Here is a 230,686-nt window from a genome sequence, read left to right on the forward strand (position 1 = left end):
CCCCCCCCCCCCCCCCCCCCCCCCCCCCCCCCCCCCCCCCCCCCCCCCCCCCCCCCCCCCCCCCCCCCCCCCCCCCCCCCCCCCCCCCCCCCCTCGACCGTGTCGGACCGGGCCGCCGGCCCCTCACGGGTGTGAGGCCGTACCGCCTCGCGGCGCCAGCAGACCGTGCAGACAGGCGACCAGGCTCCGGGCCTGGACGTTGAGGTAGTGGCTGTGCCGCAGGAGCGCGCCGAGCTGGTGCAGGGTCAGCCAGCGGTGCTCGGCGTCCTCCAGGGCCTCGGCCGGGCCGTCGGCCTCCACGACGAGGTAGCGGTTCAGGGCGTGGTGGAAGCGGCCGCCCTCCTCGGACAGCAGACAGGAGAACCTGATTCGCTCCGGCGGGGCCGACAGCACGTCGTCCAGGAAGCGCGGCCGTGCCGCTCCGGGCAGCACCTCGTAGTTCCCGGGGACGCACTGGACGGTGGGGGAGAGTTCGACGCCGTCCACGTACCCGGGCTGCGTGCCGGCCCGCATCAGGGCGTGGAGCACCCCGCCGATCTCCTTCACCAGCACGGCGATCACACCGGTCCCGTGCGGCTCGACCATCGGCTGGGACCAGCCGCCGACCTCGCGGGTGCCCGCCGAGACGGTCACGCCGATCACGGAGAAGAAGCGGCCGCTCTCGTGGGAGATCCGGTCCGCCGAGCCGCGCCAGCCGCGCAGTTCGCCGAGCGGCGCCGGGCGGGTGGTGAGATCTCCCTGGGCGCGGTGCTCGGTGATCCAGCTCAGGATCTCCTCCAGGGGGTGCGCGGCGCCCGCTCCACCGGCGCAGGAGCGGACCAGCGCCCCCCGGAACCCCCCACCCGTGCCCAGCACGCCGTCGACGCCGTCACCGGCGAGGGGGAGGCAGGACAGCGCCGTACGCGCGTCCATGTTGACGATGTCCTCGGAGGCCAGCAGCCGGTGGATCTCGCCGAGCGTCATCCAGCGGAAGTCCTCCCCGACGGTGACGTCCTCGGAGACCTCCACCACGATGTTCCGGTTCCGCTTGCGGAAGAACCACGAGCCCTGTTCCGACTGGAGCACGTCGGCGATGACGTGGTGCCGGGTCCGTTCCCGGAAGTAGGCGAGGTACGGCACCGCGCGGCCCCGGTGCAGCCGCAGGAAGTTGCTGCGGGTGGCCTGCACGGAGGGGGAGAGCTGCAGGTGGTTCCTGTTGCCGGGTTCGACCTTGGCCTGCATCAGGAAGTGCAGCACCCCGTCGAACTCCTTGGCCAGCAGACCCAGCACGCCGATCTCCGGCTGGTGGATGATCGGCTGCTGCCAATGGGGCACCGGGCCGGAGGCGGACCGGACGTCGAGGCCGTCGACGGCGAAGAAGCCGCCGCTGCGGTGCCGCAGGGCGCCCGAGCGCGGGTCCCGGTCCCAGTCCCGCAGACGGTCGAGCGCCACCCGCTCGACCCGCAGACCGGACCGTTCACGGGCGCCGGCGAACCAGGAGGCGAACGTGCCGGGCTGATCGATTCTGCTCTCCTCGGTGAGGACCGACCTCGCGAGCCGGTCCCGGAGCGCACGGGACGAGGACGAGGGCGGCTGGACGGTTCCGTTCACCAGGGTTCCTTTGCGCTGGAAGGACAGGGGCGGCGCGCACGGCTCAGTACAGTGCGGGCGGCCAGCAGGAACCTTGAGTCCCCCTGAACCCGTCCGTCCACCGCTGGGGCGGGCCCGGGGCCCGGCCACCGGAATGCGGGCGTCCATTTGGAGCCCGACGTTCGGCTCGACCGTTCTTCGAGGACGTGAGTCGAAGGTACGTCCATGACGACCCCACGCGATGGCGTCCCGGCGGACCCACTCGCCGTCATGCGGCAGCAACGGAGTCAGGCAATGACGGGACCGCGCCCTTCGAACGCCCCGGGTGACCACCGGGAGGCCGTCCGTGTCACCGTCGAGCCGGGATCGTGGAGACCTCGATCGCTGATGCCCCCGCACCCCGACGGCTGAATTCGGCCGGGTCGGTACCGGAGTCGGTCCGCGTTTCCATTCGACGTTGAATCACTTACCCGCTCGAACGCCGCGGTCACAGGGCCGCGAGGGCGCTCGGACGCCCTCGGGACGTGGCTGAAATATGCGTCGAGCGCCGAGGGAATGACCTTGTCCGGTTGATTGGCAAGGGTTAATCTGCGTAAAGATGCAGACAGTCTCGCGCAAAGACCATGCAAAGGTGTATGTCATCGAACGGGGGACGGGATGGATTTTCGGTTGCTCGGACCGTTAGAAATTCTCGACGGCACGCGGAATGTCGTGCCCACCGCACCCAAACCACGCCAGGTGATCGCTCTGCTGCTGATGCGGAGAAACACCTTGGTGCAGACGTCGGAGCTGATCGACGAGCTCTGGGAGAACGATCCGCCGGCCAGTGCGATGACCACCCTCCAGACGTACATCTACAAGCTCCGCAAAATCCTTACGGCACGCGATTCGGAGGATATTCTCCTCACCCGGCCGGGAGGATATACGCTCGCCGTTCCCGATTCCTGCACCGACCTTCACCAATTCGAAGTGGAAGCCGACGACGGGAAAGCGCTGCTGAAGAAGGGTGAGCCGGCCGCGGCGGCCGATGTCCTCAAACGGGCCCTCGGACGCTGGCGGGGCTCCGCACTGGTCGACGTCGTGCCCGGCGGACTGCTGTCGTCCTACGTCACGCGCCTGGAAGAGCTCCGCGAGCGGACCCTCGACCTGCGCATCGAGGCGGATCTGCGGCTGGGACGCCATCAGGAGCTGATCAGCGAGCTGAAGTCGCTCGTGCTCAGCCGGCCCCTGCACGAGAACGTGCACGCCTCGCTGATGATCGCACTGCACCGCTCCGGACGGCGCCACGAGGCGCTCGAGGTCTACCAGACCCTGCGCCGCAGCATGATAGACAACCTGGGCCTCGAACCGGGCCAGGAACTCCGCTCCCTGCACCAGGCGCTCCTGTCGGAGGGCACCGTCGGCGAACCCTACGAGCCACGCCGCCGGCCCGCCCCCGCCGAGCAGCAGCACCGGACCACGGCTCCCCGGCCCGAGCCCGGGAAACCCGCGGCGCCCCCGGCGCCCGGCCCCACCCCCCACCCTCCTCAGGGCATCCCCGTCCCCGCCCAGCTCCCGGCCGACCTGACCGACTTCACCGGACGCCGGTCCGTCGTCGGGCGGGCACCGGCGGTCCTGGCCGGGGACGAGGAGCACGCCCGCCCGCGCACGGCCACCCCCGTCGCGGTCATCAGCGGGATGCCGGGCGTGGGCAAGACCGCGCTCGCCGTGCACCTGTCCCACACCGTGCGCCCGCTCTTCCAGGACGGGCAGCTCTACGCGGACCTGCGCGGCTCCACCGGAGCGGGATGCGGCCCCGCGGACGTGCTCCACGGATTCCTGCGCGCCCTGGGCACCGCTCCCGGCGACATCCCCGCCGACCTCGACGAACGGTCCAAGCTGTTCAGGTCCACCACGGTCGGCCGGCGGCTGCTGATCCTGCTGGACGACGTGTCCTCGCTGGCGGAACTGCGCCCGCTGCTCCCCGGCGACCCGCAGTGCGCCGTCGTCATCACCAGCCGCAGGCGGCTGCACGGCCTGGACGGCGCCTGGAACATCGACCTGGACGCCATGGACACGGCCGAGGGCAGCGAACTGCTCTCCCGCATCATCGGCATCCCGCGCATCGGCCGGGAGCGGCACGCCGCCGAACAGCTCGTGGAGACCGTCGGCGGCCTTCCCCTGGCGGTGCGGTGCATCGGGGGCCGCCTCAACGGCAGCCCGGGGCTCACCCTGTCGGGCCTGGCCCTGCAACTGTCCTGTTCGGACAAGCTGCTGGACGAGCTGCGTCTGGGGGACCTCGACGTACGGTCCCGGTACGACCGCAGCTACGAGGGACTCGGCCGCGTGGAACGCAGCGTCTTCCGGCTGCTGAGCATCCTCCCGTCCAGCCAGTTCACCGCCGACTCCGTCGTCGAACTCCTCGGCAGCGACAGCCGCACGGTGGAGCGCCAGCTGGAGCGCTTCGTCGACAGCCACCTCATCAGCATCCGCTGGGAGAACGACACGGCCCACTACATGATCCCCGCGGTGACCCGGGCCTACGCCCGTGAACGGCTGCTGGACACCCTCTGGCACGACGGCCTGGACCCCGAGACAGGCCGCCAGCGGATCGCCGAGTCCCGCACCGCACCCGAGGAGACGCCCCCGGACCGCCGATTACGCCGCCTCCAGCGAGCCCCCGTCCGCCCCGGCCGCACGGCCCTCCCCGCGGGCGCGGGCCCGGACCGCAACCGGTGATGCGCGGACCGGTCGCACCAACTCACGGCACAGGAGCGGATGTTAGGGTGGTAAATCCGTTACGTCCGGCGATCCGGGACCACGTCGGCAGGCGGTAGTTCTCGGGGGGCACGGCATCGGGGCGGTGGTGGACGGCAGGGTGCGGGAGCCCGCGGTGCTGCCGTCGTCGTTGCGCGTCCGGCTCGGGGTGATCGCGGTGCTCGCGGCGCTGGTGGCCGGGGTGTTCGGGGTGCTGTACGCCGGTGACGGTGAGCCCGGTGGCCTGGACGCGCGGGTCCGGGCGGTGGTTCACGGGGTGGGGACGCCGGTGCGGAATCTCGCCCTGGTCGTCGACTTCCTGGGGGAGCCGGTGGGCGCGGCGCTGCTCGTCGGGGTCGCCGTGGTGGGGTGCGTACGGTCGCGCGGTCCGCGGGCGGCGGTGTTCGTCGTCGCCGGCACCGGCCTGGGCGTGGGGACCACGAAGCTGCTCAAACCCCTGGTGGGGCGCACCATCCACGGCCCCGACAACCTGTCCTACCCGAGCGGGCACACCGCCTTCCTCACCGCCTTCGCCCTCGTGGTGGCGCTGCTCGCGACCGGCCGGCTCGGCCTCGGCAGGACGGCCGGCCTGTCGCTCGTGCTCGGCGCGGCACTGGTCGCCGGCGCTGCCATGGGCTGGGCGCAGGTCGCCCTGGACGCCCACTACCCGACCGACGCCCTCGGCGGCTGGTGCACCGCGCTGGCGGTGGTACCGGCGACCGGGTGGCTGATCGACCGGGCGACGGACGGCCGACTCCCGTGACCCGCGCGGCGGTTGACGTCAGGCCCGGCGGCGGAACACCGGCTTGACCGGGCGCCCGCCCAGCCAGGGGGCCGGGTCGCCCGCGTCCAGTGCCTTCCGGTACACCGCACACGCCTGGGCCACCGCCTCGACGGTGTGGTCGACGTCGGCGTCGGTGAGGGCGGCGCTCACCACGAAGGAGGGGGCCAGCACCCCGCCCGCGAGGAGCCGGCGCAGGAACAGGGTGCGGTACTCCTGCGAGGGCCGGCCGTGCTCGTCGAGGGTGGCGTAGACCAGGTTGCTGGCCCGGCCCCGGACGACCACGTGGTCGGCGACCCCCATGCCGGCCGCGGCCTCCCGGACCCCGGCCGCCAGCCGTTCGCCCAGGGCGTGCAGCCGCGCCGTGACGCCCTCCTCGGTGTAGGTGGTCTGCACCGCCATCGCGGCGGCCAGGGAGTGGGTTTCCGCACCGTGCGTGGTGGACAGCAGGAACACCCGGTCGCCGGGGTGGCGCAGCCCGCCGCGTTCCATCAGCTCGCGGCGCCCGGCCAGCGCCGAGACGGCGAAACCGTTGCCCAGCGCCTTGCCGAAGGTGGAGAGGTCGGGGACGACGCCGTACAGGCCCTGGGCGCCCGCCTCGGACCAGCGGAAGCCGGTGATCATCTCGTCGAAGATCAGCACGCAGCCGTGCCGGTCGGCGAGTTCGCGCAGGCCGGCGAGGTAGCCGGGCGGTGGTTCGGTGTGGGTGGCGGGTTCCAGGATCAGGCAGGCGATCTCGTCCCCGTGGCGGCCGAGGAGTTCCTCCGTGGCGGCCAGGTCGCCGTACGGGAAGGGCACGGTGAGGTCGGTGGTCGACGACGGGATGCCCGCGGACATCGGGGTGGTGCCGATGAACCAGTCGTCGACGGAGAAGAACGGATGGTCGGCGCAGAGGGCCACCCGTGTGCGGCCGGTGGCGGCGCGGGCGAGGCGCACCGCGGCGGTGGTGGCGTCGGAGCCGTTCTTCGCGAACTTCACCATCTCGGCGGTCGGCACCGTGGCCAGGAAGCGCTCGGCGGCCTCGACCTCCACGACCGACGGCCGGACGAAGTTGCTGCCGCGGTCGAGTTCCCGCCGCACCGCCTCGGTCACGCGGGGGTGGGCGTGGCCGAGGCTGACCGACCGCAGGCCGGAGCCGTACTCGATGTAGCGGTTGCCGTCGACGTCCCACACATGGGCGCCGCGGCCGTGGCTGATGACCGGGGCAAGATTCTCGGGGTACTGGTCGTCGCCCTTGGCGTAGGTGTGCGCGCCGCCGGGGACCAGGGCGTGCAGCCGCTCGCCGGCCGCCCGGGAACGGGGCAGTTCGAACTCTTCGGTGTCCACGGCGACCTCAGTTCTCTCTGTGCTTCAGGACGTCGGCGAGGCCCGGCGCCTCCCGGTCCCGCCGGGACATCGAGGTGACCGGCAGCGGCCAGGGGATGGCGAGCTCCGGGTCGTCGAAGGCGATCGTCACGTCCTCGGCCGGATCGTGCGGACGGTCGATCCGGTACGAGGTGTCGGCGGTCTCCGTCAGCGCCTGGAAGCCGTGCGCGCAGCCCGCCGGGACGTACAGGGTCGTCTGCGTCTCGCCGGACAGCTCGAAGAAGGCCCGGCCCAGGTAGGTCGGCGAGCCCGGCCGCAGGTCCACGACGACGTCGAAGATCCTCCCGTACGAGCACCGCACCAGCTTCGCCTCGCCGGCGCCGGAGCGCAGGTGCAGGCCGCGCAGCACGCCCCGCACCGAGCGGGACAGGCTGTCCTGGACGAAGGCGTCCGGGTCGAGGCCCACCGAGCGGACCACGTCGGCGTCGAAGGTGCGGCAGAAGAAGCCGCGTTCGTCGGCGTACGGCGTCGGCTCGAACAGGTATGCGCCGGCGATCGCCGGGACTTCGGTCGCCTTCATGGAGCCTCTCTCGGAGTACGGGCGTGGTCGGCCGCCGGGAACAGGGCCGCGGTCAGGGCGGCGAACTGGTGCTCGACGCGCCGGGTGGCGGCCAGGTTCCGCTCGCCGAGGAGGCGCCGCAGCTCGGCCGACCGCCGCTCCAGCTCGCGGAACTGTTCGAGCAGCCGGCCGGCGTCGACCTCGCGGGCCGGGTGGCGGTACGCGCCGAGACCCATCCGGTCCATGAGCGCGTCGCTCTTCGCCGAGTAGCTGAGCGCGAGGGCCGGTGTGCCGGCCTTCAGCGCGCAGATCAGATTGTGGTACCGGGTCGCCACCACGGTGTCGGCGGCCGCCATCTCCTTCATCAGATCGGCCACCGAAGCGGTCTCGGCGATGGTGACCAGCGGCGAGTCCACCGCGTCGAGGATCGCGTCGGCCACCGGCAGGTCCAGTTCGTCGCCGGTGAGCAGCCGGACCGGCCGGCCCTCCTCGGCCAGCGCGCGGACGAAACGGGTCGTCCCGTCGACGTAGTGCCGGTGGATCTCCTCGGCCCGGTCGCGCTCGTCGTTGCTGCCGTGGAAGTCCATGACGCCGACGCAGACCGGGCCCGGCGGGCCCGACGGCGTGCTCGGCGGCGGTGCCGGCAGGGCGAACACGAGGTCCTCGTAGACCTGGTCGCGCGCGGTGTCCACGCCCATCGCCCGCATCACGTCGCGGGACATGGTGTCCCGGAACGACCGGTACGCGGCCAGCCGTGTGGACCAGCGCGTCAGGACCCGGGTCGGCCGGCTGCCGATCGTGCCGGCGCCGACGCCGACCAGCGCGACCCGGGTGCGCAGCAGCCGTCCGGTCGCGCAGAGCAGGAACAGCGAGTACGGGAAGCCCCACGGCCGCAGCGGCAGCGTGGTCTCCAGGACACCCGTGCCCGGGACGATCACCACGTCGTGCCGGCGCGCCCAGGCGGCGGTGCGGAAGACGTCGACGAGCTTGCCCAGCCCCTTCCCCGCGATCGCGCCCGCACGGGTCGCGGTCCGGTACTCCCCGCGGTACCAGTGCAGCCGCGTCGCGGGGATCCCGTACCGGGCCGCGACGACCTCGGGTCCGCCGCACATCGCGTCCACGACCGCCTCCGGGTGCTCGGCGCGCAGGTACCCCAGCACGGCCTCGAGCGACCCGTCGTTGCCGACGTTGCCGGAGCCGAGCAGACCGAACACCCCCACCCGCACCGCGGTCACGTCCGCCGCCCTTCACGTCCCGCCACCAGCGCGTCCACGGAGACGGTGAGCCGGTCCGGGTCGACCGGGGCGCGGTCCTCGACCCGCTCGCCGGCGCCCGGCCGGACCCGGGCGGTCATCCACGCGGCCAGGTGGCGGTAGCAGGCGCGCCGGTCGGCCGGGGAGAGCGGCGCCCGCCGGACCGCCGCGACGAAACCCCAGACGTACTCGGCGAGCAGCCGGGGCGTCGGGTGCAGCGGGCCGGCCCGGCGCGGGTCGAGGTTGACGCACCGGGAGCGCTTGGAGGGGTTCGCCCGCTCGGCGCGGGTGGGGTGGTCGCGGCGGAAGTACAGCAGCTCCGGCACCTGGTGGAAGGGCCCGTGCAGGGTGATCTCGGCGACGAACGTGCGGTCCGCGTGGTGGTAGCTGTCGTGCGGCTTCACCCGGCGCAGCATGTCCGCCCGCATCACGCCGTAGAAGTCGTCGCCGCCGGGCTCGAACAGCAGGCTGCGGAAGCGCTCCGGCGCGTGCGGCGAGTCGGTGCGGAGCCCGTACTCGTAGGGGACCTTCACCTTGCCCTCGGCGTCGATGACCGCCTGGCCGCTGTGCGCGAGGATCACCTCCGGCCGTTCGTCCAGCGCCTCGACGCAGGCCCGCAGCAGGTCCCGGGCGTACAGGTCGTCGTGCGAGGCCCACTTGAACAGCTCGCCGCGGCACTCGGTGAACACGTAGTTGTGGTTCGGCGCGGCGCCGATGTTCCGGGTCAGCCGGATGTACCGGATGCGGGAGTCCCGCGCGGCGTACTTCCGGCAGATGTCCCGGGTCCCGTCGGTCGAGGCGTTGTCGGAGACGACCAGTTCGAAGTCCTCGTAGGTCTGGCCGAGCAGGGCGTCGAACGCCTCGGCGAGATACTCCTCGCCGTTGTAGACGGGCAGGCCGATGCTCAGCCGGGGTCGGTCGGTCATGACGTCCTCACTTCGGGGATGGTCTTCTGGTGGTGCTCGCGCAGGGCCGACCGCAGCTGGAGCCACCACACGGCCGAGCCGCAGGCGGACGCCGCGGCGACGCCCCAGGCCGAGCCGATCGTGCCGCCCCAGGCCGCTCCGCCCAGCCCGCCGGCGACATAGCAGGCGGAGGCGAACATCTGGCAGCGCAGGCTGCGCCGGGCCGCGGCCAGCGCACGGAGCCCGGCCGCCGCGCCGGTGCCGAGTCCGGCGCCCGCGACGCCGAGCGTGACCGGCACGACGAGCTGCGCGGCGGAGCTCCACACGTCGCCGAGGACCAGCTCGCCGAGCCGGTCCGGTACCAGCAGCAGCGCCGCGCCCCACAGCAGCGCGCCGACGGCCTGCCCGCCGCCGAGCAGGAGACAGAACGGGCCGAGCCGCCGCGGGGCCTGCCGCAGTACGCGCGCCGCCTCGGCGACGGTGACCAGCGACAGCCCCATCAGCACGGCGAGGAACGGGCCGAGCAGGAGCTCGGCGCCCCGGATCACGCCCACCGCGCCGACTCCGACGATCACGCCGAGCCCGTAGGCCCGTATCTGGCTCGCGCCGCTGACGCCGACGTTCTCGACCAGGTACCGGTAGCCGAGGTCGCGGTGGTCGCGCATCCACGCGCGCGCTCCGGCCGGCCGGGGCCGGATGCCGGACTGGAGGCAGCCGTACCCCGCGGCCACCGCGGCGGACCCGCCCCAGGCGAGCAGGAAGGCGGTCACGGTGCCCACGTGGGCCGCCACGACCATGGCCGGGACGAGCGCGACGCCCCACACGACGTCGTTGACGAACGCCTTGCGGCCGGTGCCGGCGGCGAAGAACGCGTACCGCCAGGCGTCCTGGAGCAGCAGCCCCGGCAGCATGACGCCGAGCCCGGCGAACGCGTACCCCAGGTCGCCGCCCATGCCCAGCCCGGCGGCCAGACACACCGTGCCGATGCCGGCGCCGACCAGGAGCGCCGTGCCCGACGACCGGGCCACCGCCTGCCGCCAGGACGCGTCCGGGACGCCGCTGAAGCGCACCACCAGCGGATCGGTGGCCAGCCCGCGCGAGACGTTGAGCACCACGCCGTAGGTCACCCAGGCCAGGCTGAACACACCGAACGCGGTCACCCCGAGCGAGCGGGCCACGTAGATGCCCACCGCGAAGTTGGACAGGCTGGAGGCCGCCTGGTCGGCCAGTCCCCAGGACAGCCGCCCGGCGACGGCCCGCCGGGCCGACCCGGCCGGTGCCGTCGTCCCCTCCTCGGTGGTCATCGGCGTCACGCCTTGAGCAGCCCGGCGCCGTGCAGGGCGCCGGCCGCGGCGGCGACGGTGTCGAACGGCAGCCCGGACCGCTCGGCGACGTCCAGCAGACCGTGCTCGCCGTCGGAGAGACTGAGCACCCACAGCATCGCCATCTGGGCCTCCTTGGCGTCGCTGCGTCCCCCGAGCGAGTCGTACAGCCCCCGCCGCCCCAGCTGCGGTTCGCCGTACGGGCTGAGGTTGACGTACCGCCGGTTGCGGTCGAGCACGGCGAACGCCTCGCGGCAGACCGCGAGGGTGTCCGCCATCGCCTCCGGGGAGACGAGGTCCAGGTCGTCCGCCGAGGTGTGGTACTCGGGGTATCCGGCGTACGGGGTCCGGCTGAGCGAGCCCACGCCGAGATCGAACCCGGGTGAGCAGTACTGCCGCTCGTCGTAGCCGTACGGGGTGAACTCGGTGATCCGGTGCGGGCGTCCGGACGTGGTCAGTACGTGCCGCAGCACCCGGTCGATCTCCGCGTCGCCGCGCCTGCTCCGCTTGTACGTCAGCTCGCCCCGGTCGCCGGCGCAGGCCAGCACCAGCCCGTGCCTGACCCGGTCCACCCGCTCGGCGTTGCGGGCCAGCCAGGTGATCGCCCCGATGGTGCCGGGCGCGAAAATGAACCGGTAGGTGTAGTACGGCCGTTGCTCCGCCAGCGCCCGTGCCAGGAACACCGCCACCGCGATCCCGGCCAGGTTGTCGTTGGCCAGCGACGGGTGGCAGACATGGCAGGAGACGATCACCTCGTCGGGGACCTGCCCGGGGATCACGTGCTCGGCGTAGGTGAGGTGGCCGTCGGCGAGCGTGGAGTCGATCCGCACCTCGTACTCGCCGTCCGGCAGCGCGTCCAGGGTCTCCTGGGCCAGGCAGAAACCCCACTCCGGCTTGTAGTAACTGGTGCGGTAGGGCACCCAGGACGGGTGGTCCGGCAGGGTGTGCAGATGCGGGCGCAGTTCGGACAGGGGCATGGTCGCCGCCACCGGCACGCTGTAGCCGAGCACGTGCAGGCTGGACGCGGTGAAGTCGACGACCCGCCGGCCGGAGGCGTCGGCGATGTACGCGTCGCGGATGTTCCACTCCTGCGGCACCGTCCAGTCGAGCACCTGCGTCCCGGTCGGCACCTCGTGCACGCGCAGCGGGACGTACTCGCCGACGATGTCCAGGGTGGCGCGCACCCCGTCGCCGGTGATGCTCCGGCACAGCGGGTACAGCCGCTCCACCAGCGCGTACATCTCCTCGCCGGAGCCGGAGCCGGAGCCGGCCGCGTGCGCGGTCACCGGCGCCACCGCAGGGTGTCGTCGACGGTGCCGGCGTCGGACGCCGAACGCAGCACGGCGAGCCGGGTGAAGCGCCGCTCGAAGTCCTCCCGGGTCAGCCCGTACGCCCGGTAGGCGTCGGCGAGTTCGAGCGCGCCCCGCTTCACCGTCCACTCGCAGTCGAAGCCGGGCACGGCGGCGCGGAACCGGGAGAAGTCCACCCGGTACGACCGCGGATCGGCCCCCGTCTCCCCGGTGATCACCACCTCGGAACCGGACACCGCCTCGGCGACCTGCCGGGCGATCTCGGCGACCGTGACGTTGTTGGTCTCGCTGCCGATGTTGAACGCCCGGTCGTGCACCGCCTTCCGCGGAGCGGTCAGGGCGGCCGCGAAGGCCCGTGCGATGTCGGCGGCGTGCACCAGCGGCCGCCAGGGCGTGCCGTCGGAGAGCACGAGGACCTCGCCCGACAGGAGCGCGTGCCCCACCAGGTTGTTCAGCACGATGTCGGCGCGCAGCCGGGGCGAGTAGCCGAAGGCGGTGGCGTTGCGCATGTACACCGGGCTGAAGTCGCCGTCGGACAGCGCGTGCAGGTCGTCCTCCACCCGCACCTTGGACTCCGCGTACGGCGTCACCGGGCGCAGCGGGGCGTCCTCGCCGACCAGGTCGTCACCGCCGGCGGCACCGTAGACCGAGCAGGTCGACGCGTACAGGAAGCGCTGGACCCCGGCGTCGCGGGCCAGCCGGGCGAGCCGCACCGAGGCGTGGTGGTTGATGTCGTAGGTGAGCTCCGGCGCCAGCGAACCCAGCGGGTCGTTGGAGAGCGCGGCCAGGTGGATCACGGCGTCCACCCCGGCCAGGTGCTCGGCCGTGACGTCGCGCAGGTCCACCCGCGTCCCCGGCGGGTCCGCGGGCGCCGGGCCCAGCACGCAGTCGGCGAACAGGCCGGCGTCCAGGCCGACGACCTCGTGGCCCGCGGCCGTGAGGACCGGGGCCATCACGGTGCCCAGGTAGCCCTGGTGTCCGGTCAGCAGTACGCGCACGTTCATTCCCCCAGGTCGAGAGTGAGTTTGGTGACGGCGAACGCCTCGGCGTACCGCGCGTGGCATTCGATGCCGCGGATTCGGGCCAGCCCCAGGAAGGCCTCCCGGTCGTACCAGGGCCGGTGGCGCTGCGAGGGGTAGTGCTCCTGGAGCAGCCGCACCTTCCGCTCGGCGACGTCCGGTGACAGCGGCTGGTACGCCACCGGGCGGCCGAGGTCGGCGTCCCACTTGACGATCTCGTAGCCGAGCACGAGGTGGTCGCGGAACGCGGTGGTCATCAGCTTCGCCAGGCCGCGGTGGTCCTGGTGGGCGTCCTCGGTGCGCGGGGCGAGCACCAGGTCCGGCTCGGTCCGCCCGCGCAGCTCCTCGACCGCGCCCTTGGCCTCCTCCCAGTGCGCCGGTATCCGCCCGTCCGGCAGTTTGAGCACGGTCAGCCGCAGGTCGGCGCCCGGGCAGAAGGCGGCGAGCGCGGCCCGCTCCTCCTGCTCCCGTTCGCCGCCACCGCCGGTGAGCACCAGCGCGTCGACGCGCAGCCCCGGCCGGGCGAGGCACAGGGCGAGCAGTGTGCCGCCGGCGCCGATGGCGATGTCGTCGCAGTGCGCGCCCACCGCGACGATCCGCTCCAGACTCCCGGTGCCGAGCCGGATCACGCGCTCACCCCCGCGCCGTCCCGCTCCCACACGGCCCACGGCCGCTCGCCGCGGGCGTAGGCGTCGTCGAGCGCGGCCCGTTCCTTCACGGTGTCCGTCGGCTTCCAGAAACCGCGGTGCTTGTGGGCCACCAGCCGCCCCTGCTTGGCCAGTCGGGCGCACCCGTCGGCGACCAGGTCCCCGCCCTCGGGGATGTGGTCGAAGACCTCCTGGCGGAGCACGAAGTAGCCGCCGTTCTCCCACAGCGGCAGTTCGCTCACCGGGGTGATGCCCCCCACCAGGCCGTCCTCGCCCAGGTCCACGCAGTGGAACGAGGACTGCGGCGGCACCACCATCATCGACGCGCCGGCGTCGCGCCGGGCGAACCGGTCGATCATCTCCGGCAGCGGGGCGTCGGTGAGCACGTCGGCGTAGTTGGCGAGGAACATCTCGTCGCCGTCCAGATGGTGCCGCACCCGGCGCAGCCGCTCCCCGATCGGTGACTCGATACCGGTCTGCGCGAACGTGATCGTCCAGTCGGCGATGTCGGTGGAGAGCAACTCCGTACGCCCGCCCCGCAGGACGAAGTCGTTGGACGTCGTCTCCTCGTAGTGGAGGAAGAAGTCCTTGATGTGGTGCGCCCCGTACCCGAGGCACAGGATGAACTCCTTGTGCCCGAAGTGCGCGTAGTAGCGCATGACGTGCCAGATCAGCGGGCGCGGGCCGACCATCGCCATCGGCTTGGGCACGTCGTCGGCGGCACCGCTGCGCATCCGCATCCCGTAACCGCCGCAGAACAGTACGACCTTCATGCTGTGACCTCCCGGGAGGCGGCCTCGACGATGCTCAGTTCCGGTATGGGGAAGACCAGCCGGCCGCCCCAGTCGTGCACGAAGGAGAGCTGCTCGACCAGTTCGGCGCGCAGGTTCCACGGCAGGACGAGGACGTAGTCCGGCCGGTCGGCGGCGATCCGCTCGGGCGGGAGCACCGGGATGCGGGTGCCCGGGGTGAACCTGCCGTGCTTGTAGGGGTTGCGGTCCACCGTGTACGGGAGCAGGTCGGGCCGGATGCCGCAGTGGTTGAGGAGCGTGTTGCCCTTGCCCGGCGCTCCGTAGCCGACGACCGTCTCACCCCGCTCGGCCGCCTCGATCAGGAACCGCAGCAGGTCCCGGCGCACCTTGGCCACCCGGGCGGAGAACTCGGTGTACCCGGACAGTTCCTGGAGCCCGGCGGCCTTCTCCCGCGCCAGTACGTCGGCCACACGCCGGCTCGGCTCGCCGGCCGCCTCGGCGGGCCGGGCCCACAGCCGGATCGAGCCGCCGTGCGTGGGCAGCAACTCCACGTCCACCAGCGCGAGTCCGCCGCTCTCCAGCGCCCGGATCGCGGACGCGACCGTGTAGTACTGGAAGTGCTCGTGGTAGATGGTGTCGTACTGGTTCTCCTCGATCAGGGTCAGCAGGTGCTGCACCTCGACGGAGACCCAGCCGTCGTCGGCGACCAGGGCGCGCAGGCCCCGGGTGAACCCGACCACGTCGGGGATGTGCGCGTACACGTTGTTGGCCACGACCAGGTCCGCCGGACCGTGCTCCCCGCGGACGGCGGCGCCGGTGTCCGGGCTCAGGAACTCCGTGACCGTCGGCACACCCGCCTCGCGCGCCGCGGCGCCGACGTTCACCGACGGCTCGATGCCCAGGCAGCGGATGCCGCGGTCCACCACGTGCCGCAGCAGATAGCCGTCGTTGCTGGCGACCTCGACCACGAAGGAGCCGGCGCCGAGCCCCAGCCGCGCCGCCGCGTCCGCGACGAACGTGCGCGCGTGCTCCACCCAGGAGGTCGAGTAGGAGGAGAAGTACGCGTACTCCTTGAACGTCTCCTCCGGTGTGATCAGCGGAGGGAGCTGCGCGAGCCAGCAGGCGGTGCAGACCCGCAGGTGCAGCGGGTACGCGGGCTCCGGATCGTCCAGTCGGTCCGCGGCGAGGAAACTCTCGCACGGCGGCGTCGCCCCGAGATCGACGACGCTCGCCATCGCCTCCGAGCCGCAGAGTCGGCATCGTGTCATGTGCTGTCCCCATCCCCCCTGCCCGCGCGGGTGTCCCCGCCGCGAGCCAGTGTCGACCGCCCCGCGATCGCGGCGCGGTACCCCTCCACCAGGCGCTCCAGCCCGACGGCCGGGCTGAAGTCCCGCTCGTAACGGAGCCGGGCCGCCCGGCCCATCTCCCGGCCCGCGGCCCGCCCGCCGGTGATCCGGCGCAGGCAGGACACGAGCGAGGCGACGTCGCCCGGCCGGTGCAGCAGCCCCGTACGGCCGTCCTCGACGAGTTCGACGAAGGCGCCGTGACCGGCGGCGACGACCGGGACGCCCGCCGCCATCGCCTCCACGACCACCAGCCCGAACGCCTCCAGCCAGGTCGAGGGGGCCACCACGGCGACCGACCGGGCGACGGCCTCCCGGCACTGGTCCCGGTCGTACAGGCCGGCGTACCGCACGTCGTCCCGGCCGGCCGCCCAGGCGGTCACCTCCCGCTCCAGCGGCCCCGTCCCGGCGATCACGAGCGGTACGCCCACCCCTCCGCCGGCGGCGAGCTCGTCCCACGCGGCCATGAGCAGCCGTACGCCCTTGGCCTCCGCGAGCCGGCCCAGATACAGCAGATGCTCGCCGTCGCCCGTGCGGCACCCGCCCGGGTCGGGCACGAAGTTGTGCTTCACCGCCAGCCGTCCGGCCGGCATCCCGGCCCGCACCAGCACCTCGCGCTGCGCGGCGGAGATGCAGAAGAACCGCTCCACGCCGGACCACCAGCGCCGCCGGTTGACCGACAGGCTCACCGCGAGTGGCACCGTCGCCGCCCGGGAGCCGCGGTAACAGCCGTGCCGGACGGCGGGCAGCGGCGTGGCGCCGACGCACTCGGTGCACGGCCGGCCGTCCCGCTGGAGCGTGCCCGGCGGACAGATCTGCGTGTAGTTGTGCAGCGTGGCGACGGCGGGCACGCCGGCGTCGGCGCAGGCGGCCAGCACCGCGGGCGACAGGAGCGGGAAGACGTTGTGGACGTGCACCACGTCCGGCCGCTCGGCGCGCAGCCGCGCGGCGAGCTCCCTGCGGACGCCCGGGTTCCACGGTACGAGGAACGGCAGCGCGGCCTTGGCCGGCAGGGACCGGCCGGCGATGTCGTCGCTGCGCCGCTCGAACACCCCGACCCGGTGGCCGGCCCCGCGCAGCAGCGCCACCTCCTGGTCGACGACCAGGTTCTCCCCGCTCGGCTGCGCCGAGGCGTAGCGGTTGTGCACCACGAGAACGTGCATGCTCAGGTCACCTCCGATCTCTGGGCCCAGCGCGGGACGCGCCGTCGGGGCGCGTCGGCCGCCGGCAGGGGAGCGGGCGCGGCCGGTGCCGCGAGCAGCGAGGCGGCCACGGCCAGATGCAGCAGATACGGCGAGGCGTCGCCGAGACCGGCCTCGGTGTACGAGGCGATCGCGCAGTAGCTGATCAGGAAGAGCGCGCAGGCCCTCGACAGCGACGGCGGGCGCAGCAACGCCACGCCGCCCAGCACGAGGACCATCACCGCGACCAGGGTGATGCCGGTCATCCCCTGCTCGTGGTAGACGGCCAGCCAGCTGTTGTCGATCGGCAGCCCGCCGAACGACTTGTCGCCCAGCCCCGCCCCGAACAGGTACTCCGAGGTCGTCCGGGGCGCGGACAGCAGGGCGTCCCAGACCTTGGCCCGGCCGGTGAGGCTGGTGAAGTTCTCCTCGCTCTGCCCGCGCAGGAACCACGCCTGCAGCCAGGAGCTGAACGCCACCGCGGCCACGGCGGCGCACAGCACCGCCCAGGTGAAGAAGCGGCGGGCGGCGGCGCTGGTCAGCACCAGCGAACCGATCGCCACCGCCAGCCCGGCGATCAGGCCGAGCGTGGCCGTACGGGTGTGGGTCAGCGCCAGCAGGACGAGGGCCGGCACCACCACCAGCGCCGCGCTGCGCCGGTCGGTACGGCGGCCCAGCACCAGCAGCACGGCCAGCCCGGTGATCACCGCGGCGTACTGGCCGATCTGCGGCGGGGTGAGCGGCCACAGCGCGCCGACCAGCCGCCCGCCGTAGGTGTCGGGCAGGGCGGTGCCCGGTGCCACGACCAGTCCGACGGCCACCGACGCGAGGACCGCGAAGTACATCCGGATGTGGTGCCGGACGAACGTCGTGCCGCCGTCCCACCAGCGGCTGAGCAGCCACAGCGTGGTGACGAACAGCGCCAGCCGGGCGCAGCGGAACAGCGCGCCGAACCCGGACTCCAGGCTCGCGCTGGAGATCAGGCTCGGCACCAGCAGCAGGGTCAGCAGGAACAGGAAGGCGCTCGGCCGGACGCGCAGCCGGGTGTTGACCGCGAGCGCCAGCGCGAACGCGACGACCAGCGAGCCCATGGTGACCATCTGGATGAGGGAGCGGGGCAGCGGGACGATGGTCTCCGCCCCGGCGGAGCCCAGCGTGTTGAGGACCAGCAGCCCCCAGGCCGCCTTGACGGGCCCCGGCGTGCGGCGGTCGTCGGTCTCCATCTCAACCACCCTTCCCGGAACGGAAGGTGCTGTCCGCGTCCTGCCGGTACGGCGCTCCCCGCCACTGGGCGGTGTCGAGCACCCGGCTCGGGTCGTGGGCGACGAACTTCCACGGCCCGACGTAGACGTTGTCGTGCCAGCGGTTGTGCTGTTCGAGGGTGATCGCCTCGGCCACCCGCTCGCCCTGGTACGGCGACCAGTCCGGGTAGGTGCCGTAGTTGGCCAGCACCGCCATGCGGTCGCACTTGTCCACGCAGTCGACGACGGACTTGTCCAGCACGAAGCGGTTGTCGTGGATGTCCACCCGCTGGGTCCGCCACCGGCAGTCGTCGTAGAGCGGCGCGGTGGCGATGCCCGGCTGTGCGCAGCGGTCGACGTCCTCCACCAGCAGGGTGCAGTCACCGGAGGAGGTGTTGGCCGGGCTGTTGCAGAACCGGTCGGCGTTCTCCCACAGGGTGATCCCGGACCAGTTGTTCTCCAGGACGTTCCGGTAGATCTCGATCTTGTCCGTGCGGGCCGGGACCCGCGGTTCGCCGCCCGACTCGGACACGTAGACCGTCGCGAACGGGAAGGTGTCGCCGCGGTCGGCGTACCGGCGGCCCTCGACCCAGTTGTTCCGCCGGACGGTGTTCCCGCGGATGACCGCGTTGTAGCTGGTCTCGTAGATCAGCGCGGCACCGTCGTTGGCCTCGAGCACGTTGTCCTCGATGCGGAAGTCGTTGTTGTTGGTGTCCGCCCACAGGCCGGTGCCGCGGTTGTCGTGCACCCAGTTGCCGCGCACGTCGGCGCCGTCGACGGCCCAGAACTTGATCCCTCCGGTGCAGCCGCAGCCCGGCCGGCGCCGCTCCCAGTCACCGGTGTTGTTGCCGGTGATCTCGTTGCCCTCGACCACCAAGTCGGTGATCCGGCCGTCGCCCTTGTAGGCGTTCATGCCGTACTGGCCGTTGTCCCGCAGGCAGTTGGCGCGCACCTGCTGGCGGGCACCGGCCATCAGCCCGGCGCCGGAGTTGTCCCGGATCGTGGAGTGCTCGATCACCCACCCGTCGGCCGAGTCGTGGTTGACCACGCCCTCGTCGTGCGGCGCGGCGAACCCCCGCACGGTCAGATGGCGGATGGTGACGTCGGGGGCGGTGCCGCCGAACGCGTACTGGTTGGTCTCGCGGCCGTCGAGCACCGCGCCCGGCGCGCCGAGGTAGGTGTTGCCCTCCTTGGGGACGACCTGGGCGTAGCGGTCCGGCTCCAGCCGGTGCTTGCCGGGCATGAGCCAGAACGTGGTGTCCGGGGGGCTGCTCTTGGTCTTCGCCGCCAGGTCACCGGTGACCGCGGGGTCGACCGTCACCGCGCCCGCGGGTGCCTTCGCCGGCCCGGGTTCGGGCCCTGCGCACACCCGGGCCACGGACACGGACACGGACGGCGTGGGGGTCGGCTCCGGCCGCGCGTCCGGTGCGCTGTCACAGCCGGTCGCCGCCAGCAGGACCAGCGCCGGCGGTATCGCCCGGCGTCGCCACGTGCTCCCCAAGTGCTCTCCTCCTCTCAGTCCTTGAACCCGAGCACGGTGGTGAACGGCTCCGTGCCGTCGGTGAGTCCGGTGCCGACCAGCGTGGTGGCGGGCTCCTTGCGGCCGAAGCCGGGGGAGTACCAGCCCAGCGGCGGGCCGCTCTCGCCCCGGTGTGCCCGCCAGTCCAGCCGTCCGGGCAGTTCGAGCCGCGCGGAGCGGTCCTCGCCGTCGCGGGTCCAGGTGAGCACCGCCCGGTTCCCCACCAGGTCCGCGGTGATCGCGGGGCCGAGGTGGAACGCCAGGCGCACCGGCCGGCTCGGTCCGCGCACCTCGTCGATCACCTTCAACTCCTGTGTGGCGTGGGTGAGTTCCACTGTGCGGCGGTGCACGGACGGCCGGTAGCCGTCGTGTTCGGCGCACCAGCGGGCCACGCCGTCGCCGCAGGTGTCCACGGCCAGGACGCGGCTGCGGGCGTGCCGGGTCCACAGGAACGGGCCGCCGGAGACGGACTGGTCGACGCCGTCGAGTTGCAGGGTGTTGTGGCCGAGGGTGGAGCGGAAGTAGCTCCGCCACTCGGGCTGCCCGTGGTAGCAGTACGTCCCCGGGTCGGCGAGCACGTCGACCCCGTCGTGCCGGACCTCCACGGACAGCGCGTCCGCGTGGGCGTGCGCGGCGATGGACAGGAACCCGTGCGGCCCGCCGTCGCAGCGGCACCAGATCCCGTCCGGACCGCGCAGGACGGTGAGCCCGGCGTCGCCGAAGTGCCCGGGCCGACTCGCCGGCCGCACCACGGCGGGGGCGGCCCCGGTCCCGCTCCGGTGACGTCCCCCGGGCGTCCCGCCCCCTGCCGCCTGCCCACCGGACGCGGCGTCGCCGGTTGCGCGGCGGAGCGACCCGCCCAGGGGCGCCGTGGAGCTGGTGCCGGCTATCCGGCGGAACCACTTGCCGAGGGGCGCCGCGGGGCCGCCGGTCGCGCGGCGCAGCCACGCGGTCAGGGCCGCCGTGGGGCGTGTGCCGGGTGCAGCGGCGGCGTCACCGGTCGGGCGGGGTTGCCTGGGCGCCGCCCCCGGGCGTGCCCCCGGTGCCACGACGGGGCGGCCGGTCGCGCGGCGCAGCCACGCGGTCAGGGCCGTCGCGGGGCGTGTGCCGGGTGCAGCGGCGGCGTCACCGGTCGGGCGGGGTTGCCTGGGCGCCGCCCCCGGGCGTGTGCCCGGTGTGGCGGCGGGGCGGCCGGTCGCGCGGCGCAGCCACGCGGTCAGGGCCGTCGCGGGGCGTGTGCCGGGTGCAGCGGCGGCGGTACCGGTCGGGTGGGGTTGCCTGGGCGCCGCTCCCGGGCGTGCGCCCGGTGTGGCGGCGGGGCGGCCGGTCGCGCGGCGCAGCCACGCGGTCAGGGCCGTCGCGGGGCGTGTGCCGGGTGTCGCGGCGGCGGTACCCGGTAGGCGGTGCAGCCGTCCGGCCAGGGGTGTCGTGGCCCGAGGGCGGGTGCCGGGGGTCGGGCGGGGGAGCCCGGTCAGGGGGGCCGTCCCGGGGCGTACCTCCGGTGCCGTGGTGTCCGGGGCGGTTCCCGGGTGGATGAGTGCCGTCAGCAGTGGGGTGCGTACGTCGGTGGTGGTGACCTCCGGCCACCAGGGGAGCCGGCCGAAGACCGCGTCGCCGGTGGCCAGTAGGGAGGCCCAGCGGTCGGTGCCCGCGCCATCCAGCACCAGTCCGTGGCCGTCGTCCGCGTCCCCCTGGCGCGGCGGACGCAGCCGGTCGTCCACGACGGCCGCCAGCGCGTCGGTCATCCGCAGCAGCACCAGCCGCACCGTCCCGGGCACCGGCACCCCCGCGGCGTCCGCCTCGGCCACCGCCGCCAGGCCCAGCTCCAGCACCAGCCCGTGGTACTCGGTGGCCAGCTCGCGGTTGAGGCCGGAGCGGAAGGTGTTGCCGCGCAGATGCCGCTCCAGCGACCGCAGCGCGTCGGCCCGCCAGCGCGCCGAGGCGGGGAACCACCCGAACGCGCAGGCCGCGGCGAGCCGGCCGGCCGCCTCGGCGACGGCATGGTTGTTCGCCGAGGACCCCCGGCTGGGAAAGGCCGCCAGCCAGCGCTGGTGGTGCCAGATCTGCTCCACCGCCACCGGATCGTCCTCGAACAGCCCGGCCGCGCCCGGCCAGCCGTCGAGCAGTCGGCGGATCCACACCCACGACAGCAGCCGGATCCCCAGCTCGATGCCGCTCACCCAGTGCACCCCGCGCAGCGGCGGGTTGGCCGCCCACCAGGAGCGCAGGTGCTCGGCCACCCGCTCGGCGTACCGCTCGTTCCCGGTGACCGCGTACGCCGCGGCGAGCACGGTGAGGTACTGGTGCCGGGACGGTTCCCAGATCTGCTTGATGTCCCCGACCGCGTCCTCGTCCCGGTACGGCACGTCGAAGGCGTACACCGAGGGCGCCCGGCGCCCGGTCTTCGGGTCGAGGCACCAGTCCGGGTCGGCCAGGTCGTGCCGTTCCACCCCGAAGAACCCGCCGTGCCCGGCCATCAGCCGGTCCGCCTCGGCGACGAGCCGCTTCACGGCGTCCGCCGGCACCGCGTCGAGCGTCCCGGACGGCAGCGCCGCGGTGAACCGGGCGCCGGTCACGGCCGGGCAGTCGGGCCGCACCGACCGCCACCGCCGCCTGCGCACCGTGTCACCGACCCGGCCGCCGACCTCCCGCGGCCCCATCCGGGACAGCCGCCGCAGGTACCAGCCGGGACTCCCCGAACGCGCCGTCATCGCGCCCCCGCCAGCGTCACCGGCGCACCGGCGGCCAGGCTCGCCGGCACGGCGAGGGTGGCCGCCGTGGTGGCCACCAGCGACTCCAGCGGCACCGGCATCGGCCCGCCGGTCCGCACGGCCCTGACGAACGCGGCCAGTTCGGCGGACTGGCCCTTGTCCCGCGCCTTGGGCAGCCGGGAGCCGGCCCACCGCTTGCGGCGGCCGTCGTGGACGGAGGCCCGGAGGAAGTCGTCGAGGCGCAGCGCGCGGCCGTCCGCGACCAGGTCCAGGGTCTCCTTGGGGAAGCCGGCCGGGCCGGTGGTGACGTAGCTGATGGCGGCGGTGGACCCGTCCGGGTAGCGCAGCAGCACCTGGAGGTCCTCGTTGCCGGACGTGGCGACCGCGTACACCGAGACGGGGTCGGCGCCGAGCAGCCGGCTCGCCGTGTCGATGAAGTGCCCGCCCTCGCCCGTGAACCGGGAGCCCTCCGTGGCCTGCCGCAGGTACCAGCTGCCGTGGTCCAGCCGGCCCGCGTTGACCAGGTAGCGCAGGTGGCCCGGCCCGGTGCGGGGGCCGAACAGCTCCCCGGCCTCCCGCAGCAGCGGGGCGAAGCGGCGGTTGAAGCCCACCTGGAGCCGGTCGTTGCCGGACTCCTCCACCGCGGCGAGCACCGAGGCCAGTTCCTCCCCGGTGAGCGCCAGCGGCTTCTCCACGAACACCGCCTTGCCGGCCAGCAGCGCCCGGCGGGTCAGCTCGGCGTGCGAACTGTGCCGGGTGACCACGAACACCGCGTCGACGGACGGGTCGCCGAGCACGGCGTCGAGATCGGTGGTCGCCCCGGCGAAGCCGAACTTCCGCTGCGCGTTGGCCCCGGACAGCGCCGTCGTGGTGACGACCGTGGACAGCTCGACGCCGTCGCGCCCCGCCAGGTGCGGGAGCAGCATCGACGAGGCGTAGTTCCCCGCGCCGACGAACGCCAGCCGCACCGGCGTCCCGGCGGCCCGGGCCGGTGCGGACGCCGTGCCGGCGCCGCGCCGGACCGCGGGCACCGCCACCTCCGGGGCCCGCGCCTCCGGGGCCGTCGCCTCCGCCGTCCGCCCGGGGTACCGGAACAGCACGGCCACGGCCTTCAGGCCGCCGTCCTCCAGGCTGCGGTAGGTCTCCACGGCATCCTCGAAGGCGGCCGTGTGGGAGACCAGGGGCTCCACGTCGACCCGGCCGCGGGCGGCGAGGTCCAGGAAGCACGCCAGGTTGCGGCGCTCGGTCCAGCGCACGTAGCCGATCGGGTAGTCCCGCCCGTCGAGTTCGTACTCCGGGTCGTAGCGCCCGGGGCCGTAGCTGCGGGAGAACCGGACGTCGAGCTCCTTCTCGTAGTACGCGTTCCACGGCAGGTCCAGGCGGCACTTGCCGATGTCGATCACCCGGCCGCGGTCCCGGCTCATCCGGGCGGCCAGCTCGACGGGCTGGTTGCTGCCCCCGCCGGCGGCCAGGTACACCTGGTCCACGCCGTGGCCGTCGGTGAGTTCGGCGACGGCGTTCTCCACGGCCGGGGAGGCCGGATCGCCGCAGGCCGCCGCGCCCAGCCGCTCGGCCAGCTCGCAGCGCACCGGGTCGGGGTCGGCCCCGACGACCCGCACCCCCGAGGCGGCCAGCAGCTGCACCACCAGCTGCCCGATCAGCCCCAGGCCCACGACCAGCGCCACCTCGCCGAGTTGCGGCTCGCCCTGGCGGACGCCCTGAAGGGCGATCGACCCGACGGTGCCGAAGGCGGCGTGCTGCGGCGCGAGACCGTCCGGCACCGGCGCGTAGAGGTTCTTCGGCACCCAGTTCAACTCGGCGTGCAGCGCGTGCTCGTTGCCCGCGCAGGCCACCAGGTCGCCGACGGCCACGTCGTCGATCCCGGCGCCCACCTGCTCGACCACCCCGCACAGCGAATAGCCCAGCGGCGTGTACGAGTCCAGCTTGCCCATCACCTTGCGGTAGGTGGCGGGCACGCCGTTGGTGGCCACGCTCTGCACGACCTTGGCCACCTGGTCCGGCCGGGAACGGGCCTTGCCCAGCATCGACATGCCGGCCTCGGACACCTTCATCAGCTCGGTCCCGGTGGAGATCAGCGAGTAGGCGCTGCGCACCAGCACACCGCCCGGCTTGCACCCCGGCTCCGGCACGTCGAGCAGGGCCAGCTCGCCGCTCTTGTAGTTCTGTACGACCTGTTTCACCGAAGTCCTCTTGTCTCTACGCCGTCGAGGGAGTTCTGGCCGGCCCCGGAGATCGCGCCGCGATACCAGTACTCGAGGGTCAGCACGTGCCACAGATGCTTGGAGTAGTCCTGCTGCCCGGCGGCGTCCGCGGCGACCAGCCGCCGCAGCGCGTCGCGGCGCAGGAACCCGGAACGCACGAGCTCGCCGTCGTGGACGACCTCACGCACCAGCGGAGCCAGGTCCCGGCTCATCCAGGCCCGCAGCGGGGCGCTGAACAGGCCCTTGGGCCGGTGGACGATCTCCCGGGGCAGGATCGAGGTGGCCGCCTCCTTGAGGACGGCCTTGCCCTGCCGTCCGACGATCTTGCGGTCGCCGGGCACGGCGAACGCCGCCCTGACCACCTCGACGTCCACGTACGGCACCCGCACCTCCGTCGACGCGGCCATGCTGGAGCGGTCCGTGTACGTCAGGTTCAGACCCGGCAGGAACATGCGGGCGTCGCCCAGGCACATGCGGTTGACGAAGTCGTCCAGCTCGTTGTCGGCGTAGACGTCCGCGTGCTCGGTCAGCACGTCCTCGACCGTTCCGGCCAGGTCCGGATCGACCAGGCCGAGCAGCTCCTCCCGGTCGTACATGGTGTAACTGCGCCGGAACGCGGTCTCCTCCGGCAGATCGGCGAAGGACAGGAACCGCTTCGCGAAGCGCACCGACCGCAGCCCCCGGCGGCTGGTCGCCACCGGCAGCCGCCCCACCGCGCCGGACACCCCGCGCCGCAGCGGCCGCGGGACCCGCTGGTAGCGCACCGCCAGCAGGTTGGCCAGGTGCTTGCGGTAGCCGGCGAACAGCTCGTCGGCCCCCATCCCCGAGAGCATCACCTTGACCCCGGCCTCCCGGGCGGCCGAGCAGATCAGGAACGTGTTGATCGCGGCGGGGTCGCCGATCGGCTCGTCCAGGTGGTACGTCATCCGCGGCAGCAGGTCGAGCACGTCCGGGGCGATCTCGATCTCGTGCAGGTCGACGCCGAACCGCCCGGCCACCTGCCGGGCGTAGCGCAGGTCGTCCGGCATCGCCTCGAACCTGGCGTCCTCGGCGCGGAACCCGATCGTGTAAGCGGAGATGCCGGGCCGCTCACGGGCGGCCAGCGCGGTCAGATAGCTGGAGTCCAGGCCGCCGGAGAGGAACGTCGCCACGGGCACGTCGGAGAGCAGGTGGCGCCGGGTCGACTCCTCGACGACGGCCGCGATGTCCGGCCGCTCACCGGCCAGGGCCCGCTCCCGGCCCTCGGCGGCGACCTCCTTCAGATGCCAGTACCGGCCCCGTTCCACCCGGCCGTCGGGCCGGCACCGCAGCCAGCTCCCCGGCGGCAGCTTCTCCGCCTCCCGGAACGCGCACCGCGAGTCCGGCACCCAGTAGTACAGCAGGGAGGCCACCAGGGCCGCGTGGTCCACCTCCAGCTTCCCGCCGGTCACGGCGGCGAGCGCCTTGAGTTCGGAGGCGAACACCAGCCCCTCGCCGCGCCGCAGCAGGAACAGCGGCTTGATGCCGAGCTGGTCGCGGGCGAGCACCAGCTCACCGGTGCGCTCGTCGAAGATCCCGAACGCGAACATGCCGCGCAGCCGGGGCAGACAGTCCGTGCCCCACCGCCGCCACGCCTCCAGCAGCACCTCGGTGTCGGAGGTGCCGCGGAAGCGCACTCCGGCGGCCTCCAACTCGGCGCGCAGCTCGGGCGCGTTGTACAGCTCGCCGTTGTACGTCAGGGCGAGCCCGTCGGAGACCATCGGCTGGGCGCCGGTCGCGGACAGGTCGATGACGGCCAGCCGGCGGTGCCCGAGGTGCACCTCGCCGTCACCGGCGCCGTGGCTGTACCGGCCCGCGCCGTCCGGACCGCGGTGGGCGAGGGTGTCGGTGAGGCGGTCGGTGACGGCCTTCCCGTCCGGCCACCGGTATGTGCCTGCGATGCCACACATGTGCTACCGCGCCTCCTGGTCGCTGCCGGGGACCCGCGCCGCCGGCATCGGCAGCCGCTCAGTGCGGCGCGGGACCTCCCCCACTGCCTGGGCGGCGGGGGAGCTGCCCCCGCCGTTCTGCCGGGCCGGCCGCTCGCTCCGCGCGCGCGGCGTGCCGTGCGGCCCGTCCCACAGCGTGCCGTCGGTCCGGTCCCGCGGATCGGGGTCGGTCAGCACCACCCCGATCACCGTGATGCGCTGTTCCGCGAGCTGCCGCGCCACGGTGTGCAGCCATGCCGCGCTGCCGTGCCCGGCCCGCACCACGAGCACGGTCCGGGTGCCGAGGTGGCGCAGGTCGGTCCACGCCGTGCCGGGCGCCACCGATCCGACGCCGAGCGCGCGCTGCCCGGACGGCAGGTCCGCGGCCCGCTCGGCGCCCACCACGGCCGGGTCTCCCGGCTTCGGGCGGCGGCCGGAGAGCTGCGGGCCGGGCAGACCGTCGACGACGGTCACCGCCTCCTCCCCGGCCAGTTCCCGCGCGAGGTCCAGGGCGATCCCGGCCGTGCCGCGCGCACAGCCCAGTTCCAGCAGCGACACCCGCTCCGCCGAGCCGCGCACGGTGCGGGTCAGGGACGTGGTGAGCCGGCTGCGTGCCGCCCGGCCGCGGCGGCGCCGCCACGGCCCGGCCGTACGGCGGGGCAGCTCCGCGATCACCGACGCGCCGAGGTTCGCCGCGATGTCCCGGCGCAGTACGGGGCGGTCCGCCACGACCGAGGTGACCGCGGCCACCGCGAGCCCGAGGGCCAGCCCGAGGACGAGCCCGATCGCGGCGTTGGTGCCCGCGGCCATCGGCAGGGAGTGCCGCACCACGCGCGGCGCGTCCACGATCTGCGTCCCGGCGACGAGTTGGGGCGTGCCCACCCGCGCCTCCTCGGCGCGCTGGCCGAAGTCGCTGATGCGGGAGGTGAGTTCGGCGCGGCGGGCGAAGAGCGACTCCATGTTCGCCGAGTCCTGCGGCGCGCTCGACTCCGGACCCTCGCCGATCGCCTCGTTGACCTCGGCGAGTTCCTTCCGCATGCGGTCGCGCTGTTCGAGCAGGGCCTCGGCGTCGGCGTCCGCCGCGTCCCGGATGCGTCGCACGTGGTCGGCGACGAACGCCTCGGCCAGCGCTCCGGCGCGGGCCACCGCTTCCGCGTCGCTGTCACCGGTCACGGTGATCCGGAGCAGGTTGTTGGTCAGGCCGAGTCCCTCGTAGTCCTCCATGAAGTCCTCAGGCTTCTCGGGGGACTCGAGGGACCGCAGTGCCTCACCGGCGATCCGCGTGGTGTGCAGCAGCGCGGCGTCGGTGCGGATCAGTGTTCCGGGGTCGTTCGGCTGGTCCTGCTGATGCGCCACCAGCACCTTGGTCACCGCGGTCGGCGGCGGCGGCAGCAGGACGGCCACCGCCGCGCCGGCGAGCAGCCCCAGCAGCGCCAGGGAGCACCAGACGCGGCGCCGTCTGCGCACCGCCACCACGAGGGCGTGCAGGTCCAGCAGCGGGGCGGAGGCCCGTGACTCGGGTGTCGTACGCGTGGTCACGCCGTACCTCCCTTCGTGCCGCCGCCCACCGCGAGCGCCGGCGCGGCGGTGTCCCGGGGACGGCCGGCGGACCGCGCCGCACCGGCCGTGACCGGGCCGGCGAGGACCACGCCGACGATCTCGTGACCCGCGTCCCCGCAGGCCCCGGCGATGCCGGCGAGTTCCTCCGCGGTCCAGTGGCCCGCGCTGACGACGACCAGGGCACCGGACTCGTCGCCCTGGTCCGGCACCATCGGCCGGGACACCGGGACCTCCACCACCCGCGAGCGGGGTTCGTCCCCCGTCTCGGCGGCGAGCAGCCCGGCGGCCCGGAGGGCGGTCCGGTCGCCCTCCGGGACCACGAGCAGCAGCCGCCGGCGGGCGGGCAGCCGGTCCCGGAGGCGGGCGCACACCCGCCGGTAGCGGAGCCGCCGGTCGGCCTCGTCGCCCGACCGCTGCGGTACGGGGGTGTCCCAGCGGGTGTCCACGCCCAGCAGCCTGCGGATCCGGTCCCGCGGACCGCTGTCCCCGGGCCGGTGCGCGGGCTGTTCCCCGGGTACGTCGACGGTCCCCAGCAGCGGGGAGCGCAGCGCGTCGGCGATCTCCGGCTCGGTGCGCAGCCGCCGGCTCATGCGGGCGGCGGTGAGCTGGCCCGCGATCGCGAGCAGGAAGAACAGCAGCGCCCCGCCCGCGATCAGCTGCGGCCTGGTCGGCGGTGCCTCGCCGTCCGGGCGGGCCGCCGGCCCCATGACGACCAGGCCGGCCCTGGCCGCGGCCGGGTCGGCCTGGTCCAGCTTGGCGACGGCCTCCTGCAGCGCGGTGCGCAGCTTCGCGAGCTCGGTGCGGGTCTGCACGCTCTCCACGGTCCGCCCGGGGTCGGCCGCGTCGGCCAGTTCGGTGATGCGGCGGCTGGTCCGCACGACGATCTGCCGCAGTTCCTCGGGGCGCGCCGCCGCCTCCGGGTCGGCGCTGTCGCCGACGACGCGCGCGGCGAAGGCGACGAACTGCTCGACCATCCGGTCGGAGAGCTGCTGTGCGCGCTCGGGGGTGTCGGCCGTGCCCGAGATCTCGATGATGTTCCCGTCGGCCGCCTCGGCGCTCACCCGGTCCCGCAGCTCCTCGCCGCCGACCCCGTTCCAGTCGAGCTCGGCCGCCGCCCGGTCGAGCACCACCGAACTGGTCGCGATCTCCACCTGGGTCAGCAGTTCGCGCTCCTCCCACGCCCCCGGCAGCAGTACCGACGCCGACGTCGTGTAGCGCGGCGGGAACACCAGGGAGGTGCCCAGGCCCACGAGGGCGCCCAGCACGGCGAGGACGGTCAGCAGCCGTCCGCGCCGGCGGATCAGCCGCCCGATCGTGGCCAGGCGTATCGTGTCGTCGTTCAACGGCGCTGCCTCTTCCCTTCGCGGCGAGGTCCGCCCGCGGGCCCCGCGGGGCGGTCGCGGCAGGCGGCGGCGTAGGCGGCCAGCAGCGACGCCTGCGAATTGCGCCAGGCGAGCGGCCCGTTGATCCGCTCCTGGCCGCTCTTGCCCATCCGGGCCCGCTGCTCGGGATCGTCCAGCAGCAGCGCGACGAGCCGCGCGAACTCGGCCTCGTCGTTCGCCGGGGCGTAGAGGGCGGCGTCACCGGCGGAGACCCGCGCCTCCCGGAGGTCGAACGAGACGATCGGCCGGCCCATCACCATGTACTCCAGGACCTTGTTCATGGTCGACACGTCGTTGAGCGGGTTGTGCGGGTCGGGGGAGAGGCACACGTCCGCGGTGGACAGGTAGCGCACCAGGTCGGCGTCCGGGATCCGCCCGGTGAACTGCACCTGCTCGGCGAGCCCGAGCCGCCCCGACAGCTCCACCATCGCGTCGAAGGTGTCGCCCGCGCCGACGAACACCGCGTGCCAGTCGGTCCGCCCCAGCTCGTCGCGGAGCTTCGCCAGGGCCCGCAGCGCGTAGTCGACGCCGTCCTGGGGGCCCATGACGCCCAGGTAGCACAGCAGATGGGGCTTGCCGCGCTTCAGCTCCGGCTCGGGCGGTACGGGGTGGAACCGGCCGGTGTCGGGCGCGCTGCGCACCACGAAGACGTCCTCGGGCCGCCGGCCGCCGCGGCGCACCGCGACGTCCCGGTAGCTCTCGTTGGTGGCGAGCACGACGTCCGCGGCCCGGTAGGTCATCCGTTCCAGCGCGCACACACCGCGGTAGAGCAGGTCCTTGCCGCGGCCGAACCGGGACAGATACAGCTCGGGCACCAGGTCGTGCTGGTCGAAGACGAACCGGGCGCCGCGCCGCTTCATCCACAGGGCCGGCAGGAACAGCAGGTCGGGCGGGTTGCAGGCGTGCACCACGTCGACCGGGCCGACCTTCCGGGCCAGCCGGACCGTGTGCCACAGCGCCGTTCCGTACTCCCGCGGATAGCCGGCCGGACCCCCGGTGGCCGCGCGCAGCGGGTAGCGGTGGATCCGTACGCCGTCGATCACCGCCTCGGCCTCCGTGTCCCGCTTGGTTCCGCGGGGGCAGATGACGTGCACCTCCCAGCCGGCGTCGCGCAGCGTCGTGCACTCCTGCCACACCCGCCGGTCGAACGGCACCGACAGGTTCTCCACGAGGACCAGTGCGCGCCGGCCGCCGCCGGCCGTGTCGTCGGACGATCTGTCACCAAGCAAGGCCCACGTATCCCGGTTCGGCCCGGCGCGCCTCGGCGTCGGGGAGGCGGACGAGGTCGACGATCACCGGGCCGCGGCCGCCCTGGGGCAGCGCCGACAGCACGGCCGGGTCCCTGGTTCCGACCAGGCACACCTCGGCGTGTTCCAGCACCTCCTCGACGGAGTCCGCGAGCAGCTGCGCGAGGTGCGGCAGCCGGGTCTCGATGTACTCGCGGTTCGCGCCGAGCAGCCGGGAGAGGCTCACGTTGGCGTCGTGGATCCGCAGGTCGTACCCCTTGCCGAAGAGCCGCTCCGCCAGTTCGACGAGGGGGCTCTCGCGGAGGTCGTCGGTGCCGGGTTTGAAGGACAGCCCGAACAGTCCCACCCGGCGTTTTCCGGTGCGTTCGACCAGCTCCACCGCGCGCTGCAGATGGTCGGCGTTGGAGGGCAGCACGTGGGAGAGGATGGGCACCGAGACGTCGGCCTGCCGCGCCGCGTGGACCAGGCTGCGCAGGTCCTTGGGCAGGCAGGAGCCGCCGAAGGCGAAGCCGGGCCGCAGGTAGGCGGGGCTGATGTTCAGTTTGCGGTCGGCCAGGAACACGTCCATCACCTGGTGCGAGTCCACCCCGAGGGCCTGGCACACCGCGCCCAGCTCGTTCGCGAAGCCGATCTTGAGGCCGTGGAAGGCGTTGTCCGCGTACTTGATGGCCTCGGCGGTCGGCACCGGCACCCGGAACACCTCGCCCGGCAGGCCCTCGTACAGCGCCGCCACCACGTCACCACTGGCCCGGTCCAGTTCGCCGATGACGGTCTTGGGCGGGTCGAAGAAGTCCCGCACGCTGGTGCCCTCGCGCAGGAACTCCGGGTTGACCGCGACCCCGATGTCCACCCCGGCGGTGCCGCCGACGTACTTCTCCAGGATCGGCACCAGCAGGTTCAGGCAGGTGCCCGGGAGCATGGTGCTGCGGAACACGACGGTGTGCCGGCCGCCCCGCTCGGCGAGCGCGGCGCCGATCTGCTCGGTCACCCGCTCCAAGTACGTCGTGCACAGGCTGCCGTTGGGTTCCGACGGTGTGCCCACGCAGACCAGCGACACCTCGCTGTTCATGATCGCCTCGCGGACGTCACCGGTGGCGCGCAGCGCTCCCTTCCCCACCACCTCGGCGAGCAGTTCGCCGATCCGCTCCTCGACCACCGGGGCCTTGCCGTCGTTGACCAGGTCCACCTTCACCTGGTTCACGTCCACCCCGACGACCTCGTGCCCCATGCTCCCCAGGCACGCGGCCGACACGCAGCCCACGTAGCCGAGTCCGAACACGCTGACTCTCATGACCCGTTCCTCCCCCCAGGCAGGCCCTCACGGCCCGCGGTCCGCGCTCCGGCCGGTCCTCGGCCGCCGCGCATCAGTAGGCCCCCTGCCCGTGGAGCACCGCGCGCAGCGTCTTCCACAGGATCACCGTGTCCAGGGCGAGCGACCAGTCCTCCACGTACCGCAGGTCCAGCCGGACCGCCTCCTCCCACGACAGGTCGCTGCGCCCGCTGATCTGCCACAGGCCGGTGAGGCCGGGCTTGACCAGCAGCCGCCGCCGGATGTCCGGGCCGTAGGCGGCGGACTCCTCCGGCAGCGGGGGCCGCGGACCGACGAGCGACATCGATCCGGTCAGTACGTTGAACAGTTGCGGGAGTTCGTCGAGCGAGTAGCGGCGCAGCACCGTTCCCACCCGGGTCACCCGCGGATCCCGGCGGAGCTTGAACAGCAGCCCGGCGCCCTCGTTGCGGTGGGCCAGCTCGGCACGTGCCCGGTGCGCCCCGGGCACCATGGTGCGGAACTTCAGAATGGTGAACTCGCGGCCGTCCTTGCCCACTCTGCGCTGCCGGTAGAACACCCCGCCCCGGCTGTCGGCCACCACGAGCAGCCCGACGAGCAGCATCAGCGGCGCGAGCAGCAGGATCAGGACGGCCGCGCCCATCCGGTCGACGACCCCTTTGACCGCCCGGCGGCCCCCGGTGAAGGCCGGCATGCTGACCCGCAGCAGCGGGATCCCGAGCACCGCGTCGATGTGCAGCCGCGGGCCGGCCACCTCCATGAGCACGGGCGCCACGACCATCTCGGTGTCGCTGCCTTCGAGGCTCCAGGCCAGCCGCTGGAGCCGGTGGGGTGACCAGTGCGGGTCCGGGGTGACCGCGACGACGCGGTAGCCGTCGCGGTGGACGTGGTCCGCCACGTCCGCCAGCCGACCGACGACCGGCACCCCGTCCAGCCGGTCACCGTCGAGTCCGGCGCCGTACGTGGTGCACACGGCGTCCACCCGCCAGCCGAGGTGCGGGAACTTGCGGGTACGGGTGATCAGGTCGCGCACGGTGGCCGGGCTTCCGGCGGCGAGCACCGGTCTCAGGCACCGGCCCTCCTTGCGCTGCCGGTGCAGCCACAGGCGCAGCACGTACCGCTCGGTCATGGTGACGACCGCGATGGCGGGGACCGCGACGAAGATCCACAGCTTGATGTTGCGCGAGGTGAGGGCGATTCCGCCGAGGGCCAGCACGACGGTCGCCATGAACAGCGAGCGTCCGAGCCGGCGGAACTCCTCGGCGCCCTGGCCGAGCACCGCGGGGGCCCACGACCGGCTCACCGCGAGCGCACCCAGCACCAGCAGCCAGGTGCCGAAGGCCAGGATCCCCCACTTCTCGTGCCAGTCGGCCGCGTCCCGGGCCCCGAAGAAGTTGCCGATCGACGCCACCACGCAGCCGGTGGCCACGGTGTCGGCGGTGATCACGGTACGGCGGTACCGGTGCTCCCAGTCGCTCGCGGGCCGGTCGGCCCCCCCGTTCGCCAGGCGCTCGCGCGCCGGCGGAAACGTACTGAGTAATCCCCCTTGCCGCACAGAACCCCCCAGGTTCCCAGTGGTTCGACGTGTTCGCCTAGCACTGTTCCTCCCACCCCCGGGGAGCCCCCGCCCCCCGTGCCGCGCCGTTCCTCCCCGCGGTGAGGCCCCCGCCTCCCGCGCATGACATGCCGGCTGATGCAGAACCGTGTGAACAACCCACCCTGGCGGCAGGGGACTTGCCCGACCTGCCGAACTCTCGAGGTACGCGGGAACCCGCCGGAGTCCCGGGTGCTCCCCGCACCCGAACTCCCTCCCGGGCTCCAGGAATTGATCACCCCCACGTCTGGCGCGGGGGATGCGACTGTCGGCTTCCCGTCACGCCGGACCGATAGATCATTTTTGTTGCCTTGTGCCCGAACACTTGAAGCACGGTCAATCTAGACCATGAGGCCCCGGTATGAAGAGGGGTTGTGTGCAATTCGTGTTCAAGCGTTGAGAGCTGTTGCGCCCGTTCCGGCCAAGGGCTCAAGCCGGTCGGTTCTCTGCCGGCCGCTCCCAGGCGGTGACGTACCCCTTGTACGTCGGGAGCCCGTCGGCGCCCTCTCCCGGCACGATCTCGGTGATCTCCGCCTCCGCGACGGCGTCGTTGCTGGTGATCGAGCAGAGGATGGTGCCGACCCTCACCTGCCGGCCCAGGCGCAGTTCGGCGGCGGGCAGCGGGTGGGACAGGACGGCGGTCTGCTGTTCCTCCGTGCAGACGGTCTCGCGCTCCCCGACGACCACGAGGATGCTGCCCAGCCAGCCGTCGGAGTTGTAGACGAGTTCCGCAGGTCCCGGGAGGGCTCCGCGCTCCATGTAGGTGGACCGGGGGGCATCGAGGTCCAGGTGATTGGCCTGATCGTTTCCCGGGGGAGGGGCGAAGGTGAAGGGTTTGTTGGCGAAGAGCAGCCGGTAGCCGGAGGGGGCGTGCGGCACGGGACGCCGTTCGCCGCCGTCGTCCTCCTGCGCGGGCTCCTTCGGCGTGTGCGGCCGTGCGCTCGACGGGGCCGGGGAGCCGGACCCGGTCGCGCCGTCCGCCCGGTCGGCCCCGTCCGGCCACACCGAGGTGACGGCGACGGCCCCGGCCACCACGGCGACGGCGGTGAGCACGGCGGCCGGCACCCGTCCGCGCCGTACCGGCGGTGCGGGTTCCGTACGGCCCGGCACCGTGGGCATGAGCGGAGGCGGTCCGAAGCCGGCGGGTGCGGGCACCGGCGGCGGGGGCGGACCGGGCGCTGCCGAACGCCGGGTGAGCTCGGAGACCTCCGTCTCCAGCGACGCCACGGCCGAGGCGAGGGGTGGGGGCAGCCAGTCGTCGAAGTCGGTCAGCGGCCGCCCGGCCGCCTCCTCGCACAGGGCGGCCAGCCCGGCCGCGTCCGGCCGCTGTCCGGGATCGGCGGCGAGCGTGGCCCGCAGGACGTGCCGCAGGGGCTCCGGGTAACCGTCGAGCACGGGGGGAGAGGTGTCCGTACCGGCGATCGCCGCGGCGACGGCCATGCCCTCGCCCTCCCCGTAGGGGTGACGCCCGGTCGCCGCGACGGCGGCCAGCAGACCGAGGCAGAACACGTCGGCGGCGGGCCCGGGTTCCCGGCCGCGCGCGTGTTCCGGCGACATGAAGCGGAGCGTGCCCACGAGGCCGCCGGTCGCCGTGAGGTCGGTGGAGTCGGCGGACCGCGCGATGCCGAAGTCGATCAGCCAGGGCCCGTCCGCCCCGAGCAGGACGTTGCCGGGCTTGACGTCCCGGTGCACGTATCCGGCCGTGTGCACGGCGTGCAGCGCCCGCGCCACGCACCCCGTGACCTGCAGGGCGGTCGCGACCGGCAGCGGGCCGTACGTCTCGAGTACGGAGCCCAGGCTCGGGCCCGGCTGGTACGCGGTGGCGATCCAGGGCTGTCCGGCGTCGGTGTCGAAGTCCAGCACCGGGACCAGGTGGTAGCCGGCGACCTTCCGGGCCGCCTGCGCCTCCCGGGCGAAACGGCGCCGGTACTGCGGGTCCTCGGCGTGCTCCCGGCGGATGACCTTGAGCGCGACCGGACGGTTCCCGCGGGTGCGCGACAGATAGACCGTGCCCATGCCGCCCTCACCGAGCCGGGCACACAGCGGATAGCCCCCGATCTCCCGGGGATCACTCCCCCTGAGCCCCTCCAGCCCGCCCGCTCCGCCGCCCGCCCGCATACCGCCCCCGCCTTCCCTGCCCGCATCCGGCGGCGGCAGCCTAACCAGCACCAGCGGCCCGGCACATGGGTACGGGAACTCATATTGCGTGACCGGACCAGTGACGCGGGCTTCCTCACCGGACGTTCGGACGCGCGAGCCGGCCGCCGGCGCCGTGAACGCCGACCAGGCGTCCCGGGACACGGCCGGCGCCCGCCTGCCCGCGTCCTGCGAGTCCCGGACGAGAACGGCTCCGGTGCGCACGGCGACCTCGACGCAGTCACCGCCGGAGCTGCCGCTGTAGCTGCTTGCGTGACCGCCTCACCGGCCGGGCGGCGGTCCGGCAGAGCCTGCTCGATGACGAAGCCGCCGCCGACTGGGGCGTGCGCGACCGTCCCGGCCCCGGCAGGACGGTCTGGGCCGCGTACGCCCCGGCTCGGCCGGTCAGGACGTCGTGATCGGGCGCATGGCGAGGCCCTCGGTGCCCGCCCAGTGGGTGACGCGCTGGCCGTCGTCGGCCGGGAACGATTCGACCGGCATGGCCAGGTCGACCGGCGGTTCGGCCTCGGCCTCGCCGCCCGGACTGCCGAGGGTGACGGTCATCGACGTCACGTCGTAGGTGTCCATGTGCCCGCCGGTGGCGCGCAGACCGGCGTACGCCTTCTCGCCCGGGGCAAGGGTGACCGGTTCGCCGGGGGAGGTGCCGTCCAGGACCGGGGCCGGGCCCTGGGCGTCGCCGAGCATCACCTCGGGAGCGTTCTGGACGTCGCACTTCCTGTCGCTCGTGTTGGTGGCGACGAGGAGGAGGTGACGGGTCGGCTCGTCCTTCGCGTCGTACGTCGTGGCGGAGATCGACACGTCCCCCAGGGTGCACAGCTGAACGCCGGCGTCCTCTTCGCTGCCGCTGCCACTGTCGGTGCCGCTGTCGGTGTCGCTGCCGGCGCCTGGTGTCGCCGTCGCCGGCGCCGATGTTCCGGGCCGCTGCGAGGACTCGGCTCCGTCCGCGGCGTCGTCGGTGGGCTGGCACGCCGTGGTCGCCAGCAGCGCGGCGACCACGGCGGCGCCCAGGGCGGTGGCCCGGCGGACACGGGCGGTGCGGCGGTGGCTGTAGGCAGCAGCGTTCATGATGTCCCCCTGTGAGCGGCCGGACACGGCCGGTGTTCCGTCGGATGCAGGTGATTCTGCACCGGGAACGGCCCCCGCAAAGCCGGCGCCACGGCTCTGTTGCTGATCGCGTACATGGCTACGACGAAGTCGCCTCGGGGCCGGGCCGGCCGCGACCCGGCGTCACATCTTCGCGGCCCCCGCCCTGATCGCCGCGCGGATGCGCGGGTACGTGCCGCAGCGGCAGATGTTGCGGATGCCGTCGAGGTCGGCCTCGGTGATCTCGCGGTTCTCCTCGGTGACCCGGCGGACCAGGGCGACCGCGGCCATGATCTGGCCGGGCTGGCAGTAGCCGCACTGGGCCACGTCGAGGTCGAGCCAGGCCTGTTGCATGGGGTGCAGGTCGGTGTCGACCGTGTCGGCGAGGCCCTCGATCGTGGTGATCTCGTCGGTGGGTTTCAGGGCGCCCACCGGGACCGCGCAGGGGTTGACCGCACGGCCGTTGAGGTGGCTGGTGCACGCCTTGCAGACGTTGATGCCGCAGCCGTACTTGGGTCCGGTGACGCCGAGGACGTCCCGGAGCACCCACAACAGCCTTTCCTCGTCCGCGACATCGACGGTGACCTGTTCGCCGTTGAGGCGGAACGTGTGTTTCGGCACGGGTTCTCCCGGGGTTCAGCGGACGTGGTCCAGGCCGTCGGTCGGGGACGCGGGGACGGGCGGGACGGTCGGTTTCGGCTCGAAGGAGAGCGTGTCGTGGTTGATCGGGAAGCTGGTGGGCATCGTGCCGGTGGCGCGGCCGTAGGCGCAGGCGACCGCGGCCATGGACGCGGCGACGCCCAGTTCCCCGGCTCCGCCGGGTTTCCCGGTGGTGTCCGGCATGACGATGATCTCCAGCTCGGTCGGGGTGTTCCACTGCCGGGTGTAGAAGTAGTTGTCCCAGCTCGCTTCGAGGAAGTGGCCGTCGCGCAGGTGCAGACCGGAGGTGAGGGCGAGGGCGATGCCGTCCATGAGGCAGCCCATCATCTGGGCCTCCAGGCCGCGCGGGTTGACGGTGAGGCCGACGTCCACGGCGACGACCGCCCGGGTGACGCGCGGGCCCGTCACCCCGTCGCGGACGCGCCGGTTCACCGTCTCGGGGCGGCAGTCGATCTCCACCAGCACCGCGTTGGCCGCGTGGTACTCGGTGTGCAGCGCGATGCCCTGTGCCGTGCCGGCCGGCATGCTGCGGCCCCAGTCACCGGCCTCGGCGACCTTCTCCAGGACCGCCCGGGCGCGGTCGTCACGCAGGAAGCGGCGGCGCAGTTCGTACGGGTCCCGGCCCGTCTTCTCGGCGAGCCGGTCGACCATCAGTTCCCGGGCGCAGGTGACGTCGGGGGAGTAGACGTTGCGCATGCTGCCGGTGTTGAAGCCCTTGCCGGTCTCGTTCAGCAGGCGGCTGTTGGCGCCGAAGCCGTACGGCATCGACTGGGAGAGCTGGAAGAACGTCTGGGAGAAGGCGGCGTCCCCGACGGGCAGTTGGGCGGCCATGGCGGTGAACAGCTCGCCGAGCCCGTGGCCGAGGTCGGTGGGGACGCCGGTGTGCCGCTGCTTGTAGCCGAGGACGGTGTCGCCGGCGTAGGCGATGCGTACGCGGGAGCGGGCCATGGGGTGGGTGCGGCCCTGGCGTGCGTCGTCCGCGCGGTGCCACATCAGCTTGACGGGTTTACGCATCTTCTGGGAGATCTCGGCCGCTTCGAGCGCGGCGTCGAAGAACAGCTTGCGGCCGAACGAGCCGCCGCCCTCGGTGACGTGAACGGTGACCGCGCCGACCGGCAGCCGCAGCCTGGCGGCGATGGTCTGCTGGGCGACGATCGGCGACTTCAGGGACGACCAGATCTCGGCGCGGTCCGACCGGACGTCGGCGATCGCGCAGTTGGGCTCCAGGGCGCTGTTGCTGCGGAACGCGAAGGTGAACTCGCCCTCCACGCTCGGCGTCAACGGCGGCAGTCCCATGGGGAGTTCGGCGGCACGCAACTGTCTCTGGACGGAGGCGTCGGACGTGCCCTCCGCCGTCCCCGGTCGCCAGGAGACCCGCAGGGCGCGGACGGCGTCGACGCACTGCCCGAAGGTCCCCGCCCGCACCGCCACCCCGGTGGAGATCACCACGACGTCGGTGACCCCGGGCATGGCGCGCACCTCGTCGAGGTTGGCCACCGTCCCGGGTCTGCCGTTGATGGTGGGCGGGCGGCACACCATGGTCGGCCGGGCGTCCGGGACGTCGAGGTCCATGGTGAACTTCTTGCGTCCGGTGACGGCGGCGAGCGCGTCGACGCGGGTGCGGGGGCGGCCGATGACGGTGAACCGCTCACGCGGCTTGAGGCTCACGGACGCCTGCTCGGTCCGCGTCGCCGCGGCCTTCCGCGCCAGTGCCCCGATGCCGGCGGTGCGGCCGGTGGGGGCGGTGACGACACCCGCCTTCAGGGTCAGCTCGCCCACGTCGGCGCCGAGTTCCGAGGACGCCGCGCGCAGCAGCCGCTGCCGGGCGACGGCGGCGGCGACCCGGACGGGGGTGTAGGTGGAGATGGTGGTGTTGGACGCGCCGGTGAGCTGGTTGAACAGCAGCTCCGGCCGGGCGTCGGCCAGGGTGACCCGTACCCGCTCCACCGGGACGTCGAGTTCCTCGGCGATCAGCATGGCGGTCGAGGTGGTGATGCCCTGCCCGACCTCGGCGCGCGGCAGCGCGAAGGACACCGTGCCGTCCTCGTGCACCTCGACCCTGATCAGGCCGGAGGTCGGCAGGGCGGCGGCGGTCATCACGTCGTTGAGGTCGAGCAGTTCGGTGATCTCCGGGGAGGGGATGCCGTCGGCCACCGCCGGGGAGGCGGGGGCGAGTTCGGCGGCGGCCACCAGGGTCGGGGCCGCCAGCACGTATCCGAGGAAACGGCGTCTTCCGGGGCCTTCGGGCGGGCCGGGTTCCGGTCGGGGTGCCGTGCCGTCACTGCGCATGCTCGTCACGTGTCCCTCTCGGCATATCGGTTCGGGGGCGCACACCTTTCCGTGCGCCCGCCCGGACGGCAAGGGGGCGGCCCCGGCCCGGCCCGTGGTGGCGCCGGGACGCGGGAACCGCCGGCGGGGGGCGGGCCCCGCGTCCCCGAAGCGCCGGGTGCGGTCAGAACGGGCGGTTCGCGTCGGGGATCTCCAGGTGGATGGGCCTGCCCTCGGACATGAAGAGCAGCACGAACTTGCGCAGCGCCTCCTCCAGGACCCATGCGATCGACGGGATGCCCGGCAGCGGGATCAGTCCCTCGCGGAAGGCCACCACCAGCGGCCAGGCTCCGCTGATGATCGGTTTCAGGATCGGTTCCCGGTCGAGGCCGATCAGGTCGCCGACCCGGTCACCGACGATGTACCGGGAGAACGCGTTGATCAGCGGCTCGGTGAGACCGGCGTCGACCTCGGCGATGATGCCGAGGAGCGCGTCGGTCAGCGCGGCGCCCTCGGGGGTGTGGTCGATGATCGGGTCGAGGACCTGCCGGGACTGTGCGCCCGCCTCCTCCCAGGTGGCGGGGATGTACTCGTCGAGGATGCCGAGCATGTGCGCGCTCACCTGCCACACGTGCAGGAAGCCCTCCGACTCGGTCTCGGTGATCGGCACCCGCCAGTCCCGCAGCTTGCCCATGACGTAGGTGGGCAGGCTGTGCCAGGTGACCATCATGTCGGCCTGGCTGATCGGGATGGTCTGGCCGCCGCTGGTGCGGGTCCAGCCGGGGGACTGCGGCAGCAGGTGCCGTACGGCCGCGTGCACCAGCCGGGTCCGCACCGAGGTGGCGATCATCCCGCCCTGCGGCTTGTACGCGTACCGGTCGCCGACGTCGTAGCCCAGCTGGGCGGTCTTGGCGACGCGGTCCTTCATGTCGGCGCCGCCCTTGGAGTAGTACACGGCGCGCGCTTCCCTGGGGATGGCGGTGCTCAGCAGACCGCTGCCCAGGCCGTAGAGGACGCCGGTGTACAGGCCCTTCTTCCTGGTGAAGTCGACGGCGTCCTGGAGTTTGTCCGGGTCCGCCCAGGAGGGCAGCTTGCGGGCCTCCTCCATCCAGTCCCGCAGGTCACCGGGGAGTCCGTCCGGCAACGGCTGGTCGTTGCGGACCCAGCCGCGCAGCAGGTCGTTGACCCGGGGCACCTGTCCCCGCTCGATCACCTGGGCGATGATCGCGTCGACGTCGTCGTCCCACACCCACTCCGGGTCGAGTCCCGCGCCCTTGCCCGCCACCGAACCGGCCGGCGACCAGGTCCACAGGGAGCGGGCCCGGGCGGGAGACGCGAGGCCCAGGGCCCCGAGGGTGCCCAGTGCGCCGCCGGCGGCCAGTAATCTGCGCCGGTTGATGTCTGCCATGATGTGCACTCCTTCTCGCTTGTCACCGGTCGGTGGGACGGCAGGTGCCGGGGAGGTCGAGCCGCGTGCCCCGGCCCTGGGTCAGGTAGAAGAGGAGGTACTGGCCGATCGCCTCGTCGATCGTCCAGGCGAGCGGCGGCACCAGCGCGAGCGGGATCGACTTCTCGCGGAACGCCACCAGCTTCGGCCAGGCCGTCGCGATCGCCCGCTCCCAGAACGGCTCACGCGGGACGCGGTTCCAGTCGGCGATCCGGTCACCGGCCAGGTACCGGGCGAGGGCGTTGCACAGGGGCCGGTCGATGCCGCCGGGGCTGGTCTGCTCGGCGAGCCGGCCCAGCAGCAGGCCGGTGAGTTCGATGCCCTCCCGCGTGGGGGCCAGGACCGGGTCGAGGACCTGCCGGGACTGGGCGCCCGCCTCGTCCCAGGTGGCCGGGATGTACTCGTCGCGGACGCCGAGCAGGTGCGCGCTCACCTGCCACAGGTGCAGGTACGCCGCCGCGTCGGCGGCCGGCATCGGCACCTCCCACTCGCGCAGCTTGCGCAGGGTGCGGGTGGCCAGGATGTGCCAGGTGACCAGCAGGTCGGCCTGACTGACCGGGACAGCCCGGCCGCCGCCGGTGCGGGCCCGGTCGGGGGAGCGCGCGAGCAGATGCCGTACGGCCGCGTGCGCCAGCCGGGTCCTGACGGTCTCGACGACGGCCCTGCCGTCGGGCCGGTACGCGTTCGGGTCGCCGATGGCGAAGCCGAGCAGGCTCGTCCTGGTGACCCGGTCCTCCCCGTCGGCGCGGTGGACGGCGCGTGCCTCCCGGGGGACGGCGGCGCTGAGCAGGCCGCCGCCGACACCGTGGAGCAGGTTGAGGTAGAGGCTCCTGCGTTCGCCGAAGTCGGCCGCCCGGTCCAGCCGGCCCCGGTCCGCCCAGGAAGGCATCCGGCGGGCCCGCTCCATCCACTCGCGCACGTCGGCGGGGAGACCGCTGGGCAGGGGCTGGCCGTTGCGGGTCCACTGGGCGAGTTCCCGGTTGACCCTGGGCACGTCGCCGCGGTCGATCACGGAGGCGACCAGCCGGTCGGCCTCCTCGTCGCCCACCCGGCCGGGGTCGGCGCCCGTGCCCCGGCCGGCCACCGAGCCGCCCGGCGACCACGTCCACGGGGAACGCACGCGGTCCGGCGACGGCGCGCCGAGCGTGCCCAGCGCTCCGCCCGCCGCCACCGTGCCGCGCCCCATGACATCCATGACCCGGACCTCTCCTCGAGTGCCGCTGCCGTCCTCACGCCGTTTGGTACGGTGAAACAGTTCGGGTATCGCTGTTTCCCTCACTGGTTCCCCAGGGGAGCACAGACGGGGCATGAACGCCAGAGGCGCGACGGCATCAGGGAGGGTCCCGTGGACATGGGGAAGGCGAACGAGGACGCGGTACTGTCGGCCCTCATGAGGCCCTCCGACTCCCCGTCGCTGCTGGAGATCGCGTTCACCGAGGCGGTCGAGGGCGCGGATCCGGACGACGCGATCGCCGCGCGCCTGCTGGACGCCGCGTACGAGCAGTTCTGCCGCATGGGCATCAAGCGGTCCACCATGGCGGACGTGGCACGGCTCGCGGGTGTCTCCCGCATCACCGTCTACCGCCGGTTCGCCACCAAGGACATGCTGGTCGAGCAGGTCGTACGACGTGAGTTCCGGCGGTACTTCGACCGGTTCATCCTCGACATCCAGGACGCCGAGACCGTCGCCGACCGGGTCGTCCTCGGCTTCGTCAGCTCACTGCGCACCATCCGCCGCAATCCCCTCATCGGGGGCCTGATGACGGCCGAACCGGACGCCGTCGTACCCTCCATGACCAGCGACGGCGGCCGCACACTGGGCACCGTGCGGAAGTTCCTCGCGGGCAGACTGCGCCGGGAGCAGCACGCCGGCACCGTCCCGGCGGACGTCGACGTGGATCTCGTGGCGGAGATGATGGTCCGGGTCTCCGCGTCCTTCCTGGTCATCCCCAGCCATGTCGTCGACCTCGACGACGACGAGCAGATGCGCGCGGTGGCCCGGCAGTTCCTCGTGCCGATGCTGGAACCGCCGCGTTCCGGACCCACTTGACACCCGGCAACCGGCCCCGGGCCGTGAACGACGGGCCGTGCGCGCTCTATTGACACTCGGTCAGCAACCGGTCCACTGTGTGCCGCCGAGGAGTTCGAGCACTCCGAGGAGTCGCTCGCTCACGGTTCGCGATGGAGGGAGCCCGCCGTGGCCGCAGCAGAGCAACTGCACCAGTCCATCGAGGGATTGACGATTCCCCGGCTGCTGCGCCGCAACGCGCGGCAGTTCCCCGACCGCCCCGCGCTCACCACCGGCATCGGCCCCGACGACGGGACCCTGACCTGGTTCCAGCTGCGCGCCGAGGTCGCCGCCCTCACCCGCGGTCTCACCGCCGTCGGCCTGAACCCGGGCGAGCGCATGCTCATCGCGATGTCCCAACGGGCCGAGCACTGGGTCGCCACCCTGGCCGCCGTCCACCTCGGCGCCCTCCCGTGCAGCACCTACGACACGCTCGGCACCGAGCAGGTCCGCTTCGTCGCCCGGCACAGCGCGGCCACCGTCCTCGTCCTGGAGGGCGAGGAGCAGATGCGGCGCTGGCGGCCGGTCCTGGACGACCTGCCGCAGCTGCGCGCCGTCGTGGTCCTCGACTGGGGCGTCGCCCCGGAGGGCGACCCGCGGTTCGTCGCCTACCAGGCCGTACGCGGCGCGGCGCCGCCCGACGACGCCGCCTTCGACGCGCTCACCGACGAGGTCACCACCGATCAGCCGCTGACCGTCGTGTACACCTCGGGCACCACCGGCGACCCCAAGGGCGTGGTGCTCACGCACCGCAACGTCCTCCACGAATCCCTGATGCAGGACCAGCTCGTCGCCGTCCCCCGGCATCCGCGGTCGGTGGCCTACCTGCCGATGGCGCACATCGCCGAGCAGGTGCTCGGGATCCACCTGCCGATCTGCAACGCCGGCCATGTCACCATCTGCTCCGACCCCGGCCGGCTCCTGCCCACGCTGCTCCGGGTGCGGCCGCACGGGTTCTTCGGCGTGCCCCGGGTGTGGGAGAAGCTCGCGAGCGGACTGCGGCAGCGGCTCGGCGCCCTGACCGGGGAGCGGGCCGAGTCGGTGGAGCGGGCGCGGAAGCTCGCGCTGGAGGCGTTCCGGCTGCGCTCCGAGGGCAAGGACGTCCCCGAGGACCACGCCGCGGAGCTGAAGCGGCTGGACGAGCGGGTGCTGCGGCCGATCCGGGCCGCCGTCGGACTCGACGACTGCCGCCGCGCCTTCAGCGGAGCGGCGCCGATCCCCACCGCCGTCCTGGAGTTCCTGGCGAGCGCCGGGATCCCGGTGTACGAGGTGTGGGGCCTGAGCGAGACCACCGGGGCGGCGACGGTCGGCACCCCCGGGGCGTACGCCCTGGGCGCGGTCGGCCGCCCGGGCCCCGGCATCGAGGTCAGAGCCGCCGACGACGGGGAGCTGTTCGTCCGCGGTCCGGTGGTTGCCCCCGGATACCTGGGGGCGGACGGCGCCGTCGAGCCCGTGGCCGACGCGGACGGCTGGCTGGCCACCGGTGACATCGGTACGGTCGACGCCCGCGGCATCGTCTCCGTCACGGACCGCAAGAAGGAGATGATCATCACCGGCGGGGGCAAGAACATCGCCCCGACCGGGATCGAGTCCCTGCTGCGGGCCCACCCCCTGATCGCCCACGCCGTCGCGATCGGCGACCGGCGCCCGTACATCACCGCGCTGCTGGTGCTGGACGAGGAGGCGGCCCCGCTCTGGGCGAGGGCCCACGGAATCACCGCCGACGGCCTGGAGGAACTGGCGGCCCACCCCGAGGTGCTCGCGGCCCTCGACTCCGCCGTCGCGGAGGCCAACGCGGCACTGTCCCGCCCCGAGCAGGTGAAGGAGTACCGGGTACTGGCCGGCCCCTGGACCGCGGAGTCGGGAGAGCTGACCCCGAAACTGAGCCTGCGGCGCAGGACGATCGCCAAACTGCACGCGGGGACGATCGAGTCGATGTACGCGTAGGACCGGCCCGCCGGGGCCGCGGCCCCGGCGGGTCCCCGGTGCGGTGTCCGGCGGTGTCCTGTGAGACCGGGGATGCGGTTCCGGTGGGTCCCCGGTGCGGCGTCCGGCGGTGTCCCGCGAGACCGGGGATGCGGTTCCGGCGGGTCCCCGGTGCGGTGTCCGGCGGTGTCCTGCGACGTCGGGGGTGCGGTTCCGGTGGGCACCCGGTGCGGCGTCCGGTCGTGTCCCGCGACGCGGGGTGGGGGCCGAACGCTTGCCGTGGCCGGTCGAGGCCCTCGGCGGTTCCGGCGGAGGCCGCAGCGAACGGGGCGCCCCACCGCGGCGGGCCCGCGAGGCCGGGGAGGGTCCCGGAGCGGCTTGCCGCGGAGGGCGGCAGCGCGCGGTAGTGCAACCTTGAAATGTACGAACGTACGCTCCCGCTGTAGGCTCCCCGCATGACTGTCGACGTACTGCGGGAGCCCACCCGGGCCGACCGGCGGGCCCGCGCGGCCGTGGCGGTGCTGTTCCTCACCAACGGCGCCCTGTTCGCCAACCTGCTGCCGCGCTATCCGCAGATCAAGGACGACCTCGGCATCGGCAACGCCGCCTACGGCCTGGCCGTCGCGGCGTTCCCGACGGGCGCGATCGTGGCCGGCCTCGCGGCGGGCGTGCTGGTGCGCAGGCTGGGCTCGGCGCGCGTGGCCGTGCTCGGCACCCTGCTGACGGGCGCCGCGGTCCTGGCGGCGGGTCTGGCCGGTTCGGTGGCCCTGTTCGCGGCGGCGCTGTTCCTCGCCGGGGCCATGGACGCGATCACGGACGTCGCGCAGAACGCCCACGGTCTGCGCGTCCAGCGGCGCTACGGACGCAGCATCATCAACTCCTTCCACGCCATCTGGTCCATCGGCGCGGTCACCGGCGGGGCCATGGCCGCCGGCGCGATCGCGCTCGACCTGCCCCGGGGGCAGCATCTGCTCGTCTCCGGAGTGCTGTTCGGCGTCGCCGCCTGTGTCGCGCTGCGGTACTGCCTGCCCGGCCCGGACATCGAACCGGCCGGGGAGGAGGGGAGCGGCGGGACCCCCGACGTGCGACAGCGGCGCGAGCCGGGGACGGGGTCGAGGCGCACCGCGTACACGCTGGCCGCCCTGGTCCTCATCGCCACCGCCGGCACGCTCGTCGAGGACGCCGGCAACTCCTGGGCCACCCTGTACCTTTCCGACTCCCTGGACGCGTCGGTGACGCTTGCCGCCTGCGGGTTCATCGCCCTCGTCGGGGCGCAGTTCATCGGCCGGCTGATCGGCGACCGGCTCGTCGACCGCTTCGGCCAGCGTCAGGTGGCCCGCGCCGGCGGGTTCGTCGTGGCGGCCGGGATGGGCCTGGCGCTGGCCGTGCCAACGGTCCCGGGCACGATCCTCGGCTTCGCCGCCGCCGGGTTCGGCGTGGCCACCCTCGTACCGGCGGCGATGCACGAGGCCGACGAACTGCCCGGGCTCAAGCCCGGATCGGGGCTCACCATCGTCTCCTGGCTGATGCGCCTGGGCTTCCTGTGCTCCCCGCCCGTCGTCGGACTCGTCGCCGACGCCACCAGTCTGCGCGTGGGCCTGCTCGTGGTGCCCCTCGCCGGACTGCTCGTCATCCTGCTCGCCCCGGTGCTGCGGTCCCGGCGCTCCTGAGCGCCGGCCGCCGGGGGCGGCCCGAACAGATCACCCGATGAGGCGTCGGTCCCCGGACCGGCGCCTCATCGGCGTACGCCCCTCCTGCTGCTAGCGTGCAGTTGCACATCATTCGCAGTTACGGAGGACGTCGAACATGGCCCTGTACACCCTCCCGGAGCTCCCGTACGACTACGCGGCGCTCGCCCCGGTGATCAGCCCGGAGATCATCGAGCTGCACCACGACAAGCACCACGCGGCCTATGTGAAGGGCGCCAACGACACGCTCGAGCAGCTCGCGGAGGCGCGGGAGCAGGAGACCTGGGGGTCGATCAACGGGCTCGAGAAGAGCCTGGCCTTCCATCTCTCCGGGCACATCCTGCACTCGATCTACTGGCACAACATGACCGGTGACGGCGGCGGCGAGCCGCTGGAGAAGGACGGGGTGGGGGAGCTGGCCGACGCGATCGCCGAGTCCTTCGGTTCCTTCGCCCGCTTCAAGGCGCAGCTGTCCAAGGCGTCGGCCACCACGCAGGGTTCGGGGTGGGGCGTACTGGCGTACGAGCCGCTGAGCGGGCGGCTGATCGTCGAGCAGGTCTACGACCACCAGGGCAACGTCGGCCAGGGTTCCACCCCCCTTCTCGTCTTCGACGCCTGGGAGCACGCCTTCTACCTCCAGTACCGGAACCAGAAGGCCGACTTCGTCGAGGCGATGTGGGAGGTCGTCGACTGGCAGGACGTCGCCCGGCGTTACACGGCCGCGAAGGAGCGGGGCGACAGCCTGCTGCTCGCGCCGTGACGGCGCGGCCGGGGGCCCGCGCGGCACGGGCCCCCGGCGCTCAGCGCGCCACGGCCTCCGCCTCCCTCTTCTTCCAGCCGACCCACCGCGAACACACCGCCACCAGCACCGCGCAGGCCGCGACCAACGCCATGCCGGCCGTCAGACCGCTGTGGCCGGCGACGAAGCCGATCAGTGCCGGGCCCGCGAGGAGGCCGGTGGTGCCCATGGCGGCGACCAGGGCCAGAGCGCCCGGCCCCTCGGCCGCCGCGGCCACGTAGAGGCAGGGGGTCACCGCCGCCATGCCCAGGCCGACGCAGGCGAAGCCGATGAGCGCCGGCCAGGTGCCGCCGGTCAGCAGGGCGAGCGCGAGACCGGTGCCGGCCAGCACGCTGCCCGCCCGCACCAGGAACGCGTCGCCCCACCGGCTTCGCCAGCCGTCGCCCAGCAGGCGGGCCAGCACCATCATCACCGAGAAGAACGCGATGCCCAGCGGTGCCAGCCGCCCCGACGCGCCCGTCTCCTCCGTCAGGTAGAGCGCGGACCAGTCGTTCATGGCGCCCTCGGTGACCGTGCCGAACACCATGGCGCAGCCCAGCCAGAGCGCCGTGCGCGAGGCCCCGGTCAGCTTCCCGAGCCCCTTCCGGCCGTCCTGCGCCGGCCGCTCCCCGGGCGGAGGAGCGGGGGCCTCGGCGAGGACCCGGGGCCTGGACGCGGCCAGCAGCAGCACCAGCAGCACCGCCGCCAGCGCGAAGTGCGCGGTCACCGAGTGCGTGACGGTGTTCGTCCCGGAGGCCAGCAGCGCGCCCCCGAACGCCCCGCCGCTGAACATCGCGTGCAACTGGGCCATCGCGGCCCGGCCGTAGTGCTCCTCCAGGGCGGCGCCTCGCGCGTTCATGGCCACGTTCAGACAGCCGACCGCGACACCGTCGACGAAGATCACCGCCAGGGCGAGGGGGTAGTTGCCGGCCGCGGCCAGCGCGGGCAGCACCGCCACCAGCACCAGGGCGGACCACACCGCCAGCCCGCGCGAGCCGAGCCGCCGCATCAGCGGAGCGACCAGCGGGAAGGACACCGCCGCCCCGACCCCGCAGATCATCAGCAGCAGCCCGAGCTGGGTCTCGCCCAGGCCGAACCGGGACTTGAGCGCGGGCAGACGGGAGGCCCAGGTGGCGTACTGGAAGCCGAGGAAGCAGAACAGCGCGGCCGCGGCCAGCTGGTCACGGCGGAAATCGCCGGGGGTGGGCAGCATGAGTGGTCAGCACCCCTCTTCCGGACCGCTCCAGCGGTCGCGTCGAACCGGACGGGACATGTAGACGGCGCCGTCGCCGTACCTGCCGTGGAGCTCGGCCCCCGGGTCGGGCCGGTAGCCGTGACCGGCCCAGAAGCCCTCCGTCCCGCCGACGGCGATCAGCGAGATCCGCTCGTACGACAACCGCCCGGCGGCCCCGGTGAGGTGCCGCAGCAGCCTGCCGCCCAGCCCCCGGCCGCGGAGGTCGCGGGCGATCACCAGGTCGTGCAGGTGCAGATTGCGCGAGTCGTACGTCCCCTCCTCCCGCCGGGTGAGATCCGGGTAGCGGAACCGCGGGTACGGCAGCGCGAGCACATAGCCCGCGACACGGTCGCCGGTCTTCAGGACGAAGCACGTCGCCGGGGACGCCCTGCCCCGGGAGCGCAGCGCCTCGGCCCCTTCGGACAGCGAGGCCGGCGCGTACACCTCGGCCTCCAGGGCGGCCAGCCGCGGCCAGTCGTCCTCGCCGACGGCACGGACGCGCACCTCGGGGGCGTCCCCGCGGACGCAGACGACGGGGAGCGGACGGAAGCCGTTGAACCCCTCGGTCATGTAACTGGCGGCGTACGCGCCGGCGGACAGCACCCAGACCGGGTCGCCGGACGCGACCGCCCTCGGCACCCGTACCCGGCGGTGCTCATGGGCGTAGGCGTCGTCGCTGTCGCAGCTGGGCCCCGCGACGACGGCCGGCACCAGGTCGGCGTCGCCCGCCTCCGGGTGCGACGGGAAGACCAGCGGGTACCGCACCCCGTCCATCTCGTACAGCCCGTTGAACTTGCCGCAGCTCAGATAGAGCCAGTGCTCCCGCTCCCCGTCCGGCTGACGGCGGGACGTCAGCCGGGAGACATGGGCCCGGACCGCGCCGTGGTCGGCGACCAGATGACGGCCCGGCTCCACGACGAAGTCCAGGGGGCGGGGGGAGAGTTCCGCCAGCCGTTCCATGCCCTCGCGCAGCACGGCGAAGATCTTGTCCAGCGGAGGGTCCAGCCGTTCGCCCCGCCGGTCCGCGTAGCCGAGCGCGGGCAGGCCCCCGCCCAGGTTGACGTGGTCCGGCACGATCCCCCGCCCGTGCAGCGCCGTGAGCGCCTCGGCGAGGACCGCGAAGGCCTGCTGCCACGCCTCGGCGGTCATCTGCTGCGAACCGACGTGCACCGACAGTCCGGCCGGTACGAGACCCGCCTCCCGCGCGGTCTCCAGCACCCGTACGGCATCGTCCGCCGAGCACCCGAACTTCCGGCTCAGCCCCCACAGCGCACCCTCGCCCGTGGTCGCCAGCCTGCAGAACACCCGTGACCCCGGGGCGTGTTGGGCGAGCGCCGCCACGTCCTCCGCGCTGTCCGTGGCGAAGTCCCGTACGCCCAGCACGTACGCCCGGGCGATGTCGCGGTCGGACTTCACCGTGTTGCCGTAGTGCACGCGGTGCGCGGGCACACCCGTCGCCAGCGCCCGGTCGATCTCCCGGGGGCTCGCCGCGTCGAAGCCGGCGCCCAGGCCCGCCAGCCGGGCCAGGACCTCCTCCACCGGGCAGGCCTTCATGGCGAACCGCACGTCGACGCCGGGCAGTTCACCGGTCAGCGCGTCGTACCGGGCGGCGATGCCGTCCAGGTCGTAGACGAGCGCGTCCTCGCCGGCGGCCGCGAGCGCGGTGCGCAGGACCCCGCTCACCGGAGCGCGCCCCGGCACGCGTCCACGAGTGCCTCCCAGGCACCGATCAGCAGCACGAACTCCTCGGTGTCCCGCGCCGCCTCGTCCAGCAGACTCTCCCGCTCCGCGGCCATGCCGCGCGCGAACTCGGCGTACTTTCCGCCGAGTCGGCCGTACGCCGCCTCGATCGTGTCCAGCCGCCGCTCGTTCTCCGTACGGTCCAGCCGGACGCTCTCGGTGAGGAACGCGGCGAACGGCGCCGGGTCGAGCCGCCCGCCGTCGTCCAGCAGCCCGGCACCCGCATCGCCCATCCGCTCGTAGACGTGGTGCAGGTACAGCATCGACAGCAGGAACTTCACGAACCGCCGCTGGTACGCCAGGAATCCGGCGTGGGTGCGGCGCTCCCCGGTGTAGTGGTTCTCGATGTGCCGGTTGTGCAGGACACCGGGCAGGGCGGCGTCGTGCACGGCGTGGATGAGGAAGTAGTCGCTGCCGATGGTGGCGGGCGCGGGCGGCAGCGGCAGCCGCTCGTACACGTCCCGGGTGAACGCGATGTTGGACATGTCGACGCGCATCGGGTCCACCAGCGTCAGGGTCGAGTGGTCGCCCGTGAAGGGCAGCAGCCCGGCGCCCTTGAAGGACTCCTCGACCAGGTCGCGCTTGCGCGCGGCCGTCCAGTGGCCCGGCGCCCACAGGCCGACGACCTGCTCGTAGACCTCCTTGTCCAGCTCCCGGATGCCGCCGACGTCCACGGAGAGCTCCCCGATGAAGGAGGCGCCCACCATGGAGACGGGGCGGTCGGCGAGCGCGGGGTCGAGCACCACCTCCGACACCCCGGCGACGGCGTCACGGGCGGGCTTGCCCAGGGAGGCCAGCTCGTGGTGGACCGGATGGACGGGGGCGCCGCCGAAGACCTGGTAGGCGCAGTCGGAGTCGCGCCGGTGCAGCGAACGGCAGCCCAGCGCCGCCGCGACGAGGAACGCCCGGTTGGTGCAGGCGCCGTAGGAGAGCGCGTCCGGGAGCATGAGGCCGAGGACCCGCTCCGGCTCCGGGATCCCGGCCCGGTCGATGGCGCCCCGCAGGAAGTCCCGCTGGGCGGACTCGTCGAGGTGGTGCACGACGACACCCGCGGTCGCGGGGAGCGCGGCGACCGCCCGCGCATGGGCCTCGCGGGTCCGCGCGTCGGAGGAGTCGAGGACCAGCAGGTGCACCTCGACGTCGAAGTGCCGGGCGGCGTACGAGGCTTCCCCGCCGATCGCGGCGATGGCCGCGGAGCACTCCCGGTCGGTGGGGAGCGCCAGGCATATCCGGTGCACGTCGGTTCCCCCGCTCATCGCGTCGACCCGTTCCAGCCGTCCAGGCCGAGCAACTTGCGGCCCAGTCCGTCGAGTTCGGCGGGCCCGTAGCGCAGGGACTCGTGCTTCGCCGCGTCGCCGAGCAGCGTCGGGTTCCAGTCGGGTGTGCTGAGCGTGCGCCAGGACTCCACCCGCGAACGGCGCAGCTCCTCGTGCTCCTCCAGCGCGGGCATCATCGACAGGTACTGCACCGCGCGCACCCCGTCGGCCGAGGAGTTGCCGGCCACCCCGTGCGCCAGCATCCCGTTGAAGATCAGCAGGTCACCGGCGTTCAGCCGGGGCCGGACCACCGGGAACTCCGTGCGGTCGGCGCCGGGCCGGATCGGGTCCCGGCCGGCCGGCTGGGCGACCCTCCACTCGTCGAACCGCCGGAACAGCTCCGGCGAGCACTGGAAACCGCCCTGGTCGGGCTCCGTGTCGGTGAGCGCGATGATGCCCTGAACCCGCTGCGGGGGCACGCTCGCCGTGGTGTCCACGTCCCAGTGCAGCTCGATGTCGAAGCCCTCGTCCGTCGGGTCGATCAGCGAACGCGAACGGTTCCTCACGTTGGGCGGGTTGAGGTTGAGACGGTCCAGGGTGACCCACAGCTCCTCGCAGTCCCAGACGTCCACGAAGGCGTCGTAGACCCGCCGCGTCTGCCGGCTGTCCCAGATCAGCTGGTGGTGGTACGCCTCGACGAAGCCGTAGACGTACAGGTCCCGGTCGAGGTCCGAGCGGAAGGCGCGCTCCTCGTACCAGGTGTCGGGGCGCTGCGGGTCCAGGCCCTGGAACTCCCAGGCGAACTCCAGCAGCAGCTTGGCCGCGTCGGGGGAGACGGCCTCCGGGACCACCACGTAGCCGTGGTTCCGCCAGGACGCGAACTGTTCCTCGGAGAGCACCCGCAGCGGCAGGTCCTTCTCCAGGTGCCGCAGCTGCGTCCCGGCGAGGTAGGTCTCACCGTCGGCGCTGAAGTAGGGGCGCCGGGAGGCGGCGCGGTGTAAGAAACGGTGGTGCGTCGTCATGCGGTACTCCGGAATTCGGGATCGCTCGGGCATGCGGACAGAAGGAAGGAAGGACTCGGGCATGCGGACAGAAGGAAGGAAGGGGGAAGGGAGAGGAAAGGGATGAGGAACGAAGGGACCGGTGACCGGCGCCGCTAGCCCGGACCGGTGCGGCCCAGGAGGACCTCGGCCGCGGCGACGCCCGACACGCGCGTGGCGCCGTGCGTCGCCAGGTACACCGCGCCGGGGCGCTCACCCGCGGGCACACCCATCTCGACGACGAACGCGTCGGGACGCCTGCGGACCAGACCGGCGAGCGCGCGGGTCATCCAGCGGTGGCGGGCCGCGTCCCGGACCACCACGACCAGCGGACGGCCGCGCGCCGGGCGGAGCGCCAGCCGGTCCAGCACCTCGTCGCCGTCCTGGAGCCGCAGTTCGCCGAGCCGGACCGAGGTGGTGCCCGGACACAGCGTCCTCAGCGGTGCCGCCACACCCCACGGGGTTCCCGGGTCGACGGCGAGGGTGGTGGCGGGAGCCAGCTCCACCACATGGGGGATGCCCACGAGGGGGAACGCGGTGTCCGCCTCTGGCCCGCGGTGGACGCGGACCGCCCGCCGGGCCGCCGCCAGCCCGATACCGGGACTGCCCTCGGGCACGCGGGCGGTACGGCGCAGGGCGCCCGCCCACTCGGCGAACTCAGCCACCCGCCCCGCCGCCTCGGCCAGCCGCTGCTCGGGCAGACGCCCGTCCCGTACCGCTCTCACCAGGGCGCCGGCCAGCCGGGCCGTGGTCGCCTCGCCGTCCTCCCCGCCGCCCACACAGACCACGTCCGCGCCCGCGGCGACGGCCCGTACGGCGGCGCCGGGCACGCCGTAGCGGTCGGCCACGGCGCCCATCTGCATCGAGTCGGTCACGACCAGGCCGGTGTAGCCCAGCTCCCCGCGCAGCAGCCCGCCGACGACGGGGCGGCTCAGGGTCGCCGGCCACCGGCTGTCGTAGGCGGGGACCAGCACATGTCCGGTCATCACGGCCCGTACGCCCGCGTCCATCGCGGCGATGAACGGCGGCAGCGCGGTGAGCGCGAGGGTTCCGGCGCCCGCCGGGACCCGCGGCAGCCCGTGATGGGAGTCGACGACGGTGTCGCCGTGGCCCGGGAAGTGCTTGGCGCAGGCGGCGACGCCCGCCGACTGCAGACCCCGGACCCAGGCGGCGGCGTGCCGGGAGACGACATCGGGGCGCGCCCCGAAGGAGCGCACCCCGATCACCGGATTCAGCGGGTTGGTGTTGACGTCGGCGCTCGGCGCGTAGTTCAGGGTGATGCCGAGGCCGTGCAGTTCCCGGCCGACGTCCCGGGCGACCTGCTCGGTGACATCGATGTCGTCGAGCGTGCCGAGCGCCAGGTTGCCCGGGCGTGACGCCCCGGTACGGGCCTCGATCCGGGTGACGTCGCCGGCCTCCTCGTCGACGGCGACGACGAGGCCGGGATGCTCGGCGTACAGGGCGGTGGTGAGCTCCGCGACCTGCTCCGGGCCCCGGATGTTGCGGCCGAAGAGGACGACGGAGGAGAGCCCCTCGGAGATCCGTCGGCGCACCCAGTCCGGCACCGCCGTCCCCTCGAAGCCCGGCTGGAGCACGGAGTGCGCCCACCGCAGCAGTCGCGGGTGGCTGCTCTCGGTCATGCGGGACCTCCGTGCGGGGTTGTGCGCGCGGCGGACGGAAAGGGAACGCGCCACGAATGGTTCAGACCATTGGGATGGTGGACTGGACCACTGTGCCCTGTCAAGGAATGTCCTTCTTAACTCCCGTTCAAATAAAGGGAGTTGGGAATGAACACCTGGTCAGGGTGAGGGGCGGGTCAGGATCGCCGTGAACTTGTAGCGCGAGCCGCGGTAGACCGAGCGGACCCATTCCACCGGCCTGCCCGTCTCGTCGCGCGAGTGGCGGGACAGCAGCAGCATCGGCAGCCCCACGTCCGTGCCGAGCAGACCGGCCTCCCGCGGGGTCGCGGGCGAGGTCTCGATCGTCTCGTCGGCCTCCGCGGGCCGCACCCCGTACACCTCGGACAGGGTGGTGTAGAGGGAGGTGTAGCGCAGGAGGTTGCGGCGCAGATGGGGGAAGCGCCGGGCGGACAGATGGGTCGCCTCGATGGCCATGGGCTCGCCGCCGGCCAGCCGCAGCCGCTCGATGCGCAGCACCCTGTCCTCCGGCTCCACCTCCAGCAGGGCCGCCAGCTCCTCGTCGGCGGGGACGTAGCCGATCTCCAGCACCCGCGAGGTGGGGTTGAGCCCCTGGGCCCGCATGTCCTCGGTGTACGAGGTGAGCTGGAGCGTCCGGTAGACCTTGGGGCGGGCGACGAACGTGCCCTTGCCCTGGATCCGGTCCAGCCTGCCCTCGCTCACCAGTTCCTGAAGCGCCCTGCGGATCGTGGTGCGGGAGGTGCGGAACTCGACGGCGAGCAGCCGCTCGGCCGGCATCGGGGCGCCCGGTGCGCGCTCGTCGGTCATCTGCAGCAGCCGCTGCTTGATGCGGTAGTACTTCGGAACGCGGCCGATACGGCCCGGCGCCCCCGTTCCGGCCTGGGCGCTGCTGACGTCCGTGCTCATGACCTGCCTTCCCGGCTGCGGTGTCCGGCGCGCGGACGGCGGGGAGCCGGCCGCGGTGCACGTCGGCGGACGGCCGGGTTCGGCGCCGCACGCTCGGCGATCCCGTTATAACGGCGCGTTCTCCCTTTGGTCTAGTCCAACCGTCAACCCGTCCCCGTTTGGGTGGAGTTCCGGGGCCCGGTGAGGGTGTCCGAGCCGTTACCTTTGCGTGAGTCCACGACTCTTGACAGAGCCATAGGTCTAGGCCAAGCTCCCCTTGCTGGTCTAAACCATTTAGAGGAAGCCGGGTCCCAGCCCGCCGAGCTGTTGCGCCATTGTGAGGGTCACCGCCGAGGGCGTGGGTGTGGAAGGCATTCCTGAGGAGGGGTGGCGCGTGAAGCGCAAGCTGATAGCCGCGATCGGGGTCGCGGGCATGTTGTTCTCCGTCGCTGCGTGTGGCGGCGACAGCGGCGACGGCGACAAGAAGGCCGGAGCGGACGGTTACGCCGGCGAGACGCTCACCGTGTGGGTGATGGACGGCTCGTCGCCGGACCAGTGGCAGAAGGACCTCACCGCCGAGTTCGAGAAGAAGACCAAGGCGAAGGTCAAGTTCGAGGTCCAGCAGTGGAACGGCATCCAGCAGAAGCTGACCACCGCGCTGTCCGAGGAGAACCCGCCGGACGTCTTCGAGATCGGCAACACCCAGACCCCGGCCTACGCCAAGACCGGCGGCCTCGCCGACCTCGCCGACCTCAAGTCCGAGATCGGCGGCGAGTGGACCGAGTCGCTCAACGAGTCGTCCATCTACGAGGGCAAGCAGTACGCGGCACCCTGGTACTTCGCCAACCGTGTCGTCCTCTACAACAAGAAGATCTGGGCGGAGGCCGGCCTCAAGGACACGCCCAAGACCCGCGACGAGTTCTACGCCGCGCTCAAGACGATCGGTGAGAAGACCGACGCCGAGCCGATCTACCTGCCCGGCCAGAACTGGTACCACTTCGTCGGCCTGGTGATCGGCGAGGGCGGCGAGCTGGTCAAGAAGGACGGCGACAAGTACGTCTCCAACCTCGACGACCCGAAGGTCGCCGCCGCCGCGGAGACCTACAAGAAGTTCCAGGCCCTGTCGAAGGCGCCCAAGGACAAGGACGAGGCCACCCCGCAGCAGGGTGAGGTCTTCGCCGACGGCAAGGTCGGCGCCTTCATCGGCATGGGCTGGGAAGCCGGCATCGCCACCGAGGCCAACCCGAAGATCGAGCAGGACATCGGCTACTTCACCATCCCCGGTGCCACCGCCGACAAGCCCGAGGGCGTCTTCCTCGGCGGCTCCAACCTCGCCGTCGCGGCCGGCAGCAAGAAGCAGGAGCTCGCCAAGGAGTTCCTGAAGATCGCGCTCTCCGACAAGTTCGAGGGCCAGCTCGCCAAGCTCAACGGCGTCATCCCCAACAAGGAGTCGCTGCAGAGCAACCTCAAGGGCAACGCCCCCGCCGAGGCCGCCGCGCCGGCCGCCGCCGTCGGCGGCACCACGCCGCTGATCCCCGAGTGGGCCGCGGTGGAGAACGACCCCAACCCGATCAAGACCTACCTGACGGCCGTGCTGAACGGCAAGACCCCGGCCGAGGCCGCCAAGCAGGTCGAGGGCGAGTTCAACAAGCGTCTGTCGCAGCAGCAGTAGGACGCAGCGAGCGCACGGACGGGGCGGGGGGCGGCCACTCGCCGGCCCCCGCCCCGGCGTCGAGTATGTCGAGAAGAGAGATCGCGAGCATGACCGTGCAGACCGAACGGCCGCCCTCCGGCCCGGCGGACGTCCGCAAGGCGGACGACGGGGGACCCGGCAGGACGGCGCCGAAAGGGGCGTCGCGCATCGGCGCGCTCGCCCCGTACCTGTTGCTGCTGCCCGCCTGCGTGGCCTCCGTGCTGCTGCTCGGCTGGCCGCTGCTGAAGGACCTGCTGCTGTCGTTCCAGAACCTCAACATGTCGCAGCTGATCCAGCGCGTCACCGAATGGAACGGCGTCGACAACTACCAGGCCGCCCTCACCAGCGAGGACTTCTGGCGGGTCACCCTCCGCTCGATCCTGTTCACGGCGGTCAACGTCGCCCTGATCATGGTCCTGGGCTCCCTCATCGGCCTGCTGCTCGCCCGTCTCGGCAAGTGGATGCGGTTCACCCTGCTGCTGGGCCTGGTGCTCGCCTGGGCCATGCCGATCGTGGCCGCCACCACCGTCTACCAGTGGCTGTTCGCGCAGCGCTTCGGCGTCGTCAACTGGGTCCTGGACAAGCTCGGCTGGCACTCGATGGCCGACTACAGCTGGACCAGCAGCCAGATGTCGACGTTCTTCGTCATCACCCTGCTGATCGTGTGGATGTCCATCCCGTTCGTCGCGATCAACCTCTACGCGGCGACCACGACCATCCCCAAGGAGCTCTACGAGGCCGCGTCCCTCGACGGCGCCGGCGCCTGGCGCAGCTTCACCACGGTCACCATGCCGTTCCTGCGGCCGTTCCTCTACGCCACCACGTTCCTGGAGGTCATCTGGGTCTTCAAGGCGTTCGTGCAGGTCTACCTCATCAACGAGGGCGGCCCCGACCGGCTCACCGAGATCCTGCCCGTCTACGCCTACGTCGAGGGAGTCGGCAACCAGCACTACGGCATGGGCGCGGCGATCGCCGTCCTGACCATCCTGATCCTGCTGGGCCTGACCGCCTACTACCTCCGGATCGTGCTCAAGCAAGAGGAGGACGAGCTGTGAAGCGCTCGCTCTTCGGCCGCCTGTGGCCCAACGTCACGGCCGTCGTCCTGTTCATCGGCTTCGTCTTCCCCGTGTACTGGATGTTCAACACGGCCCTCAAGCCGACCGGCGACATCCTCTCCGAGGACCCGGTCTGGTTCCCCACCTCGATCACCTTCGAGCACTTCCGGACGGCGACCGCCGTCGACCACTTCTGGACGTACGTCACCAACTCGCTGACCGTCACGGTCCTCGCCGTGGTCTTCTCGCTGATCATCGCCCTGGCCGGCTCCTTCGCCCTCGCGCGGATGCGGTTCAAGGGGCGGCGCGGCTTCATCATCGGCTTCATGCTGGCGCAGATGGCGCCCTGGGAAGTCATGATCATCGCGATGTACATGATCGTGCGGGACGCGTCCATGCTGAACAGCCTCGTGCCGCTGACGCTCTTCTACATGATGATGATCCTGCCCCTCACCATCCTGACGCTGCGCGGCTTCGTCGCCGCCGTGCCGAAGGAACTGGAGGAGGCGGCGATGGTCGACGGCTGCACCCGCGCCCAGGCGTTCCGCCGGGTCATCCTGCCGCTGCTCGCCCCGGGCCTGATGGCCACCTCGCTGTTCGGGTTCATCACCGCGTGGAACGAGTTCGCCCTCGTCCTGGTGCTCAACAAGGACGCCGAGGCGCAGACCCTGCCGCTGTGGCTGTCCAGCTTCCAGAGCCAGTTCGGCAACGACTGGGGCGCGACCATGGCCGCCTCGTCGCTCTTCGCCGTTCCCATCCTGATCCTCTTCGTCTACCTGCAGCGCAAGGCCGTCAGCGGCCTCACCGCGGGCGCCGTGAAGGGATAACGCCACCCGATGACGACATTCACCACCGGCACCGACACCCTCACCCGGGACGCGCTGGCCGTGCTCCAGCCCGGCTTCGCCGGCACCACCGCGCCCGACTGGGTGCGCCGCCGGCTCGGCGAGGGCCTCGCCTCCGTCGCCCTCTTCGGCCGCAACGTCACCACCGCCGAGCAGGTCACCGCCCTCACCGCCCAGTTGCGGGCCGAACGGGACGACCTGCTGGTCGCCATCGACGAGGAGAGCGGCGACGTCACCCGCCTGGAGGTCCGCACCGGCTCCTCCTTCCCCGGCAACCACGCACTCGGCGCGGTCGACGACCCCGACCTGACCCGGGGTGTCGCCCGCGAACTGGGCCGACGGCTCGCCGAGTGCGGGGTCAACTTCAACTGGGCGCCGTCCGCCGACGTCAACGCCAACGCCGACAACCCGGTGATCGGCGTGCGCTCCTTCGGCGGGGACACCGCCCTGGTCGCCCGGCACACCGCCGCCTACGTGGAGGGCCTGCAGTCCACCGGCGTCGCCGCCTGCACCAAGCACTTCCCCGGCCACGGCGACACCAGCGTCGACTCCCACCACGCCATCCCGCACATCGACCTCGACGCCACCACCCTGCACGAGCGCGAGCTCCAGCCCTTCCGGGCGGCGATCGCGGCCGGCACCCGTGCCGTCATGAGCGCCCACATCCGGGTCCCGGTCCTCGACCCGGACCGCCCGGCCACGCTCTCCCGGCGCATCCTCACCGACCTGCTGCGCGGCGAACTCGGCTACGAGGGCCTGATCGTCACCGACGGCATGGAGATGCGCGCCATCTCCGGCACGTACGGCCTCGAACAGGGCGTGGTCCTCGCCATCGCCGCCGGCGCCGACGCGATCTGCGTGGGCGGCGGGCTGTGCGACGAGGGCACCGTGCAGAGCCTCCAGGACGCGCTGGTGAACGCCGTACGCTCCGGCGAACTGGCGGAGGAGCGGCTCGCCGACGCCGCCGCCCGGGTGCGTGCCCTGGCCGAGTGGACCGCCGGGGCACGGCGCTCCCCGGCCGCCGCCGCCGACCCCCGGCCGGAGATCGGCCTCACGGCGGCGCGCCGCGCGGTGACCGTCACCCGCGCCGCCGGCCCCGCGCCGGCCGCCGGGCCGGTGTACGTGGCCACCTTCAACCCCACCCCGAACATCGCCGTGGGCGACGAGACCCCCTGGGGCGTCGGCGCGGAGCTGGAGCGGCTGCTGCCCGGCACCACCACCGGCCACTTCACCGGTGCGGACGCCGGTGAGGTGGCGCTGAAGGCGGCGGCCGGCCGGCGCGTCGTCGCCGTGGTCCGCGACGAGCACCGGCACCCGTGGATGCGCACGGCCGTCGACACCCTGCTCGCCGCCGACCCGGACACCGTGGTGGTCGAGATGGGCGTACCGCAGTCCGCCCCGCGCGGCGCCCTGCACATCGCCACCCACGGCGCGGCCCGCGTCTGCGGTGTGGCGGCGGCGGAGGCGGTCGTCGCGGGCTGACGCCGGGAGCGCCGGGCACGGGCCGTCAGGGGTGGATCTTCTTCCCCTCGGCCAGCATGGCGACGAACTTCTCGATCCGGGCCGCGCGGGTCTGCGGCCGCTTGGCCTCCTCGATCCGGTGCAGGATCGCGTAGCGGTTGCGGCTGTCGAGGGTGGCGAAGAAGTCACCCGCGCCGGGCGCCGCGTCCAGCGCGGCCCGCAGGTCGTCGGGGACGGTCGCCGTGCTCGGGTTCGCGTACGCGGCCTCCCAGCGGCCGTCCGCCTGCGCCTTCTCCACCTCCCGCAGGCCGGGCGGCCGCATCCGCCCCCGCTCGATGAGGTCGAGGGCCTTCTGCCGGTTGATCGCCGACCATCGGCTGCGCGGCCGTCGCGGAGTGAACCGCTGGAGCCAGTACGTCTCGTCCAGCTTCCTCCCCTGCCCGTCGATCCAGCCGTAGCACAGCGCGGACTCCAGCGCGGTGGCGTGATCGACGCCGGCGGCCCCGGACGCCTTCCGCGGAATCCTCAGCCAGATCCCGCCGTCGTCGTCGTGATGCTCCTCCAGCCACGCCTCCCAGTCCGCCTGCGTCTCGAAGGTCCGCACCGGACCCGCCACACCCTCCGCGTCACCAGCCATGGGCCCATGCAACCGGCCCGGACGTCCCGGGTCAACGACCGGGCCCCGCACGGCAGTCGGGCGTTCCCGCGGGGCGGGCCGGCGATCCACGGAGTGTGCGCGCAGCGATGGCGGAGCGTGTCGTATTGGGCCGATCGGGTGACCATGAGTAAGAATTGCCCGATGCAGACAGCCAGCGCGACAGGGGATGGAGCATGCCGGTGAGCAGCCACGATGTCACCGACGAGCAGTGGGAGGGGCTCGCCCAGGTCGTTCCGCTGCGGGGCCGCGACGCATGGCCCTCCGCGGTGGGCCACCGCGCGCTGCCCGAGGCCGAGACGGAGGCGCGGCGCCGCTTCGTCGTGCTGCGGGTGAACGTGTTCGCGGACGCCCGCGACGTCGCCGAGACCCTGATGTCCGGCATACCCGTACTGCTCGACCTGACCAGCGCGGAGCCCGAGGTCGCCAAGCGCGTCCTGGACTTCAGTACGGGCGTCGTTTTCGGCCTGGCCAGCGGAATGCACCGCGTCGACCGCAACGTCTTCCTGCTGACCCCGGCCGGTACGGAGGTCATGGGGCTGATGGAGGGGATGGGCGTTCCGGGCGTCTGAGCGGGCGGGTGGGGTGACGGTGGTACACCTGGACCGTGACCGATCCGTACGACGACGACACCCCGCGCGAGCCCGACCTCACGCGACTCCGGCACCGGCTCGCGGAGTTCGCGGCCGCACGTGACTGGCAGCCGTACCACACCCCGAAGAACCTCGTCGCCGCGCTCAGCGTGGAGGCCTCCGAACTCCTCGAGATCTTCCAGTGGCTGACGCCCGAGGAGTCCGCCCGCGTCATGGACGACCCGGACACCGCGCACCGCGTCACCGACGAGGTCGCCGACGTGCTCGCCTACCTCCTTCAGCTGTGCGAGGTCCTCGGCGTCGATCCGCTGGCCGCGCTGTCCGCGAAGATCGACCGGAACGAGCGCAGGTTTCCGGTCGGGAAGCGGCCTCACGACTAGGGAGCCGCCGACTCCACTATCACTCTCCGTGTCCAAAGGATCGGTCGAGACCGAATTATTGTCCGCAGATTTCGGCCTTCCTCTGGCTTTTTGTCTCACACCCCCTCACTCTGGGTAGTGAACAGGGGAGTGCAACGGATGCGGACGCGTGGGCAGCGCGTCGGACAGACGGGGGCAGCGCATGGACGCTGTGCGGCTCATCGTGACGAGCAGAAGGGCGCTGGCCGCGAGCGGTGGCGTGCCGGAACTGCTGGCCGAGGTGTGGCAGGCGCAGGCCCTGGCACAGGCGATGGGCAGCCGGCTCGCGGTCGTCGGACCACCCGAACTGCGGGGCGAAGCGCTGGTGCTGGCGGAGCTGGCGGGCCGCGGCTGCGGTGTCCTGGACACCCCGGGAGAACCACGCGCGGCGCAGCTCACCGAACTGGGCGAGGCCCGCCAGGCGTTGATGTGCCTCGGCGGACTGCTCGGCGAGGTCGGCATCGCCCTGGTCGGCATCGCCTGTTCCGTGGACGACGAGGCGACGTACTGGCAGTGCATGGAGGCCATCGACGCGGCGGACGAGTCCCGGGACCGCGTCCTGGAGATGCTCCGCAGACTGACCGCCCGAGACGACGCACCCATCCGCGAAGCCGGCTGACCCCCACCACCCGGCCCGGGCCATGCCCGCACCGAGCAGGGCACCCGCACCCGCTCGCTCCGAGTACCGACCCCCCGCCCATGCCCGCACCGTCCACGCCGACGCTCCGGCCATGCCCGCACCGAGCAGGGCACCCGGCCCCGCTCGCTCCGAGTACCGACCCCCCGCCCGTGCCCGGGCCGCGCTCCGACGCACCGTCCGCGCCGACGCTCCGGCCATGCCCGCACCGAGCAGGGCACCCGGCCCCGCTCGCTCCGAGTACCGACCCCCCGCCCGTGCCCGGGCCGCGCCCCGACGCACCGTACGCACCGACACTCCGGCCATGCTCGCACCGGGCACGGGCGCTGCGCGCCCGCCCGCACCGGGCACGGGCGCTGCGCGCCCGCGCCGAACAGGGAGCTCCGGACACGCTAGCTCTGCGTAGCTGGCGCCCCACTCATGCCCGCGCCTGGCATCGACGCGCGGATCCCCCGCACCGGGTACCGGCGCTGTGTCCATGTCCGTACCAGGCACGGGCACTCCGAGCCCGCCCGTGCCGGGCTCCGACGGTCGGCGCGCCCGCACCGAGCAGAGCGCTCCGGACACACGCTCGTTCCGGGTACTGGCGCCCGGCTCATGCCCGGGCCTGGCACCGAAGCCCGGCCCGTGCCGGTGCACGGAACACCCCCGCCGGGCACGGGGCTGTGCCCCGCCCGCGCCGGGCAGTGGCCCTCCGGGCGTGCCCGCGTCGTGCCCCGACGCACCGGTTGTGCCGACGCGCCGGCCATGCCCGCATCGGGCACGGGGCTTCCGTGCCCGTCCGTGCCGGGCAGTGGCGGTCCGGGCGTGCCCGTATGGGCAGGGGGCTCCGGGTGCTGGCGCGCCGCGCCCGACGTACCGGCCGTGCCAAGCGCCGCACCCGCACCGGGCTCCGGCGTTCGGGGCGTGCCCGTATCGGGCGGGGCTCCGTGTCCGTTCGGGGCGGGTGTCGGCGCAGCGGGGTGGGATGCTCCGAGCGTGTCTCGCCGCGCGGCGGCGCCCCGGCCCGGTGGTGTCGGCGGCACCGGGCCCCGGCGTGGCCCGAGCCACGCCGGAGGGGCGGGGGCGGTCGGTCCGTGCGGGAACGTGCAGGATGGGAGGCATGGATCTGCGTATCTTCACCGAGCCCCAGCAGGGGGCCACCTACGACACCTTGCTCACCGTCGCCCGGGCCACCGAGGACCTCGGCTTCGACGCCTTCTTCCGCTCCGACCACTACCTCAGCATGGGTTCCGCCGACGGCCTGCCCGGCCCCACCGACGCCTGGATCACCCTCGCCGGACTCGCCCGCGAGACCAAGCGCATCCGCCTCGGCACCCTGATGACCGCCGGCACCTTCCGCCTCCCCGGCGTGCTCGCCATCCAGGTCGCCCAGGTCGACCAGATGTCCGGCGGCCGCATCGAACTGGGCCTGGGCGCGGGCTGGTTCGAGGAGGAGCACAAGGCGTACGGCATTCCCTTCCCGAAGGAGAAGTTCGCCCGCCTGGAGGAACAGCTGGAGATCGTCACCGGCCTGTGGGCCACCGAGCCCGGCGCGACCTTCGACTACCACGGCACCTACTACGACCTCACCAAGTCCCCCGCGCTCCCCAAGCCCGCCCAGGCCAAGGTGCCGGTGCTCATCGGCGGCCACGGCGCGACCCGCACCCCCCGCCTCGCCGCCCGGTACGCGGACGAGTTCAACATGCCCTTCGCCTCCCTGGAGGACACCGCCCGCCAGTTCGGCCGGGTCCGCGACGCCGCCCGTGCGGCCGGACGCGACCCGGGCGACCTCGTCTACTCCAACGCCCTCGTCGTCTGCGTCGGCAGGGACGACCAGGAGGTCGCCCGCCGCGCCGCCGCGATCGGCCGCGAGGTCGACGAACTCAAGGCCAACGGCCTGGCGGGCTCACCGGCCGAGGTCGTCGACAAGATCGGCCGCTACGCCGAGACCGGCTCCGAGCGCATCTACCTCCAGCTGCTCGACCTGTCCGACCTCGACCACCTGGAGCTGATCTCCTCCCAGGTGCAGTCCCAGCTGTCGTGACGCACGCCCGGTGAGCGGGGCCGCCCCGACCGGGGACGGCCCCGCTCACCGGGCCCCCGAAATTCCCCGCGACCTCGCGACCCCTTCCCTGTACGTTGATCGGACGCACCGGAGTCCCGGTGTGTACCCGCAGCTCAGAAGGTGTTTCGAGGTGTAACCACCGTGTTCCTGACGATCAGTACCACCGGCTCCGCCGAGCGCCCGGCGACCGACCTCGGTTTCCTGCTGCACAAGCATCCCGAGAAGGCGCAGGCGTTCTCCACGTCCTACGGCACGGCCCACGTCCTCTATCCCGAGGCCGATGCCGAGCGCTGCACGGCGGCGCTGCTGCTGGAGGTGGACGCGGTGGCACTGGTCCGGCGCGGCAAGGGCAAGGGCAAGGGCCGCGGCGCACCCGACATCGCCCTCGCGCAGTACGTCAACGACCGCCCGTACGCGGCCTCCTCGCTGCTCGCCGTCGCCCTGAGCGGTGTCTTCTCCAGCGCCATGCGCGGGGTGTGCACCGCCCGCCCGGAGCTTCCGGGACAGCCGCGCCCGTTGCGCGTCGAGATACCCGCGCTGCCCGCCCGCGGCGGCCCGGCGCTCGTGGGCCGGCTCTTCGAACCGCTCGGCTGGACCGTCACCGCCGAACCGGTCCCGCTGGACACCGAGTTCCCGCAGTGGGGCGACTCGCGCTACATCCGCCTTGTCCTGGACGCGGACACGCTCACCCTCGCCGAGTCCCTGCGCCACCTCTACGTCCTGCTTCCGGTCCTCGACGACGCCAAGCACTACTGGGTCTCCTCCGACGAGGTCGACAAGCTGCTGCGGGCCGGCGAGGGCTGGCTGCCCGGGCACCCCGAGCAGAGGCTGATCACCAGCCGCTACCTCTCCCGCCGCTGGTCACTGACCCGGCAGGCCATGGAGCGCCTGGAGCTGGCCCGGCTGGCCGAGGCGGACGACAGCGACGTCGAGGACATCGACAACGCCGTGGAGGCGGAGACCGAGCAGGAGGAGCGGCCGACCCCGCTCGCCGTGCAGCGCCGCGAGGCGATCCTCGCCGCGCTCCGCGCCGCGGGCGCCGCCCGGGTGCTCGACCTCGGCTGCGGCCAGGGCCAGCTGGTGCAACAGCTGCTCAAGGACCCGTCCTTCACCGAGATCACCGGCGTCGACGTGTCGATGCGGGCGCTCACCATCGCCTCCCGGCGGCTGAGACTGGACCGCATGGGGGAGCGGCAGTCCTCGCGCGTGAACCTCTTCCAGGGCTCCCTCGCCTACACCGACAAACGCCTGGGGGGCTACGACGCCGCCGTGCTCAGCGAGGTGATCGAACATCTCGACCTGCCCCGCCTGCCCGCCCTGGAGTACGCGGTGTTCGGCGCCGCCCGCCCCCGCACGGTCCTGGTGACCACCCCGAACGTCGAGTACAACGTGCGCTGGGAGAGCCTCCCGGCCGGCCACGTCCGGCACGGCGACCACCGCTTCGAGTGGACCCGCGGCGAGTTCCGCGCCTGGGCTGAGAAGGTCGCCGAACGGTACGGCTACGGCGTCCGGTTCGTCCCCGTCGGGCCGGACGACCCCGAGGTCGGACCACCCACCCAGATGGCCGTGTTCCAGGCGGAGACCCCGAAGGAGGCGAAGGCCGCATGACCACCACCGACACCACCGGCACCACCGCGGGAGCCCGCGCGCTGCCCGTCACCGACCTGTCCCTCGTCGTGCTGATCGGCGCCTCCGGCTCGGGCAAGTCCACCTTCGCCCGACGTCACTTCAAGCCCACCGAGATCCTCTCCTCCGACTTCTGCCGGGGCCTGGTCGCCGACGACGAGAACGACCAGAGCGCCTCCCGCGACGCCTTCGACGTGCTGCACCACATCGCCGGCAAGCGCCTCGCCGCCGGCCGCCGCACCGTCGTCGACGCCACCAGCGTCCAGCCGGACGCCCGCCGTCAGCTGATCGACCTGGCCAGACGGCACGACGTGCTGCCCATCGCCATCGTCCTCGACGTGCCCGAGCAGGTGTGCGCCGAACGCAACGCGGCCCGCACCGACCGCGCCGACATGCCGCGCCGGGTCATCCAGCGCCACACCCGCGAACTGCGCCGCTCCCTGCGCCACTTGGAGCGCGAGGGCTTCCGCAAGGTGCACGTACTGCGCGGCGTGGAGGAGATCGAGCACGCCACCGTCGTCACCGAGAAGCGGTACAACGACCTCACCCACCTCACCGGCCCCTTCGACATCGTCGGCGACATCCACGGCTGCTCCGCCGAACTGGAGGCGCTGCTCGCCAAGCTGGGGTACGCCGACGGCGTCCACCCCGAGGGCCGCACCGCCGTGTTCGTCGGCGACCTCGTCGACCGGGGCCCGGACAGCCCGGCCGTACTGCGCCGGGTGATGGCCATGGTGCGATCGGGCAACGCCCTGTGCGTACCCGGGAACCACGAGAACAAGTTCGGCCGGTACCTCAAGGGCCGGAACGTCCAGCACACCCACGGACTCGCCGAGACCATCGCCCAGATGGACCAGGAGGGCGACGAGTTCCGCGCCGAGGTGCGGCAGTTCATCGACGGCCTCGTCAGCCACTACGTCCTCGACGGCGGCCGGCTCGTGGTCTGCCACGCCGGACTGCCCGAGAAGTACCACGGCCGCACCTCCGGCCGGGTCCGCAGCCACGCCCTGTACGGCGACACCACCGGCGAGACCGACGAGTTCGGCCTGCCCGTGCGCTACCCGTGGGCCGAGGACTACCGGGGCCGGGCGGCCGTCGTCTACGGGCACACGCCCGTCCCGGAGGCCACCTGGCTCAACAACACCATCTGCCTGGACACCGGAGCCGTCTTCGGCGGCAAGCTCACCGCGCTGCGCTGGCCGGAGCGCGAACTGGTCGACGTACCCGCCGAGCGGGTCTGGTACGAGCCGGCCCGCCCGCTGCGCACCGAGGCCCCCGGCGGGCACGAGGGCCGCCCGCTGGACCTGGCGGACGTGCACGGCCGCCGCGTGGTGGAGACCCGGCACGCCGGCCGGGTCTCCGTCCGCGAGGAGAACGCGGCGGCGGCCCTGGAGGTCATGAGCCGCTTCGCGATCGACCCCCGCCTGCTGCCGTACCTCCCGCCGACCATGGCACCCACCGCCACCTCGCACCTCGACGGCTACCTGGAGCACCCGGCGGAGGCGTTCGCCCAGTACGAGCGGGACGGCGTGGCCCGGGTGGTGTGCGAGGAGAAGCACATGGGTTCGCGCGCGGTCGCCCTGGTCTGCCGCGACGCGCCCGTGGCCGCCCGACGCTTCGGCACCGCAGGCGGCGGGACCGGCTCGCTGTACACCCGTACCGGCCGCCCCTTCTTCGACGACGCGTCCGTCACGGAGGAGATCCTCGGCCGGCTGCGCACCGCCGTCACCGAGGCCGGCCTCTGGGAGGAACTGGACACCGACTGGCTCCTTCTGGACGCCGAACTGATGCCGTGGTCCCTGAAGGCGTCCGGGCTGCTGCGCTCGCAGTACGCGGCGGTCGGCGCCGCCTCCGGCGCGGTCTTCCCGGGCGCCCTGGCCGCACTGGAGGGCGCGGCCGCCCGCGGGGTGGAGGTGCGGGACCTGCTGGACCGCCAGCGTGAACGCGCCGCCGCCGCCTCGGCGTTCACCGACGCCTACCGCCGCTACTGCTGGACCACCGACGGCCTGGACGGCGTGCGCCTCGCGCCGTTCCAGATCCTCGCCGTCCGGGGCCGCAGCCTCGCCGCCCTGCCCCACGACGAGCAACTCGCCCTGATCGACCGCATGGTCGAGCACGACACCACCGGCCTGCTGCGGACCACCCGCCGTCTCCACGTCGACACCACCGACCCCGAGTCGGTACGCGCCGGAGTCGACTGGTGGCTGGAGATGACCGGACGTGGCGGCGAGGGCATGGTCGTCAAACCGGTCGGCGCCCTGGTCCGCGACCCCTCGGGCCGCCTGGTGCAGCCCGGCATCAAGTGCCGGGGCCGCGAGTACCTGCGGATCATCTACGGCCCCGAGTACACCCGCCCGGAGAACCTGGCCCGTCTGCGGGGCCGCTTCCTGAACCACAAGCGCTCCCTCGCGATCCGCGAGTACGCGCTCGGCCTGGAGGCGCTGGACCGACTGGCCGAGGGCGAGCCGTTGTGGCGCGTGCACGAGCCGGTCTTCGCCGTCCTGGCCCTGGAGTCGGAACCGGTCGACCCACGGCTGTGACCGGCCACCACGCCGCACGTGGCACACGAGTCCGGCCGGAAACCACCCTCAGGGGTGACTCCGGCCGGACTTCGCTCCCACGGCACCACCCGTCCCTGGCTAACCGTCAGTTACCGTGCTAACTTCGCAGGCCGGTCAGGCAGATGAACCGACTCATGGGGGAAACGGTCGGTGGAGAGAAGCGAGGTTCTCAGCGGTCCCGGCGCCGGGCTCCCGCGCGCGCAGGCTCTGGAACTGCTGTCCCGGCTCACCGCCGTGCTGTGCGAACTGGGCTGCATGGAGGACGCCCAGGGACGGGTCCAGTTCGCCACCGTGCTCGGCGAGCAGATGGCCCGCACCGTCGACGTACGCGGCGTCCGGCTGCGCGAGGACGTGGTGGCCATGGTGCGCGCCGCGCTGAACGCGGAGGGCGGGGAACGCGTACTGGTGAAGGTGGTCGAACTCTTCGAGGGGCCCGCGCCGGCCGAGGAGCTCGACCGGCTGCTCGCCCCCGCCGCGCCGGCCGGTGCGACCCTTCCCGGCCCGCTCTCCGGCCACGACACCGCCACCGCGCAGGTCCTGCTGGCCGACGCCAAGGGGGAGGTGTCCGCCTCCCGGCTGCGGGAGGGACTCGCCGAGGAACTCAACGGCCTCTACCTGCCCCCCGGGCTCGGACCCGAACAGCTCTTCGCGCACGTCCTGGAATGGAACGCGCAACCGGACGGATTACCGCCCGCGGTGCTCCTGGTCGACACGGCCGCCTCCCTGGCCGCGTCACCCGGTCACCGCGGGACCCTCCTCACCTGGGTCGACGGCTGGGCCCAGCGCTCGGGCCTGACGGCGGCGGTGGCCCAGCGCCGCGCGGCCCGCCGTGAGGCCGCGGCCGACCCCGACACCCCCTGCTGCCTGATCGTCGCCGTGGAACCGGCCCGCGACGGCAGCGGCGAGATCGTCGTCCGTCCCTGGCTGAACGCGGTGCCGGGCCACTGGGACCCGCAGCCCGGGGAACCCGCCACCACCACGCTCGACGGCCTCGGCCCGGCCGTCGAACGCGCCCTGCAACAGGGCGCCCGGCTCTGGTCCGTCCCGGCCGACCCCGACGGGCGCGAGCAGCCCGCCTACGTCGAGTTCGTGCTCCCCTACGACCTCCTCAACCACGACGTCGCGGGGCTGCGCTTCCGCACCGGCCACGGCCGTCCGCTGCCGCTCGGCCTCAAGTACGGCGTGCACCTGCGCAGTCTGGAGCGGATGCGCACCGACGACGTGCTGGTCCGGCGGCAGTGGCGGGAACGCTGGCGCAGCCTGCGCCGCAACGGGGTCACGGTGCACGGGTGGACCGGCGCCGACGCCCAGCGGCTCGACGCGTGGCAGACCGCGCTCGCCGGGGAGTCCGCACGCACCGCCGTGGTCCTCGACGCCCCCGCCGACACGCCCGCCCTGGAAGCGCTGAAGGCCGCCATCGCGGAGGGGATCTCCCTGGCCATATGGGACCGCCGGGGCGCCTTCATCGAGGAGCGGCGCGAGGTCGTGACCGCCGTCTTCGCCTCCGTCCCGATCGCCGCCCAGATCCCCGTGGCCATCCACCGGCTGCGCAAGAAGGCCGTCGACCCCGCCCAGAGCCCGGACCTGCTGGGCCGTCACATCGCCTTCTTCTGGGACGACCCGACACGGGTGGTCGACATCCACAACGACGACGGCGATCTCGCCAACGAGGAGGCATCGGCATGACCGCGCAGGAGGAGCAGACCGCCCCGGACGACTGGCGGATCTTCCACGCCACCGGACAGGTCCCGGCCTCCGCCGTCGAGTTGCCCGAGCCCCCGCCCTGGCGGCGGTTCGGCGGAGCCCCGCTCCAGCCCGCCCCGCCCGACGACCGCGAGGCCGCGCTGCGCCGGCTCGGCCCCGGCGAGGTCACGGCGCAGCTCGGCCCCGAGGAGATCGACACGGTCAACGCCGCGCTGCTGCTGCGCCGGCCGCTGCTGATCAGCGGACCGCCCGGCATCGGCAAGTCCACCCTCGCCTACGTGATCGCACGGGAACTGGGACTCGGCCGGGTCCTGGAGTGGAACATCGTCAGCCGCACGGCCCTGCGCGACGGCCTCTACGTCCACGACGCGATGGGACGCGCCCAGGCCATCGCCGCCTGGCAGGCGGGGCTGCGGGACGCCCCGGCGTCCGGCACCACGGCCCCCGACGGCGAGACGGCCGAGCAACTGACGCCCCGTCATGTTCCGCCGCTGCTCGGGGATTTCATCACCCTGGGGCCACTGGGAACCGCTCTGCTGCCCTACGATCGTCCCCGGGTGCTCCTCGTCGACGAACTCGACAAGAGCGACATCGACCTGCCGAACGACCTGTTGCACGTCCTGGAGAACGGAAGCTATGACGTCCCGGAGCTGGTCCGAGACGCCGCCGACACCGCGAGCGTCCACACCAGCGACCCCGGAGTCCGCGCCGAGCTGCGGCAAGGACGGGTCGAATGCCGGGAGTTCCCCGTCGTGGTGATCACCAGCAACGGAGAACGCGAGTTCCCGGCCGCGTTCCGCAGGCGCTGTCTGCCCCTGGAACTCGGCGTGCCCACCCGCGACCAGCTGCTCGCCATGGTGAGCCGGCACCTCGGAGAGCGCTCACGGGACAGCGAGGACCTGGTCGACCTCTTCCTCCAGCGCGTCCAGGCCGGCGGCACCCACTCCCTCGACCAGTTACTCAACGCTGTCCAGATCACTACCATGGGTGGTTTCCAGGCCGACGGGAACGGGCGTAAGCTCGTGGAAATGCTCCTCCGCGACCTCGCGAAGGGCCGCTGAATGGACAACGGCTTTCCCAGGGAGCGCGCATCCGGACCCGGCGACGGCGGACCTGAATCGGGGTCGTCGCCCGCTTCGGCGTGCTCCGAGTCCGTCGAGTACGCGAGTGAGGTACCCGAGCCGGTCGCCGCTGCCCCGCACCGGAAAGCCCCGAGCCACGACCGGCCGTCGCCGCCCCCGTACGACGAGGCCCAGGACCCGCCGCGCTGGCAGGAGATCGCCGACGCGGTGTGGCTCGCCGCGCACTTCAGCCGCCACGGCGGCCCCGGCGGCGTCGGCCGGGACACCGCCCCGGACCGGTCCGCCGGCCACCCGACCGCGCCCGCCGCCGACCCCCGGGAAGCCGGCGGGGCCGGCCTGCCGGAGGACGGAACGGGCACCGAGGCGTCCCCGGAAGGTGTGGATTCGGCCGACTTCCCGGCCGGCTCCGGCCTCCCCGGGAGCATCCCGCCGCTCCCGGACGGCCCGTCCGGGGCCACTCCCCGGGCCGGGGCCGCCCGGACCGGACCCGATCCGGCCGGCGACCGCCTGTTACCCCACCCCGAGGGCACCGCCACGCTCCACGCCGGCGGGCCGCTGCTGCCCGACGCCAACCTGCCGCAGCACGGGCCCGGCCGCCGCACCGCGATGCTCGCCCGCGCCCTGCACCAGCTCGCCCGCCGCGTCCCCTCCCGCGACAGCCTGGAGCTGGACGAGGAGACCACCGCCGAGCAAGGGGTCACCGCCGGCCTGTGGATGCCGTTCTTCCGCTCGGTCCCCACCACCGCCTTCGACCTGGTGCTGCTCACCGACGAAGCACCCACGATGCGGATCTGGGAGGAGACGGTCGCCTCACTCGCCGAGGCCGCCGAACACAGCGGCGCCTTCCGCGGCGTGCGCGTCCTGCGGCTCACCCTCCCGCGGACCGGCAGCGCCGTCCTGCGCTGGGCCGGCGGCGCCGGCCTCACGGACCCGGCCGAACTCCTCGACGGGCAGGGCGGCCGCGTCTTCCTCGTCGTCACCGACGGTCTCGCCCACGGCTGGGCCGCCCCCGCCGCGGACACCCTGCTGAGCCGGCTCGCCCGTTCCGGCCCCACCGCGCTGGTCCACCTGCTCCCGCCCCACCTGCGCCACCGCACCACGCTCTACCCCCACCCGGCGGTCCTGGAGGCCGGCGGCTTCGGCATGCCCAACGACTGCCTCGGCCACTGGGCGCCGCCCGGCGGCCCCGACCCCCTGCGCCCGCTGCCCGAGGCCGCCGACGACTCCCTGCCCGTCCCCGTGCTCTCCCTGAAGCCCGGCTCCGTCGGCGCCTGGGCCGACCTCGTCACCGGCGAGCGCGGAGTCCGCCGCTCCCTGCCCGTCGTCCTCGCCGGCACCCTCACCAAGGGAGCGCCCGCCCCCGGTCTGCGCGCCCCGCGCTTCCCGCGCGCCGCGGCCGCCGCCGTACGCCGCTTCTTCACCCTCGCCACGCCCGCCGCCCGCCGGCTCGCCACCCAGCTGGCCGCCATCCCGTTCGAGTTCGACCTGGTGGAACAACTCCGGCGCCGGGTCATGCCGGAGACCGGCCCCGACCACCTCGCCGAGATCCTCATGGGCGGACTGATCGACTGGAACAGCGGCGGCGAGGGCCGCCCCGAGTTCGCCGACGGCGTGCGCGAGGCGCTGCTCGCCACCACCACCCGGTCCCAACTCGCCCGCACCGTCAGCGTGGTGGGGGACCTGCCGGCCGCCGGTGAACGGGGGGTGGCGCTGCGCGCCGCGCTGCGTGACCCGGCCGGCACCGTGCTGCCCGACCCGGCCGAGAGCGGCTGGCTGCGCAGCGAACTCGCCGTGATGCGTGCCCTGTCGGGTCCCTACTCCGAAAGGGCGCACCGCATCCAGCCCGACGTCTCCAGGTTCCTGCCGGATACCCCCGAACGGATGGACGTCGGCGTGTCCGGGGTGCCGCCCGGTGGGGTGAACCACCCGGACGGGGGCGACTTCCGCGACGATCAGGACGGGATGACTCCAGTGTCGGACGATCCGGACCACACGGGAGACCCCATGTCGAGCCTGGTGACCGAGATCCAACACGAAGCCCCGGAGGCTGAACCGCTCATGCAGAGCACCACGACCGCGACGCCGGCCCTCATGGTGAACGTTCCCCTCAGGAACACCTCGTTCGTCGGCCGTCAGGCGCTGCTCAGGGCCGTGGAGGAGCAGCTCGGGGCCCAGGACACCGCGGCGGTCCTGCCGCACGCCCTGCACGGCCTCGGCGGCGTCGGCAAGTCCCAGCTGGCCCTGGAGTACATCTACACCCACCAGCACGACCACAAGGTGGTCTGCTGGATCCCGGCAGAGCGCGACAGCCTCATCCTCGCTGCGCTGACCACGCTGGCGACCCGGCTGGGCGTCGCCCCGGCCGGGCAGGACAGCTCCGGCAGCTCCACCGCCAACACGGCCGTGCCCGCCGTCCTGGAGGCACTGCGCGTCGGCAAGCCGTACGACAACTGGCTGCTGGTCTTCGACAACGCCGAGGACGTCGAGGCGGTCCGCCAGTACTTCCCGACCAACGGGCCCGGCAAGGTCATCGTCACCTCCCGGAACCGGGCCTGGGAACGGGTGGCCACCCCGCTCCCGGTGAGCGTGTTCGAACGCGCGGAGTCCATCGAGCTGCTCCAGAAGCGCTCGCCCGACCTCTCGCACGAAGACGCCGACCGGCTCGCGGAGGCCCTCGGCGACCTGCCGCTCGCCGTGGAGCAGGCCGGCGCCTGGCGCGCGGTCACCGGGATGCTCGTCGACGACTACCTCGAGCTGCTGGCGCAGCGCCGCCCGGAGATCCTGGAACTGGACCCGGCCCCCGACTACCCCGTCTCCGTCGCCGCCGCCTGGGACATCTCACTGGAACGCATCCGGGAGAACAACCCCGGCGCCCGCCAACTCCTCGACATCTGCGCCAGCATGGCGCCCGAGCCCATCCCGCGGTCCATGCTGCGCAGCAGCCGGGGCATCAACATCACACCCGAGATCGACCCGCTGCTGCGCGAGTCGATCCGGCTCAACCGCGCCGTGCGCGACCTCAGCCAGTTCTCCCTGGTGAAGGTGGACCCGCGGGCCGACACCCTGCAGATGCACCGCCTGCTCCAGACGGTGCTCCTCGCCAAGCTGTCCCCGCCGGACCGTGAGCGGATGCGGGACGCCGCCCACCAGCTGCTGTCCGCGGCCAAGCCCGGACCCTACGGCTCGTCGTCGGAATGGCCCCGCTACCAGAAGCTGCTGCCGCACCTCCTGTCCTCCGAGGCGGTGGCCAGCACCGACACCTATGTGCGCGACCTGGTCTTCGACACCGTGCAGTTCCTCTACTACTGGGGCGACCACGAGGGAGCCGCCCGGCTCGGCCGGCAGGCGTGGAACGCCTGGCTGGCGGCCTCGGGGGAGGAGGACGCGGACGTCATCCGCATGGCGAAGAGCTTCTCGTTCATGCTGCGCCAGATCGGCCAGATCCCGGAGTCCATCCCCCTCACCGAGAAGGCCCTGGAGGTCTCCCGGCGCGTCCAGGTCGACTCCGAGGAGCTCATCGAGTCCCTGTGCAGCCTGGCCGACGCCCGCCGCTACCAGGGCCGCTTCGCGGAGGCACGGGACCTCGGGCAGGAGGCCACCGAGCAGGCCCGGTCGCTGTTCGGGCCGGACGACCCGGCGACCCTGCGGGCCACCCACAGCTGGGGCGTCGACCTCCGGCTGTGCGGGCAGTTCCGGGAGGCCCTGGAGCTGGATGGGGAGAACGCCCGCCAGCGCGAGACGATGTTCGGGCCGGCCAGCTACTTCACCCTCAACAGCCTCAACGGTCTCGCCATCGACATGCGGGAGAGCGGTGACTACCCCGGCGCGCGGGACTTCCAGGAGGACGTCTACCGGCGGGCGCGCGCCGCGATGGGCGAGGAGCACCCGCTCACCCTGCGCGTGGCACGCAACCTCGCGGTCTGCCGGCGCCGGGACGGCGACCTCGGCGACGCGGCCAAGCTCTCCGCGGAGACCCTGCGCCGCTTCGTGGCCCGGTACGGGACCCGGCACGCCGACTCGCTCGCCACGGCGATCAACTACAGCGTCGACCAGCGGCTCACCGGAGACCTCGAACAATCCCGCGAACTGGGCGAGGAGACCGCCCGCAGCTATGCCTCGCTGCTCGGTGAGGACCACGCCTACACCCTGCTGACCAAGACGAACCTGGCGGCCACGCTGCGCGCGCTCGGCACACTGGACAAGGCGCGCGAGGTCGAGGACGACGCGGCCCGCCGGCTCTCCGCCACCCTGGGCGAACACCACGTACTCACCCTCACGGCGGCCATCGGCCGGGCCAACACGGCCTACGCGCAACTGGACTTCGACCGGGCCCACGCGATCGACGAGGCCAACCTGCCGCTGCTCGCCGAGGTCGCCGGTGAGGACCACCCGCTGACGCTCGCCTGCACCGCCAACCTCGCCCTCGACCTGCGCGGACTGAGCCGCGGACCGGAGGCGGACGAGGCGCAGCGCAGGGCGGTGGACGGGTTCGGCCGCGTCGTGCGCGGCGGTCACCCCTGGCTCGCCGCCGCCCAGTACAAGCGGCGGATCGAGACCGACATCGCACCGATGCCGCTGTGAACGCGGGCCGGCCGGCGCGGCGCGACATGCCGCTCCGGCCGGCCGGGAACCGCGGGGCTCAGCCCGGATCCGTCATCCGGGCAGGCGGCGACTCCTCCCGTGCCCCCTCCGGTGCGCGAGGAGCTTCCACGGGGCCCCGGAGCGGCTCCCGCCCGGCGGAGCGGCGGATCAGCCCCAGCAGCGGCTGGGTCAGCAGGGTGGTGGCGAGGGCCATGAACACCAGGACCGTGTAGAGCGGAACGCTCAGCAGCCCGGCCCGCAGGCCCGCGTCCAGGGCGATGAGTTCGGTGAGGCCGCGGGCGCTCAGCAGGACGCCCACGGTGCGCGCGTCGTCGCGGTCGAGGCCGCCGAGCCGGGCCGTCACCGTCCCGCTGCCGATCTTGGTGACCAGCGCGAGGACCGTCACCACCACGACGGCCACCCATCCCGTGGCGTCCATACCGGTCACGACGACGGAGCGGCCCGAGACGACGAAGAAGAACGGCAGCAGCAGCGAGCCGACGTCGTGCAGCGGACGCACCAGATCGGGGTCGAGCGTGCCGCCGGGCTCCCGGGGCGTCACCACACCCGCCAGCAGGGCGCCGAAGATGACGTGCAGCCCGAGGGAGTGCGTCACCCAGGCCGAGCCGAGGGCGAAGCCGATCAGCAGCGCCAGACGCGCCGACGGATCCATGTGGGTCCGCCACAGCAGCCGGCGCAGCAGCGGACGGGCCGCGACCAGCATGAGGGCGACGAAGCCGGCCGCGAGCACGGCACGCCACGGCAGGGCGAGCGTGTGCTCCGCGCCGTCCTCCATCATCGTGCCGGCCAGCACCGTCCAGCAGACGACGTCGAGGAGCCCGGCCGCCGAGACCGCCACCACCCCGGGCACCGTGGAGGCGAGGCCGTTCTCCCGCACGATGGCCGTCAGGACCGGAACCGCCGTTATCGACAGGGCGATTCCGGCGAACAGGACCATGGACGGCGTGAGGTCGCGCGGCATGCCGAGGGAGCGCAACTGGTCCCGGAACAGCAGAGCGCCGCCGCTGCCCACCGCCATCGGTACCAGGAACGAGGCCAGGGCCACGGCCACCGCCGTCCGGGCCCGCCCGCCGAGCAGGCGCAGATCCAGTTCGTAGCCCACCGCGAACAGGAACACCACCAGGGCGAACTGGGCGAACCCGGTCAGCATGGGGTCGATCCCGTCGGGGAACAGCGCCGCGTAGGCGCCGGGCGCGGCACTGCCGAGGAGCGAGGGGCCGAGCGCCATGCCGGCCGCCAGCTGGCCGATGATGTACGGCTGCCCGAGCCGCCGGGCCAGCCGGCCCGCCGCGTGGGCGGCCACCAGGATCAGGGCCGAGGCGGCCACGAAGTGCGCGATCAGCGCGTCAGGGCTCATGCATCCCCCTCCGGTCCGGCCGTCCGGTGCCGTGCGGCCGCAGACGGCCCTCACCCACATGTGTGAGGTCAATTCCTTGAGATTAGCGACGGCTTGACGGTTCGTCGGCTGTCGCCGCACCCGGATGGGCGGAGCGCCCGGCGGCACCGGAGGTCCTGATCGGGGCGGGCCGCGGAGGGCGCCGGCGCGGTGTGCGCCCGTGCCGTGTCACGCCTCGCCGCCGATGCGACCGTGCGCCGAATGTGCGCCCGCGCGCGGCCGGCGGCCCGGCGCGGGCTTCTTCGGCACCGGCGGCGACACGCCGTGCCGCGCGGCCGGCGATGCGGAGGGACGGTTTCCGGCCGTCCCGGCGTGTCCCGTGGCCCTCAGGGGACCGGGCCGTCCTCTGCCGTCACCCCGGATCGGGGCCGGCCGCCGCGAGGCCGCGGCGATCGCGCGGCCCGGCGCGCGGTGCCACCGTCCGCCGAACCCCCGGAGCGCGACCGGCAGGCAGGGGAACCCGCTGATGGCGGGCCCGGCGCACCGTGCACGCCGGCGGCGGCGTCGCCTCCCGTGCCCCGCGGACCCGTCCCGTCGCACCGGGGCCGGCACAGGGGCCACCCCTCCTCCCACCGGTCCCGTCCCGCATCGTCCCGTCCCCTGCCGGGAACGGCCCGGCACGGGGTGCCGGTCGGTGCGGGAGGTATTCGGTCGGCCGAACTCCGGGACGGAACAAGGGAGTTCGGGGGTTCGACAGCCCGCCCGCATGGAGAACGATGATCGGGTGGCGTGATCGTATGGTTTTCGACGGGGGAATGAATGGCCATGATGGATGAAGACACGGGGCATCGCGTGCCGCCGTGCGAGAAGGGGGACGCACCTTGCATGAGACGCCCGTGCGGCGCAAGGCCGAAGCAGCCGCCCGAGAGCCGGCCCTCGCGGCGGGAGCTCCCGTGCGGGAGTCGGACCTGCCGGATCTCGCGACGCTGCCGCTGACCGCCGTGGACGGACTGGCGCCCCTCCGTCCCGGCACCCGTCTCCTCACCGAGGTCCTGCGGTCCCGCGGCGGGATCCGGGGCGGCGGCGAGGACAAAGGCGGGGCCCGGGCCGAGTAGACCCGCCGCCCGAGGGAGCGCCCCGCCGGGCTCCCCCCTGCCCGCACACAGACCGGAGGACACCGGGGATGACCAGCGAGCCGCGCACCGACCGTCTCGGCATGCCCGAACACCTCTTCGCGGAACTGGCCACCGGCGGCGGCTCCGCGCAGGCGGTCGCCTTCCTCGAACGGGGGGAACGCGCCCGCCGGCTGCTGCTCCTGCGCACCCTGCTGGACGACCTGACCGCCGTGCCCACACCGCTCACCCCGGCCGCCGAGGCCTGGCAGGCGCTGAAGGAGGCCGCGCGGCGGGCGCCGGAGCCGGTCGAGGCGCTGCTCCTGGCCCCGACGACCGGTGCCTGGATCGCGCACATGCTGCGCAGGGTGCACGGTACGGCCGACGGGCCCCCGCTGTGGGCGGAGGCGGGCCGGCTGAACGTCCTGGCGGTCGCCGCCGCGCTGCGCGCGGGAACGGAGACGCGGCTGTCCGTCCCCCTCACCGACGGCTCCCTCCCGCTGCCCGGCCTCGGTACGGTCCACCTGCCCGACGGGGCCGACGGCGCCACGGCCGGCCGGGCGCGTACCCGCGCGGGGGAACTGACGCTCACCGGCCCGGACCGGACGGGCCGCCCGGTGACCGTCACCTGCCGCCCGGCCCCGCAGCCGGCCGATGCGTCCTCCGGCGCCGGGGGCCCGCACTGGACCCCGCTGCGCACGCTCACCCACGGCACCCCCTCCGGCCCGGTCGCGATACCCCTGGAGGACCTGGACCCCTACCGCGACCTCGACGACCCCGTACCGCCCGCCCGGCTGGACACCGACGAGGCGCGGGCCTGGCAGCGGCTGTTCGACGAGGCCGCCGCGATCCTCGCCGCCACCGACGGCACGCACCTGCCGGGGCGGCTGGATCCGTCGGTGATCCGGTCCGTCGTCCCGTGGGGACGGACCGGCGCGCTGCCCCCGCCGCCGCCCGACGTGCGGGTGTCGGCGTCCAGCGGCGACGCCTACGGAGCCATGCTCATCACCCGCCCCTCCTCGGCCCTCGCCCTCGCCGAGACGCTGGTCCACGAGTTCCAGCACAGCAAGCTCGCCGCCCTGATCCACCTCTTCCCCCTCGTCGAGGACGACCGCGCGGAGCGGTACTACGCGCCCTGGCGCCCCGACCCCCGCCATCTCACCGGTCTGCTGCACGGCGCGTACGCCTTCACGGGCGTCGCCGGCTACTGGCGGGACCGGCTGTCCGACCCGGAGCACGGAGACCGAGCCGCCTACCACTTCACACTGCGCCGGACCCAGAGCAGGCTGGTGGTGCGCACCCTGATGACGAGTGGGAGGCTCACCGAGGCCGGGCGTCACCTGGTCGCCGGCCTCGCCCGGACGCTGGACGCATGGCTGCGCGAGCCCGTCGACCGGGCCGCGCGGGCCCGCGCCCGGGCCGCCGCCGCGCTGCACCGCACCGAGTGGCGGCTGCGGAACGTCGCCCCGCCCCGCCCGCACGGCGGCGGACCCCTCCGCCTCCGCCCCGACCGCGGGTCCTGGCCCGACGTCCGCACCCACGCCTTCGCCGTCCCGCCCGCTCACCCGCGCACCCCCGACGAGCACCTCGCCGCGGGCGACCCGGCGGCCGCGTTCGACGGGTACGCCGAGAGGCTGGAGCGCGACCCCGGGGACCCGCATCCGCTGGCCGGCTGGATCGTCGCCCGGGCCGCGCTGGAGCCGGGTCCCGCCACCCGGCGGATGCTGGCCCGGCCGGAGCTGCTGCTGCCGGCGTCGCCGGGCGGCGGGTGAGGGCAGCCGGAGCGGCGGATGTGCCGAACCGGGGGTGAAGGGGCGGCCGGGTGGTCAGGATGGAGACATGACCTACCACGTCGACTCCGAGGCCGGGCGGCTGCGCCGCGTCATCCTGCACCGGCCCGATCTCGAGCTCAAAAGGCTCACCCCCAGCAACAAGGACGCCCTGCTCTTCGACGACGTGCTCTGGGTGCGCCGGGCGCGCGCCGAGCACGACGGGTTCGCCGACGTCCTGCGCGACCGCGGTGTCGCCGTCCACCTCTTCGGTGACCTGCTCGCCGAGACGCTGGCGATCCCGGCGGCACGCTCGCTCGTCCTGGACCGGGTCTTCGACGAGAAGGAGTACGGCCCGCTGGCCACCGACCATCTCCGTGCCGCCTTCGAGACGCTCCCGGCGTCCGCGCTGGCCGAGGTGCTGGTCGGCGGGACGACCAAGCGGGAGTTCCTGGACACCCACCCGGAGCCGGTCTCCGTGCGCTTCCACGCCATGGAGCTGGACGACTTCCTGCTGGGCCCGCTGCCCAACCACCTCTTCACCCGTGACACCTCCGCCTGGATCTACGACGGTGTCTCCATCAACGCCATGCGGTGGCCGGCCCGGCAGCGCGAGACCGTGCACTTCGAGGCGATCTACCGGCACCATCCGCTGTTCCGCGGGGAGTCCTTCCACCTGTGGTCCGAGGGGCAGGCCGACTATCCCTCGACCATCGAGGGCGGGGACGTGCTGGTCATCGGCAACGGCGCGGTGCTGATCGGGATGAGCGAGCGCACCACCCCGCAGGCCGTGGAGATGCTCGCGCACAAACTCTTCGCGGCCGGCTCGGCCCGTACGATCGTGGCCCTCGACATGCCGAAGAGACGCGCCCTGATGCATCTCGACACCGTGATGACCATGGTCGACGGCGACACCTTCACCCAGTACGCGGGCCTCGGCATGCTCCGCTCGTACACCATCGAGCCGGGCTCCGACGAGAAGGAGCTGAAGGTCACCGACCATCCGCCGGAGCACATGCACCGCGCGATCGCGGCCGCGCTCGGGCTCAGCGAGATCCGCGTGCTGACCGCCACCCAGGACGTGCACGCGGCCGAGCGCGAGCAGTGGGACGACGGCTGCAACGTGCTGGCCGTCGAACCGGGCGTCGTCGTCGCCTACGAGCGGAACGCGACGACCAACACGCATCTGCGCAAGCAGGGCATCGAGGTGATAGAGATCCCGGGCAGCGAACTGGGGCGGGGCAGGGGCGGGCCGCGCTGCATGAGCTGTCCCGTGGAACGGGACGCCGTGCCCTAGCCCCGTACAGCCCCGCATAGAAATACAAATCTTCGTATACACTTCCAAGGGTCCGCGTCCCCGTCCCTGGAGAGCCCCATGGCGACTGTCCCGACCGCCCTCGCCGGCCGCCCCTTCCTCAAGGAGGTGGACTTCACCGCGCCGGAGTTCCGCGGCCTGCTGGAGCTGGCCGCCGAGCTGAAGGCGGCCAAGCGGGCCGGGACCGAACGACAGTACCTGCGGGGCCGGAACATCGCGCTGATCTTCGAGAAGACCTCGACGCGTACGCGCTGTGCGTTCGAGGTCGCCGCCGCCGACCAGGGCGCCTCGACGACCTACCTCGATCCCTCGGGCTCCCAGATGGGCCACAAGGAGTCCGTGAAGGACACCGCCCGGGTGCTGGGCCGGATGTACGACGGGATCGAGTACCGGGGGGACAGCCAGGCCAAGGTGGAGGAACTGGCGCGGTACGCCGGCGTTCCCGTCTACAACGGTCTCACCGACGACTGGCACCCCACCCAGATGCTCGCCGACGTCCTCACCATGACCGAGCACAGCCCCAAGCCGCTCACGGAGATCGCCTTCGCCTACCTCGGCGACGCCCGCTTCAACATGGGCAACTCCTACCTCGTCACCGCGGCCCTGCTGGGCATGGACGTGCGCATCGTCGCCCCGAAGACCTACTGGCCCGCCCAGGAGGTCGTCGACCGGGCCCGCGAGCTCGCCGCGACCAGCGGGGCCCGCCTCACGCTCACCGAGGAGATCGCGGAGGGTGTCGCCGGCGCCGACTTCGTCGCCACGGACGTCTGGGTCTCCATGGGGGAGCCCAAGGAGGTCTGGGACGAGCGGATCGCCGCCCTCGCGCCGTACGCGGTGACCATGGACGTGCTGCGCGCCACCGGCAACCCGGACGTGAGATTCCTGCACTGCCTGCCCGCCTTCCACGACCTCGGCACCGAGGTGGGCCGCGAGGTGTACGGGACCCACGGCCTCGAGTCGCTGGAGGTGACCGACGAGGTGTTCGAGTCGGCGCACTCGGTCGTCTTCGACGAGGCGGCGAACCGTATGCACACGATCAAGGCGGTCCTGGTCGCGACCCTCGCCTGAGCGGCCGCCCCGGTCAGACCGGACGCCGCTGGCCCGGCAGCCGGAACCACACCGCCTTGCCGGACTCGGTGGGGCGGTGGCCGCACGACGAGCTCAGCGTGCGGATCAGCAGCAGGCCCCGCCCGTGCTCCTGCCACGGATCGGGGGCGCCCTGCGCCGGACGGGTGAGGTCGCCGGGCGGCGCGGGGTCGGCGTCGTGCACCTCGACCTGGAAACCGGCCGGCAGCAACCGCACCACCAGCTCTATCGGGGCGCTCCCCGAGGTGTGCTCCACGGCGTTGGCCACCAGCTCCGCCGTCAGCAGCTCCGCCGTGTCGCTGTCGGCGGTGTGCTCCCGCTCGGCCAGCGCCGTACGGACCAGCGCACGGGCCACGGGCACGGCCGTGGTGGAGTGCGGCAGCGCGACGCGCCAGGAGGTGGGAGCGGCGGAGGGTTCGTGCACAGCGGGTCCGTTCATGGAGCGGGTGCTCCTGCGTTCAGCCGTCAATGGTACGGCGCACCCGGTGCCGCCCCTCGCGGGGGAGGCCCCGGAGTCTCGCCCGGGCGCCGTCCGGGGCGCGGGCCCCGGCAACGGGCGGCATACCCACGCGCCGGGCCCGCCTCGCACGCCCGCTCCCACCGTTACCGGTACGTCGACGAGCCGTGACGGATGTGACGGCGACCGTGTACTGGGGCGCCGGAGCCCGAACGGTGTATCGCGTGCCCGTGACGACGGTCACCGATGAGTGATAGCTTCATGGGGCAGAGCTCAGTGAGCAGCGCAGTGCCCGCCCGAGGAGGCCGCCCTCATGAGTCCCTTCACCGGTTCCGCCGCCCGTACCGCCCGCTGGGAGCATCTGCGCGTCGATCTCACCGACGGCGTCGCCACCGTCACCCTCGCCCGCCCCGACAAGCTCAACGCGCTCACCTTCGGCGCCTACGCCGACCTGCGCGACCTGCTCGCCGAGCTGTCCCGGGAGCGGGCGGTGCGCGCCCTGGTGCTGGCCGGCGAGGGGCGCGGCTTCTGCTCCGGCGGGGACGTCGACGAGATCATCGGCGCGACCCTCTCGATGGACACCGCTCAACTGCTCGACTTCAACCGGATGACCGGCCAGGTGGTGCGGGCGGTACGGGAGTGCCCGTTCCCGGTGATCGCCGCGGTGCACGGGGTGGCGGCGGGCGCCGGCGCGGTCCTCGCCCTGGCCGCCGACTTCCGCGTCGCCGACCCCGGCGCCCGCTTCGCCTTCCTCTTCACCCGGGTCGGCCTCTCGGGCGGCGACATGGGCGCCGCGTACCTGCTGCCCCGGGTCGTCGGCCTGGGCCACGCCACCCGGCTGCTCATGCTGGGCGAGCCGGTACGCGCACCGGAGGCCGAGCGCATCGGCCTGATCAGCGTGCTGACCGACGAGGGCCACGCCGACGAGGCCGCCCGGGCCCTGGCCCGCCGCCTCGCCGACGGCCCCGCCCTGGCCCACGCCCAGACCAAGGCCCTCCTCACCGCCGAACTGGACATGCCCCTGGCGGCGGCGATCGAACTGGACGCCTCCACCCAGGCCCTCCTGATGACCGGCGAGGACTACGCCGAGTTCCATGCGGCCTTCACCGAGAAACGCCCCCCGAAGTGGCGAGGGAGGTAGAAGATGCCCTCGCCACACCGCGCTGCAACTCCCGCAGGGCCGCGAGGCGTTCCTGCACCGGCGGCTACAGCAACTCCCCCGGGGGCGCGGGGTGTTCCTGCATCGGCGGCTGCCGCAACTTCCCCAGGGGCGCGGGGCAGTTCCGGATCTGCGCCCACAGCAGCACGTCCGGGGGCGCGGGGCGTTTCTGCATCGGCGGCTGCCGCAACTTCCCCAGGGGCGCGGGGCAGTTCCGGATCTGCGCCCGCAGCAGCACGCCCAGGGGTGCGGGGCGTTTCTGCATCGGCGGCTACCGCAACTCCCCCGGGGCCGCGGGGTGTTCCTGCATCGGCGGCTGCCGCGACTCCCTCAGGGGCGCGGGGCAGTTCCGGATCTGCGGCTGTCGCCGCGTGGGCGCGACCAGCCACAGACGTCCCGCAGCCGCCCGACGTGCCCCTCCGCCCCCTCCGCGTAGCGATCATCGGCGGAGGACCCGGCGGCCTCTACACCGCCGCGCTGCTCAAGCGCCTCGCCCCCGACCGCCAGGTCACCGTGTGGGAACGCAACGCCCCCGAAGACACCTTCGGCTTCGGCGTCGTCCTCTCGGACGAAACCCTCGGCGGCATCGAACACGCCGACCCGGAGGTCTACGGAGCCCTCCAGCGGGCCTTCGTCCACTGGGACACCATCGACATCGTCCACCGGAACACCCTCCAGACCTCCGGAGGACACCGCTTCGCCGCCCTGGAACGGCACCGCCTCCTGGAGATCCTGCACGACCGCTGCCGCGCACTCGGCGTCGACCTGCGCTTCCGCTCGCACGCCCCCGACCCGGCGGAACTGGCGGACACCCACGACCTCGTCGTGGCCGCCGACGGAGTCAACAGCACCACCCGCGACGCCTTCGCCGACGTCTTCCGCCCCCGGATCACCGCACACCGCTGCCGCTACATCTGGCTCGCCGCCGGCTTCCCCTTCGACGCCTTCCGCTTCGAGATCGCCGAGACCGAGCACGGCGTGATGCAGCTGCACGGCTACCCCTACTCCGCCGACGCCTCCACCGTGATCGTCGAGATGCGCGAAGAGGTGTGGCGCGCCGCCGGATTCGACGAACTGGACGAGACGGAGTCCGTCGAGCGCTGCGCCAAGATCTTCGCCGACGCGCTCGGCGGGCGCCCGCTGCGGTCGAACAACTCGGCGTGGACCACCTTCCGTACGGTCGTCAACGAGCGCTGGTCGCACGGCAACGTCGTGCTCCTCGGCGACGCCGCCCACACCGCCCACTTCTCCATCGGCTCCGGCACCAAGCTCGCCGTCGAGGACGCGCTCGCCCTCGCCGCCTGCCTGCGCGAACAGCCCAGCGTCGAGGACGCGTTGACCGCGTACGAGGCGGAACGCCGGCCCGTGGTCGCCTCCACCCAGCGGGCCGCCCGGGCCAGCCTGGAGTGGTTCGAGGACCTGCCCCGCCATCTCGCCCAGCGGCCCCGCCAGTTCGCCTTCAACCTGCTCACCCGCAGCCGCCGGGTCACCCACGGCAACCTGCGGCTGCGCGACGCCCGGTTCACCGAGGCGGTGGAGCGGGGCTTCGGCTGCCCGCCCGGCACACCCCCGATGTTCACACCGTTCCGGATGCGCGGTCTGACCCTGCGCAACCGGGTCGTCGTCTCGCCCATGGACATGTACTCGGCGGTCGACGGCGTCCCCGGCGACTTCCACCTCGTCCACCTCGGCTCGCGGGCGCTCGGCGGTGCCGGACTCGTGATGACGGAGATGGTGTGCGTCAGCCCGGAGGGCCGCATCACCCCCGGCTGCGCCGGCCTCTACACCGGCCGGCAGGCCGAGGCGTGGCGGCGGATCACCGACTTCGCGCACGCGCAGGCGCCCGGCACCGCGATCGGCGTGCAGCTCGGCCACAGCGGGCGCAAGGGCTCCACCAAGCTGATGTGGGAGGGCATGGACGAGCCGCTCGACGCGGGCAACTGGCCCCTCGTCGCCGCCTCCCCGCTGCCGTACCGGCCGGGCGGCCGGGTCCCCCGGGAGCTGTCCCGTGCCCAGCTGACCGACGTGAGGGAGCAGTTCACGGCCGCCGCCGTGCGGGCCGCGCGGGCCGGTTTCGACCTGCTCGAGCTGCACTGCGCCCACGGCTACCTGCTGTCCGGTTTCCTCTCCCCGCTCACCAACCTGCGCACCGACGCCTACGGTGGCTCACCGGAGAAGCGGCTGCGTTTCCCGCTGGAGGTGTTCGACGCGGTGCGCGCGGTGTGGCCGGGGGACCGGCCGATGACCGTCCGCATCTCCGCCACGGACTGGGCGGAGGGCGGCACCACCGCGGAGGACGCGGTCGCGATCGCCCGTGCCTTCGCCGCGCACGGCGCCGACGCCATCGACGTGTCGACCGGGCAGGTCGTGGCCGACGAACAGCCGGAGTTCGGCCGCTCCTACCAGACGCCGTTCGCCGAACGGGTACGGAACGAGGCCGGGGTCCCCGTCATCGCGGTCGGTGCGATCTCCTCCTGGGACGACGTCAACTCCCTGATCCTCGCCGGACGTACGGACCTGTGCGCCCTCGGCCGGCCGCATCTCTACGACCCGCACTGGACCCTGCACGCGGCGGCCGAGCAGGGCTACGAGGGTCCGGGTGCCGTCTGGCCGCCGCCGTACCGGGCGGGCAGCCGCCGGCCGCGGACCGGACGCACCGACGCCCCCAAACCCCGGCTCGCGCTGGGCGACTGACCGGGCGGGACACCGCCCGGGACGGTCAGCCGGCCGTCTCCAGGGCCGCGTAGCCGGCCCCCGCGTCACGGAGCCGTTCGTGCAGCGCCCGGAAGACGGCCGCCGAGCGCGTACCCGGCCAGTCGGCGGGGAGCAGGGCGGCGGGCAGGCCGGGGTCGGCGTAGGGGAGGTGGCGCCAGGAATCCAGGGCGAGGAGGTAGTCGCGGTAGGCCTCCTCGGGCGGGGTGTCCGTGCGCTCTTCCCAGGAGCGCAGCACGCGCGCGTGCCGGTCCAGGAACGCCTCGTGCTCCTCGGCGATCCGGGCCAGGTCCCACCAGCGGGCGACCGCCTCGGCGGTGGGCGCGAAGCCGAGGTGCGCGCCGCGGAAGAGGTCGACGTACCCGTCGAGGCGCAGGCGCTCCAGAGTGTGCCTGGTCTCCTCGTACAGCCGCGCGGGCGCGATCCACACACCGGGCGCCGCCGTGCCGAAGCCCAGGCCGGACAGGCGGGAACGCAGCACGTGCCGCTTCTGCCGCTCGGACTCCGGCACGGAGAACACGGCCAGCACCCAGCCCTCGTCCCCGGGCGGCGCGGTGGCGTAGATGCGCCGGTCACCGTCGTCCAGCAACTGACGGGCGTCGGGCGAGAGTTCGTACCCGGCGGCGCCCCGCTCGGTGCGCGCCGGGAGGAGCAGCCCGCGCCGCTTCAGCCGGGACACCGAGGAGCGCACGGACGGGGCGTCCACGCCGACCGCGGCCAGCAGCCGGATCAGTTCGGCGACGGGCACGGGGCCCGGCGAGAAGCGGCCGTAGGCGCCGTAGAGCGTGACGATCAGGGACCGTGGAGCATGCTGGTCGGACACGTTGATCATCTTAGGTCGTGCCGCTGGGCGGTGTTCCCCGGCATCAGCCCTGGTCATCTCCCGTGCCCGCGGGGGCGCGCAGCCGGAACCGCTGGAGCTTGCCGGTGGCCGTGCGGGGCAGCGCGTCCATGAAGACGATCTCGCGCGGGCACTTGTACGGCGCCAGCTCCGACTTCACGAAGGCGCGCAGCGCCTCGGTGTCGCGCGCGGCGCCCTCCCGGAGGACCGTGTACGCCACCACGATCCGGCCGCGCGCCTCGTCGGGCCGGCCGACCACCGCCGCCTCCACGACGTCGGGGTGGCGCAGCAGCGCGTCCTCGACCTCCGGGCCGGCGATGTTGTACCCGGCCGAGATGATCATGTCGTCGGCGCGGGCCACGTACCGGAAGTAGCCGTCCCGGTCGCGGACATAGGTGTCGCCGGTGAGGTTCCAGCCGTCCCGCACGTACTCCCGCTGGCGCGGATCGGCGAGGTAGCGGCAGCCGACGGGGCCGCGCACCGCGAGCAGCCCTGGCTCCCCGTCCGGCACGGGGCTGCCGTCCGCGTCCTGCACGCGCGCCTGCCATCCGGGCACCGGGACCCCGGTCGTCCCGGGCCTGATGTGCTCGTCGGCCGCGGAGACGAAGATGTGCAGCAGCTCGGTGGCGCCGATGCCGTTGATGATGCGCAGCCCGGTGCGCTCGTGCCAGGCCCTCCAGGTGGCGGCCGGCAGGTTCTCGCCCGCCGAGACACAGCGGCGCAGCGAGGAGATGTCGTGGGCGTCCACGTCGCCGAGCATCGCCCGGTAGGCGGTGGGCGCGGTGAACAGCACCGACACCCGGTGCTCGGCGACGGCGGCCAACAGCTCCCGGGGATGGGCCTGTTCGAGCAGCAGCGCGCTCGCGCCGGCCCGCATCGGGAACACCACGAGCCCGCCCAGGCCGAAGGTGAAGCCGAGCGGGGGACTGCCGGCGAACACGTCGTCCGCGACCGGCGCGAGGATGTGCCGGGAGAAGGTGTCCGCGATCGCCAGCACGTCCCGGTGGAAGTGCATGCAGCCCTTGGGCCGTCCGGTGGTGCCGGAGGTGAACGCGATCAGCGCGACGTCGTCCGCGGCGGTCGGCACCGCCTCGTACGGGGTGCCGGGCGCCGGACGGTTCAGCAGGTCGTCGGGGGAGTCGCCGCCGTACGTGGCGATCCGGAGCCCCGGAACCTCGGCCTTGGCGAGGTCGTCGACGGCCCGGACGTCGCACAGGGCGTGGCGGACCCGGGCGATCGCGCAGATCGTGCTCAGCTCGTGCGGGCGCTGCTGGGCCAGCACGGTGACGGCGACCGCGCCCGCCTTCAGCACCGCCAGCCAGCACGCGGCCAGCCACGGCGTGGTGGGACCGCGCAGCAGCACCCGGTTGCCGGGTACGACCCCGAGGTCCCCGGTGAGCAGGTGCGCGAGCCGGTCCACCCGGGCCCGCAGCGCGTCGTACGTCCAGGTGGTGCCGTCGGGGGTGCGGAACACGGGGCGGTCGCCGGGCGGGCCGTGCAGCAGCTCGGCGGCGCAGTTCAGCCGCTCGGGGTAGTGCAGCTCCGGCAGGTCGAAGCGGAGCTCGGGCCACTGGTCGGGTGGCGGGAGGTGGTCGCGGGCGAAGGTGTCGACGTGCGCGGTGGCCCGTGGATTCATGACGGTTCGCCCCCTTGGCGTGGTGGGCTCGCACCAGGAGCGTATCGCGTTGGTGACGGCAGTCAACGGTCCGCGATAACCTCGGCGGTGGACCGGCGGCGAGGGAAGGGACCGGCGATGACCGCATTCTCGCTCCAACCGGAACAACTCGCCCGGTGCGCGGAGCTGCGCGCACTGGCGGCGCACCGGCTGCGGCCGCTCGCCGAGAAGGGCGAACCCGGACGCGTCAACCGCGCCCTGGTCGCCGAACTGGGCGCGCTCGGCCTGTTGCCCCGCCTGTTCACCTCCGGCGCGCTCGACCTGTGCCTGATGCGCGAATCCCTCGCCCACGCCTGTACGGAGGCGGAGACCGCCCTCGCCCTCCAGGGCCTGGGCGCCCACCCGGTGCACGCCCACGGCACCCCCGCCCAGCGCGCCCGCTGGCTCCCCCGGGTGAGCGACGGCAGCGCGGTCGCGGCGTTCGCGCTCAGCGAGCCGGGCGCCGGCTCGGACGCGGCCGCGCTGTCCCTCACCGCCCACCCGGACGGCCCCTCGGGCTGGCGGCTCACCGGGGAGAAGTGCTGGATCTCCAACGCCCCCGACGCCGACTTCTGCACGGTCTTCGCCCGCACCACCCCGGACGCCGGCGCCCGGGGCGTGACCGCCTTCCTCGTCCCCGCCGACCGCCCCGGCCTCACCGGCCGCCGCCTCGACATGATCTCCCCGCACCCCATCGGCGCCCTCGCCTTCGACGCCGTACCGGTGACCGCCGACGACGTGCTCGGTGAGCCGGACGGCGGCTTCCGGGTCGCCATGGACACCCTCAACCTGTTCCGGCCCAGCGTCGGCGCCTTCGCCGTCGGCATGGCCCAGGCCGCCCTGGACGCCACCCTCGCCCACACCGCCCGGCGGGAGGCGTTCGGCGGCAGGCTGAAGGACCTCCAGTCCGTCGCCCACCAGGTCGCCGAGATGGCTCTGCGCACGGAGTCGGCCCGCCTGATGGTGTATGCGGCGGCCACGGCGTACGACGCGGGCGCCGCCGACGTCCCCCGGCGCGCGGCGATGGCGAAACTGCTGGCCACCGAGACCGCGCAGTACGTCGTCGACCGCGCCGTCCAGCTGCACGGCGCCCGCGCCCTGCAACGCGGGCACCTGCTCGAACACCTCTACCGCGAGGTCCGCGCGCCCCGCATCTACGAGGGGGCGAGCGAAGTGCAACGGGGCATCATCGCCAAGGAGTTGTACAAGAACCTGGAGGACCGGTGACCACCGAGCGCGTCAATCCGCCCGAACTCTCCCCGCCGGCCGGCTTCTCGCACGCGGTCGTCGCCACCGGCTCCCGGCTGGTGTTCCTGGCCGGCCAGACCGCGCTCGACGCGGACGGCAAGGTGGTCGGCGACACGCTGCCCGAACAGTTCGCCCGCGCCCTCGCCAACCTCCTCACCGCCCTGCGCGCCGCCGGCGGCACCCCCGCCGACCTGGCCCGCGTCACCGTGTACGCCACCGACGTCGCCGACTACCGCACCCACGCCCGCGAAGTCGGCCGCGTGTGGCGCGAGCTGGCCGGCCGCGACTACCCGGCGATGGCGGTCGTCGAAGTGACCCGCCTCTGGGACGAACGCGCCCTGCTGGAACTCGACGGCTTCGCCCTGCTCCCCTGAACGCCCGTCCACCGCCCCCTCCCGGGCGACGGGGCGGGTACCGGACGTCATGTCACCTCCGGCCCGCCCCACCGGCTCCCCGGCCGCACCCCGGCCCCCGCGCCCGGCCGGGCGTGCTCGGGGCTGTGTGGGGGCCGGGGTGTGGAGTGCGGGCGTATCGATGGCTGTGCCTGCGGGATGGTGGGGCGGGTGCCGGTCGTCGTGTCGCCTGGGGCGCGTCCTGCGGGCTTCGCGGCGCGGCTCGTGTTCGGCCGGGCGGGCGTGTTCGGGGGCTGTGTGTGGGGGTTGGGGCGTGGAGTGCGGGTGTATCGATGGCTGTGCCTGCGGGGTGGAGGGGTGGGTGCCCGGGTGTCGTGTCGCCTGGGGCGCGACTTGCGGGCTTCCCGGCGCGGCTCGTGCCCGACTGGCCGGGTGTGTTTGGGGCTGTGTGTGGGGGGTGTGGAGTGCGGGTGATGGAGGGTCGTGCCTGTGGGGTGGTGGGGCGGGTGCCGGTCGTCGTGTCGCCTGGGGCGCGACTGCGGGCTTCGCGGCGCGGCTCGTGTTCGGCCGGGCGGGCGTGTTTGGGGTTGTGTGGGGGAGCGGGGGTTGGGGGCGGGCAGGTGAGCGCGGTGTTGCCGGGGGTGGCTCACGCCTTCCGGTCGCGGGTGCTCCGTGTCTCCTCCGGCGCGCCCCGCCGGACGGCCCTAGCCTGGCAGCATGCCGGAGATCGAACTGAGCGCGGGTACGGTCGAGTACGAGGACACGGGAGGGGAGGGGCCGGTCGTCGTTCTGCTGCACGGGCTCGTGCAGGACTCCTCCGTCTGGCGGAAGGTCGTCGCCGCGCTGCGGGACGGCCACCGGATCCTGGCACCCACCCTGCCCTACGGATCGCACCGCAGGCCCATGACCCGGCCGCCCACGCCCGACCTGGTCAACGAGCTGATCGCGGAGTTCCTGGACCGGCTGGACCTCAGGGACGTCACCCTCGTCGAGAGCGACTGCGGACGCGCCCAGACCGTCGCGGCCCGGCACCCCGAACGGCTGGCGCGGCTGGTGCTGATCTCCTGCGAGGCCTTCGACAACTATCCGCCGGGACTGCCCGGCAAGATGATCGGCCTGGCCTGCAGGGTCCCCGGCGGCATCCCGCTCATGGTCCGCACCCTGGGCTGGAAGCCGTTGCGCAGGCTCCCGGTCGGCCTCGGCGCGCTCACCAAACGTCCCGTACCGGACGAGATCGTCGACCGCTGGCTGCGCCCCCTGCGCACCGACCCGGCGATCCGGCGGGACTTCCGGCACTACGGGACCCATGTCCGGCGTACCGAACTGCTCGAAGCCGCTCAGGGCCTGCGGTACTTCGACCGGCCCGCGCTGGTCGTCTGGGCCGTCGAGGACCGGATGATGCCCCGGGAGCACGGCCGCCGTCTGGCCGAACTGCTCCCCGCGGGGCGGCTGGCGGAGATCCGTGACACGCGGACGCTGATCGCCGAGGACCGCCCGGAGCGGCTCGCCTCCCTGCTGCGGTGGTTCGTCGCGGAAGGGTGAGCCGCGACCGCAGCCGCACCGGCGGCCGGCGGCCCGCGTCAGCGTCAGGCCGCGGCCACCAGGCGGTCGGCGGGCATCCGGTGCGGGGCCACCACCCGGCCGTCGGGGAGCAGCTCACCGGTGTCGTCGAAGACGATCACACCGTCGCACAGCAGGCTCCAGCCCTGCTCCGGGTGGGCGGCCACCACATGCGGGACGGGGGATTCGGTCCGGGGGCAGGAAGGCTGGTGGGCACACATGGCGCACCTCCACATAGGTGGAACGGTCCGAACGGGTCGTACACACAGACCATGCGCCGACCGGACCCCCATCGGAACGGCCGGGCGCGAAGCGTGACAGCTCCCGGACATTCCCGGGACGGTTCGCCGACGGCCGGTACCGCCCGGCCACCGAAGGGTGACGCCGAGTGGCCGCGGGCCCGTGCGCCGGGTACTGGTGGAGAGCCCCATTCCGCTCGTTCCCGGAGGTTCCCATGCCCGTACGACCTGTTCTCGGAGCGGCGGCCGGTGCCGCGCTCCTGCTGCTCGGCGCCGCCGCGACAGCGTCCTCGGCCGCCGCGGCCGACCCCGCGGAGGCCGTGACGGTGAACGCGGAGGGACGGATCGCCGACGACGGCGTGATCACCCTCTCCGGCACCTACCGCTGCGAGGCCGCCACCGGACGGGTCTTCATCAGTTCCTCGGTGGGCCGCACCGCCGACTCCACCCTCCGCTACGGCATCGGCGGCACCCACGCCGTGTGCGACGGGAAGGTCCACCACTGGAAGAACACCGGCCGCGTGGCCGACGGCGCGCTCAAGGCCGGCCCGGCGCACGTCGAGGCCACGATCATGGAACTGCGCCCCAGCGGCATCGTCCTGCTGCCCGTTCCCCACGCCGTAGAACGGCAGGCCGTCACCCTGGTCCGGGACTGACCGCCCCCTGGCGGCCGGCGGGCGAGGTGGGGCCCGTGCGTGGGCACCGGCTCACAGCCCGCCGTCCGGCCAGTCCAGCAGCCGCGCCCCGATCACCGCCGTCTGGAGCATGTACCGGTGCGCCGGGTCGCAGGGATTGGCGCCGGTGAGTTTGTGGATGCGCTCCAGCCGGTAGGTCAGCGCGCGCACACTCAGCGACAGCCGCCGGGCCGCCTCCGCGGCGACACAGCCGGAGTCGAAGTAGGCGGTGAGCGTGTCGAGCAGGGGCTGGGCCCCGCCGCGGGCCGTGGTCAGCGGGCCGAGGGTGTTGTGGACCAGGTCGGCCATGGCCTGCCGGTCGCGGGCCAGCACGGGGTAGACGAGCAGCTCGGACGCGCGCAGCACCGGGTCGTCCATGCCCAGCCGCTCGGCGATCTCCAGGGAGCTCAGGGCCTCCTCGTACGACTGGACCACCCCGCCGGGGCCGGACTGCGGGCGGCCGATGGCGACCTGGCCGCCGTCGGTGGCGGCGTGCGCCTGCTTGGCGAAGTGGGTGAGCACATCGCCCTGGTGCCCGGGCGCGATGCACAGCAGCCGGCCGTCCTTGGTGGTGAGCAGGACGCTGCGGTCACCGAAGCGCGCTATCAGCGCCTGCTCGACGCGCCGCGGCACCGGATCGCCCTCGTCGTAGGCGACCGGCCCCCGGGCGACGGCCACCGCGTGCTCGTGGGACAGCCGCAGACCGAAGCGCTCGGCGCGTTCCGCGAGCCGGCCCAGATCGCTGCGCCCGTACAGCAGGTCGTCGATGAACTCCCGCCGTGCCGCCTCCTCCTGACGCACCGCCAGCCGCTGCGCCCGCTCGTAGCCCTCGGCGAACGCGTCCACGACCTGCTGTACGGCCGCGAGCGCGCCCGCCGCGGAGTCCGCACCCCGGGGCCACGCCGCGCGGGCGGCCGACAGATGGGCGCTGACGAGGGAGCGCAGTCCGAACCCCGCCTCCGCCGCCCGTTCCCCCAGGGCCCGGCGTGAGGCGATCTCGTCCCGGGTGAGGCGCCGTCCCGTCGCCGCCACTTCGGCGAGAATGTGGGCACAGCCCTCCAGATACTCCTCCGGAATCTCTCGTTCCGTCACGGGGTCCCCCCAAGTCTTAACGCGTCCCTGATGCGTTCATGTTGACGCACCGGCATGCAGACAGTAATGAACCTTGCCGGAATCCGGCAATGCGCGGGCGTGTCCCCGCCCGGCACCATGGTCCGCGGGGAGCACCGCGGACGGTTCCGGTGCCGGGCACCGGCAGGCGTCCCGCGCCGGAACCGGAGCGGGCGGTGCCGTACTGACGACGTCGAGTGGTGAACGGGAGGGGGCGCAGATGCACACACGCGTGAGCCCCGCCCCCCGCTTCGTACGGCCGCTGCACCAGCCCTTCCCGGACGAACCGAACCGCAGCGCCGGCTGAGCCGTCTCCCCTTCCACCGGACATTCACCCGTCTCGCCAACGAGGCGCCTCTTCACCCGACTTCTGCTCACTTATCAGCCCAGAAGGACGTGTCCCCATGGATGCCGCCACCGTGGGCATCGCCGTACTCGTCGGCGTCGCCCTGTTGCTCGTGCTCATCGGTCTGCTGCTCGTCACCAAGCTGTTCCGCAAGGTGGAACAGGGCAAGGCGCTGATCGTCTCCAAGATCCGCAAGGTCGACGTGACGTTCACCGGGTCGGTCGTGCTGCCGGTGCTGCACAAGGCCGAGGTGATGGACATCTCGGTGAAGACCATCGAGATCACCCGGGCCGGCAAGGAAGGCCTGATCTGCCGGGACAACATCCGCGCGGACATCCGCATCACGTTCTTCGTCAAGGTGAACAAGACCGTCGAGGACGTCATCAAGGTCGCCCAGGCCGTCGGCACCGCGCGGGCCAGCGACCGCAACACGCTGCAGGAGCTGTTCCACGCCAAGTTCTCCGAGGCGCTGAAGACCGTCGGCAAGCAGATGGACTTCACCGACCTCTACACCAAGCGCGAGGAACTGCGGTACCGCATCATCGAGGTCATCGGCGTCGACCTCAGCGGCTACCACCTCGAGGACGCCGCGATCGACTACCTGGAGCAGACGCCGCTGAAGCAGCTCGACCCGGGCAACGTCCTCGACGCGCAGGGCATCCGCAAGATCACCGAGCTGACGGCCGTGGAGCACGTCCGCACCAACGAGGCCCAGCGCAACGAGCAGAAGGAGATCACCCGCCAGGACGTCGACGCGCGCGAGGCGATCCTGGAGCTGGAGCGCCGGCAGGCGGACGCCGAGATCAAGCAGCGGCGGGAGATCGAGACCGTACGGGCCCGTGAGGAGGCGGAGACCGCCCGGGTGGTGGAGGAGGAGCGGCTGCGCGCGCAGAGCGCCTTCCTGCGCACCGAGGAACAGCTCGGTGTGCAGCGCGAGAACCAGGCCCGTGAGGTCGCCGTCGCCGCCAAGAACCGCGAGCGGGTCATCGCCGTCGAGAGCGAGCGCATCGAGAAGGACCGTCTGCTGGAGGTCATCGCCCGGGAACGCGAGACCGAACTGACCAGGATCGCCGCCGACAAGGAGGTCGAGGCGGAGAAGCGGGAGATCGCCGAGGTCATCCGCGAGCGGGTGGCGGTGGACCGTACGGTCGCCGAGCAGGAGGAGTCCATCAAGCGGCTGCGGGCCGTGGAGGAGGCCGAGCGGGAGCGGCAGGCCGTCATCATCGCGGCGGAGGCCGAGGCGCAGGAGAAGCTGGTCAAGGACATCAAGGCCGCGGAGGCCGCGGAGCAGGCCGCCACGCACCGCGCCGCCGAGAAACTCACCCTCGCCGAGGCCCGGTTGAAGACGGCCGACCTGGACGCGCAGGCCAAGCTGCGCCTGGCCGAGGGCGTCCAGGCGGAGTCCGCCGCCGAGGGACTGGCCGCCGTGCGGGTCCGCGACAAGGAGGCCGAGGTCATCGAGAAGGCGGGCCGCGCCGAGGCCGAGGCCACCGAGGCCCGGCTGCGCGCGGAGGCCGAGGGCGCGCGGGCCAAGGCCCTCGCCGACGCGGAGGCCATCAGCGGCAAGCTGCGTGCGGAGGCGGCCGGCCTCACCGAGAAGGCGGCGGCGATGGCCGCCCTCGACGAGGCGTCCCGCGGCCACGAGGAGTACCGGCTGCGGCTGGAGGCCGAGAAGGACGTCCGGCTCGCCGGACTCGACGTGCAGCGGCAGGTCGCCGAGGCGCAGGCCACGGTCCTGGCGACCGGACTGGAGAACGCGGACATCAGCATCGTCGGCGGGGAGTCGGTCTTCCTCGACCGGCTGGTGTCCTCCATCGCGCTCGGCAAGGGCGTCGACGGCTTCGTCCAGAACTCCCGGACGGCCCAGACGCTCGCCGGTCCCTGGCTGGACGGCTCCGCGAGCTTCACCGACGACCTGAGCCGCATCCTCGGCTCGGTCTCCACCGGCGACGTCCAGAACCTCACGGTCTCGGCCCTGCTGATGCGGCTGATGCGGCAGGGCGGCGAGAACAGCGGTCGGTTCAAGGAACTGATCGAAAAAGCAGGTGAGTTGGGTCTCTCGGACACACCGCTGGCCGAGCTGAACGGCCGCACGAGGGCCTGACCACCATCGGGCCGGGAGCCGCCGCACAGGGGACGGCGGCTCCCGGCCGCTCCCTTCCCGAGAGGCAGTCATGACCAGCAGCACCCACGAGCCCGCCGTCCGCCACGAGAACCCGGACCCGGCCGGCCCCGCGACGGACACCACCGCGGTCGCCGCGACCGCCGACGGCGGCGCCTACCGGGTCCTGCGCGACCGCCTCACCGCACAGGCCACCGAACTGGCCCGCCGTGCCGAGGCGTTGAACCACCGCCGGGCCGAGGAGTTCGGCGCCCCCGAACTGCGCCTCACCGGCACCGAACGGCTGCGCACCGAACGCGCCGGCGTCCCCCGCGACATCGTCGCCGTCGGCGACGTGCTCCTCTTCGGCTACGAGGCCCGGCCCCGCCCCGACCGGGACACCGCGGTCGGTGACGTCCTCGCCCCGCACGACCGCGACCTGAACCGCCTCCCCGACGACGCCGTGCCCGGACTCCTCGACGACCCCGGCTTCCTCCGCGAGTTCGCCGCCCTGCACCGCTACTACCGCCAGGCCCGCCTGCTGCGGCTGCGCCGCGTCGAGGGCAAGCTGCTGGCGGTCTTCCAGACCGGCGAGAAGGCCGGTGACATCCGCGTCCTGCGCTGGTCGGTCACCGAGGACGGCCGCGCCGCGTTCCTCGACGCCCGCGGCGACCGCGACCACGCGCTCACCCCGCCCGACGGCGTCGACTGGACCCCCACCACCCGCGAGGACCACGTCGTCGGCCGCCACCCGCACGTCTCCGTCCAGGGCGAGATCTTCGTCGACACCCTCGGCGGCACCCTCACCGTCAAGACCGGCAACGACACCACCACCCCCGACGGCATCCACAGCGAGCCCGTCGACGAGCCCCTGCAGTCCCTCGCCGACGCCGAGATCTCCCACGCCCGCGTCGGCCCCCTGATCCTGCTGCGGATCCTCCCCTACAAGGAGAGCGCCCACCGCTACCTGGTCTTCTCCACCCTCACCCGCACCGTCGCCCGTCTGGACGGCATCGGACAGGGCTGCCGGCGGCTCCCCGACGACCAGGGCATCGTGTTCCCCGGCGGCTACTGCCTCGCCGCCGGCGCCCACAAGACGTACGAAGTCGACACCCGCGGCATGGAGTTCGAGCGTGAGGTGCGCTCACCGCACGGCGAGGACGTGCTGTACGCGTTCCACGCCCCCGGACGCGGACGCGGACTGCTGCTGTCGTACAACCAGATCCGCGAGGCCGTCGCCACCCCGATGGTCTGCCACGGCTGGGCCCTGTTCGACGACGGGCAGCTCGTCCTGCTGCGCCCCGAGGGCGACGAACCCGCCCGCGTCCACCCCGTCCAGCTCTGGGACTCGCCCTACGTCTCCGACACCCACGCCGCCGCACAGCCCGCCGGCGAAGGACCGCTGGCCCGGGTGGGCAACGCCGACCTGGTACGCGGCATCTCCGACTGCCTGTCCCTGGCCCGTTCCGCCGCCGAGAGCACCCCGACGGCCGAGATCTACACCACCCTCGCGGCCGACTGCGTCCGCGCCCTGGACACCCACCACTGGCTGGGCGACACCGGACTCGGCGATCTGCGCACGCCGTTGGACCAGGTGCGCGCCACCGCCGAGCAGGTGCTGGCCGAGTTCGAGACCGTACGCGACCTCACCCGCCTGGCCGCCGAGGCGCTCGACGAGGCGGCCGGCCGGATCGCCTCGGTGGTGCGCGGACTGCGCGGCGAGCAGCCCCGTGAGGCCGCCGCCTGGGTCGCCGGCCTCACCGAACTGCGCCGGGCCCAGGGCCATCTGCTGACCCTGAAGGACATGCGGTACGCGGACCGGGACCGCATCGACTCCCTGGCCGGCGCGGCCGAGACGGACCTCGCCTCCTTCGGGCAGCGCGCCATCGCCTTCCTCGCCCGCGAGGACGCCTTCGCCGCGCACCACACCGAGCTCGAACGGCTGCACGCCGCAATCGAGTCGGTCACCACCACCGCCGAGGCCGCCCCGATCGCCGCCCGCCTCGACGAACTCGCCGACGGGCTGCGCACGGTGACCGAGGTGGTCGCCGGCCTCGACATCACCGACGCCACCGTCCGCACGGCCGTCCTGGAGCGGGTCGCCGAGGCCCTGGGCGGCGTCAACCGTGCCCGCGCCACCCTCGACACCCGCCGCCGCGGTCTCCTCGACCGGGAGGCGCGCGCCGGTTTCGCCGCCGAACTCGCCCTGCTCGGCCAGACGGTCACCGGCGCCCTCGCCGCCGCCGGCGACCCCGAGACCTGCGACGACCAGCTCACACGCGTCCTCACCCAGCTGGAGGCGCTGGAGTCCCGGTTCGCCGAGTTCGACGACGTCCTCGACGAGCTCGCCGCCGAACGCACCGAGATCCACGAGGCGTTCGCCGCCCGCAAGCAGAGCCTCACCGACGCCCGCGCCCGCCGCGCCGAACAGCTCGCCTCCGCCGCCGACCGCGTCCTCACGACGATCGCCCGCCGCTGCGCGTCCCTCGCCGACACCGACGCGGTGAGCACCTACTTCGCCTCCGACCCGCTCGTCGCCAAGGTCCGCCGCACCGCCGGCGAACTGCGCGAACTGGGCGACCGGGTACGGGCCGAGGAGCTCGAGGGCCGGCTGCGCTCCGCGCACGAGGAGGCCGCCCGCGCCCTGCGCGACCGCACCGACCTCTACGCGGACGGCGGACGCGCCATCCGCCTCGGCGCCCACCGCTTCGCCGTCTCCACCCAGCCCTTCGACCTCACCGTCGTCCCGCACGGCGACGGCCTCGCCGTCGCCCTCACCGGCACCGACTACCGCGCCCCCGTCACCGACCCCGCCCTGCTCGCCGCCCGCCCCCTGTGGCACCGGCACCTGCCGTCCGAGTCGCCCGAGGTGCACCGCGCCGAGCACCTCGCCGCGCGCCTGCTGCACGAGCACGGCCCCGACGCCCTCACCGGCGCCGACGACCTCGCCGCCCTGGTCCGCGGGGCCGCCGAGGAGGCGTACGACGAGGGCTACGAGCGCGGCGTCCACGACCACGACGCGACCGCGATCCTCACCGCCCTGCTGCCCCTGTACGACGGCGCCGGAACCCTGCGCCACGCCTCCGCCGCCCGCGCCCACGCCCTGCTGTACTGGGCGCACGGCACCAGGGCCCGGGAGCGCGAGGACCTCACCCGGCGGGCCCGTTCCCTCGCCCGGGTCCGCGACGCCTTCGGCGCGCCGCCCGCCCTCGACGCGCTGCGCGCCGAACTCGCCCGCGCCGTGCGGAACTGGGACGAGGACGCCGGCGTCCGCCCCGAGGCCTGCGCCGCGTACCTCTTCGACGAACTGACCACCGGCCCCGACGGCTTCGTGATCAGCACCCGTGCCCGCACCCTCCTCGACACGTTCCGGCGCACCGCCACCGGCGCCTACGACGAGGACCTCCCCGTCCTGGAGGACCTCACCGCCCGCCGCCAGCTGGTCGAGGCCTGGCTCACCGCGTACACCGCCGCCACCGGTGAGCAGGTGGCGCCGGGCGACCTCGCGGAGGCCGTGGCCGCCGAGCTCTGCCCCGGCCTGCCCCGCCACGAGTCGGACGCGCCCCTGACCGTCACGGTGGAGGGCCTGATCGCCACCCACCCCCGGGTCACCGACCGCCGCCTCACCCTGCGCCTCGACGAATTCCTCGCCCGCACCGACGAGTTCAGGGTCCACGACGTGCCGGCCTTCCGCGCCTTCCAGCGCCGCCGCACCGCCCTGGTGACCGCCGAGCGCACCCGGCTGCGCCTGGACGACCACCGGCCGCGCGTGATGGCGTCGTTCGTCCGCAACCGGCTGGTCGACGAGGTCTATCTGCCGCTGGTCGGCGACAGCCTCGCCAAACAGCTCGGCACCACGGGCGAGTCCGCCCGCACCGGCACGGGCGGACTGCTGCTGCTCGTCTCCCCGCCCGGCTACGGCAAGACGACCCTCATGGAGTACGTCGCCCACCGGCTCGGCCTGGTCCTGGTCCGTGTCAGCGGCCCGGCGCTCGGCCACGCGGTCACCTCCCTGGACCCGGCGGAGGCACCGAACGCGACCGCCCGCCAGGAGGTCGAGAAGATCAACTTCGCGCTGGCCGCCGGCAGCAACACCCTGCTCTACCTCGACGACATCCAGCACACCTCACCCGAACTGCTGCAGAAGTTCATCCCGCTGTGCGACGCCACCCGCCGGATGGAAGGCGTGTGGGAGGGCGAGCCGCGCACCTACGACCTGCGCGGCAAGCGGTTCGCCGTCTGCATGTCCGGCAACCCCTACACCGAGTCCGGCGAGGTCTTCCGGGTGCCGGACATGCTGGCCAACCGGGCCGACGTGTGGAACCTCGGCGACGTCCTCACCGGCAAGGAGGACGTCTTCGCGCTCAGCTTCGTGGAGAACGCGCTCACCGCCAACGAGGTGCTCGCCCCGCTCGCCTCCCGCGACCGCGCCGACCTGGACCTGCTGATCCGGCTGGCCGGCGACGACCCCACGGCCCGCCCCGACCGCCTCACCCACCCGTACCCGCCCAGCGAACTCGACCGCGTCCTGGCCGTGCTCCGCCATCTGCTCACCGCCCGCCGTACGGTCCTCGCCGTCAACGCGGCGTACATCGCCTCCGCGGCCCAGTCCGACGACGCCCGCACCGAGCCGCCGTTCCGGCTCCAGGGCTCCTACCGCAACATGAACAAGATCGCCCAGCGGATCCAGCCCGTCATGAACGACGCCGAGCTGACCGCCGTCATCGACGACCACTACACGGCCGAGGCCCAGACCCTCACCACCGGGGCCGAGGCGAGCCTGCTCAAGCTCGCCGAACTGCGCGGCACGCTCACCGCGGAACAGTCGGCCCGCTGGGCGGAGCTGAAGGCGGCCCATGTCCGCACCCTCACCCTGGGCGGCCCCGACGAGGACGCCCTGGCCCGCGCGGTGGCCGCCCTCGCGCTGCTCGGCGACCGGATCGCGGCCGTCGAGTCGGCCATCACGCGGGCGGCGGACCCCCGCCGGCTGCTGACCCGCCCGGACGCTCCCGCCGACCGCGGGACGGGGGAGGCCGGCCGCTGAAACACCCCTGAAATTCACCCGTACAAAGGTGAATCGGGGGTTTATCTACGCGCGGAGCCGAACCCGCCGAACGATCATTCGGGCATTACGGATGACTTTCGTCCCGGGAGTTACCGAGCGGTACACGGGGCTGCTACAACCTTGGTTGCCTCATCAACCATCCCTGTGACCCTCCTCTCGAAGGGCGGACTGTCACGTGTCAGTGCGATCTCTCCGGGCATCCCTCGCGGCTCTCGCGATGGGTGCGGTGACCGTGCTCGGTATGGCTCAGCCGGCCTCGGCCGCCGGCGACAACTACGTGGCGCTCGGCGACTCCTACTCCTCCGGCGTGGGTGCGGGCGGCTACACGTCCGAAAGCGGCGACTGCAAGCGCAGCACCAAGGCGTACCCGCAGCTGTGGGCGAACGCCAACTCCCCGTCGTCGTTCCGGTTCGTCGCCTGCTCGGGTGCGACGACGTCGAGCGTGTCCTCCGGCCAGCTGTCCGCGCTGTCCTCCTCGACCACGCTCGTCAGCGTCACCGCGGGCGGCAACGACGTCGGCTTCGCGGACGTCATGCAGACCTGTGTGCTGCAGAGCGAGGCCACCTGCGTCTCCCGCGTCGACACCGCCGTCTCGCAGATGCAGAACTCCCTGCCGGGCAAGCTCGATTCGCTGTACTCCGGCATCCGCTCCCGCTCCCCGCGGGCGCACGTGGTGGTGCTGGGGTACCCGCGCTTCTACAAGCTGTCGGGCAGTTGCATCGCCGGGCTCACCGAGACCGAGCGCGGCGCGATCAACAACGCCTCGAACGTGCTGAACGGGGTGCTCGCCAAGCGGGCCGCCGACGCCGGGTTCACCTTCTCGTCGGTGGTGGACGAGTTCACCGGACACGAACTCTGCTCCGGCGACGCCTGGCTGCACAGCGTCACCCTCCCGGTCACCAACTCCTACCACCCGAAGGCCGTCGGCCAGTCGAGCGGCTACCTGCCCGCCTTCCGCTCCGTGGCCTAGGCGACTGCGTGCGAGGGCGCCGTCCGTCCGCGGGCGCCGCCCTCGCACCCGGTCGGTCAGCCGCCCGGCAGGGCGGCGATCAGTTCCTCAGCCGTCCGGGGACCGGCCCCGTCGTCCGTCAACAGCCCGTACGTCCGCAGCAGTCGGGCCGCCGCCACCCCCCAGGGCAGCCGCAGCCCCGCCGCCGCGAGCAGGTCCGCGCGGGCCAGCGTCCCGGCCGCCGGACCGGTGTGCGCGCCCGAGGGGGTGAGCAGGGCGGCGTCGTCGGCCCAGCGCAGGGCCAGGTCCACGTCATGGGTCGCCATGACGACCGTCGTACCGCCCGCCCGCAGCCCCTCCAGCGTGGCGAGCAGACGCTCCTGGCCGTCCGGGTCCAGGCCCGCCGTCGGCTCGTCCAGGATCAGCACGCGGGGCCGCATCGCGACCGCGCCCGCGATCGCCGTCCGCTTGCGCTGCCCGTAGGAGAGCAGATGCGTGGGCCGGTCGGCGAGCGCCGTGATGTCCAGCGCGGCGAGCGCCTCCGCCACCCGGGCACGCACCTCCGTAACGGGCAGTCCGAGGTTCAGCGGCCCGAACGACACGTCCTGCCCGACCGACGCGGCGAACAACTGGTCGTCCGGGTCCTGCACCACGAGCTGCACCGTCGTCCGCAACCGGGTCAGCCCCCTGCGGTCGTAGCGCACGGGTACGCCGTCGACGCTCAACTCGCCGCTCCCCGGCCGCAGTCCGCCGCTCAGCAGCCGCATCAGCGTCGTCTTCCCGCTGCCGTTGCGCCCCAGCAGGGCCAGCGCCCGGCCCTCGCGCACCTCGAAGTCCAGGCCGGTGAGCACGGGCGGGCCGTCCTCGTACGCGAAGGACGCACCCCGCAGCGCCACCAGCACGGACTCGCTCACGACAACGGCCTTTCCAGTACGAGGGTCAGGGCGGCCAGCGCCACCAGCAGCGCCACGCTCAGCGCCGTGAACCGCACGGAGACCCGTGCCTCGGGCACCAGCACGCGCAGGGTGCCGTCGTAGCCGCGTCCGGCGAGCCCGGAGTGCAGCCGCGCCGCCCGGTCGAAGGAGCGGACGAAGGCGGTGGCCCCGAGTCCGCCGAGCGAACGCCAGGTCGCCGCCCGGGTGGTGTGACCCAGCCGGGCGGCCTGCGCCCGCTAGACCCGGCGCACCGAGTCCAGCAGCAGAAAGCTCATCCGGTACGTCACCAGCGCCACGTCCACGAGCGGTGCGGGCACCCCGGCGCGCACCAGACGCGGCAGCAGGTCCGACATCGGCGTGGTGAACGCGAACAGCAGCACCCCGAGGGAGGCCGCCGACGTACGGAGCAGCAACTCCCCGGCGCGCAGCGGCCCGTCCGCGGCCGGGGACACGAAACCGCCGGGCCCGCCCACCCGCACCAGCAGGGCGAGCGCTCCGGTGAGGCAGAAGCCCAGCGGCACCCGGTACGCCCGCCACAGGCGCCGCGCCGGCACCCCCGCCGGGCCGAGCAGCACCGTGAGCGCGGTCACCAGCACCAGGGCCGCTCCCGGCCAGGGCGGCAGTGCGATCGCGAGCACGGTGAGGCCGAGCCCCAGCACGGCCTTGTCCACGGGATGACGGCGGCGCCAGCGGCTGCTGTGCGCTGCCGCGTCGATCGGCAGCACGGGCCGTCAGACCGGTCGTCCGGCGGCGGCCCCGTCATCGGCGTCCCCGGCTGTCCCGGTCCGCTCGACCGCCCGCTCCTCGCCCTGCCGCCGTCCGCGGCGCAGCCCGAAGTAGTAGGCGAGGACGCCCGCGCCGATCGCCGCCTGGAGGGCGAACAGCGCCGACTCGACCTCCCCGGAGGGTGGTTCGTACAGCGGGGAGAACCACGGTTCGTAGTCCGGGTCGATCTCGGTGATCGCCGTCTCCGCCTCGGCGTCCGCGCCGGCGAACGGCTCCTCCTTGTGGTCGCCGAGCCCGAACACCAGCGGGATCACGGCGAGGGCGGCCACGAGGGCCAGCAGCAGTGTGTTGATCCTCGCGTTGCGGCTCATCGGGTCACCGCCCCGGCCGGCTCCGCCGGCTTGCGCCCGGCCACCGAGGTCACCAGCACCCCGAGCCGGGTCAGCTCGCCCCTGCTGGAGCGCACCAGCATGCGCATCACCAGCACGGTCAGCAGCCCCTCGCTCACCGCGAGCGGGATCTGCGTCACGGCGAAGATGGAGCCGAACGTGCCCAGCGCGCCGGGGAATCCGCCGGCCGGGTCGGGGAAGGCGAGCGCCAGCTGCACGCTCGTCACGCAGTACGTCGACAGGTCGGCGGCGAACGCTCCGCAGAACACGGCGCCCATCAGCGGCGCTCCGGACCGCCGCAGCAGCCGGTGGACGCCGTACCCGGCCCACGGGCCGACGACCGCCATCGAGAAGACGTTGGCGCCGAGCGTGGTCAGCCCGCCGTGGGCCAGCAGCAGCGCCTGGAACAGCAGGGTGATGGTGCCCAGCACCGCCATCACCGGCGGCCGGAACAGGATCGCGCCGAGTCCCGTGCCGGTGGGGTGGGAACAACTCCCCGTGACCGACGGCAGTTTCAGCGCGGACAGGACGAAGGTGAAGGCTCCCGAGGCGCCGAGCAGCAGTGTGCTCTCGGGATGTTCCCTGACTTCACGGATGAGCGACCGGGCTCCGTGGACGACGAACGGCGCCGATGCGACGCCCCAGGCGACCGCGTGCGCCGGTGGCAGAAAACCCTCGGCAATGTGCATGGCTCAGCAGACCCTCTCCAGCACCTCGTGGATGGTTGACGCGCCTTGGCCGGTCTCCTGGCTGACGGGTACCACCGCCCGTGCTCCGCCTTCCCGGGTCCCGAGGGACCCAGTGGCTGCCCGCGAGGGCCGGAGCCGGACTTCCCGATCACAGTGGCGAGGGCCGCACCGGTATCGCACCGATTTCCCGTCACCAAGGCGTGGCGACAGTAATGCCCCCACCGGCCCGGTGACAAGCGGTCACCGGGGGCGCGCGGACGGCGCACACCTGCGCACACCTGCGCGACGGGGGAGGGTCCCGCGCCGTTCGCCCCGCTGTCTCCCGTGCCGCCTAGCGTCCGGGCCGTCGGCCCGGGAACACACATGGAGCGGGGGGTGACATTAGTGTGCGGCGCACAGTATCGTGTGAGCCGTGTCCGTAGAAGAACTGACCCTGAGCCAGGCGCAGGAACTGCGCCGCGGGACGGTGGTGCTCGCCTGTCTGGCGCTGCTCCGGAAACCGCAGTACGGCTATGCGCTCCTGGAGACGCTCGACGACGCGGGGGTCACCGTCGACGGAAACACGCTCTACCCACTGCTGCGGCGCCTGGAGAAACAGGGGCTGCTGACGAGCGAGTGGAACACCGACGAGTCCCGCCCGCGCAAGTTCTACCGCGTCAGCCCCGACGGATCCCGGGTCCGCGAGGGCCTGGTGCGGGAATGGCAGGATCTCGTCGCCTCGATCTCACGACTCACCAAGGAGAACGAATGAGTACGGGGGTGCTCACCGAGCGCTATGTCCACGAGGTGGTCCGGCGGCTCCCGGCGGACCAGCGTGAGGACCTGGCGCAGGAGCTCCGCGCCACCATCGCCGACACCGTCGAGGGGCGGGGCGGCGACGACCACCAGGCGGCCGAGCGGGAGGTGCTCAGCGAACTGGGGGACCCGGTGCGCTACGCGGCCCGGTACACCGACCGGCCCGTGTCCCTGATCGGCCCGGACCTGTATCCCGCCTACATACGGGTGCTGGTCCCCCTGGTCACCGGCGTGCTGCCGGCCCTCTCCCTCGGCCTCGCGCTGCTGGAGGTGGCCGACGGCGGCGGCCTCGGTGCGGCCCTCCGGGTCGGCGCCGGCACGCTGGTCGGAGTCGGCGCCCAACTGGTCGCGGCGATCACCGTGGTGTTCGCCGTGACCGAGCGGGTGCGGTACCGCCGCGGCACCACGGGCGAGCGCTGGACGCCGGACGAACTGCCCGACGCCCCGCGGGACGACCGGGGCGGGGTCGCGGCCCTCGCCGCCGTGGCCTGGGACGTGCTGCTGTTCGCGCTGATCGTCTGGCAGCACACCGCCGAGCCGTACCGGGCGGACGGCGGCGAGCGGCTGGAGGTGCTGAACCCGGACCTGTGGTCGGGCTGGATCTGGCCGGTTCTCGCCGGTCTCGCCGGCCTCGCGGTGGCCGGGGTCGCACGGGTGGCCGGCCGGGGCTGGACCGTCCGTCTGGCCGGCTGGTACGCACTCGCCCACGCGGTGTTCACCCTGCCGCTGGCCTGGGTGCTGTACCGACAGGAGCTGTTCAACCCCGACTTCCTGGCCGACGCCACGACCCTCTGGGAGTCCCAGGAGTCCGTCTACGGCGGGGCGGCGCTCATCGTGCTCGCCATCGGCGTCACCTCGGTCGCCAAGGCCTTCCGCGCGGCGCTGCGCTGACGGCGGGCGACGACGGGAAGGGGGGCTGCCCGGCCACGGCCGGGCAGCCCCCCTTCGTGCGCGTCTCACCCGGTGCTCAGCGCGTCCCGGATCCGGTTGCGGTCGATCTTCCCCGTCGACGTCCTCGGCAAGGGCTCGGACACCAGCTCGAACACGCCCGGCACCGCCGCCCGCACCGCCCGCTCCGCACAGTACTGGCGCAGCGCCAGCACCCCCACGGAGCCGGGCGCGGCCGGCCGTACGCGCGCGTGCAGGCGGTGGCCGGCGACCGGGTCCGGGAGCGCGACGACGGCCGCCTCGGCGACCGCCGGGTGCTCCAGCAGAATGCTCTCGACGTGCTGGGTGCTCACCTGGGTGCCGCGCACCTTGACCATGTAGTCGGTCCGTCCGAGCACGCTCAGCGAACCGTCCTCGTGCCGCCGGGCGACGTCGCCGGTGCGGTAGTACACCACGCCGGGCACCCCGTCCCGGTGCGGCGCGAACCTGCCGCCGCCGGGGACATTGACGTAACCCGCCGTCTGGAACGGGGTGCTGACCAGCAGTTCGCCCTGGCCGGGTCCGGTCAGGGCGCGGTCGTCGTCCCCGGCGATCAGCCAGCGCACACCCGGCAGCGGCCGTCCGATCGGCAGCGGCGCGGTCACCGGACCGGTGCGGTCCACCTCGTGGAGGAAGCTGTTGTTCGTCTCCGTACAGCCGTAGTTGTTGTACCAGCGGGCCCGCGGGAACACCGGGGCCAGGCCCGCCAGCACCCGGGCCGGCATCGCCTCGCCCGCGAAGACCAGGTGCTCCGGGGCGGTCAGCGGGCCCGATTCGCCCGCGGCCCGGGTGAGCAGCTCGAACAGCAGGGGAACGCCCTGGACCAGGGTGACCCGGTGGCCGGCGACCAGGTCGTGCAGATAGCGCGCCGAGGTGCCCCGCTCCGGGTCGGCCAGCACCACCGTCCCGCCGTGCGCGAGGGTGCTCCACACATCGAGCAGACACAGATCGAAGTTGAGCGGCGCGTAGTTGAGGACCGTGGCGCCCGGACCGAGGGGGAAGGTGTCCGCCGCCCAGGCGGTGAACCGGGCCACCGCGCCCTGGGACAGCGGCACGATCTTCGGCAGGCCCGTCGAGCCGGACGTGGTCAGCAGGAAACCGGTGTCGTCCGCGGCGACCCCGGCGGGCGGACGCGCCCGCCCGGCACCGCCGTCCGCGGCGGCCGACGGGTCCACCACCACGTCCACCAGCGGATCGTCGGCCACCCCGAGCACCACCGCGCAACCGGCCTGGCCGTACAGCTCCTTGAGCGGCAGCTCGGGCAGTTCGTGCGAGGGCAGCAGGAAACCGCGGCCCGCCATCAGACAGCCCAGGACCAGGGCCACCGACTCCGGCGACTTCCGCACCCGCAGCCCCACCGGGCGCCCGGGACGCGGCGCGGCGGCCTCCACCCCGGCGCGGGCCCGGCAGGCCATGGCGTGCAGCTCGCCGTAGCCGACCGTACGGTCTCCCCACACGAGCGCGGGGGCGGACGGCCGCTCGGCGGCCCGGGCGGTGAACGCGGCGGCGAGGGGCAGGGGGGAGGTCATACGGCCCCCTTCCCGGCCGCCGCCCGCAGGGCCGTGGCCCGGATGGCGCGCACGGTGCGGAAGTTGCGTCCGGCGAGCTCCTCGTCGGGCAGGTCGACGCCGTGCTCGTCCGCCAGCCAGGCCGCGATGTGCAGGACCGCGAGACTGTCGATCACCGCGGTGGCGAGCAGGTCGTACTCCGGGTCCAGTTCGGCGGCGTCGACGCCGGGCAGGAAGCGCTCGACGACGAAATCGGCGATGTCCGCCTCGGACAGGGCGGGAGGCACCACCGGCGCGGAGGGGGGATCGGCGGCCATGTACGTAACGTCCTTTCGCGGGTGCGGGGATGCCGGGTGCGCCGGCTCACACTTCGACGACCGTGCAGAACCAGTGCATCCCCGGGGAGGCGACGCCCGTGAGGGCCACCAGGTCCCCGAGGGCCAGTTCACCGGCCTCGATGTGCCGCCAGAGGCAGACCAGTTGGTCGGCGGCGCCCATATGGCCCAGGGTGCGGGCCAGTTCGGCGTTGGTGCGGTCGAGGGGGAGGCCGACGGCGTCGGCCACCGCCCGGAACGTCTGCTGGTTGTCGTTGATGTGGATCAGCCGGGCCAGTTCGGACCGGTCCCGTCCCGCCCGCGCCAGGGCGTCGTCGACGACGTCCGCGAGGCGCGCCGTGATCTCCTCCATGAACGCCCGGAAGCGCTCCGGGTCCCGGTCGAAGTGCCGGTAGACGGAGGCCATCGGACTGACGTCCTTCAGCCCGCGCCCCGGCGGCGGCAGCGGTACGGCCGCCCCGCCGTACTCGATGCGGAACAGGTCAGCGTACTCGGGGTTGGTGAACTGCGCCGAGGACAGCCGGCGCAGCCGGGGATGCCCGCGGCGCACGACGGCGGCGGCCGCCCCGTCGCTGGCGACGCAGCCGTTGAAGTCCATCCGGTTGCCGTGCGCCTCGCTCATCACGTTGACCATGACCACCAGCGCGGTCCCGACACCGGGGGAGAGCGCCATCGCGCCGGCGGCGTGGTCCAGCGCGGGCGACCACGCCGCGCACGCCTGGGTGAACAGCACGGTGGGCGTGCCGTGCGCGCCCAGGGCCCGTGCCACGGCCGCCGACGGGTCCCAGCCCAGATAGTCCGGCACGTCGGAGTTGCCGACGGCGATCAGATCCAGGTCCGCGACGGCGACGTCGGCGTTCTCCAGGGCCTCCCGGGCGGCCTCCACGGCCAGGTCGACGGCGGTGACGCCGGGCGCGACGCGGTGGTACGCCCGGTAGCCGAGGGCCGTGACCGCCTCCGGGTCGGGAACGTAGTCGGCGGCCGTCGCCGACACGTCGCGCCGCTCACCGAAGGCCATGCCGATGGCGGCGATACCCAGCTCCGATGACGTGCCCATGCGTGGTTCCTCTCCCTGCCGGCCGGGGTGGTTCAGCCCGTCCGGTCCTTCGACGATCGGATCAGGACGGCGCCGTCCGCCGCGGCCTCCCCGGGCCCGTCGCCGGCGGCCGAAAGCTCCTGGACCTGCTCCAGCGGAACGTCCAGGAGGGCGAGACGGCGCCGGCCCAGGTGCAGGACGAGCGCCAGGACGGCCATGACGGCGGCCAGCACCAGTACGGCCGACTCCACGCCCAGCGCGTCGGCGAGCACACCGGCCGCCAGCGGCCCGGTCCACTGCACGGCCTGGAAGCAGAACTGCCCCGTGGCGGCGACCCGTCCGAGATACGCGTCCGGGACCAGCCGGACCTCGTAGGACTCGGTGACGACGTTCATCGGGATCATGCTGGTCATGCCGATCATCATCACCAGGCCGATCTGCCAGGGACGGGGCGCGAACGCGACGGCGGCGAAGGAGGCCGTGAACAGCCAGGCGGACAGCAGCAGCACCCGGCGGGCACCGATCCGCCGCATCAGCCACGGACCGAGCACGGCGCCGAGCACACCGCCGGCGACCGCCAGGGAGGTGACCGCGCCGATCGTGGCCGGTCCGCCGCCCCGGTGCTGCACGATGACCACGAAGAGCAGGGTGAAGCCCTGCGCCACGGCGTTGAGCACGGCGCCCCAGGCCAGCGTGAACACCAGGTAGTCGCTGCGCCGGATCATGCGCAGCCCGTCCTTGACGTCCGCGGCCAGTCCCGGCCGGCGCTCCTCGCCGCCCTGCCGGTCCGGGCCCAGCGGCCGGCGGATGAGGAGCGAGCTGAGGGTGATGAACAGGAAGGAGATGGCGTCGAACAGGAACGGCACCCAGCGCGCCATCGAGTACAGCAGGCCGCCCAGCGGGGCGCCGAGCAGCTGGGCCAGCATGTCGCGGCCCATGCCCTGCGCCGTGGCGTCGGCGATCCGCTCCTTGGGCACGATCCGGCGCAGCACGGGCGAGGTCACTCCGGAGCGCAGTCCGGCCGCGAGTCCGCTGACCAGCGCCAGCGCGTCGAGCGCCGGCACCGAGGGGTCGCCGCGGTACACCAGCCAGGCGACGGCCCCCATCGACAGGGCCTCGACCAGCGCGGCCAGGCCCAGCAGCAGCCGCCGTGACACCCGGTCCGACAGGGCACCGCCGAGCACCAGCGTGCCGAGCCGGCCCAGCATGTGCAGCATCGTGATGGTGCCCGCCTGTGCCGCGGACCCGGTCACGTGCAGCATGAGCAGGGGGAAGGCGAGCAGCGAGACGCTGTTGCCGAGCGCCGACAGGCCCTCGCCGGACCACCAGACCACGTAGTCGCGGTCGCGCCACAACGACGGCGGCTTCCCGTCCTGTCCGGTGTCCCCGGTGGTCTCTTCGGTGTCCTCGGGACGTGACCGCACCATCGTCGTCCGTTCCCCGTCCGTTCACGCGTTCGCCGGTCCGGGCAGGTGCCGCGGATCCCGACGGACATGCTGGTCGACGCGCCACGGCCCCGGCCAGGCAGCGCACCGGCAACTCCCGGGGAGGCAATTTGCCGCCGGTGCCTGCCTGCGGCAGCCGTCAGATCCAGCCGTGCTTGGCCGCCTGGTACCCCGCCTCGAACCTGCTGGCGGCACCCAGCCGTGCGCACAGTTCGGCGACGATCCGGCGCACGGTGCGCAGCGAGACGCCGAGACGCCGGCGGATCGCCTCGTCGTTGAGGCCGCGGGCCATCAGGCGCAGCAGTTCCTTCTCGCGCGGGCTGAGCCCGTGCTCGTCGACGCCCGGTCCGCGGGAGTCGAGCGGTACCGCGTCCTGCCAGGCCCACTCGAACAGGGAGTTCAGCGCCTCCACGACCCCCGGCACGGTGATCTGCACGACCTTGTGCCACGGGTCGCGCGGATCGGCGGGCAGCAGTGCCAGGGAGCGGTCGACGAGGAGCAGGTGGACGGGGAGCGAGGGGACGGTGCGCACCCTGCACTCCGGTTCGTCCTCCCACGCGGTGCGCAGGGCGAGGCGGGTGTCACCGCGGATGCTGTCCGTGGTGACCGCGCGGTTCGCCACGCCGCGGGCCACGACCTTCCGGTGCAGTTCCTGCGCGGTTTCCAGCCAGCTCGCCGAGAGCGGTCCGTCCGGCAGGAGGGCCAGCCACTCGGTGTCCGCCGCGCAGGACAGCTCGTACAGCCGGTCGCTGACGGCGGCACGGCCGACGACGCACTCGATACCGGGCTCGCGGCCGCCCGGCCGCGCTTCGGCGTACCGGTCGATGAGGGCCGTGACGGCGGTCCGGTCCTCGTCGAACTCCCGCAGCCGGTCCTCGATGCCGGACATCTGCCGCAGCAGCAGGGCCTTGAGGGCGAGGCGGGGGTCCGCCAGCTCGCCGAGGTCCTCGCCGGTCGGCCGCAGCAGGTTCAGTTCCGTCAGCCGCTCCAGCGCCGTGCGCACGTCATCGGCCGGAACGCCCAGGTGCGCGGCGAGATCGTCCGCTTCCCGGTGCCGTCCCGCGATGAGCTGCTTGTACACCGTATGCGTGAGTTGGTCGAGTCCTAACCTCTGCAGCATGGAGTGTCACACCCTCGTGTCCCCGTCGTCCGTCACTCCTCGGGCCGCCGGCCATCTTTACACGCCTTTCGCACACGTGAGGGAGTATCTTCGGCGACGACCGTACGAACCGATGATCTTCCTGCGAGGGACGTGGTGTCCGATCACTTGGTTCCCGACGGCGTCGAGTTCTGCGAGGCGTACGGCGACACGGGCCCCGAAGCGGTGGCCAGCCTCTTTCCGTCCGAACGGGCTCTGATGCGGGGTGTGTCGGAAGAGCGGCGGCGTGAGTTCGCCACGGTGCGGGAGTGTGCGCGCAGGGCGCTGGCCCGGCTGGGCATCGCGCCGGAACCCCTGGTTCCGGATGTGTCGGGCGCCCCGCGGTGGCCCCGCGGAGCGGTCGGCAGCCTGACCCACTGCCCCGGCTACCGGGCGGCGGTCGTGGCCCCGGCCGGGGTCTACGCCGCTCTCGGTATCGACGCCGAACCGGCCGAACCGCTCCCCGCCGTCGTCGCCGCGCGGCTCCTGCCGGACGCCGAGCGGCGGTCGGCGGACGCGGTGCGCGCCGCCCTCGGGGTGCCGGCGGACCGGCTGGTGTTCTGCGCCAAGGAGGCGTCCTACAAGGCGTTCTCTCCCTGGCTGGGGCGCCGTTACGGCATCCGTGACTTCGCGGTGCGCGTGTCCGGCGATGGCTCGTTCCGGGGTGTCACCCCCGAGGGGCGGTACCCGTTCCGGGGGCGGTGGGCCGGGCGTTCCGGTTATCTCGTCGCGGTGGTGTGCCTGACCGCCGCGGAGTGGTCCGGACCGCTGTCAGCAGGTGTTTCTCCCGGTAGCGGATGGCAGCAAGCAGTCATGTGACGCTTTCCTGCCGAGAGGGGAACTCCCGCTCGTTCTTTTGGTCGAGTAGGGTCCGGTGCTGGCTGAAACTTGAATATGGTGCGGTTGGCTTTGCGGGGACTTGGTCAACTGTCCTGAACTGGCCTGATGGCCGAAGAAGGGCGTGTCCCGCCGCTGTGCGCGGTGTTCGAGGGATGGCGGCGGAAGGTCGCGCGAGTTTGCTTTCCAAGGGGGATTCTGTCAATGGTGATTCACGCCGAGTTCGTTTCTTTCGGCAGAATGGACGTGCACCAGCTACGTGATTTTCTGTTGAACCAACGACGGGTTTCCGGCTGGACACAGGAGGAGCTCGCGGAGCGTTCCGGTGTCAGCGTGCGCACCATCCGGAACCTGGAGACCGGCACCAACACCAACCCCCGCCGGAGCTCCGTCGAACTGCTGCTCAACGCCCTCGGCGGCGCCCCCGCCGCGCCCGCCGGCCCGGCCGTCTGGGGCTCGGGAGAGGTGACCCTCGTCCCCGCCCAGCGGCCCCGGTCCGAGCACGACCGGGTGGAAGCCGCGCCCTGGTACGGGCCCCGGCCGCTCGGCGATCCGATGGTGGGCCGCGAGGCCGACATGCGGCACATCCTGGCCTCCGCGCAGCGCAGCCGGCTGATCGTCCTCACCGGACCCGGCGGCGTGGGCAAGACCCGGCTGGCGCTCGCGGCGGCGAACCGGCTGCGCCCGCTCTTCCCGGGCGGCGTCGCCGTCGCCGAACTGCGCGACTGCACACCGGAACACCTCGAGCCGGTGCGGGCCCGCGCCGAACTCGACGGGCTCACCGAAGGCCTGACCGGCGCGCCCGGCGGCGGTACCGGGCGGCGGCTGCTCGTGCTGGACGGTGCCGAACGCGTCGTCCGGCAGACCGCCCGTCTCGCCCGCAGGCTCCTCGACGAACACCCCGGGCTGCATCTGCTCGTCACCTCGCGCCGGGCGCTGGCCGCCGGGGCGGCGGAGAGCTGGGAGGTCGAACCGCTGCGCGTGGACGGCCCCGGGGAGCGTGACGCGGGAGTGCCGAGCGCGGTGGAGCTGCTGCTGCGCCGGGTCCGGTCCGGTCTGCCCACGCTGGACCTCGCCCCGCACATGCCGCAGGTCACCACGTTGTGCCGGCTGCTGGACGGGGTGCCGCTGGCCATCGAGATCGCCGCGCAGCGGCTGCGGTCCCTGCCGCTCGGCTCGCTGCTGCGGGAGGAGACCCTGTTCCCGCTGCTCGACCAGGTCGACGCGGGGGCGCTGAGCGCCCACCGCACCCTCTCCCACAGCGTCCGCTGGAGCTACGACCTGCTGCCGGCGCCCCACCGGGACCTGCTGCACGACCTGGTCGCGCTGCCGGACCCGTTCGCCCTGGACGACGTCCTCGCCGGCCGCCAGGGCCCCGCCGGGCAGGCGCCCCAGCTGGCCCACCGGCTGGCCGAACTCGTGGACTCCTCCCTGGTGCAGACGCTCCGTCAGGGCCAGTACCAGTACCGCGTCCACGCGCTCGTCCGGCACGTCGTGACCCGCGCGCGGCAGCAGTCCGCCGCTCCGTGCGGGCACGGCGCGGACGAGTACCTCACCCTGCCCGTCCCCGCGGCCGGCGCGGCACACTCCGCCGCGTGAGGGCTCCGCCCCGGGCGGCAGGCGACCTGCGGAGGCGTGCGGCACCGGTGCACGCGCCCCGACGGACGGGCCGGTTCCTGCCGGCCCGTCCGGCGCCCGGGGTGTGGCGGTCCGCTTGCGGCGGGGAACCCGGTCGTCACCGGCCGGCCGGGGCGGCTGTGCCCGAACCCGTCCGGTGTCGGTGGCGTGGCGTGCCGCGTGGTGCGGTGGTCTGTTCGCCGCGGGTGCTGGGTGCTGCCGGTCGTGGCTGATTCCGTCCGGTGTCGGGTGGGGTGGTGTTGCCGCGCGGTCGGTGGTTGGTTGGCGTCGGGTGTCCGGGGCGGGCCGGGGCGGTTGTGCCTGAACCCGTCCGGTGTCGGTGGTGTGCCGCGTGGTGCGGTGGTCTGTTCGCTGCGGGTGGTGGGTGTTGCCGGGTTCGGTGGTCGGTCGGGGTGGTCGTGCCTGATTCCGTCCGGTGTTGGTGGTGCGGTGTGCCGGATGTCCGGGGGCGGTCGGGGTGGTCGTGCCCGAACCCGTCCGGTGTCCGTGGTGTGCCGCGTGGTCGCTGGGCGGTGCGTGTCGGGTGTCCGGGGGCGGACGGGCCGGTGGTGCTGGGCCCGTCCGGTGTCCGGTCGACCGGGGCGGGGGCTGCCGGGTGGGTGGTCTTGCGGTCGCCGTGGGTCATGCCGGGCGGCAGGCCGCCCGGATCGCCCGGACCGAGAAGTGCTCGGGGCCGTCCAGGCACGCGAGCATCAGGTCCTCCACCGGCGCCAGCAGCGCCTCGTCCGGCTCCGTCGCCTGCCCGAGCCGGGACAGCACCCGCTGGAGCACCAGCACCAGCCACGCCGTACCGGCCGGCGCGGTGCGCTCCTCCTCGAAGGAGTACAGCCAGGTGTACAGGCAGGAGGCCGCCGCGTGGTACAGGCAGTGCTCGGCGGCGGCGTCCTGCGCCTCGGCCGTGCTCGCGTCCGGGGCGCCCGCCGCGATCCGGGCGTAGAACCCGCCCCGCAGCAGGGAGAGCTGGTCCAGGACCTTGGTGAGGGCGCCCGCCTCGGCCGGCGGCAGCTCCCGCCCGGCGATCAGCCGTGCCCGCGCCACGGCCGGTTCCCAGCCGCGCGTGATCTCGTCCTCGGCGGCGTTGGTCAGCCGCAGCGCGCGTCCCGAGGGCTGCCACACGGGAGCCTCCGAGGAGTCGTCGAACAGGTCCCGCAGCACGGTGTTGCCCTCGCGTGCCGGACGGTCGGCGACCCGCGCCACCGTGGGCAGCTGCGCGGCGATGCCGTGCAGGTTGACGTGCGTGGTGCCCTCGAAGATGCTCGCGATCGCGTGGTCGCGCTGGAGCTTCTGGAAGACGCCCGAGGCGACCTCCTCCCGCAGATAGCTCCGCGCGCCCAGCACCCGCCCCGCCTCCGCCACGACCTCCTCGCCGAGCGTCGGCACCAGGTACTTCACCACCGACGACCACAGGCTCAGCCGGGAGGGCGCCACCGACAGCGAGCGCGTCACCGGCAGCGCCGTGCACTCGGCGATCAGCAGGTCGAGGTGGGCGCGCACCAGATGCCGGCGGATCACCGGGATACGGTAGATCTCCTCGCCGTACAGCACCCGTTCGCGGGCGTACCGCAGCGCGATCCGCAGTACCGAGTCCATCGTGCCCACCGACAGCGCGCCGATCGCCGTACGGGTGATCTGGAGCACCTGGAGGATCCCGGCCAGTCCGCCGCCGGGACGCCCGAGCAGACCGCCGCCCGGCACCGGGGTGCCGCGGAAGGACAGTCCGCTGAGGTCGTGGCCCCGCAGGCCGACCGTGCGGACGAAGGGGCGGGTGTCCCAACTGTCCGCGTCCAGCTGCGTCTTGTCGACCAGCAGCAGGGACGGACCGACGCCCTCGACGTTCGCGTACACGGTGACGAAGCGGCCCCGGGTGGCGTTGCCCACCGGCCATTTCTCTCCCGTGAGGAGGTAGCCGTCGCCGTCCGCCACCGCGACCGTCCCGTTGGTGCCCAGGTCGCTGCCGTGGTCGGGCTCGGACACCGCGAAGCAGGCCAGGTCCCCGTCGAGCAGGCCCCGTGCGACCCGCTCCCGCTGTTCCCCGTCGCCCCACAGCCACACCGGGTTGACGCCGAGCAGCGCCGAGCCGAACATCACCGACACGGTGAGGTTGCGCCGGGCCAGGACCCGGGTCAGCAGGAAGAGCTGCTCCAGATTGCGCAGCCCGCCGCCGAACGCCTCCGGCACCAGGTACCGGGCGAAACCCCAGGACCGCAGGAGGTCCACGGCTTCCGGCGGCAGCGCGTCGCGCTCCTCGTACGCCACGATCTCCGCGAAGCTGAACGGGCCGCTCCCCGCGCCGGGATCGCCCAGGACCCGGTCCAGGTCCGCGGCGAGCGCATGGGAGGGCCGTCCGACGTCCTGACCGGTCATACCGTGGAGCCACCCATGTCGTAACGGGCGAGGAGCAGTTCGACCTCGTCGTCGGTGGGCAGCGTGGCACGGCCCGCCGACACCTCGGTGCCGACGAAGTCGATGACGTCGCCGACCCGCTCCAGCTTCATCGCCTCCTCGGGGGTCAGCGACCGCAGTCCGTACAGGTCCTCCAGGTTGTAGCCGAGTTCGGCGAGGACCAGCGAGTGGAAACCCAGATCACCGATCAGCCGGTGTTCCGCGGTGACCTCGGGAAGTTTGCGGGGGGCGATCAGCCGGGTCATCCCGAGCACCACGGGGGCCACGGCCTCGGTGGCGCTTGCGGCAGGGGTGTGTGTCATGGCGCCGACGCTAGGGCGGCCCGGTGCCCCCGCCCCAGGTAACGGCCCCGGCAAGTCCTCGGCAACTCCCCGGGCCGCGTGGGCCGTTGCTACCGCGCAAACTGCCGCCGGGCTGCCTGGCCGGGCCGCGACCGCGGCGGTAAGGCTGGTCCGCATGAGCACACTTGACCCCCTGGCGCCGGCGACGCCGTGGATCGCCGGGCGGCACGCCGTCGGGCGGCCCCGCCTCCGCCTGTTCTGCCTGCCGCCCGCCGGAGGCGGCGCGGCCTCCTTCAACACCTGGCGCCCGTATCTCCCGCGGGGCGTCGAACTCGCCCCGGTGGAACTGCCGGGCCGCGGCTCCCGCATCGACGAGCCGGTGCCGTACGCCCTGGAGCCGCTGGCCGACGCCCTCCTCGACGGGCTGCGCGGCGAACTCGATCTGCCGTACGTGCTGTTCGGGCACAGCTTCGGCGCCGTCGTCGCCTACGAGCTGACCCGGCGCATCCAGCGGCGGGACGGGCTGCCGGCCCCCTCGGCGCTGGTGGTGTCGGCCCACCGCGCCCCGCACGTGCACCTCGGCCGGGAACGCCTCACCGGAAGCGGTGACCGGGAACTGGCCGACTGGCTGCACCGTCACGGCGGCCTGCCCGGCGAACTGCTGGCCCACCCCGAGTTCCTGAGCGACCTGCTGCGCGCGGTACGCGCCGACTTGGAGATCGCCGAACGGTATCTGCTGCCCGGCCCGGCCCCGGTGCGCTGCCCGCTGGTCGCCCTGGCCGGCGCCGACGACGCCGTCTGCGCACCCGCCGCGGTCGAACCCTGGGCCGGATACGGCGCGGCGCCGCCCCGGATGCGGGTGGTACCCGGCGGGCACTCCTACCCGCGCACGCATCCGGAGGCGACGCTGGCGGCCGTGACCGGGGAACTGCGCCGCCTGGGCCTACTCGGGCCGCACGGTCTCGGGGCGGAGGCCGACCGGCAGGGATGACAGCCCGCTGAGGAAGGTGGAGTAGACGTACTCCGGCTCCCCGGCGGGCTCCGCCCCGGCGACCAGGTCCCGCAGGCTCTCCAGCAGGGCCGACAGTTCCGCGCGGGCCAGGAACGCGCCCAGGCAGAAGTGCGGCCCGTACGCGAACGACAGGTGCTTGTTGGGGGACCGGGACAGGTCGAAGTCGTCCGGCCGGTCGAAGACCCGCTCGTCCCGGTTGGCCGAGGCCAGCCAGACGGTGACGATGTCGCCCTCCTCGACGAACCGGTCGCCCAGCAGCACGTCCTGGGTGGCGGTACGGCCGCTGTGCAGGGCCGGGGTGGTCCAGCGCAGCACCTCCTCCACGGCCGACTCGATCCGCACGGCGCCGGACTTCAGCGCCCGCCACTGCTCCGGCCGCTCCATCAGGGCGTGCAGCCCGCCCACCATGGCGAAGCGGGTCGTCTCATGACCGCCCATGATGATGCTGTAGCAGTTGAAGACGATCTCCTCGTGGGTCAGCGGACGCCCGTCGATCTCCCGGCTCACCAGCAGGCTCACCACGTCGTCGTACGGCTTCTCGCGCCGCTCGGCGGCCAGTTCGGAGAAGTACAGCAGCAGTCCGTTGCGCGAGGACCAGGTGGCCTCCTGGTCGGGCACACCGTCCGCGGACGACAGCGCCGAGGAGGTCAGGGAGATGATGTGCCCCCGGTCGGCGGCCGGCACGCCCAGCAGGTCGCAGATCGCGGCGAGCGGGATGTGCGCGGCGACGTCGGCGGCGAAGTCCACCGTGCCCCGCTCGACCGCCTCCGCGACCAGCCGGCGGGTCCCGCGCCGCACACTGTCCACCACCACCTCCAGCGAACGCGGCGAGAACGGCTTGAGCAGCGCGCTGCGCAGCGCCCGGTGCGGGCGTCCGTCGGTGACGGCGAGCATCTTCCCGGCCGCGGAGTCGCCGCCCGCCAGCAGCGTGTCGAGTACATTGCCCCGCTCGGAGGTGAACGTCTCGCCGTCGCCCAGCACGGCGGCCACGTCCGCGTGGCCGCTCACCACCCAGAACCCCGGGCCGTGCGGGCCCTCGGGCTGCCAGTGCACCGGGTCCTCCTCGCGCAGCCGGCGCCACAGCGGGCCCAGGTCGTGCCGGGCGTGCAGCAGCGGGTCGGCGAGGTCCACCTCGTCGAGCGCGGCCGGGTTCGCCACCGGCCGGGTCTTCATGAACATGTTCCTGGGCTCCTCGGCTTCCTCGTGCTCGGTCGGACGGCGACAGGCCCCGGGCGGCGCCGGGTCAGCACAGGGGCTCGGTCGGTCCGGGGAAGAACGCCGTCGTCGCCCCGGCGGTCTCCGCCCCGTCCACCGTGAACTGCTGGCCCGACACGAAGGACGCCCCGGGCGAGGCGAGGAAGTGGAAGACCTCCGCGATCTCCCCGGGCAGCGCGTGCCGCCGGGCCGGGATGCGCGCGTTGACCTCGTCGAGCATGGCGTCGGTGTACTCGGCGCGCTGCATCGGCGTCAGCACCGCGCCCGGCGCCACGCACGCCGTGCGGATCAGCGGGGCCAGCTCGACCGCGAACGTCTGGCACAGCGACGCCACCCCGGCCTTGCTGGCGTTGTAGTCGGCGTACAGCGGGTAGCCGCGGGAGCCGTTGACGGACGCCGTCGCCAGCAGCACCCCCTCGCCCCGGCGCAGCATGTGCGGTACGGCGTGCCGCCACAGGGCGAGGACGCCCATGAGGTTGACGTCGAGGGTGCGCCGGGCCTCGGCCTCGGTGATCTCCAGGATGCCGTGCCGGACGCTGATGCCGGCGTTGGCGACGACGACGTCCAGCCGCCCCCGCTCGCCGGCGACCGCGTCGACGGCGTCCCGCACCGCGTCCCAGTCGGCGACGTCCGCCTTGACCCAGTGGACCTCGCCGCCCCCCTCCCGGGCCCCGTCCGGGCGGCCGGAGGCCGGGGGCCGCACATCCAGGTTGACGACGTGGTCGCCTGCCAGGGCGAAGCGTTCTGCGGTGGCCTGCCCGATGCCGCTGGAGGCGCCGGACACGATGACGGTGCGCATGAGGGTGCTGCCTTTCGCGTACGTGTGGGGGAGCGGCCGGGTCAGACGATGACACGCGGGTGGTCGAGGGCGTAACCGCTCAGGTTGCGGCGCAGGTTGCGGCTGACGGTGAGCTTCTTCAGCCAGCGGTCGGTGCCGTCGTAGCGGGCGATGAAGGGCCTGCGGCCGTGCACCGCCCGGTAGTTGTCGACGACGAGCAGCGAACCGGGGGCGACGGCGACGTCCCGCTGCACGCGGTTCAGCTCGGCCATCAGCCGGTCGAGCGCGGCCTCGGCCTCCGTGTCGCCGGGCAGCGTGTCCATGAAGGGGCGGTCGATCCGCAGGTAGGGGCTCAGCCGGTCGCCGGAGAGCACCGCCGTCGGCGCCGGGTGCGCGGCCATCGCGCGCAGCCGGGGCAGCGCCGGATGGCCCGGCGCGTGGGTCTCCAGCTGCCGGATGTGCTCGGTGTCCGGGCGGATGAGGAACCGCTCCTCGGCGAGCACCGCCCGGTCGGCGTCGCCGAGCCGGACGTCACGCACGGAGGCGACGATGGTCGGCACCGCGTCCGGGTTGCGCAGCCCCATCAGCAGCAGGTAGTCGCAGCGGTTCGGGTGGAAGCCGTCCTCGGTGTGGAACTCCAGCAGCGTCTCGCTGCCGTGCCCGCTCTGCCGGTCCTCGTCACCGCGGATCGGCAGGATGTTCTGGATGATCCGGCCCTCCTGGAGGGTCACCCACCCGAACGGGTCGCCGAGCAGCAGACCGCACAGCGCCAGCCACACCTCCTGGTCGCGGGCCGTGCGTCCGTGGATCGCCTCGCGCCAGTGACCGGGGGTGGGGCCGAGCGCGTCGCCGTCCACGGGGAAGCCGTGCACCAGGCAGGCGGCGTTGCGCTCGCTGCGCCGGTACGACCGCAGGAACGTGCGCAGCCCCGCGGGCAGCAACTCCTCCGCGGTGAGCGCCCGGTCGTAGAACTCGGGCAGGCTGGGCGCGCCGTGCACCTCGCCGAGCTTCTCCGCGGCGGTGCGCAGCTCGGCGACCTCGTCGGCGTCCAGGACGTACTCGGCGGGGGCGTCCGGGCCGTCCGGGGCGCCCGGTGCGCGGGCGGCGTCCCGGAGGGACGGGTCGACGGTCGGGTTCATGGTTGTCATCTCGGTGTCCTCACCGGGTCGTGACCGCTCGGGTCGTCCGTCGTTCGGTCCTGTGCGGTCCGCGCCGCTCGGTGGCGGCCGGACCGCGTGGTGGAGCGCACCGGACCGGCCGAGCAGGGTCCCGGCCGTGTCGTGGTCCAGTGGTGGGGCGGTGTGTCGTACGGGGTGGTGAAGTGCGGCGGAGCGGGCCGCTCTACCGCCAGTCCTGCGCGAACCGGTCCAGCTCCTCCTGGTCCAGCGTGATCAGCGGCTCCCCGGGATCGGCCGCCCCGGCGTCCGGCGGCGGGACGAGCTCCTTGACCGCCGCGGCGATCGAGGCGACGGTCTTGTGCGCGAACACGTCCCGCGGAGCGACGTCCAGACCCGCCTCGCGCGCCAGGGTGACCAGCTTGATCGAGACGATGGAGTCACCGCCGAGGTCGAAGAAGCTGTCGTCGACGCCGACCCGCTCCACCCCGAGGGCCTCGGCGAACAGGGAGCACAGCAGCTCCTCGCGCGGGGTGGCCGGCGCCCGCCCGCCCGGCCCGGCGGAGAACTCGGGAGCGGGCAGCGCGTTCGGGTCGAGCTTGCCGCTCGCGGTCACCGGCAGCCGGTCGAGGACCACCACCGCCGCGGGCACCATGTGCTCGGGCAGCGCCTCGGCGGCCCGGGCACGCAGCAGCACCGGGTCGGGCACGGCACCGGCGGCCGGGGCGGCGTACCCCACCAGCTGCCGGTGGCCCGGCCGGTCCTCCCGGACGACCACCACGGCCTGCGCGACCGCGGGGTCCTCGGCGAGCACGGCCTCGATCTCGCCGGGCTCGATGCGGAACCCGCGCACCTTCACCTGCTGGTCGAGCCGCCCGAGGAACTCCAGGTCGCCCTCCGGCCCCCGGCGGGCCAGGTCGCCGGTGCGGTACATACGCGCCCCGGGCGGGCCGAACGGATCGGCGACGAACCGCTCGCCGGTCAGCGCGGGCCGGCCCAGATAGCCGCGCGCCAGGCCCGCGCCGGCCACGTACAGCTCACCGGCCACGCCCGCCGGCACCGGCCGCAGCGCGCCGTCCAGCAGGTACACGCGGGCCCCGGCGACGGGCTCGCCGAGCGGGGGACGGATCCGGCCGCTCAGCGGGCGGCTCATCGTCGCCATCACGGTCGCCTCGGTCGGACCGTAGGCGTTGACCATCCGGCGCCCGGGCGAGAAGCGTTCCACCAGGTCGGGCGGGCAGGCCTCGGCCCCCACCACGAGGGTCGTCCCCGGCGGCAGCGCCTCCTCGGGCAGCACGGCCAGGGAGGACGGCGGCAGCAGCAGCGCCGTCACCCCGTGCCGGGCCACCGTGGCGGCCAGCGCCGGTCCGGGCAGCAGCTCGTCCGCCGGCGCGGTGACCGCGCACGCCCCGGTCAGCAGGGCCGTCACCAGCTCCCACACCGAGGCGTCGAAGCTCGGCGAGGCGAACAGCAGCACCCGCTCGTCCGGGCGCACGTCCAGGCCGGCGCGCTGCTGGGCGAGCAGGGCCGCGATCCCGAGGTGCGGCACCTGCACGCCCTTCGGGCGGCCGGTCGACCCGGAGGTGTGGATCACGTACGCGGTGTGCGCGGGCCTGAGCGGCGCCACCCGGTCCGTGTCCGTCAGGTCGGCGCCGGAGAGGCCGCCGTCCACCGGCCGGGTGCCGAGGCAGCGCGTGCGCGCCGCCCCCGCCCGGGCGAGCGGCTCCGCCGTCCCCGGGACGGTCAGCACCAGCACCGGCCGGGCGTCGTCCACGATGTGCCGCAGCCGTTCCGGCGGATAGCCGGGGTCCAGCGGCAGATGGGCGGCGCCGGCCTTGAGCACGGCCAGAATCGCCGTCACCCACTCCGCAGACTTCGGCAGCGCCACGCCCACGACGTCCTCCGGGCCGATCCCCTCGGCCACCAGCTCCCGCGCCAGCCGGTTGGCCCGCTCGTTGAGCTCGCCGTACGAAAGGGCCCGCTCCCCGTCGACGACGGCGACCGCGTCGGGCCGTTCCCGCACCCGTTCCTCGAACAGGGCCGGGAAGGTGTCCGGTCCCGGGGACGCGGGTCCCTCGGCGGCGGCGCGCAGCGCGGTCCGCTCCCCGGCCGTGAGCAGGTCCAGCCGGCCCGCCGGAGCCGACGGGTCGGCCAGGAAACCGTCCAGGACCGCCCGCACCCGGGCGAGCAGGGCGGTGGTCTCCCGCTCGGTGAACAGGTCGGCCCGGTAGCTGAGTTCGAGGCTCAGCCGCTCGCCCGGCACCACCACCAGGTTCAGCGGGTAGTGCGAGGCGCCCGGCACCGGCTCCTCGCCCACCGTCATGCGCAAGCCCGGCACCTGCCGCTGGACGGCCTCCCCGTCGAACGGCGCGCTCGCGAAGTCGACCACCGTGTCGAAGAGTTCACCCGCCCCGTGGGCCCGCTGCACCTCGGTCAGCCCGAGGTGCTGGTAGGGCCGCAACCCGGCCTGCCGCTCCTGGAGTCCGGCCAGCAGCGCGCCGAACGGCCGGTCCGCGTCGAGGCGTACGCGCACCGGCACCGTGTTCATCAGCAGCCCCACGATGTCCTCGGAGCCGGGCAGATCGGCCGGGCGGGCGGCGGTGGTGGCGCCGAAGACGACGTCGTCGCGGCCCAGCAGATGGCCCAGGACGACCGCCCAGGCGCCCTGCACCACGGTGTTGAGGGTCAGCCCCGCGCCTCGGGCCGCGGCGGTGAGCGCGGCGGTCCGTTCGGCGCCGACGGAGTGCGTCACCAGGGACGGCACACCGGCCGTCGCGGCCTCCGCGTCCGGGGCGACCAGCGTGGGCTCGTCGAACCCGTCCAGCGCCGCGCCCCAGGCACGCGCCGCCGCCTCGCCGTCCTGCCCGCCGAGCCAGCGCACGAAGTCGGTGAACTGCGCCGGCGCGGGCGCCGGATGGGCACCGCCGCGGGCGTAGGCGGCGAACAGGTCGCGGAAGAACAGCGGCAGGGACCAGCCGTCGAGCAGCCCGTGGTGGTGCGACACCACCAGCAGGTGGTCGTCGTCCGCGAACCGGACCAACGTCACCCGCAGCAACGGCGGTTCGGCCAGGTCGAAGCGCCGCGTCCGCTCGTCGTCCAGCAGTTCGGCGACCCGGGTCCGCCGCCGCTCCTCGTCCAGGCCGCTCAGATCGGCCTCGCGCCAGGGCACCCGGACGTCGTCGTGCACCAGTTGCACCAGGCGGCCCGAGCCGAGCAGCCGGAAGGAGACCCGGAGCGCGGTGTGCCGGGCCAGCACCGCGTCGCAGGCCGCGCGGAGCACCGCCGGGGAGAGGGTACCGGTGAGCCGTACGGGCGCCTGCGCGGTGTAGACGTCGACCCCGTCCGCGGCCAGCATCGCGTGGAAGTGCATGCCCTGCTGCAGCGGTGTCGGCGGCAGCACCTCGGCGTACGGCCGCTCCAGCGCCCGGAGTTCGGCGAGCTCGGCCCCGGTGAGGGTGATCGGCGGCCCGGCCGGAGCGGCCGGCTCCCCGGGCCCCGGACCGGCCTCACCGGCCGCCTCGGCGAGGCGGGCGACGGTCTTGTGGACGAACACGTCCCGGGCGTTGACCGCGAGCCCGGCCCGGTGGGCGCGGGCGGCGAGCCGCATGGCGGTGATGGAGTCGCCGCCCAGGTCGAAGAAGCTGTCGTCGACGCCGACCCGTTCCCGGCCCAGCACCTCGGCGAACACGTCGTGCAGGACCAGCTCCCGCTCCGTGGACGGCGGCCGGTAGGCGCCCGCCGCCTCGAACCGCGGCTCGGGCAGCGCCCGCCGGTCCACCTTGCCGTTGGGGGTGAGCGGGAAGGCGTCGACGGCCGTCACCAGCGCCGGGACCATGTACGAGGGCAGCCGCTCGGCGACGGCCGCGCGCAGCGCGTCGGGGCGCACCTCCGCCCCGGGCACGGGCCGTACGTAGCCCACGATCCGCCGCACACCGGCCGCGTCCCGGGACACCGCCGCCACCGCCCGGTCCACCGACGCGTCGGCCGCGAGGGCGGCCTCGATCTCGCCGAGTTCGACCCGGTGCCCGCGGATCTTCACCTGGAAGTCGGACCTGCCCCGGTACTCCACCACCCCGTCCGGGCGGCGCAGTCCCAGGTCACCGGTGCGGTACATGCGCGCACCCGGCTCCCCGAACACATCGGCGACGAACCGCTCCGCCGTCGCCGCCGGCCGGCCCAGATAGCCGCGGGCCACCCCGCCGCCGGCGATGTACAGCTCGCCGACCACGCCGTCCGGGACCGGACGCAGGAAGGCGTCCAGGACGTAGACGCGCGTGTTGTCGGCCGGGGTGCCGATGGCCGGGCCGGCCGCGGCGCCGCCGTGCCACAGCATGGCGTCCACGGTGCACTCGGCGGGGCCGTACAGGTTGTACACCGACAGCTCCGGCACCGTGTGCAGCGCCTCCCACAGGTCGCTGCCGGCCTCCTCGCCGCCGAGCGCCAGGACACGCGGCCGGTGTCCCTGCCCGGACGCCTCGAACATGCCGGCCGCGAGGAGCTGGCGGGCCACCGACGGCGTGGTGTCGACGACGTCGACGGCCGCGCGGGCCGTGAGACCGGCCAGGGCGACCGCGTCCTTGCGGACCTCGTCGTCCACCAGCAGCAGCTCGTGCCCGCCGACCATCCACAGCAGCTGGCTCCACGAGGCGTCGAAGCCCAGCGAGTTGGTCAGGGCCGCGCGCAGCGTCCGGCCCCCGGCACGCCGCTGCTCCGGCTCGAAGAAGTTGGCCCGGTGGCTGTGGAACATGTTGACCAGACTGCGGTGCTCGACCGCGACGCCCTTGGGGCGGCCGGTCGAGCCCGAGGTGTGGATCACGTACGCGAGATGACCCGGCCGCAGCGGTCCCCCGCGGTCGGCGTCCGTGAGGTCCGAGGCGTCCTCGGGCAGCACGGCCCCGTCCACGCGCAGCGTCCGGCAGGGCAGCTCGGGGCCGGTCCCCGCGCCGGTCAGGACCAGCACCGGGCGGACCTCCGCGCAGATCGCCGCGATCCGCTCGGCCGGGTGGCCGGTGTCGACCGGCAGATAGCCGGCGCCCGACTTCAGCACCGCCAGGATCGCCACCACCGCGTCCACCGTGCGCGGCAGGGCCACGCCCACCAGCAGGCCGGGACCCGCGCCCTCGGCGACCAGCCGCCGCGCCAGCCGGTTGGCCCCGGCGTTCAGGGCGGCGAAGGTCAGGCCGGCGACGCCGTCAGTGACGGCCACCGCGTCCGGCGTGGCCCGGACCTGCTCCTCGAACACCTGGGGCAGCGTCCGCTCCGGGTGGGCCACGGTCCGCCCGGAACACGCGCGCAGGAACTCCGCACGTTCGGCCGGGAAGCACAACGGCAGCCGTCCCGCCGGGAGGTCCGGCTCCCCGGCGATGTCGCGGAGCAGCCCGCACAGCCGGTCCAGCAGCCCGGACGCGGCCTCGGCGGTGTACACGACCTCGCGGTGGTTGAGCTCCAGCCGCAGCCCCTCGCCGGGGTGCACGGCGAGGCTCAGCGGGTAGTGGGTGCCCTCGAAGGCGTCGTCGACGACGTCGCGCAGCAGCGTCACGGCGAGGCCGGGCACCTCGGCGCCCCGGACGGCGCTGTCGACGGGGACGTTCTCGAAGGCGACGGTGGTGTCGAACAGTTGGTCCACGCCCGCGGCGCGGTGGATGTCGGCCAGGCCCAGGTACTCGTGCCGGGTCAGCTCTGTCTGCTCGTCCTGGAGCCGGGCCAGCAGCCCCGCCACCGGCTCCGCCGGGTCGATCCGCACCCGTGCCGGCACCGTGTTCATGGTCAGACCCACGAGGCGCTCGCTGCCCGGCAGTTCGGGCGGGCGGCCGGCGACCGTACTGCCGTGGACCACGTCCTGGCTGCCCGTGAGCACCGACAGCAGCAGCGACCAGGCGCCCTGGACGACGGTGTTCAGGGTGAGCCCGCGGGACCGCGCGGTCTCCGTCAGCCGTTCCGTGTCCGCCGGGGACAGCTCCGCGACGGCGCGCCGCTGTGCCCGGGCCGGTCCACCGTGCCCGGACGGGCCCGCGACCAGCGTCGGCCCCTCCAGCCCGGCCAGCGCCGACCGCCACGCCCGCTCGGCCTCCTCACGGTCCTGCGCCGCCAGCCAGCCGAGATAGTCCCCGAACGGCACCGCCGGATCCAGCGCCGCCGCCGAGCCGCCGTCCCGGTAGATCCGGAACAGATCGGCCAGCAGCAGCGGCAACGACCAACCGTCCAGGAGGATGTGATGATGCGTCAGCAACAGGACGTGCCGTTCCGGGGCGAGCCGGACGAGGGTGAAGCGCAGCAGCGGCGGCCGGGCCATGTCGAAGCGCCGCGCCCGGTCCTCCGCCAGCAGTCCCGCCAGCCGCAGCCGCTGCTCCCGCGCGCCGAAGCCGGAGAAGTCGACCTCCTCCCACGCCGGTTCCACCGACCGTGCCACGGCCTGTACGGCCTCGCCCGAGCGGCGCCGCAGGAACCCCGCCCGCAGACTCGCGTGCCGGGCGGCCAGGGCGGTGGTGGAGCGGCGCAGCACCTCGGTGTCGAGCGCGCCGGCCAGCTCCAGGGGCGTCTGCACGGTGTAGAAGTCGACGGAGGGCGCCGAGCCGTCCGCCGGGGCCGTGGCGTCCCCCTCGTCGAACAGGGCGTGGAAGAGCATGCCCTGCTGCAACGGGGTCAGCGGCAGCACCGCTTCCAAGGAAGTCTGTTTCACAGTGTCGTCCCCCACTGGGCTTCGAGCTCGTCGAGTTCGTCCGCGTCGAGCCGCACCAGGCTCTCTGCGCGCGGCGCCGCGCCGCCGGGACCGGAGTCCCGGGCCACTTCGGCGAGCCGCGCGATGGTCTTGTGGCCGAAGATGTCCCTGGCGGTGAGGGTCAGGCCCGCCCGATGGGCCCCGGCCGCCAGACGGGTGGCGGTGACGGAGTCGCCGCCCAGGTCGAAGAAGCTGTCGTCGACGCCGACCCGTTCCCGGCCGAGCACCTCGGCGAACACGCCGTGCAGGATCCGCTCCCGCTCCGAGGAGGGCGGCCGGTAGGCGCTCGCCGCCTCGAACCGGGGCTCGGGCAGCGCGTTGACGTCGACCTTGCCGCCGGGCGTGCGCGGGAAGGCGTCCAGCACCGTCACCGCCGCCGGCACCATGTGGGCGGGCAGCCGCTCCCCGGCGTGGGCGCGCACGGCCACCGGCTCCGGCCGCGTCCCGGCGCCCGCCGCCGGCACGACGTACGCCACCAGCTGTCGTACGCCCGTCCCCGTCGCACGGGCGACGACCACGGCCCCGCCGACGCCCGGCGCCCCGGTGAGGACGCCCTCCACCTCGCCGGGCTCGATACGGAAACCGCGCACCTTCACCTGGCTGTCGGCACGGCCCAGGTAGACCAGCTCGCCGCCGGCCGCCCAGCGGGCGAGGTCGCCGGTGCGGTACATGCGGGTGCCGGGCGGCCCGAACGGGTCGGCGACGAATCGCTCCGCCGTCGTGCCGGGGCGGCCCAGGTAGCCGCGGGCGAGCCCGGCACCGCTGAGGTACACCTCGCCGGGGACCCCGGGCGGCACCGGGCGCAGCGCCGCGTCCAGCAGCCGCACCCGGGTGCCCGGCACGGGGCGGCCCATCGGCGGCACGGTCCGGCCGGAGAGCCGGCCCGTCTGGGTGGCGATGACGGTCGACTCGGTGGGGCCGTAGGCGTTGACCATGTGCCGGCCGGGCGACCAGCGGGCCACCAGCTCCGGCGAGCACGCCTCGGCGCCCACCACCAGGTCGGTCCCCTCGGGCAGCGTGTCCGCGGGCAGCGCCGCCAGTACGGACGGGGCCAACAGCAGGCAGGTCACGCCCAGTTCGGCCACCAGCTCCGCCAGCGGGGGCCCGGGCACGAGCCGCTCGTCCGGCGCGACCACGGCGGCGGCCCCGGTGAGCAGGGCCGTCGTCAGCTCCCACACCGAGGCGTCGAAGCTCGGCGAGGCGAACTGGAGCACCCGGGTGCCCGGCCGCAGCCGCAGCCGGTCCCGCTGGTGCCGCACCAGCGGGGCCAGCCCGGCGTGCGTGACCACGACACCCTTGGGACGACCGGTCGACCCCGAGGTGTAGATGACATACGCCGGGTGCCCGGGGAGCAGCGGCGCGCGACGGTCGGCGTCGGTCAGATCGACGCCGGAGTCGTCCGCAACGCCGCGGCCGCCATCCCCGTCACCCCCGCCACCCGGACCGGCATCCGCCGGGCCCGCGACGTCCGCCCCCGGGATGCCGGGACGCGCCTCGCCCGCCCCCGCGACAGCACCCTCCGTCATGAACAGCCGGGGCACCCCCGGTGCGAGGGTCGGGTCGTTCGTCTCGTGGGTGGTCAGGATCAGCAGGGGCCGGGTGTCGTCGAGCATCGCGGTCAGGCGGGCGCGCGGATAGCCGAGGTCGACCGGCAGATAGGCGGCGCCCGACTTCAGTACCGCCACCACGGCGGTCAGGGCGTCGGCGCCGCGCGGCACGGCCACCGCCACCAGACCCTCCGGCCCCGCCCCGCGGGCCACCAGCACCCGGGCCAGCCGGTTGGCGCGGGCGTTGAGTCCCGCGTAGTCCAGGGCGCCGGCGGGGGAGAGGACCGCGAGGGCGCCCGGGTCACGGCGGACCCGCTCCTCGAACAGTTCCGGGAACGTGCGCGACGGCACACCCCCGGCCCCTTCCCCCGCGGCGAGCACCGTCGCCCGCTCGGCCCCGGTCAGCACCTCGGTCCGGGCCAGCGGCAGGTCCTCCGGGGCGGCCAGGAACCGGGACAGGAACGCGGTGAACCGGACCCGGTGCACCTCCAGTTCGGCGGGCGAGTAGCGATCGGGGTTCGCCTCGAAGGACAACCGGGCGCCGGTGCCGTCCGGATGCGGATGGCAGGTGATGTTCAGGTCGGTCACCGGCCCGCCGGACAGCGTCGTCAGCTTCGCCCCGCGTCCCGTGAACGCCGTCTCCGAACCGGCGGGCATGATGTTGACGAGTGCGCCGTACAGCTGCTCCCCGCTGCCCAGCAGTCTCAGGTCGCGCCGCAGTTCGTCGTAGGGGTAGCGCTGGTGCGTCAGCAGTTCCCCGAGCCGGCGGGCGACCTGCCGGACCAGGGCGGTGCGGCCCTCGGCCGGGCGGACGGTCAGCCGCAGCGGCAGCGTGTTCGACAGCATGCCGGGCGCGTTGCGCGACCGGGCGCCCAGCCGTGCCGTGACCGGCACACCGATCGTCAGGTCCTCGGCCCCCGTCACCCCGTGGAGGTAGGCGGCGACCGCCGACAGCAGCGCCACCGTCCACGGCGCCCGGGCCGCCCGGCCGGCCGTGTGCAGCGCCGCCAGTTCGGCCGGGGACAGCTCCGCCGAGGCGGACAGGGCGCCGGCTGCGGCACCCGTGGGCACACCGGGGGCGGGGCTCGCCGTCTCGGGGCGGTCGGCGAACCGGTCGTTCCAGTACCGCCGGTCGGCCGCGTACTCCTGCGAGGCGCGGTAGTCCGCCTCCTCCGCGAGCAGCGCCCGCAGCGTGTCCAGCGGCTCGCCGGCCGGGTCCGTGCCGGCCGCCAGCGCCTCGTAGTGCGTGGCGATGCGGCGCGAGTGCAGCACCGACCCGAACGCGTCCGACAGGACGTGGTGGCTGCGCTGGTACCACAGGTGGTGGTCGGGACCCACCCGCATCAGCACATGCGCGGACAGGGCGTCCCGCGTCAGGTCCAGCGCGGTGGACCGGTCGCCGTCCACCAGCGTCCGCGCCGCGGCGAACGGGTCCGCTTCACCGGTGAGGTCGAGTTCGCGCCAGGTGGAGCAGCCCGGCGCCACCGGACGCTGGAACACACCGTCCGGCCGCTCGACGAACCGCACGTCGAAGGTGCCGCTCTCCGCCTCCGACCGGCGCACCGCGCGTCGCAGCAGTTCCCCCTCCAGCGGGCCGCGGACCTCCATGACGGCCACCGTGTTGTAGGCCGGGTTGCCGGGATCGAGACCCTGGGCGTGGAAGACGCCCAGCTGGGCCGCGGTGAGCGGGAGCAGGCCGGGTTCGGCGGGCAGTTCGCCGTCGCGTGGTGTCATCAGCTTCGTAACCGCTCTCGTGGACTTCCGGGAACCGCCGGGCGCCGCCCGCGGTGTCCGGGGCCTTCCTGAGGATGCCGGTGGACGGTGCGGCGTCCCCCGCGCGAGCGCCCATCGCGTCCGCGGCGCGGAACGGCGGCACCCTGCTCGATGCTGCACGCGCCCCACCGCCGGTCACCAGGCAACCGACCGGCAATCGCTGTTGCTGGTGTAACTGCCGCCCGCCCCGGACGAGTTACCGGGCCCCTGCCTGGCGCCGCCGGCCGGGCGGCGCCGAGGCTGGCGGCCACCGGGCGCGGCGGGCGCCCGTGGGCGGGCCCGCCGTGCCGCGGGCATCCCGTGTGGGCATCACATCCCGGAGAGGACGAGCACGTTGGGTATCGGGGACCGAGGTCTGCTCGACTGGCTGGACGACGCGTCCGCCGAGCGCGGCCTGTACTACGCGAACCGCGGCGACGGCTGGGACTTCCGGTCCTACCGCGATCTGCGGGACCTGGTGCTGCGCACCGCCGCGGCCCTGCGGGCCCGGGGTGTCGGGGACGGTGAGGTGGTGGCCCTGGTGCAGCGCTCCGACCCCGGCTTCGTCGCGACCTTCTTCGGCGCGCTGGCCGCGGGCGCCACGCCCTGCACCATCGCCCCGCCGTTCGCCTTCCAGCGGGCCGACGACTACGAGCGGCACGCCGCCCATCTGCTGACCACCGTACGGCCCCGGATCACCGTCTGCGACACGGAGTCGCAGGAACGCGTCCGCAAGATCGCCGCGGTGAGCGACCTGACGGAACCGGTGGTCTTCGACGAACTCGTGGCCGGCGTCGAGCCGTTGGACGCGCCGCTGCCCTTGCCGGAGACCGCGCTGGTGCAGTTCACCTCGGGCTCCAGCGGCTTCTCCCGGGGCGTGCGGATCTCCGCCGGCGCACTGCGCGCCAACCTCACGGGGATGCGCCGGTGGCTGGGCTGCGCCCCGCAGTACCCGGCGATCAGCTGGCTGCCGGTCCACCACGACATGGGCCTGGTCGGCTTCCTGCTCAACGTCGTCGTCACCGGCTTCGACGGCCACATGCTCCAGCCGGACGACTTCATCCGCTCGCCGCAGCGCTATCTGCGGCGGATCAGCGAGCAGCGGATCGCGATGACGGCTATGCCCAACTTCGGCCTCTCCTACATCCTGCGCCGGGTCCGCCCGGCCGACCTCGAGGGGCTGCGGTTCGACTCGCTGCGCTGCGTCATCATCGGCGCCGAACGCGTCGACCCGCGGGTGCTGGACGACGTCCACGCCCTGCTCGGCCCCCACGGTCTCGACCGCGGCGCCCTGCTGCCCGCCTACGGCAGCGCGGAGGCGACCCTCGCCGTGACCGGGCTGGCCCCCGGCGAGGGCTGGTCGACGCGTGAGCCGGACGAGGGCGACGCCGGCTCCCTCGCCGGCACGGCGGTGGTCGGCTGCGGCCGGCCGCTCGAGGACCGTACGGTGACCATCGTCTCCGAGGACGGGGACGTACTGCCGGACGGGCAGGTCGGCGAGATCGTGGTCAGCGGCGTGTCCATCGCCGACGGCTACATCGGCGACGCCGGCACCGCCTCCGGCACCCGTATCGGCGACCGGCTGCGGACCGGGGACGCCGGGTTCCTGCGCGACGGGCAGCTGTTCGTGATCGGCAGGCTCGGCGACGGGCTGAAGGTCAGCGGCAAGATGGTGTTCGCCGAGAGCCTGGAGACGCTGCTGCACCAGCGTGGCATCCCCGAGCGCCGGGTCGCGGTGCTGCTCGGCGTCCGCGACGGCACGCCGACCGGCGTGGCCGTCTTCGCGGGCGTCCAGGACGGCTGGCGGCGCACCGCCCACGAGGTGCTGTCCGAGTGGCTGGGCGACGCCGAACTCCTCGCCGTCGACGTCCCGCGCGGCGGCATCGCCGTCACCTCCAGCGGCAAGCCCAGACGCCGGGTGATCTGGAAGGCGCTGTGCGGCGGGACGTACGAGGACACCCTCCGGCCGCTGACCGCCGGGGACGAGTGACGGCACGGAGCGCCGGGTGGACCCCACCCGGCGCTCCGACGCGGCACCGGTGACGGACCGCGCCTGTGCCCGCCCTGCCCGCGCGGCTCCCCGGCGACGGACACCGCGCAGGCGCCCCTCCGCACGTACGTACGTACGTACGGCGTTGGCGTGACCGGGTGCCGCCGGCCACCGGAGCCCTGCCCCGAGAGCCGCCCCTGGACGCCCCCGGACAGCGGCACACCGAGGCCCGGCCGGGCGCCGCACCCGACGGATGCCGAGCTGACGCCGACCGGGCCCGGAGGGCCGTCTCGCCGTTTCCGGCCGTGTCCGGGTGTCCGGGACGCGGGAGTGCCCGCCCCGGGGCGGGGCGGGCACTCCCGTTCAGTGGACGGCCGGCTCAGCGGACCGCGGCCATCGTCTCCACCCGCACCAGGTTCTCGGCGATCAGAAGTTCCTTCACCTTCTCCGACAGCATGCCCAGCTGCCGCAGCACATGGATGACCTGCTGGAACAGCAGCTGCCGGTACGTGGCCATCATCGGGTTGGTCCGCGCGAACCGGACACCCAGCTCCACGTCCAGGTCCATGCGCTCCCACAGTTCCCGCAGCATGAACCGGCGCGACATCAACCGGATCGCCTCCAGCAGGAAGTCCTCGCGGTCGCGCAGCTCCGCCGAGGTCACCTGCTGGTACATGCCGGTCAGCGCGGTGACGCCGAAGGCGATGTGCCGGGCCTCGTCGCTCGCCACCATCCGGGTGATCTGCCGGATCAGCGGGTCGCCGAAGCCGCTGCTGGCCAGCCGCAGCCCGGTGATGGCCAGGCCTTCCATGACCACCTGCATACCCAGGTAGACGATGTCCCAGCGCGACTCCGACAGCACGTCGTGGAGCAGTGTCCCGAGGCCCGGGTTGACCGGGTACGTCACGCCCAGCTTCTCGTCGATGTAGCGCGCGAACGCCTCCACGTGCCGTGCCTCGTCGGCGACCTGCGAGGCGGCGTAGGTCTTGGCGTCCATGTCGGGAACGGTCTCGACGAGCCGGGCCGTCGTCACCAGCGCGCCCTGCTCCCCGTGGAGGAACTGGCTGCACATCCACGCCTGGTACTCCCACCGGAACCGGGTGAGCAGTTCCGGGGGCACCGGGCTGCCCTCACCGATCACGAACGAGGCGAGTTTCGCTCCGTTCTCCTCGGTCAGGTCGGAACCGAAACGGACGTCGTGGTCCCAGTCGATGTCGGTCGTGGCGTTCCACTGGGAGGCCTTGTTCTTCTCGTACAGGCTCCACACACGGCTGTCGCGCTTGCCGTAGTCCCAGTTCAGGCAGGCCCGGGTGAGGCTCTCCACTTCCATCAGGTCCGCCTTGACGGATTCCAGGGTGAAGAACGTCGGGTCGGCTGCCTCGTCAGGAAGGGCGGTCATCGTGAAGGAGATCCCCTCGGGGCACAAGAGCAGGACTGTCCCGTCGATCCTCACCGCCGGGTGTTCCCGCGGGCCAGGCAGACGCCGGGCAACTGGGCGGCAGAGGTGTTGCCGGTCGGTGTGCCTGGCCCCGCGTGCCGCCGGCCGCCCACCATCGTCCCCGCGGGCCACCGCCCGGAGAACAGCCGGCCGACCAAGGAGCGGGATGCGAACCGACGCCGCCGCACGACCCTCCCACCCTGCGCACACCCCGGCGCGCGGGGCGGGCAGTCCGTGGATCGTCGGCCGGGTGACGGCACCCGACGCCCGCCTGCGGCTGATCTGCCTGCCGCAGGCCGGCGGGAGCGCCGCGTCGTTCGCGCCCTGGCGGCTCACCCCGCCGCCGGGCGTGGAGCTGGCCACCGTGGAACTGCCCGGCCGGGGCGTCCGCAGCGCCGAGCCGCTGCCCGACACCCTGGAGGCGCTCGCCGACGCCGTCCTCGACGGCATCACCGGTGAACTCCGCGCGCCGTACGCGCTGTTCGGGCACAGCTTCGGCGCGCTGGTCGGCTACGAACTCGCCGTGCGCATCCGCCGCCGCGGCCTCACCCCGCCCGCCGCGCTGCTCGTCTCCGCCTCCCGCGCCCCGCACACCCGGGTGCTGCGGCGGGTCACCGACCGCGACGACGAGGGCCTGCTCGGCTGGCTCGAGGGGTTCGGGGGCTTCCCGGCCGAACTGCGCCGCTACCCGGCCTACCTGCGGTACGCCGTGCGCACGGTCCGCCGCGACCTGGCGCTGGCCGAGGCGTACACCGCCCCCGGCCCCGCGCCCGCCGGCTGCCCCGTGCACGTGTTCGGCGGCGCCGACGACCCGCTGGTGAGCCGGGAACGGCTGGAGGACTGGCGGGACTGCGCGGACGACGGGTTCACCCTGCGGCTGCTGCCCGGCGGCCACGACTATCCGTTCACCCGCACCGGACCCGTGCTCGACGCCGTCGTGCGGGCCCTCGGCCCGCAGGCCCGGCCGGCCCCCCGCTCCTGACCCGCCGGGCGGACCCCGCCCGGGCGAGCGCGTCGCCGTACGCGCCGCCGACCGCTCCCGGGAAGACCTCACCGTGAAGACCAACGCCGCCCCGCAGGACCGCCGGCCGTCGCAGCCGGCACCGCAGAGCACCGTCCCGTCGCCGATCGAGGCCGCGCTGCCCCTCACCCCACTGCAGGAGGGCATGCTCTTCCACGCCCTGTACGACCCCGAGGGCGCGGACGTCTACACCATCCAGGCCCCCTTCGAACTGACCGGCCGCCTCGACGCCGACGCGCTCAGGGCCGCGTGCGCGGACACGCTCGCCCGGCAGAGCGCGCTGCGGGCCGGTTTCCGTGAGCGTCCCGGCGGGCAGCCCGTGCAGCTGGTCCGCCGCACCGCGACCGTGTCCTGGACCGCGCTGGACCTCGCCGGCGAGGAGGAGTCCGTACGCGTCGGGAAGCTGGTCGCCTTCCTGGAGGACGAGCGGCGCCGCCGCTTCGACATGGCGGACCCGCCGCTGATCCGGTTCGCGCTCGTCCGGCTCGCCCCGGACCGGCACGCCTTCGTGCTGACGTACCATCACATCCTGCTCGACGGCTGGTCGTTGCCGCTGGTGCTGGAGGACCTGTTCACCCGGTACCACCACCACACCGCGGGCGACGGCACGGTCACCGGCGCCCCCCTCACCCCCCTCACCGACTACCTGCGCTGGCTGTCCCGGCAGGACCGGCCCGCCGCCGAGCGGGCCTGGAGCGAGGCGCTGGCCGGACTGGCCGGGCCGACGCTCGTCGCGCCCGGCGCCGCCGAGACCGGCGGGGGGACGCTGCCCGGACTGGTCCGCGTGACCCTGCCCGAGGACACCAGCCGCGCGCTGGAGGACGCCGCCCGCCGGCACGGCCTCACCCTCAACACGGTCGTCCAGGGCGCCTGGGCGCTGCTGCTGGCGCTGCTCACCGGGCGCGACGACGTGGTGTTCGGGCAGACCGTGCACGGCCGCCCGGCCGGCCTTCCCGGCGCCGACCGCGTCGTGGGCCTGCTGATGAACACCGTCCCCGTGCGGGTGCGGATCGACCCCGCGGAACCGCTGTCCGCGCTCTTCGCGCGGATCCAGGACGAGCAGCTCGCCCTCGCCCCGCACCAGCACCTCGGTCTGACCGACGTACGGCGCCTGGCCGGCCACGGGCCGCTGTTCGACACCGCGACCAGCTTCGGCGACACGCCCCTGGGCTGGGACGCCCTGCGTGACGCCGTCCCCGGCCTGCGCGTCGCCCCCCTGCTGGAGGCTGGCACGGAGGCCGGGGAGAGCGGGCCCGCCGACGGGCCCGGCGGGCATTCCGGAGGGCATTCCGGCGGGCAGGAGATCACCGGCGCGACGCACTACCCGTTGAGCCTCGTCGCCCTCGCCGGGCCCCGGCTGAGTCTCCATCTCAGCCACCGCCGGGACCTGTTCGACGACGACCGAATGCAACTCATCGGCTCACGCCTGCGGTTGCTGCTCGAAGGCTTCGCGCAGGACCCGGCGGCCCCCGTCGCCCGGCTGCCCCTGCTGAGCGCCCCGGAGCGCCGGAAGACGCTCGACGAGTGGGGCCGCGGCAGCGGAACGGTCCCCGAACCGGCCTCGCCGGCCCGGCGGTTCGCGGAGCAGGCGCGCGCCACCCCGGACGCCCCGGCCGTGACCGGCGCCGGACGCACCCTCACCTACCGGCAGTTGGCGGACGCCGCCGGCCGGCTGGCCCGGTTGCTGACCGAACGGGGCGTCACCCGCGGCGACCTGGTCGCCGTCGTCCTCCCGCGCGGCACCGACCTGATCGTGGCCCTGCTCGCCGCGCTGAAGGCCGGCGCCGGGTACGTGCCGGTCGACCCCGGCCACCCGGCGGAGCGCATCGCCTTCCTGCTCGACGACGCCGCGCCCGCCGCCGTCGTCTGCGCCGACGCCGGCCACCCCGCCCTCGCCGGCCGTCCGGCACCGGTCCCGCTCGGCGACCCGGCCGTACGGGCGGCCCTGGCGGCGTTCGACGGGCCCGCCCCGGACGTCGAGGTGCGGCCCGGCGACACCGCCTACGTGATCTACACCTCCGGCTCCACCGGCCGCCCCAAGGGCGTGGTCGTCGAGCACCGCACGGTCGACGGCTACCTCGCCTTCGCCCGTGCCGCCTACCCCGGACTGGGGGACCGGGCGCTGGTGCACTCGCCGCCGTCGTTCGACCTCACCGTCACCGGCATTCTCGGCCCCCTGACCGCGGGCGGCCTGGTCCAGGTCGTCGACCTGGACGACGTCGACGCCCCGGCCGGCGCCGGGACCCGGCCGCCCGCCTTCGTCAAGGCCACCCCCAGCCATCTGCCGGTGCTCGAAGCCTCCTCCGACTGGTACTCGCCCACCGGACAACTCGTCCTGGGCGGCGAACAGCTGACCGGCGAGTCGCTCGCCGGGTGGCGTGCGCGCCACCCCGACGTGACGGTCGTGAACGAGTACGGCCCCACCGAAGCGACCGTCGGCTGCATGGAGTACCGCCTCGAGCCCGGCGACCCGCTGCCCCGGGGCGCGGTGCCCATCGGCGGCCCCGTGCCCGCCGCGCGGCTGTACGTCCTCGACCCCTGGCTGCGCCCCCTCCCGCCGGACGTCCCGGGCGAGCTGTACATCGGCGGTGACGTCCTGGCCCGGGGCTACCACCGCCGGCCCCGCCTCACCGCGGCCCGCTTCGTCGCCGATCCGTTCGGCGGGCCGGGCGCCAGGATGTACCGCACCGGCGACCTCGTCCGGTGGCGGCCCGACGGCACCATGGTCTACGTCGGGCGCACCGACGACCAGGTCAAGATCCGCGGCCACCGGATCGAACTCGGCGAGGTCGAGGCCGTGATCGGCGCCGACCCCGCCGTCGCCCGGGCCGCCGCGGCCGTGCGCGAGGACCGGCGCGGCACCCCTCGCCTGGTGGCGTACGTGGTGCCCGGCGCCGGAAGCGACGTCTCCGGCCTGGCCGACCGCGTCGCCGCACGGCTGCCCGCCTACATGGTGCCCTCGGCCTTCGTCCCGTTGACCGGGCTCCCGCTCACCCCCAACGGCAAGGTCGACCGCGCGGCACTCCCCGCGCCCGAGGACACCTCGCGGCCGGAGCCGGTGTCGGGGCCGGGTGCGGGTGTGGCGTCGTCGTTGGCGGGTCTGTTCGGGCAGGTGCTGGGGCTGGAGGCGGTGGGGGTCGAGGACGACTTCTTCGGTCTGGGTGGTGATTCGATCACGGTGATCCAGTTGGTGGCGCGGGCGCGTGAGGCGGGGGTGCGGCTGACGCCGAAGCTGGTGTTCACGCACCGTACGGCCGCCGCTCTGGCCGCTTCCGTGGCGGACGCGGCACCCGAGGACACCCGGCGGCCGGAGCCGGTGTCGGGGCCGGGTGCGGGTGTGGCGTCGTCGTTGGCGGGTCTGTTCGGGCAGGTGCTGGGGCTGGAGGCGGTGGGGGTCGAGGACGACTTCTTCGGTCTGGGTGGTGATTCGATCACGGTGATCCAGTTGGTGGCGCGGGCGCGTGAGGCGGGGGTGCGGCTGACGCCGAAGCTGGTGTTCACGCACCGTACGGCCGCGGCCCTGGCCGCTTCCGTGGCGGACGCCGCGCCCGCGAGGACGGAGCCCGAGCCGGCGCCCGAACCGGAGCGCCGGGCCGCCGGTCCGCGGCCCGGCCCGGCCACCGTGGTCCCCGCCACGCCCCTGATGCGGCGCCTGCACGAACACGGCGGCGGCTACGACGCCTTCCACCAGTCGACCCTGCTGCGCGTCCCGCCCGGCCTCGGCACCGACCGGCTGCGCACCGCCGTGGACGCCGTCCTGGCCCGCCACGAGGCACTGCGCGGACGGCTGGGCGAGGACGGGTCCCTCGCCGTGGACCCCACCCCGGCAAGCGCGCCGCCGGACACCGTACGGCGGGTCGACGTCTCGGCCCCGGACGACGCGGAACTGCGGCGCCGGATCGCCGCCCGCGCCGCGGAGGACGCCGACGCCCTCGCCCCGCGCGACGGCGCCATGCTGCGCGTCACCTGGTTCGACGCGGGGGAGGGGCGCCCCGGCCGGCTGCTCGTCACCGTCCACCACCTCGCCGTCGACGCGGTGTCCTGGCACATCCTGCTCACGGACCTGCACACCGCCTGGCACGCCGCCGCCTCCGGCGGCCCCGTGCGGCTCGACCCCGTACCGCTGCCGCTCGCCGAGTGGAGCGGCGCCCTGCACCGGGCGGCGCACGGAGCGGACGTGCTCGCCGAACTCCCGCACTGGCGGCGGACCCTGGACGCCGGCGGCCTCGCCCTGACCGACGCGCGCCTGTCGCCCTCCCGGGACATCCACGCCACGGCCGGCGCGTTGCGCCGCACCCTGCCCGAGGAGCTGACCGCGCAACTGCTCGCCACGGCGTCCGCCGCGCTCGGCGCCCGTACCGACGAGGTGCTGCTCACCGCCCTCGCCCTCGCCGTGGCCGCCCGGAACCGCCCGGAGCCCGGCGGCACCTCCGTCGTGATCGACGTCGAGGGACACGGCCGCGAGCCGCTCGGGCAGGAGGCCGACCTGTCGGAGACCGTCGGCTGGCTCACCTCCCTGTACCCCGTTCGCCTGGACCCGGGCATCCCCGACTGGAGCCCCGAGGGCGCCGACCCCGCGTCCGACGACCGGCTCGGCGAGGCCGTGCGCCGGGTCACGGCCCAGCTCGGCCGGGTGCCGGGTCGCGGCCTCGGCTACGGCCTGCTGCGCCGTCTCAACTCGGCGACGGCGGCCGGACTGGCCACCCTCCCGGCACCCCAGCTCTGCTTCAACTACCTGGGCCGGCAGCGCGGTCCGGCCTCCGCCGACGAGGACTGGAGCCTCGCTCCCGAGTCCGGCGTCCTGCCGCTCGGCGCCGATCCGCGGATGCCGCTGACCCATGTCGTCGAGGTCAACGCCGCGGTCGAGGAAGGCCCGGCGGGTCCCCGGCTCGTCGCCCACTGGCGGTGGGCCCGGCGCCTGCTGACCGACTCCGAGGCCGGGGAACTGGCGGACCTGTGGTGCGCGGCGCTGCGCGCCCTCGTCGTCCACGGCACCGCGCGGCCGGCCCGTACCGCGCGGGAGGACGCCGCCGAGCGTGCCCGGCTCGCTGCCCGCGTCGGACGCCCCGTCGAGCGGCTGCTGCCGATGACGCCCACCCAGGAGGGACTCCTCTTCCACGCCCGCTACGACAGCGCCGACCTGGACGTCTACACCGTGCAGATCGCGATGGAGACTCGGGGCACGCTGGACGTGGAACGGTTCCGGCGGGCCTGCGACGCCCTGCTCGGCCGCCACCCGGCACTCCGTGCCGCCTTCCTCCAGCGGAGTTCGGGCGAGCCGGTGCAGGCCGTGGCGGAACACGTCCGGATGCCGTGGCGGGTCCACGACCTGACCGGGCTGGACGGTCCGGAGCAGGACACCCGCCGCACCGAGCTGCTGGACGCCGACCGGCACCGCCGCTTCGACCCCGCCGTGCCGCCGCTGATGCGCTGCACCGTGCTCGCGCTCGCCGGGGACCGGCACGAACTGGTGCTGAGCATGCACCATCTGCTCGCCGACGGCTGGTCCACGTCCCTGCTGCTGCGGGACCTGCTGGCGCTCTTCGACGGCGACGGGGACGCCGGGGCCCTGCCCGCCCCCGGCAGCCACCACGCTCACCTGCGCCGGCTCGCCGCGCAGGACCGGGACGCGGCCCGCGCCGCCTGGAGCGCGGCCCTGGCCGGCCTGCCCGGGCCCACCCTGGTGAGCCCGGGCCGCGACACCGCCCGCGTGAGGGCCCTGCCGAGCGCCCTCACCGTCGAGCTGTCCGAGACGGACACCACCGCCCTGCTCGACGCGGCCCGCGGCCACGGCGTCACGCCCAACACCCTGGTCCGCGCCGTGTGGGCGCTGTGCCTGCACGACCTGACCGGGCAGCGGGACGTGCTCTTCGGCGCCGTGGTCTCCGGCCGGGACGCCGATCTGCCGGACGTCGCCGAAACGGTCGGGATGCTGGTCAACACCGTGCCGGTCCGGGTGCGCCTCGACCCGGACGAGCCCGTCGCGGACCTGCTGAGCCGTCTGCAGGGCGAGCAGGCCGTACTGCTGCCCCACCACCATCTCGCCCTGGCCGAGGTGCAGCGGACCGTGGGACGGGGCCCGCTGTTCGACAGCTGCGTGGTCTTCGAGAACTTCCCCCTGGCCCAGGGCCTGCCGGGCCCCGAGGACGGTCTGCGCCTGGCCGGGCTGACGGGACACGACCCGTACCACTACCCGCTCAAGCTCATGGTCGCGCCCGGCAGCAGGTTCCGGCTGGAGATCGGCCACCGCGCCGACCTCCTCGACGAGGGGACCGCCGAGCGGGCCGCCGCCCGGCTGCGCGAGCTGCTGACCGCCCTGCCGCAGGAGCTCACCGCCCCGACCGGGCGTTTCCTCCGCCACCACGCCGCCTCCGCCGCCTCGCCGGACGCCGACGGCCGGCGCCTGTGCGAACTGGCGGCCGAAGTCCTCGGGCGGAGGGCCGTCGGCGCCGACGACGACCTGTTCGACCTCGGCTGCGACTCGCTGACCGCGCTGCGCCTGACCGGCCGTATCGAGGCCGAACTGGGCACCGGCCTCGACGTCTCGGCCGTGTTCCGCCACCGCACACCCAGAGCCCTCGCCGCCGCGCTCGCCGCACGACGGGCCGGCGCCGGGACCGCACCCACCGGGAGAACGACATGACCAACCCCTTCGACAACGAGGACGGCACCTTCCACGTGCTCGTCAACGGCGAACGCCAGCACTGCCTGTGGCCCGCCTTCGCCCTGGTGCCGCCCGGCTGGGACGTCGTCCTGGCCGACAGCGACCGGCAGACCTGCCTCGACCACATCGAGCGGAACTGGACCGACATGCGTCCGGCGAGCCTCACCGACGCCTGACGGTCACCTCCGGCGCACACCCCCGCGCCGCCGTTCACCTCCTGCCGCCCACCCGGCCGCCGCAACCCCCCGGCGCACACGCCGCCGCCCGCCGCCGCACCCCCCGGCGCACACCCTCCCGCCGGCGCACGGCCCGTACTCCCCGCCCCGCCCTCACAGACAGGTGACCGCACCCATGCCGAACGACTCCGTGGTCGTCAACTCCTGGAACGAATGGGACCCTCTCGAGGAGATGGTCGTCGGCTCGGCCGACAACGCCTGCTTCGAGCCCACCGAGCCCGGCAGCCGGCCCGCCGTCCGCAACGCCCCCGGAACGCCCTTCCCGACCGGCCCGAAGTCCAAGGAGGCGATCGACCTCGCCAACGAGGAACTCGACGGGCTCGTCCGCCTCCTGACGTCGCAGGGCGTCACGGTCCGCCGCCCCTCCCCGCACGACTTCTCCCGGCCGCTGGCCACTCCCGACTTCGAGGTCGCGAACCAGTACTGCTCGGTCTGCCCGCGCGATGTGATGATCACCCTGGGCAATGAGATCATCGAGGCCCCCATGTCGCGCCGGGCCCGCTACTTCGAGTACCAGCCCTACCGCGAACTGGTCTACGCGTACTGGAACGCCGACCCGCGCGTGCTGTGGACCACCGCCCCCAAGCCCTCGATGGCCGACGGCATGTACCGCGAGGACTTCTGGGACTGGCCGCTCGAGCGGCGGCACGAGCGCATGCACGCCTTCGAGTTCTGCGTCACCCAGAACGAGGTCGTCTTCGACGCCGCCGACATGAGCCGCCTCGGCCGGGACATCCTCGTCCAGGAGTCGATGACCACCAACCGGGCCGGTATCCGCTGGCTCAGGCAGCACCTGGAACCGCGCGGCTTCCGCGTCCACACCGTGCACTTCCCGCTGGACTTCTTCCCCTCCCACATCGACTGCACCTTCGTGCCGCTGCGCCCCGGCCTGATCCTCACCAACCCCGAGCGGCCGCTGCGCGAGGGCGAGGAGAAGATGTTCCTCGCCAACGACTGGGAGCTGGTCGACGCCCCGCAGCCGGTGCTGACCAATGACGACATGCCGCAGTACTGCCAGTCCTCCAAGTGGCTGTCCATGAACGTGCTCAGCATCTCGCCCACCAAGGTCGTCTGCGAGGAGAACGAGAAACCCCTCCAGGACCTGCTGGCCGCCCTCGGCTTCGAGGTCCTCACGGTGCCCTTCCGGCACGTCTTCGAATACGGCGGCTCCCTGCACTGCGCCACCTGGGACGTCCGCCGCACCGGCACCCGCGAGGACTACTTCCCCCGCCTCGACTACACCCCTCTGGTCTGACACCGCGCGGCCGTCCGGATCCGGGGCGCGGGAACGTCCGCCCGGCCCCGGACGGCCGGGACGGACCTCCCGGCACGGGGCCCCCTTTCCGGGCCAACCCTGCTGCACTTAATATGCAATAGCGATATTGAGGCAACAGGGATGTGAGGTTCGATGACGACCCGACGCGTACGGGGAGCGGCGGCCGCCGTGGCGCTGGCCGGAGCGGTCACCGCCTGCTCGGCGCCGGGCAGCGGCGGCGCGGACGGCGGCGAGGCCGCCGAGTCCGTGGTGATCGGTGTCTCCACCGAACCGGACACCCTCAGCCCGCTCCTCGGCTACGGCAAGGACGGCAACTCCAAGATCTTCGACGGCCTCCTCGCCCGGAACGCCGACCTGAGCCTGAAGCCCGCGCTGGCGAAGGCGCTCCCCGAGATCACCGACGGCGGCCGCACCTACACGTACACCCTGCGCGACGGCGTGAAGTTCAGCGACGGGGAGCCGCTGACCGCCGACGACGTGGTGTTCACGTACGAGACGGTCCTGGACGACAGGACCAACAACACCGCCAAGAGTGAACTGGACGCGATCAAGGAGGTCAAGGCGGACGGCGACGGCAAGGTCGTCTTCACCCTCGACTACCCCTACGCGGCCTTCGCCGCCCGCACGGTCCTGCCCATCGTCCCCGAGCACGTCGCCGGCGGGCAGGACCCCAACACCGGCGCCTTCAACACGAAGCCGGTCGGCACCGGACCGTACGTCCTGGCCGGCTGGAGCAAGGGCGAGAAGCTCACCTTCAAGGCCAATCCGGACTACTGGGGCGGCGCGCCGAAGGTGAAGAAACTCACCATGGCGATCATCGCCGACGACGACGTCCGCGCCACCCGGCTGCGCTCCGGCGACCTCGACGGCGCGACCCTCCCGCCGAACCTCGCCGCCACCTTCAAGAGCGACGACGACAAGAAGACCTACCGGGCCACGTCGTACGACTTCCGCGCCGTCACCCTCCCCACCGGCAACCCGGTCGCCGGCGACACCGCGATCCGCCGCGCACTCGACCTCGCCGTGGACCGGAAGGCCATGGTCGACAAGATCCTCGACGGCGCCGGCCGCCCCGCCTACGGCCCCCTGCCGGTCGACGACGCCTGGTTCGCCAAGGACGTCGAGCGCTCCCGGGACCTCGCCGAGGCCGGGCGCGTACTGGACGGGGCCGGCTGGAAGCCCGGCAAGGACGGCATCCGCGCCAAGGACGGCCGCCCCGCCCGCTTCACCCTGTACTACCCCTCCGGCGACAAGGTCCGCCAGGACCACGCCCTCGCCTACGCCTCCGACGCCAAGAAGGCCGGCATCGACGTGAAGGTGGAGAGCGCCACCTGGGAGGTCATCGAACCCCGGATGAAGCAGGACGCCGTCCTCGCCGGCTTCGGCAGCGTCGGCGACCCCGACTTCGGCCTCTACACCCTGCTGCACTCCTCGCTCGCCGGGGACGGCTTCAACAACATGGCCGGCTACGACAACCCGGCCGCCGACGAGGCCCTCGAGACCGGCCGGCGCAGCCAGGACCCCAAGGCCCGCAAGGCCGCCTACGACGACCTCCAGCGCGAACTCGTCAAGAACCCCGGCTACACCTTCCTCACCCACATCGACCACCTGTACGTCCTCTCCGACCGCTGGAAGGACCTCACCACCCAGACCGAACCGCACGAGCACGGCTTCGCCAGCGGCCCCTGGTGGAACGTCGAGGACTGGCAGCCCAAGGCATGACACGCGCGCCCTGGGGAGCGATGGCGCGGCTCACGGCACGGCGTGCCCTCTACGCCGTGCCGGTGCTCCTCGTCGTCACCTTCGGCGTGTTCGCCGTGGCCGCCGCATCCCCCTTCGACCCCGTCAAGGCGTACGCGGGCACCGCCGCCCTCGGCGCCGACCAGGAGACCCTGGACCGGCTGCGGGAGAACCTCGGCGTGGACCGGCCCTTCACCGTCCGCTGGTGGGACTGGCTGACCTCCGCGCTCGGCGGCGACCTCGGCCAGTCCACGGTCATGCGCCAGCCGGTGGCCGAGGTCATCGGCGAACGCCTGGTCTGGTCGGCGCTGCTGTGCGCCGCCGCGTTCGCCGTCGCCGTGCTGCTCGGCACCGTGCTCGGCGTCCTCGCCGCCCGCCGCCCCGGCTCCCTCCTCGACCGCACGGTCACCTCCCTCGCGTACTCCCTGGAAGCGGCCCCGGTCTTCTGGATCGCGCTGCTCGCGGTCTGGCTCTTCGCTCTGGAGCTGGACGTGCTCCCGGCCGGCGGTCTCACCGACACCGGCAGCGACCACGTCACCTTCGGCCAGGTCACGAGCCACCTGATCCTGCCCGCCGGTGTCCTCGCCGTCTCCCAGCTGCCCTGGTTCACCCTGTACGTCCGTCAGGGCGTCGGCGACGCCCTCGCGGAGGACCCCGTACGCGGAGCCAGGGCCCGCGGCCTGAGCGAGCGCACCGTCCTGCTCGGCCACGCGCTGCGCTCCGGACTCCTGCCCGTGCTCACCCTGATCGGCTCCCGCGTCCCCGAACTGATCACCGGCGCCCTGCTGGTGGAGAGCGTCTTCAGCTGGCCCGGCATAGCCGCGGCCACCGTGGAGGCGGCCACCGCCGTCGACTTCCCGCTGCTGGCCGCGCTCACCACCCTCGCCACCGCCGCCGTCCTCGCCGGGAACCTGCTCGCCGACCTGCTCTACGGACTGATCGACCCGAGGGTGAAGCTGAATGAGATGTGACTGGCATGGCTGACACCACCGTCGAGAAGACGAACCCCGCCGGCCGGACGAACCCCACCGGGCAGCCGGCCCCGGTGGAGTGGCGCTCGCACGGCACCGCCCGCCGCTCCACCCACACCCTGCGCCTGCGCGTCTCCGCCGCCCTGGTCGCGGTGACAGCCCTCGCGGTCCTGCTGGTACCGCCCCTGGTCCAGCTCGACCAGCAGGCCGTCGACCTCGCCGCCAAACTCCTCCCCCCGAGCTGGGACCACCCCTTCGGCACCGACGACGTGGGCCGCGACCTGCTGCTGCGCTGCGTCTACGGGCTGAGGGTGTCGCTGCTGGTGGGCCTGGTGGCCGCGCTCGCCGCCACCGTGATCGGCACCGCCGTCGGCGCCGCCGCCGGCGCGCTCGGCGGCTGGGCCGACCGCCTGATCATGCGTGTGGTCGACACCCTCTCCTCCGTGCCGCACCTGCTGCTCGGCATCTTCATCGTCGCCATGTTCCGGCCCGGCGTGTGGCCGGTGGTGATCTCCGTCGCCCTCACCCACTGGCTGTCCACCGCCCGCATCGTGCGCGCCGAGGTCCTCTCGCTGCGCTCCCGCCCCTACATCGACGCGGCCGTCTCCGGCGGCGCGTCCCGCCGGCGGGTCACCGTCCGCCACCTCCTGCCCGGCGTACTGCCGCAGGCCGGCCTCGCCGCCGTCCTGATGGTCCCGCACGCCATGTGGCACGAGTCGGCCCTGTCCTTCCTCGGCCTCGGCCTGCCCACCCACACCGCCAGCCTCGGCACCCTCATCGAGGGCGCCCGCGGCTCCCTGCTCGCCGGGCAGTGGTGGCCCACCCTCTTCCCCGGCCTGTTCCTGATCATCCCCACCCTCGCCATCGCCGGCCTCGCCGGTGTCTGGCGGGAACGGATCAACCCCCGCCGCCGATCGGAGCTGATGCTGTGACCGAGCGACCTCCCGTGCTGGCGGTCCGCGGACTGTCCGTGCGTTTCCTGCTGCCCGGCGGGCGCCGCGTCGCCGCCGTCACCGACGCGCACTTCGACGTGGCGCCGGGGGAGTGCCTGGCCCTGATCGGCGAGAGCGGCTGCGGCAAGTCCGTGCTGGCCTCCGCCCTGCTCGGCCTCCTCCCGGCCAACGCCCAGACCGCGGGCAGCGCCCTCCTCGGCGACCTCGACCTGCTCACCGCGGGCGAACGCACCCTCGCCCGCACCGTACGCGGGCGCCGTATCGGGCTCATCCCGCAGAGCCCCGCCGCCCACCTCACCCCGGTGCGCACGATCCGCTCCCAGATGGAGGAGACGGTCGCCCAGCTCACCGGCGAGCGGGACCGTGCCGCCCTGCGCCCGGCCGCCGAACGGGCCGCCGCACGCGCCGAGTTCCCCACCGACCACCTCGACCGCCACCCGCACGAACTCTCCGGCGGCCTCGCCCAGCGAGCCGCCACGGCCCTCGCCCTGATCGGCGACGCCCCCCTGCTCCTGGCCGACGAACCCACCACCGGACTGGACCGCGACCTCGTGGACCGCACCGTCGACGAGCTGCGCCGCCACGTCGACGCCGACCGGGCGCTGCTGATGATCACCCATGACCTGGCGGCGGCGGAACGCATCGCCGACCGCGTGGCCGTCATGTACGCGGGCCGCATCGTCGAACTGACCGAGGCGGACGCCTTCTTCGGCGCCCCCGGCCCCCGCCACCCCTACAGCCGGGGCCTGCTGGAGGCCCTGCCCGACCGGTCCTTCACCCCCGTCCCCGGACTGCCCCCCGAACTCGGCAGCCTCCCCGCCGGCTGCGCCTTCGCGCCCCGCTGCGACCGCGCCACGGACACCTGCGCGACCCTCCCGCCCTTCACGGGTTCGGTCGCCTGCCACCACCCGGTCCCGGCCCGCACCCCGGAGGGCATCAGTGCTTGAGCTGCGCGCCGTCACCGCCGGCTACGACCACCGCGCCCCCGTCGTACGCGACGCGAGCCTCACCGTCACCCCCGGCGAGGCCGTGGGCCTGCTGGGCCCCAGCGGCTGCGGCAAGTCCACCCTCGCGAGAGTCGCCGCGCTCCTCCACCGCCCCGACTCCGGGACGGTCGTCCTCGACGGCACCACCGTCCACCACTACCGCCACCGCGCTCCCCGCGAGCAGCGCACCGCCATCGGCGTCGTCTTCCAGCAGCCCCGCCTCTCCGCCGACCCCCGGCTGCGCCTCAGCGACCTGATCGCGGAACCCCTGCGCGCGACCGGCCGGCGCGCCGCGGCCCCCGCCCGCGTGGCCGAACTCGCCGAGACCGTCGGGCTGACCCCGGACCTGCTCACCCGCCGCCCCCACGAGGTCAGCGACGGCCAGCTCCAGCGCGCCTGCCTCGCCCGCGCACTGGTGCTGCGCCCCCGGTGGCTCATCTGCGACGAGATGACCGCGATGCTGGACGCCTCGACGACGGCCGCGCTGGTCCGTGTGGTGGAGGACTACCGCACGGCCACGGGAGCCGGGCTCCTGGCGGTGGGCCACGACCAGGTCCTCCTCGACCGTTGGTGCGACCGTACGGTCCACTGGGACACGGTGACGCCCCACTGGGACACGGTGACGCCGAAGACGCTCGTGTGAACGCGGGGGCGGCAGCGCGACGGGCACGGCCCGGGGCCGGACGGCCCCGGGCCGTGCCCGGTCCGTACGAGGTGACGCCGCTCCGTCAGCCCTCGGGGTACTCCTCGGAGAACTCCTCGTCCCCGAACTCCTCCGCCCCGAGCATGATGCCGCCGAGCACCCCCTCCATGATCTCGTCGATGCGCACCTCGGTGGCACCCGCCGGCGCCGTGGCCTTCTCGCCCTTGCCCACGCGGAGCACCAGCGCGAGCTTCTTGACCTTCGCCGTCTCCGCCAGCTTGGCCAGGTCCACGGACACCTCGGTCAGTTCGCCGTTCTTCAGCGTGAAGTCGGCGGTGACCTTCTCGTTCGGCGCGTCCTTGAAGTCCTTGGCGGTGGGCAGTTCGCCGCCGCCCGGCAGCTCCTTCTGCAACGGCGCGAGCGTGCCGACCAGTTCGGTCAGCAGCGTACGGAAGGGCGCCGTGGCCTTGATGTGCTCGGTGCCGTCCGAGCCGCCGGAGGTCTTGAAGTCGACCTCCTCCGCGATGACCTGGCGCAGCGCCTTCGTCAGCTTCTTCTGCGTCTTGGCGTCGAGCGTGGGCTCCGCGGCGGGTGTCTGCGCACCGGCGTCCTCCGCCCCGCCGAACTGCTCGCCGGTCTCCTTCAGCTCCTTCGTGGAGACCTTCAGCCACTCACCGGCGAGGAGCTTCTTGAACGCCCCCGCGCTGTCGGGCAGTTCGTCGGCCGACGGCATGGGGCTGCCCGACGCCTTCCCGAGCGCCTCCCCGTCGACGCGGACGTAGGTGTAGTCGCCGACCAGCCGGTACTCGAACAGGTCGCCGTCCGGGCCGCTGACCTTCATCGCCATGGCGTCGAAGTCCTTCTCACCGGACTTCTCCAGGGGCTTCTTCGACTGCACGGAGAAGGAGATCCGCGCGCCGCTGAGCAGCTCGGCGGCCTCGTCGGGCATCTCCTCGCCCGGCTCCGCCATTTCGGCGTCCAGCGCCTTCAGCGACGCGAGGTCGGTGTCCAGGTCCAGCTCGAACGAGAGCGAACGCTCCTCACCGAGCTTGTCGAACGCCTTGTCCAGCTTCTGCCCGGCGGACAGGTTCTCCACGGTGCCGCAGGCGGCGGAACCGGCCAGTACCGCGGTGACGACGGCGGTGGCGGTCAGGGTCTTGCGTATGGCGGAAATGACAGTCTCCTCATGCATGCGACCAGGTCGGTCACCGAGGGAGACCGACGAAAGGCTCGAACGGTTGTACGTCGCAGGGCACATGAGCCGGGTGTGCGGCGAACGTCACATCAGATGGGCTCGGAATGGGCATATCTGAAAACATGTCTGCACATGCGACGGCTTCGCCCGGAGTGCAGGTGTGTTCCCTGAAGCGGGACACTCCGCAGTCGATCCCGGCGAACAGCCCCTACACGGTCATCCGGTTCCCGTTCGGGGCCGCCGAGTCCACCGACCGCTTCGCCATGCACCAGGTCGACCAGCCGGACGGCTACACCGTCACGAACTGGGACACCGACGACCGCTCCGGGCTGATATGGCCCAGCGTCGCCGGCTGGGGCACCCTGTACGCCATGATCCAGTGGGAGTCGGGAGGCTACGACGAACTGCGGGACCAGTTCGTCCGGGACCCGCTCGGTCTCACCTCGTCGCCCAACGACACGACGGCGACGGAACACCGGCCGCCCAGCCCCGGCATGCAGTGCTGGACGAAGCACTGGGGCATCTTCGTCGACCCGGCCGTCCCGCTCGCCCTGCGCGCCACCCACGACGCCGGCGTGGCGCGGAACATCGTCCTGGCGGAGTTCAAACTCGTCGTCCACCAGGCCGCCTGACGACCCGCGCGACACACCCGCACCCACCGGGAGGGGCCGGACGTCCCCGGACGACGGGCCCCTCTTCACATACGGTGCGTGAGTGCTCTCCACGACCCTCCCCCCGTCCCCCCGGCTGGCCGGTCTGACCCCCGCGCGGCTGTCGCCCGGGTACTTCGCCCTCGTCATGGCCACGGGCATCCTCTCCGTCGGCTGCCAGCTGCGCGGCTGGACCCCGCCGGCCCGCGCCCTCCTCGTCCTCACCGCCGTCGAGTACGCCCTGCTGGTCGTCCTCACCGTCTGGCGCTTCGCCGCGCACCGCCGGGCGCTCGCCGCGGACGCCCACGACACCCGCAAGGCCTTCCTGTTCTTCACCTTCGTGGCGGGCACCGACGTCTTCGCCGTCGGCCTGGCCGGCCAGGGCCACTACCTCCCCGCCACCGTCCTCCTCGTGGTCGCCGCGCTCACCTGGCTGGTCCTCGGCTACACCATCCCCTGGGCGGCGGTCCTGGGCCGCAGAGAACGCCCGGTCATCGCCGCCGCCAACGGGACCTGGTTCGTGTGGGTGGTCGCCAGCCAGTCGGTCGCCGTGGCCGCCGCGACCCTGGAGCCCCACTACGAGGCCGCCCGCCAGGGCCTCGCCGTCGTCGCGGTGTTCTCCTGGTCGGTCGGCTGCGTCCTCTACGCCGCCTCCGCCATCTTCGTCTCGCTCCGCCTGATGCTCTACCCCCTCGAACCGCGCGAACTCGACCCGCCCTACTGGGTCTCCATGGGCGCGGTCGCCATCACCGTGGTCGCGGGCGCGCGCATCGTGGAGATGGAGAGCGCGCCCATGGTCGACGCGGTGCGCGGCCTGGTGGCCGGCATGTCGGTCGTCTTCTGGTGCTTCGCGACCTGGCTCATCCCCGTCCTGGTCGCGGTCGGCATCTGGCGCCACTGGGTCCACCGGGTGCCCCTCACCTACGAGCCCACCTGGTGGAGCATCGTCTTCCCCCTCGGCATGTACGCCGTCGCCGGCATGTACCTCGGGCGCGCCGACGACCTGCCCATCGTGGAATGGATCGGCCAGGCCTGGCTCTGGGTCGCCCTCACCGCCTGGGCCGCCGTCCTCCTTGCCATGCTGCACAGCCTGATCACCACCGGGGCGCGGGAGCCGGAACGGGCCTGACCGGCTCGGAGTCAGGCATGGACGAAAGTCAGCAGGCGATCGACTTCCGGCCGATCCCCCCGCCGGCCCGCGCGCCGTTGACTGATCGCATGACGACCCAGGTGTCCGAACCGACCGCTGTCGCCACGCGTGCTCTCGCTCCCGACCTGGCGCGCGGCTTCATGCTGCTGTTCATCGCGCTGGCCAACGCGCACTACTTCCTCCGGGGCCCCGCGGTGCTCGGCGGCTACCCGCGGGACGGCTCACCCTCCGACTCCGTCGTGATCTGGCTGATCTCGACCTTCGTCGACGGCCGGGCGTTCCCCATGTTCGGGCTGCTGTTCGGATACGGCGTCGCCCACATCGTGCGCCGGCAGGAGACCCGCGAGCCGCGGGCGGTACGGCGACTGCTGTGGCGGCGCAGCCTGGTACTGGTCGTCGTCGGCTTCCTGCACGCGGTGCTGCTCTACGTCGGCGACATCCTGGCGGCGTACGGCGTGCTGCTGTTCGTGGGCGCGTGGATGGTCCGCTGGACGGACCGCCGGCTGCTGCTGACCGCGCTGCTCTTCTTCGTACTCGTCTCCCTGCCGAGCGGCGACTCGTCGACCATCAGCGCCGACCCGCCGGACGGCTCGATGCTCCCCACGGACCTCCTCACGATGGTCACCGAGCGGGTGCGGGTGGCGCCCCTGGTCGCGTTGCTCGGGCCGCTCGGGTTCATATGTCCGTTCGCGGTCGGACTGTGGGCGGGACGCCGGCGGATCCTGGAGCGGCCCGAACGGTACCGGACCCTGCTGCGCGTCACGGCCTGGGTCGGGATCGGCGCCGCCGTGCTCGGCGCCCAGCCGGTCGCGCTGATGCTCTCCGGCGTCACGGCCGTCCCGGCCCCGGGGACACTGGAACTGATCGGCCCCCTGCACGACTCGACCGGCACCCTGGGAGGCTTCGGATACGCGGCCCTGGTGTCCCTGCTGGCCCGCCGGCTCGAACTCCGGCGGGGAACGGTGGTGGACGCGATCGCCGCCGTCGGCCAGCGGTCGATGACCTGTTACCTGGCGCAGTCGGTGATCTGGGCGCTCGTCTTCACACCCTTCCTTCTCGACCTCTCCGCGACCCTGACCGTCACCACCACGGCCCTCCTGTCCCTCACCACCTGGACGGCGACGGTCCTGCTGGCCCACCGCATGCACCGAGCGGGCCGACGCGGCCCGTTCGAGGTCCTGGTCCGCCGCGTCACCTACCGACGCCCGACCTGATCCGGCCGTGCCCATGAGCTGCGCGTGCACGGATGAAGCGGATACGCGATGTTTACGCTGGAGCGTTATGACGGACAATGCCGCTTCACCGGTCGGCCCCCTGGTCACCGGCTCCGAGATCGCTCGGCTGGCCGGAGTCACTCGGGCCGCCGTCTCCAACTGGCGCCGCCGCTACGAAGACTTCCCCACGCCGACGGGAGGCGCGGCGAACAGTCCGCTCTACGCACTCACAGAGGTCCAGGCCTGGCTGGACAAGCAGCGCAAGGGCCAGGAGGTCTCACCCGACGTCGAATTGTGGCAGTCCATGCGGGCCGCGTACGCGGAGCAGATGCTGACGGGCCTCGCCGACGTGGCCGGACTCCTGGCCGGAGAGGACGAGCCGGGTCCGCCGGACGACGTCGCCACCCGGGTACGCGAGCTGATCCGGACCGAGGCGGCCGTGGACGTCGTGAACGGATTGACGGAACGTTTCATGGACTCGGCCCGGCGCTCGGGTTCGGATCAGGTGACGCCCGAACGCGTGCTGCGCGCGGTGTGCCATTTCGCTCCGGAACTGCCGTCCGGCGCCACGGTCTTCGATCCGGCCTGCGGCACCGGAGTGCTGCTTCTGTCGGTCGCCGCCGATGACGGAACGCGATGCTGCGGTCAGGAGGCCGATGCCGACAGCGCTCGTTTCGCACAGCTCCGTGCCGAGCTGCTCGGGCGGTCGCGTGTGCGCATCGTGGAGGGCGATTCCCTGCGCGCGGACCAGTGGCCCGACCTCAAGGCGGACCTGGTCGTCTGCGACCCGCCGGCGGGCGTGACCGAGTGGGGGCGGGAGGAACTGCTGCTCGACTCCCGCTGGGAGCTCGGCACCCCGTCCAAGGCCGAGGGCGAACTGGCCTGGCTCCAGCACGCCTACGCGCACACCAACCCCGGTGGCCAGGTCCTCATGGTCATGCCGGCCTCGGTCGCCTACCGCAAGGCGGGCCGGCGCATTCGGGCGGAACTCGTTCGCCGGGGCGTCGTGCATCAAGTGGTCGCCCTGCCGCCGGGAACGGCGACCTCGCACGCCTTGCCCGTGCACCTGTGGTGCCTGCGGCGCCCCGCGAGCACGGGAACCGCCGACACGAACCACACCGTGCGCATGGTCGACCTGACCGACAACAGCCTCGACGGAAGTCTGGAGCCGCGCTCCGATCAGGTGGCGGACGTGTCGCTGATCGAGCTCCTCGACGACACCGTCGACCTGACGCCCGGCAGCCACATGCGGGCGCGACACCGGGACTATCCCGGTGAGTACGCTGCCCTGCGGAAGGAGTTGGCGGCGGAGATCGGCCGCCTCGCCGCACTTCTGCCCCAGCTCGTACCCGGGGGCGGGCCGGGTTCACTGGACGGAGCCACCACCAGCGTCGCGGATCTCGCCCGGGCCGGGCTGGTCGCGTACGACGGTCCGGAACCGGTCTCGGCCAGCGACCAGCTCGACACGGACTATCTGCAAGGGTTCCTGCGCAGTTCCGTCAACGCCCGCCGGTCCACCAGTGCCAGCGGTACCCACCGGGGTGTCGTCCTGCGGCATGGGTGACCTTCCGGGAGAGGGCGACGCCTGCGTCGAACGAGCTACGCCAGAAGGGTACGTTGGCACTGTCAACAGAGCTTGTTGTGCTCGCGTCGCTGCGCCGGTCCGCTGTGCCGGGAGGTGGTCGATGTGGATCGAGTGACACACGGTGCCGTGATTCGGCTATACCGTTCTGCTGGGACGTCAGACGCAGGCTGACGTGGGGATGAGTTGGGGGGACGATGATCGACTATCGCAAGGCGCCGAACGTTCCGGTCTGGACGCTGGCGACACGCGATGTTCAGGTGCCGGCGGTGCTCGGGAGCGGGCCCATGACGGCCGAGCGGCTGGTTGAACTGCGCGGCGTGCTGGCCGCGTTGGCCGACCAGCCGATCGCCACGCTGGAGGCGCACCCGCTGCCCGACAAGCTCGACCGCGGCCGGGGCATCTCGCTCGATGCCGCGAGTCCGCTGGCGCAGCACCTGTCGCAGCTCATCACCGAGTCGGCGAAGACGTCCGCCGCGGCGGCCAAGGCGACGGCGTCGGGCGAGATTCTGTGCCGCGTGGTGGTCCCGTCTAAGGTCGCCGCCGAGCTCGGACAAGGGCTGGTTCGCTGGATGGAGCCGAAGGGGGCGACGGGCGGGTTCTACGGCACCCTCGTGAATTCGGCGACGGGTCAGATCGTTGCCAAGCCGACGCTTGTGCAGGTCAGTGGAGCGGCAGCGGCGGGCACGGTCGGTGGCGCGGGCGCGACCGCCGGCGCCGCGGCTGCGGGGGGAACGGCGCTCACCGTGGCCGCACCGCTTGTCCTCATGGCGGTGGCCGTCGGGGTGAGCGCGCACGCCGACCGCAAGCGGCAGGAGGCCATCGAGCACATCACGGACCTTCTGGAGCAGCTCCAGGCCGACAAGCTCGACGACGAGCACAGTGCACTCAACGGCTGCCGTCCCGCCATCGACAAGGCCACGGCCATCCTGCTCGACCAGGGCAAGCTCGGTGTCTCGCTGGGCCTCGACTCGGCGGTGCACGCCATCGACACGGCACTGAGCAAGGCCGACATCCGTCTCGCCCGTTGGCGGAGCGCGCTCGACAAGCTTCCCGCAGGCGAGCCTGTCGAGATCAGCACGCTGAGCGAGGCGTTCCCCGGCGTGGACGACCAGGGCGGCATGTTCCGCACCCACGTCGAACTGGCGTCGCTGGCCATGGCGTTGAAGCGGCGCGTCAACGTCCTCCAGGCGGTCGAGCGAGCCCAGAGCGAGCCCGACAACCTGTTCGAGAACTTCGTCCGCGCCCTCAAGGACGACGAGCGGCGTCTCGACGAGTTGGAGTCGGGCATTGCCGAAGTGCTGGTGCGCCTGTCGACGCTGGAGCTGGCACGCCCGAGCAGCAAGCGCCCCGTCCTCACGAACGGTGAGGTCGACCGGCTCCTGCGCGTGGCGTATCGGCTCCGCCGCCTGGGCGACGGCGTCGCACTCAACGGCCGCCCGACAGACGTGGCGATCGAGATCGCCCGTGACCGGGACGGCTCGGTGGTGGTGTTCCCCGCGCTGCCCGCGGAGGCGTAGGCGCGCGGGCTCCGGCTTTCCTCGGCCGACGCCGTCACGCATCGACCGGTGTCGTCAGCACCGCCCGGACCGTCTTGCCGGTGGGTGGGTAGGGGACGGTGTCCCAGTGGTCGGTGAGTGCGGTGACGAGGGTCAGGCCGCGCCCGGAGGTGCTGAGCGGGTCGGGTTCGGTGCCCGCGGGGAGGGAGCGCGGGCCCAGGTCCCCGCGGGCGTCGCTGACTTCGACACGGAGGCAGCCGGCCGCAGGGTCGAAGGCGAGCGTGAGGCGGAAGCAGCGGCCGGGGACGCGGCCGTGGAGTACGGCGTTGGCGGCCAGCTCCCCGACGACGAGTTCGGCACGCTCCGTGAGGTCCTGCGAGGTGCCCCAGGCGCGTAGTTCGGTCACCGTGAGGAGCCGGGCGAGCCGGGCGCCGCGCCGTGTGGACGACAGCAACTGCGTGAAGGTGCCGGTGGGGGAGGTGACGTGGGGCTGTGTCGCGTGGTTCATGACGCCAGAGTGATGGCCCGACGCGAGCGGGGTCGAGTGCCGCGCCCCGTACGCGGAGTGACCGTACGGAGGCGGAGAGGTAGATTTTCCGGGAGCGTTCGCTGCCCGAGCCGCGTGCGGTCACGGCGGGGATGAGTGCCGGGTCTGCTCTACGCGCAGGGGCAGGACAGTTCGGGCGTCGCGCGGTTCGGGGAGCACGTCACCACGGCCAGGGAGAGGTACGAGGGGCGTTCGAGGTAGTGGCCGTACGAGATGTCGGCGCCCGCGCGCAGGCGTTCGGCGGCGGCGTCCACCAGCCGGGTCAGGCGCGCGGTGTCCCGGTCGTGCTCCGCGGCGAACCGCGGGGCGTACTCGGCCAGGCGCTCGCCCAGCCAGGTCGCCGCCTCCTTCGCGTCCTCCCAGGTGCCCCTCACCAGCGAGCGCGGTTTGACGAGCCAGTACGCCGTCTCCAGGGGCGGGAGGTCCGACGTGCGGAACTCTGCGGCCACCAAGCGGTAGCGGTCGATCAGTTCCGGCCTGCTTCCGGGCGGGGGCGGATCGGGGTGCGGGGGCCGCCGCAGGGCCTCGTCGTCGAAGCGTGCCTTCGGGCCGGTCCAGAGGTAGGCGTGGTGGTGCACGTGCTGCTCCCGTTGCGAGGAGCGCCGGCGACCGGACGCGGGGAGGAACCCGGTCCGGCCGGCGGCGGGGAGGGGAGGGGGAGGGTCAGGCGCCGAGGCCGAAGCGCGCCGGGTCGATACCGGCGGCGTCCAGCTCCTCGGTGGTGAACCGCAGCGGCTGCGCGTCCGGCCGCTTGCTGTCGCCGAGGGCCCAGGCGTCCTCACCGATCCGGGCCAGCATCACGCACCCCTCGGTGCAGGGGCCGCCGCACGCCTTGGTGAACGAGGCCCCGCTGATGTCGAGCGCGTAGAGGTTGGTTCCGTTCTGCATCTCTGCACCTTCCAGCTCGTCTGACGCGGCCAGGTCCGGCCGCCGCCGCCCGTGGTGGGCGGGAGTGCACGGGAGGGGAGGTGGCCGCCCGGTCGTTTCCGCAGGTGAGCGGTGGACGCGAGCGGTTTCTCCCGGCTCTCCGTGATCTCAGGGTGGCGGTCGGACGGGGGCGGGGGCGAGTGTGGCACCCCGTACGGTGAGTCAGCGTACGGACACGAAGAGTGGACGGTACGTCTGATGATCCGTCAGTCTGGAGGTGGACGCGGGCGGCGCGAGGAGCCGTCGTGGTGCGCGGTACGGAGGAGAGGAAAGGGGCGGCGGATGGACGTGGTCGGGGTCGAGGGGGAGGCGGCCGGGAGCGCCGGCGGTGCGCGGGCGGTTCCGGCGGGGGAGTGGGAGCGGGAGCCGCATCCGTCGGACAGCCTGCGGACGTTCGGGGCCGTCGTCCAGGCGTTGCGCGAGCACGCGGGGCTGAGCCGGGTCGACCTGGGAGCCCGGGTCCAGTACTCCAAGCACACGGTGGAGTCGGTGGAGTTGGGGCGGCGGATGCCGGACGAAGCGTTCGTGGAGCGGGCGGAGGAGGCCCTGGGCAATACGGGTGCGCTGCGGAAGGCCGCGCGGCATCTGACGCGGGGGGAGGCCGGGTTGGCGGCGTGGTTCCGGCGGTGGGCTCGGCTGGAGCGGGAGGCGGTGAGCCTGTGCACGTACGAGTGCCGGTTGGTTCCGGGGTTGTTGCAGTCGGAGGCGTATGCCAGGGCGGTGTTCGAGGGCACGATCCCGCTGCGGACGGACGAGGAGCTGGAGGTGCAGCTCGCCGCGCGGATGGAGCGGCAGGTGATGATGCGAGAGCGGCCGACGGTGCCGTTCAGCTTCATCGTCGAGGAGCACGTGTTCCGGCGGGGGTTCGGGGATACGGAGGCGATGCGCGAGCTGGTGGACCATGTCCTTGAGCTCACCGCCCCGCGTAACGTGACGCTTCAGGTGGTGCCGCTGGAGGCTCGGTTGCACGCGTGTCTGGATGGGCCCCTCCAGATCCTGGAGACCTCGGAGGGGCGGCGGCTCGGGTACTCCGAGGGGCAGCAGAACGGTCGGCTGATCTCCGACCCGAAAGAGATGATTCTGCTCTGCCAACGCTATGACACACTGCGCTCGCAGGCCCTGAACCCGACAGAATCCCGGGACCTGCTGGAGCGACTGCGAGGAGAGCTATGAGCAGCGGTATGTCGGAACTCGCCTGGTTCAAGTCCAGCTACAGCGGCAGCCAGGGCGACAGCTGCGTGGAGGTCGCGATCGCCGAACAGGCCGTCCACGTACGGGACTCCAAGGATGTGACCCGCCCGGCGTTCGCCATCGGCCGTGAAGGCTGGGGGCAGTTCGTACGGTTCGCGTCGGAGCGCTGAGTCACTCGGGTTGGGCCGTCCGTCGCGGTGCGCGGTGGACGGCCCTGCCTGTCGACGGAAGGAACGGTGAAGGGTCGAGGTCAAGCCTCCAGGGAGCCTTCGGGGTCGTCCTTGCTCTCGGCCTCGGCCATCACCTTGCCGCTCCCGATCAACCGATGAACTCGGGGCTCTGCACCATCAGGCACCGGGACTGCCCTTCCAGACCTGTCGGGGCCGGTGGCGGCGGCGGTAGGAAGGGCGGAACGACTCTTCGGAAAGGCCCTTGAGTGCGTATCCACGAATCCGCGAAGCGTGCCGAGGCCGAGGCCAGGGCGACGCGTATCGTGTCCTCCCCGCTCTCCGCCAGGACCGGGGCCGGTGGCCTCTCCCCGGCCGGGCTGACGGCGCTGCAGCGTGCCGCGGGAAACGCCGCCGTCAGCCGCGCGATCGAGGAAGCCCGGCATCAGCACGGGCCCGGCTGCGGCCACCGGAGCGCGGAGAACGCCCAGGGCGCACCGCCTGTGCAGCGTTCCTCCGTCCACGAGGTCCTCGCCTCCTCCGGGCAACAGCTTGCCGCGCCGCTGCGCGAGGAGATGGAGGCGCGCCTCGGCGCGGACTTCTCCGACGTCCGGCTCCACACCGGCACCGCCGCGCAGCGTTCCGCCGCCGAGATCGGCGCCCGCGCGTACACCTCCGGCAACCACGTCGTCATCGGCGAGGGCGGTGGGGACAAGCACACCCTCGCCCACGAGCTCACCCACGTCATCCAGCAGCGGCAGGGACCGGTCGCAGGCACCGACACCGGCCAGGGGCTGCGCGTCAGCGATCCGGGCGACCGCTTCGAGCGTGAGGCGGAGGCCAACGCACGGCAGGTCATGTCGGCCCCGGCCGCCTCGCTCCAGCGCGCCCGCGCGGCCGGCGAGACGTCGGCCGCCGCTCAGCAGGCGGGTGCGATCCAGCGGATGCCGAGCCAGGCCGCCGTGCTGCGCAACGATGCGTTGGACAACTACGACCAGACCCAGGCCGAGTTCCAGGGCAACGACAACGTCCCGATCGAGGCCCGGCTCAGCCCGGAGCGGCTGGTGGACCTGCTCGTCGCGCACATGGAGGACCGCGGCGAGCGCGGCCGGACGGTCAAGGACCTGCTGCGCCGGATGGCGGAGCGTCGCTGGTGCATCACCGCCGGCGTCCACGCGGGCGGTCTCGGTGGCGCGGGCCGCGGCGCCGACCCCAACCGGCACATCACCGTCAACGCGGGTGGCCGCGGCTACCACGTGCAGCTCATGGCCAACGACGAACTGCAGAACATCACCGGAGGCTGAGCCTCCGCACGTCCCGCCCGTGCGGTGCGGGCCGGGGAGCGGGGCCCGACGAGGAGTCGCCACGGGCTTCGGCGGCTCCCGGACCGGCGGCGTCGTGCGCCCTCACTCCCCGAGCGAGGCGACCGCCTCCTCGTACCCGCCCGTCGGCGGTGCCGTGTCGGGGCCGTAGACGAGGTTCAGCACGCCCGTCGTGAAGGTCTCCGACTTCAGCAGCTTGAGCGGGATCGGCGGCTCGCCCTCGTCGAACAGGCGCATGCCCTTGCGTACGGCGATGGGATGGACGAGGAGGTGCAGTTCGTCGAGGAGGCCCGCGGCCAGCAGCTGGCGGACGACGGAGACCGAGCCGCTCAGTGCGATGTCACCGCCCGGCTCGCTCTTCAGCGCGGCGGCGACCTCGGCGACGTCGCCCCGCGCCTGTTCGGAGTTGCGCCACCGCAGGTCGAGCGGCCGGCGGGAGAACACGATCTTCCGCATGTCGCCGAGCTGCTTGGCGAAGCCCGCGTCCTCGCCGCCGGCGGCCTCCCGCTCGGGCCAGGCGCCGGCGAAGCTGTCGTAGGTCGTGCGTCCGAAGAGCAGGACCTCCGCGGTGTTCAGGCTCGCGCCGACGGCGGCGCCCATCGCGTCGTCGAAGTACGGGAAGTGCCACTGGTCGGGCGCCTCGACGACGCCGTCGAGCGAGATGAACAGGCTGGCGGTGATCTTCCGCGACATGGTGTCCTCCGTATCCGGGTGCGTGTACCGGATATGACCGTGCCGCCCACCGGAAGTCATCGGTGGGCGGCGCGCGGATCGTTCAGACCGTGTCGAGTTCCCTGCGGCGCCCGGAATCCGGCGCGTCGCCCACCGCCGCCCGGCGCGGATCCGTGACGCTGCCCAGCCAGCCCAGCAGGAACCCGGCCGGCACCGTCAGCAGGCCCGGGATCGTCACGTCCCAGAGCCTGAAGTCGAGCCCCGGGAAGATCGACTCGGGCGTGCCGGACGTGTACGGCGACAGGGCCAGCGCCGCCACGCTCAGCACCGTCGACCCCCACAGGCACCACAGCGCGCCGCGGGCGGTGAAGCGGGGCCAGTACAGGGCGTACAGCAGCACGGGCGCGAGGGCGGCACCGCAGACGGCGAGCCACAGCGTCGAGACGACCACCAGGTTCCAGTCGGCGGTGACGACCGCCACGACCGACGCGGCCGCCCCGGTCACCGCCGCCGACCACCGCGACGCGGAACCGTCCGCCGGGCGCCCACCGGCGGCCTTGCCGGACCCGCCCAGCACGTCCCGTCCCAGGGCGATGCCGGCGGCGAGGGTCACGTCCACCACGGCCGCGAGGGCGGTGAGGAAGAGCACGCAGGCCAGGGCGGCGACCAGGAGGCCGCCGCCGTCGAGCGCCCGCCCGAGCAGCAGCGGTGTGAACACCTGCGCCGCCGGGCCGGCCTCGCGCAGCGCCTCGCCGGCCAGGGCCGCCGCGCCGACGCCGACGACGGCGAGCGCGCCGTACAGCAGGGTGAGTTCCCCGAGCATCCAGCGGCCCACGGTCCGGGCGCCGCGCGGGCTCTTCGTCGAGATCGCCCGCATCAGCACGGCGGGCATCGCCAGCGTGGCCATCGTCATGCCGACGGTCTGCCCGATCCGGTTCACGGCACCCACCCACCCCTCACCGGTGTAGCCGCCCGGACGCAGATACGCCCCGCCCGTCCGCGAGCCGTGCGCGGCGGCGTCGAGCAGCCGCCCGGGGTCCCAGCCGAAGCGGGCGAGCACGAGCACGGCGGCGACCACCAGCACGGGCAGCGCGATCGCCGACTTCGCGATCATCACCACACCCGTGCCCCGGATCCCGCCGCTGACGGCCAGCGCCGTCATCACACAGCCGATCACCACGATGCACCCGGCCCGCACACCGGGCTGCCCGATCAGCGCGGCGGCGACGTTGCCGACCACCACGAGCTGCACGACGAGCAGCGGGAAGCAGACGAGCAGCGTCACCGCGCCCCACGAGACGCGCACCGCCGGCCCGCCGCTGCCGCGCGCGTCCAGCAGGTCCGCGGCCGTCAGCGAGGAGTGCCGGCGCAGCGGTTCGACGATCAGCACGAGGAGCAGCAGGACCCCGACGAGGCTGCCCAGCATGACGCCGAGGCCGTCGAAGCCGAACGTGGCGACCATGCCCACCAGGACGGTGACGGTCGCGACCGTGGTGGTGTCGCCGCCCATCGCGATGCCCTGCTGCCAGGAGCGCAGCCGGCGGCTGTCGGAACGTACGAGGGCCCGGTCGTCCTCGTCGGCGCCGGTGACGATGCACAGCATCAGGCAGATCACGACGAACACCGAGAACACGGCGAAGACGAGGGACCGGGACGAGGGATCGAGCAGCGTGGTCACGACCACCTCCGGGCGGCCGGCCGCGGCTCGAGCCGGTCGACCCGCCGCCCGTACAGCACCAGCGCGTGCGCACCGACGGCCAGGGGCACCACGGCGAGGACCGCGCCGAGGCTCAGGGGTCCGGCCACCCGCGCGCCGTACACGGCGGGCGCGAAGGCCGCGGGCAGTACGTACAGCAGCCAGACGACGGCGATCCGGACGCCGAGCCGCAGCCCGACGGCCAGGCGCGCCGCCTCCTCGGCGTCGCCCCGCTCGGGTGCGGCCGGCACGCCGGCCGGGGGTTCGTCATGGTGCGGCGGCCCCTGCCGGGGCTGCGGTCCGAAGGACATGCGGGCGGCTCCGCTCACGTCGGTCCGGCACCCCGGAAGGGGGGCGCGTACGGGTGTGGGGGTGAGCGCGGAGTCAATCAGACGTACGCGCGCACCCGTACCCGCCGGACGCGGATCTGTTCCCCCGCCCAATCAGGAGCCGTGCGGACGGTGAACGGGCACTGCGTGACAGGGCGGGCGACGGCGTCAGCCGGTCCCGGAGCCGTGCCGCGCCGCCGCCCAGGCACGGATCTGTTCCGCGATCTCCGCGCCCGAGCGGGCCCAGCGCGTGTGGCCCGGCGGCGGCTGCCCGGCGGGCGCGTGATGCCGGCGTTCGACCCGGGCCCCCGGCAGCTTGGCGCAGAGCCGGTCCACCGCCGTGGGCGGGGCCAGGTCGTCGCCCGCCACCGAGACCGCCAGCACCGGCAGCCGTACCCCGGGCAGCAGCGCCTCGTAGTCGACGTCGGCGCCCGAGGGGCGCAGCAGCCCGGTGCGGCACATCCGGGCCCAGTCCCGCATCCGGCGGGCGGGCTGCCGGCCGCCGAAGCCCAGACGGTGCCCCGGGAAGTAGCCCCACACCGTGCCGATCAGCGCGACGAGCTGGGTGCTGAGCAGTATCCGCACCCCGCGCAGACCCGGGAAACCCCGGTGGTCCACGGCGCCCGCCGCCACGAACACCAGCCCGTCCACGCCCTTCGGCTCCCGCGCCGCGTACAGCACGGACGCCTGACCGCCGATGCTGTGTCCCAGCAGGTACAGCGGCAGCCCGGGGAAGCGGTCGCGGACGGCGGCGACCATCGCCGGCCAGTCCACCGCCGCCAGGTCCTGGTAGCCGTCCCGGGAGGCCCGGCCCGCCCGCGGCAGGCTCGCGCCCTGACCGCGCAGGTCCGCGGCGACCACGGCGATGCCCTGCCCGGCCAGTTCGGCGCAGAACGGGTCGTAGTACGAGGCCGTGACGCCCAGCGCGGGCCACAGCAGCACCACCGCGAGCGGGGCGCCCGCCGGTTCGCTGACGCGTCCGGCCAGCCGCACCCCGCCGGCGACCGGCACCTCGAGAAGGCCGGGCTCCGCGGTCACCGCCCCGCCTCACCCAGGTGCATGTACGCCAGGCGCTCGTCCTGGGTCTCCTGGGACCACCGCTGTGCCGCTTCCATGCGCTCCTCGATCCCCGTGTCGACCAGCCGCCGGCCGGGCCAGATCTCGTAGTCGCCGACCAGCCGACCGTACTCGGCGAGGCCCTCCTGGAACAGGGCCTCCCGGCGGAACAGCACCTCCGCCATGGGCAGCCGCTCCCACAGCCGGCGCCCCTCCCGGATGATCTCCAGCAGCCGGCCGCGCTCCCGCGGACGCTCCGTCAGGTACCGGCGCACGATCGCGCTGCCGACCGCCAGATGCCGGATCTCGTCCATGTTGGCGCCGCGTTCGACCAGCGCCGCGCCCGGGTCCAGCGGCCGCCACTTGCGCTCGCTGAGCTCCGCGGCGGGCGCGAGCACCCCCTCCACCAGGACCGTCAGCACCAGCACACCGCCGTAGAAGTCACCGCTGTCGCGCAGCACCCGCAGCCCGAACTCCTCCAGCGGCTCCAGCACGGCGGCCGAGGACGCCCCGGCCGTCTTCTCCACCGTGGCGGCGAGGTCCCGCTCCGCGACGCCCACGCGCAGCAGATGGTCGCGGAACGCGCGGGCGTGCCGCGCCTCGTCGAGGAGCTGGGTGGAGAAGAACTCCAGGCAGTCCCCGTCGGGGGCGTGGAACACCAGGAAGGACAGGGCGCGGGTGGCCTTCTCCTCCGCCAGGTGCCGGAAGCAGAACTCGTCGATCAGCGCGTCCCGCAGCGGCCCGGGGGTGGTGACCGCCTCCGTGGGGCCGGGGTCGGGCACGCTGCCGTCGGAGAGCCGGCGCAGCATCCCGCCGGCCACGTGCTCCAGCCAGTACGGCAGATTGCACTGGCCCGGCGTCAGTTCCAGCGAGCGGGCCCCCTCCAGGACACCGGGGGCGCCGTCCCAGTCGGCTTCCACGGGGATCGGGTTCACGGTCATGGTCGTCTCCGTTCGTGAGGTGAGTGAGGGAAGGCAGAGGAGGGTTCGCGGGGCGCGCGGGGTCTCAGAGCGCGCCGGTGGTGCGCAGCAGGTGCCACACGGCCGGCAGCCGCACCCCGCCCTGGAACGCGGCGAACTCCGGCTCGACCGCATGCGGCGCCCACTTGCGCTTGAACGCCTCCTGGCTGCGGGCCGGGTACACCAGGCGGCCGTGCTCGCCGAGCAGGCCGACGATCCGGGTCAGCGCCCGGGACGAGCAGGGCGGCTCGTGGTCCGCGTCCAGGCCGGCGAACGGGGTCAGTCCGAGGTGCAGCCAGCCCGCGCCCTCCTCCTGGAAGCGCTGCAGCGCGGTCAGGTTGATCAGCTCGATCGTCCCCACGGGCGCCGCCCGCGACCGGCGGGTCAGGTCGTACAGCAGGCCGGGACGGCTGCCCCAGACCGGCGAGTAGGTGATGTACGCGACCGTACGGCCGCGGTGCCGGGCGAGGAAGGTGCGCCGCAGCCCGGCCCCGGGCCCGCCGCGCTCGCCCACCAGGAACGTCAGCTCCTTCACGTGCCGGCCCTTGGCCCGCAGCCACTCGGCGTCGATGGCCTCCAACGCGGCGCCGCCGTCCGGGTCCCCGGGGAGCACCTCGGTGACCTCCACCCCCTCCCGCCGGGCCCGGGAGACGTTCTGCCGGACCTTGGCGAGGGCCTTGCCGGCGAGGCGGAAACGGCTCAGGTCGATGCCGTAGGAGCTGCCGATCTGGTTGACGGCGAAGCCGCGGGCGGCGTACAGCGCGATGTCCTCGCGGCGCAGCTGCACGGCGGTCAGCCGGGGCCGGTGCGGCCGGGCCGCCAGCGCGGCCAGGAACTCGTCGAGCAGGGCGCCCCGGTCGGGCGCGGCGGCGAACGGCCCGGCGAACTGGACGGCCTGCCGGCGGCCCGTCCGGTGGGCGATCAGCCCGGGCACCGTACGCCCCCGGAAGTGGGAGGTCCCGGAGTTGACCGCCAGGAAGGCGCTGGGGTGGTCCGCGTGGGCGCGCAGCAGTGCGGGCACGGTGCCGGCCGTGGGTGCGGTGCTCAACGGCTGCTCCCGGTGCCGGAGGCGACCTCGGCCGCGAAGGCGGTGAACGCCGGATGCGGGGCCGGCTCGAAGGGCACCGAGAACGGCTTGAGGAAGTTGCCCAGCAGCCCGCGGTCGCCGCACAGGTGGATGGGCACGGCGAGCAGCGCCCACTCGGGCCGCACCAGCCACGCCCACAGCGCCACCACGGCGCCCGCGGTCAGCCAGCTGTGCATCGTGTTGTACAGGACGTAGTACACCCGGGGCACCGGCCCGCCGCGCGCCCGGCGGTGGGCGAGCGCCCCCGGGAGGTAGCCGATCAGGTCGATGTACGCGAACATCGCCAGCGCCACCGGCCAGCGCACCTCGTCGAGGTGGGCCAGGAACAGGGCGGCGCCGACGGCCAGTCCGGCGCAGTACTCGGCGCGCAGCAGCCGGTAGGTGACCGGCGACTCGAAACGGTTGGCGGCGTCCATCAGGCGGCCCGGCCCGCCCGGTCGCCGGAGCGGCCCGCCTCGCCGGGGGCGGGCCCCAGCAGCGCGTCCAGGATCAGCCGGATGTTCTCGCACAGCACGCGCTCGGCGACCGGGTCGATGATCCCGGCCAGGCTGGGCAGCCCGAAGTCGAACTCGGCGGTGAAACGCACCAGGCAGCCCGGGCCGGCCGCGGTGACCTCCCAGCGGCCTTCGAACTCCTCGAAGTCGCCGTCCGTCTGGGAGAAGGCGATGGTCAGCGCCTCGTCGTCGAAGACGTCCTCCTCGGACCAGGTCAGCACCCCGTTGCGGAAGTCCACCTCCCAGTCGCTCCGCACCGGCCCGCCGGGCGGCCCGGGCCGCACGGTCACCTCGCGGACGGCGTCCACGAGCTCCGGATAGCGGGCGAAGTCCCGGATCCTGTCGTACGCCTCGCCCGGGCCGGCCGTCCCGGACCGGTACTCCACTTCCACCGACCTCATGTCAGTCGCTCCTTGCCGGGTTCGTACCGTCCTGTGGCCCGAAGCGCTCGCCGAGCGCCCGGGCCGCTGTCTCGATGGCCGCCGCCAGCTCCCCGGTCTCCTCGTCGCTCAGGACGGCGGGCGGGGTGAGGCGCACGACGGCGTGGGCGTTCAGCGAGTGGTTGACGACGACCCCGCGGTCCAGCAGCTCCAGCAGGAACTCGCCCGCGAGACCGGCGTCCCGGAACTCCACCCCGAGCAGCAGCCCCACCCCGCGCACCTCCTTCACCAGGTGCGGGCAGTGCCTGCTCAGCGGGTCGCGCAGCAGCGGCAGCAGCGTGTCGCCGAGCACCCGGCCGCGCTCCACCAGGCCCTCGTCCTCGATCACCGCGACCGCGGCCTCCGCGGCGGCCATCGCCACCGGGGCCGCGGAGAAGGTGGAGGTGTGCAGGAAGGGGTCCCGGTCGAAGGCGCGGAACGCCCGGGGGGTGGCGATCGCGGCGGCCACCGGCACCACACCCCCGCTCAGGCTCTTGCCCGCGAGCAGCACGTCCGGGACGACCCCCTCGCGGTCGGCGCCCCACCAGTGGCCGAGCCGGCCCAGCCCGGTCATCACCTCGTCCAGCACGAAGAACGCCCCCGTACGGCGGCACACCTCGGCCACCTGGCGCAGATAGCCGTCCGGCGGGACGATCACGCCCGCCTCGCCCTGGACCGGCTCGAGCAGGACCACCGCGTCGGAGCCGTCCTCACCGAGCGCCCCGGCCAGCGCCGCCGCGTCCCCGTAGGGCACGTGGACGGTGTCCGGCAGCAGTGGGCGGAAGGGGTCCTGGTAGAGGGCCTTGCCGGTCGCGGAGAGCGCGCCGAGGGTCTTGCCGTGGTAGCCGCCCTCGGTGGCGACGATCCGCCGGTGCCCCTGGCTGCGGGCCAGCTTCAGCGCGGTCTCCACGGCCTCGGCGCCGGAGCCGGTGAAGTGCACCCGCTCCAGACCCGGCGGGGCGACCCGGGCCAGCGCGGCGGCCGCGTCGGCGGCCCGGGGCTCCAGCAGCAGCCGCGTCGACAGGGGCAGGGTGCGGATCTGCCGCTCCACCGCCGCGACCACCCGCGGATGGCAGGCGCCGGTCAGGAACACGCCGTAGCCGCCGCAGTTGAGGTAGTCGCGGCCCTGCGCGGTCCGCACCCGGCTGCCCGCGGCGGAGACCTCGACGTCGCCGCCGAACAGCTCACCCAGCTTGGCCCGGCCACGGCTCAGATGGGCCCGGTAGCGGGCCGGAACGTCACCGTGGACGCCGTGCGGACCGCCGGCGTCCGCCGCGGCCGCGGCAGTGGTGGTCATCGCGCCCACCGGCCCGTCACCGGTGTGCCGGGCAGCGTGCCCGGTGCCGCCCGGCCGCGGCTCGAGCGGACGCGGTCGCGGGCCGGAATACCGTCGGGCGGCACGCCGGCGTCGGATCCGGGCACGAGGGTGGTCGTCGGCGTCACCGGGCCGGTTGCGTCGGACGCGGCCCGGGCGGTGGGTGGGGGGCCGGGGTGTGGGGCGGGTGTGGTCGTCGGGCCGGCAGTGCGGTGCCGTCGCGGCGGTCGGGCGGAGGTTGCGCCGGACGCGGCCCGGGCGGTGGGTGGGGGGCCGGGGTGTGGGAGGGGTGTGGTCGTCGGGCCGGCAGTGCGGTGCCGTCGCGGCGGTCGGGCGGAGGTTGCGCCGGACGCGGCCCGGGCGGTGGGGGAGGGGCCGGGGGTCGGGAGGGGTGTGGTGGTCATCGCGGTCACCGGACCAGGAGGGGGGTGCCGTCGTGGTGGTCCAGGAGGGCCTGGGCGACGCCCAGCCGGGACGGCGGGTGGAAGGCGAGCGCACGGCTGACCGCGAGCAGCTGGCCCACCTCGGGCGAGGTGACGAACGCCAGCCCGCCGAGGAGTTCGGCGGCCCGGTCGGCCAGGTCCACGAGCAGGTCCTGGACGGCGTAGCGGGCGGTCAGCGCGGCCCCCAGCTCGTCGTTGCCGACCGTGCCGCCGTCGACCGTGCGGGCCACGTTCTCGGTGAGCGCGGCGGCCGCCTCCGCCTTGACGACCAGGGCGGCCCGGTCCCCGGCGCTGCCCCGGCCGGCCCGTACCGCGCTCTGGGCGAGCCGGGCCACCGCGCCCGTGTACGCGGAGGTCACCAGCAGCTCGAACCAGACGAAGCCCACCGTCTGCAGCGTGTCCAGGCCGGCGCCCAGTTCGACCTGCGGACGCAGCATCAGCTCGTCCGCCACGTGCACGTTCTCCAGCACCAGCTCGTCGCTCTCGGCGCCCGCGAGGACGGGCGTCCCCCAGAACGGCCTGCGGCTGATGCCGGGGGACTTGGCCGGGATCAGGGCGACGCCCAGCCGGGTGCCGCCGTCCTCCTCGGTGAGGGCGACGCTCGCGGTGAGCAGGTCCATCGACCGGGACAGGCTGCACGGCTTCTTGCTGCCGTCGATCACATAGCCGCCCTCGGCCGGCCGGGCGGTCACCGCGGACTCCAGGATGCCGGCGCCGGCCCGCCCCTCGGCGAAGCCCGAGGCCACCAGGAGCCGGTCCCGGGCGATGCCCTCGATCAGCATCCACTCCAGTCCCGAGGCGTCGGCCGAGCCGACGAGCGCGACCAGGCCCGCCACCGAGAAGTTGTGCATGGCCGAGGCCACCCCGAGGGAGGGCGACAGCGCCCCGAGGGCGCGGGTGATCCGCACCGCCTCGACGGCGCTCACCCCGGCCCCGCCGTACGCGGCGGGGATGAGCAGCCCGGGCCCGCCGGCCCGCCGGAAGGCGTCCAGTCCGGGACCGCCGGGGGCCTCCAGAACGGCCGGCGGGACGTCCGCCAGCTCCTCGGCCAGTCCGGGCAGCCGTGCCTCGCACGCGGCGTGGGCGTGGTCCATGGAACGCATCAGTGGTCCCTCTCGTTCTCGTCGCCGGGCCGGTCCGGCCCGGTCCGCTCCTCGCCGAACACCGCCTGCCGGGGCTGGACGCCGTGTCCGACGCTCACGCCCTGGAGGTGGGTGGTGCGCAGCGCGGGGAAGTTGGCCTCACCGCCCGGGCCGCCGGTCAGGCCGGTGCCGCCGTGCGTCGGCAGCAGCGGCAGGAAGCCGATGTGGGAGTCGTTCACCTTCACCAGCCCGCCGCCGCGCACCCGGGCGAGGTAGCCGTCGATCACCGCGGGGTCGCCCGCCCACAGCGAGTTGCGCAGGCCGTACTCGTTGGCGTCGACGAACGCCGTGACGGCGGGCAGGAGTTCGGCGTCGGGCCGCTCCTCGGGGACCACCACGGGCAGCAGCGGGAAGAACGTCTCGTGGCGGACGACGTCCAGGTCCCGGGCGCCCTTGAGCCCGTCCACCCGGACGACCGTGGGCTCCACGAACATCCCGCCCACCTCGTCGGGCCGGCCGTGCACGTCCAGCCGCCGGCCGCCGCACACCAGCCGTGCCCCGGCCGCCGTGGCCTGGCCCAGCACCTCGAAGAAGCGGTCGGTGCGCAGCACCGGGGAGAGCAGCGCCCCGGCCTCCTCCGGGAACCCGGGCCGGATCGCCCGCGCCCGCCGCTCCAGCCGCTCCAGCAGCGCGTCGGCCACCGCCGGGTGCACCACCGCGCAGTTGGGCACCATGCAGATCTGCCCGGAGCCGTAGAAGGCCTCCGCCAGCGCGTCCGCGGCCCGGTCCAGGTCCGCGTCCCGCCACACCACGACGGTGTCGTTGCCCGCGAGTTCCAGGATCGGCTTCTTGCCCCGGGCCACGCACTCGGCGCCGAACGCGATGCCCTGTTCGCTGCCGCCGAAGTACATGATGTCGTCGACCAGCGGGCTGTCCAGCCACTGCGCCAGCGCGGGGGCCGCGGGCATGCACAGGGCGGCGAGCAGGCCGGCCGGCGCCCCGGCCCGCTCCAGCGCGGGCACCACCAGCTCGTGCAGCGCGTGCAGCACCCCCAGCGGCGCGCTGCGCGGCGCCCGCACCACCAGCGCGTTGCCGCCCGCCAGGACCCAGATGCCGAGCAGCGCGTTGGCGACCGTGGCGTTCTGCGGCGGGTTGAGGCACACCACCCCGTCCGGCACCCGGCGCAGCCGCAGCTCCCGGTCGCCCAGCGTCTGCCGGTGCTCCAGCTGGCCGGCGATCCAGTCCCGGGTCACCGGGCCGGTGTTGGCCAGCATGCCGGCCACCTCCCAGCGGGCCAGCAGCCGCGGGTGCCCCTCGGCGACCATCATGTCGATGACGTCGTCGGCCTTCTCCCGCACCAGGTCGTGGAACTCCGCCACCACCCGCATCCGGTCCGCCGCCGGGACCGCCGCCCACCGGGCCGCCGCCTCGGCGGCGGCGTGCAGCGCCTCCTCCATGTCGTGGGTGTCGGCGACCGCGACCCGGCCGACCACGTCCGCGGTGGCGGCCTCCAGCGGCAGCCGGCCGCGTTCCAGGCCCCGTTTGAGCCGGACCGAGGCCATGGGGTCCCGCAGCATCGCCGAGGCGCGCACGGTGTGCACCCATGCGTCGCCGTGCCGTTCCCGGCCCCCGGCGTACGTGCCGTAGGAGCGTCCCGTGTATCCCTCTGTCACTGTCCGCTCCCGTCGCCGAGCCGTTCGAGCGCCTCGTCGAAGGCGGCGGCGAGGGCCTTGAGCCGGGCGCCCTCCTCGAACATGGTGAAGTGGTCGCCGGGCGTCCTGAGGACCTCGACCGGCCCGTCGGCGTGCCCGGCCCACAGGGACGCCTTGTCCAGGCGCCGGATCCGCAGGGTGTCCAGCAGGGAACCGTCCTCGTCCTCCTCGGCCGCCACCAGCACGATGCCGCCGTCGAACCGCCGGTCCGGGTAGTAGCCCTTGAGCAGGTCGTGGTTGTGCCGCCAGGCGGCGACGAAGCCCTCCCGGCGCAGCAGCTCCGCCTGCTCCTCGTCGGCCGCCGCGGCACCCAGCAGCAGCGGCACGGCCCGCTCGAACTCGTCGTCGCCGATGTGCCCGCCGACGTACGCCTCCGGTGGATGCGTGTCCAGCATCAGCAGCGTGTCCACCTCCTCGCCGGCCGCGCGCAGTTGCAGCGCCATCTCGAACAGGACGTTGCCGCCGAAGGAGTAGCCGCCCAGCCGGTAGGGGCCGTGCGGCTGCTCGCGCCGGACCTGCCGTACGTAGAGCGCCGCCAGCTCGCGCAGGGTGGCGGGGCGTTCCTCCTCCCGCGCCGGGTGGGAGACGGCGGCGAGCGGCACCGTCGAGCCGGAGTGGACGGCCAGGCGGAAGTAGACGAAGTTGGTCCCGCCGGCCGGGTGGACGAGGAAGAGGGTGCGGCCCTCGCCCGGCCGGACCGGCACCACCCGTCCCGTGTCCGCCCCGTCACCGGCGGCGCCGAGGGAGACCACGTGGTCGGCGAGTTCGCCGACGGTGCGCAGCCGGCCGAAGACGTCCAGGTCGACGGCGACACCGCACTCGTCGCGCAGTGCCGTGGCGACCTCGACGGCGAGCATCGAGTCCCCGCCGAGGTCGAGGTACTCGTCCTCGTCCGCGATGCCGGTGACACCGAGGTGCTTCTCCAGCAACGCGGTGAACCGCTCCCGGGTCACCCCCGCGACGACCGGGCCGTCCGCGACCGGTGCGGCCGCGGACGCGGGCGGGGCGTCCGCGTCGATCCAGTGCCGGTTGCGGCGCAGCGGGTAGGAGGGCAGGGCGACCTTGCGCGCCGTGTCGAACGCCCACTCCGCGTCCCACTCCCCGGGCGGCAGGTCCCGCCCGGCGAGCCAGCTCCGCACGGCCGCGCCGGCGGCACCGGAGCCCGTGGCCGGGTCGTCCGCCCGCCCGTCCAGGAACGCCTCCAGCCCGGCGAGGACCTCGTCGGTGCCGGCGGCGGTGAAGGCGTGCCGCACGGGCATCGGCTGCCGTCCGGCGAGCAGCGTGTACGCCAGGTCCCGCGACGCCGGAGGGGAGCCGGCGCCCGCGAGGTGGTCCCGCAGCCGCCGGGCGACCTCCCGCAGCCCGTGCTCGTCCTTGGCGGACAGCACCACCGGGTGGCGCACCCCCGGGGCGGCGGGCCGGTCGGGGCCGTGCGGCGGCGCGGCCTCCAGGACGCAGTGGGCGTTGGTGCCGCCCAGCCCGAAGGAGCTGACCGCCGCCGCCCGCAGGGCCGTGCGACGCGGACCGTCGGCGGCCGTGGGCACCGTGTACGGCAGGCCGTCCAGGCCGATGTGCGGGTTGGGCGCGGTGTAGTTGATCTGCGGCGGGACGGTCTGGTGGTGCAGCACCAGCGCCGCCTTGATCAGCCCGGCGACACCCGCGGCGGCGTCCAGGTGGCCCACGTTGGCCTTCAGGCTGCCGACGGCGCAGTCCGGCGCGGGCCCGCCCGCGGCCCGGTGCGCCGCGGCCAGCGCCCGCAGCTCCAGCGGGTCGCCGAGCGCGGTGCCGGTGCCGTGCGCCTCGACGTAGCCGATGGCCGAGGCGGGCACGCCCGACGCGCTCAGCGCGGCCTCGATCACGGCCTGCTGGCCGGCCGGGCCCGGGGCGGTGAAGCCGATCTTGTCGGAGCCGTCGTTGTTGACGGCGCTGCCGCGGACGACCGCGTAGATCCGGTCGCCGTCGGCCAGCGCCCGCTCGAGCGGCTTGAGGACGACCATGCCCACGCCGTTGCCCTTGACGGTCCCGTCGGACGCGGCGTCGAAGACCCGGCAGTGGCCGTCCCGCGAGAGGATGCCGCCCTCCTGGTACGGGTAGCCCGTGGTCTGCGGCACGGTGACGCTGGCGCCCCCGACGAGGGCGGCGTCGCAGTCGCCGCGCTCCAGCGCCGCGCAGGCCAGGTGAACGGCCGTCAGCGAACTGGAGCAGGCGGTCGCCACGCCGATCGCGGGCCCGGTCAGGCCGAGCCGGTAGGCGACGCGGGTGGCCAGGAAGTCCTTGTCGTTGCCGAGCAGCACCGGGTAGCTCAGCGCCTGGTCGGCGTGGTCGGCGGAGCGCAGCACCTGGGCGAGCAGGTAGGTGCTCAGACTGCTCCCGGCGAACACCCCGACGCGGCCCCCGCTCCGGTCCGGGCGGGTGCCGGCGTCCTCCAGGGCTTCCCAGGCACAGGTCAGCAGCAGCCGGTGCTGGGGGTCCATCAACGCCGCGTCGCGCGGGCTGATCCCGAAGAACTGCTCGTCGAAGACGTCGGCGTCGGCGAGGTCGGCCCCGGCCGGCACATGACCGGCGTCGGCGGAGGCCGGCTCCGGCACCCCGGCGGCGCGCATCTCGTCCGGGGAGAACCGCCGTACGGACTCCCGGCCGGCGAGCAGGTTCTCCCAGAACCGGGCCACCCCGTCGGCGCCGGGGAACCGGCCGGCCATGCCGACCACGGCGACCGGCAGGGCCCGGCCGGCCGGATGCGGCCGGTCCGTCGCGGGCGCGGTCACCGGGCCGCTCCCGCCCGGTCGGTGCCGGCGCGCAGGCCGTCGATGTGCGCGGCCAGTCGGCGCACCGTGGTGTGGGTGAACAGGGCGATCATGTCGAGGGACACTCCCGGGAATCGTTCCTGGAGCCTCGCGTGCACGTCCGCGACGTGCATGGACGAGCCTCCGATGTCGAAGAAGTTGTCGTCCTCGCCGACCGTCCGGCCCGGCAGCACCTCACGCCACACGGCGAGCACCGAAGCGGCGGTGGTGGCGCCGGGCCCGGGGAGCTCGGCGGGGGCGGGGGCGGACGGACCGTCGGCGGGGGAGGGCCACGGCAGGGCGGCGTCGTCCACCTTGCCGTTCACGGTCAGCGGCAGGGCGGCGAGCCGCACCAGCCGGGCCGGCACCATGTAGGCGGGCAGCCGCTCGCGCAGCCGCCGCAGCAGCTCCCGGTCGTCGGGCGCCGCCGGACCGGCGGCCAGGAAGGCGACGAGTTCCGGACGCTCGGGGTCGCGTGCGTCGAGCCGCACCGCGCACTCCGCCGTGCCGGGCACGGCCAGTACGGCGGACTCCACCTCGCCGAGTTCGATCCGGAAGCCGCGCAGCTGGACCTGGTCGTCGATGCGGCCGAGGTGGACCAGCGTGCCGTCCGGCCGGGTCATGCCGAGGTCGCCGCTGCGGTACTCGGCTACACCGTCGCGCACCGTGAAGCGCTCCGCGGTCAGGTCGGGCCGGTTGAGGTAGCCGGGGGTCACGCCGGGGCCCGCGACGACCAGTTCGCCGGGGACACCGGGCGGGCAGTGGTGGCCGTCCTCGTCGACGACCGAGACCGTCAGGTCGGCCAGCGGGCGGCCGATCACCGACTCCCTCTCCAGCAGGGTGTCGGCGGGGGTGACCGCGTGGTGGGTGACGTGCACGGTGGTCTCGGTGATGCCGTACATGTTCACCAGCCGGGCGCGTTCGCCCATCAGCTCGTACCAGGGCCGCAGCGCGGCGTAGCGCAGCGCCTCGCCGCCGAACACGACGTAGCGCACGTCGAGTCCCGTACGGTCCCCGGGCCGCAGCACCTTCAGCAACTGGCCGAAGGCGGACGGGGTCTGGTTGAGCACGGTCACGCCGTACTCGGCGAGGAAGTCGCGGAACTGCTGCGGGGAGCGGGCGGTGTCGGCCGGCACCACGGCGATCTGCCCGCCGTACAGCAGGGCGCCGAAGATCTCCCAGACGGAGAAGTCGAAGGCGTAGGAGTGGAACAGGCTCCAGACGTCGTCCGGGCCGAAGTCGAAGTGCCGTTCGGCGGAGCGGAACAGCCGCAGCACATTGCGGTGGGTGACCTGCACGCCCTTGGGGCGCCCGGTGGAGCCGGAGGTGAAGATGGTGTACGCGCAGGTCTCCGGGTCCTTCACCGGCTCGGGGCCGGGCACCGGATCGCCCGGGGCCAGCAGGGCGGCCGCGTCGAGGTGCCGTACGCCGCCCTCCGCCGGGCGCTGCCCGTCGGCCACCACGGGCAGTCCGCCGGGGAAGCTCTCCAGGATGCGCTCGACGCGGCTCGCGGGCGCGGCCGGGTCGAGCGGCACATACGCCTTGCCCGCCTTCAGCACGCCCAGGATCACGGCGATCAGGTCGGCGCCGCGCCGCATCCGGACGCCCACGTGGTCGCCCGTGGCCACGCGTCCGAGCGCGTGGGCGACCCGGTCGGACCGGGCGTCCAGTTCGGCGTACGACAGGGCGGTCCGCCCGTCCCGTACGGCGATCCGCCCGGCGTGCCGGCGGGCGACGTCGGCGAACCAGGTCGTCAGGGAGGGGTGCGGGCCGTCGTCCACCGGGCCCGCCGGGGCGTTGATCCGCCGCGACAGCGTCGCCTCCGCCTCGGGCGGCAGCGCCGGGATGTCGCGCAGCGGCACCTCGGCGTCGCGGGACACCGTGTCGAGGACCTGGCGCATGCAGGCGAGCGGGTCGGTGTCCCACTGCTCCTCGGAGCACTCGATGTTGACGTTGAACCGGCCGCCGAAGTCCTCGACGTTCATCACCAGGGGGTACTTGGCGTAGCGGCGCGGCAGTTCGATCGACTCGACGGTGCAGCCGGGGATACGGATCTGCAGGGGCTGCTTGTAGAAGGTGAAGGCGCTGCCGAACGCCAGCGCGCCGGGGTCGGCGTCCGGGCAGACCTCGGGCAGGTGGGCGGCCACGTCGAAGCTCTGGTAGCGCAGCATGCCGAGGGTGGCCTCCTGCATGTCCAGACACAGCTCGCCGAAGGTCTCGTAGCGGGAGAGGTCGACGGCCAGCGGCAGGATGTTGACGAAGTAGCCCGAGGCCCGGCGCTGCCGGATGCCCCGGCGGTTGGCCAGCGGCAGTCCGGTGACGACGCGGCGGCGCCCGGTGATCCGGGCGTGGGTGACCAGGTAGGCGCCGAGGAAGAAGGCGAACGGGCTGGCGCCCACCGCCTGCGCCGCGGCGCCGATCCGGGCGCTCTCCTCGTCGGTGAGGACCAGGTGGCGCTGGTGGCCGCGGAGCGCGCCGCCCGCCGAGCGGCTGCCCAGCAGCCGGTCGTCGGAGAAGGAGGTGACGCCGGCGAGCCGCGTGCGGAAGAAGTCCAGGGCGGCGGGGGAGGCGGGGGCGGCGCCGGTGACCAGGGTTCCCGGCTCGTCCAGCGCGGCGGGCGTGAGCTCGGCGCCGGGCTCGGTGTACAGGCGCTCCAGCTCGCTGACGAACATGTAGAACGTGTAGGCGTCGCAGACCAGGTGCGAGAAGAGCAGCGTGAAGAACACCCCGTCCGTCGCACGGAAGATCTCGAAGTCGTACTGGCGGGGCGCCTGGGGCGGGATGGGGCGGTCGGCCTTGGCGGCGAAGCGCCGCGGCGCCTCCCGCATCCCCTCGCCGGGCAGGTCGGTGACGGTCACCAGGTCCGCCGGGTCCGTCACGTCCGGGGGACGGTGGACGGCGAGGACGGTTCCGTCGCGCTCCTCGAAGGAGGTGTTGAGGGCGCGGATGCCGGCCGCCAGCCGGCCGACGGCCGACCGCAGCCGGTCCAGGTCGACCTCGCCGGTGATGTGGAAGGTGCCGCCCAGGTTGAACGACGGGTCCTTCGGGAACACCCGTGCGTGGGTGTAGAGCTTGAGCTGTGCCGGGGTCGCCGGCACGGCGGTCTCCTCGCTTCCCATGCTTCCCCCTAAACGTTGCTTCGTGTGACTCATCGATGCGGGTGGGCGCTGAGGTCCCAGGCGCCCTGCCGGGTCAGCGGCCGCGGCAGGTGCCGCAGCGTCCAGGCGGCGGCCTTGTAGCGGAGGCTGGGAACGCTGACGACCTTTCCCCGGCGCAGATCGCGCAGCGCGGTGCGCACCACCGCGTCGGCGTCCAGCCACAGCCAGGGGGGCGGGAACGTGGTCGGGATGCCGGCCCGCCGGTGGAACTCGGTGCGGGTGTAGCCGGGCAGCAGCGCGGTCATCCGGATCCCGGCGTCGCGCACCTGCCGGGACCAGGCCAGTGACTCGGTGAACGAGATGACCCAGGCCTTGCTCGCCGGGTAGGTGGAGCTCAGCCAGGACGGGCCGACCCCGGCGACGCTGGCCACGTTGAGCACCTGGCCGCGGCGGCGGGCCGTCATGGCGGTCAGGGCCGCGTCCGTCAGGCGCAGCACCGCCCGGACGTTGAGGTCGAGGAGCTTTTCCTCCGCCTCGGGGCCGTTGCTCAGGAAGGGCTGTTCGTAGCCGATGCCGGCGTTGTTGACCAGCAGGTCGACGGCCGGTTCGGCGCCGAGCCGGGCGCAGACCGCGGCGCAGCCCTCGTCGGTGGCCAGATCGGCCGCGAGCACCTCGGCCTGCGTGCCGTGGGCCGCGCGCAGTGCGTCCGCCGTCTCCTTCAGCGCGGCCTCGGAGCGGGCGACCAGGACCAGCCGGTGGCCCTCGCGGGCGAGGGCCCGGGCGAAGGACCGGCCGAGTCCGGCGGTGGCTCCGGTGATGAGTGCGGTGGGCATGGTCTCCTCGGCGGTGGGAGGGCCGGCGGTCACGGGGCGTCGGTGAGCACCGCGGCCAGATCGCCGCGCACGGCCGCGAAGGCGGCGAGCGTCCGCTCCAGGTGCTCGTCGGTCTGGACGGCGGTGTAGCTGGTGCGCAGGCGGGGCGAAGCGGCGGGCGGCAGTACGGCGTTGACGTACACGCCCTCCTCCATCAGCCGCTTCCAGCCGACGACGGTGTGCAGTTCGTCGCGGGTGTCGACGGGGACGATGGGCGTCTCGGAGCTGCCGGTGCGGTAGCCGAGGGCGGCGAGTTCGCGGCGCATGAACTCCGCGCTCTTCAGCACCTTCTCGCAGCGCCAGGGCTCGGTGCGGACGATCTCCAGGGCCGCCAGGGCCGCGGCGGTGTTGGCCGGGCTGCTGCTGGCGGAGAACAGCAGGCTGCGGGCGTTGTGGCGGAGGTACTCGATGACCTCCTCGTCGCCGAGCACGGCCCCGCCGATCGAGCCGAACGACTTGGAGAACGTCAGGGTGATCAGCGGTACCCGGCCGGTCAGGCCGAACTGCTCGCAGGTGCCGCGTCCGCTGCCCAGGACCCCGGCGCCGTGCGCGTCGTCCACCAGCAGGGTGGCGTCGAACTCCTCGCAGACGCGGACCAGTTCGGGCAGCGGGCAGAGGTCGCCCTCCATGCTGTAGACGCCGTCGACGGCGACCAGCCTGCCGCCGCGGCCGGGGTGCCGGGCCAGCTTCTCCGCGAGATCGGCGGTGTCGTTGTGGCTGAACCACTGCAGCCGGGCCCGGCTGAGCCGGACGGCGTCGATGAGGGAGGCGTGGGCGTCCTTGTCGACGAACACCGTGTCACCGGGCCCGCACAGGCCCGCGACGGCGCCGAGGTTGGCCTGGTACCCGGTGGTCAGCAGCAGGGCGGCGGGTTTGCGGAAGAAGGCGGCGAGCTCGCGTTCCAGCTGTTCGTGCAGCTCCAGGTTGCCGTTGAGCAGCCGGGAGCCGGTGCAGCCGGCGCCGTAGCGGTGGGCCGCGTCGGCCGCCGCGGCGGTCACCCGCGGGTCGGTGCTCAGGCCCAGATAGTCGTTGGAACCGCACATGACGAGTTCACGGCCGTCGGAGAGCCGGGCCACACCGTCGGCCCGGCCGTCGAAACTGACAAAGAACGGGTAATAGCCGCTTGCTTTCCCCTCCCTGGAACGGGTGTAGGAGAAGCATTTTTCGATGACACCCACTGTTCGCCTTTCGACAGGTCTTCGGCAAGGAACAGGTCTTCAAGAAGGCACAGGTATTCAACAAGGCATGACGGAATGAAAAAGGCGTCGTCATGATGCGCACGGCGAGCGGGCAGCATGTGCCGGCCGGTTCGCGGGGTGCGCAATGCAGCACCGCGGCGCTGCGCGGGCAGCGGTATCCGGTGGTGAAAGAGAAGAAGAGGTGATGAGCGCTCAGGCGCGACAACGCGCCAAGGCGACGGCCCCGTGCATGTGTACTCCCCCGTACGTGTGCAGTCCGGCTCTTGGTCGGTCGGATCGAGCGGCGGAGCCCGTCAACTGTGCCTTTGCCGTGACGGGCCGAGCGCTCAGAACGATCCGGCTCGTTCAATCTATGCGGCCCCCGTCGGCTTCGTCAAGTAAACCTTTGGCCGTCGCTTTGACCTGGACTTTTCTCCGTGCGGCGCGGAGTCGCCGGAGAGGGCGGCCGCCGCATTCGGCAGAAGTGGAGCCATTCCATCCGCCCGATCCCGGTTGACACTTTCCGTCGGAGTCGGCTTTGCTGGCATCGAATTCCGCGGGGCCCACGATATTCCGGATGATCCGGTACCGGCCCCCGCCGCCGGTGACCGCGGCGGCTTCCCGGCCGCCTTTTCCGCGAGCACACCGGTCATCCGCCGACGGAGCCCACGCCCTGCCGCGGGCCCGCCCGTTCGATATTCGGAGGTTCAGCCGCCCATGTCCGGACGCACCGCCCTCGTCAGCGGGGGAAACCGGGGGATCGGTCTCGCCGTGGCCCGGGCACTGCACGCCGACGGCGACTCGGTCGCCGTCACCTGCCGGAGCGCACCACCGCCCGACGACTTCCTCGCCGTCAAGTGCGACGTCACCTCGACCCCGAGCGTCGACGACGCGGTCACCGAGGTCGAGGAGAAACTCGGCCCCGTCCAGGTGCTGGTGGCCAACGCCGGCATCACCCGCGACGCCCTGCTGGTGCGCATGGGCGAGGAGGACTTCCTCGACGTGCTCGACACCAACCTCACGGGCGCCGTACGGCTGGTCCGCCGCACCCTGCGCGGCATGATCCGCCGCCGGCACGGACGCATCGTGCTGATCTCCTCCAGCTCCGCCCTGTCCGGCTCGCCCGGCCAGACCAACTACGCGGCGGCCAAGGCCGGGATGGTGGGCTTCGCCCGCTCCCTCACCCGGGAACTGGGCGCCCGCGACATCACCGTCAACGTCGTCGCCCCCGGCTGGATCGACACCGACATGACCGCGGACCTCCCGCCGGAGGTCCGCGACCAGGCCGCCGGAACCGTCCCCCTCGGACGCTTCGGCTCACCGGACGAGGTGGCGGCCGCGGTCCGGTTCCTCGCCGGCCGCCGCGCGGGCTACATCACGGGCGCCGTCGTACCGGTCGACGGCGGCATCGGAATGGGGAACTGATGGCACTGCTCAGCGGAAAGACCCTGCTCGTCACCGGAGTCATCACCGACTCCTCGATCGCCTTCCACGCCGCCCGCGCGGCCCAGGAGCACGGCGCGCGCGTGGTGCTGACCGGCTACGGCCGGCTCAGCCTGGTCCAGCGCATCGCGCGCCGGCTGCCCGAGCCCGCGCCCGTGGTGGAGCTGGACGTCACCGACGCCGGCCACCTGGCCACGCTCGCCGACCGGGTCGGCGAGCACACCGACCGGATCGACGGGGTGCTGCACTCGGTCGCCTTCGCCCCGCCCGGCGCGCTCGACGGCAACTTCCTCAGCACCTCCTGGGAGGAGGCCGCCACCACCCTGCGGATCTCCACCTACTCGCTGCAGGCGCTCACCACCGCCGTGCTCCCGCTGATGGACCGCGGGGGTTCGGTGGTGGGGCTCGACTTCGACGCCTCGGCCGCCTGGTCCGGCTACGACTGGATGGGCGTCGCCAAGGCCGGCCTGGAGTCCTGCACCCGCTACCTCGCCTCGCACCTCGGCGCCCGGGGCATCCGGGTCAACCTGGTCGCCGCGGGCCCGCTGCTGACCATGGCCGCGCGCAACATCTCCCCGTCCGCCGAGGCCGAGGGCGCGGCGCCGTTCGGCGCCGAGTGGGCGGAGCGCTCGCCGCTGGGCTGGGACCCGGCCGACTTCGAACCGGTGGCGCGCGCCTGCGTGGCGCTGCTGTCGGACCTCTTCCCCGCCACGACCGGCGAGATCGTGCACGTCGACGGCGGCGCCCACGCGATCGGCGACCGCCCGGCCCGCACCCTGGCGAAGGCGGCGCTGTGACCACCGTGACCGCCCGCCTGTTCACCGTGGAGGAGTTCGCGGCCCTGCCCGAGGGCGAGCTCCTCGGGCACAGCTCCTGGCACGAGGTCCCGCAGAGCCGCATCGACCTCTTCGCCGAGGCCACCGGCGACCACCAGTGGATCCACACGGACCCCGTCGCGGCGGCGTCCGGCCCCTTCGGCACCACCGTCGCCCACGGCTTCCTCACCCTGTCCCTGCTGCCGCTGCTCACCTCCGAGGTGTACGACGTCAGCGGGGTGTCGGCGGCGGTCAACCACCGTGTCGACAAGGTCCGGTTCCGCTCCCCGGTGCCGGCCGGCGCCCGGGTCCGCGCCCGGGTCTCGCTGCTGTCCGTGCGCCCCCGTCCCCAGGGCTTCACCGAGGCGGTGATCCGGGTCGCCATCGAACTGGCGGACGGCGGCACCGCCTGCACCTGCGAACAGACCACGCTCTACCGGGCCTAGGTCCTACGGCCCACCGTCCACCACCACGAGAAAGGCACAGCCCCATGGCACTCGACCTGAACGAGATCCTCACCGGCCTCGGCGAGATCGTGAACGAGGTGACCGGCACTCCCCTCGAGGACATCCAGCCCGACAAGTCCTTCGTGGACGAGCTGGACGTGGACTCGCTGTCCATGGTGGAGGTCATCGTCTCCGCCGAGGAGCGGTTCGACATCCGCATCCCCGAGGAGGACGCCAAGACCTTCAAGACCGTCCGCGACGCCGCCGACTTCATCCTGCTGCACACCAAGTGAGCTCCCCGCACCGGCCGTCCGGCCGGTGCGGGCTCACCCCCGGCCGGCCAGCGCGGTCAGCCGGGCGTGGCCGGCCCGCAGCAGGGACGTGAAGCCCTCCGGGTCGATCAGCGCCTGGATGTGGGTGCCCTTCACATGCCGCAGCTCCGCCGGTGACCCGGCGTCGCGGGCGGCCTGGAGGAAGGCCTGCTCGTCGGTGCGGAACAGCCGGTCGCCCCGGCAGTTGACGATGAGCAGGGGAGGGGTGCAGCGCCCCGCCAGGGCGAGGAAGTCGTGGCGGGTCAGCTCCTCCACGGCCTCGGAGAAGCCGCGCATGGACAGTCCGCCGGCCAGCACCGCCTCGGAGCTCTCCCGGGGCAGCAGCCGGCGGAACAGCGCGGCGTTCGCCCGGGCCGCCCGCTCCTCGCCGACCCACCGCATGAACCGGCCCGCGTTGCGGTAGAGCCGGGCGGCCGTGCCGCGCGGCTGGACGGTGGCGTTGTTCACCAGCACCCCGGCGACCAGCTCGGGGTGGGCGGCGGCGGTCGCGAGCGCGGCGAAGCCGCCCAGCGACATGCCGGCGAGGACCACCGGGCCCGAGCCGGCCCGCGCGGCCTCCAGCAGCGCGGTCCGCACCTGGGCCACCGCGCCCTCCAGGGTGAACGGCGCCTCGTCGAGCGAGCCGTGACCGGGCAGGTCGCAGGCGGTGACCCGGAACTCCGGTGCCAGCCGGCGCGCGTGCGGAAGCCACATATGCGCGGAGACCCTGATTCCGTGCACCAGCACCAGCGGCTTTCCCGCGGGGTCCCCGAAGGTCCACACGCCGGGTTCACCGGATTTTTCCCAGGACCTTTCAGAATTCATGATCCGCCCCTTCCCGAAATCTTTGCAGGTGGCCCGCCGAATAATTCGAATTCCTTGACGGGATCAGGTGCCACACTCTAGCCTGAACGAGTCGGATCGTTCCAGAGGAGGGTCCGACCGCGAGCTCACTCACGGGGGAACACCATGATCAAGATCGCATCCGCGCTGTTCGGCGTCGCGCGCGACGTAGTCTGGCTGGTTCAGGCGGTCTACCACTCCATCGAGCGCCGGTAGGCCGGCCGCGGGCAGTCGCGCCCCGCACACCGTCCCGCGACGGTGCCGCGCGCTCTCCTCGCGGTCGCATTTCACGCGGTCCCGGGCGGGACTCCCGCGCCATGACACCCCTGGCAGTGATTTCACCACGCCGCATTTCATGACGGTCGCACGAGAAATCGGAATTGCCGTGACGTCAAAGTTATTCACTCCGGATTCGGAGACGACCTACGAAGAAGTCGAACGCCGGGCGCTCGCCGTGGCCGGGGCGCTGCGCGCCCGCGGGATCGCCACCGGTGACCGCGTCACCCTCAAGGCGGGCAACTCGGGTGGCTACGTCACCGTCCTGCTGGCCCTGATGCACACCGGCGCCTCGATCGTGCTCCTCGACGACCAGCAGCAGCCCGCCGTCACCGAACAGGTCGTCGGCGTGACCCGCACCCGGCTGACCGTCGTGGACGACACCGCCACCGCCCCCGGGCGGGCGGTCGTGACGGTGGCGGAGCTGCTCGCCGAGGCCAAACACGCCGCCCCGGCGGCCGGCGCCCTGTCGTTCGACGCCTGGCGCGCCCTGCCCGACGGCCTGATCACCTGGTCCTCCGGGTCCACCGGCGAACCCAAGGGCATCGTCAAACCGGGCGAGGCGATGCTGCGCAACCTCGACCGCTCCATCGAACGGATGGGGCACCGGCCGGACGACGTCCTGCTGCCGCTGCTGCCCTTCTCGCACCAGTACGGCCTGTCCCTGCTGCTCACCGCGTGGCTGGCCCGCTCCTCGCTGCTGGTCGCCCCCTACCGGCGGCTGGACCACGCGGTGCGCATGGCCGGCATGTACGGCGCCACCGTGGTCGACGCCACGCCCGCCGTGCACCTGAGCATCCTCAACCTCGTCGAACGCCGCCCGGAGATGGCGGCGGACCTGCGCAAGGTGCGGATGTACTGCACGGGCGGCGCACCGCTGGACGGTTCGGCCGCCGAACGGTTCGTGGCCGCGCTCGGTCTGCCGCTGCTCGACGGCTACGGCAGCACCGAGCTGGGCAACATCGCCTTCGCCACCCCCGACAACCCGGTCGGCTGCGGACCGGTGCTGCCCGGCATCGACGTGAAGCTGGAGGCGGACCCGGGCGAACGGACGGCCGGCGTCGGCGAACTCCTGGTGCGCACACCCGACGTGTTCTCCGGCTACCTGACCGCCGACGGCGTCTTCGACCCGGTGCGGGACGACTGGTACCGCACCGGGGACCTGGGCCGCTTCGACGACCACGGCAACCTCTTCGTGCTCGGCCGCAAACTCGCCGTGCACCGCGCCGGCTACACCCTCTACCCGGAGGTCGTCGAACGCACCGCCGCCGGCTGCGGGGCCCCGGTCAAGGTGATCCCGCTGCCCGACGAACGCCTCGGCAGCCGGCTGGTCTTCTTCGTCCAGGACCCCGAAGGACGCGACCCCCTGTACTGGCGGGCCCGCATCTGCGCCCTGCTCTCCCCCTTCGAGTACCCCAACCGCGTCGTGGTCTGCGACGCCTTCCCGCTCAACCGCAACGGCAAGCCGGACGGCAAGCAGCTGCGAGCCATGGCACTGACCGGACCGGAAAACGGAACGCACACACCCGAGGATCGGAGTTCACTCCAGTGAGCGCACACCAGACCCGACCGCTCAGGCGGGTGGTCGTCACAGGAACCGGTGTCATCACACCGGTCGGCAACACCGTCGACTCGTTCTGGAAGTCCCTCGTCGACGGCCGCAGCGGCATCTCCGCCATCGAGACCTGGGACGCCTCCGACCTCCCGGTGCACATCGGCGCCGAGGTGAAGGACTTCTCCCCGGCGGACTACATGCCGCACAAGGTGAGCCGGCGCATGGACGCCAGCGCCCAGTACGGACTGGCCGCCGCCATGCAGGCGGTGCGCGAGGCCAAACTGGAGATGGACGACGACCTGTCCGCCCGCACCGGGGTCTACCTCGGCTCCTCCGCCGGCGCCGCCCAGCTCACCTACGACACCACCGTCAAACTGCACGAGCGCGGCGCCCGCGCGGTCAGCCCCTTCTTCTTCGCCACCAGCGGCTCGGAGAGCGCCGCCGGCGAGGTCGCGATGTGGCTCGGGGCCCGCGGCCCGTCGTCGAGCCTCAGCACCGCCTGCGCCTCCGGCGCCACCTGCATCGGGGAGGCCGCCCGGCTCATCCAGTTCGGCGTGGCCGACGTGATGGTCGCCGGCGGCGCGGAAGCGCCCGTCACCCGGCTGAACATCGCCGCCGCCGCGGCCTGCCAGGCGCTCTCCCGCCGCAACGACGACCCGCAGAGCGCCTGCCGCCCGTTCGACAACGAACGCGACGGCTTCGTCATGGGCGCCGGCGCCGGCGTCGTCGTCCTGGAGGAGTACGAGCACGCCCTGGCCCGCGGCGCCCACATCCTCGGCGAACTGGCCGGCTACGGCGCCACCACCGACGCCTACCACCTCACCGCACCGCACCCCGACGCGCTCGGCACCAAGACCGCCATGCGCATCGCACTGGACTCGGCCGGACTGCGCCCCGAGGACGTCGACTACATCAACGCCCACGGCACCAGCACCCGGCTCAACGACGCCACCGAAGTGGCCGCCATCCGCGGGGTGTTCGGCGAGCACGCCACCCGCATCCCGGTCAGCTCCACCAAGTCCATGACCGGGCACCTGATCTCCGGCACCGGCGCGGTGGAACTCGTCGCCGGCCTGCTGGCCATCCGGCACAACGTCGTCCCGCCCACGCTCAACTGCGACGACCCGCTGGATCCCGACCTCAACTTCGTGCCCGGCGTGGCCCAGGAGTGGCAGGTCGATGTCGTCATGAGCAACTCGTTCGGATTCGGCGGGCACAACGCCGTGCTCGTGGTCCGCAGCCTGAAGGAGGAAGAGAGTCATGCCGCGTAACGATCTGATGGACATCGCCACCCTGCCGTCCGGAGAGAAGGGCTACGTCGCCAGGGAGGACCTGCCGGCCGGAACCGTCATCGCCTCCTGGCGGAAGTCCGCGGTCGACTCCGACCCCACCAAGTTCACCATCCAGGTCGGCCGCGACCACCACGTCGACGCCGACGAGGTCCGCTTCCTCAACCACTCCTGCGTCCCGAGCACCTTCGTCGACGCCACCACCGGCGACGTCGTCGCCCTGCACCCGATCGCCGCGGGCCGGCCCCTGACCTTCTTCTACCCCTCCACCGAGTGGGGGATGGCCGCGCCCTTCGACTGCGCCTGCGGGCACGCCGGCTGCCTCGGCAAGATCACCGGCGCCGAGGCGCTGCCCGCGCACGTCCTGCGGCGCTACGCCCTCAACGACCACATCCGCGAACTGCTCGCCGAACGGGGCGGCGACGCGGACTGACCACCACCGCGCGGGCGGCCGGCCCTCCCTCCCACACGGGGCCGGCCGCCCCGACCCGGTCCCGTACCCGCCGATGAGGAAACCCCACCATGCCCTCTGCCGGAGAACTGCTCGTCTCCACACTGCGCCAGCACTCCGTCGACGTCGTGTTCGGTATCCCCGGCACGCACAACCTCGGGATCTACGCCCACCTCGGGCGCCACGGCCTGCGCCACGTCACACCCCGGCACGAGCAGGGCGCCGGCTACGCCGCGGACGGCTACGCCCGGGTGTCCGGCCGGCCCGGCGTGGTGATCACCACCACCGGCCCCGGAGTGCTCAACGCCGCCGCCGCGGCGGGGCAGGCCTACTCGGACTCGGTGCCGCTGCTGCTGATCTCGCCGGGCATGCCCTCGGGCCACCGCAGCGGGGAGGGGCTGCTGCACGAGACCCGCGACCAGTCCGCCGCGCTCGCCGCCGTGTGCGCCGCCTCGCACCGGGTGCGGGACCCCGCCGAACTCCCCGGTCTCCTCGCCACCGTGTTCACCCGGCTCACCTCGGGCCGGCCCCGCCCGGTGCACCTGGAGATCCCCTACGACCTGATCGACACCGAGGTGGACGCCGCCCCGCTGCCGCCCCTGCCGGCCGCGGCCCCGGTCGCGGACGACGGGGCGGTGGCCGCCGCCGCGCACGTTCTCGCCGCGGCCCGCAGGCCCGTCGTCGTGGCCGGCGGCGGCGCCCGGCGCGCCACCGGCGAGCTCCGCGAGGTCGCCGAGGCGCTCGGCGCACCGGTGGTGACCACCGCCAACGGCAAGGGCGTACTGCCGGAGAGCCACCGCCTCAGCCTCGGCGCCGCGCTGCACGTGCCCGAGGTGCAGCGGTTCCTCGCCACCGCGGACGCCGTGCTCGCCGTCGGCACCGAACTCTCCGAGACCGACACCTGGAACGGGCCGCCGCGCCTGACCGGCCGGGTCGTCCGGGTCGACGTCGACCCCGGCCAGCTGCACCGCAACGCGACCGCCGACCACCCCCTGACCGGGGACGCCGCACAGGTGCTCGCCGGTCTCCTCGGACATCTCCGCTCCGCCCCCGCACACCCCCGTCCCGGGCGGCGGAGCGGGGATACCCCCGCCGAGGTCAGGTCGGCCGTACGGGCCTACGGCCGGCGCTGGCGGGACGTCACCGCCGCCCTGCGGGCCGCGCTGCCCGAGGACGCGGTCCTCACCAACGACAGCGCGATGGCCTGCTACTTCGGCGCCCTCACGGGCTTCCCGACCGAGCGGCCCGGCCGGTTCCTGTACCCCACCGGCTTCGGTACCCTCGGCTACGCCCTGCCCGCCGCCGTCGGGGCGTCCCTGGCACGCCCAGGCCGTCCGGTCGCCGCGCTCAGCGGGGACGGCGGGCTGCAGTTCACGGTGAACGAGCTGGCCACCGCCGTGGACGTGGGCGCCCCCCTGCCGGTCGTGGTCGTGTCCAACGGCGGATACGGCATGATCCGGCAGGAGATGGCCGAACGCGGGCAGCCCGCCGTCGGAGTGGACCTCGCCGTGCCCGACTTCCCGGCGATCGCCCGCGCCTACGGCGGCCACGGCTGCCACGCCGGCTCACCCGCCGAACTGCGGGACGCCGTGGGGAAGGCACTCACCGTGCCGGGCCCCACGGTCGTGGTCGTCCCGGAACCGCCCGCCCCGACCCCCCAGCCATCCGCCTGACGACAACCTCGGGAGTTCTCGTGGAACGACCGCCCCATCTGCACGTGACCTGGACCGACGAACCGACCGGCGCGACCGGATACCTGGTGATCGACCGCCTGCTGCGCGGCGCGTCCAGCGGCGGGCTGCGCATGCGCCCCGGCTGCACCCTCGCCGAGGTCGCCGACCTGGCCAGGGCCATGACACTGAAGGAGGCCCTGGTCTACCGGCCGGAGGACCGCTACACGCCCTTCGGCGGCGCCAAGGGCGGCATCGACTTCGACCCCGCGCACCCGGAGGCCCCCGCGGTCCTCGAACGGTTCCTGCGCGCCGTCCGGCCGCTGGCGGAGACGTACTGGTCGGTGGGGGAGGACCTGGGCACCCGGCAGGAGGACATCGACCGCGCCTTCGAGCGCATCGGCCTGAGTTCCTGCGTCCACGCCGCGCTGCCGTTCGTCGAGGACGGGGCCGAGGCGGGTCTGGCCCGGATCTCCGACGCGTTCGCCGTGGAGGTGGACGGGCTCGGACTCGGCGACACGGTGGGCGGCTACGGCGTGGCCCAGTCGGTGCTGTCCGTCCTCGCCGAACACCAGGAACTGCCCGCGGAACGGACCGCGGTGGTCCAGGGCTTCGGCTCGATGGGCGGCTCGACCGCCCGGTACCTCTCCCGGGCCGGCATCCGGGTCGTCGCCGTCGTCGACCGGGACGGCGTGGTCCTGGACGAGCGCGGTATCGACGTGGAGCGGCTGCTGGCCGACCGCAGCCCGGCCGGCCTGGTGAACCGTGCCACGCTGCCCGAGGGGGTGACCCTGCTCCCGGTCGGGGACTGGCTCACGGTGGCGGCGGACGTCCTGGTGACCGCGGCGGCCTCGTACGCCATCGACGAGACCAACTGCGCCCAGGTGCGCTGCCGTTACGTCGTGGAGGGCGCCAACGTCTCGGTGCTGCCCGGCGCCGAGGCCGCGCTCGCGGCGCGCGGTGTCGTGGTCGTGCCGGACTTCGCCGCGAACTTCGCCGCCAACAGCTGGTGGTGGTGGACCCTCTTCGGGGACATCGGCCCCGACGCCGACCAGGCGCTCACGAAGATCGAGAAGACCATGCGCGACATCACCGCCGAGATCTTCCAGCGGGTGCGCGCCACCGGGGCGACGCCGCGGCAGGCCGCGACGGCGATCTCCGAGGAGAAGCTCCGCCAGGCGCGGATCCGCTACGGAGACCTTCCGTCCTGACCCCCGCCCCGCCCGGGCCCTGTACGTGCCCCGACCGTCCCCGGTGTCCCTCCCGCACCGGGGACGAGGCATGTGCGGCTCAGGCGGGCGTTGCCCCCGGCCTGCGCGGCGGCGCCGCGAGCGTGGCGTCCACCATCCGCTCGATCCCCTTGGCGTCGACCGCCTCGTCCGAGAACAGGCTGCGGAACAGCATGGTCCCGGCCCACATGTCGAGCACCATCGAGATGTCGGTGTCGGCGGGCAGGTCCCCCCGGTCCAGCGCCCGCTGCATCACCGTCATCGACTGCTTCTTGCGTCCCTCGACGATCTCCTCCCACAGCCTGCGCCGCAGGGCGGAGTCCTCCGACAGGTCGCCGATCAGGGCCGGCAGTACGTTCCTGATCCGGTCCGAACCGTAGAACCGTCCCAGCGCCTGCGAGGCCAGCGCCACCATCTCGGCGCGGCTGTCACCGAGGTCCTCCGTCGGGACCTCGCGCAGCTCGCTCCGGATCCCGTCCAGGACGAGCGCGGCCTTGTTCGGCCACGACCGGTACAGGGTCGCCTTCCCGACGCCGGCCTCGGTCGCGACACCGCCGATCGTGAGCTTCGCGTAGCCCCGCTCGCCGAGCATCTTCATCGTCGTGGCGAGCACGCGCTCGCGGGCGTCCAGATCCCTCCGGTGCGTCCCGCTGGCGTCCACCACCACTCCGAGGGTGCGCTTCTCTCCCATTGCTCCTCCTTTCGGGAACACAGACCTGCCTCGGTGTCCCTGACACATAGTTCGATGGAACGGTACGTTTCGTTCAAGTCAAGAGCAACTCGATGCCGGGTGCGGCAGTTAAAAAGTCAACCAAGCAGGTGTTGCCGCGCCGTTCCGGGCGAGTCGGCGCCACCGGTCACGGCGCGGTCACCGCGCTCCGCCGGAACCCGGCACCAGCGCCCCACCCCCGACCTCCCCACCCGAACCCCCGCCCCCGACCTCCCCCTGCCCCGCCACCCCGACCCCGGCCGCCACCTCGGCCCGGGCCGACGTCTCGGCTTCGGCCGGCATCTCGGCCTGGTCCGGTGTCCCGGTCTCGGCGGGCTTTCCGGTCCGGCCCGGTGTCCCGGTCCCGGCGGGTGGCTCGGTCTCGCCCGTTGTTGCGGTGTGGCTCGGTGTCTTGGCTCGGCCTGGTGTCTCGGTTCGGCCGGGTGTTTTGGCTGCGGCGGGTGTCTTGGCTTCGGCCGGCGTCTCGGTCCCGGCGGGCGCCGCGGTCTGGGCTGGTGTCTCGGTCTCGGCGGGCGTTGCGGTCTGGCCCGGTGTCTCGGTCTCGGCGGGTGGCTTGGTCTCGCCCGGTGTTGCGGTGTGGCTCGGTGTCGTAGCTCGGCCTGGTGTCTCGGTCTCGGCCTGTGTCCTGATCGCCGAGGGCGCCTTGGTCTCGGTCGGCGTCTCGGTCCCGGACGGTCCCTCAGCCTGGCCCGGTGCCTCGGTCCCGCTGGGCGTCTCGTCCACGCCTGGTGTCTCGGTTCGGCCGGGCGTCTCGGCCCCGACGGGCGGGTGCGCTACGGCCGGTGTCCCGGTCTCAGCGGGCGTCTCTGCTCGGGCCAGTGTCTCGGTCTGCCCCGGAGCCTCGGGCTCGGTGGGCGTCCCGGTCTGGCCCGGAGCCTCGATTTCGGTTGGCGTTCCGGCTTTGCCTTGCGCCTCCGCCCTGCCCGGCGTCCCGGCTCTGCCCGGCGACAAGGCCTCGCCGTGCGGTGTCGCTTTCTCCGGCGCGGATTCCGGGGGAGTCGTCGCGCCCCGCAGGGCGAGTCCGGCGGTCACGGTGATCAGGGCGGCCAGGCCGGCGCAGGTCGCCACCGTGATGTGGAATCCGTCCAGGAAGGCGTGGCGCGCCGCGGACGCCAGCGCCTCGCCCAGCGCGCCCGGCAGCGCGCCGGCCACCTCCATCGCCCCGGCGAGCGACTCCCCGGCCACGGCCGCGTGCTCGCCGGGGACCTCGCGCGGCACGTCCAGGCCGTCCCGGTACACCCGGCTCAGCACACTCCCCAGCACCGCGATACCGAGCGCGCCGCCCATCTCGTAGGCGGTTTCGGAGATGGCCGAGGCCGCCCCCGCACGCTCCTTGGGCACGGAGGCCAGCACGCTGTCGGCGGTGACCGTGAACGTCATCGCCACACCCGAGCTGGTCACGATCAGGGCCGCGAGCAGCGCGGGGTAGGAGATCTGCGCCGACAGCCACAGGTACTGCAGCAGCCCCGCCGTGACCAGCGTCAGGCCCAGCGCGACGGTACGGGCCCGGCCCCAGGAGGCGGCCAGCCGGGGCGCCAGCACCGCGCCGAGGACCGCCCCGGCCACACCCGGCAGCTGGGTCACCGCCGAACGCAGCGGCGACCAGCCCAGTACGACCTGGAAGTACTGCGACCCCACGAAGCCCATGCCGGCCAGTGCGAACATGGCCATCACGGTGGCGCCCACCGAGGCGTTGAAGCCCCGGTTGCGGAACAGCGCGACGTCGATGAGCGGTGCGCGAAGACGCCGTTGCCGCCGGGCGAAGAGCATCAGCGCCCCGACGCCGACAACGGCGGCCACCAGCGCGTCGGTGTCGGTCGGGCCGTCGTGCGCCGCGTCCTTGATCGTGTAGATCAGGGCGCTGACGCCCGTGACCGACAGCAGCACGCTGAGCAGGTCCAGCCGGCCCGGCTCGGGGTTCTTCGATTCGGGCAGCACGAAGAACCCGACCACGAAGATGAGCAGCATCACCGGAATGTTGATCAGGAAGACCGAGCCCCACCAGAAGTGGTCGAGCAGGACCCCGCCGATCAGCGGTCCGACGGCGAACCCCGCCGAGCTGACGCCGGACCAGATGCCGATGGCCCGGGTCCGTTCCGCCGGATCGGTGAACGTGTTCCGGATGATCGACAGGGTGGACGGCATGAGCGTGGAGCCCGCGACGCCCAGCAGGGCGCGCGAGGCGATCAGCAGCTCGGGCGTCCATGCGTACGCCGTGAGACCGGACGCCGCGCCGAAGGCGAAGGTGCCCACGAGCAGCAGCCGCCGCCGGCCGATCCGGTCGCCCACGTTGCCCATGGTGATCAGCAGACCGCCCAGTGCGAAACCGTAGATGTCGGCGATCCACAGCAGTTGGGTCGAGGTCGGCCGCAGCTCCGCCGTGAGCCGGGGCACCGCCAGGTGCAGCACCGTCAGGTCCACGGAGAGCAGAAGCATCGTGAGGCAGGCGATCGCCAGCGTCGCCCCCTTGCGGCGTTCACTCAGCAGCGCGTGTTTCCCCATGTGCTCAGCGTGGCCGCCCCCGCTCACCGCTCACTCACGGATCACTGGCGGACCCGGGGAGGCGCCGACGGACGGGCGACGGACCCGCGACGGTCGCGTCGGGCGGCCCCGAACCGGCGTCCCCGGGACCGCGGCGGGCCGGGGCGACGGATGCCGGTTCTCCTGCGCGGGGCGGGTGCCCGACGGGTGCGGTGTCCGTGCCGGGCGCGCGGTCGGCGGTGAGGGTGCGCCGGGCGCCGGGCGTGTGCGCCGCGTCCGGTGGGCCGTCCCCGCCGGCCGCGCGTCCTGCGTCGGCCGCGCGGCGCCCGGCGGGGAGCGGGGCCGGCGCAGGTGCCGCCTCGAGTCGCACGGGTCTGGGCGGTCCGGCCGGTCCGGGACGTGCCTGCCCGGCCACCCGTACGCCTCCGGCCACCTGGATCGCGTCGCGGAGGGCGGGACCCGGACGCGGGAGGCGGCCATCGTGGCCCGGGTCGCCGGGCTCCGGCGTGCCGACGCCGTCCGGCCCGGACCGCCACCACTGCCGCCACAGCTCGGCCGCGAGCCGCAGGGCGATCATCGGCTCCGCGTACGCGGTGCGGTGCAGCGGGGTGCGGGGCTGCTCCCGGACCGCGGCGACGCACCCGGTTCCGTCGTCGCCGCATCCGGCGCCCCCGTCGTGCGGGACGGCGGCCGTCTCGGCGGCGTGGGCGCGCCGGGTCGGTTCCGCCTCGCCGGCCTCCGTGAGCCGGCGCGCGCAGTACGCCCGTACCGTCTCCAGCATCCCGAACCGCGGCCCGCCGTCGTCGGCCACGGCCACGGCCACCAGCGACTTGTCGGCGAGCGAGCTGAGCAGGTCCAGCGTCCCCGCGCCGAACGGGCCGCACACACGTTCCACCGCCGCGGGCGTGGCACCGGCGGGGAAGACCGACAGCCGGCGCGCGAGGGCGCGTTCCTCCTCGTCCAGCAGGTCCCAGCTCCAGTCGAGGGCCGCGCCGAGCGACCGGTGCCGGGGCACGCCGGTGCGGCTGCCGCGGGACAGCAGGGCGAAGGGGTCGTCCAGCCCGGCGGCCAGCGCGGCCACGGGCAGCGAGCGCAGCCGGGCCGCCGCGAGTTCCAGGGCGAGCGGCAGTCCCTCGAGCGCCCGGCAGATGTCGAGTACGGACGCGAGGGCGTCGCCGTCGAGGACGAGGTCGGCCCGCACCGCCCGGGCGCGGTCGGCGAACAGCCGTACCGACGCGTGGCGCAGGGCCTCCTCGGCGGGGATGCCGGTGTCCCGGGGCGGCACCTCCAGGGGCGTCACCGGGAACAGGGTCTCGCCGGTGATGCCCAGCGGCTCCCGGCTGGTGGCCAGCACGGTGAGGCCGGGACAGCCGCTCAGCAGCTCCCGCGCGAGCCTGCTGACGTCGTCCACGACGTGCTCGCAGGTGTCGAGCACCAGCAGTGAGCGGCGGTCGGCCAGCGCGGACAGCAGCAGGTCGGTCGCCCGGGGCGCCGCTGCCGACGGGTCGTCGAGTCCCAGGGCCTCCAGGACGGCGCGCGGCACGTCCGTGGTGGGGGAGTCGCCGGCCAGTTCGACATAGCAGACCTCCCCGGAGCGGCGGGCGGCCGCCTCCACGGCGAGCCGGGTCTTGCCGACCCCGCCGACCCCGGTGAGCGTGACCAGGCGGGCCCGGTCGAGGAGCAGGCCGAGCTGCCGCACCGGTTCCTCCCGGCCGACGAAGCTGGTGAGGGCGGCGGGCAGCCGGCGCCGGGCGGCCACGGCGACGGGTGCCGTGACCGGACCCGAGACGCCGTCGGCGGACGACCGCCGAGCGGTGCCGGAGCCGCCCCGTGCGCCCGTGGAGGGCGGCGGAGCCGGCGCGGCCGGTTCGGGGGGCGACCGGCGCGGGCCCGGATCCACCGGCGGGTGCCCGGACGGGGCGCGCTCCCCCCAGGAGCCGCCCGGCCGCACGACCGCGCCCCGGGCAGCCCGGGACACCGGCCCGGCCGCCGGTTCGTCGCGCAGTACCGCCAGGTGGACCGCGCGCAGTTCGGCGCCCGGTTCGGTGCCGAGTTCGTCGGCCAGGAGGCGGCGGGTCTCCTCGTAGAGGGCGAGGGCCTCCGCGGTACGTCCGCAGCCGTGCAGGGCGCGCATCAGCTGGCCGCGCGGCCGTTCCCGCAGGGGGTGCGCGCCGACGTGCTCCCGGAGGTCGGCCACCGGTCCGTGGCAGCGGCCCGCCGCGAGGTCGGCCTCGGCCCGGTCCTCCAGCGCGTCCCGCCGGAGTTCCTCCAGGCGCGCCGCCTGCGCGGCGAGGCAGGGGGTCACCGTGGCGCCGGACAGCGCGGCGCCGCGCCACAGGGAGAGGGCCTCGCCCAGCAGTTCCGCGGCGCGGGCCGCCTCGCCCGCGTTCAGCGCCGCGCGCCCGGACGCGGTGAGCCGCTGGAAGCGGTGGACGTCCACCGCCTCGGGCTCCACGGCGAGCCGGTAGCCCGACTGGTGGAACGTCACCTCGGCGGCCCCGCCCAGGGCCTGGCGCAGCCGGGACACCTGCGACTGCAGTGCCCGGGTCGGCCGGCCCGGCGGGTGGCCGCCGTAGAGTCCGTCGATCAGGCGGTCCGCGTGGACGACACGGCCGGCGTCGAGCAGCAGCAGGGCCAGCAGTCCGCGCACCCGCGGGCCGGAGACGGCCGAGATGTCGCCCCCGGGCCACCGGATCTCCATCGGGCCCAGCAGGTCGAAGCGCATCTGACCGTTATCCGGAGATGTCAGCCGGCAGCGCGTCCGTTGTTTTCCGAACCCTCGTGAACGGCATCAGGCGGCCCTCCGCTGAGAATGCTCCCGAGAATCTCGGGAAGTGTCTGGAATTCGAGGAGTAATTTCTCCCCGGGCATGTCTATGTCGGGCCGGACGGTAGCGTCGCGGCCCCCTTCAGGTCCGGTCACAGCAGACTTCCCCCGTTCATCCCCGTGGCCCGGCTCCCGACTGCCCTTGGTCGAACGTGCAGGTGGGACGGACCCCAGCCGGACGGAACGATCCGGCTCGTTCCAAGCTAGACGCTTGTCAACGCAGCGTCAAGAGAATCCGCCGGAGGTTCTTTCTGGAGAGCGGCATTCCGTTCCCGGTGCGTCAGGCCGAATTCGACGGGTGCGGCAGAACACTCTTCACCGGAAATCATTGCCCCCGGCTTCCGTGACTGATTAACATCTGCCGGGCGTTGCCGACGCCGGAAACCTGTCGACCTCAGGAGGGCCCCGTGCAGCGGCAGTGGGAAGTGGAAGAGGACATTCACATCGACGCCGCGCCGGAGACGCTGTACGACATGGTCGCGGACGTGACCGCCATGGGCCGGTGGAGCCCGGAGTGCTTCCGGGTCTGGGTGCCCCGGCCCCCCGTCCGCGCGGGGGCGGGCTTCCTGGGGTTCAACCGCAAGGGGCCGTGGGTGTGGTTCACCTGGTGCCGGGTGGTGCGCGCCGAGCGAGGGCGCGCCTTCGCCTTCAGGGTGAGCACCTTCGGGCTGCCGGTCGCGCGGTGGGGCTACCGCTTCACGGCCGACGGCCACGGCACCCGGGTCACCGAGCACTGGACGGACCTGCGCACCGGCCGCGGCGCCCGCCTGACCGAACTGCTCGGGCTCGTGTTCACCGGCACCCGCCCCCGACTGCGGGGCACGCACAACCGCGCCGGCATGCGCACCACACTCGAACGACTGAAGCAGGCCGCCGAAGGCTGACGCCGCGACGGCCACACGGGGGAGACGACCGACCGTCATGGAACCGACCACCACCATCCCGGCGCCGGCCGCCACGGCGCCCTTCACACCGCTGCCGCGGTCGGTGCGCGAGGCCGGCCCGCCGGCACCGCACCTCCGGCCACCACGCCCTGAAGTTCGTCACCGGCACCGCGCCGCTCGCGGGCGGCTGGACACTGTTCTTCCTGCTCGGCGACTCCTGGCCGCACCCGCTCACCGCCGTCCTGCCGGCCTTCCTCGTCGTGCACCCGGTCCTGTTCGGCGTCCACCCGGGCTGCGTCTTCGCCCCGAACCCCAAGGGCACCTGAGCCATCCGCGCACGGTCGGCGGCGCTCCCGCGGCCTGAGGCCGCCCCGCCGGCGTCCGGCGCACCGCGCGGGGCCACGCCCCGCGCCGCCGGCCGGCCGCCCCGACCGCGAGCACCCGTATCCGCACCGGCGGCCCGCCCACCGCGAGGCCGCCCGCCACTCGAACCGAGGAGCGTCATGTCCCGCCGCCTGTTCACCTCCGAGTCCGTCACCGAAGGCCACCCCGACAAGATCGCCGACCAGATCAGCGACACCATCCTCGACGCGTTGCTCCGCGAGGACCCGTCCTCCCGCGTGGCCGTGGAAACCATGATCACGACCGGTCTGGTGCACATCGCGGGGGAGGTGACCACCAAGGCCTACGCACCCATCGCGCAACTGGTCCGCGACCGGATCCTGGAGATCGGCTACGACTCCTCCGCCAAGGGATTCGACGGCGCCTCCTGCGGCGTCGAGATCTCCATCGGCGCCCAGTCGCCCGACATCGCGCAGGGCGTCGACACGGCGTACGAGTCCCGCGTCGAGGGTGCCGCCGCAGGCGGGGAAACGGACGAGCTGGACCGGCAGGGCGCCGGCGACCAGGGCCTGATGTTCGGCTACGCCTGCGACGAGACGCCCAGCCTGATGCCGCTGCCGATCGAGCTGGCCCACCGCCTCTCCCGGCGGCTCACCGAGGTCCGCAAGGACGGCACCGTCCCCTATCTCCGCCCCGACGGCAAGACCCAGGTCACCGTCGAGTACGTGGGCAGCCGCCCGCACCGGCTGGACACCGTCGTCGTCTCCTCCCAGCACGCCGCCGACATCGACCTGGACACCCAGCTCGCCCCGGACATCCGCGAACACGTCGTGGCCCCCGTCCTGGCCGCCCTGGCACAGGACGGCGTCAAACTGGAGACCGAGGGCTTCCGCCTGCTGGTCAACCCCACCGGCCGGTTCGAGATCGGCGGCCCCATGGGCGACGCCGGCCTCACCGGCCGGAAGATCATCATCGACACGTACGGCGGCATGGCCCGCCACGGCGGCGGCGCCTTCTCCGGCAAGGACCCCTCCAAGGTGGACCGTTCGGCCGCGTACGCGATGCGCTGGGTCGCCAAGAACGTCGTCGCCGCCGGCCTCGCCACCCGCTGCGAGGTCCAGGTCGCCTACGCCATCGGCAAGGCCGAGCCGGTGGGCCTGTTCGTGGAGACCTTCGGCACCGCCCTCCACCCGCAGGCCGTCATCGAGCACGCCCTCGCCGAGGTCTTCGACCTCCGCCCGGCCGCCATCATCCGCGACCTGGACCTGCTGCGCCCGGTCTACGCCCAGACCGCCGCCTACGGCCACTTCGGCCGCGAACTCCCCGACTTCACCTGGGAGCGCACCGACCGCGTCGACGCCCTGCGGGCGGCCGTGGCGACGGCCGGGGGCGATCGGCGATGAGCGCGCTGCGCGAACTCGTCACCTCCGGCGAACCCACCTTCTCCTTCGAGTTCTTCCCGCCGAAGACCGGCACCGGGGAGCGAACGCTGCTCCGCGCGATCCGCCGCATCGAGGCCCTCGGCCCGTCCTTCGTCTCCGTCACCTACGGCGCCGGCGGTTCCTCCCGCGACCGCACCATCGAGGTGACCAAGCGCATCGCGACCGAGACGACCCTGCGCCCGGTGGCCCATCTGACCGCCGTCGGCCACTCGGTGGCCCAACTGCGCCACATCATCGGCCAGTACGCGGACGCCGGCATCCGGGACGTGCTCGTCCTGCGCGGTGACCCGCCGGGCAGCCCACGCGGCCCCTGGACGCCGCACCCCGAGGGCTTCACGTACGCGCACGAACTGGTCTCCCTCGTACGGGAGCTGGGGGACTTCAGCGTCGGGGTGGCCGCCTTCCCGGAGGGCCATCCGCGCTCGGCGGACCCGGCCGCCGACCTCCGCCACTTCGTCGCCAAGTGCCGGGCCGGCGCCGACTACGCCATCACCCAGATGTTCTTCGACGTGGAGGACTACCTGCGGCTGCGCGACCGGGTCGAGGCGGCCGGCTGCGATACCCCGATCATCCCGGAGATCATGCCCGCCACGGACGTACGGCAGATCCGCCGGTTCGCCGAACTCAGCGACGCCGCCTTCCCCGAGGACCTGGCGCACCGGCTGGAGGCCGTGCGCGACGACCCGGCCGCGGCCCACCGGATCGGCGTGGAACACGCCACCGGCATGGCGCTGCGGCTGCTCGCGGAGGGCGCTCCCGGACTGCACTACATCACCCTCAACCGCTCCGACGCCGCAACCGACATCCACCGCAACGTGATGAGCACAAGGAGTGCCGATGTCCTCTCCGAGCACCGCTGACCCCACCGGCTCCGGCGCTCCCACCCGGATCGCCGTCACCGGCTCCATCGCCACCGACCATCTCACCAGCTTCCCCGGCCTGTTCTCGGAGCAGCTGATCGCGGACCGGCTGGACAAGGTGTCGTTGTCCTTCCTCGTGGACGAACTGGAGGTACGGCGCGGCGGGGTGGCCGCGAACATCGCCTTCGGCCTCGGCTGCCTCGGACTGCGGCCGGTGCTCGTCGGAGCGGTCGGCGCGGACTTCGGCGAGTACCGGGTGTGGCTCAAGGAGCACGGCGTGGACACGGACTTCGTCCATGTCTCCGCCGAGCGGCAGACCGCCCGCTTCATGTGCATCACGGACCAGGCGCAGAACCAGATCGCGTCCTTCTACACCGGCGCCATGGAGGAGGCCGCCGGCATCGACCTGACGCCGGTCGCCGAACGGCCGGGCGGCGTCGACCTGGTCCTGGTGTCACCGAACGACCCCCGGGCCATGCTCCGGCACACCGCCCAATGCCGGGCACTGGGACTGCCGTTCGCCTCCGACCCATCCCAGCAGCTGCCCCGGCTGAGCCGCGGACAGGCCCGCGAACTGGTCGACGGCGCCCGGTGGCTGTTCACCAACGACTACGAGGCGTCGCTGCTGCTGGAGCTCACCGGCTGGCGGCACGAGGACGTCCTCGCCCGCGTCGGCACCTGGATCGTCACGCGGGCCGAACAGGGCGTCACGCTGCACCGGCGGGACGCGGCACCGGTGACCGTCCCGGCGGTGCCCGCGGCGCGGATCGCGGACCCCACCGGGGTGGGCGACGCCTTCCGCGCCGGCTTCCTCGCCGCCGCGCGCCGGCTGGACCCCGTCGACGCGGCCCGCTTCGGGTGCGCGCTCGCCGTCCTGGCCCTGGAGAGCGTCGGCCCCCAGGACTACACCGCCACCCGGGAGGCGCTGCTGCCCCGCATCGAGTCCGCCTACGGCCGCGCCGTCGCCGACACGATCACCGCAAGCCGCGTACTCCCGGCCGACGACTCCTCCACCACCCGCACCTGACGCCGTCCCGGCCCCGAACGCCCGGGGAAGCCGGAGCGCGTGCCCGGCCGTCGGCGCGGTGTCCCGGGACCTTCCGGGACACCGCGCCGCCGCCGGGCGGGGGTTCAGGCGGCCAGCTGCCGCAGCAGGTCGGACGAGTCGTGCAGCGCCGTCATCTGTACGAAGCGGCCGTCCTCGACCTTGTAGATGGCGTACTCGGTGATCTCGAAGGAGGCGCCGGAGGGAGGGACGCCGAGCCACTCCTTCACCGGGGTGCCGGTGTTGGTCGCGCGCACGGCGATCCGGTCCCGGTCGAACAGCAGCTCCTCGACCTCCCAGTGGAGATCGGGAACGGCGTCGAGGTTGTACTTCATGACCTCGATGACGTCGTCGCGGGTGCCCGGTTCGCCGTTCAGCACGACGTCGTCGGCGATGAACTCGTCCATGCGGTCGAGCTCGCGGGCGTCGAGCGCCGCCACGTAGCGCAGGTACCAGTCCTTGAGGGACGTGTCGGACATCGGTTTCTCCTTAAGGGAAGGGGTGTTACCAGGCGAGGGGGCCGTAGCGGTCGATGATCCGGCCGGTTCCGGCGCCGGGGTCCTCGGTGGCCAGCGTCACGATGGCGTCGGTTCCCTCGGTGACGGTCTGCGTGCCGGTGCGGCCGTTGAGATCGGTCGCGGTGTGGCCCGGGTCGACGGCGTTGAACCGGACGTCGCCGAACGCCTTCGCGTACTGCGTGGTCAGCATCGTGACGGCCGCCTTGGAAGCCGCGTAGGCGGGCGCGATCACCGTCGACTCGACCCGCCCGGGATCGTGGGTGAGTGCGACGGACCCCAGGCCGCTGCTGACGTTGACGACGGCCGGTGCGGCGGAGGCGCGCAGGAGCGGCAGGAAGGCGGTGGTGACCCGCACGACGCCGGCGACGTTGGTGTCGAGCACCAACGCCGCCTCCGCGCCGGTCAGTTCCTCGGCGGACACCCCACCGCCGGTGATGCCGGCGTTGTTGATCAGGACGTCGATCCGCCCCTCGTGGGCCGCGACATCGGCGGCCGCGGCCGCGACCGAGGCGTCGTCGGTGACATCGATCCGAACGAAGCGGGCGCCGATCTCGGCTGCCGCACGACGCCCGCGATCGACGTCGCGGGCACCGAGGAGCACGGTGTGGCCGAGCGCGGTGAGGCGCCGGGCGGTCTCGAAACCGAGGCCCTTGTTGGCACCGGTGATGAAAGTGGTAGTGGTCCTGTGCATGTCCCACACCCTGACCGAGGCCGCCGCCACCAGCCAGGGAACGGCTGTCGGTAGGACCGGCAGTACCACCCTGCGAGCACCGGGACGGGCGTGCGGTTGCCTACGATGCGGGGGTGAACAAGGGACTCGCGGTGGACAACCAGCTGGGAGCGACGCTTCGGGCCTGGCGGGACCGGCTCTCGCCGGAGACCGTCGGACTGCCGGTGGACCGGGCGCGTCGCTCGCCGGGCCTGCGCCGTGAGGAGCTGGCCGAACTGGCCGGGCTCTCCGTCGACTACCTCGTGCGACTCGAACAGGGCCGGGCGGTCAGCCCCTCCGAGCAGATCGTCGGCTCGCTGGCCCGCGCGCTGCGGCTCTCCCAGGACGAACGGGACCACCTCCACCGGCTCGCCGGGTTCCGGCCCCCGCAGGACCTACGGGTCGTCCACGACATTCCGCCGAGCATGCGACGGCTGCTGACTCTCCTCGACTCCACCCCGGTCGCGGTCTTCGCCGCGGACTGGCAGCTGGTCTGGTGGAACCCCCGGTGGGCGGCGCTGTTCGGCGACCCCACGCGGATCGGGGCCGAGGAACGCAACCTGGTGCGGCTGCGCTTCCCGGTCGCCTCCGACCGCGGCCGGCTGACCCGCTGGCCGGTGATCCCCGCCGACGCCGAGGCCGCCGACCGGGCCCTCGTGGCCGACCTGCGCCGGGCCGCGGCCCGGTTCCCCGGCGATCCGCGCGTGACCGACCTGGTGGCCGGCAGGGTCGCCGGCAACCCCCGGTTCGCCGCGTTCTGGGCCGACGCCGCCGTGGGCCGGCACGCCGAGGACCGCAAGACCATCCGGCACCCCGACATCGGAGAGGTGAACGTCGACTGCGACGTCCTCACGGACGGGGACACCGACCTCAAGATCGTCGCCTACACGGCCGTCCCCGGCAGCGAGGACGAGTCCAGACTCACACGCGCCGGCATCATCTCCCCTCCGGCGAACGGCGCGTGACCACACCGAGGTGACCCGAGGACGCGGACAGGCGCTGACCGAGCCGACGAAGTCCCCGGAGAAGTCCGGGACAGGCACCGCCGCACCCCTCCCCGACCCGCATCCGCGCAGGTCGCACAGGGTGCGGCGGAAGCCGCCGCTCAGATGTCCCGGAAGAGACCAGCCAGCGCGGTGACCTGCGATGATGTGGGGGCTTTGGTCGCTGACCTGCGTGAATGGCCTTTCAGTTGTTTCATGCTCGTGCCGGTTGATGGAGGCGGAAGTCCCAGAGAAGTCCCAGAGGACTCTCACCACTGACGGACGCCCTCGGTTCTACTCGACGTAGGGCAGCGCGGCGAGGCCGGGGCTGTGCGCTGGAGCTCGTAGCCCAGGATGATGCCGTTGGCGCCGTTGGGCCACGTCGACGACCAGGGCGGGGGTGCGTCCGCGCTGTTCCCGTTCGAACAGCGGGGCTCTGCTGTTCTGGACGGTCAGCCGCGAGCCCAGGTGGGCGGGGGTCTGCCAGAAGGCGTTCACAATCTGCTCGTGGATTCCGCGCGGGTCTCACCTCGTGAAACACATCACACTGCGCTGCGCATGCCTCCATTCGACGGCCAACACCTAACTCCAAGTTGCAGAGCGTCACTTCGCCGGGAGGGGGGCCCACGGTCTCACGTAGCCGTTGAAGGGTTCAGTCCAGCTTTGCGACGTAATTTCCGGGATGGAAAACTTGGTGGTGGGAGGTTTGTGTCCTCTGGTTCCGGTGGGCTGGTTACGCAGAGCTTTCCCTCAAGGGGGCATGCGGGCGTGGCGTCAAACCGCGCAAACTCACGTGAAGTCGACTGTGCGAGGTTGTGGGGCGATGTCTCTGGGTGCACGGCGCACTTGACTCCGTGGAGTGAACGGCTTTGACTCTGCGCTACTTGTGAAACTTTTGAAACCCTGGGGTAGGGACTGTGGATTCAAGGGCGGGGGGCACAGTCATGCCCAGAAGTCGTCGCGGGAGACGGATGTACCGCGGGGTGTCGGTGATAGGTGCAGCGGTTCTGGCGCTGTTGGCCACGGCATTGGTGCAGCCGTCCGCAGTCCAAGCATCAGAGCCGACGGCGAACTCCGGAGAACTGTCGGAGGGGCAACAGGCACTCGCGGAGGCTCAGGAGTCCGGTAGGCAAGTCGAGGTGACGGAGCAGCGCTCCGAACGCACCACGGTCTTCGCCAATCCGGATGGTTACACCTTCACCTTGCAGGAGTCGTCGGTTCCTGTACGTGTCTCCAAGCCGGGTGGGGGCTGGGAGAAGCCGGATGCGACCTTGGAGAAGCGCGCGGATGGTTCGATCGCTCCGAAGGCTGCAGCTCCGCAGATCGTGTTCTCCAGCGGTGGCGGGAAGGATCCGCTGGCGCGGATCGCCAGTCAGGGCCGCTCGATCGAGCTGAGCTGGCCAGGCAGCCTGCCCGAGCCTCAGCTGGACGGTGCGAGCGCCGTGTATGCCAACGTGCTGCCGGATGTGGACTTGAAGGTCACCGCGACGGTGGAGAGCTTCCAGCATGTCCTGGTGGTCAAGACCCCTGAGGCTGCAGCCGGTGAGCAGCTGAAGAAGCTCACCTTCGGCCTGAAGACGACCGGGCTTGAGGTCCGGGAAGGTACATCGGGGAGCCTGGCCGCGGTCGATCCGAATGGCCAGACGGTGTTCAAGGCGCCGCCCGCCCGTATGTGGAACTCGGCGGGCCAGGCGCTTGTGCAGCCGTCTGCGCTTCAGGTGGCACGTGCGGCGGTGGACGAGACGGTCCCAGCCGAATCTGCCCCGTCCGACCCTGCTGAGTCGGCCCCGTCCGGGTCCGGTGTGGAGCCGGGGCAGGGTGATCAGGTAGCCACGATGGACGTGGAGGTCGGCAAGGAAACATTGACGGTCACCCCCGACAGCAATCTCCTTGCCGGTACAGACCCTTCTGCGTTTCCGCTGTTCATCGACCCATCCGTGACCTGGGGTGAGGCGGAGCGCACGCTGCTGCGATCGGACGGCTATGAGTCCTACGGCTGGGGCAATGGCGACGACGGCATGGGGAAGGGCGCCGGCAAGTGCGGCACATGGAACGGCTACTACTGCGGCCCGGGGTATGTGCAGAGGCTGTATTTCGAGTTCTCGCCTGCGAGTTTGAAGGGCAAGCACATCCTGGACGCGACGTTCCGGGTCACTGAGCCGTGGGCATTCCAGTGCGCTCCGCGCTGGGTGGATCTGGTCCGCACCAACAACATTTCCTCCTCCACCACTTGGTCCTCGCGCCCCAAGGCGCTGGACTTGATGGGAGATCGGCATGTTTCGGCTGGCCGGGGCGACTTGTGCAGCCCGGGACTGCCGGATGCGGCGATCGAGTTCAACGACAACCCGGAGGAGACGAACGAGAATCTCACTCCGACCGTGAAGAACTTCGCGGCAGGCAAGTTCTCCCGGCTCACGCTGGAGATCCGGGCGCACGACGAGTCGGACACCTCGGCTTGGAAGCGCTTCAAGAACGATGCCGTGCTGGACGTGAAGTACGTGGCCATACCCGCTACGCCCACCGAGGTGGGCATGGTCTCCGGCTCCGGCTTCGTCTGCTCCACGGACGCGGCCAACCCCAGCATCGTCTCCGACCCGACCCCACAGGTCCAGGGTCGCCCCCGTACCGCGGCCGGCGGCGAGAAGGGCGCGAATCTGCGCATCCGGTGGCGCACCGACAAGTACAGCGGTTCCTCCTGGACGGTTGCCCACACTGATGTGGACGGCCCGACCACCGGCTACGTGGGAAACCTGGTCAAACAGACGCGCAGCCTGCCCACACTGCAAGAGGGCGTGAAGTACCGGCTGAAGGCGCTGACTCTCTCCTACTACGAGAACGGTGGCCATCGGCAGAACACCGGCTACACCAGCCCGTGCTACTTCATCGTCGACGCGAGCGCGCCCAAGGCTCCGCAGATCATCGTAGGTAGCCCGTACACCGTTTGTACGGACAACGCCTGCGCGGCCGGCGGTGGCCCGGGGGTGAAAGGCACGTTCACTTTCAAACCCGCCACGGGTGACACCGGTGTCGTGTCGTATCAGTACACGCTGTCGGGCATGACGACCTGGCCGACAATCAACGGTTCGTCCGCAACTGTGCAGCTGGCTCCTCAGCAGCCGGGAACGTACACGTTGTGGGTCCGGGCGAAGGACAGTGTCGGCCGTTACGGCGCCTGGAGCGCGGCCGACTTCCTGGTCGCCGCTGGGGCGGGGCCGATCGCGCGCTACCACTTCGACGAGACCGAGGGCGTCGCGGTCGACGCGGCCACCGAGGACGGCAAGGACGACGCGATCCTGAGCGCCGGTGCGAGCCGGCCCAACTACGGGCGGCGCGGTCTGATCACGCATGATGCGCAGGGGCAGCCATTGGTGACTCCGGTCGACGACAGGGGCCTGATGCTGGACGGTGCCGGCGGTCATGCGGCGACCAGCGGCCCTGCAGTGGAGACCCGATCCTCGTACACCATCTCTGCGTGGGCGCGGGTGACTCCGGGTGCGACGGGGACCCGAACTGTTCTGAGCCAGGACGGCGGCAACAGCAGCCCGTTCTACGTCTCCTACGGCGCAGACGGGATCAAGGACTGGAGCCTGAGGGTGCTGACCGCGAAGGACGGTGTCTACACCTGGAACAAGGCACGTGCCAAGCAGACCAGCCCCACCGGTGTCTGGACGCATCTGACGGCGAGCTTCGACGCCGACGACAACAAGGTCCGCCTCTACGTCAACGGAGTGTTCCAGTCAGAGGTGGATGCCGGTGCCCCCTGGTCGGCCACGGGTGGCCTGCAGATCGGCAGGGCGAAGTGGAGTGGTAACTACATCGACTACTTCGATGGCGTGGTGGACGAGGTCACGGTCTGGCAGCGCACACTCACGTCGGAGGAGATCGCCAACGACGCCAAGCTGCTGATCTCGAAGCAGTTCGCCGGAGTGGAACTGATCGCGGACTGGAACCCCACCCGCGGCGTCGACGGCACCACGATCAAGGACACCGTCTCTTCCTACGGCAAGAGCCTCACTCTGGCCGGAGGTGCTTCGGTCACCGACGACGAGATCGTCCTCGACGGTGTTGATGGCGCGGCCACGGCCGCAGGTCCCGTGGTCGACGGCAGCAGTTCATTCACGGTGACCACTGGCGTGACCCTGGACGGAGCGAAGCTGCTGACCAAGGATATCGGCTCCATCGGACAGGTTGCGGGCCAGCGCACCGCGGATGGTTCCGCATGGGGCCTGTGGTTCGAACTCACGGGCAAGAAGACCGTGATGGACGAGGACACCATGGAGGAGATCACAGTGCCGGAGGGCAAGTGGCACTTCGGCCGTCTCGAGTCCGACGGCACTTTCTCCTCCGTCACCTCCGAAGAGACCGCGAGTGTGGACAGCGTTGCGCGGCTGACGGGCGTGCACGATTCGGTGGCCGGCACGATCAGGCTGTACGTCGGCTACAGCCAGAACGGCGAGGCCAAGGCGTACACGGCACAGATAGGCAGTGGCGAGTTCGCCATCGGCAAGGCATACGCGAACGCCGGCTGGAAGCACTTCCTGCCCGCTCGGATTTCCGAGGTGCGCCTGTGGGCCGGCGCGATGGCCAGTGCCGAGCAGGTCGAGGCCACGGTGGGCGACTGACCTGCAGTGGGTGGTTGGGTAGTCCTGGTGGCTGCCCAACCACCGCGTGGCCGGATTCTCCGGCCGCTGCCGCAACGCGATTGATCTTCCAGCTCTTGCGAACCGGATGGGTACGAAACTCATGACATTTGGCATAAGCACCTCAAAAAGAGGTGTGGGGGGTGTGCGGCGGTGGGGGCGACGCCTCGTCGTGCCCACGGTGGCCTTGGCGCTGCTGGCCCCAGTTGGTCAACTGCCGGCCGCGACGGCCGATGAGCAGGGTCTGGGGCGCCCCGATGTGCCCAAACCCCGTGTGAGCAAGGTCGAAGAAGTCAAGAGCCTGGGCGCGAAGAAGGCACGCCAGAAGGTCTCCGAAACCAAGAAGGCCGACGAACAGCGAGCCCGCAAGGCCAAGCAAGAGCAGACAGCTGCCTGGCCCAAGCCGGATACGGCCACCACGACACTTTCCGCCAACAAGGCAGCCAAGGTGGACCTGGCGGGAACGCCTGTTTCCGCACAGCCGGTGAAAACCCGGAGCGTGGCGGCGGCCGCAGGGTCCGTGGATTTCACGGTCCTCGACCAGAAGGCCGCCCGCAAGGCCGGCATCACCGGCGTGCTCTTCACAGCCAGCGCTGACACCGCCGGTACGGCGGAAGTCAGCGTCGACTACGGGGGCTTCGCGTCCATGATCGGTGGCGGCTGGTCGGAGCGCCTGCGTCTGGTGCAGCTCCCGGCCTGCGCGCTGACGACCCCGCACAAGGCCGAATGCCGCGAGCAGACCCCTCTCTCCTCAGCCAACGACTCCGCACAGCAGACCGTCTCTGGTCAGGTCCCGCTTGCCGAGACCGAGTCCGGCACCACCACGCAGCTTGCCTCGGCGAGCGGACTCACCAGCGCCACCGTGTTCGCGGTGACAGCGATGGCGGCAGGTGCGGGGGAGTCACCCAACGGGACTGGCGACTACTCCGCAACCGGACTCGCTCCGTCGTCGTCGTGGGCGGCGGGCGGCAGTTCTGGTTCGTTCACCTGGAACTACGGTCTCACTGTGCCCCCAGCCGCGGCCGGTCCCACACCGAGCTTGGGCCTGTCGTACGACTCGGGCAGCATCGACGGACGCACTGCCTCCACCAACAACCAAGGAACCTCGGTCGGCGAAGGGTTCACCCTCACCGAGTCCTACATCGAGCGCACTTACGGCAGCTGCGACGATGACGGCCACGACAAGGTCTTCGACCGTTGCTGGAAGTACGACAATGCCCTCCTCGTCCTGAACGGTCAGTCCAGTCGCATCGTCAAGGACAACACCACCGGTGCCCATCGTCTGGAGAATGATGACGCCTCAACGGTGAAGCGCTCGAGTGGCGCGGACAATGGGGACGACAACGGTGAGTACTGGACCGTCATCACCGGTGACGGCACGAAGTATGTGTTCGGCCTCAACAAGCTAGAGGGATCCGCTGATCAGCGCACCAACTCCACCTGGACGACACCGGTCTTCGGTGACGACTCCGGCGAACCCGGCTACGACAAGGGCAGCACCTTCGCCGACCGTTCACTGACCCAGGCATGGCGGTGGAACCTCGACTACGTCGAGGACACCCGAGGCAACGCCTCGACCTACTGGTACGCGAAAGAATCCAACTACTACCCGAAGAACAAGGCTTCCACCGCCAACGCCTCCTACACCCGCGGTGGTTACCTGACAGAGATCAAGTACGGGCTGCGCAAGGGCGCACTGTTCACCGATGACGCCGATGCGAAGGTGACCTTCTCCTACGCTGAACGCTGCACTGTCACGGACTGCGCGGAGCTGACCGAGGACACGGCCAAACACTGGCCCGACGTCCCCTTCGACAGCATCTGCACCAGTGGCGACACCGAGTGCAATGCCGCGGGACCGACCTTCTTCTCCCGTAAGCGACTCACCGGAGTCCACACCTTCTCGTGGAATGCCGCGACCAGCAAGCATGACCCGGTCGACTCGTGGGCGCTGACTCAGGAGTACCAGGACGCCGGCGACATCGGGGACACCACCGACCACGTCCTGGTCCTCAAATCGATCAAGCGGACGGGCAAGGCCGGCACCGCGATCGACGTCAACCCGGTGACCTTCACCTACCAGCTGCGCCCCAACCGGGTCGACGGTACGGATGACATCCTGCCGCTCAAGCGCCATCGCATCGGGACGATCACGTCGGAGACGGGGGCGATCACGACGGTGACGCTGTCGGCTCCGGAGTGCAAGCGCACCGAGGTGCTCGGCGCCGCGCAGGACTCCAACACCCGCTCCTGCTACCCGCAGTTCTGGAACATCAACGGCGCCACGGAGGCGTCGGTGGACTGGTTCCACAAATATCGTGTACTCGCGGTCGGTGTCGCCGACCCGACCGGGCAGAACGAGACGGTCGAGAACGCCTACGACTACTCGGGCGCCGCATGGCACTACGCCGACGATCCGTTCACGCCGAAGGACGAGCGGACCTGGTCCGAGTGGCGTGGTTACCGCGATGTCACCGTGTACGCCGGAGCGCTGGACACCACTCGTTCCAAGACGGTCTCCCGCTACCTGCAGGGTATGCACGGGGACAAGAAGAAGGACGGCACCACCAGAACCGTCAGCGTCGAGCCGCTGATGGACACTGACGTCACCTTCCCCGCCCTGACCGACAGCGACCAGTACTCGGGCCAGATGCTGCAGAAGGTTGCCTACAACGGCAGCCAGCCCATCTCGACCTCGTACACGACGTACACGTCCAAGAACACCGCCACGCAGACGGTGCCTGGCGCGGCCGCTCACCTCGCGCGCTGGACACGCCCCAACACCTCCTACGCGAGCACCTACCTGACCGCGTCGAAGTCCTGGCGCACCCACGTCGTCACCAACCGCTACGACGACCTGGGCATGGTCAGAGAGGTCGACGACTACGGGGAGGAGGGCCTGGGCGGTGACGAGACCTGCACCCGCACCTGGTACGCCCGCAACCCGGACGCCGGCATCAACAGCCTGGTCTCGCGCACCCGGACCGTCGGCAAGGAATGCTCCATCGCCGAGACCACACTCGACCTGCCCGTCGACGACAAGCGCCGTGGTGACGTCCTTGCGGACACAGCGGTCGGCTATGACGGTGCGAGCACATGGTCGGAGTCGATGAAGCCTGCCAAGGGTTTGGTCACCTGGACCGGGCGTGCCAAGGGCTATGCCTCCGGCAGCCCGAGCTGGCAGACGATCACCAGCAGCGCCACCACGGACTTCGACGCTCTCGGCCGCCCCACCAAGGTGACCGACGCGGACGGCCAGCCGACCACCACCGCCTACACCCCGGCCGCCGCCGGACCGCTCACCAAGACCATCACCACCAACCCACTGGGACACAAGGCCACCAGCTTCCTCGACCCGCGCCGAGGCCAAGCCCTGCGCACGTACGACGCGAACCTGAAGAAGACCGAACTCGCCTACGACGCACTCGGCCGGCTCACCTCTGTGTGGCTCCCCAACCGGTCGAGCGCGAGCCAGAGCCCCAGCTCCAAGTTCGCCTACCACATGGACAACAAGAACCAGTCCTGGGTGTCCTCCTCAACCCTGAAGAGGGATGGCGAGACCTACACCACCAGCTACGCTATCTTCGACGCACTGCTGCGCCCCCTGCAGACCCAGTCGGAGACACCCCAGGGCGGCCGCCTGCTGACCGACACCCGGTACGACACCCGCGGTCTCCCGTACGAGTCCCACGCGGACATCTTCGACACCACCAGCACCCCCAACGGCACCTACACCCGCGCCGAGTACGGCGAGGCACCCAAGCAGACCGGAACGGTCTTCGACGGGGCCGGCCGGGCCACCAAGACCACCCTGCACGTCTTCGGCGTCGAGAAGTGGTCCACCACCACCAACTACACCGGTGACTCCACCGCCACCACCGCCCTGGACGGCGGCACCGCCACCCGCACCACCACCGACATCCGAGGCCGCACCCTCGAGACCCGTGAATACGCCGGTGCCACCCCGGCCGACCCCCAGTACGGCGACGGCCCCGGCACCAGCTACGTGTCCACCAAGTTCCACTACACCCGAGACGGGCTGCCGACGCAGATCACCGGCCCGGATGACGCCAAATGGTCGTACACCTACGACCTGTTCGGCCGCCAGGTCACAGCGACCGACCCGGACCAGGGCAAAAGCACGACCGAGTACGACGCGTTCGACCGGGCAGTCAAGTCCACCGACTCCCGCGGTAAGGCGATCCTGACCGCCTACGACGTCCTCGGTCGTTCGACCGGGACCTGGGCCGGGTCCAAGGGTGACGCCAACCAGCTCACCGCCACCAGCTACGACGCCCTGCTCAAGGGGCTGCCGGACAGCAGCACCCGCTACGTGGGTGGGAAGAGCGGCCAGGCGTACACCGACACGGTCACCGAATACGACACGCTGTCCCGCCCAGTGGTCAGCAGACTGGAACTCCCCGCCGACGATCCGTTCGTGAAGGCCGGCACGCCGGCGACGCTGGAGTTCGAGACCGCCTACAACCTCGACGGCACCCTCAAGCACACCAAGGAACCGGCTCTGGGGGGCCTGCCCTCCGAGATCGTCGACTACAACTACAACCAGCTCGGGCAGGTCACCTCGGTCGGCGGATCCACCGGTTACCTTTTGAACGCCGCATATTCGGAGATCGGCCAGCCCACCCAGCTCACGCTGGGCACCGCCAATACGGCCGACCACAAGAAGTCCTACATCAACAACCGCTACGAGCAGGGCACCGATCGCCTGATCCGCAGCTTCGTCACCGACGACACCCACGGCTACCAGCTACAGGACCTCCACTACACCTACGACCAGGCCGGCAACGTCACCTCCATCGCCGACCCCACGACACTGGGCGGCACCAGCAGCGCCGAAACCCAGTGCTTCACCTACGACGGCCACCGCCGCCTCACCGAAGCCTGGACACCCAGTTCCCAGAAGTGCTCCGACCCCCGCAGCACCAGCAACCTGTCCGGCCCGGCTCCGTACTGGACCAGTTACACCTACAACGAGGCGGGCCAGCGCACCACGGAAACCACCCACAAGACCGCCGGTGACACCAAGACCACCTACTGCTACACCAAGACCGATCAGCCGCACTTCCTGACCGGCACCACCACCAAGGACAACTGCACCAGCCCGGAGAAGACCTACACGCCCGACGCGGCCGGGAACACCACCAAGCGCCCCGGCACGACGGCGATCCAAGACCTCGCGTGGTCCGAAGAGGGCAAGCTCGCCAAGCTCACCGAGAACGGCAAAGCCACCGACTACCTCTACGATGCCTCAGGTGAACTCCTGATCCGCAATACCGGCGGAGGCGAGAGGGTGCTGTACGCCGGCGCTACCGAACTCCACCTGCGCGCCGACGGCACCACGTGGGCCCAGCGCTACTACACCGCCGATGGCCAGACCATCGCTGTCCGTTCCAACGAAACCCTCAGCAACAAGCTCACCTACCTGGCCGGCGACCATCACGGCACGATGTCCCTGGCCATCAACGCCGACGCCACCCAGACGCACAGCAAGCGTTACACAAGCCCCTTCGGCGCCGAACGCGGCAAGCCCACCGGCACGCCCTGGCCCGACGACAAGGGCTTCCTGGGCAAAACCAACGACGAAACCACCGGTCTCACCCACATCGGCGCCCGTGAATACGACCCGGCCATCGGCCAGTTCATCAGCGTCGACCCCCTCCTCAGCCTCGACCAACCGCAGTCCCTCAACGGCTACAGCTACGCCAACCAACACCCCGCTACAGCCTCGGACCCGACCGGCCTGCGAGAAGGCTGCGGTGCCACCTATGTCACCAGTACGTGCGCATCCCCTGTGAAGCCGGGAGTCAGCAACGCGGTCAGTGGCGGCAACCCCGGCAGCCCCGGAAACTCCGGCAGCAAGAAGCCGTACGGCGGCGCTATCGGCGGATACCACGACGTTGGATACGGCCCTTCAAAGGTGAGTCACTCGTCGCCGTGGACGCCACCGCCGCCGTCCTACTTCGAGATCGTTGCCGCACCGGGGCCCGAACCCGACCAGTTCGAGAAGGCCTTTTCCACAGCCCTCGCAAATCTGCAGGCCGACCGGTTCTACAACTACCTGCCGACTCACGAGATCATGGCCCTGGCCGGCGCGTCGGTCTGCGAGCAATACATCGAATGCTCCAAGGAGCTGTACAAGTATTTCGTTTGGGACCTTCGCTACTCGGCGGAATCCATCGATTCGATGGGGCCCATGATCGGCACCATCGGAGGAACCCCGTACAGTCTTCGCGGCAAGGGGAACCCCCCAGCGAGCGGACCTTGGAAGGAATCCCGCGGCATTTCGTGCAAATGCTTCCTCGCGGGAACTGACGTCCTCATGGCGGACGGCTCCACGAAGCACATCGAGGATGTGGAGTTGGGCGATGAGGTACTGGCGGCCAACCCGCAAACCGGCGAGCTGGGCCCTCGCAAGGTAACTCGCCTCATCCGCACCGAAGACGACAAGCACTTCAACACGCTCTCCGTCGCCACCGATGGCGGTATAGAAGAGCTCACAGCGACACACGAGCACCCGTTCTGGTCGCCGTCAGAGAAGAGCTGGATAGCAGCCGGCGACCTCACCCCGGGCATGACTCTGCTGACCGACGACGACCGCACCGTCATCGTTACAGCGAACAAGCCCTTCACCCAGCACGCTCGCACGTACAACCTCACGGTCGACGCCCTCCACACGTACTATGTGCTGGCGGGCGAGACACCGGTCCTCGTTCACAACAGCAACTGCCCCAAGGGGAAACTGTCTGACGGTTTGCCTCAAGGGATGAACAAGAAGATTGCTGAGGCGTACGATGCGGTCAGGTTGGGGGAAATCAGATCGCATAACACGTACAGTGGTCGGGAGCATTCATGGTGGGCAGGCGCCAAGGAGTATCGAGTTCCGGGGCGCCCAGAGACTGACCGGATCCTGGTCGTGGAGAAAAATGGCGTCGAGGTCTACGGATGGACATCGACTCACTACAGGAAAATTCAGAAGTTCAGCGCGCCACACTTCCCTGATTCCGGCTGGTAAATAGCCTGGTTCGAGCGATACGCCGTAGCGGCATCTTGCTGATGCCGCTACGGCGTATCACAAACTGTCGTAATGTAGAGGCGATTGGTCGACCCTTCATGAAGTTTGAGAGTTTCCCGCTGTATCGGCTCATCGATGATGAATCTCAGGACCTGATTGTTTTGGCGGAAGATGTCCGCGGGTTCTTTGGTGAGCAAGAGGTATACCCTCCGGAAGTTACCTTCATTCGCGTTCACCAGATCGCGAATGCCAGGCGGAAGGTCGAGGATGCGAATCTCGAGGTCGTGAACTCTCAGGGGGTGAAGATCGGCGACTACTGCATCGGTCGGGTTGTCCGAACCGGCCGCCATGGCTTGGTGGAGAACTCTCTTTCGAATGCGACTTATCAGTTCCTTGGTGGCGTATGTGAATACTCTGCGGCGGGAGAAGTGTGGCGGCATTGGGCATCAAAGGTCGAGGGCGCGATGGATGAGTGGCTTCAGTGGCCGTCGCGCTACCATGAAACTTGGCTTCATGTTGTCCAGAATTCATGGTTCGCTTCTGGCAAGAAAGCCGCGAGCTACGGACTGGATGAAGTTGTTTATCTCGATGGGGCGAATATCTTCACGAAGTCGAGTTTCTACTGCGCCTTGGGAGAGGCGGTAAATGGCCCCAGAGGCTATTTTGGGTCGAACCTCGACGCTGTCGCAGATTGCCTATCTCCTGAGGGAACGGCTCCTCTGTCCAATATTGTGTGGCGTAACTATCAGGAATCACGTGATCATCTAGGGGGTGACTTTATGGAGTCGATCCATTCAGTCATGCGCGAGTTTCATGTGGAGGTCATTGCCCGGCAATGACAGGCCTCTGGCAGCTTTCTCGCCAGCGGAAGGTGCGGTTGCAAATTTGATGCCCCGTCAGCTGTGTCCTGGCGGGGCTTTTGCGTGGGGTGACGGCAGTAGTTGACGGCAACGTCAGCGGACGAGTGAGGCGCAGGGTGGCAGTTCGTCGCCGTTGGAGCGTGCTGTCTCGGCTTGATTGCCGACTGGAATTCCTTTGAGGATGTCGGTAAGTCTTTCAATGGCGAAGTACTGACGGCTGTCGAGTACCAGCGAGTGGAAGATTTGTACATCTCCGCCGTGGAATCTCTAGCCGACGCGGTGCAAGCGGACAGATTTAAGTTGAGAAATCTGGTTCTTAACGAGCCTCCGCCACCCTGGCTTGGTGCCGCTTATGACGGCCGTTCCGTTGAGCGGCACACTGCCCTCAGGTTGCTTAGGCAGATGCTCCGACACGGTCTGATCTCTTGCATTTTGGAAAGTGGAGATCTCCTGCGAGTGGCGGTTGAGACTGACTTTTACATCTCGGTGGAGATCCAGCCAGATGCGGTGCACTGTCTGGAGGAGGTGAAGAGTCTAGGGTTGCATTTGGTTTCTGTGGCTTGCGGCGAAGAAGAAGACGAAGCGACAATGACGGTCTACCGTCCCGCAGATGAAGAATTCTGGGAGGAAGCGGCTCAGAGAATCGGGCTATCGCGAGGCGCAGCTGTAATCCTTGAGCGCTGGGCGGAAGGGTGCTGTGGCTACCGATGGTATCCAATTGTCGACGGGGGCCTCTCGACAATCATCAGATCCGTTCGACCACATTCCTTGGTTACGGCATATCTTGACGTAGACGTGCATTGAGTTTCCCGGCAAAACCTCGTGCCTGAAATTTCTTCGGCCATGATGGCCGAAGAAATGCCGGTCGTGATCTTCTCGCGGCCGATTGGCGGAGTCGTGCCTGAATTTCTAGTGCTCAAAGAAGGAGTTGATCTACCAACCGATGCAAAGGTGCCGCCCGGTGATGATTTCGGATTCTTCCTTTGGCCAGGAGGCGATTCGACCTTCATTCAGGCGGTAGTAAGTGGCGATGGATGCCAATCGTTTGATTGTGGTAGCAAATCTGAAGCCCAGTAGGCTGTGCCTGGTAGGGCTTCAGACCGCCTTGACGGCAGTAGTTGACGCTGAGGTTGAAAGGGTGGGGTGACAGCGGGCGTTGGCGGTGCTACATCCTCGTCATGAGGTATGCGGACGGCGGCGGTTTGACCGCCGTGGGGCGGGCGAGGCGTGAGGCGGTGCGCTTCGAGGCCGCGGAGATATTCGAGCAGGGGGTGCGGCCGCCCGAGGTGGCCCGCAGGTTACGGGTGTCGCGGAAGTCGGCGTATGCCTGGCACGTCTCCTGGCGTGAAGGCGGCAGAGCGGCCCTGACGTCCAAGGGAGCCGGCGGCTTTCCATGCCGACTGGGCGATGTTCAGGCAGAGCGGCTGCAGGCTGTGTTGGAAGCCGGGCCGGCGGCGCATTGTTGGACGGAGGACCAGCGGTGGACCCTGGCGAGGGTCGCGGAGCTGATCCACCGCCTGTTCGGGTACCGGTACACCCCGCGCGGGGTCTCGTACCTGCTGCACCGGCTCGGCTGGTCGCCGCAGGTCCCCGTGCACCGGGCGGTCGAGCGGGACGAGTAGGCCGTTGAGTCGTGGCGGACGGAGCAGTGGTCACGGGTAAGAGGACGGCCCGGCTCCTGGGCGCGTGGGTGGTCTTCGAGGACGAGGCCGGGCAGGACCTGGAAACCCGGCAAGGGCCGGACCTGGTCGCGGCGCGGGCAAACGCCCCTGGTCAGGGTGACTGGCAAGGGTTCCGGCCGGGTCCTGATGGCCGGGATGATCTGCATCAGACCGGGACGCGAGACCAGGCTGATCCACCGGACCCAGACGTACCGGGGTCGTACCGGCGAGAAGAAGGGCTTTCGTGCTCGTGAGTTCGCGGACCTGCTGACCTCCGCCCGTCGGCAACTCGGCGGTGCCCCGCTGATCGTCGTGTGGGACAACGCCAGCACCCATCACGCCAAAGCCCTGCGGGACTTCTGCGAGCGCAACAGCGACTGGCTGACCATCGTCAAGATCCCGCCCTACGCACCCGACCTCAACCCCGTCGAAGGCGTGTGGGCCCATCTGAAGAAGTCCCTGGCCGACCTCGCACCCCACACGACCGACGGCCTCACCCTGCTCGTGAAGAACCGCTTGCGTGGTATCCAACGCCGCCCCGAAGTGATCGACGGCTTCATCGCCGAGACCGGACTGGCATTGGAGCCCCCGTAACCTGTCACCCCACCCTTTCAACCTCAGCGGCAACGTCCGTGGACGACGGCCGCGGCGGGTGGGCGTCGTCAAGTCCATGACCGTCTGGAAGATGGTCAGCATGACCGACTGACCCAGCGTCCCGCTCGGCAGTCCCGGGCATCCATGCCCATGCCGGCCCGGTCCACGATCTCGTCGCGGCCGGGCCGGCGCATGGTCCGGTCACGCTGTTCGCAGGCATGTACGACGCGGGCCGCTGCCTGCGAGGGCGGTGACCAGCGTCGTGCTCCGACTCGGGCGCGAAGTCCCAGATAAGTCCCACGATGTGTCGTCACGCCTCCCGGCGGCGTGTATTGGCGCAGGTCAGAGAGGTTTCATCAGTCATCACCTGACGGGCTTTCAGATGTCCCGGAAGATCTCGATCTGCGCCCCGATCGAGTTCAGCCGCTCCGCTAGGTCCTCGTACCCCCGGTTGATGACGTACACGTTGCGCAGCACCGACGTGCCCTCCGCCGCCATCATCGCGAGCAGGACGACCACCGCGGGGCGCAGGGCCGGCGGGCACATCATCTCGGCGGCGCGCCAGCGGGTCGGGCCCTCGACCAGGACCCGGTGCGGGTCGAGGAGCTGGAGGCGGCCGCCGAGGCGGTTGAGGTCGGTGAGGTAGATGGCGCGGTTGTCGTAGACCCAGTCGTGGATGAGGGTCTGGCCCTGGGCCACCGCCGCGATCGCCGCGAAGAACGGGACGTTGTCGATGTTCAGGCCGGGGAACGGCATCGGGTGGATCTTGTCGATCGGCGCCTCCAGCTTGGAGGGGCGGACGGTGAGGTCCACCAGGCGCGTGCGGCCGTTGTCCGCGAAGTACTCCGGGGAGCGGTCGTGGTCGAGGCCCATCTCCTCCAGGACTGCCAGCTCGATCTCCAGGAACTCGATGGGGACCCGGCGGACCGTCAGTTCGGACTCCGTCACCACGGCCGCGGCCACCAGGCTCATCGCCTCGACCGGGTCCTCGGAGGGGGAGTAGTCCACGTCGACGTCGATGGTGGGCACGCCGTGCACGGTGAGCGTGGTGGTGCCGATGCCGTCGACCTTGACGCCCAGGGCCTCCAGGAAGAAGCACAGGTCCTGGACCATGTAGTTGGAGGAGGCGTTGCGGATGACGGTGGTGCCGTCGTGCCGGGCGGCGGCGAGCAGCGCGTTCTCGGTGACGGTGTCCCCGCGTTCGGTCAGCACGATCGGGCGGTCGGGGGAGACCGAGCGGTCGACCACCGCGTGGTACTGGCCCTCGGTCGCGGCGATGTCCAGGCCGAACCGGCGCAGCGCGATCATGTGCGGCTCGACGGTGCGCGTCCCGAGGTCGCAGCCGCCGGCGTACGGCAGCATGAAGCGGTCCATGCGGTGCAGCAGCGGGCCGAGGAACATGATGATGGAGCGGGTGCGGCGGGCGGCGTCCGCGTCGATGGCCGCGAGGTTCAGCTCGGCCGGCGGCACGATCTCCAGGTCGACGCCGTCGTTGATCCAGCGGGTGCGCACACCGATGGAGTTGAGCACCTCGAGGAGGCGGTAGACCTCCTCGATGCGGGCGACACGGCGCAGCACCGTGCGCCCGCTGTTGAGCAGCGAGGCGCACAGCAGCGCCACGCACGCGTTCTTGCTCGTCTTCACGTCGATGGCCCCGGAGAGCCGGCGGCCGCCCACCACGCGCAGATGCATCGGCCCGGCGTAGCCCAGGGAGACGATCTCACTGTCCAGCGCCTCGCCGATACGGGCGATCATCTCAAGGCTGATGTTCTGGTTGCCGCGCTCGATGCGGTTGACGGCGCTCTGGCTGGTACCGAGCGCCTCGGCGAGCTGTGTCTGCGTCCAGCCGCGGTGCTGCCGGGCGTCGCGGATGAGCTTGCCGATGCGTACGAGGTAGTCGTCTGCCATGGGGTTGAGGCTATCTCAGATATGAGATGGCACCTCTTGGGGGGTCCATTCGGGTGATGTGACGTCAGTATCCCCTGGTCCGGCGGGCCCGGCTCGTCCGGCGCCATCCGAAAGGACCGGGCAAATCCATCGATGTCGTACGACGTCCCGTACTGCTCCGGGTGTGGCGGGGGCCGTGCCTGCCGCCGGTGGTGATGGACCATGACCGCTTGTTGATGTTCAGCCGCACCCCCGGAAGGATCCGGAAGCTCTTGCGGAACGTGAGCGGCATCCCTGCCTCCCTGCTCGCTGCCTGAAACTGACTCGGTCTCAGTCGGTTACCCCGTCCGGGCGCATGGATGACAGCCGGCGCCGGAGCCGGTGTGTTCGGGTGCCTTCCCGTGTGGTGTGCGGTGATCGCCCCTGTCCGGGTACCCGGCGGGGTGAACCGGGTCCCCTCGCGGCCGGGTCGCGCACGGACCGCGCACGGGCCGCATGCGGGCCGCGTACGGGTCGCGCACGCCCCACCCCGGTGCGATCACGGGCCCGAACGGGTTGACTGACGGCAGCGGCTCGACGGGGCCCGGGCATGACCATTCCGTCCACGTGTACTAGAGTTATCTCGACATCGAGATATCTGCCGAGGCGCACCGCAGCCGCCACCCTGGTGAGGGTTACCTAACTTAGCCTTACCTTAGCGGATCGGCCAGGGCGGCGTGGCGGCAGGATGCGGTGGTACGCGCACATCAATGAAGGAGACTGTCGTGTCGGCGAACAGCTTCGACGCCCGCAGCACGCTGCAGGTGGGCGACGAGTCGTACGAGATCTTCCGGCTGGACAAGGTCGAGGGCTCCGCGCGCCTTCCCTACAGCCTGAAGGTGCTGCTGGAGAACCTGCTCCGCACCGAGGACGGCGCCAACATCACCGCCGACCACATCCGTGCCCTGGGCGGCTGGGACTCCCAGGCCCAGCCGTCGCAGGAGATCCAGTTCACGCCGGCGCGCGTGATCATGCAGGACTTCACCGGCGTCCCCTGCGTCGTCGACCTCGCCACCATGCGTGAGGCCGTCAAGGAGCTCGGCGGCGACGCGGCGAAGATCAACCCGCTGGCGCCGGCCGAGCTGGTCATCGACCACTCCGTCATCGCCGACAAGTTCGGCACCAACGACGCCTTCAAGCAGAACGTCGACCTGGAGTACGGCCGCAACAGGGAGCGCTACCAGTTCCTGCGCTGGGGCCAGACCGCGTTCGACGAGTTCAAGGTCGTCCCGCCCGGCACCGGCATCGTCCACCAGGTGAACATCGAGCACCTGGCCCGCGTCGTCATGACCCGTGACGGCAAGGCCTACCCCGACACCCTGGTCGGCACGGACTCGCACACCACCATGGTCAACGGCCTCGGCGTCCTCGGCTGGGGCGTCGGCGGCATCGAGGCCGAGGCCGCCATGCTCGGCCAGCCGGTCTCCATGCTGATCCCGCGCGTCGTCGGCTTCAAGCTCACCGGCGAGCTCAAGCCGGGCACCACCGCCACCGACCTGGTGCTCACCATCACCGAGATGCTGCGCAAGCACGGCGTCGTCGGCAAGTTCGTCGAGTTCTACGGCGAGGGCGTGGCCGCCACGAGCCTCGCCAACCGCGCCACCATCGGCAACATGTCGCCGGAGTTCGGCTCCACCGCCGCGATCTTCCCGATCGACGACGAGACGCTGAACTACATGCGCCTGACCGGCCGCAGCGACCAGCAGGTCGCGCTGGTCGAGGCGTACGCCAAGGAGCAGGGCCTCTGGCTGGACCCGAAGGCCGAGCCGGACTTCTCCGAGAAGCTCGAGCTGGACCTGTCCACGGTCGTCCCGTCGATCGCCGGCCCCAAGCGCCCGCAGGACCGCATCGTCCTCGCCGACGCCAAGGCCCAGTTCAGCCAGGACGTACGCAACTACGTCAAGGACGGCGGCGACGTCGACGAGGCCAGCAAGGAGTCCTTCCCGGCCTCCGACTCCCCGGCCATCTCCAACGGCGCCCCCTCCCACCCGGTCGAGGTCACGGCCCCCGACGGCACGACGTACACGCTCGACCACGGCGCGGTGACGGTCGCGGCCATCACCTCCTGCACCAACACCTCCAACCCGTACGTCATGGTCGCCGCCGCGCTGGTGGCCAAGAAGGCGGTGGAGAAGGGCCTGACCCGCAAGCCGTGGGTCAAGACCACCCTCGCCCCGGGCTCCAAGGTCGTCACCGACTACTTCGAGAAGGCGGGCCTGACCCCGTACCTCGACAAGGTCGGCTTCAACCTCGTCGGCTACGGCTGCACCACCTGCATCGGCAACTCCGGCCCGCTGCCGGAGGAGGTCTCCCAGGCGGTCAACGAGCACGACCTCGCGGTGACTTCGGTGCTCTCCGGCAACCGCAACTTCGAGGGCCGGATCAACCCCGACGTCAAGATGAACTACCTGGCCTCCCCGCCGCTGGTCGTCGCCTACGCGATCGCCGGTTCCATGAAGGTGGACATCACCCGCGAGGCACTCGGGTACGACCAGGACAACAACCCGGTCTTCCTGAAGGACATCTGGCCCTCCGAGGCCGAGGTCAACGACGTCGTGGCGAACGCCATCGGCGAGGACATGTTCTCCAAGTCCTACTCCGACGTCTTCGCCGGCGACGCCCAGTGGCAGGCGCTGCCCATCCCGACCGGCGACACCTTCGAGTGGGACGCCGAGTCCACCTACGTGCGCAAGCCCCCGTACTTCGAGGGCATGGGCATGGAGCCGGCCCCGGTCGAGGACATCTCCGGCGCCCGCGTGCTGGCCAAGCTGGGCGACTCGGTCACCACCGACCACATCTCCCCGGCCGGTGCCATCAAGGCCGACACCCCGGCCGGCAAGTACCTCACGGAGCACGGCATCGAGCGCCGCGACTTCAACAGCTACGGTTCGCGCCGCGGCAACCACGAGGTCATGATCCGCGGTACGTTCGCCAACATCCGCCTGCGCAACCAGATCGCGCCGGGCACCGAGGGCGGCTACACCCGCGATTTCACCCAGGACGGCGGTCCGGTGTCGTTCATCTACGACGCCTCCCGCAACTACATCGAGCAGGGCATCCCGCTCGTCGTCCTGGCCGGCAAGGAGTACGGCTCCGGCTCGTCCCGCGACTGGGCCGCCAAGGGCACCGCGCTGCTCGGCGTCAAGGCCGTCATCGCCGAGTCCTACGAGCGCATCCACCGCTCCAACCTGATCGGCATGGGCGTCCTGCCGCTGCAGTTCCCCGAGGGCCACACCGCCGAGTCCCTCGGCCTGACCGGCGAGGAGAGCTTCTCCGTCGCCGGCGTCACCGAGCTCAACGAGGGCACCACCCCGCGCACGGTGAAGGTCACCACCGACACCGGTGTCGAGTTCGACGCGGTCGTCCGCATCGACACCCCCGGTGAGGCCGACTACTACCGCAACGGCGGCATCCTGCAGTACGTGCTGCGCAGCCTGATCCGCAAGTAAGCGGCAGGGCAGGCACAGCGGTTGAGGGCCGCATCCCCGGCACACGGGGATGCGGCCCTCGCCGTGTCCCCCGTTGTACGCTGGGACCTCACCGGACGACGGGGGTGGCGGTGGACCGCACGGAGCGCATGCATCTTGTCCTGGCCGGAAGCCGGGACAGCGACCAGGAAGAACTCGACGAGCTGACACTCCAGTTGCGCGAGCGGCTGCTCGAACTGGACGTCGACGGTGTCGAACTCAACCGCTCCGGGGACGTCCCCGCCGGTGCCAAGCCGGTCGACGGGATCGCCGTCGGCGCGCTCGCCGTGACCGCGGCCCCCTTCGTACTGCGCTCGGTGCTCGACCTGGTGCGGACCTGGATCGAGAACCGCCCGGTGCGCACGGTCGCCATCACCCTGGGCGAGGACAGCCTGGAGCTGGAGGCCGTCTCCTCCGCCGACCAGCGGCGGCTGATGGAGGCGTTCCTGGCCGCGCGCGGCCGGGAGCCGGAACCGGCCGACGGCCAGGACGACTGACGGCCCCACGACCATGCCCTCAGGCCGCCATGCCCTGCTCGTCGCGACCGGCACCTACGACAACCGGGCCCTGAGCCGACTGCGTTCGCCCGCCAGGGACGTCCGGGAACTGGCGGAGGTGCTTCAGGACCCGCGGATCGGTGACTTCGAGGTCGGCACGGTCGTCGATCAGCCCCATCACGAGGTGGCCCGGGCCATCGAGGGCTTCTTCCTCGACCGCCGCCGGGACGACCTGCTCCTGCTGCACTTCTCCTGCCACGGACTGAAGCACGACAACGGCGAACTGCACTTCGCCGCCACCGACACCGACCAGCGGCTGCTCGCCTCCACCTCGGTGCCCGCCGAGTTCGTGCGCCGGCAGATGAACCGGTGCCGGGCGCGGTCGATCGTGCTGCTCCTGGACTGCTGCTACAGCGGCGCCTTCCTGACCGGCGGCAAGGGCGACACCGCCGTCCACGTCCAGGACGAGCTGGCCGGACACGGCCGCGTGGTGCTCACCGCGACCAACCGCACCGAGTACGCGTGGGAAGGCGAGCGGGTCACCGAACTGGAGCCCGAGCCCTCCCGGTTCACCGGGGCCCTCGTCAAGGGTCTGCGCACCGGCGAGGCGGACCGCGACCGGGACGGCCTGATCGGCGTGCACGAACTGTACGACTACGTGTACGAGGAACTGCGGGACTGCGGAGTCCGGCAACGCCCGCAGCTGTGGGCCGAGGTGGAGCACCGGGTCGTGGTGGCCCGGTCGGTACGGGCGCTTCCCGGGGGCGGGGAGCACGCCCCGGCCGCCGCCCCCTTGCCGAACCCGCCCGCGCCCATCCCGGCGCCCGTCGGCCCCCGGCCCGCGGGGACGATGCTGTTGCCGGTCACCGAGGCGCTGTCCGGACTGCCGTGCATGGAGGACGCGCGGGGCCGGCAGCAGTTCGCGATGCTCCTGGGGGAGTACCTCGGCCGGCGGGTGGATCTGCGCGGCGTCCGGCAGCGGGAGGACGTGATCGCGATCGCGCGGGCGGCCCTGAGCCAGGAGGGCGGGACGAGGGTGCTGCTGTCGACGGTCGAGCTCTTCGAGGGGCAGCGGGCCGCCGCCGAGCTGGGGGACAGGCTCCGGCAGGGCGAGAGCCCCGGGGCGACGCCCCGCTGATCCGTGGTGCCGGGCTCCCCGCCGTGTCAACCGTTTACAACGGCGGCATGCGGCGATACCGTCCCCCAGGGACGGGGTGGGAGCGCTCCCATGATTCCGGCGGACCGGAACCCGCCGCCGGGACACTGCCACCTCGTCCGCCCCGCACCCCGCACGGTCCGTTACCCCCACAGCCGCGGACAGGTGTGTCATGACTACGGCAAACTGGAGGAGCGCCGCGGCTTCCCGGCCCGGCCTCCGCGCCCGCAGCACCACCCTGTTCCTCCTCCTGGTCTCCCTGCTGCTCGCCACGGTTCCGGCCCTGGGCCTGCTCCTGTCCGCGGTCGCCGGGCCGGAGACCCGGGGCACCGCCCTGAACCCCGGCAGGCGCGTCTTCCTGTGCCAGGGGCAGGGGGCCGCCGGCCCGTGGGCCGGTGCGGCCGTCTGCGAACCGGCCTCCACCCCCGTGGCCCCCGGCCCCGGCGGTGACGGCACGACGTCGCCACCCTGCCAAGCCGACTGATTTGCTCCGCAGGTGGCCGAGGGGGCTCGTCCTGCCGTCACCGGCGCCACCGGCCGCGTCGCCTGCCCAACGCGCCGCTCAACCCGGCCGGCCGGGTTGAGCCGTGCCGGCGGGCCCGCACAGCACGGCCGGCGACGGCCATTCCAGCGCCACCCGCGCCGCCCACCGGCGCCGTTCGCTCAACGCGCCTGTCGGTTCGCCCAGTTGGCTCCAGCCGTGCCGACTGGCCCGCCCTGGGCGGTCGGGGACGCCCCGTCCGGCGCCACCCGCCGGTGCTGTTCGCCCAACCCGCTCATCAGTCGACCTAGTTGGCCCCAGCCGCACCGGCTGACCCGCCCAGGGGGGTCGAGAACGGCGGCCCGTCCGGCGCCACCGGTGTCGCCCGCCGGTCTGATTCGCCGAACGCGCGTATCCGCCGGTGTAGTTGGGCCCAGCCGGCCCGGTTGGCCCGCCCTGGGCGGTCGAGAGTGACGGCCCGTCCGGCGCCACCCGCGCCGCCCACCGGTGCTGTTCGCCCAACCCGCTCATCAGTCGGCCCAGTTGACCCCAGCCGCGCGGCTGACCCGCTCAGGGCGGTCGAGGACGGCCCCTCCGGCGCCATCCGTGTCGCCCGCCGGTCTGATTCGCCCAACGCGCGTACCGCCAGTGCAGTTGGCCCCAGCCACCCCGGCTGACCCGCCCCGGGCGGTCGGGGACGGCCCGCCCGACGTCACCCATGTCGCCCACCGATGCCATTCGCCCAACCTGCCGATGGCTCACGCCAGTTGGTGCCCAGGGTGCGAGGCACCCACCGACCCGAGTGATCGCAGGAAGAGGGCGGGCCCGGGGCATGCCTGCGCCCCGGGCCCGCCGCTGTGAGCGGCCGTCAGCTCAGCAGTTCCACCTCCGCCAGCGTCGCCTCACCGGTCAGCACCAGCCGGTAGTGGCCGTAGGTGCCCGGCTCGTCCACCGAGAAGGCGCGGGTCTGCCGGTCCCAGCGGAACGACTCGTCCGTCCGCTCGTCCAGATCCGTCCACGTCTTCCCGTCGGCCGAACCCTGCAGCACCCACCCCGTGGGCGCCTTCGTGCGGTCCGAGGAGGTCAGCGTGTACTGCGCGGCCTCGGTGTCACCGGTGACGGGCAGCTCCACGGTGGACACCGTGGCACCGGTCGCCGACGTGTCGTCGAACAGCTCGCCCTCGCCCTTCAGCACGTCCTCGCGGGGCGACGGCACCTCGTCGTCCTCCGTGATCGACACGGGCGCCGCGTTCTCGCCCGTGCCCCACGACGACGGACGCGAGCCCATGTCGAACTCCAGGACGCCGCCCCGGGCGATCACCGAGTGCGGCAGCGAAGTGGAGTTCCAGCGCTTGCCGTTGACCTTCAGCCCCTGCACGTAGACGTTCTTCGCGCTGTTCTTCGGCGCCTTGACGACCAGCTCGCGGCCGTTCTCCAGGTGCACGGTCATCTTCTTGAACAGCGGGGAGCCGATGGCGTACTCGCCGCTGCCCATGACCAACGGGTAGAAGCCCAGCGAGGAGAACAGGTACCAGGCCGACTGCTCGCCGTTGTCCTCGTCGCCGTGGTAGCCCTGGCCGATCTCGCTGCCGGTGTAGAGGCGGGACAGCACCTCGCGCACGTTCTTCTGCGTCTTCCACGGCTGCCCGGCCGCGTCGTACATGTACAGGGCGTGGTGGGCGACCTGGTTGGAGTGGCCGTACATGCCCATCCGCACGTCCCGCGCCTCGATCATCTCGTGGATGACACCGCCGTAGGAGCCCTTGAGCTCCGGGGAGGCCGTCTCCGGCGTGGACAGGTACTCGTCGAGCTTGTCGCCGAGTCCCTCGCGGCCGCCGTACAGGTTGGCCAGACCGCGGCTGTCCTGCGCGGCGGTGAAGGCGTACCCCCAGCCGTTGGTCTCGGTGTAGTCGTAACCCCACACCCGCGGGTCGTACTTCGAGGACTCCACCCGCCAGTCGCCCTTGGCGTTCCGGCCCTGGAAGAACCCGGCCTCGGAGTCGAAGAGGTTGACGTAGTCCTGGGCGCGGTCCAGGAAGTACGCGGACTCCTCCTTGTAGCGCTGCTCGCCGGTCTTCTTGTGGAGGGCCTCGCCCATCTTCGCGATGCCGTAGTCGTTGAGGAAGCCCTCCAGCGCCCACGACAGGCCCTCGTGCGTCTCCGTGCTCGTGTAGCCGAGGAAGGGCGAGGTGGCCATGCCCTTGCGGCCCACACCGGAGGACGGGGGCACGACGGTGGCGTTCTTCACCGCCGCGTCGTACGCCGCCTCCGCGTCGAAGTCGACACCCTTGACGTACGCGTCCGCGAACGCGACGTCCGAGGAGGTGCCGGTCATCAGGTCGGCGTAGCCGGGGGAGGACCAGCGCGAGGTCCAGCCGCCGTCCTTGTAGTGCTGCACGAACCCGTCGACCAGCTCACCGGCCTTGGACGGGGTCAGGAAGGAGTACGCCGGCCAGGTTGTCCGGTAGGTGTCCCAGAAGCCGTTGTTGACGTACACCTTGCCGTCGACGATCTTGGCGCCGGTGCGCGTCGGGGTGTCGGGCCCCTCCGCCTTCGAGAAGGGCGAGGCGTACTTGTGCTTTCCGTCCACCTTCTCGTGGCCCGAGTTCGGATACAGGTACAGCCGGTAGAGGCTGGAGTACAGCGTGGTCAGCTGGTCCGGGGTGGCGCCCTCGACCTCGACCTTGCCGAGGATCCGGTCCCACTGGCGCTGGGCGTCCCGCTTGACCTTGTCGAAGGAGGCGCGCTCGGGCAGTTCCTGGCGCAGGTTGTCCTTCGCCTGGTCGACGCCGATCAGCGAGGTGGCCAGGCGCAGCGTCACCGTGCGGTCCCGGCCGGCGTCGAAGCGCAGGTGGCCCTTGAGGCCGCTGGAGTCGCCGCCGGTGACCTTGCTGTCGAACTCGCCGTACACGAACAGCCGGGTCGCGCCCGTGGAGAGGCCGGACTTGACGTCGGAGTAGCCGCTGAAGGTGCCGTTCTCCTTGTCGAGGGTCAGACCGCCCCGGTCCGGGACGTTCTCGTCGCCGGCGTTGTCGAACAGCACGCTCGCGTCGTCGCCCGGGAAGGTGAAGCGCATCATCGCCGCGTGGTCCGTCGGCGTCATCTCGGCCTTCAGGCCGTTCTCGAACCGCACTCCGTAGTAGTACGGCCGCGCGGTCTCGTTCTCATGGCGGAAGGCCAGCTCGCGTGCCTCACGTCCGAGGTCCGGGGTGCCGGCGGCGACCGAGGGCATCACCTGGAAGGTCTGCCGGTCGCCCATCCAGGGGCTGGGTTCGTGGCTCGCGCTGAACGCCTGGATCGTGGGCAGGTTGTCGTCGTTGTTGCCGCTCGCGTAGTCGTACAGCCAGCTCGTCGACCTGGCGTTGGTGACCGGGGTCCAGAAGTTGAACCCGTGCGGCACGGCCGTCGCGGGGAAGTTGTTGCCGCGGGAGAAGCTGCCGCTGGAGTTGGTGCCCCGGGTGGTCACCGCGTAGTCGGACGGATGGGCCTTCGGCCGCTCGGGCCGCACCCGCTTCAGCTCCACGTCGTCCAGCCAGCCGCGGAACTTCGCCGGGCCCTCGGGGGAGTCGTACGCCACCAGGATCCGGTCGACGGTCCTGCCCGCGGCCACCGAGCCGATCGCGGAGCGCACGCTGTTCCACTGGTTGACGTACAGCACCTTGGAGTCGCCCTGGCCGCGCGGCGTCAGCGGGAAGCCGTGCTGGTCCGTCGCCCTCAGGTCGCTGAGATACGTGCCGTCGGTGAAGGCCAGGTCCACGGAGACGTTCGTGGCATCGTAGTCGAGGTCGCGGTCCGCCATCGACGGGAAGATCTTGTACGACAGTTCCGTGCGGCGCTCGACCTTCACGTCGACGTCGAACACCTTGTTGTACGAGTACGCCCGCCCGTCGGCGGTGTGCCGCCCCGCGTACCGCAGGGCCCGCTTGCCGGTGAAGCCGGCGCGCGCCTTGGCCGTCGGGGAGCCGGTCGGGCCGCGGTCGACCAGCGAGAGCATGTCCTGAGGCACCGGTTCGTCGGTGCCGCCGGTGGCGAACTGGACATCGGCGAGCTGCACTATGCCGCCGCTGCCGTTCTTCGTGATGTCCAGCCGGAAGTGCCGGTACTCGCCGACGGCCGATGCGT

Annotated in this window: 165 protein-coding genes, 4 pseudogenes and 1 riboswitch (1 of these 170 cut by a window edge); of the genes and pseudogenes, 78 read left to right on the top strand and 91 right to left on the bottom strand. The window is 72.8% G+C overall.

The annotated features are described in order from the left end of the window. Positions 1-123 precede the first annotated feature (123 nt). Positions 124-1,590, bottom strand: a complete 1,467-nt coding sequence (locus ACZ434_RS10020) for an NDP-hexose 2,3-dehydratase family protein (RefSeq protein ID WP_468453724.1) — start codon at positions 1,588-1,590, stop codon at positions 124-126. Positions 1,591-2,280: 690 nt separating this feature from the next. On the opposite strand from ACZ434_RS10020, the gene ACZ434_RS10025 reads away from it, so the two are divergent. Together ACZ434_RS10025 and ACZ434_RS10030 are read left to right on the top strand one after the other, a co-directional pair. After that, positions 2,281-4,287 carry an AfsR/SARP family transcriptional regulator gene (locus ACZ434_RS10025; RefSeq protein ID WP_468453726.1) on the top strand — a complete coding sequence of 669 codons (2,007 nt, stop codon included), beginning with the start codon at positions 2,281-2,283 and terminating at the stop codon, positions 4,285-4,287. 124 nt (positions 4,288-4,411) lie between these two features. After that, complete coding sequence (locus ACZ434_RS10030) at positions 4,412-5,068, top strand: phosphatase PAP2 family protein (RefSeq protein ID WP_468453728.1); 657 nt, start codon at positions 4,412-4,414, stop codon at positions 5,066-5,068. A gap of 18 nt (positions 5,069-5,086) precedes the next feature. Here ACZ434_RS10030 and ACZ434_RS10035 read toward each other — a convergent pair whose 3' ends face one another. The 28 genes and pseudogenes from ACZ434_RS10035 to ACZ434_RS10170 form a co-directional block, all read right to left on the bottom strand. Further along, positions 5,087-6,412 carry a glutamate-1-semialdehyde 2,1-aminomutase gene (locus tag ACZ434_RS10035; RefSeq protein ID WP_468453730.1) on the bottom strand — a complete coding sequence of 442 codons (1,326 nt, stop codon included), beginning with the start codon at positions 6,410-6,412 and terminating at the stop codon, positions 5,087-5,089. A 7-nt stretch (positions 6,413-6,419) separates the two neighbouring features. After that, on the bottom strand, positions 6,420-6,971 hold the full coding sequence (locus tag ACZ434_RS10040) for a dTDP-4-dehydrorhamnose 3,5-epimerase family protein (RefSeq protein WP_468453732.1): 552 nt from the start codon (positions 6,969-6,971) through the stop codon (positions 6,420-6,422). Continuing rightward, complete coding sequence (locus tag ACZ434_RS10045; protein ID WP_468453734.1) at positions 6,968-8,185, bottom strand: polysaccharide pyruvyl transferase family protein; 1,218 nt, start codon at positions 8,183-8,185, stop codon at positions 6,968-6,970. The genes ACZ434_RS10040 and ACZ434_RS10045 overlap by 4 nt, the downstream gene beginning before the upstream one ends. Beyond that, positions 8,182-9,129, bottom strand: a complete 948-nt coding sequence (locus ACZ434_RS10050) for a glycosyltransferase family 2 protein (protein WP_468453736.1) — start codon at positions 9,127-9,129, stop codon at positions 8,182-8,184. Before ACZ434_RS10050 ends, ACZ434_RS10045 begins: the two co-directional genes overlap by 4 nt. Further along, a complete protein-coding gene (locus ACZ434_RS10055) occupies positions 9,126-10,412 on the bottom strand; it encodes a hypothetical protein (RefSeq protein ID WP_468453738.1) in 1,287 nt (428 codons plus the stop codon). Before ACZ434_RS10055 ends, ACZ434_RS10050 begins: the two co-directional genes overlap by 4 nt. 5 nt (positions 10,413-10,417) lie before the next feature. After that, positions 10,418-11,725 (bottom strand): DUF4910 domain-containing protein, encoded by a 1,308-nt coding sequence (locus tag ACZ434_RS10060; RefSeq protein ID WP_468453740.1) that lies wholly within the window; start codon positions 11,723-11,725, stop codon positions 10,418-10,420. Beyond that, complete coding sequence (locus tag ACZ434_RS10065) at positions 11,713-12,738, bottom strand: NAD-dependent epimerase/dehydratase family protein (protein ID WP_468453742.1); 1,026 nt, start codon at positions 12,736-12,738, stop codon at positions 11,713-11,715. The genes ACZ434_RS10060 and ACZ434_RS10065 overlap by 13 nt, the downstream gene beginning before the upstream one ends. Positions 12,739-12,740: 2 nt before the next feature. Continuing rightward, entirely contained in the window at positions 12,741-13,388 is a 648-nt protein-coding gene (locus ACZ434_RS10070) for a PIG-L deacetylase family protein (protein ID WP_468453744.1), read from the bottom strand. Continuing rightward, positions 13,385-14,179 carry a glycosyltransferase family protein gene (locus ACZ434_RS10075; protein WP_468453746.1) on the bottom strand — a complete coding sequence of 265 codons (795 nt, stop codon included), beginning with the start codon at positions 14,177-14,179 and terminating at the stop codon, positions 13,385-13,387. Before ACZ434_RS10075 ends, ACZ434_RS10070 begins: the two co-directional genes overlap by 4 nt. Further along, the gene (locus ACZ434_RS10080; protein WP_468453748.1) at positions 14,176-15,426 is read right to left on the bottom strand and encodes a class I SAM-dependent methyltransferase; all 1,251 of its coding nucleotides are present in this window, start codon (positions 15,424-15,426) and stop codon (positions 14,176-14,178) included. Before ACZ434_RS10080 ends, ACZ434_RS10075 begins: the two co-directional genes overlap by 4 nt. After that, positions 15,423-16,664, bottom strand: a complete 1,242-nt coding sequence (locus tag ACZ434_RS10085; protein WP_468453750.1) for a glycosyltransferase — start codon at positions 16,662-16,664, stop codon at positions 15,423-15,425. Before ACZ434_RS10085 ends, ACZ434_RS10080 begins: the two co-directional genes overlap by 4 nt. A gap of 2 nt (positions 16,665-16,666) precedes the next feature. Then, positions 16,667-17,905 (bottom strand): O-antigen ligase domain-containing protein, encoded by a 1,239-nt coding sequence (locus ACZ434_RS10090; RefSeq protein ID WP_468453752.1) that lies wholly within the window; start codon positions 17,903-17,905, stop codon positions 16,667-16,669. 1 nt (position 17,906) lies between these two features. Then, positions 17,907-19,424, bottom strand: coding sequence for a right-handed parallel beta-helix repeat-containing protein (locus ACZ434_RS10095; protein ID WP_468453754.1), 1,518 nt, complete (start codon positions 19,422-19,424; stop codon positions 17,907-17,909). Between the two features lie 14 nt (positions 19,425-19,438). Further along, positions 19,439-22,153 carry a heparinase II/III family protein gene (locus tag ACZ434_RS10100; RefSeq protein ID WP_468453756.1) on the bottom strand — a complete coding sequence of 905 codons (2,715 nt, stop codon included), beginning with the start codon at positions 22,151-22,153 and terminating at the stop codon, positions 19,439-19,441. Further along, positions 22,150-24,354, bottom strand: a complete 2,205-nt coding sequence (locus tag ACZ434_RS10105) for a bi-domain-containing oxidoreductase (RefSeq protein WP_468453758.1) — start codon at positions 24,352-24,354, stop codon at positions 22,150-22,152. Before ACZ434_RS10105 ends, ACZ434_RS10100 begins: the two co-directional genes overlap by 4 nt. Continuing rightward, positions 24,351-26,303, bottom strand: a complete 1,953-nt coding sequence (asnB, locus tag ACZ434_RS10110) for an asparagine synthase (glutamine-hydrolyzing) (RefSeq protein WP_468453760.1) — start codon at positions 26,301-26,303, stop codon at positions 24,351-24,353. The genes ACZ434_RS10105 and asnB overlap by 4 nt, the downstream gene beginning before the upstream one ends. Before the next feature lie 3 nt (positions 26,304-26,306). After that, complete coding sequence (locus ACZ434_RS10115; RefSeq protein WP_468453763.1) at positions 26,307-27,860, bottom strand: Wzz/FepE/Etk N-terminal domain-containing protein; 1,554 nt, start codon at positions 27,858-27,860, stop codon at positions 26,307-26,309. Continuing rightward, positions 27,857-29,224: a YveK family protein gene (locus tag ACZ434_RS10120; protein WP_468453765.1), complete on the bottom strand. Its 1,368-nt coding sequence runs from the start codon at positions 29,222-29,224 to the stop codon at positions 27,857-27,859. Before ACZ434_RS10120 ends, ACZ434_RS10115 begins: the two co-directional genes overlap by 4 nt. After that, entirely contained in the window at positions 29,221-30,492 is a 1,272-nt protein-coding gene (locus tag ACZ434_RS10125) for a glycosyltransferase family 4 protein (protein ID WP_468453767.1), read from the bottom strand. The genes ACZ434_RS10120 and ACZ434_RS10125 overlap by 4 nt, the downstream gene beginning before the upstream one ends. Further along, positions 30,482-31,801, bottom strand: a complete 1,320-nt coding sequence (locus ACZ434_RS10130; RefSeq protein WP_468453769.1) for a nucleotide sugar dehydrogenase — start codon at positions 31,799-31,801, stop codon at positions 30,482-30,484. Before ACZ434_RS10130 ends, ACZ434_RS10125 begins: the two co-directional genes overlap by 11 nt. 73 nt (positions 31,802-31,874) lie before the next feature. After that, positions 31,875-33,353: a sugar transferase gene (locus ACZ434_RS10135; RefSeq protein ID WP_468453771.1), complete on the bottom strand. Its 1,479-nt coding sequence runs from the start codon at positions 33,351-33,353 to the stop codon at positions 31,875-31,877. Between the two features lie 468 nt (positions 33,354-33,821). Then, complete coding sequence (locus ACZ434_RS10140; RefSeq protein WP_468453773.1) at positions 33,822-35,510, bottom strand: serine/threonine-protein kinase; 1,689 nt, start codon at positions 35,508-35,510, stop codon at positions 33,822-33,824. A 162-nt stretch (positions 35,511-35,672) separates the two neighbouring features. Beyond that, a pseudogene (locus tag ACZ434_RS10145) lies at positions 35,673-35,786 on the bottom strand (DUF397 domain-containing protein); the annotation flags it as partial. Between the two features lie 147 nt (positions 35,787-35,933). Then, on the bottom strand, positions 35,934-36,614 hold the full coding sequence (locus tag ACZ434_RS10150) for a DUF4232 domain-containing protein (protein ID WP_468453775.1): 681 nt from the start codon (positions 36,612-36,614) through the stop codon (positions 35,934-35,936). A gap of 162 nt (positions 36,615-36,776) precedes the next feature. Further along, complete coding sequence (locus tag ACZ434_RS10155; RefSeq protein ID WP_468453777.1) at positions 36,777-37,253, bottom strand: (2Fe-2S)-binding protein; 477 nt, start codon at positions 37,251-37,253, stop codon at positions 36,777-36,779. 15 nt (positions 37,254-37,268) lie between these two features. Beyond that, entirely contained in the window at positions 37,269-39,581 is a 2,313-nt protein-coding gene (locus ACZ434_RS10160) for a molybdopterin cofactor-binding domain-containing protein (protein ID WP_468453779.1), read from the bottom strand. 163 nt (positions 39,582-39,744) lie between these two features. Next, positions 39,745-40,968, bottom strand: coding sequence for an oxygenase MpaB family protein (locus ACZ434_RS10165; RefSeq protein ID WP_468453781.1), 1,224 nt, complete (start codon positions 40,966-40,968; stop codon positions 39,745-39,747). A gap of 22 nt (positions 40,969-40,990) precedes the next feature. Continuing rightward, positions 40,991-42,202 (bottom strand): oxygenase MpaB family protein, encoded by a 1,212-nt coding sequence (locus ACZ434_RS10170; RefSeq protein ID WP_468453783.1) that lies wholly within the window; start codon positions 42,200-42,202, stop codon positions 40,991-40,993. A 156-nt stretch (positions 42,203-42,358) separates the two neighbouring features. Between ACZ434_RS10170 and ACZ434_RS10175 the strand changes: the two genes are divergently transcribed. The 4 genes from ACZ434_RS10175 (at position 42,359) to ACZ434_RS10190 (ending at position 47,449) form a co-directional block, all read left to right on the top strand. Next, positions 42,359-43,057 carry a TetR/AcrR family transcriptional regulator gene (locus ACZ434_RS10175; RefSeq protein WP_468454511.1) on the top strand — a complete coding sequence of 233 codons (699 nt, stop codon included), beginning with the start codon at positions 42,359-42,361 and terminating at the stop codon, positions 43,055-43,057. A 147-nt stretch (positions 43,058-43,204) separates the two neighbouring features. Continuing rightward, complete coding sequence (locus ACZ434_RS10180; protein ID WP_468453785.1) at positions 43,205-45,022, top strand: AMP-dependent synthetase/ligase; 1,818 nt, start codon at positions 43,205-43,207, stop codon at positions 45,020-45,022. A 434-nt stretch (positions 45,023-45,456) separates the two neighbouring features. Then, positions 45,457-46,671, top strand: a complete 1,215-nt coding sequence (locus ACZ434_RS10185; RefSeq protein ID WP_468453787.1) for an MFS transporter — start codon at positions 45,457-45,459, stop codon at positions 46,669-46,671. 136 nt (positions 46,672-46,807) lie between these two features. Then, the gene (locus ACZ434_RS10190; protein ID WP_468453789.1) at positions 46,808-47,449 is read left to right on the top strand and encodes a superoxide dismutase; all 642 of its coding nucleotides are present in this window, start codon (positions 46,808-46,810) and stop codon (positions 47,447-47,449) included. Positions 47,450-47,489: 40 nt separating this feature from the next. Here the strand turns inward: ACZ434_RS10190 and ACZ434_RS10195 are convergent, their stop codons facing one another. From ACZ434_RS10195 to ACZ434_RS10225, 7 genes and pseudogenes are all read right to left on the bottom strand, one after another. Continuing rightward, positions 47,490-48,680 carry an MFS transporter gene (locus ACZ434_RS10195; RefSeq protein ID WP_468453791.1) on the bottom strand — a complete coding sequence of 397 codons (1,191 nt, stop codon included), beginning with the start codon at positions 48,678-48,680 and terminating at the stop codon, positions 47,490-47,492. A 6-nt stretch (positions 48,681-48,686) separates the two neighbouring features. Next, a complete protein-coding gene (locus ACZ434_RS10200) occupies positions 48,687-49,205 on the bottom strand; it encodes a GNAT family N-acetyltransferase (protein ID WP_468454513.1) in 519 nt (172 codons plus the stop codon). Between the two features lie 15 nt (positions 49,206-49,220). Next, positions 49,221-50,423, bottom strand: a pseudogene (locus ACZ434_RS10205) (type III PLP-dependent enzyme); the annotation flags it as partial. Continuing rightward, positions 50,381-51,697: a DUF6271 family protein gene (locus ACZ434_RS10210; RefSeq protein ID WP_468453793.1), complete on the bottom strand. Its 1,317-nt coding sequence runs from the start codon at positions 51,695-51,697 to the stop codon at positions 50,381-50,383. The gene ACZ434_RS10210 and the pseudogene ACZ434_RS10205, both read right to left, overlap by 43 nt. Next, the gene (locus tag ACZ434_RS10215; protein ID WP_468453795.1) at positions 51,694-52,719 is read right to left on the bottom strand and encodes a phytanoyl-CoA dioxygenase family protein; all 1,026 of its coding nucleotides are present in this window, start codon (positions 52,717-52,719) and stop codon (positions 51,694-51,696) included. The genes ACZ434_RS10210 and ACZ434_RS10215 overlap by 4 nt, the downstream gene beginning before the upstream one ends. Positions 52,720-52,853: 134 nt before the next feature. Next, the gene (locus ACZ434_RS10220; RefSeq protein WP_468453797.1) at positions 52,854-54,377 is read right to left on the bottom strand and encodes a glycoside hydrolase family 3 protein; all 1,524 of its coding nucleotides are present in this window, start codon (positions 54,375-54,377) and stop codon (positions 52,854-52,856) included. 159 nt (positions 54,378-54,536) lie between these two features. Further along, positions 54,537-55,301 carry a GntR family transcriptional regulator gene (locus ACZ434_RS10225; protein ID WP_468453800.1) on the bottom strand — a complete coding sequence of 255 codons (765 nt, stop codon included), beginning with the start codon at positions 55,299-55,301 and terminating at the stop codon, positions 54,537-54,539. A gap of 373 nt (positions 55,302-55,674) precedes the next feature. On the opposite strand from ACZ434_RS10225, the gene ACZ434_RS10230 reads away from it, so the two are divergent. From ACZ434_RS10230 to ACZ434_RS10245, 4 genes are all read left to right on the top strand, one after another. After that, positions 55,675-56,952 carry an extracellular solute-binding protein gene (locus ACZ434_RS10230; RefSeq protein ID WP_468453802.1) on the top strand — a complete coding sequence of 426 codons (1,278 nt, stop codon included), beginning with the start codon at positions 55,675-55,677 and terminating at the stop codon, positions 56,950-56,952. Between the two features lie 89 nt (positions 56,953-57,041). Beyond that, a complete protein-coding gene (locus tag ACZ434_RS10235; RefSeq protein ID WP_468453804.1) occupies positions 57,042-58,028 on the top strand; it encodes a carbohydrate ABC transporter permease in 987 nt (328 codons plus the stop codon). Beyond that, the gene (locus tag ACZ434_RS10240; RefSeq protein ID WP_468453806.1) at positions 58,025-58,855 is read left to right on the top strand and encodes a carbohydrate ABC transporter permease; all 831 of its coding nucleotides are present in this window, start codon (positions 58,025-58,027) and stop codon (positions 58,853-58,855) included. Before ACZ434_RS10235 ends, ACZ434_RS10240 begins: the two co-directional genes overlap by 4 nt. A 9-nt stretch (positions 58,856-58,864) precedes the next feature. Further along, on the top strand, positions 58,865-60,355 hold the full coding sequence (locus tag ACZ434_RS10245) for a glycoside hydrolase family 3 protein (RefSeq protein WP_468453808.1): 1,491 nt from the start codon (positions 58,865-58,867) through the stop codon (positions 60,353-60,355). Between the two features lie 25 nt (positions 60,356-60,380). Here ACZ434_RS10245 and ACZ434_RS10250 read toward each other — a convergent pair whose 3' ends face one another. Further along, a complete protein-coding gene (locus ACZ434_RS10250) occupies positions 60,381-60,971 on the bottom strand; it encodes a YdeI/OmpD-associated family protein (protein WP_468453810.1) in 591 nt (196 codons plus the stop codon). 194 nt (positions 60,972-61,165) lie between these two features. Between ACZ434_RS10250 and ACZ434_RS10255 the strand changes: the two genes are divergently transcribed. From ACZ434_RS10255 to fxsT, 9 genes are all read left to right on the top strand, one after another. Then, a complete protein-coding gene (locus ACZ434_RS10255; RefSeq protein WP_468453812.1) occupies positions 61,166-61,561 on the top strand; it encodes a cell division protein SepF in 396 nt (131 codons plus the stop codon). Positions 61,562-61,596: 35 nt separating this feature from the next. After that, entirely contained in the window at positions 61,597-61,962 is a 366-nt protein-coding gene (locus ACZ434_RS10260; protein WP_468453814.1) for a nucleotide pyrophosphohydrolase, read from the top strand. A 181-nt stretch (positions 61,963-62,143) separates the two neighbouring features. Continuing rightward, positions 62,144-62,599 carry a DUF6099 family protein gene (locus tag ACZ434_RS10265; protein WP_468453816.1) on the top strand — a complete coding sequence of 152 codons (456 nt, stop codon included), beginning with the start codon at positions 62,144-62,146 and terminating at the stop codon, positions 62,597-62,599. A 1,120-nt stretch (positions 62,600-63,719) separates the two neighbouring features. Beyond that, positions 63,720-64,643: an LLM class F420-dependent oxidoreductase gene (locus tag ACZ434_RS10270; protein ID WP_468453818.1), complete on the top strand. Its 924-nt coding sequence runs from the start codon at positions 63,720-63,722 to the stop codon at positions 64,641-64,643. Between the two features lie 162 nt (positions 64,644-64,805). After that, a complete protein-coding gene (locus ACZ434_RS10275; protein ID WP_468453820.1) occupies positions 64,806-66,272 on the top strand; it encodes a 3' terminal RNA ribose 2'-O-methyltransferase Hen1 in 1,467 nt (488 codons plus the stop codon). After that, positions 66,269-68,830, top strand: coding sequence for a polynucleotide kinase-phosphatase (locus tag ACZ434_RS10280; protein WP_468453822.1), 2,562 nt, complete (start codon positions 66,269-66,271; stop codon positions 68,828-68,830). Before ACZ434_RS10275 ends, ACZ434_RS10280 begins: the two co-directional genes overlap by 4 nt. 171 nt (positions 68,831-69,001) lie before the next feature. Next, positions 69,002-70,537 (top strand): VMAP-C domain-containing protein, encoded by a 1,536-nt coding sequence (locus tag ACZ434_RS10285; protein ID WP_468453824.1) that lies wholly within the window; start codon positions 69,002-69,004, stop codon positions 70,535-70,537. Beyond that, on the top strand, positions 70,534-71,616 hold the full coding sequence (locus ACZ434_RS10290; RefSeq protein WP_468453826.1) for an AAA family ATPase: 1,083 nt from the start codon (positions 70,534-70,536) through the stop codon (positions 71,614-71,616). Before ACZ434_RS10285 ends, ACZ434_RS10290 begins: the two co-directional genes overlap by 4 nt. Next, complete coding sequence (gene fxsT, locus ACZ434_RS10295; protein ID WP_468453828.1) at positions 71,617-76,218, top strand: FxSxx-COOH system tetratricopeptide repeat protein; 4,602 nt, start codon at positions 71,617-71,619, stop codon at positions 76,216-76,218. 58 nt (positions 76,219-76,276) lie between these two features. Here fxsT and ACZ434_RS10300 read toward each other — a convergent pair whose 3' ends face one another. Continuing rightward, positions 76,277-77,596 carry a cation:proton antiporter gene (locus tag ACZ434_RS10300; protein WP_468453830.1) on the bottom strand — a complete coding sequence of 440 codons (1,320 nt, stop codon included), beginning with the start codon at positions 77,594-77,596 and terminating at the stop codon, positions 76,277-76,279. 860 nt (positions 77,597-78,456) lie between these two features. Here ACZ434_RS10300 and ACZ434_RS10305 point away from each other — a divergent pair. The 4 genes from ACZ434_RS10305 (at position 78,457) to argF (ending at position 82,839) form a co-directional block, all read left to right on the top strand. Then, positions 78,457-78,690, top strand: coding sequence for a hypothetical protein (locus tag ACZ434_RS10305; RefSeq protein ID WP_468453832.1), 234 nt, complete (start codon positions 78,457-78,459; stop codon positions 78,688-78,690). A gap of 68 nt (positions 78,691-78,758) precedes the next feature. After that, on the top strand, positions 78,759-80,459 hold the full coding sequence (locus tag ACZ434_RS10310; RefSeq protein ID WP_468453834.1) for an HEXXH motif domain-containing protein: 1,701 nt from the start codon (positions 78,759-78,761) through the stop codon (positions 80,457-80,459). A 67-nt stretch (positions 80,460-80,526) separates the two neighbouring features. After that, positions 80,527-81,753 (top strand): arginine deiminase, encoded by a 1,227-nt coding sequence (locus ACZ434_RS10315; RefSeq protein ID WP_468453836.1) that lies wholly within the window; start codon positions 80,527-80,529, stop codon positions 81,751-81,753. Positions 81,754-81,831: 78 nt separating this feature from the next. Beyond that, positions 81,832-82,839, top strand: coding sequence for an ornithine carbamoyltransferase (gene argF / locus ACZ434_RS10320; protein WP_468453838.1), 1,008 nt, complete (start codon positions 81,832-81,834; stop codon positions 82,837-82,839). A 13-nt stretch (positions 82,840-82,852) separates the two neighbouring features. On the opposite strand, the gene ACZ434_RS10325 is transcribed toward argF, so the two are convergent. Beyond that, a complete protein-coding gene (locus ACZ434_RS10325) occupies positions 82,853-83,296 on the bottom strand; it encodes an ATP-binding protein (protein ID WP_468453840.1) in 444 nt (147 codons plus the stop codon). A gap of 331 nt (positions 83,297-83,627) precedes the next feature. Here ACZ434_RS10325 and ACZ434_RS10330 point away from each other — a divergent pair, with 331 nt between their 5' ends. After that, on the top strand, positions 83,628-84,455 hold the full coding sequence (locus tag ACZ434_RS10330) for an enoyl-CoA hydratase family protein (protein WP_468453842.1): 828 nt from the start codon (positions 83,628-83,630) through the stop codon (positions 84,453-84,455). 64 nt (positions 84,456-84,519) lie between these two features. Here the strand turns inward: ACZ434_RS10330 and ACZ434_RS10335 are convergent, their stop codons facing one another. After that, complete coding sequence (locus ACZ434_RS10335; protein ID WP_468453844.1) at positions 84,520-84,738, bottom strand: hypothetical protein; 219 nt, start codon at positions 84,736-84,738, stop codon at positions 84,520-84,522. Positions 84,739-84,884: 146 nt separating this feature from the next. On the opposite strand from ACZ434_RS10335, the gene ACZ434_RS10340 reads away from it, so the two are divergent. After that, entirely contained in the window at positions 84,885-87,167 is a 2,283-nt protein-coding gene (locus ACZ434_RS10340; RefSeq protein ID WP_468453846.1) for a bifunctional salicylyl-CoA 5-hydroxylase/oxidoreductase, read from the top strand. A 25-nt stretch (positions 87,168-87,192) separates the two neighbouring features. Here ACZ434_RS10340 and ACZ434_RS10345 read toward each other — a convergent pair whose 3' ends face one another. Beyond that, positions 87,193-88,017, bottom strand: coding sequence for a PaaX family transcriptional regulator (locus ACZ434_RS10345; RefSeq protein WP_468453848.1), 825 nt, complete (start codon positions 88,015-88,017; stop codon positions 87,193-87,195). Positions 88,018-88,051: 34 nt separating this feature from the next. After that, positions 88,052-89,662, bottom strand: a complete 1,611-nt coding sequence (locus ACZ434_RS10350) for an AMP-binding protein (RefSeq protein WP_468453850.1) — start codon at positions 89,660-89,662, stop codon at positions 88,052-88,054. A gap of 117 nt (positions 89,663-89,779) precedes the next feature. Here ACZ434_RS10350 and ACZ434_RS10355 point away from each other — a divergent pair, with 117 nt between their 5' ends. The 3 genes from ACZ434_RS10355 (at position 89,780) to ACZ434_RS10365 (ending at position 92,823) form a co-directional block, all read left to right on the top strand. After that, the gene (locus ACZ434_RS10355) at positions 89,780-90,907 is read left to right on the top strand and encodes an acyl-CoA dehydrogenase family protein (RefSeq protein ID WP_468453852.1); all 1,128 of its coding nucleotides are present in this window, start codon (positions 89,780-89,782) and stop codon (positions 90,905-90,907) included. Next, on the top strand, positions 90,904-91,302 hold the full coding sequence (locus ACZ434_RS10360; RefSeq protein WP_468453854.1) for a RidA family protein: 399 nt from the start codon (positions 90,904-90,906) through the stop codon (positions 91,300-91,302). The genes ACZ434_RS10355 and ACZ434_RS10360 overlap by 4 nt, the downstream gene beginning before the upstream one ends. 696 nt (positions 91,303-91,998) lie before the next feature. Further along, on the top strand, positions 91,999-92,823 hold the full coding sequence (locus tag ACZ434_RS10365; protein WP_468453856.1) for an alpha/beta fold hydrolase: 825 nt from the start codon (positions 91,999-92,001) through the stop codon (positions 92,821-92,823). A gap of 44 nt (positions 92,824-92,867) precedes the next feature. Here ACZ434_RS10365 and ACZ434_RS10370 read toward each other — a convergent pair whose 3' ends face one another. Beyond that, entirely contained in the window at positions 92,868-93,062 is a 195-nt protein-coding gene (locus ACZ434_RS10370; protein ID WP_468453858.1) for a DUF5999 family protein, read from the bottom strand. A 233-nt stretch (positions 93,063-93,295) separates the two neighbouring features. On the opposite strand from ACZ434_RS10370, the gene ACZ434_RS10375 reads away from it, so the two are divergent. After that, the gene (locus ACZ434_RS10375) at positions 93,296-93,736 is read left to right on the top strand and encodes a DUF6299 family protein (RefSeq protein ID WP_468453860.1); all 441 of its coding nucleotides are present in this window, start codon (positions 93,296-93,298) and stop codon (positions 93,734-93,736) included. Between the two features lie 51 nt (positions 93,737-93,787). Here ACZ434_RS10375 and ACZ434_RS10380 read toward each other — a convergent pair whose 3' ends face one another. Then, complete coding sequence (locus tag ACZ434_RS10380; protein ID WP_468453861.1) at positions 93,788-94,846, bottom strand: PucR family transcriptional regulator; 1,059 nt, start codon at positions 94,844-94,846, stop codon at positions 93,788-93,790. Positions 94,847-95,268: 422 nt separating this feature from the next. On the opposite strand from ACZ434_RS10380, the gene ACZ434_RS10385 reads away from it, so the two are divergent. From ACZ434_RS10385 to ACZ434_RS10395, 3 genes are all read left to right on the top strand, one after another. Beyond that, on the top strand, positions 95,269-97,314 hold the full coding sequence (locus tag ACZ434_RS10385; protein WP_468453863.1) for an SPFH domain-containing protein: 2,046 nt from the start codon (positions 95,269-95,271) through the stop codon (positions 97,312-97,314). A gap of 70 nt (positions 97,315-97,384) precedes the next feature. After that, complete coding sequence (locus tag ACZ434_RS10390; protein WP_468453865.1) at positions 97,385-102,355, top strand: DNA repair ATPase; 4,971 nt, start codon at positions 97,385-97,387, stop codon at positions 102,353-102,355. Positions 102,356-102,551: 196 nt separating this feature from the next. Further along, the gene (locus ACZ434_RS10395) at positions 102,552-103,346 is read left to right on the top strand and encodes an SGNH/GDSL hydrolase family protein (protein ID WP_468453867.1); all 795 of its coding nucleotides are present in this window, start codon (positions 102,552-102,554) and stop codon (positions 103,344-103,346) included. A 56-nt stretch (positions 103,347-103,402) separates the two neighbouring features. Here the strand turns inward: ACZ434_RS10395 and ACZ434_RS10400 are convergent, their stop codons facing one another. The 4 genes and pseudogenes from ACZ434_RS10400 to ACZ434_RS10415 all read right to left on the bottom strand — a co-directional run bounded on the left by ACZ434_RS10400 (position 103,403) and on the right by ACZ434_RS10415 (position 106,064). Further along, positions 103,403-104,239 carry an energy-coupling factor ABC transporter ATP-binding protein gene (locus ACZ434_RS10400; RefSeq protein ID WP_468453869.1) on the bottom strand — a complete coding sequence of 279 codons (837 nt, stop codon included), beginning with the start codon at positions 104,237-104,239 and terminating at the stop codon, positions 103,403-103,405. Beyond that, positions 104,236-104,985 (bottom strand): annotated as a pseudogene (cbiQ, locus tag ACZ434_RS10405) (cobalt ECF transporter T component CbiQ). The gene ACZ434_RS10400 and the pseudogene cbiQ overlap by 4 nt, the downstream one beginning before the upstream one ends. Positions 104,986-104,991: 6 nt before the next feature. Beyond that, on the bottom strand, positions 104,992-105,357 hold the full coding sequence (locus ACZ434_RS10410; protein ID WP_468453871.1) for an energy-coupling factor ABC transporter substrate-binding protein: 366 nt from the start codon (positions 105,355-105,357) through the stop codon (positions 104,992-104,994). Beyond that, positions 105,354-106,064, bottom strand: coding sequence for an energy-coupling factor ABC transporter permease (locus ACZ434_RS10415; RefSeq protein ID WP_468453873.1), 711 nt, complete (start codon positions 106,062-106,064; stop codon positions 105,354-105,356). Before ACZ434_RS10415 ends, ACZ434_RS10410 begins: the two co-directional genes overlap by 4 nt. 30 nt (positions 106,065-106,094) lie before the next feature. Then, a riboswitch (cobalamin riboswitch) is annotated at positions 106,095-106,277 on the bottom strand. Positions 106,278-106,476: 199 nt separating this feature from the next. On the opposite strand from ACZ434_RS10415, the gene ACZ434_RS10420 reads away from it, so the two are divergent. Beyond that, positions 106,477-106,815, top strand: coding sequence for a PadR family transcriptional regulator (locus tag ACZ434_RS10420; protein WP_190097551.1), 339 nt, complete (start codon positions 106,477-106,479; stop codon positions 106,813-106,815). Next, entirely contained in the window at positions 106,812-107,750 is a 939-nt protein-coding gene (locus ACZ434_RS10425; RefSeq protein WP_468453876.1) for an HAAS signaling domain-containing protein, read from the top strand. Before ACZ434_RS10420 ends, ACZ434_RS10425 begins: the two co-directional genes overlap by 4 nt. A gap of 65 nt (positions 107,751-107,815) precedes the next feature. Here ACZ434_RS10425 and ACZ434_RS10430 read toward each other — a convergent pair whose 3' ends face one another. The 5 genes from ACZ434_RS10430 to ACZ434_RS10450 form a co-directional block, all read right to left on the bottom strand. Next, positions 107,816-109,315 carry an AMP-binding protein gene (locus tag ACZ434_RS10430; RefSeq protein WP_468453878.1) on the bottom strand — a complete coding sequence of 500 codons (1,500 nt, stop codon included), beginning with the start codon at positions 109,313-109,315 and terminating at the stop codon, positions 107,816-107,818. Beyond that, positions 109,312-109,611, bottom strand: a complete 300-nt coding sequence (locus ACZ434_RS10435) for a phosphopantetheine-binding protein (protein ID WP_468453880.1) — start codon at positions 109,609-109,611, stop codon at positions 109,312-109,314. The genes ACZ434_RS10430 and ACZ434_RS10435 overlap by 4 nt, the downstream gene beginning before the upstream one ends. Positions 109,612-109,657: 46 nt before the next feature. Beyond that, positions 109,658-110,686, bottom strand: coding sequence for a 3-oxoacyl-ACP synthase III family protein (locus tag ACZ434_RS10440; protein ID WP_468453882.1), 1,029 nt, complete (start codon positions 110,684-110,686; stop codon positions 109,658-109,660). A 32-nt stretch (positions 110,687-110,718) separates the two neighbouring features. Continuing rightward, on the bottom strand, positions 110,719-112,092 hold the full coding sequence (locus ACZ434_RS10445; RefSeq protein WP_468453884.1) for an MFS transporter: 1,374 nt from the start codon (positions 112,090-112,092) through the stop codon (positions 110,719-110,721). Between the two features lie 157 nt (positions 112,093-112,249). Continuing rightward, positions 112,250-113,230: a helix-turn-helix transcriptional regulator gene (locus ACZ434_RS10450; protein ID WP_468453886.1), complete on the bottom strand. Its 981-nt coding sequence runs from the start codon at positions 113,228-113,230 to the stop codon at positions 112,250-112,252. A 135-nt stretch (positions 113,231-113,365) separates the two neighbouring features. On the opposite strand from ACZ434_RS10450, the gene ACZ434_RS10455 reads away from it, so the two are divergent. Further along, positions 113,366-114,067 carry a 4'-phosphopantetheinyl transferase family protein gene (locus ACZ434_RS10455; protein ID WP_468453888.1) on the top strand — a complete coding sequence of 234 codons (702 nt, stop codon included), beginning with the start codon at positions 113,366-113,368 and terminating at the stop codon, positions 114,065-114,067. Between the two features lie 258 nt (positions 114,068-114,325). After that, positions 114,326-115,684, top strand: coding sequence for an ATP-binding protein (locus ACZ434_RS10460; RefSeq protein WP_468454515.1), 1,359 nt, complete (start codon positions 114,326-114,328; stop codon positions 115,682-115,684). A gap of 660 nt (positions 115,685-116,344) precedes the next feature. Here ACZ434_RS10460 and ACZ434_RS10465 read toward each other — a convergent pair. Together ACZ434_RS10465 and ACZ434_RS10470 are read right to left on the bottom strand one after the other, a co-directional pair. After that, positions 116,345-118,087, bottom strand: coding sequence for an acyl-CoA dehydrogenase family protein (locus tag ACZ434_RS10465; protein WP_468453890.1), 1,743 nt, complete (start codon positions 118,085-118,087; stop codon positions 116,345-116,347). Next, entirely contained in the window at positions 118,084-118,428 is a 345-nt protein-coding gene (locus tag ACZ434_RS10470) for an acyl carrier protein (RefSeq protein WP_468453892.1), read from the bottom strand. The genes ACZ434_RS10465 and ACZ434_RS10470 overlap by 4 nt, the downstream gene beginning before the upstream one ends. 154 nt (positions 118,429-118,582) lie before the next feature. On the opposite strand from ACZ434_RS10470, the gene ACZ434_RS10475 reads away from it, so the two are divergent. Continuing rightward, positions 118,583-119,398, top strand: a complete 816-nt coding sequence (locus ACZ434_RS10475) for a thioesterase II family protein (protein WP_468453894.1) — start codon at positions 118,583-118,585, stop codon at positions 119,396-119,398. Here ACZ434_RS10475 and ACZ434_RS10480 read toward each other — a convergent pair. From ACZ434_RS10480 to ACZ434_RS10500, 5 genes are all read right to left on the bottom strand, one after another. After that, a complete protein-coding gene (locus tag ACZ434_RS10480) occupies positions 119,351-120,598 on the bottom strand; it encodes a cytochrome P450 (protein ID WP_468453895.1) in 1,248 nt (415 codons plus the stop codon). The genes ACZ434_RS10475 and ACZ434_RS10480 overlap by 48 nt on opposite strands. Positions 120,599-120,662: 64 nt before the next feature. After that, complete coding sequence (locus ACZ434_RS10485) at positions 120,663-121,433, bottom strand: SDR family NAD(P)-dependent oxidoreductase (RefSeq protein WP_468453897.1); 771 nt, start codon at positions 121,431-121,433, stop codon at positions 120,663-120,665. A 41-nt stretch (positions 121,434-121,474) separates the two neighbouring features. Beyond that, positions 121,475-122,560, bottom strand: coding sequence for a guanitoxin biosynthesis L-enduracididine beta-hydroxylase GntD (gene gntD / locus ACZ434_RS10490; protein WP_468453899.1), 1,086 nt, complete (start codon positions 122,558-122,560; stop codon positions 121,475-121,477). A gap of 193 nt (positions 122,561-122,753) precedes the next feature. Further along, on the bottom strand, positions 122,754-129,206 hold the full coding sequence (locus ACZ434_RS10495; protein ID WP_468453901.1) for an amino acid adenylation domain-containing protein: 6,453 nt from the start codon (positions 129,204-129,206) through the stop codon (positions 122,754-122,756). Further along, a complete protein-coding gene (locus tag ACZ434_RS10500) occupies positions 129,203-132,526 on the bottom strand; it encodes an amino acid adenylation domain-containing protein (protein WP_468453903.1) in 3,324 nt (1,107 codons plus the stop codon). Before ACZ434_RS10500 ends, ACZ434_RS10495 begins: the two co-directional genes overlap by 4 nt. Before the next feature lie 373 nt (positions 132,527-132,899). Here ACZ434_RS10500 and ACZ434_RS10505 point away from each other — a divergent pair, with 373 nt between their 5' ends. Then, positions 132,900-134,534, top strand: a complete 1,635-nt coding sequence (locus ACZ434_RS10505; RefSeq protein WP_468453905.1) for an AMP-binding protein — start codon at positions 132,900-132,902, stop codon at positions 134,532-134,534. 379 nt (positions 134,535-134,913) lie between these two features. Here ACZ434_RS10505 and ACZ434_RS10510 read toward each other — a convergent pair whose 3' ends face one another. Then, positions 134,914-135,933: a ferritin-like domain-containing protein gene (locus ACZ434_RS10510; RefSeq protein WP_468453907.1), complete on the bottom strand. Its 1,020-nt coding sequence runs from the start codon at positions 135,931-135,933 to the stop codon at positions 134,914-134,916. A gap of 205 nt (positions 135,934-136,138) precedes the next feature. Between ACZ434_RS10510 and ACZ434_RS10515 the strand changes: the two genes are divergently transcribed. The 9 genes from ACZ434_RS10515 (at position 136,139) to ACZ434_RS10555 (ending at position 150,462) form a co-directional block, all read left to right on the top strand. Continuing rightward, complete coding sequence (locus ACZ434_RS10515) at positions 136,139-136,954, top strand: thioesterase II family protein (RefSeq protein WP_468453909.1); 816 nt, start codon at positions 136,139-136,141, stop codon at positions 136,952-136,954. 73 nt (positions 136,955-137,027) lie between these two features. Further along, complete coding sequence (locus ACZ434_RS10520; protein ID WP_468453911.1) at positions 137,028-143,636, top strand: amino acid adenylation domain-containing protein; 6,609 nt, start codon at positions 137,028-137,030, stop codon at positions 143,634-143,636. Further along, entirely contained in the window at positions 143,633-143,833 is a 201-nt protein-coding gene (locus tag ACZ434_RS10525) for an MbtH family protein (RefSeq protein WP_468453913.1), read from the top strand. Before ACZ434_RS10520 ends, ACZ434_RS10525 begins: the two co-directional genes overlap by 4 nt. A gap of 175 nt (positions 143,834-144,008) precedes the next feature. Further along, positions 144,009-145,148 (top strand): glycine amidinotransferase, encoded by a 1,140-nt coding sequence (locus ACZ434_RS10530; protein ID WP_468453915.1) that lies wholly within the window; start codon positions 144,009-144,011, stop codon positions 145,146-145,148. A 153-nt stretch (positions 145,149-145,301) separates the two neighbouring features. Next, complete coding sequence (locus ACZ434_RS10535; RefSeq protein ID WP_468453917.1) at positions 145,302-146,891, top strand: ABC transporter substrate-binding protein; 1,590 nt, start codon at positions 145,302-145,304, stop codon at positions 146,889-146,891. A gap of 20 nt (positions 146,892-146,911) precedes the next feature. Next, positions 146,912-147,880: an ABC transporter permease gene (locus ACZ434_RS10540; RefSeq protein WP_468454517.1), complete on the top strand. Its 969-nt coding sequence runs from the start codon at positions 146,912-146,914 to the stop codon at positions 147,878-147,880. A gap of 5 nt (positions 147,881-147,885) precedes the next feature. After that, a complete protein-coding gene (locus ACZ434_RS10545; RefSeq protein WP_468453919.1) occupies positions 147,886-148,812 on the top strand; it encodes an ABC transporter permease in 927 nt (308 codons plus the stop codon). After that, positions 148,809-149,780: an ABC transporter ATP-binding protein gene (locus tag ACZ434_RS10550; RefSeq protein ID WP_468453921.1), complete on the top strand. Its 972-nt coding sequence runs from the start codon at positions 148,809-148,811 to the stop codon at positions 149,778-149,780. Before ACZ434_RS10545 ends, ACZ434_RS10550 begins: the two co-directional genes overlap by 4 nt. Further along, positions 149,773-150,462 (top strand): ABC transporter ATP-binding protein, encoded by a 690-nt coding sequence (locus tag ACZ434_RS10555; RefSeq protein ID WP_468453923.1) that lies wholly within the window; start codon positions 149,773-149,775, stop codon positions 150,460-150,462. Before ACZ434_RS10550 ends, ACZ434_RS10555 begins: the two co-directional genes overlap by 8 nt. Positions 150,463-150,547: 85 nt before the next feature. Here ACZ434_RS10555 and ACZ434_RS10560 read toward each other — a convergent pair whose 3' ends face one another. Continuing rightward, positions 150,548-151,654, bottom strand: a complete 1,107-nt coding sequence (locus ACZ434_RS10560) for a hypothetical protein (RefSeq protein WP_468453925.1) — start codon at positions 151,652-151,654, stop codon at positions 150,548-150,550. Between the two features lie 125 nt (positions 151,655-151,779). Here ACZ434_RS10560 and ACZ434_RS10565 point away from each other — a divergent pair, with 125 nt between their 5' ends. The 5 genes from ACZ434_RS10565 to ACZ434_RS10585 all read left to right on the top strand — a co-directional run bounded on the left by ACZ434_RS10565 (position 151,780) and on the right by ACZ434_RS10585 (position 157,773). Next, a complete protein-coding gene (locus tag ACZ434_RS10565) occupies positions 151,780-152,289 on the top strand; it encodes a hypothetical protein (RefSeq protein WP_468453927.1) in 510 nt (169 codons plus the stop codon). An 82-nt stretch (positions 152,290-152,371) separates the two neighbouring features. Further along, complete coding sequence (locus ACZ434_RS10570) at positions 152,372-153,436, top strand: tellurite resistance/C4-dicarboxylate transporter family protein (RefSeq protein ID WP_468453929.1); 1,065 nt, start codon at positions 152,372-152,374, stop codon at positions 153,434-153,436. A gap of 89 nt (positions 153,437-153,525) precedes the next feature. Next, positions 153,526-154,671 (top strand): DUF418 domain-containing protein, encoded by a 1,146-nt coding sequence (locus tag ACZ434_RS10575; protein WP_468453931.1) that lies wholly within the window; start codon positions 153,526-153,528, stop codon positions 154,669-154,671. Between the two features lie 67 nt (positions 154,672-154,738). After that, a complete protein-coding gene (locus tag ACZ434_RS10580; protein ID WP_468453933.1) occupies positions 154,739-156,235 on the top strand; it encodes an HsdM family class I SAM-dependent methyltransferase in 1,497 nt (498 codons plus the stop codon). Between the two features lie 215 nt (positions 156,236-156,450). Then, positions 156,451-157,773: a hypothetical protein gene (locus tag ACZ434_RS10585; RefSeq protein WP_468453935.1), complete on the top strand. Its 1,323-nt coding sequence runs from the start codon at positions 156,451-156,453 to the stop codon at positions 157,771-157,773. A 34-nt stretch (positions 157,774-157,807) separates the two neighbouring features. On the opposite strand, the gene ACZ434_RS10590 is transcribed toward ACZ434_RS10585, so the two are convergent. The 3 genes from ACZ434_RS10590 to ACZ434_RS10600 all read right to left on the bottom strand — a co-directional run bounded on the left by ACZ434_RS10590 (position 157,808) and on the right by ACZ434_RS10600 (position 159,187). After that, on the bottom strand, positions 157,808-158,260 hold the full coding sequence (locus ACZ434_RS10590) for an ATP-binding protein (protein WP_468453937.1): 453 nt from the start codon (positions 158,258-158,260) through the stop codon (positions 157,808-157,810). 149 nt (positions 158,261-158,409) lie between these two features. Then, complete coding sequence (locus ACZ434_RS10595; protein ID WP_468453939.1) at positions 158,410-158,877, bottom strand: hypothetical protein; 468 nt, start codon at positions 158,875-158,877, stop codon at positions 158,410-158,412. Between the two features lie 85 nt (positions 158,878-158,962). Next, positions 158,963-159,187 carry a DUF397 domain-containing protein gene (locus ACZ434_RS10600; protein ID WP_468453941.1) on the bottom strand — a complete coding sequence of 75 codons (225 nt, stop codon included), beginning with the start codon at positions 159,185-159,187 and terminating at the stop codon, positions 158,963-158,965. A 321-nt stretch (positions 159,188-159,508) separates the two neighbouring features. On the opposite strand from ACZ434_RS10600, the gene ACZ434_RS10605 reads away from it, so the two are divergent. From ACZ434_RS10605 to ACZ434_RS10615, 3 genes are all read left to right on the top strand, one after another. Next, a complete protein-coding gene (locus tag ACZ434_RS10605; protein WP_468453943.1) occupies positions 159,509-160,399 on the top strand; it encodes a helix-turn-helix domain-containing protein in 891 nt (296 codons plus the stop codon). Continuing rightward, complete coding sequence (locus tag ACZ434_RS10610; protein WP_468453945.1) at positions 160,396-160,587, top strand: DUF397 domain-containing protein; 192 nt, start codon at positions 160,396-160,398, stop codon at positions 160,585-160,587. The genes ACZ434_RS10605 and ACZ434_RS10610 overlap by 4 nt, the downstream gene beginning before the upstream one ends. Before the next feature lie 266 nt (positions 160,588-160,853). After that, on the top strand, positions 160,854-161,888 hold the full coding sequence (locus tag ACZ434_RS10615) for an eCIS core domain-containing protein (protein ID WP_468453947.1): 1,035 nt from the start codon (positions 160,854-160,856) through the stop codon (positions 161,886-161,888). 102 nt (positions 161,889-161,990) lie between these two features. Here the strand turns inward: ACZ434_RS10615 and ACZ434_RS10620 are convergent, their stop codons facing one another. The 15 genes from ACZ434_RS10620 to ACZ434_RS10690 form a co-directional block, all read right to left on the bottom strand. Next, complete coding sequence (locus ACZ434_RS10620; RefSeq protein WP_468453949.1) at positions 161,991-162,599, bottom strand: dihydrofolate reductase family protein; 609 nt, start codon at positions 162,597-162,599, stop codon at positions 161,991-161,993. A gap of 82 nt (positions 162,600-162,681) precedes the next feature. Then, positions 162,682-164,256 (bottom strand): sodium:solute symporter family transporter, encoded by a 1,575-nt coding sequence (locus ACZ434_RS10625; RefSeq protein ID WP_468453951.1) that lies wholly within the window; start codon positions 164,254-164,256, stop codon positions 162,682-162,684. Next, positions 164,253-164,585 (bottom strand): DUF485 domain-containing protein, encoded by a 333-nt coding sequence (locus tag ACZ434_RS10630; protein ID WP_468453953.1) that lies wholly within the window; start codon positions 164,583-164,585, stop codon positions 164,253-164,255. The genes ACZ434_RS10625 and ACZ434_RS10630 overlap by 4 nt, the downstream gene beginning before the upstream one ends. A 186-nt stretch (positions 164,586-164,771) precedes the next feature. Beyond that, on the bottom strand, positions 164,772-165,641 hold the full coding sequence (locus ACZ434_RS10635) for an alpha/beta hydrolase family protein (protein WP_468453955.1): 870 nt from the start codon (positions 165,639-165,641) through the stop codon (positions 164,772-164,774). Next, entirely contained in the window at positions 165,638-166,600 is a 963-nt protein-coding gene (locus tag ACZ434_RS10640) for a VlmB-like protein (RefSeq protein WP_468453957.1), read from the bottom strand. The genes ACZ434_RS10635 and ACZ434_RS10640 overlap by 4 nt, the downstream gene beginning before the upstream one ends. Positions 166,601-166,664: 64 nt before the next feature. After that, on the bottom strand, positions 166,665-167,666 hold the full coding sequence (locus tag ACZ434_RS10645) for a phosphatidylglycerol lysyltransferase domain-containing protein (protein ID WP_468453959.1): 1,002 nt from the start codon (positions 167,664-167,666) through the stop codon (positions 166,665-166,667). Continuing rightward, entirely contained in the window at positions 167,663-168,121 is a 459-nt protein-coding gene (locus tag ACZ434_RS10650) for a hypothetical protein (RefSeq protein ID WP_468453961.1), read from the bottom strand. Before ACZ434_RS10650 ends, ACZ434_RS10645 begins: the two co-directional genes overlap by 4 nt. Further along, complete coding sequence (locus ACZ434_RS10655) at positions 168,121-168,600, bottom strand: type II toxin-antitoxin system RatA family toxin (protein ID WP_468453963.1); 480 nt, start codon at positions 168,598-168,600, stop codon at positions 168,121-168,123. Before ACZ434_RS10655 ends, ACZ434_RS10650 begins: the two co-directional genes overlap by 1 nt. Before the next feature lies 1 nt (position 168,601). Next, a complete protein-coding gene (locus ACZ434_RS10660; RefSeq protein WP_468453965.1) occupies positions 168,602-169,915 on the bottom strand; it encodes an aspartate aminotransferase family protein in 1,314 nt (437 codons plus the stop codon). Positions 169,916-170,342: 427 nt separating this feature from the next. Continuing rightward, the gene (locus ACZ434_RS10665) at positions 170,343-171,479 is read right to left on the bottom strand and encodes an acyl-CoA dehydrogenase family protein (RefSeq protein WP_468453967.1); all 1,137 of its coding nucleotides are present in this window, start codon (positions 171,477-171,479) and stop codon (positions 170,343-170,345) included. Then, positions 171,479-173,131 (bottom strand): aldehyde dehydrogenase family protein, encoded by a 1,653-nt coding sequence (locus ACZ434_RS10670; protein WP_468453969.1) that lies wholly within the window; start codon positions 173,129-173,131, stop codon positions 171,479-171,481. The genes ACZ434_RS10665 and ACZ434_RS10670 overlap by 1 nt, the downstream gene beginning before the upstream one ends. After that, positions 173,128-175,935, bottom strand: a complete 2,808-nt coding sequence (locus tag ACZ434_RS10675) for a beta-ketoacyl synthase N-terminal-like domain-containing protein (protein ID WP_468453971.1) — start codon at positions 175,933-175,935, stop codon at positions 173,128-173,130. The genes ACZ434_RS10670 and ACZ434_RS10675 overlap by 4 nt, the downstream gene beginning before the upstream one ends. Further along, entirely contained in the window at positions 175,932-179,072 is a 3,141-nt protein-coding gene (locus tag ACZ434_RS10680) for a non-ribosomal peptide synthetase (RefSeq protein ID WP_468453973.1), read from the bottom strand. The genes ACZ434_RS10675 and ACZ434_RS10680 overlap by 4 nt, the downstream gene beginning before the upstream one ends. A gap of 29 nt (positions 179,073-179,101) precedes the next feature. Further along, positions 179,102-179,884, bottom strand: coding sequence for an SDR family NAD(P)-dependent oxidoreductase (locus ACZ434_RS10685; protein WP_468453976.1), 783 nt, complete (start codon positions 179,882-179,884; stop codon positions 179,102-179,104). Positions 179,885-179,913: 29 nt separating this feature from the next. Further along, complete coding sequence (locus ACZ434_RS10690; protein ID WP_468453978.1) at positions 179,914-181,101, bottom strand: aminotransferase class I/II-fold pyridoxal phosphate-dependent enzyme; 1,188 nt, start codon at positions 181,099-181,101, stop codon at positions 179,914-179,916. A gap of 717 nt (positions 181,102-181,818) precedes the next feature. Between ACZ434_RS10690 and fabG the strand changes: the two genes are divergently transcribed. From fabG to ACZ434_RS10710, 4 genes are read left to right on the top strand one after another with little or no spacing between them, the layout of a single operon-like run. Further along, positions 181,819-182,526, top strand: a complete 708-nt coding sequence (gene fabG / locus ACZ434_RS10695; protein ID WP_468453980.1) for a 3-oxoacyl-ACP reductase FabG — start codon at positions 181,819-181,821, stop codon at positions 182,524-182,526. After that, complete coding sequence (gene fabI, locus ACZ434_RS10700; protein WP_468454519.1) at positions 182,523-183,341, top strand: enoyl-ACP reductase FabI; 819 nt, start codon at positions 182,523-182,525, stop codon at positions 183,339-183,341. The genes fabG and fabI overlap by 4 nt, the downstream gene beginning before the upstream one ends. Further along, complete coding sequence (locus tag ACZ434_RS10705; RefSeq protein WP_468453982.1) at positions 183,338-183,805, top strand: MaoC family dehydratase; 468 nt, start codon at positions 183,338-183,340, stop codon at positions 183,803-183,805. Before fabI ends, ACZ434_RS10705 begins: the two co-directional genes overlap by 4 nt. A 44-nt stretch (positions 183,806-183,849) precedes the next feature. Next, a complete protein-coding gene (locus ACZ434_RS10710) occupies positions 183,850-184,098 on the top strand; it encodes an acyl carrier protein (RefSeq protein WP_468453984.1) in 249 nt (82 codons plus the stop codon). A gap of 33 nt (positions 184,099-184,131) precedes the next feature. Here the strand turns inward: ACZ434_RS10710 and ACZ434_RS10715 are convergent, their stop codons facing one another. Continuing rightward, entirely contained in the window at positions 184,132-184,941 is an 810-nt protein-coding gene (locus tag ACZ434_RS10715) for an alpha/beta fold hydrolase (RefSeq protein WP_468453986.1), read from the bottom strand. A gap of 403 nt (positions 184,942-185,344) precedes the next feature. Here ACZ434_RS10715 and ACZ434_RS10720 point away from each other — a divergent pair, with 403 nt between their 5' ends. From ACZ434_RS10720 to ACZ434_RS10740, 5 genes are all read left to right on the top strand, one after another. After that, positions 185,345-186,787 (top strand): class I adenylate-forming enzyme family protein, encoded by a 1,443-nt coding sequence (locus ACZ434_RS10720; protein ID WP_468453988.1) that lies wholly within the window; start codon positions 185,345-185,347, stop codon positions 186,785-186,787. After that, complete coding sequence (gene fabF, locus ACZ434_RS10725) at positions 186,784-188,061, top strand: beta-ketoacyl-ACP synthase II (RefSeq protein ID WP_468453990.1); 1,278 nt, start codon at positions 186,784-186,786, stop codon at positions 188,059-188,061. Before ACZ434_RS10720 ends, fabF begins: the two co-directional genes overlap by 4 nt. Beyond that, the gene (locus tag ACZ434_RS10730; protein ID WP_468453992.1) at positions 188,051-188,512 is read left to right on the top strand and encodes an SET domain-containing protein-lysine N-methyltransferase; all 462 of its coding nucleotides are present in this window, start codon (positions 188,051-188,053) and stop codon (positions 188,510-188,512) included. The genes fabF and ACZ434_RS10730 overlap by 11 nt, the downstream gene beginning before the upstream one ends. Before the next feature lie 89 nt (positions 188,513-188,601). After that, positions 188,602-190,203: a 5-guanidino-2-oxopentanoate decarboxylase gene (locus ACZ434_RS10735; protein WP_468453994.1), complete on the top strand. Its 1,602-nt coding sequence runs from the start codon at positions 188,602-188,604 to the stop codon at positions 190,201-190,203. Between the two features lie 20 nt (positions 190,204-190,223). Continuing rightward, on the top strand, positions 190,224-191,411 hold the full coding sequence (locus ACZ434_RS10740; RefSeq protein ID WP_468453996.1) for a Glu/Leu/Phe/Val dehydrogenase dimerization domain-containing protein: 1,188 nt from the start codon (positions 190,224-190,226) through the stop codon (positions 191,409-191,411). A gap of 79 nt (positions 191,412-191,490) precedes the next feature. Here ACZ434_RS10740 and ACZ434_RS10745 read toward each other — a convergent pair whose 3' ends face one another. From ACZ434_RS10745 to ACZ434_RS10755, 3 genes are all read right to left on the bottom strand, one after another. Continuing rightward, positions 191,491-192,120 (bottom strand): TetR/AcrR family transcriptional regulator, encoded by a 630-nt coding sequence (locus tag ACZ434_RS10745; protein WP_468453998.1) that lies wholly within the window; start codon positions 192,118-192,120, stop codon positions 191,491-191,493. Between the two features lie 177 nt (positions 192,121-192,297). Beyond that, a complete protein-coding gene (locus ACZ434_RS10750; RefSeq protein ID WP_468454000.1) occupies positions 192,298-194,661 on the bottom strand; it encodes an MFS transporter in 2,364 nt (787 codons plus the stop codon). A 34-nt stretch (positions 194,662-194,695) separates the two neighbouring features. Continuing rightward, positions 194,696-197,365 carry an AfsR/SARP family transcriptional regulator gene (locus ACZ434_RS10755; RefSeq protein WP_468454002.1) on the bottom strand — a complete coding sequence of 890 codons (2,670 nt, stop codon included), beginning with the start codon at positions 197,363-197,365 and terminating at the stop codon, positions 194,696-194,698. A gap of 508 nt (positions 197,366-197,873) precedes the next feature. Between ACZ434_RS10755 and ACZ434_RS10760 the strand changes: the two genes are divergently transcribed. Continuing rightward, positions 197,874-198,350, top strand: coding sequence for an SRPBCC family protein (locus ACZ434_RS10760; RefSeq protein ID WP_468454004.1), 477 nt, complete (start codon positions 197,874-197,876; stop codon positions 198,348-198,350). 83 nt (positions 198,351-198,433) lie between these two features. Here the strand turns inward: ACZ434_RS10760 and ACZ434_RS10765 are convergent, their stop codons facing one another. Then, the gene (locus ACZ434_RS10765; RefSeq protein WP_468454006.1) at positions 198,434-198,637 is read right to left on the bottom strand and encodes a hypothetical protein; all 204 of its coding nucleotides are present in this window, start codon (positions 198,635-198,637) and stop codon (positions 198,434-198,436) included. A gap of 216 nt (positions 198,638-198,853) precedes the next feature. Between ACZ434_RS10765 and metK the strand changes: the two genes are divergently transcribed. Genes metK through ACZ434_RS10780 form a run of 3 tightly spaced genes read left to right on the top strand, consistent with a single transcriptional unit; the run spans position 198,854 to position 202,021 of the window. After that, positions 198,854-200,095, top strand: coding sequence for a methionine adenosyltransferase (metK, locus tag ACZ434_RS10770; RefSeq protein ID WP_468454008.1), 1,242 nt, complete (start codon positions 198,854-198,856; stop codon positions 200,093-200,095). Then, the gene (gene metF / locus ACZ434_RS10775) at positions 200,092-200,994 is read left to right on the top strand and encodes a methylenetetrahydrofolate reductase [NAD(P)H] (RefSeq protein WP_468454010.1); all 903 of its coding nucleotides are present in this window, start codon (positions 200,092-200,094) and stop codon (positions 200,992-200,994) included. Before metK ends, metF begins: the two co-directional genes overlap by 4 nt. Beyond that, the gene (locus ACZ434_RS10780) at positions 200,972-202,021 is read left to right on the top strand and encodes a carbohydrate kinase family protein (RefSeq protein ID WP_468454012.1); all 1,050 of its coding nucleotides are present in this window, start codon (positions 200,972-200,974) and stop codon (positions 202,019-202,021) included. The genes metF and ACZ434_RS10780 overlap by 23 nt, the downstream gene beginning before the upstream one ends. Positions 202,022-202,125: 104 nt before the next feature. On the opposite strand, the gene ACZ434_RS10785 is transcribed toward ACZ434_RS10780, so the two are convergent. Then, the gene (locus ACZ434_RS10785; protein ID WP_468454014.1) at positions 202,126-202,518 is read right to left on the bottom strand and encodes an ester cyclase; all 393 of its coding nucleotides are present in this window, start codon (positions 202,516-202,518) and stop codon (positions 202,126-202,128) included. A 25-nt stretch (positions 202,519-202,543) separates the two neighbouring features. Further along, on the bottom strand, positions 202,544-203,248 hold the full coding sequence (locus ACZ434_RS10790) for an SDR family NAD(P)-dependent oxidoreductase (protein ID WP_468454016.1): 705 nt from the start codon (positions 203,246-203,248) through the stop codon (positions 202,544-202,546). A 113-nt stretch (positions 203,249-203,361) separates the two neighbouring features. On the opposite strand from ACZ434_RS10790, the gene ACZ434_RS10795 reads away from it, so the two are divergent. Continuing rightward, positions 203,362-204,231, top strand: coding sequence for a helix-turn-helix transcriptional regulator (locus ACZ434_RS10795; RefSeq protein WP_468454018.1), 870 nt, complete (start codon positions 203,362-203,364; stop codon positions 204,229-204,231). 312 nt (positions 204,232-204,543) lie between these two features. Here ACZ434_RS10795 and ACZ434_RS10800 read toward each other — a convergent pair whose 3' ends face one another. After that, a complete protein-coding gene (locus ACZ434_RS10800) occupies positions 204,544-204,747 on the bottom strand; it encodes a hypothetical protein (protein WP_468454020.1) in 204 nt (67 codons plus the stop codon). 473 nt (positions 204,748-205,220) lie between these two features. Here ACZ434_RS10800 and ACZ434_RS10805 point away from each other — a divergent pair, with 473 nt between their 5' ends. The 5 genes and pseudogenes from ACZ434_RS10805 to ACZ434_RS10825 all read left to right on the top strand — a co-directional run bounded on the left by ACZ434_RS10805 (position 205,221) and on the right by ACZ434_RS10825 (position 219,037). Continuing rightward, a complete protein-coding gene (locus ACZ434_RS10805) occupies positions 205,221-208,871 on the top strand; it encodes a laminin G domain-containing protein (protein WP_468454022.1) in 3,651 nt (1,216 codons plus the stop codon). Between the two features lie 121 nt (positions 208,872-208,992). After that, entirely contained in the window at positions 208,993-215,922 is a 6,930-nt protein-coding gene (locus tag ACZ434_RS10810) for a polymorphic toxin-type HINT domain-containing protein (RefSeq protein ID WP_468454521.1), read from the top strand. A gap of 98 nt (positions 215,923-216,020) precedes the next feature. Continuing rightward, entirely contained in the window at positions 216,021-216,761 is a 741-nt protein-coding gene (locus tag ACZ434_RS10815; RefSeq protein ID WP_468454024.1) for a barstar family protein, read from the top strand. Between the two features lie 843 nt (positions 216,762-217,604). Continuing rightward, on the top strand, positions 217,605-217,859 hold the full coding sequence (locus ACZ434_RS10820; RefSeq protein WP_468454026.1) for a hypothetical protein: 255 nt from the start codon (positions 217,605-217,607) through the stop codon (positions 217,857-217,859). A 101-nt stretch (positions 217,860-217,960) separates the two neighbouring features. Next, positions 217,961-219,037: pseudogene (locus ACZ434_RS10825) on the top strand (IS630 family transposase). A 378-nt stretch (positions 219,038-219,415) separates the two neighbouring features. Here the strand turns inward: ACZ434_RS10825 and ACZ434_RS10830 are convergent. Both ACZ434_RS10830 and ACZ434_RS10835 read right to left on the bottom strand, forming a co-directional pair. Continuing rightward, the gene (locus ACZ434_RS10830; protein WP_468454028.1) at positions 219,416-220,945 is read right to left on the bottom strand and encodes a helix-turn-helix domain-containing protein; all 1,530 of its coding nucleotides are present in this window, start codon (positions 220,943-220,945) and stop codon (positions 219,416-219,418) included. Positions 220,946-221,009: 64 nt separating this feature from the next. Further along, positions 221,010-221,216 carry a DUF4236 domain-containing protein gene (locus tag ACZ434_RS10835; RefSeq protein WP_468454030.1) on the bottom strand — a complete coding sequence of 69 codons (207 nt, stop codon included), beginning with the start codon at positions 221,214-221,216 and terminating at the stop codon, positions 221,010-221,012. A 472-nt stretch (positions 221,217-221,688) separates the two neighbouring features. On the opposite strand from ACZ434_RS10835, the gene acnA reads away from it, so the two are divergent. The 4 genes from acnA (at position 221,689) to ACZ434_RS10855 (ending at position 226,567) form a co-directional block, all read left to right on the top strand. Then, positions 221,689-224,412 (top strand): aconitate hydratase AcnA, encoded by a 2,724-nt coding sequence (gene acnA, locus ACZ434_RS10840; RefSeq protein ID WP_468454032.1) that lies wholly within the window; start codon positions 221,689-221,691, stop codon positions 224,410-224,412. A 128-nt stretch (positions 224,413-224,540) separates the two neighbouring features. After that, entirely contained in the window at positions 224,541-224,927 is a 387-nt protein-coding gene (locus ACZ434_RS10845) for a hypothetical protein (protein ID WP_468454034.1), read from the top strand. A 13-nt stretch (positions 224,928-224,940) separates the two neighbouring features. Then, entirely contained in the window at positions 224,941-226,065 is a 1,125-nt protein-coding gene (locus ACZ434_RS10850; RefSeq protein ID WP_468454036.1) for a caspase, EACC1-associated type, read from the top strand. 190 nt (positions 226,066-226,255) lie between these two features. Further along, positions 226,256-226,567, top strand: a complete 312-nt coding sequence (locus tag ACZ434_RS10855) for a hypothetical protein (protein ID WP_468454038.1) — start codon at positions 226,256-226,258, stop codon at positions 226,565-226,567. An 865-nt stretch (positions 226,568-227,432) separates the two neighbouring features. Here ACZ434_RS10855 and ACZ434_RS10860 read toward each other — a convergent pair. Next, positions 227,433-230,686, bottom strand: the 3' portion of a protein-coding gene (locus tag ACZ434_RS10860) for a GH92 family glycosyl hydrolase (RefSeq protein WP_468454040.1). It continues 565 nt past the right edge of the window; 3,254 of the gene's 3,819 nt are visible here — the last part of the coding sequence; the start codon falls outside the window, past its right edge; it ends in the stop codon at positions 227,433-227,435.

It is taken from the genome of Streptomyces sp. NPDC030893 (genome assembly GCF_055571535.1).

Excerpts from the sequence above, each read along its gene's own strand:
- ACZ434_RS10040 (WP_468453732.1), bottom strand. The coding sequence starts at position 6,971 with ATGAAGGCGACCGAAGTCCCGGCGATCGCCGGCGCATACCTGTTCGAG.
- ACZ434_RS10050 (WP_468453736.1), bottom strand. The coding sequence starts at position 9,129 with ATGACCGACCGACCCCGGCTGAGCATCGGCCTGCCCGTCTACAACGGC.
- ACZ434_RS10055 (WP_468453738.1), bottom strand. The coding sequence starts at position 10,412 with ATGACCACCGAGGAGGGGACGACGGCACCGGCCGGGTCGGCCCGGCGG.
- ACZ434_RS10075 (WP_468453746.1), bottom strand. The coding sequence starts at position 14,179 with ATGAAGGTCGTACTGTTCTGCGGCGGTTACGGGATGCGGATGCGCAGC.
- ACZ434_RS10080 (WP_468453748.1), bottom strand. The coding sequence starts at position 15,426 with ATGACACGATGCCGACTCTGCGGCTCGGAGGCGATGGCGAGCGTCGTC.
- ACZ434_RS10085 (WP_468453750.1), bottom strand. The coding sequence starts at position 16,664 with ATGCACGTTCTCGTGGTGCACAACCGCTACGCCTCGGCGCAGCCGAGC.
- ACZ434_RS10090 (WP_468453752.1), bottom strand. The coding sequence starts at position 17,905 with ATGGAGACCGACGACCGCCGCACGCCGGGGCCCGTCAAGGCGGCCTGG.
- ACZ434_RS10100 (WP_468453756.1), bottom strand. The coding sequence starts at position 22,153 with ATGACGGCGCGTTCGGGGAGTCCCGGCTGGTACCTGCGGCGGCTGTCC.
- asnB (WP_468453760.1), bottom strand. The coding sequence starts at position 26,303 with ATGTGTGGCATCGCAGGCACATACCGGTGGCCGGACGGGAAGGCCGTC.
- ACZ434_RS10130 (WP_468453769.1), bottom strand. The coding sequence starts at position 31,801 with ATGAGAGTCAGCGTGTTCGGACTCGGCTACGTGGGCTGCGTGTCGGCC.
- ACZ434_RS10140 (WP_468453773.1), bottom strand. The coding sequence starts at position 35,510 with ATGCGGGCGGGCGGCGGAGCGGGCGGGCTGGAGGGGCTCAGGGGGAGT.
- ACZ434_RS10150 (WP_468453775.1), bottom strand. The coding sequence starts at position 36,614 with ATGAACGCTGCTGCCTACAGCCACCGCCGCACCGCCCGTGTCCGCCGG.
- ACZ434_RS10160 (WP_468453779.1), bottom strand. The coding sequence starts at position 39,581 with ATGCGCAGTGACGGCACGGCACCCCGACCGGAACCCGGCCCGCCCGAA.
- ACZ434_RS10165 (WP_468453781.1), bottom strand. The coding sequence starts at position 40,968 with ATGGCAGACATCAACCGGCGCAGATTACTGGCCGCCGGCGGCGCACTG.
- ACZ434_RS10170 (WP_468453783.1), bottom strand. The coding sequence starts at position 42,202 with ATGGATGTCATGGGGCGCGGCACGGTGGCGGCGGGCGGAGCGCTGGGC.
- ACZ434_RS10175 (WP_468454511.1), top strand. The coding sequence starts at position 42,359 with ATGGGGAAGGCGAACGAGGACGCGGTACTGTCGGCCCTCATGAGGCCC.
- ACZ434_RS10185 (WP_468453787.1), top strand. The coding sequence starts at position 45,457 with ATGACTGTCGACGTACTGCGGGAGCCCACCCGGGCCGACCGGCGGGCC.
- ACZ434_RS10190 (WP_468453789.1), top strand. The coding sequence starts at position 46,808 with ATGGCCCTGTACACCCTCCCGGAGCTCCCGTACGACTACGCGGCGCTC.
- ACZ434_RS10195 (WP_468453791.1), bottom strand. The coding sequence starts at position 48,680 with ATGCTGCCCACCCCCGGCGATTTCCGCCGTGACCAGCTGGCCGCGGCC.
- ACZ434_RS10210 (WP_468453793.1), bottom strand. The coding sequence starts at position 51,697 with ATGAGCGGGGGAACCGACGTGCACCGGATATGCCTGGCGCTCCCCACC.
- ACZ434_RS10215 (WP_468453795.1), bottom strand. The coding sequence starts at position 52,719 with ATGACGACGCACCACCGTTTCTTACACCGCGCCGCCTCCCGGCGCCCC.
- ACZ434_RS10220 (WP_468453797.1), bottom strand. The coding sequence starts at position 54,377 with ATGACCGAGAGCAGCCACCCGCGACTGCTGCGGTGGGCGCACTCCGTG.
- ACZ434_RS10225 (WP_468453800.1), bottom strand. The coding sequence starts at position 55,301 with ATGAGCACGGACGTCAGCAGCGCCCAGGCCGGAACGGGGGCGCCGGGC.
- ACZ434_RS10235 (WP_468453804.1), top strand. The coding sequence starts at position 57,042 with ATGACCGTGCAGACCGAACGGCCGCCCTCCGGCCCGGCGGACGTCCGC.
- ACZ434_RS10245 (WP_468453808.1), top strand. The coding sequence starts at position 58,865 with ATGACGACATTCACCACCGGCACCGACACCCTCACCCGGGACGCGCTG.
- ACZ434_RS10250 (WP_468453810.1), bottom strand. The coding sequence starts at position 60,971 with ATGGCTGGTGACGCGGAGGGTGTGGCGGGTCCGGTGCGGACCTTCGAG.
- ACZ434_RS10255 (WP_468453812.1), top strand. The coding sequence starts at position 61,166 with ATGCCGGTGAGCAGCCACGATGTCACCGACGAGCAGTGGGAGGGGCTC.
- ACZ434_RS10265 (WP_468453816.1), top strand. The coding sequence starts at position 62,144 with ATGGACGCTGTGCGGCTCATCGTGACGAGCAGAAGGGCGCTGGCCGCG.
- ACZ434_RS10270 (WP_468453818.1), top strand. The coding sequence starts at position 63,720 with ATGGATCTGCGTATCTTCACCGAGCCCCAGCAGGGGGCCACCTACGAC.
- ACZ434_RS10280 (WP_468453822.1), top strand. The coding sequence starts at position 66,269 with ATGACCACCACCGACACCACCGGCACCACCGCGGGAGCCCGCGCGCTG.
- ACZ434_RS10290 (WP_468453826.1), top strand. The coding sequence starts at position 70,534 with ATGACCGCGCAGGAGGAGCAGACCGCCCCGGACGACTGGCGGATCTTC.
- fxsT (WP_468453828.1), top strand. The coding sequence starts at position 71,617 with ATGGACAACGGCTTTCCCAGGGAGCGCGCATCCGGACCCGGCGACGGC.
- ACZ434_RS10300 (WP_468453830.1), bottom strand. The coding sequence starts at position 77,596 with ATGAGCCCTGACGCGCTGATCGCGCACTTCGTGGCCGCCTCGGCCCTG.
- ACZ434_RS10310 (WP_468453834.1), top strand. The coding sequence starts at position 78,759 with ATGACCAGCGAGCCGCGCACCGACCGTCTCGGCATGCCCGAACACCTC.
- ACZ434_RS10315 (WP_468453836.1), top strand. The coding sequence starts at position 80,527 with ATGACCTACCACGTCGACTCCGAGGCCGGGCGGCTGCGCCGCGTCATC.
- argF (WP_468453838.1), top strand. The coding sequence starts at position 81,832 with ATGGCGACTGTCCCGACCGCCCTCGCCGGCCGCCCCTTCCTCAAGGAG.
- ACZ434_RS10325 (WP_468453840.1), bottom strand. The coding sequence starts at position 83,296 with ATGAACGGACCCGCTGTGCACGAACCCTCCGCCGCTCCCACCTCCTGG.
- ACZ434_RS10330 (WP_468453842.1), top strand. The coding sequence starts at position 83,628 with ATGAGTCCCTTCACCGGTTCCGCCGCCCGTACCGCCCGCTGGGAGCAT.
- ACZ434_RS10335 (WP_468453844.1), bottom strand. The coding sequence starts at position 84,738 with ATGCAGAAACGCCCCGCACCCCTGGGCGTGCTGCTGCGGGCGCAGATC.
- ACZ434_RS10345 (WP_468453848.1), bottom strand. The coding sequence starts at position 88,017 with ATGATCAACGTGTCCGACCAGCATGCTCCACGGTCCCTGATCGTCACG.
- ACZ434_RS10350 (WP_468453850.1), bottom strand. The coding sequence starts at position 89,662 with ATGAATCCACGGGCCACCGCGCACGTCGACACCTTCGCCCGCGACCAC.
- ACZ434_RS10355 (WP_468453852.1), top strand. The coding sequence starts at position 89,780 with ATGACCGCATTCTCGCTCCAACCGGAACAACTCGCCCGGTGCGCGGAG.
- ACZ434_RS10365 (WP_468453856.1), top strand. The coding sequence starts at position 91,999 with ATGCCGGAGATCGAACTGAGCGCGGGTACGGTCGAGTACGAGGACACG.
- ACZ434_RS10370 (WP_468453858.1), bottom strand. The coding sequence starts at position 93,062 with ATGTGTGCCCACCAGCCTTCCTGCCCCCGGACCGAATCCCCCGTCCCG.
- ACZ434_RS10375 (WP_468453860.1), top strand. The coding sequence starts at position 93,296 with ATGCCCGTACGACCTGTTCTCGGAGCGGCGGCCGGTGCCGCGCTCCTG.
- ACZ434_RS10385 (WP_468453863.1), top strand. The coding sequence starts at position 95,269 with ATGGATGCCGCCACCGTGGGCATCGCCGTACTCGTCGGCGTCGCCCTG.
- ACZ434_RS10390 (WP_468453865.1), top strand. The coding sequence starts at position 97,385 with ATGACCAGCAGCACCCACGAGCCCGCCGTCCGCCACGAGAACCCGGAC.
- ACZ434_RS10410 (WP_468453871.1), bottom strand. The coding sequence starts at position 105,357 with ATGAGCCGCAACGCGAGGATCAACACACTGCTGCTGGCCCTCGTGGCC.
- ACZ434_RS10415 (WP_468453873.1), bottom strand. The coding sequence starts at position 106,064 with ATGCACATTGCCGAGGGTTTTCTGCCACCGGCGCACGCGGTCGCCTGG.
- ACZ434_RS10425 (WP_468453876.1), top strand. The coding sequence starts at position 106,812 with ATGAGTACGGGGGTGCTCACCGAGCGCTATGTCCACGAGGTGGTCCGG.
- ACZ434_RS10430 (WP_468453878.1), bottom strand. The coding sequence starts at position 109,315 with ATGACCTCCCCCCTGCCCCTCGCCGCCGCGTTCACCGCCCGGGCCGCC.
- ACZ434_RS10435 (WP_468453880.1), bottom strand. The coding sequence starts at position 109,611 with ATGGCCGCCGATCCCCCCTCCGCGCCGGTGGTGCCTCCCGCCCTGTCC.
- ACZ434_RS10440 (WP_468453882.1), bottom strand. The coding sequence starts at position 110,686 with ATGGGCACGTCATCGGAGCTGGGTATCGCCGCCATCGGCATGGCCTTC.
- ACZ434_RS10445 (WP_468453884.1), bottom strand. The coding sequence starts at position 112,092 with ATGGTGCGGTCACGTCCCGAGGACACCGAAGAGACCACCGGGGACACC.
- ACZ434_RS10450 (WP_468453886.1), bottom strand. The coding sequence starts at position 113,230 with ATGCTGCAGAGGTTAGGACTCGACCAACTCACGCATACGGTGTACAAG.
- ACZ434_RS10460 (WP_468454515.1), top strand. The coding sequence starts at position 114,326 with ATGGACGTGCACCAGCTACGTGATTTTCTGTTGAACCAACGACGGGTT.
- ACZ434_RS10465 (WP_468453890.1), bottom strand. The coding sequence starts at position 118,087 with ATGACCGGTCAGGACGTCGGACGGCCCTCCCATGCGCTCGCCGCGGAC.
- ACZ434_RS10470 (WP_468453892.1), bottom strand. The coding sequence starts at position 118,428 with ATGACACACACCCCTGCCGCAAGCGCCACCGAGGCCGTGGCCCCCGTG.
- ACZ434_RS10475 (WP_468453894.1), top strand. The coding sequence starts at position 118,583 with ATGAGCACACTTGACCCCCTGGCGCCGGCGACGCCGTGGATCGCCGGG.
- ACZ434_RS10480 (WP_468453895.1), bottom strand. The coding sequence starts at position 120,598 with ATGTTCATGAAGACCCGGCCGGTGGCGAACCCGGCCGCGCTCGACGAG.
- ACZ434_RS10485 (WP_468453897.1), bottom strand. The coding sequence starts at position 121,433 with ATGCGCACCGTCATCGTGTCCGGCGCCTCCAGCGGCATCGGGCAGGCC.
- gntD (WP_468453899.1), bottom strand. The coding sequence starts at position 122,560 with ATGACAACCATGAACCCGACCGTCGACCCGTCCCTCCGGGACGCCGCC.
- ACZ434_RS10500 (WP_468453903.1), bottom strand. The coding sequence starts at position 132,526 with ATGACACCACGCGACGGCGAACTGCCCGCCGAACCCGGCCTGCTCCCG.
- ACZ434_RS10510 (WP_468453907.1), bottom strand. The coding sequence starts at position 135,933 with ATGACCGCCCTTCCTGACGAGGCAGCCGACCCGACGTTCTTCACCCTG.
- ACZ434_RS10515 (WP_468453909.1), top strand. The coding sequence starts at position 136,139 with ATGCGAACCGACGCCGCCGCACGACCCTCCCACCCTGCGCACACCCCG.
- ACZ434_RS10525 (WP_468453913.1), top strand. The coding sequence starts at position 143,633 with ATGACCAACCCCTTCGACAACGAGGACGGCACCTTCCACGTGCTCGTC.
- ACZ434_RS10530 (WP_468453915.1), top strand. The coding sequence starts at position 144,009 with ATGCCGAACGACTCCGTGGTCGTCAACTCCTGGAACGAATGGGACCCT.
- ACZ434_RS10535 (WP_468453917.1), top strand. The coding sequence starts at position 145,302 with ATGACGACCCGACGCGTACGGGGAGCGGCGGCCGCCGTGGCGCTGGCC.
- ACZ434_RS10540 (WP_468454517.1), top strand. The coding sequence starts at position 146,912 with ATGGCGCGGCTCACGGCACGGCGTGCCCTCTACGCCGTGCCGGTGCTC.
- ACZ434_RS10545 (WP_468453919.1), top strand. The coding sequence starts at position 147,886 with ATGGCTGACACCACCGTCGAGAAGACGAACCCCGCCGGCCGGACGAAC.
- ACZ434_RS10560 (WP_468453925.1), bottom strand. The coding sequence starts at position 151,654 with ATGCATGAGGAGACTGTCATTTCCGCCATACGCAAGACCCTGACCGCC.
- ACZ434_RS10565 (WP_468453927.1), top strand. The coding sequence starts at position 151,780 with ATGTCTGCACATGCGACGGCTTCGCCCGGAGTGCAGGTGTGTTCCCTG.
- ACZ434_RS10575 (WP_468453931.1), top strand. The coding sequence starts at position 153,526 with ATGACGACCCAGGTGTCCGAACCGACCGCTGTCGCCACGCGTGCTCTC.
- ACZ434_RS10580 (WP_468453933.1), top strand. The coding sequence starts at position 154,739 with ATGACGGACAATGCCGCTTCACCGGTCGGCCCCCTGGTCACCGGCTCC.
- ACZ434_RS10585 (WP_468453935.1), top strand. The coding sequence starts at position 156,451 with ATGATCGACTATCGCAAGGCGCCGAACGTTCCGGTCTGGACGCTGGCG.
- ACZ434_RS10590 (WP_468453937.1), bottom strand. The coding sequence starts at position 158,260 with ATGAACCACGCGACACAGCCCCACGTCACCTCCCCCACCGGCACCTTC.
- ACZ434_RS10600 (WP_468453941.1), bottom strand. The coding sequence starts at position 159,187 with ATGCAGAACGGAACCAACCTCTACGCGCTCGACATCAGCGGGGCCTCG.
- ACZ434_RS10605 (WP_468453943.1), top strand. The coding sequence starts at position 159,509 with ATGGACGTGGTCGGGGTCGAGGGGGAGGCGGCCGGGAGCGCCGGCGGT.
- ACZ434_RS10610 (WP_468453945.1), top strand. The coding sequence starts at position 160,396 with ATGAGCAGCGGTATGTCGGAACTCGCCTGGTTCAAGTCCAGCTACAGC.
- ACZ434_RS10620 (WP_468453949.1), bottom strand. The coding sequence starts at position 162,599 with ATGTCGCGGAAGATCACCGCCAGCCTGTTCATCTCGCTCGACGGCGTC.
- ACZ434_RS10630 (WP_468453953.1), bottom strand. The coding sequence starts at position 164,585 with ATGTCCTTCGGACCGCAGCCCCGGCAGGGGCCGCCGCACCATGACGAA.
- ACZ434_RS10640 (WP_468453957.1), bottom strand. The coding sequence starts at position 166,600 with ATGACCGTGAACCCGATCCCCGTGGAAGCCGACTGGGACGGCGCCCCC.
- ACZ434_RS10650 (WP_468453961.1), bottom strand. The coding sequence starts at position 168,121 with ATGGACGCCGCCAACCGTTTCGAGTCGCCGGTCACCTACCGGCTGCTG.
- ACZ434_RS10655 (WP_468453963.1), bottom strand. The coding sequence starts at position 168,600 with ATGAGGTCGGTGGAAGTGGAGTACCGGTCCGGGACGGCCGGCCCGGGC.
- ACZ434_RS10660 (WP_468453965.1), bottom strand. The coding sequence starts at position 169,915 with ATGACCACCACTGCCGCGGCCGCGGCGGACGCCGGCGGTCCGCACGGC.
- ACZ434_RS10665 (WP_468453967.1), bottom strand. The coding sequence starts at position 171,479 with ATGCGTTCCATGGACCACGCCCACGCCGCGTGCGAGGCACGGCTGCCC.
- ACZ434_RS10680 (WP_468453973.1), bottom strand. The coding sequence starts at position 179,072 with ATGGGAAGCGAGGAGACCGCCGTGCCGGCGACCCCGGCACAGCTCAAG.
- ACZ434_RS10685 (WP_468453976.1), bottom strand. The coding sequence starts at position 179,884 with ATGCCCACCGCACTCATCACCGGAGCCACCGCCGGACTCGGCCGGTCC.
- fabG (WP_468453980.1), top strand. The coding sequence starts at position 181,819 with ATGTCCGGACGCACCGCCCTCGTCAGCGGGGGAAACCGGGGGATCGGT.
- ACZ434_RS10710 (WP_468453984.1), top strand. The coding sequence starts at position 183,850 with ATGGCACTCGACCTGAACGAGATCCTCACCGGCCTCGGCGAGATCGTG.
- ACZ434_RS10715 (WP_468453986.1), bottom strand. The coding sequence starts at position 184,941 with ATGAATTCTGAAAGGTCCTGGGAAAAATCCGGTGAACCCGGCGTGTGG.
- ACZ434_RS10730 (WP_468453992.1), top strand. The coding sequence starts at position 188,051 with ATGCCGCGTAACGATCTGATGGACATCGCCACCCTGCCGTCCGGAGAG.
- ACZ434_RS10735 (WP_468453994.1), top strand. The coding sequence starts at position 188,602 with ATGCCCTCTGCCGGAGAACTGCTCGTCTCCACACTGCGCCAGCACTCC.
- ACZ434_RS10745 (WP_468453998.1), bottom strand. The coding sequence starts at position 192,120 with ATGGGAGAGAAGCGCACCCTCGGAGTGGTGGTGGACGCCAGCGGGACG.
- ACZ434_RS10750 (WP_468454000.1), bottom strand. The coding sequence starts at position 194,661 with ATGGGGAAACACGCGCTGCTGAGTGAACGCCGCAAGGGGGCGACGCTG.
- ACZ434_RS10755 (WP_468454002.1), bottom strand. The coding sequence starts at position 197,365 with ATGCGCTTCGACCTGCTGGGCCCGATGGAGATCCGGTGGCCCGGGGGC.
- metK (WP_468454008.1), top strand. The coding sequence starts at position 198,854 with ATGTCCCGCCGCCTGTTCACCTCCGAGTCCGTCACCGAAGGCCACCCC.
- metF (WP_468454010.1), top strand. The coding sequence starts at position 200,092 with ATGAGCGCGCTGCGCGAACTCGTCACCTCCGGCGAACCCACCTTCTCC.
- ACZ434_RS10780 (WP_468454012.1), top strand. The coding sequence starts at position 200,972 with ATGTCCTCTCCGAGCACCGCTGACCCCACCGGCTCCGGCGCTCCCACC.
- ACZ434_RS10785 (WP_468454014.1), bottom strand. The coding sequence starts at position 202,518 with ATGTCCGACACGTCCCTCAAGGACTGGTACCTGCGCTACGTGGCGGCG.
- ACZ434_RS10790 (WP_468454016.1), bottom strand. The coding sequence starts at position 203,248 with ATGCACAGGACCACTACCACTTTCATCACCGGTGCCAACAAGGGCCTC.
- ACZ434_RS10805 (WP_468454022.1), top strand. The coding sequence starts at position 205,221 with ATGTACCGCGGGGTGTCGGTGATAGGTGCAGCGGTTCTGGCGCTGTTG.
- ACZ434_RS10810 (WP_468454521.1), top strand. The coding sequence starts at position 208,993 with ATGACATTTGGCATAAGCACCTCAAAAAGAGGTGTGGGGGGTGTGCGG.
- ACZ434_RS10815 (WP_468454024.1), top strand. The coding sequence starts at position 216,021 with ATGAAGTTTGAGAGTTTCCCGCTGTATCGGCTCATCGATGATGAATCT.
- ACZ434_RS10830 (WP_468454028.1), bottom strand. The coding sequence starts at position 220,945 with ATGGCAGACGACTACCTCGTACGCATCGGCAAGCTCATCCGCGACGCC.
- ACZ434_RS10835 (WP_468454030.1), bottom strand. The coding sequence starts at position 221,216 with ATGCCGCTCACGTTCCGCAAGAGCTTCCGGATCCTTCCGGGGGTGCGG.
- ACZ434_RS10845 (WP_468454034.1), top strand. The coding sequence starts at position 224,541 with ATGCATCTTGTCCTGGCCGGAAGCCGGGACAGCGACCAGGAAGAACTC.
- ACZ434_RS10850 (WP_468454036.1), top strand. The coding sequence starts at position 224,941 with ATGCCCTCAGGCCGCCATGCCCTGCTCGTCGCGACCGGCACCTACGAC.
- ACZ434_RS10855 (WP_468454038.1), top strand. The coding sequence starts at position 226,256 with ATGACTACGGCAAACTGGAGGAGCGCCGCGGCTTCCCGGCCCGGCCTC.